The sequence below is a fragment of the Vallitalea longa genome (genome assembly GCF_027923465.1).
Lineage (GTDB): Bacteria > Bacillota > Clostridia > Lachnospirales > Vallitaleaceae > Vallitalea > Vallitalea longa.
On sequence record NZ_BRLB01000004.1, the window covers coordinates 1 to 230,686 of the forward strand.

General features: G+C 30.0%; 212 protein-coding genes, 2 pseudogenes, 2 riboswitches and 2 other annotated features (1 of these 218 cut by a window edge). Of the genes and pseudogenes, 182 read left to right on the forward strand and 32 right to left on the reverse strand.

The genetic code is table 11. From position 1 onward, the window contains the following. Positions 1-210 precede the first annotated feature (210 nt). From scfA to aspS, 20 genes are all read left to right on the forward strand, one after another. Positions 211-351, forward strand: coding sequence for a six-cysteine ranthipeptide SCIFF (gene scfA, locus QMG30_RS09360; RefSeq protein WP_113675541.1), 141 nt, complete (start codon positions 211-213; stop codon positions 349-351). 135 nt (positions 352-486) lie between these two features. Next, positions 487-1,842: a thioether cross-link-forming SCIFF peptide maturase gene (gene scfB / locus QMG30_RS09365; RefSeq protein ID WP_281814843.1), complete on the forward strand. Its 1,356-nt coding sequence runs from the start codon at positions 487-489 to the stop codon at positions 1,840-1,842. A gap of 348 nt (positions 1,843-2,190) precedes the next feature. Then, on the forward strand, positions 2,191-4,359 hold the full coding sequence (gene secD, locus QMG30_RS09370) for a protein translocase subunit SecD (RefSeq protein ID WP_281814844.1): 2,169 nt from the start codon (positions 2,191-2,193) through the stop codon (positions 4,357-4,359). 109 nt (positions 4,360-4,468) lie between these two features. Next, entirely contained in the window at positions 4,469-6,553 is a 2,085-nt protein-coding gene (gene recJ / locus QMG30_RS09375) for a single-stranded-DNA-specific exonuclease RecJ (RefSeq protein WP_281814845.1), read from the forward strand. Between the two features lie 260 nt (positions 6,554-6,813). After that, positions 6,814-6,981, forward strand: coding sequence for a hypothetical protein (locus QMG30_RS09380; protein WP_281814846.1), 168 nt, complete (start codon positions 6,814-6,816; stop codon positions 6,979-6,981). Positions 6,982-7,338: 357 nt separating this feature from the next. Further along, a complete protein-coding gene (locus QMG30_RS09385; protein ID WP_281814848.1) occupies positions 7,339-7,851 on the forward strand; it encodes an adenine phosphoribosyltransferase in 513 nt (170 codons plus the stop codon). A 303-nt stretch (positions 7,852-8,154) separates the two neighbouring features. Then, entirely contained in the window at positions 8,155-10,389 is a 2,235-nt protein-coding gene (locus tag QMG30_RS09390; protein WP_281814850.1) for a RelA/SpoT family protein, read from the forward strand. Positions 10,390-10,437: 48 nt separating this feature from the next. Beyond that, the gene (dtd, locus tag QMG30_RS09395; protein ID WP_281814852.1) at positions 10,438-10,887 is read left to right on the forward strand and encodes a D-aminoacyl-tRNA deacylase; all 450 of its coding nucleotides are present in this window, start codon (positions 10,438-10,440) and stop codon (positions 10,885-10,887) included. Between the two features lie 71 nt (positions 10,888-10,958). After that, positions 10,959-11,585 (forward strand): MBL fold metallo-hydrolase, encoded by a 627-nt coding sequence (locus QMG30_RS09400; protein ID WP_281814854.1) that lies wholly within the window; start codon positions 10,959-10,961, stop codon positions 11,583-11,585. Between the two features lie 29 nt (positions 11,586-11,614). Then, positions 11,615-13,084: a coproporphyrinogen dehydrogenase HemZ gene (gene hemZ, locus QMG30_RS09405; RefSeq protein WP_281814856.1), complete on the forward strand. Its 1,470-nt coding sequence runs from the start codon at positions 11,615-11,617 to the stop codon at positions 13,082-13,084. A gap of 473 nt (positions 13,085-13,557) precedes the next feature. Next, positions 13,558-14,949: an anthranilate synthase component I gene (trpE, locus tag QMG30_RS09410; RefSeq protein WP_281814858.1), complete on the forward strand. Its 1,392-nt coding sequence runs from the start codon at positions 13,558-13,560 to the stop codon at positions 14,947-14,949. Between the two features lie 18 nt (positions 14,950-14,967). Continuing rightward, positions 14,968-15,534, forward strand: a complete 567-nt coding sequence (locus QMG30_RS09415; protein WP_281814861.1) for an anthranilate synthase component II — start codon at positions 14,968-14,970, stop codon at positions 15,532-15,534. A gap of 6 nt (positions 15,535-15,540) precedes the next feature. Continuing rightward, positions 15,541-16,578, forward strand: coding sequence for an anthranilate phosphoribosyltransferase (gene trpD, locus QMG30_RS09420; protein ID WP_281814862.1), 1,038 nt, complete (start codon positions 15,541-15,543; stop codon positions 16,576-16,578). Then, positions 16,568-17,353, forward strand: coding sequence for an indole-3-glycerol phosphate synthase TrpC (gene trpC, locus QMG30_RS09425; RefSeq protein WP_281814864.1), 786 nt, complete (start codon positions 16,568-16,570; stop codon positions 17,351-17,353). The genes trpD and trpC overlap by 11 nt, the downstream gene beginning before the upstream one ends. Then, positions 17,343-17,948, forward strand: coding sequence for a phosphoribosylanthranilate isomerase (locus QMG30_RS09430; protein WP_281814865.1), 606 nt, complete (start codon positions 17,343-17,345; stop codon positions 17,946-17,948). Before trpC ends, QMG30_RS09430 begins: the two co-directional genes overlap by 11 nt. Before the next feature lie 123 nt (positions 17,949-18,071). Next, positions 18,072-19,241, forward strand: a complete 1,170-nt coding sequence (gene trpB, locus QMG30_RS09435; RefSeq protein ID WP_281814867.1) for a tryptophan synthase subunit beta — start codon at positions 18,072-18,074, stop codon at positions 19,239-19,241. A gap of 126 nt (positions 19,242-19,367) precedes the next feature. Then, positions 19,368-20,141, forward strand: a complete 774-nt coding sequence (gene trpA, locus QMG30_RS09440) for a tryptophan synthase subunit alpha (protein ID WP_281814868.1) — start codon at positions 19,368-19,370, stop codon at positions 20,139-20,141. 96 nt (positions 20,142-20,237) lie between these two features. After that, entirely contained in the window at positions 20,238-22,904 is a 2,667-nt protein-coding gene (locus QMG30_RS09445; RefSeq protein WP_281814869.1) for a leucine-rich repeat domain-containing protein, read from the forward strand. Between the two features lie 128 nt (positions 22,905-23,032). Continuing rightward, positions 23,033-23,270 (forward strand) — a binding site (T-box leader). 112 nt (positions 23,271-23,382) lie between these two features. Further along, the gene (hisS, locus tag QMG30_RS09450) at positions 23,383-24,645 is read left to right on the forward strand and encodes a histidine--tRNA ligase (protein WP_281814870.1); all 1,263 of its coding nucleotides are present in this window, start codon (positions 23,383-23,385) and stop codon (positions 24,643-24,645) included. A gap of 145 nt (positions 24,646-24,790) precedes the next feature. Continuing rightward, a complete protein-coding gene (aspS, locus tag QMG30_RS09455) occupies positions 24,791-26,584 on the forward strand; it encodes an aspartate--tRNA ligase (RefSeq protein WP_281814871.1) in 1,794 nt (597 codons plus the stop codon). 231 nt (positions 26,585-26,815) lie between these two features. Here the strand turns inward: aspS and QMG30_RS09460 are convergent, their stop codons facing one another. Next, complete coding sequence (locus QMG30_RS09460) at positions 26,816-27,646, reverse strand: helix-turn-helix domain-containing protein (protein ID WP_281814873.1); 831 nt, start codon at positions 27,644-27,646, stop codon at positions 26,816-26,818. 291 nt (positions 27,647-27,937) lie between these two features. On the opposite strand from QMG30_RS09460, the gene QMG30_RS09465 reads away from it, so the two are divergent. From QMG30_RS09465 to QMG30_RS09480, 4 genes are all read left to right on the forward strand, one after another. Next, a complete protein-coding gene (locus QMG30_RS09465) occupies positions 27,938-28,960 on the forward strand; it encodes a uroporphyrinogen decarboxylase family protein (protein WP_281814875.1) in 1,023 nt (340 codons plus the stop codon). A gap of 114 nt (positions 28,961-29,074) precedes the next feature. After that, a complete protein-coding gene (locus QMG30_RS09470; protein WP_281814876.1) occupies positions 29,075-29,506 on the forward strand; it encodes a SoxR reducing system RseC family protein in 432 nt (143 codons plus the stop codon). Between the two features lie 35 nt (positions 29,507-29,541). Further along, on the forward strand, positions 29,542-30,432 hold the full coding sequence (locus QMG30_RS09475; protein WP_281814877.1) for a helix-turn-helix domain-containing protein: 891 nt from the start codon (positions 29,542-29,544) through the stop codon (positions 30,430-30,432). 119 nt (positions 30,433-30,551) lie between these two features. After that, complete coding sequence (locus QMG30_RS09480) at positions 30,552-31,616, forward strand: type I phosphomannose isomerase catalytic subunit (protein ID WP_281814879.1); 1,065 nt, start codon at positions 30,552-30,554, stop codon at positions 31,614-31,616. Between the two features lie 31 nt (positions 31,617-31,647). Here the strand turns inward: QMG30_RS09480 and QMG30_RS09485 are convergent, their stop codons facing one another. Further along, on the reverse strand, positions 31,648-32,658 hold the full coding sequence (locus tag QMG30_RS09485) for a LacI family DNA-binding transcriptional regulator (RefSeq protein WP_281814880.1): 1,011 nt from the start codon (positions 32,656-32,658) through the stop codon (positions 31,648-31,650). Positions 32,659-33,222: 564 nt separating this feature from the next. On the opposite strand from QMG30_RS09485, the gene QMG30_RS09490 reads away from it, so the two are divergent. The 22 genes from QMG30_RS09490 to QMG30_RS09595 all read left to right on the forward strand — a co-directional run bounded on the left by QMG30_RS09490 (position 33,223) and on the right by QMG30_RS09595 (position 59,004). After that, positions 33,223-34,167 (forward strand): ABC transporter permease, encoded by a 945-nt coding sequence (locus tag QMG30_RS09490; protein ID WP_281814882.1) that lies wholly within the window; start codon positions 33,223-33,225, stop codon positions 34,165-34,167. 11 nt (positions 34,168-34,178) lie between these two features. Then, positions 34,179-35,054 carry a carbohydrate ABC transporter permease gene (locus QMG30_RS09495; protein ID WP_281814883.1) on the forward strand — a complete coding sequence of 292 codons (876 nt, stop codon included), beginning with the start codon at positions 34,179-34,181 and terminating at the stop codon, positions 35,052-35,054. Positions 35,055-35,099: 45 nt separating this feature from the next. Then, positions 35,100-36,725, forward strand: a complete 1,626-nt coding sequence (locus QMG30_RS09500) for an extracellular solute-binding protein (RefSeq protein ID WP_281814884.1) — start codon at positions 35,100-35,102, stop codon at positions 36,723-36,725. 78 nt (positions 36,726-36,803) lie between these two features. Beyond that, the gene (locus QMG30_RS09505) at positions 36,804-38,024 is read left to right on the forward strand and encodes an enolase C-terminal domain-like protein (RefSeq protein WP_281814885.1); all 1,221 of its coding nucleotides are present in this window, start codon (positions 36,804-36,806) and stop codon (positions 38,022-38,024) included. A 24-nt stretch (positions 38,025-38,048) separates the two neighbouring features. Then, on the forward strand, positions 38,049-39,167 hold the full coding sequence (gene uxuA, locus QMG30_RS09510) for a mannonate dehydratase (RefSeq protein ID WP_281814886.1): 1,119 nt from the start codon (positions 38,049-38,051) through the stop codon (positions 39,165-39,167). A gap of 58 nt (positions 39,168-39,225) precedes the next feature. Further along, a complete protein-coding gene (locus tag QMG30_RS09515) occupies positions 39,226-40,176 on the forward strand; it encodes an AEC family transporter (protein WP_281814887.1) in 951 nt (316 codons plus the stop codon). Between the two features lie 215 nt (positions 40,177-40,391). Then, positions 40,392-41,147 (forward strand): IclR family transcriptional regulator, encoded by a 756-nt coding sequence (locus QMG30_RS09520; RefSeq protein WP_281814888.1) that lies wholly within the window; start codon positions 40,392-40,394, stop codon positions 41,145-41,147. A 477-nt stretch (positions 41,148-41,624) separates the two neighbouring features. Further along, positions 41,625-43,613, forward strand: a complete 1,989-nt coding sequence (locus QMG30_RS09525) for a DUF4962 domain-containing protein (RefSeq protein WP_281814889.1) — start codon at positions 41,625-41,627, stop codon at positions 43,611-43,613. Next, a complete protein-coding gene (locus QMG30_RS09530; RefSeq protein WP_281814891.1) occupies positions 43,610-44,170 on the forward strand; it encodes a hypothetical protein in 561 nt (186 codons plus the stop codon). Before QMG30_RS09525 ends, QMG30_RS09530 begins: the two co-directional genes overlap by 4 nt. An 18-nt stretch (positions 44,171-44,188) precedes the next feature. Beyond that, positions 44,189-45,154: an ABC transporter permease gene (locus QMG30_RS09535; RefSeq protein WP_281814893.1), complete on the forward strand. Its 966-nt coding sequence runs from the start codon at positions 44,189-44,191 to the stop codon at positions 45,152-45,154. Between the two features lie 8 nt (positions 45,155-45,162). After that, positions 45,163-46,026 (forward strand): carbohydrate ABC transporter permease, encoded by an 864-nt coding sequence (locus QMG30_RS09540; protein WP_281814894.1) that lies wholly within the window; start codon positions 45,163-45,165, stop codon positions 46,024-46,026. Positions 46,027-46,102: 76 nt separating this feature from the next. Then, complete coding sequence (locus tag QMG30_RS09545; RefSeq protein ID WP_281814895.1) at positions 46,103-48,085, forward strand: type 2 periplasmic-binding domain-containing protein; 1,983 nt, start codon at positions 46,103-46,105, stop codon at positions 48,083-48,085. A gap of 90 nt (positions 48,086-48,175) precedes the next feature. Next, entirely contained in the window at positions 48,176-48,706 is a 531-nt protein-coding gene (locus QMG30_RS09550; RefSeq protein WP_281814896.1) for a hypothetical protein, read from the forward strand. Further along, on the forward strand, positions 48,696-49,121 hold the full coding sequence (locus QMG30_RS09555; RefSeq protein ID WP_281814897.1) for a hypothetical protein: 426 nt from the start codon (positions 48,696-48,698) through the stop codon (positions 49,119-49,121). The genes QMG30_RS09550 and QMG30_RS09555 overlap by 11 nt, the downstream gene beginning before the upstream one ends. 12 nt (positions 49,122-49,133) lie before the next feature. Next, positions 49,134-50,225: an ABC transporter ATP-binding protein gene (locus QMG30_RS09560; RefSeq protein ID WP_281814898.1), complete on the forward strand. Its 1,092-nt coding sequence runs from the start codon at positions 49,134-49,136 to the stop codon at positions 50,223-50,225. A 13-nt stretch (positions 50,226-50,238) separates the two neighbouring features. Continuing rightward, positions 50,239-50,640 carry a hypothetical protein gene (locus QMG30_RS09565; RefSeq protein ID WP_281814899.1) on the forward strand — a complete coding sequence of 134 codons (402 nt, stop codon included), beginning with the start codon at positions 50,239-50,241 and terminating at the stop codon, positions 50,638-50,640. A 10-nt stretch (positions 50,641-50,650) separates the two neighbouring features. Continuing rightward, positions 50,651-51,121, forward strand: coding sequence for a hypothetical protein (locus tag QMG30_RS09570; RefSeq protein WP_281814900.1), 471 nt, complete (start codon positions 50,651-50,653; stop codon positions 51,119-51,121). A 10-nt stretch (positions 51,122-51,131) separates the two neighbouring features. Next, positions 51,132-53,024, forward strand: coding sequence for a heparinase II/III domain-containing protein (locus tag QMG30_RS09575; protein ID WP_281814902.1), 1,893 nt, complete (start codon positions 51,132-51,134; stop codon positions 53,022-53,024). Between the two features lie 2 nt (positions 53,025-53,026). Further along, positions 53,027-53,368, forward strand: a complete 342-nt coding sequence (locus tag QMG30_RS09580; RefSeq protein ID WP_281814904.1) for a cupin domain-containing protein — start codon at positions 53,027-53,029, stop codon at positions 53,366-53,368. Positions 53,369-53,391: 23 nt separating this feature from the next. Then, on the forward strand, positions 53,392-54,141 hold the full coding sequence (locus QMG30_RS09585) for an SDR family NAD(P)-dependent oxidoreductase (RefSeq protein WP_281814905.1): 750 nt from the start codon (positions 53,392-53,394) through the stop codon (positions 54,139-54,141). Between the two features lie 142 nt (positions 54,142-54,283). Continuing rightward, positions 54,284-55,645: an MATE family efflux transporter gene (locus QMG30_RS09590; RefSeq protein WP_281814907.1), complete on the forward strand. Its 1,362-nt coding sequence runs from the start codon at positions 54,284-54,286 to the stop codon at positions 55,643-55,645. Positions 55,646-55,887: 242 nt separating this feature from the next. Beyond that, positions 55,888-59,004, forward strand: coding sequence for an alpha-mannosidase (locus QMG30_RS09595; protein WP_281814908.1), 3,117 nt, complete (start codon positions 55,888-55,890; stop codon positions 59,002-59,004). A gap of 140 nt (positions 59,005-59,144) precedes the next feature. On the opposite strand, the gene QMG30_RS09600 is transcribed toward QMG30_RS09595, so the two are convergent. Further along, positions 59,145-59,990 (reverse strand): AraC family transcriptional regulator, encoded by an 846-nt coding sequence (locus QMG30_RS09600; RefSeq protein WP_281814910.1) that lies wholly within the window; start codon positions 59,988-59,990, stop codon positions 59,145-59,147. 200 nt (positions 59,991-60,190) lie between these two features. Here QMG30_RS09600 and QMG30_RS09605 point away from each other — a divergent pair, with 200 nt between their 5' ends. Next, a complete protein-coding gene (locus tag QMG30_RS09605; RefSeq protein WP_281814911.1) occupies positions 60,191-61,333 on the forward strand; it encodes a uroporphyrinogen decarboxylase family protein in 1,143 nt (380 codons plus the stop codon). Positions 61,334-61,459: 126 nt separating this feature from the next. On the opposite strand, the gene QMG30_RS09610 is transcribed toward QMG30_RS09605, so the two are convergent. Then, positions 61,460-62,974: a hypothetical protein gene (locus tag QMG30_RS09610; RefSeq protein WP_281814912.1), complete on the reverse strand. Its 1,515-nt coding sequence runs from the start codon at positions 62,972-62,974 to the stop codon at positions 61,460-61,462. 478 nt (positions 62,975-63,452) lie between these two features. On the opposite strand from QMG30_RS09610, the gene QMG30_RS09615 reads away from it, so the two are divergent. The 5 genes from QMG30_RS09615 (at position 63,453) to QMG30_RS09635 (ending at position 68,847) form a co-directional block, all read left to right on the forward strand. Beyond that, positions 63,453-64,526 carry a pyridoxal-phosphate-dependent aminotransferase family protein gene (locus QMG30_RS09615; RefSeq protein ID WP_281814913.1) on the forward strand — a complete coding sequence of 358 codons (1,074 nt, stop codon included), beginning with the start codon at positions 63,453-63,455 and terminating at the stop codon, positions 64,524-64,526. A gap of 73 nt (positions 64,527-64,599) precedes the next feature. After that, positions 64,600-65,502: a D-2-hydroxyacid dehydrogenase gene (locus tag QMG30_RS09620; protein ID WP_281814914.1), complete on the forward strand. Its 903-nt coding sequence runs from the start codon at positions 64,600-64,602 to the stop codon at positions 65,500-65,502. 31 nt (positions 65,503-65,533) lie between these two features. Then, positions 65,534-66,778, forward strand: a complete 1,245-nt coding sequence (locus tag QMG30_RS09625) for a DUF1015 domain-containing protein (protein WP_281814916.1) — start codon at positions 65,534-65,536, stop codon at positions 66,776-66,778. A gap of 102 nt (positions 66,779-66,880) precedes the next feature. Continuing rightward, entirely contained in the window at positions 66,881-67,621 is a 741-nt protein-coding gene (fabG, locus tag QMG30_RS09630) for a 3-oxoacyl-ACP reductase FabG (RefSeq protein WP_281814918.1), read from the forward strand. A gap of 47 nt (positions 67,622-67,668) precedes the next feature. Beyond that, positions 67,669-68,847, forward strand: a complete 1,179-nt coding sequence (locus tag QMG30_RS09635) for an acetyl-CoA C-acetyltransferase (RefSeq protein WP_281814920.1) — start codon at positions 67,669-67,671, stop codon at positions 68,845-68,847. A 121-nt stretch (positions 68,848-68,968) separates the two neighbouring features. Here the strand turns inward: QMG30_RS09635 and QMG30_RS09640 are convergent, their stop codons facing one another. From QMG30_RS09640 to QMG30_RS09650, 3 genes are all read right to left on the reverse strand, one after another. Further along, a complete protein-coding gene (locus tag QMG30_RS09640) occupies positions 68,969-69,418 on the reverse strand; it encodes a hypothetical protein (protein WP_281814921.1) in 450 nt (149 codons plus the stop codon). A gap of 152 nt (positions 69,419-69,570) precedes the next feature. Next, positions 69,571-69,795, reverse strand: coding sequence for a hypothetical protein (locus tag QMG30_RS09645; protein ID WP_281814922.1), 225 nt, complete (start codon positions 69,793-69,795; stop codon positions 69,571-69,573). Positions 69,796-69,799: 4 nt separating this feature from the next. Then, entirely contained in the window at positions 69,800-71,239 is a 1,440-nt protein-coding gene (locus QMG30_RS09650; RefSeq protein WP_281814924.1) for a recombinase family protein, read from the reverse strand. Between the two features lie 316 nt (positions 71,240-71,555). Here QMG30_RS09650 and QMG30_RS09655 point away from each other — a divergent pair, with 316 nt between their 5' ends. The 4 genes from QMG30_RS09655 to QMG30_RS09670 all read left to right on the forward strand — a co-directional run bounded on the left by QMG30_RS09655 (position 71,556) and on the right by QMG30_RS09670 (position 73,566). After that, complete coding sequence (locus tag QMG30_RS09655) at positions 71,556-71,726, forward strand: hypothetical protein (protein ID WP_281814925.1); 171 nt, start codon at positions 71,556-71,558, stop codon at positions 71,724-71,726. Positions 71,727-72,178: 452 nt separating this feature from the next. Continuing rightward, positions 72,179-72,310 carry a hypothetical protein gene (locus QMG30_RS09660; RefSeq protein ID WP_281814926.1) on the forward strand — a complete coding sequence of 44 codons (132 nt, stop codon included), beginning with the start codon at positions 72,179-72,181 and terminating at the stop codon, positions 72,308-72,310. 516 nt (positions 72,311-72,826) lie between these two features. After that, a complete protein-coding gene (locus QMG30_RS09665) occupies positions 72,827-73,015 on the forward strand; it encodes a hypothetical protein (RefSeq protein ID WP_281814927.1) in 189 nt (62 codons plus the stop codon). Further along, positions 72,976-73,566, forward strand: a complete 591-nt coding sequence (locus QMG30_RS09670) for a class I SAM-dependent methyltransferase (protein ID WP_281814929.1) — start codon at positions 72,976-72,978, stop codon at positions 73,564-73,566. The genes QMG30_RS09665 and QMG30_RS09670 overlap by 40 nt, the downstream gene beginning before the upstream one ends. A 783-nt stretch (positions 73,567-74,349) precedes the next feature. On the opposite strand, the gene QMG30_RS09675 is transcribed toward QMG30_RS09670, so the two are convergent. Further along, on the reverse strand, positions 74,350-75,111 hold the full coding sequence (locus QMG30_RS09675; protein ID WP_281814930.1) for a hypothetical protein: 762 nt from the start codon (positions 75,109-75,111) through the stop codon (positions 74,350-74,352). 319 nt (positions 75,112-75,430) lie between these two features. On the opposite strand from QMG30_RS09675, the gene QMG30_RS09680 reads away from it, so the two are divergent. The 7 genes from QMG30_RS09680 to QMG30_RS09710 all read left to right on the forward strand — a co-directional run bounded on the left by QMG30_RS09680 (position 75,431) and on the right by QMG30_RS09710 (position 86,111). Further along, complete coding sequence (locus QMG30_RS09680) at positions 75,431-76,807, forward strand: hypothetical protein (protein WP_281814932.1); 1,377 nt, start codon at positions 75,431-75,433, stop codon at positions 76,805-76,807. A gap of 202 nt (positions 76,808-77,009) precedes the next feature. Further along, positions 77,010-78,026 (forward strand): LacI family DNA-binding transcriptional regulator, encoded by a 1,017-nt coding sequence (locus QMG30_RS09685; protein ID WP_281814933.1) that lies wholly within the window; start codon positions 77,010-77,012, stop codon positions 78,024-78,026. Positions 78,027-78,427: 401 nt separating this feature from the next. Continuing rightward, the gene (locus QMG30_RS09690) at positions 78,428-79,813 is read left to right on the forward strand and encodes an ABC transporter substrate-binding protein (protein ID WP_281814934.1); all 1,386 of its coding nucleotides are present in this window, start codon (positions 78,428-78,430) and stop codon (positions 79,811-79,813) included. Between the two features lie 73 nt (positions 79,814-79,886). Then, entirely contained in the window at positions 79,887-80,753 is an 867-nt protein-coding gene (locus QMG30_RS09695; protein ID WP_281814935.1) for a carbohydrate ABC transporter permease, read from the forward strand. Beyond that, entirely contained in the window at positions 80,753-81,583 is an 831-nt protein-coding gene (locus QMG30_RS09700; RefSeq protein WP_281814936.1) for a carbohydrate ABC transporter permease, read from the forward strand. The genes QMG30_RS09695 and QMG30_RS09700 overlap by 1 nt, the downstream gene beginning before the upstream one ends. 67 nt (positions 81,584-81,650) lie before the next feature. Then, entirely contained in the window at positions 81,651-83,318 is a 1,668-nt protein-coding gene (locus QMG30_RS09705) for a glycoside hydrolase family 13 protein (RefSeq protein ID WP_330680712.1), read from the forward strand. A 147-nt stretch (positions 83,319-83,465) separates the two neighbouring features. Beyond that, a complete protein-coding gene (locus tag QMG30_RS09710) occupies positions 83,466-86,111 on the forward strand; it encodes a CBM35 domain-containing protein (protein WP_281814937.1) in 2,646 nt (881 codons plus the stop codon). A 97-nt stretch (positions 86,112-86,208) separates the two neighbouring features. On the opposite strand, the gene yidC is transcribed toward QMG30_RS09710, so the two are convergent. Both yidC and QMG30_RS09720 read right to left on the reverse strand, forming a co-directional pair. Further along, positions 86,209-86,886, reverse strand: coding sequence for a membrane protein insertase YidC (yidC, locus tag QMG30_RS09715; protein ID WP_281814939.1), 678 nt, complete (start codon positions 86,884-86,886; stop codon positions 86,209-86,211). A 35-nt stretch (positions 86,887-86,921) separates the two neighbouring features. Continuing rightward, positions 86,922-87,164 (reverse strand): hypothetical protein, encoded by a 243-nt coding sequence (locus tag QMG30_RS09720; RefSeq protein WP_281814941.1) that lies wholly within the window; start codon positions 87,162-87,164, stop codon positions 86,922-86,924. 123 nt (positions 87,165-87,287) lie between these two features. On the opposite strand from QMG30_RS09720, the gene QMG30_RS09725 reads away from it, so the two are divergent. From QMG30_RS09725 to QMG30_RS09750, 6 genes are all read left to right on the forward strand, one after another. Further along, positions 87,288-87,989, forward strand: a complete 702-nt coding sequence (locus QMG30_RS09725; protein ID WP_281814942.1) for an HAD family hydrolase — start codon at positions 87,288-87,290, stop codon at positions 87,987-87,989. Between the two features lie 15 nt (positions 87,990-88,004). Then, positions 88,005-88,667 (forward strand): HAD family hydrolase, encoded by a 663-nt coding sequence (locus tag QMG30_RS09730; RefSeq protein WP_281814944.1) that lies wholly within the window; start codon positions 88,005-88,007, stop codon positions 88,665-88,667. A 90-nt stretch (positions 88,668-88,757) separates the two neighbouring features. After that, positions 88,758-89,243, forward strand: a complete 486-nt coding sequence (locus tag QMG30_RS09735; RefSeq protein ID WP_281814945.1) for a GNAT family N-acetyltransferase — start codon at positions 88,758-88,760, stop codon at positions 89,241-89,243. A 168-nt stretch (positions 89,244-89,411) separates the two neighbouring features. Beyond that, the gene (locus QMG30_RS09740) at positions 89,412-89,576 is read left to right on the forward strand and encodes a hypothetical protein (RefSeq protein WP_281814946.1); all 165 of its coding nucleotides are present in this window, start codon (positions 89,412-89,414) and stop codon (positions 89,574-89,576) included. 193 nt (positions 89,577-89,769) lie between these two features. Then, positions 89,770-90,483, forward strand: coding sequence for an N-acetylmuramoyl-L-alanine amidase (locus tag QMG30_RS09745; protein ID WP_281814947.1), 714 nt, complete (start codon positions 89,770-89,772; stop codon positions 90,481-90,483). A gap of 4 nt (positions 90,484-90,487) precedes the next feature. After that, positions 90,488-90,697, forward strand: coding sequence for a hypothetical protein (locus tag QMG30_RS09750; protein WP_281814949.1), 210 nt, complete (start codon positions 90,488-90,490; stop codon positions 90,695-90,697). A 161-nt stretch (positions 90,698-90,858) separates the two neighbouring features. Here the strand turns inward: QMG30_RS09750 and QMG30_RS09755 are convergent, their stop codons facing one another. The 3 genes and pseudogenes from QMG30_RS09755 to tnpA (QMG30_RS25045) all read right to left on the reverse strand — a co-directional run bounded on the left by QMG30_RS09755 (position 90,859) and on the right by tnpA (QMG30_RS25045) (position 92,696). Then, complete coding sequence (locus QMG30_RS09755) at positions 90,859-91,278, reverse strand: threonine/serine exporter family protein (RefSeq protein ID WP_281814950.1); 420 nt, start codon at positions 91,276-91,278, stop codon at positions 90,859-90,861. Then, positions 91,275-92,051 (reverse strand): threonine/serine exporter family protein, encoded by a 777-nt coding sequence (locus QMG30_RS09760; RefSeq protein ID WP_281814951.1) that lies wholly within the window; start codon positions 92,049-92,051, stop codon positions 91,275-91,277. The genes QMG30_RS09755 and QMG30_RS09760 overlap by 4 nt, the downstream gene beginning before the upstream one ends. Before the next feature lie 320 nt (positions 92,052-92,371). Beyond that, positions 92,372-92,696 (reverse strand): annotated as a pseudogene (gene tnpA, locus QMG30_RS25045) (IS200/IS605 family transposase). A 67-nt stretch (positions 92,697-92,763) separates the two neighbouring features. On the opposite strand from tnpA (QMG30_RS25045), the gene tnpB reads away from it, so the two are divergent. The 35 genes from tnpB (at position 92,764) to QMG30_RS09940 (ending at position 119,480) form a co-directional block, all read left to right on the forward strand. Beyond that, entirely contained in the window at positions 92,764-93,873 is a 1,110-nt protein-coding gene (tnpB, locus tag QMG30_RS09770) for an IS200/IS605 family element RNA-guided endonuclease TnpB (RefSeq protein ID WP_281814954.1), read from the forward strand. Between the two features lie 347 nt (positions 93,874-94,220). Continuing rightward, positions 94,221-95,579, forward strand: a complete 1,359-nt coding sequence (locus QMG30_RS09775) for a sodium-dependent transporter (RefSeq protein ID WP_281814955.1) — start codon at positions 94,221-94,223, stop codon at positions 95,577-95,579. A gap of 158 nt (positions 95,580-95,737) precedes the next feature. Then, a complete protein-coding gene (glyA, locus tag QMG30_RS09780; RefSeq protein ID WP_281814957.1) occupies positions 95,738-96,970 on the forward strand; it encodes a serine hydroxymethyltransferase in 1,233 nt (410 codons plus the stop codon). A 236-nt stretch (positions 96,971-97,206) separates the two neighbouring features. After that, complete coding sequence (locus QMG30_RS09785) at positions 97,207-98,052, forward strand: hypothetical protein (RefSeq protein WP_281814958.1); 846 nt, start codon at positions 97,207-97,209, stop codon at positions 98,050-98,052. A gap of 213 nt (positions 98,053-98,265) precedes the next feature. After that, positions 98,266-98,853, forward strand: a complete 588-nt coding sequence (locus QMG30_RS09790) for a DUF5104 domain-containing protein (protein WP_281814959.1) — start codon at positions 98,266-98,268, stop codon at positions 98,851-98,853. Between the two features lie 101 nt (positions 98,854-98,954). After that, positions 98,955-99,398 carry a cytidine deaminase gene (locus tag QMG30_RS09795; protein ID WP_281814960.1) on the forward strand — a complete coding sequence of 148 codons (444 nt, stop codon included), beginning with the start codon at positions 98,955-98,957 and terminating at the stop codon, positions 99,396-99,398. Between the two features lie 66 nt (positions 99,399-99,464). Further along, positions 99,465-99,986 carry a hypothetical protein gene (locus QMG30_RS09800; protein ID WP_281814961.1) on the forward strand — a complete coding sequence of 174 codons (522 nt, stop codon included), beginning with the start codon at positions 99,465-99,467 and terminating at the stop codon, positions 99,984-99,986. A gap of 37 nt (positions 99,987-100,023) precedes the next feature. Beyond that, positions 100,024-100,800, forward strand: a complete 777-nt coding sequence (locus QMG30_RS09805) for a sugar phosphate isomerase/epimerase family protein (protein WP_281814963.1) — start codon at positions 100,024-100,026, stop codon at positions 100,798-100,800. Between the two features lie 103 nt (positions 100,801-100,903). Further along, positions 100,904-101,428: a P-loop nucleotide/nucleoside kinase family protein gene (locus QMG30_RS09810; protein ID WP_281814965.1), complete on the forward strand. Its 525-nt coding sequence runs from the start codon at positions 100,904-100,906 to the stop codon at positions 101,426-101,428. Positions 101,429-101,648: 220 nt separating this feature from the next. Further along, complete coding sequence (locus QMG30_RS09815) at positions 101,649-102,221, forward strand: hypothetical protein (protein ID WP_281814966.1); 573 nt, start codon at positions 101,649-101,651, stop codon at positions 102,219-102,221. A 42-nt stretch (positions 102,222-102,263) separates the two neighbouring features. Then, positions 102,264-102,812, forward strand: coding sequence for a GNAT family N-acetyltransferase (locus QMG30_RS09820; protein WP_281814967.1), 549 nt, complete (start codon positions 102,264-102,266; stop codon positions 102,810-102,812). Positions 102,813-102,938: 126 nt separating this feature from the next. After that, complete coding sequence (locus tag QMG30_RS09825) at positions 102,939-103,655, forward strand: SAM-dependent methyltransferase (RefSeq protein WP_281814969.1); 717 nt, start codon at positions 102,939-102,941, stop codon at positions 103,653-103,655. Between the two features lie 42 nt (positions 103,656-103,697). Then, positions 103,698-104,522: a class I SAM-dependent methyltransferase gene (locus tag QMG30_RS09830; RefSeq protein WP_281814970.1), complete on the forward strand. Its 825-nt coding sequence runs from the start codon at positions 103,698-103,700 to the stop codon at positions 104,520-104,522. A 319-nt stretch (positions 104,523-104,841) separates the two neighbouring features. Then, positions 104,842-105,186: a hypothetical protein gene (locus QMG30_RS09835; RefSeq protein ID WP_281814971.1), complete on the forward strand. Its 345-nt coding sequence runs from the start codon at positions 104,842-104,844 to the stop codon at positions 105,184-105,186. Between the two features lie 59 nt (positions 105,187-105,245). Continuing rightward, complete coding sequence (locus QMG30_RS09840; protein WP_281814972.1) at positions 105,246-105,407, forward strand: hypothetical protein; 162 nt, start codon at positions 105,246-105,248, stop codon at positions 105,405-105,407. A gap of 133 nt (positions 105,408-105,540) precedes the next feature. Beyond that, positions 105,541-106,005, forward strand: coding sequence for a VOC family protein (locus QMG30_RS09845; protein WP_281814973.1), 465 nt, complete (start codon positions 105,541-105,543; stop codon positions 106,003-106,005). A gap of 124 nt (positions 106,006-106,129) precedes the next feature. After that, positions 106,130-106,852: a hypothetical protein gene (locus tag QMG30_RS09850; RefSeq protein ID WP_281814975.1), complete on the forward strand. Its 723-nt coding sequence runs from the start codon at positions 106,130-106,132 to the stop codon at positions 106,850-106,852. A 113-nt stretch (positions 106,853-106,965) separates the two neighbouring features. Beyond that, positions 106,966-107,442: a hypothetical protein gene (locus tag QMG30_RS09855; RefSeq protein WP_281814977.1), complete on the forward strand. Its 477-nt coding sequence runs from the start codon at positions 106,966-106,968 to the stop codon at positions 107,440-107,442. Positions 107,443-107,522: 80 nt separating this feature from the next. After that, on the forward strand, positions 107,523-107,984 hold the full coding sequence (locus QMG30_RS09860; RefSeq protein WP_281814978.1) for a GNAT family N-acetyltransferase: 462 nt from the start codon (positions 107,523-107,525) through the stop codon (positions 107,982-107,984). 83 nt (positions 107,985-108,067) lie between these two features. After that, a complete protein-coding gene (locus QMG30_RS09865; protein WP_281814980.1) occupies positions 108,068-109,186 on the forward strand; it encodes an alpha/beta hydrolase in 1,119 nt (372 codons plus the stop codon). 27 nt (positions 109,187-109,213) lie between these two features. Beyond that, positions 109,214-109,825: a CPBP family intramembrane glutamic endopeptidase gene (locus QMG30_RS09870; RefSeq protein ID WP_281814983.1), complete on the forward strand. Its 612-nt coding sequence runs from the start codon at positions 109,214-109,216 to the stop codon at positions 109,823-109,825. 11 nt (positions 109,826-109,836) lie between these two features. Next, a complete protein-coding gene (locus QMG30_RS09875) occupies positions 109,837-110,394 on the forward strand; it encodes an NUDIX hydrolase (RefSeq protein ID WP_281814984.1) in 558 nt (185 codons plus the stop codon). A 48-nt stretch (positions 110,395-110,442) separates the two neighbouring features. Then, positions 110,443-111,000, forward strand: coding sequence for a DNA-3-methyladenine glycosylase I (locus QMG30_RS09880; protein WP_281814985.1), 558 nt, complete (start codon positions 110,443-110,445; stop codon positions 110,998-111,000). A gap of 19 nt (positions 111,001-111,019) precedes the next feature. Beyond that, complete coding sequence (locus QMG30_RS09885) at positions 111,020-111,931, forward strand: CPBP family intramembrane glutamic endopeptidase (protein WP_281814987.1); 912 nt, start codon at positions 111,020-111,022, stop codon at positions 111,929-111,931. A 100-nt stretch (positions 111,932-112,031) separates the two neighbouring features. Beyond that, positions 112,032-112,658 (forward strand): class I SAM-dependent methyltransferase, encoded by a 627-nt coding sequence (locus tag QMG30_RS09890; protein ID WP_281814989.1) that lies wholly within the window; start codon positions 112,032-112,034, stop codon positions 112,656-112,658. A gap of 155 nt (positions 112,659-112,813) precedes the next feature. Beyond that, a complete protein-coding gene (locus QMG30_RS09895; protein ID WP_281814991.1) occupies positions 112,814-113,293 on the forward strand; it encodes a GNAT family N-acetyltransferase in 480 nt (159 codons plus the stop codon). Between the two features lie 39 nt (positions 113,294-113,332). Beyond that, positions 113,333-114,094: a SagB/ThcOx family dehydrogenase gene (locus QMG30_RS09900; RefSeq protein ID WP_281814992.1), complete on the forward strand. Its 762-nt coding sequence runs from the start codon at positions 113,333-113,335 to the stop codon at positions 114,092-114,094. 4 nt (positions 114,095-114,098) lie between these two features. Continuing rightward, the gene (locus QMG30_RS09905) at positions 114,099-114,713 is read left to right on the forward strand and encodes a class I SAM-dependent methyltransferase (RefSeq protein ID WP_281814993.1); all 615 of its coding nucleotides are present in this window, start codon (positions 114,099-114,101) and stop codon (positions 114,711-114,713) included. Positions 114,714-114,844: 131 nt separating this feature from the next. Further along, positions 114,845-115,663, forward strand: coding sequence for a nitroreductase family protein (locus QMG30_RS09910; RefSeq protein ID WP_281814994.1), 819 nt, complete (start codon positions 114,845-114,847; stop codon positions 115,661-115,663). 39 nt (positions 115,664-115,702) lie between these two features. Next, entirely contained in the window at positions 115,703-116,476 is a 774-nt protein-coding gene (locus tag QMG30_RS09915) for a GNAT family N-acetyltransferase (RefSeq protein WP_281814996.1), read from the forward strand. 95 nt (positions 116,477-116,571) lie between these two features. Beyond that, on the forward strand, positions 116,572-117,282 hold the full coding sequence (locus tag QMG30_RS09920; protein WP_281814997.1) for a GNAT family N-acetyltransferase: 711 nt from the start codon (positions 116,572-116,574) through the stop codon (positions 117,280-117,282). A 19-nt stretch (positions 117,283-117,301) separates the two neighbouring features. Next, on the forward strand, positions 117,302-117,940 hold the full coding sequence (locus QMG30_RS09925; RefSeq protein ID WP_281814999.1) for a carbon-nitrogen hydrolase family protein: 639 nt from the start codon (positions 117,302-117,304) through the stop codon (positions 117,938-117,940). Between the two features lie 18 nt (positions 117,941-117,958). Continuing rightward, positions 117,959-118,441: a methyltransferase family protein gene (locus QMG30_RS09930; RefSeq protein WP_281815001.1), complete on the forward strand. Its 483-nt coding sequence runs from the start codon at positions 117,959-117,961 to the stop codon at positions 118,439-118,441. A gap of 197 nt (positions 118,442-118,638) precedes the next feature. Continuing rightward, positions 118,639-119,094, forward strand: coding sequence for a hypothetical protein (locus QMG30_RS09935; protein WP_281815003.1), 456 nt, complete (start codon positions 118,639-118,641; stop codon positions 119,092-119,094). A gap of 29 nt (positions 119,095-119,123) precedes the next feature. Further along, complete coding sequence (locus QMG30_RS09940) at positions 119,124-119,480, forward strand: hypothetical protein (protein WP_281815006.1); 357 nt, start codon at positions 119,124-119,126, stop codon at positions 119,478-119,480. Here QMG30_RS09940 and QMG30_RS09945 read toward each other — a convergent pair. Continuing rightward, complete coding sequence (locus QMG30_RS09945; protein WP_281815008.1) at positions 119,424-120,335, reverse strand: RNA-guided endonuclease TnpB family protein; 912 nt, start codon at positions 120,333-120,335, stop codon at positions 119,424-119,426. The genes QMG30_RS09940 and QMG30_RS09945 overlap by 57 nt on opposite strands. A 67-nt stretch (positions 120,336-120,402) precedes the next feature. On the opposite strand from QMG30_RS09945, the pseudogene tnpA (QMG30_RS25050) reads away from it, so the two are divergent. Then, positions 120,403-120,727, forward strand: a pseudogene (gene tnpA / locus QMG30_RS25050) (IS200/IS605 family transposase). A gap of 88 nt (positions 120,728-120,815) precedes the next feature. Beyond that, a complete protein-coding gene (locus QMG30_RS09955; protein WP_281815011.1) occupies positions 120,816-121,295 on the forward strand; it encodes a hypothetical protein in 480 nt (159 codons plus the stop codon). Positions 121,296-121,423: 128 nt separating this feature from the next. Here QMG30_RS09955 and QMG30_RS09960 read toward each other — a convergent pair whose 3' ends face one another. From QMG30_RS09960 to QMG30_RS09975, 4 genes are all read right to left on the reverse strand, one after another. Beyond that, on the reverse strand, positions 121,424-122,908 hold the full coding sequence (locus tag QMG30_RS09960) for a TraB/GumN family protein (RefSeq protein ID WP_281815013.1): 1,485 nt from the start codon (positions 122,906-122,908) through the stop codon (positions 121,424-121,426). 127 nt (positions 122,909-123,035) lie between these two features. Next, positions 123,036-123,680: a lactate utilization protein gene (locus tag QMG30_RS09965; protein WP_309298647.1), complete on the reverse strand. Its 645-nt coding sequence runs from the start codon at positions 123,678-123,680 to the stop codon at positions 123,036-123,038. Between the two features lie 233 nt (positions 123,681-123,913). Further along, positions 123,914-125,380, reverse strand: a complete 1,467-nt coding sequence (locus QMG30_RS09970; protein WP_281815016.1) for a TraB/GumN family protein — start codon at positions 125,378-125,380, stop codon at positions 123,914-123,916. Positions 125,381-125,695: 315 nt separating this feature from the next. Next, entirely contained in the window at positions 125,696-125,863 is a 168-nt protein-coding gene (locus QMG30_RS09975; RefSeq protein ID WP_281815017.1) for a hypothetical protein, read from the reverse strand. 284 nt (positions 125,864-126,147) lie between these two features. Here QMG30_RS09975 and ku point away from each other — a divergent pair, with 284 nt between their 5' ends. The 7 genes from ku (at position 126,148) to QMG30_RS10010 (ending at position 135,750) form a co-directional block, all read left to right on the forward strand. Continuing rightward, positions 126,148-126,978 (forward strand): non-homologous end joining protein Ku, encoded by an 831-nt coding sequence (ku, locus tag QMG30_RS09980; RefSeq protein WP_281815018.1) that lies wholly within the window; start codon positions 126,148-126,150, stop codon positions 126,976-126,978. A gap of 18 nt (positions 126,979-126,996) precedes the next feature. Next, positions 126,997-127,941, forward strand: a complete 945-nt coding sequence (locus QMG30_RS09985) for an ATP-dependent DNA ligase (protein ID WP_281815019.1) — start codon at positions 126,997-126,999, stop codon at positions 127,939-127,941. Next, positions 127,934-128,827, forward strand: a complete 894-nt coding sequence (gene ligD / locus QMG30_RS09990; RefSeq protein ID WP_281815020.1) for a non-homologous end-joining DNA ligase — start codon at positions 127,934-127,936, stop codon at positions 128,825-128,827. The genes QMG30_RS09985 and ligD overlap by 8 nt, the downstream gene beginning before the upstream one ends. A gap of 196 nt (positions 128,828-129,023) precedes the next feature. Further along, positions 129,024-130,259, forward strand: coding sequence for an EAL domain-containing protein (locus QMG30_RS09995; protein WP_281815022.1), 1,236 nt, complete (start codon positions 129,024-129,026; stop codon positions 130,257-130,259). Between the two features lie 185 nt (positions 130,260-130,444). After that, a complete protein-coding gene (gene gltX, locus QMG30_RS10000; protein WP_281815025.1) occupies positions 130,445-131,920 on the forward strand; it encodes a glutamate--tRNA ligase in 1,476 nt (491 codons plus the stop codon). A 114-nt stretch (positions 131,921-132,034) separates the two neighbouring features. Next, positions 132,035-132,276: a binding site (T-box leader), on the forward strand. A gap of 393 nt (positions 132,277-132,669) precedes the next feature. Continuing rightward, positions 132,670-134,343, forward strand: coding sequence for a 2-isopropylmalate synthase (gene leuA / locus QMG30_RS10005; RefSeq protein ID WP_281815026.1), 1,674 nt, complete (start codon positions 132,670-132,672; stop codon positions 134,341-134,343). Positions 134,344-134,664: 321 nt separating this feature from the next. Beyond that, the gene (locus QMG30_RS10010) at positions 134,665-135,750 is read left to right on the forward strand and encodes an NAD(P)H-dependent flavin oxidoreductase (protein ID WP_281815027.1); all 1,086 of its coding nucleotides are present in this window, start codon (positions 134,665-134,667) and stop codon (positions 135,748-135,750) included. On the opposite strand, the gene QMG30_RS10015 is transcribed toward QMG30_RS10010, so the two are convergent. After that, the gene (locus tag QMG30_RS10015; RefSeq protein ID WP_281815029.1) at positions 135,747-137,078 is read right to left on the reverse strand and encodes a methyl-accepting chemotaxis protein; all 1,332 of its coding nucleotides are present in this window, start codon (positions 137,076-137,078) and stop codon (positions 135,747-135,749) included. The two genes, QMG30_RS10010 and QMG30_RS10015, sit on opposite strands and share 4 nt — an antisense overlap. 338 nt (positions 137,079-137,416) lie before the next feature. On the opposite strand from QMG30_RS10015, the gene QMG30_RS10020 reads away from it, so the two are divergent. Beyond that, positions 137,417-137,869, forward strand: a complete 453-nt coding sequence (locus QMG30_RS10020) for a hypothetical protein (RefSeq protein ID WP_281815031.1) — start codon at positions 137,417-137,419, stop codon at positions 137,867-137,869. A 40-nt stretch (positions 137,870-137,909) separates the two neighbouring features. Here the strand turns inward: QMG30_RS10020 and QMG30_RS10025 are convergent, their stop codons facing one another. Continuing rightward, on the reverse strand, positions 137,910-138,245 hold the full coding sequence (locus QMG30_RS10025; protein ID WP_281815034.1) for a YlbF/YmcA family competence regulator: 336 nt from the start codon (positions 138,243-138,245) through the stop codon (positions 137,910-137,912). Between the two features lie 156 nt (positions 138,246-138,401). On the opposite strand from QMG30_RS10025, the gene QMG30_RS10030 reads away from it, so the two are divergent. After that, entirely contained in the window at positions 138,402-138,662 is a 261-nt protein-coding gene (locus tag QMG30_RS10030) for a hypothetical protein (protein ID WP_281815037.1), read from the forward strand. A 235-nt stretch (positions 138,663-138,897) separates the two neighbouring features. Beyond that, a complete protein-coding gene (locus tag QMG30_RS10035; protein WP_281815039.1) occupies positions 138,898-139,605 on the forward strand; it encodes an HAD family hydrolase in 708 nt (235 codons plus the stop codon). A gap of 110 nt (positions 139,606-139,715) precedes the next feature. Here the strand turns inward: QMG30_RS10035 and nrdJ are convergent, their stop codons facing one another. Next, the gene (nrdJ, locus tag QMG30_RS10040) at positions 139,716-142,073 is read right to left on the reverse strand and encodes a ribonucleoside-triphosphate reductase, adenosylcobalamin-dependent (protein WP_281815041.1); all 2,358 of its coding nucleotides are present in this window, start codon (positions 142,071-142,073) and stop codon (positions 139,716-139,718) included. A 386-nt stretch (positions 142,074-142,459) separates the two neighbouring features. Here nrdJ and QMG30_RS10045 point away from each other — a divergent pair, with 386 nt between their 5' ends. The 5 genes from QMG30_RS10045 (at position 142,460) to QMG30_RS10065 (ending at position 149,409) form a co-directional block, all read left to right on the forward strand. Continuing rightward, on the forward strand, positions 142,460-142,603 hold the full coding sequence (locus QMG30_RS10045; RefSeq protein WP_281815043.1) for a hypothetical protein: 144 nt from the start codon (positions 142,460-142,462) through the stop codon (positions 142,601-142,603). Positions 142,604-142,716: 113 nt separating this feature from the next. Further along, positions 142,717-144,642 carry a ribosomal protection-like ABC-F family protein gene (gene abc-f / locus QMG30_RS10050; RefSeq protein WP_281815044.1) on the forward strand — a complete coding sequence of 642 codons (1,926 nt, stop codon included), beginning with the start codon at positions 142,717-142,719 and terminating at the stop codon, positions 144,640-144,642. A 196-nt stretch (positions 144,643-144,838) separates the two neighbouring features. Further along, the gene (locus tag QMG30_RS10055; RefSeq protein WP_281815045.1) at positions 144,839-146,317 is read left to right on the forward strand and encodes an FtsX-like permease family protein; all 1,479 of its coding nucleotides are present in this window, start codon (positions 144,839-144,841) and stop codon (positions 146,315-146,317) included. Positions 146,318-146,331: 14 nt separating this feature from the next. After that, positions 146,332-147,006: an ABC transporter ATP-binding protein gene (locus QMG30_RS10060; protein WP_281815046.1), complete on the forward strand. Its 675-nt coding sequence runs from the start codon at positions 146,332-146,334 to the stop codon at positions 147,004-147,006. A 3-nt stretch (positions 147,007-147,009) separates the two neighbouring features. Further along, entirely contained in the window at positions 147,010-149,409 is a 2,400-nt protein-coding gene (locus QMG30_RS10065) for a PASTA domain-containing protein (RefSeq protein WP_281815047.1), read from the forward strand. Between the two features lie 84 nt (positions 149,410-149,493). On the opposite strand, the gene QMG30_RS10070 is transcribed toward QMG30_RS10065, so the two are convergent. After that, positions 149,494-150,855, reverse strand: a complete 1,362-nt coding sequence (locus QMG30_RS10070; RefSeq protein ID WP_281815048.1) for an aminotransferase class V-fold PLP-dependent enzyme — start codon at positions 150,853-150,855, stop codon at positions 149,494-149,496. A gap of 421 nt (positions 150,856-151,276) precedes the next feature. Here QMG30_RS10070 and QMG30_RS10075 point away from each other — a divergent pair, with 421 nt between their 5' ends. Genes QMG30_RS10075 through QMG30_RS10085 form a run of 3 tightly spaced genes read left to right on the forward strand, consistent with a single transcriptional unit; the run spans position 151,277 to position 153,118 of the window. Beyond that, a complete protein-coding gene (locus QMG30_RS10075) occupies positions 151,277-151,981 on the forward strand; it encodes a DUF421 domain-containing protein (protein WP_281815049.1) in 705 nt (234 codons plus the stop codon). A 20-nt stretch (positions 151,982-152,001) separates the two neighbouring features. Further along, complete coding sequence (locus tag QMG30_RS10080) at positions 152,002-152,367, forward strand: DUF4363 family protein (protein ID WP_281815050.1); 366 nt, start codon at positions 152,002-152,004, stop codon at positions 152,365-152,367. Positions 152,368-152,377: 10 nt separating this feature from the next. After that, complete coding sequence (locus tag QMG30_RS10085; RefSeq protein ID WP_281815051.1) at positions 152,378-153,118, forward strand: class I SAM-dependent methyltransferase; 741 nt, start codon at positions 152,378-152,380, stop codon at positions 153,116-153,118. A 58-nt stretch (positions 153,119-153,176) separates the two neighbouring features. Here QMG30_RS10085 and QMG30_RS10090 read toward each other — a convergent pair whose 3' ends face one another. Together QMG30_RS10090 and QMG30_RS10095 are read right to left on the reverse strand one after the other, a co-directional pair. Continuing rightward, positions 153,177-154,625: a spore germination protein gene (locus QMG30_RS10090; protein WP_281815053.1), complete on the reverse strand. Its 1,449-nt coding sequence runs from the start codon at positions 154,623-154,625 to the stop codon at positions 153,177-153,179. Between the two features lie 9 nt (positions 154,626-154,634). Then, complete coding sequence (locus QMG30_RS10095) at positions 154,635-154,931, reverse strand: hypothetical protein (protein ID WP_281815055.1); 297 nt, start codon at positions 154,929-154,931, stop codon at positions 154,635-154,637. A gap of 203 nt (positions 154,932-155,134) precedes the next feature. On the opposite strand from QMG30_RS10095, the gene QMG30_RS10100 reads away from it, so the two are divergent. The 17 genes from QMG30_RS10100 (at position 155,135) to QMG30_RS10180 (ending at position 180,055) form a co-directional block, all read left to right on the forward strand. Then, the gene (locus QMG30_RS10100; RefSeq protein ID WP_281815056.1) at positions 155,135-157,528 is read left to right on the forward strand and encodes a glycoside hydrolase family 38 N-terminal domain-containing protein; all 2,394 of its coding nucleotides are present in this window, start codon (positions 155,135-155,137) and stop codon (positions 157,526-157,528) included. Between the two features lie 167 nt (positions 157,529-157,695). Beyond that, a riboswitch (glycine riboswitch) is annotated at positions 157,696-157,797 on the forward strand. Continuing rightward, a riboswitch (glycine riboswitch) is annotated at positions 157,798-157,881 on the forward strand. Positions 157,882-158,060: 179 nt separating this feature from the next. Next, positions 158,061-159,167 (forward strand): glycine cleavage system aminomethyltransferase GcvT, encoded by a 1,107-nt coding sequence (gene gcvT, locus QMG30_RS10105; protein WP_281815058.1) that lies wholly within the window; start codon positions 158,061-158,063, stop codon positions 159,165-159,167. A gap of 99 nt (positions 159,168-159,266) precedes the next feature. Further along, a complete protein-coding gene (gene gcvH / locus QMG30_RS10110) occupies positions 159,267-159,644 on the forward strand; it encodes a glycine cleavage system protein GcvH (protein WP_281815059.1) in 378 nt (125 codons plus the stop codon). A 21-nt stretch (positions 159,645-159,665) separates the two neighbouring features. Then, a complete protein-coding gene (gcvPA, locus tag QMG30_RS10115) occupies positions 159,666-161,009 on the forward strand; it encodes an aminomethyl-transferring glycine dehydrogenase subunit GcvPA (RefSeq protein ID WP_281815060.1) in 1,344 nt (447 codons plus the stop codon). Beyond that, entirely contained in the window at positions 161,006-162,460 is a 1,455-nt protein-coding gene (gene gcvPB, locus QMG30_RS10120) for an aminomethyl-transferring glycine dehydrogenase subunit GcvPB (RefSeq protein ID WP_281815061.1), read from the forward strand. Before gcvPA ends, gcvPB begins: the two co-directional genes overlap by 4 nt. 19 nt (positions 162,461-162,479) lie before the next feature. Further along, positions 162,480-163,883, forward strand: a complete 1,404-nt coding sequence (lpdA, locus tag QMG30_RS10125; protein WP_281815062.1) for a dihydrolipoyl dehydrogenase — start codon at positions 162,480-162,482, stop codon at positions 163,881-163,883. 442 nt (positions 163,884-164,325) lie between these two features. Next, positions 164,326-164,787, forward strand: coding sequence for an Lrp/AsnC family transcriptional regulator (locus QMG30_RS10130; RefSeq protein ID WP_281815063.1), 462 nt, complete (start codon positions 164,326-164,328; stop codon positions 164,785-164,787). Positions 164,788-164,892: 105 nt separating this feature from the next. Further along, positions 164,893-166,011, forward strand: coding sequence for an alanine dehydrogenase (ald, locus tag QMG30_RS10135; RefSeq protein WP_281815064.1), 1,119 nt, complete (start codon positions 164,893-164,895; stop codon positions 166,009-166,011). A gap of 198 nt (positions 166,012-166,209) precedes the next feature. Further along, positions 166,210-166,776, forward strand: a complete 567-nt coding sequence (locus QMG30_RS10140; RefSeq protein ID WP_281815066.1) for a GNAT family N-acetyltransferase — start codon at positions 166,210-166,212, stop codon at positions 166,774-166,776. Between the two features lie 17 nt (positions 166,777-166,793). Next, positions 166,794-167,447 (forward strand): hypothetical protein, encoded by a 654-nt coding sequence (locus QMG30_RS10145; protein WP_281815068.1) that lies wholly within the window; start codon positions 166,794-166,796, stop codon positions 167,445-167,447. A 31-nt stretch (positions 167,448-167,478) separates the two neighbouring features. Further along, the gene (locus tag QMG30_RS10150; RefSeq protein WP_281815070.1) at positions 167,479-168,096 is read left to right on the forward strand and encodes a lactate utilization protein; all 618 of its coding nucleotides are present in this window, start codon (positions 167,479-167,481) and stop codon (positions 168,094-168,096) included. 185 nt (positions 168,097-168,281) lie between these two features. Further along, positions 168,282-171,512, forward strand: coding sequence for a hypothetical protein (locus QMG30_RS10155; protein ID WP_281815072.1), 3,231 nt, complete (start codon positions 168,282-168,284; stop codon positions 171,510-171,512). Between the two features lie 240 nt (positions 171,513-171,752). Next, on the forward strand, positions 171,753-173,063 hold the full coding sequence (gene xylA, locus QMG30_RS10160; protein ID WP_281815074.1) for a xylose isomerase: 1,311 nt from the start codon (positions 171,753-171,755) through the stop codon (positions 173,061-173,063). Between the two features lie 273 nt (positions 173,064-173,336). Continuing rightward, complete coding sequence (locus QMG30_RS10165) at positions 173,337-174,515, forward strand: ROK family transcriptional regulator (RefSeq protein ID WP_281815077.1); 1,179 nt, start codon at positions 173,337-173,339, stop codon at positions 174,513-174,515. A gap of 37 nt (positions 174,516-174,552) precedes the next feature. After that, on the forward strand, positions 174,553-176,037 hold the full coding sequence (xylB, locus tag QMG30_RS10170) for a xylulokinase (protein WP_281815078.1): 1,485 nt from the start codon (positions 174,553-174,555) through the stop codon (positions 176,035-176,037). A gap of 281 nt (positions 176,038-176,318) precedes the next feature. After that, the gene (locus QMG30_RS10175) at positions 176,319-177,125 is read left to right on the forward strand and encodes a rhomboid family intramembrane serine protease (protein ID WP_281815079.1); all 807 of its coding nucleotides are present in this window, start codon (positions 176,319-176,321) and stop codon (positions 177,123-177,125) included. A gap of 251 nt (positions 177,126-177,376) precedes the next feature. Further along, the gene (locus QMG30_RS10180) at positions 177,377-180,055 is read left to right on the forward strand and encodes a discoidin domain-containing protein (protein WP_281815080.1); all 2,679 of its coding nucleotides are present in this window, start codon (positions 177,377-177,379) and stop codon (positions 180,053-180,055) included. A 67-nt stretch (positions 180,056-180,122) separates the two neighbouring features. On the opposite strand, the gene QMG30_RS10185 is transcribed toward QMG30_RS10180, so the two are convergent. After that, positions 180,123-180,323, reverse strand: a complete 201-nt coding sequence (locus tag QMG30_RS10185; protein ID WP_281815081.1) for a hypothetical protein — start codon at positions 180,321-180,323, stop codon at positions 180,123-180,125. A gap of 558 nt (positions 180,324-180,881) precedes the next feature. Between QMG30_RS10185 and QMG30_RS10190 the strand changes: the two genes are divergently transcribed. Next, the gene (locus QMG30_RS10190) at positions 180,882-182,819 is read left to right on the forward strand and encodes an endonuclease MutS2 (RefSeq protein ID WP_281815082.1); all 1,938 of its coding nucleotides are present in this window, start codon (positions 180,882-180,884) and stop codon (positions 182,817-182,819) included. A 17-nt stretch (positions 182,820-182,836) separates the two neighbouring features. Next, positions 182,837-183,196, forward strand: a complete 360-nt coding sequence (locus QMG30_RS10195; protein ID WP_281815083.1) for an MmcQ/YjbR family DNA-binding protein — start codon at positions 182,837-182,839, stop codon at positions 183,194-183,196. Between the two features lie 26 nt (positions 183,197-183,222). Here the strand turns inward: QMG30_RS10195 and QMG30_RS10200 are convergent, their stop codons facing one another. Both QMG30_RS10200 and QMG30_RS10205 read right to left on the reverse strand, forming a co-directional pair. Next, a complete protein-coding gene (locus tag QMG30_RS10200) occupies positions 183,223-183,522 on the reverse strand; it encodes a hypothetical protein (protein ID WP_281815085.1) in 300 nt (99 codons plus the stop codon). A 174-nt stretch (positions 183,523-183,696) separates the two neighbouring features. Further along, positions 183,697-184,122, reverse strand: a complete 426-nt coding sequence (locus QMG30_RS10205; protein WP_281815087.1) for a hypothetical protein — start codon at positions 184,120-184,122, stop codon at positions 183,697-183,699. Positions 184,123-184,263: 141 nt separating this feature from the next. On the opposite strand from QMG30_RS10205, the gene QMG30_RS10210 reads away from it, so the two are divergent. The 29 genes from QMG30_RS10210 to QMG30_RS10350 all read left to right on the forward strand — a co-directional run bounded on the left by QMG30_RS10210 (position 184,264) and on the right by QMG30_RS10350 (position 216,775). Continuing rightward, the gene (locus QMG30_RS10210; RefSeq protein ID WP_281815088.1) at positions 184,264-185,487 is read left to right on the forward strand and encodes a mechanosensitive ion channel family protein; all 1,224 of its coding nucleotides are present in this window, start codon (positions 184,264-184,266) and stop codon (positions 185,485-185,487) included. Positions 185,488-185,504: 17 nt separating this feature from the next. Beyond that, the gene (locus QMG30_RS10215; RefSeq protein WP_281815090.1) at positions 185,505-186,182 is read left to right on the forward strand and encodes a uracil-DNA glycosylase; all 678 of its coding nucleotides are present in this window, start codon (positions 185,505-185,507) and stop codon (positions 186,180-186,182) included. A 14-nt stretch (positions 186,183-186,196) separates the two neighbouring features. After that, positions 186,197-188,353 carry a DNA topoisomerase III gene (locus tag QMG30_RS10220; protein WP_281815091.1) on the forward strand — a complete coding sequence of 719 codons (2,157 nt, stop codon included), beginning with the start codon at positions 186,197-186,199 and terminating at the stop codon, positions 188,351-188,353. A gap of 240 nt (positions 188,354-188,593) precedes the next feature. After that, positions 188,594-188,752 carry a hypothetical protein gene (locus tag QMG30_RS10225; protein WP_281815092.1) on the forward strand — a complete coding sequence of 53 codons (159 nt, stop codon included), beginning with the start codon at positions 188,594-188,596 and terminating at the stop codon, positions 188,750-188,752. Between the two features lie 143 nt (positions 188,753-188,895). Then, positions 188,896-190,170, forward strand: a complete 1,275-nt coding sequence (gene rpsA / locus QMG30_RS10230) for a 30S ribosomal protein S1 (protein ID WP_281815094.1) — start codon at positions 188,896-188,898, stop codon at positions 190,168-190,170. Positions 190,171-190,456: 286 nt separating this feature from the next. Further along, complete coding sequence (locus QMG30_RS10235; protein WP_281815096.1) at positions 190,457-191,911, forward strand: zinc ribbon domain-containing protein; 1,455 nt, start codon at positions 190,457-190,459, stop codon at positions 191,909-191,911. A 34-nt stretch (positions 191,912-191,945) separates the two neighbouring features. After that, positions 191,946-193,157 (forward strand): ABC transporter permease, encoded by a 1,212-nt coding sequence (locus tag QMG30_RS10240; protein ID WP_281815097.1) that lies wholly within the window; start codon positions 191,946-191,948, stop codon positions 193,155-193,157. Positions 193,158-193,199: 42 nt separating this feature from the next. Next, positions 193,200-194,429 (forward strand): ABC transporter permease, encoded by a 1,230-nt coding sequence (locus QMG30_RS10245; protein WP_281815098.1) that lies wholly within the window; start codon positions 193,200-193,202, stop codon positions 194,427-194,429. 7 nt (positions 194,430-194,436) lie between these two features. Continuing rightward, entirely contained in the window at positions 194,437-195,840 is a 1,404-nt protein-coding gene (locus QMG30_RS10250) for a hypothetical protein (protein WP_281815099.1), read from the forward strand. Positions 195,841-195,956: 116 nt separating this feature from the next. After that, positions 195,957-196,127, forward strand: coding sequence for a hypothetical protein (locus QMG30_RS10255; protein ID WP_281815100.1), 171 nt, complete (start codon positions 195,957-195,959; stop codon positions 196,125-196,127). Positions 196,128-196,409: 282 nt separating this feature from the next. After that, complete coding sequence (locus QMG30_RS10260) at positions 196,410-196,724, forward strand: hypothetical protein (RefSeq protein WP_281815101.1); 315 nt, start codon at positions 196,410-196,412, stop codon at positions 196,722-196,724. A gap of 40 nt (positions 196,725-196,764) precedes the next feature. After that, a complete protein-coding gene (locus QMG30_RS10265) occupies positions 196,765-197,451 on the forward strand; it encodes a TIGR01906 family membrane protein (protein ID WP_281815102.1) in 687 nt (228 codons plus the stop codon). Between the two features lie 33 nt (positions 197,452-197,484). Beyond that, on the forward strand, positions 197,485-198,510 hold the full coding sequence (locus QMG30_RS10270) for a DUF2953 domain-containing protein (RefSeq protein ID WP_281815103.1): 1,026 nt from the start codon (positions 197,485-197,487) through the stop codon (positions 198,508-198,510). A 39-nt stretch (positions 198,511-198,549) separates the two neighbouring features. Then, complete coding sequence (locus QMG30_RS10275; protein ID WP_281815106.1) at positions 198,550-198,948, forward strand: GerW family sporulation protein; 399 nt, start codon at positions 198,550-198,552, stop codon at positions 198,946-198,948. Between the two features lie 29 nt (positions 198,949-198,977). Further along, entirely contained in the window at positions 198,978-199,808 is an 831-nt protein-coding gene (locus QMG30_RS10280; RefSeq protein ID WP_281815107.1) for a stalk domain-containing protein, read from the forward strand. Positions 199,809-199,924: 116 nt separating this feature from the next. Continuing rightward, the gene (locus QMG30_RS10285) at positions 199,925-200,158 is read left to right on the forward strand and encodes a hypothetical protein (protein WP_281815108.1); all 234 of its coding nucleotides are present in this window, start codon (positions 199,925-199,927) and stop codon (positions 200,156-200,158) included. Beyond that, positions 200,139-200,453 carry a YbjQ family protein gene (locus QMG30_RS10290; RefSeq protein WP_281815109.1) on the forward strand — a complete coding sequence of 105 codons (315 nt, stop codon included), beginning with the start codon at positions 200,139-200,141 and terminating at the stop codon, positions 200,451-200,453. The genes QMG30_RS10285 and QMG30_RS10290 overlap by 20 nt, the downstream gene beginning before the upstream one ends. Before the next feature lie 107 nt (positions 200,454-200,560). Further along, positions 200,561-201,451 (forward strand): damage-control phosphatase ARMT1 family protein, encoded by an 891-nt coding sequence (locus QMG30_RS10295; protein WP_281815111.1) that lies wholly within the window; start codon positions 200,561-200,563, stop codon positions 201,449-201,451. Between the two features lie 83 nt (positions 201,452-201,534). Continuing rightward, the gene (locus QMG30_RS10300) at positions 201,535-202,023 is read left to right on the forward strand and encodes a hypothetical protein (RefSeq protein ID WP_281815112.1); all 489 of its coding nucleotides are present in this window, start codon (positions 201,535-201,537) and stop codon (positions 202,021-202,023) included. Positions 202,024-202,240: 217 nt separating this feature from the next. Continuing rightward, on the forward strand, positions 202,241-202,942 hold the full coding sequence (locus QMG30_RS10305; protein ID WP_281815113.1) for a response regulator transcription factor: 702 nt from the start codon (positions 202,241-202,243) through the stop codon (positions 202,940-202,942). Between the two features lie 19 nt (positions 202,943-202,961). Further along, positions 202,962-204,335, forward strand: a complete 1,374-nt coding sequence (locus QMG30_RS10310; protein WP_281815114.1) for a sensor histidine kinase — start codon at positions 202,962-202,964, stop codon at positions 204,333-204,335. Positions 204,336-204,360: 25 nt separating this feature from the next. Further along, positions 204,361-208,557 carry an amino acid adenylation domain-containing protein gene (locus QMG30_RS10315; protein WP_281815115.1) on the forward strand — a complete coding sequence of 1,399 codons (4,197 nt, stop codon included), beginning with the start codon at positions 204,361-204,363 and terminating at the stop codon, positions 208,555-208,557. 145 nt (positions 208,558-208,702) lie between these two features. Then, on the forward strand, positions 208,703-209,959 hold the full coding sequence (locus QMG30_RS10320; RefSeq protein ID WP_281815117.1) for a hypothetical protein: 1,257 nt from the start codon (positions 208,703-208,705) through the stop codon (positions 209,957-209,959). Positions 209,960-209,984: 25 nt separating this feature from the next. Beyond that, positions 209,985-210,467: a hypothetical protein gene (locus QMG30_RS10325; RefSeq protein ID WP_281815118.1), complete on the forward strand. Its 483-nt coding sequence runs from the start codon at positions 209,985-209,987 to the stop codon at positions 210,465-210,467. 227 nt (positions 210,468-210,694) lie between these two features. Further along, positions 210,695-211,390 carry a response regulator transcription factor gene (locus QMG30_RS10330; protein ID WP_281815119.1) on the forward strand — a complete coding sequence of 232 codons (696 nt, stop codon included), beginning with the start codon at positions 210,695-210,697 and terminating at the stop codon, positions 211,388-211,390. After that, complete coding sequence (locus QMG30_RS10335; RefSeq protein ID WP_281815120.1) at positions 211,380-212,636, forward strand: sensor histidine kinase; 1,257 nt, start codon at positions 211,380-211,382, stop codon at positions 212,634-212,636. Before QMG30_RS10330 ends, QMG30_RS10335 begins: the two co-directional genes overlap by 11 nt. Before the next feature lie 139 nt (positions 212,637-212,775). Next, complete coding sequence (locus QMG30_RS10340; protein WP_281815122.1) at positions 212,776-213,444, forward strand: ABC transporter ATP-binding protein; 669 nt, start codon at positions 212,776-212,778, stop codon at positions 213,442-213,444. After that, complete coding sequence (locus tag QMG30_RS10345) at positions 213,445-215,874, forward strand: ABC transporter permease (protein WP_281815123.1); 2,430 nt, start codon at positions 213,445-213,447, stop codon at positions 215,872-215,874. Positions 215,875-216,178: 304 nt separating this feature from the next. Beyond that, positions 216,179-216,775, forward strand: coding sequence for a hypothetical protein (locus QMG30_RS10350; protein WP_281815125.1), 597 nt, complete (start codon positions 216,179-216,181; stop codon positions 216,773-216,775). A gap of 221 nt (positions 216,776-216,996) precedes the next feature. On the opposite strand, the gene panD is transcribed toward QMG30_RS10350, so the two are convergent. From panD to coaBC, 5 genes are all read right to left on the reverse strand, one after another. Next, on the reverse strand, positions 216,997-217,353 hold the full coding sequence (gene panD / locus QMG30_RS10355; RefSeq protein ID WP_281815126.1) for an aspartate 1-decarboxylase: 357 nt from the start codon (positions 217,351-217,353) through the stop codon (positions 216,997-216,999). Between the two features lies 1 nt (position 217,354). Then, positions 217,355-218,203 carry a pantoate--beta-alanine ligase gene (gene panC / locus QMG30_RS10360; protein ID WP_281815127.1) on the reverse strand — a complete coding sequence of 283 codons (849 nt, stop codon included), beginning with the start codon at positions 218,201-218,203 and terminating at the stop codon, positions 217,355-217,357. Beyond that, positions 218,200-219,045, reverse strand: a complete 846-nt coding sequence (gene panB / locus QMG30_RS10365) for a 3-methyl-2-oxobutanoate hydroxymethyltransferase (protein WP_281815128.1) — start codon at positions 219,043-219,045, stop codon at positions 218,200-218,202. The genes panC and panB overlap by 4 nt, the downstream gene beginning before the upstream one ends. Then, the gene (locus QMG30_RS10370; protein ID WP_281815129.1) at positions 218,996-219,901 is read right to left on the reverse strand and encodes a Rossmann-like and DUF2520 domain-containing protein; all 906 of its coding nucleotides are present in this window, start codon (positions 219,899-219,901) and stop codon (positions 218,996-218,998) included. Before QMG30_RS10370 ends, panB begins: the two co-directional genes overlap by 50 nt. A gap of 351 nt (positions 219,902-220,252) precedes the next feature. After that, positions 220,253-221,476 carry a bifunctional phosphopantothenoylcysteine decarboxylase/phosphopantothenate--cysteine ligase CoaBC gene (coaBC, locus tag QMG30_RS10375; RefSeq protein ID WP_281815130.1) on the reverse strand — a complete coding sequence of 408 codons (1,224 nt, stop codon included), beginning with the start codon at positions 221,474-221,476 and terminating at the stop codon, positions 220,253-220,255. Positions 221,477-221,744: 268 nt separating this feature from the next. Between coaBC and QMG30_RS10380 the strand changes: the two genes are divergently transcribed. From QMG30_RS10380 to QMG30_RS10425, 10 genes are all read left to right on the forward strand, one after another. Further along, complete coding sequence (locus QMG30_RS10380) at positions 221,745-222,191, forward strand: MarR family winged helix-turn-helix transcriptional regulator (RefSeq protein WP_281815131.1); 447 nt, start codon at positions 221,745-221,747, stop codon at positions 222,189-222,191. Positions 222,192-222,912: 721 nt separating this feature from the next. Further along, positions 222,913-223,647: an ABC transporter ATP-binding protein gene (locus tag QMG30_RS10385; RefSeq protein WP_281815132.1), complete on the forward strand. Its 735-nt coding sequence runs from the start codon at positions 222,913-222,915 to the stop codon at positions 223,645-223,647. After that, a complete protein-coding gene (locus QMG30_RS10390) occupies positions 223,631-224,335 on the forward strand; it encodes an ABC transporter ATP-binding protein (RefSeq protein WP_281815134.1) in 705 nt (234 codons plus the stop codon). The genes QMG30_RS10385 and QMG30_RS10390 overlap by 17 nt, the downstream gene beginning before the upstream one ends. 25 nt (positions 224,336-224,360) lie before the next feature. After that, positions 224,361-225,638 carry an ABC transporter substrate-binding protein gene (locus QMG30_RS10395; protein WP_281815136.1) on the forward strand — a complete coding sequence of 426 codons (1,278 nt, stop codon included), beginning with the start codon at positions 224,361-224,363 and terminating at the stop codon, positions 225,636-225,638. Between the two features lie 102 nt (positions 225,639-225,740). Further along, positions 225,741-226,613: a branched-chain amino acid ABC transporter permease gene (locus QMG30_RS10400; RefSeq protein ID WP_281815138.1), complete on the forward strand. Its 873-nt coding sequence runs from the start codon at positions 225,741-225,743 to the stop codon at positions 226,611-226,613. Continuing rightward, positions 226,610-227,635, forward strand: a complete 1,026-nt coding sequence (locus QMG30_RS10405; RefSeq protein WP_281815140.1) for a branched-chain amino acid ABC transporter permease — start codon at positions 226,610-226,612, stop codon at positions 227,633-227,635. Before QMG30_RS10400 ends, QMG30_RS10405 begins: the two co-directional genes overlap by 4 nt. Positions 227,636-227,651: 16 nt before the next feature. After that, positions 227,652-228,791 (forward strand): acyl-CoA dehydrogenase family protein, encoded by a 1,140-nt coding sequence (locus QMG30_RS10410; RefSeq protein WP_281815142.1) that lies wholly within the window; start codon positions 227,652-227,654, stop codon positions 228,789-228,791. Positions 228,792-228,809: 18 nt separating this feature from the next. Further along, positions 228,810-229,601, forward strand: a complete 792-nt coding sequence (locus tag QMG30_RS10415) for an electron transfer flavoprotein subunit beta/FixA family protein (RefSeq protein WP_281815144.1) — start codon at positions 228,810-228,812, stop codon at positions 229,599-229,601. Between the two features lie 16 nt (positions 229,602-229,617). Then, positions 229,618-230,646 (forward strand): electron transfer flavoprotein subunit alpha/FixB family protein, encoded by a 1,029-nt coding sequence (locus tag QMG30_RS10420; RefSeq protein WP_281815145.1) that lies wholly within the window; start codon positions 229,618-229,620, stop codon positions 230,644-230,646. 36 nt (positions 230,647-230,682) lie between these two features. Further along, on the forward strand, positions 230,683-230,686 hold the start of the coding sequence (locus tag QMG30_RS10425; RefSeq protein WP_281815146.1) for an acyl-CoA dehydrogenase family protein. It continues 1,148 nt past the right edge of the window; the window shows 4 of its 1,152 coding nt (coding positions 1-4); its start codon is at positions 230,683-230,685; its stop codon lies beyond the right edge, outside the window.

A 230,686-nucleotide genomic window follows, 5' to 3' on the forward strand; every position in this document is an offset into this window, starting at 1 on the left:
GGCTATCACATGCCTCTCTCATTGTAAATGGTACGCTACGCCAAACTAGATATTAAAAAAATACAATATATCTACACTATAAAATTTTATTTGAAAATACCGGACATTTAATATTGCAATTTATAGTTACTAAAAACTACTTTTAATTGCTACAATATTATGATATAATGTTTTAAGTTAGAGCAACATGTGCTTAAAGGAGGAAAAACGATGAAGCATATTAAAACATTAAATTCAGCTACTCTTAAAAAGAGTTTAAAAAATGGTGGATGTGGTGAGTGTCAAACATCCTGTCAATCAGCATGTAAAACATCATGTACAGTTGGCAATCAAACTTGTGAAAACAAATAATTATAAGTTTATTAAGCAGTGACGAGAGTCGCTGCTTATATTAAGTATAGGATGAAAAACTAATCTTATTATACTGATTAAGATGATGATTAGCATATAAAATATGCTAATATGAATTGAGAAAGGAAGAGTATTGTGGTACATCAATATAAAATGGGCGGTATGAACATTGTTATAGATGTTTATAGCGGTGCAGTTCATGTGGTTGATGATATTGTTTATGATGTCATTGAAAACTATAAAAAAATGTCTAAAGAAGACTTAATTAATAATCTTTCTTCAAAATATGATAAACAAGCGATTTTAGAATCAATTGATGAAGTAAATGAACTAGTTGATAAGGAATTACTATTTACTGATGATACATATAAAGAAGCAATTTTGGAGTTCAAAAAAAGACAACCTGTAGTAAAAGCTTTATGTTTACATATAGCTCATGATTGTAATTTGTCTTGTAAGTATTGTTTTGCTGGTGAAGGTGAATATCATGGAGACCGTTCACTTATGAGTAGTGAAATAGGGAAGAAATCTATAGATTTTCTTTTGGAGAATTCAGGAAACAGGAGAAATCTTGAGGTTGACTTTTTTGGTGGAGAACCTCTTATGAATTTTGAAGTAGTAAAAGATATTGTTAGATACGGTAGATCAAAAGAAAAAGAATATAATAAAAACTTTAGATTTACAATCACTACTAATGGTATATTACTTGATGATGAAATAATGGATTTTATTAATGAAAATATGTATAATGTAGTACTTAGTATAGATGGAAGAAAAGAAGTAAATGATAGGATGAGATGTTCTAAGAATGGTAAAGGAAGTTATGATATCATTCTACCTAAATTCATTAAAATGGCGGAAAGTAGAAATCAAGAGAATTATTATGTAAGAGGTACTTACACACATTACAATCTTGATTTTGCTAAAGATGTATTACATTTCGCTGATCTAGGATTTAAACAAACATCAATAGAACCCGTTGTGGCACCAGCTGATATGCCTTATGCATTACAGGAAGAAGATATACCATATTTATGTGAACAATATGATATACTTGCAGAAGAGATGATTAAAAGAAAAGAAGAAAACAAAGATTTTAATTTCTTCCATTTCATGATTGATTTATCTCAAGGACCTTGTGTAATTAAGCGACTTTCTGGGTGTGGTTCAGGTACTGAATATTTAGCAGTTACACCATGGGGAGATTTATTTCCTTGCCATCAATTTGTGGGAATAGATGAATTTAAGCTTGGAACAGTTGATGAAGGGATAACTAATACAGCTGTGCGTAATACATTTAAAGAATGTTGTGTTTATTCAAAAGAAAAATGTCAAAACTGCTGGGCAAAATTCTATTGTAGTGGAGGATGTACTGCTAATGCATATCAATTCCATGGTAATATATATGATACTTATGAAATAGGCTGTGAACTTGAAAGAAAAAGAGTCGAATGTGCTATTTATATTAAAGCAAAAGAAATGCTTAAGTGATGATTTACAATTATCTTGACTATTCACAAGATAATATTTATAATTTAACATAGTATGTAAGTTATAATATTTATAGATACAAGGACTTAATTATCAAACAATAACTCGATTTTTATACTTTGAAGTTTTATGCAGACAAGCAATTTAAAGGTTTTGCAGAATAAAAATATAAGAGTTTTTTTCTATATTTTTGTTCTGCAAAGCAAGCCTATAACTTTTTATTTGCCTGCATTGAAGTAAAGTTGAGTTGAATAACTTACAAAATTATAAGTATATATTGATATCTTAATGTATGGATACGATATAAAAAATTTAATTCGATAATGTACAAAGGAGGATTTTATTGCAATGAAGGGGAAAAAGATTATTACCCTATTGCTTTTAGTTGTTATAATTGGATGTTCGGTTTTTGTAGCAGTAAAAGGAGTAGGAAACAAAGAAATAGGCGGAGCAAATAACGTAAGGTTAGGACTTGATTTAGCTGGTGGTGTAAGTATTACATATACTACTGTGAAGGACGATCCAACTGATAAAGAATTAAATGATACAGTTTTCAAGATAAGAAAAAGAATTGACGGATTAGGTTATACTGAAGGTCAAGTATACAGAGAAGGTAAAGACCGTGTTAATGTTGACATTCCTAATGCAACAGATGCAGAGCAAGTACTAGAAGAACTTGGGAAACCAGGTAAACTAGAGTTTATCGGTCCTGATGGACAAGTTGTTTTGACTGGTGAAGATGTTAAAGATGCTACTGCAATGAAATCAAATCAAGTTGAAGTAGGAAATTCTGATCCTTATTATATATCTCTTGAACTTAATGAAAGCGGTAAAGATAAATTTTATGAAGCTACTAAAAAAAATGTAGGTAAAAAAATTGCAATTGCGTATAATGGTCATAATATAATGGAACCTATCGTAAATGGACCAATACCAGATGGAAAAGCTAGTATTGATCATATGGGAAGTATGGACAGAGCAGAAACAATGGCTTCTAATATACGTATAGGTGCACTTCCATTGGAACTAGAAGAATTAAGATCTAATGTAGTAGGTGCTACACTTGGTGAAGAAGCAGTTAATACAAGTGTAAAAGCAGGTATTATAGGTCTTGCATTGATTTTATTATTCATGATCATATATTATAGAATACCTGGACTTGCTGCTGATATCGCATTAGTATTCTATTCTTCATTAGTAATTATAATATTAAGTATATTTAAACTTACATTAACATTACCTGGTATTGCAGGTATTATATTATCGGTTGGTATGGCAGTTGATGCCAATGTAATTATCTTCTCGAGAATCAAGGAAGAATTAGCTCTTGAGAAAACGCTTAGAGCTTCACTAAAAGCTGGTTTCAAAAAAGCGACTACTGCTATTTTAGATGGTAATATTACAACTTTGATAGCATCAGCTATTTTATACTTAATGGGAACTGGACCAATTAAAGGTTTTGCTCAAACTCTTGCAATTGGTATTATTGTTTCAATGTTTACTGCTTTAGTAATCACAAGACTTATTTTAGGAGCATTTGCTGGAATAGGTATCAAAAATAGAAAATTATACGGTATCACTAATAAAACAAGAGCATTAAAAGTTGTTGCAAAAAGAAAAGTATGGTTTAGTATTTCTATTATTGTTATAGTTGTCGGACTTCTTGCAATGCCTATATATAATAGTACAAAAGGTACTCCTCTTAACTATGACATAGAATTTAGTGGTGGTACTACAACACTTGTCAATTTAAATAAAACAATGAGTAAAGCTGAAATGGACAGTGAGCTTACTCCAATAGTAACAGAAGCTACTAATGATAAAAGTCCACAATTCCAAGCTGTAAAAGATAAAGGACAAGTTATTATTAAGACAAGTAAATTAGATAATGAAGCAAGAACTAAGTTACAAGAATCATTAAGTGAAAAATATGGCATAACTGCTGCTGATATTGAAAGTGAAAGTATTAGCCCAACAATAAGTAGTGAAATGAGAAGAAGTGCTATAATTTCAATAATATTAGCCTCAATTTGTATGTTGATATATATTACACTAAGATTTAAGGATTATAGATTCGGTGTTAGTGCAGTAGTGGCATTACTTCATGATGTATTTATTGTATTAGCTGTTTATTCATTATTTAGGATACCAATTAATAATTCATTTATTGCAGCGATGTTAACGATTGTTGGTTATTCCATTAATGATACTATAGTATTATTTGACCGTGTTCGTGAAAATCAAAAATATATGAAACGTGGAGACTTTAAAGGTGCTGTTGATACTTCAATAAGTCAAACTATGTCACGTTCAATAAATACTTCACTTACAACATTTGTTATGGTTGCAGTGCTTTATGTACTTGGTGTTGCATCAATAAGAGAATTCGCATTACCATTAATGGTTGGTATACTTTCAGGTACTTATTCTTCTATATTTATTGCAAGTCCATTATGGTATGTATTTAAACGAAAAGAAGAGCAAAGAATTCAAAGAGCGCGTCAACCACAAAGATAAATGAAAAAAAACCTCTAACAATTTTTTGTTAGAGGTTTTTTTAAATTATAGAAAAATGAATTTAGGAAAACTACTAGGAGTAATAGCTCTTTAAAATGGAGGTATATGATTGAAACCAAAATACAAATGGAATTTAAAACAAAAAAATGAACAATTGATAGATGATCTATCAAAAAAATATAGATTCTCTACAATCATAGCAACTATATTATCTAATAGAAATATAGTTATGGAAGATGAAATCGTTAGATTTCTTAATGCCGATAAAGACAAATTCTATAATCCATATTTGTTAAAAGATATGGATAAAGCTGTGGAACGTATTTTAAAGGCAATTGAAAACAAAGAAAACATTACTATATATGGTGATTATGATGTCGATGGTATTACTAGTACATCAATTTTATATATGTTTTTAGAAGAAAACGGAGTAAAGGTCAATTATTATATACCTAATAGATTAAAAGAAGGATATGGGCTTAATAATGAGGCTATCGAAAGAATACATATTGATAATACTCAGTTACTTATAACAGTGGATACAGGTATAACTGCGATATCAGAAGTAGACTATGCAAATACCCTAGGGTTGGATATAGTAATAACCGATCATCATGAGTGTCAGGAGAGTATTCCAAATGCAATAGCTGTCATTGATCCCAAGAGAAAAGACTGCAATTATCCATTTGATATGTTAGCTGGAGTAGGTGTTGCATTTAAACTTATACATGCATTATCTGAAAAATTAGATAATGTAGAATCTATATGGAAATATATGGATATAGTAGCAGTTGGTACTGTAGCTGATATTGTGCCTCTCATAGATGAAAATAGAATCATAACTAAACTAGCCTTTGAAACTATGCAGAATTCATGGAATATCGGTCTGAAATCACTAATCAAAGTGGCCGGTACTAACAGGGAAGGTAAAATTACAGCAGGAATTATTGGCTTTCGTATCGCTCCAAGACTTAATGCAGCAGGTAGACTTGGTGATGCTAAAAGAGGTGTAGAATTATTTGTTACAAAAGACAAAGACAAAGCAGCTCACATAGCTGAGAGGCTTAATGAAGAAAATATAACTAGGCAGGAATTAGAGCAAAGTATATATGATGAAGCTGTACATATTATAGAACGAACAATAGATGTAGATTCAACTAAAGTGATTGTAGTTTCTTCTAATAATTGGCATCATGGAGTTATTGGAATCGTATCTTCAAGAATTACAGAAAAATATTATAGGCCTAGTATATTACTAAGTGTTGAAGATGGTATCGCTACTGGTTCTGCAAGAAGTGTTGAAGGTTTTAATATATTTGAAGCGCTATGTTCTGTAAAAGACCTATTCCTTAAATTTGGTGGACATGAAATGGCAGCAGGTATGTCACTAAAGGATGAATTGATTGATGAACTTAGGAATGGTGTGAATAAATATGCACAAGATAATATGAAATCTGACACACTAACTCCTAAGCTTACTGCTGATATGGAAATCAATATTAATGAAATTGATATACCACTTATAGAAGAGATAATTAAGCTTGAACCTTATGGTGTTGGTAACCCTGAACCAAAATTCATATGTAAAGGAAAGGTAAATGATGTTAGGAAAATAGGAAAGGAAAACAATCATTTGAAGATGGTTGTTGATTATAATAAAAATAATATAGACGGAATAGGTTTTGGAATGGCTGAATATTATGATTCAGTTAACATTTCTACTGAGATAGCATTATTGGGTACATTAAATATTAATGAGTGGAATGGAACTAAAAAACCTCAGATAATGTTGAAAGATATTAATCCTAATAATGATTTTACTAATGATATCGAAAAATATTATCAAATCTTTAAAAATATGATTAACACTAATTTCAGTAAAGAATCTACATTATTTCTTAGAAACGAAAATTTGATTCCTACGCGACAGGACTTTGAAACCTTGTATAGGGCACTTTTAAGTCAAGAGAAACATAATGTTGACCATATAACCATTACCAGATTAATGAAAATAATTAATTTCAAACAATCAAATAAAGTATGTACTTTATTAATATGCCTGCAAATATTTAACGAACTGAAATTATTAAGTTATACATATGATAAAATGAATTTATCATTCAAATTAAATAAAGGGATGAAAGTAAGGTTAGAAGAATCCAGTACATACATGAAGTTAGAAATAAATAATTAAATTAGTTAATTGTGAATAAATATAAATAGTTAATTGAAATTATTTCTTTAGAATATATACTTTTTTACACTGAAACAAATGAATATATTGATAATTAACAAATATCACTTTATTATACAATAAAATCCGTTGACATATTGCACATGTAATACAAATCAACTATAATACAAGTATAATATTTAAAATATAATTTAATGTCAAATAGTAAATTATATTAAATAAAACTGTAATGAATAAGGGAGGGTATACAAAGGGGTTAGATGAAAAAATATAATGAAAAATTACTTGTTGATTTCATTTCAATTGTTTTTTGCTTTGTAGTGTTTTCATTATTATTAGGAATAGATTCATTAATTGCTTTTGTACCTGTAATAGCTGGAATATTATTTGTAGTATTACTCATTAAGTTCTTAGAGCTCTTTTTCTAAGCGATAATTAAGTGATATAAATAAATAATTGCTAAAAAATCTAAAAAGCTTTGCTAGAACTGATTAAATTTGGTATACTTATATTGTATGTTTACTAATATTATATATAATCTTATTAAATGATAAAAAAAGTATAAGTGAAATGAATTTTCATAAGGTCAAAGAAGAATATTAACTATTTCATACTTATATATTTCTTAAGAAGTTTAATATTAGTAAAATAAAAATTGAAAATTTAATATCCTTTGTAAGGTAATTATTCTTTATATAAGTAAACTAATGAAATAACAATTTTTTATATACTGATAGCCTATATTAAATTCCTTATGAGGTATTATGAAAAAAGGAGTAATAAGTATGGATCTTAAAACTATTATAAGAGAAGTACCTGATTTCCCAAAAGAAGGTATTTTATTTTATGACATCACTACTATTTTACAAAATCCAGAAGGATTAAAAGCTTCAATTGATCAGATTCAAGAAAAACTAGAAGGGGTTGAATTTGATTACATAATCGGACCAGAATCAAGAGGCTTTATTTTTGGTGTACCAGTAGCATATAATATGGGTAAAGGTTTTTTACCTATAAGAAAGCAAGGTAAGCTACCATATAAAACTAAGAGTAAAGAATATGCTTTAGAATATGGAACGGCTACTATCGAGATGCATGTCGATGCTATAAAACCAGGTGATAAAGTTGTAATTATAGATGATTTGTTAGCTACAGGTGGAACATCTAAAGCTACTGTAGAATTAGTAGAAAGTCTAGGAGGAGAAGTAGTAAAATTATTATATTTGATTGAATTAGACTTTCTAAAAGGTAGAGATAAATTAAAGAATTATAATGTGGATTCAATAATTCATAAGTAAAAATAAGACCTTTACTTACAAGATGGATGAGTAAAGGTCTTATTTTTATTTAATTATAATACATTAATTGATTAATTTGATAAAATGAAATAATTTATTATAAAGAAATTAACATAGGATAAATGATATTAATAAATATTATTGAATAATTGTGTATATTATATATTAAAAATTAATATATTAGAGGTAATATTTGGTTGTAACAATTTGATTGAAGGTTACAGTGCAATAATTCTTGCATTTTGTAGGAAAAATAACTATAATATATAGATATATTAGATTCATCAAAATAAAGATATTAAAATGTTAATTAGAAGCGGTGATGAAATGCCTGATAAAATTTATATGGATTTATTAAAAGCAATTAAAAAATACCATCCATCTGAAGATTTTTCCATGATTAAAAAAGCATATGCTCTAGCTAAGCTGGCTCATGAAAGGCAGCTTAGAAAATCAGGGGAACCTTATATTATTCATCCTCTAGCAGTTGCTCATCTATTAGCTGAATTAGAGCTTGATAAAGAATCAATTATAGCTGGTATACTTCATGATGTTGTAGAAGATACAGAATATACTATAGAATATATTACAAATGAATTTAGTAAAGAAGTAGCTCTATTAGTTGATGGAGTAACTAAATTAGAAAAAATTCCTTATTCTACAGATAAAGAAGAAATACAAGCAGAGAATTATAGAAAAATGTTTCTGGCTATGTCAAAAGATATACGTGTAATACTTATCAAACTTGCTGATAGACTTCATAATATGCGTACATTAAGATATAAGTCAGAGGAAAAACAAAAAAAAATTGCAAAAGAAACGTTGGATATATATGCTCCTCTAGCTCATAGGTTAGGTATTTCAAAATTTAAAATTGAATTAGAAGACTTATCTTTTAGATATATTAATCCTGATGCTTATTATGATCTAGTTGATAAAATCGCTAGAAAACGAGACGATAGGATTAATTTTGTAGATAAGATCGTTAAAGATATTAAAATTGAAATAGATAAGATTGAAATAAGTGCGGAAGTAGAGGGGAGGCCAAAACACTTTTTCAGTATTTATAAAAAGATGATTGGTCAAAATAAAACGATCGATCAGATATATGACTTATTCGCAGTAAGAGCTATTGTAGAATCAGTAAAAGATTGTTATGGAGTATTGGGTGTAATACACGAAATGTATAAGCCGATTCCAGGAAGATTCAAAGATTATATCGCTATGCCGAAACCTAATATGTATCAATCTTTGCATACAACTGTTATAGGTCCTGAAGGTGAACCTTTTGAAATGCAAATCAGAACGTATGAAATGCATAGAACTGCGGAATACGGTATAGCCGCTCACTGGAAATATAAGGAAGGTAAAACAACGGAATCTATTGAACAGAGTGAAGAACAAAAGTTGAATTGGTTAAGACAAATCCTTGAATGGCAAAGAGATATGTCTGATAATAAGGAATTTCTAGATGTTCTGAAATCTGATTTAGATGTTTTTGCTGACCAAGTATATGCATTTACACCATCTGGTGATGTTATAGATCTACCAGCTGGATCGACCCCAATTGATTTTGCGTATCACATTCATAGCGCTGTAGGAAATAAAATGGTTGGTGCCAGAGTTAATGGGAAAATAGTAACGTTTGATTATAAAATAAAAAATGGAGATAGAATAGAAGTAATAACTTCTCAGAATTCACATGGACCGAGTAGAGACTGGTTAAATATAATAAAAAGTTCACAGGCTAAAAGCAAAATCAATCAGTGGTTCAGAAAAGAATTCAAAGAAGATAACATTGTTAGGGGAAAAGAACTAATAGAAAAATATACCAAGGCAAAAGGTATACCGCTTAGTGAAATAATCAAACCAGAATTTACTCAAGTAGTTAAGAGAAAATATGGTTTTAAAGATTGGGATGCAGTATGTGCTGCTATAGGACATGGTGGATTAAAAGAAGGACAAATCGTTAATAGATTATATGAAGAATATAAGAAAAAGATTAAAATCATTAATAAAAACAATGATGTAGTCGAAGAAGTGTTTACTGTTAATAACACGATAGCTAAACAATCTAAAAGTGGAATTGTCGTAAAAGGTGTGGAAGACCTAGCTGTTAGATTCAGTAAATGTTGTAATCCTGTTCCAGGTGATGAGATAATCGGATTTATAACAAGAGGAAGAGGTGTGTCGATACATCGAACGGATTGCAGTAATATTATTAACTTATCAGAGTTGGAAAGACATAGATTAATAGAAGCAGAATGGCAGAATCTAGATGAAAAAGAGTCTAGTCGTTTGTATCAAGTCGAAATTCAAATAATCAGCTCTAATAGAGTAGGTTTGTTAGTAGATATATCTAAGGTATTAACAGAAGAAAGAATACCTGTAAAATCATTAAATGCTCGTTCAATTAAAGGTGATAAATCTATCTTTAATGTAACTATGGATATCAATGGAGTCAATCAATTAACCAAGTTGACTAAAAAATTAAATGGTATTGAGGGCGTGGAGGAAATAATAAGAACTAATAGCTAATATTATGCAATACTTGCAATAAACGTAGTAAGAAAGGATAGTAGTCATATGAGAGTTGTTATACAGAGAGTTAAACAAGCATCTGTTGAAGTCGAAGGTGAAGTGATTGGAGAAATTGGTAAAGGTTTATTAGTATTAGTAGGATTTTTAGATACTGATGATATGAAAGTATATGATTATATGCTTGATAAGATAATAAATCTTAGAATCTTTGAAGATAGTGAAGATAAAATGAATCTATCAGTAAAAGATGTTAACGGTGAAATATGTATCGTGCCGAACTTTACTTTGTATGGTGATTGTAGAAAAGGACGTAGACCTAGCTATTCATCAGCTGCTAAACCTGATAAGGCAAGAATCATATTTGAAGAATTCATGAAAAGAGCTAATGAGAAATATGATGGAATCAAACAAGGTTTGTTCCAAGCTGATATGAAGGTAGAGCTATTAAATGATGGACCTGTAACTTTACTTTTAGATAGTGATAAAATGTTTTAGCATGAGTATGGCAAAATAGATAGTGGAATCATTCTATTATTGGCTATCATTTTGTAAGAGGAGGATTTATAATGAAAGTTAAAACAATGATGTTAGGTATTTTGCAAACAAATGTTTATGTTGTATATGATGAACAAAGTAAAGATGCAGTAGTAATAGACCCAGCTGGGGATGAAAATAGAATTATAAGATTCATAGAAGAAAAGAACTTACAATTGATGGGAATTTTAGTAACGCATGGGCATTTTGATCATATAGGTGCAGTTGATGCGATAAGAGATAGATTCGGGGTAGCTGTATTTACAACTGAAATCGAAGGAAAGAATATGGCTGATCCTAATGAAAATTTATCTTTAAGATTAATGAGGAATGCTGTTACGGTGGAGAATGATGAAGTAATTCATGATAAAGACACTCTTGAATTCGGAGAATTGGAATTTGAATGTATTGTAGTTCCTGGACATTCACCAGAAAGTGTATGTTACTATAATGAGGAAAACAATATTTTATTATGTGGGGATACTTTATTTGCAGGTTCTATAGGTAGAACTGATTTTTTTGATGGACCTGGAAATTCATTAATAGAGAATATAAAAGATAAGTTAATGTGTCTTCCGGAAGAAACAAAAGTCTATCCTGGACATGGTTTTCAAACTACTATTGGATATGAAAGAAAATCTAATATATACATGTGTTAATAATTTGTTAAAATAGGAGTAGAAAATAGATGTTTTTATTATTAAAAGGTCATAATTATGAATATGAGATAAAGATGTTGCTTAATCTATTTTTCCATGATGAACATTATGAAATTGTAGAATCAGTATCTAGGGAAGGCATTACCATTGAAACAATAATTTGCGATGAATATTTCAAAGCGGTATATTATGAAAATGGTAAAGTGATGGAGTCCAGTAGCTTTGATAAAAAATATATTGATGAATTACCAAAAGAACCGTTAGAAAGAAGAAAAGAAACCAAAAAATCATTGAAGATATTAATATATAATATAGTTTCGAAGGTAACGGGTAAAAGTCAACCTTGGGGAATTCTTACAGGGATAAGACCTACTAAGATTGTTTTTGATTTAATTGATAAATACGGGTTCAATGAAGAAAAAATAAAATGGCATCTTGCAAATTATAATAAGATTTCTCCATTAAAAATAAATTTGATGATGGAAATCGCAAGGAATGAAATTAAAACGTTAAATACTAATAAGGATAATGAGATAAACATATATATAGGCATACCTTTTTGTCCTACAAGATGCTTATATTGCTCTTTCACATCTTACCCAATAGATAAGTGGAAATCACATGTTGCTGATTATCTTGAAGCCCTTAATAAAGAAATGCGTTATGTATCAAAAGAATTATTGAAAGGCAAGAAAGTCAAAACCATATATGTAGGTGGCGGAACCCCAACATCTCTTAATGAAGAGCAATTAGATGAATTAATGTTAATGATAGATAAGAACTTTAATGTAAATATGCTTGAAGAATTTTCAGTTGAAGCGGGTAGACCAGATACTATTAATGTTAATAAATTAAATATACTAAAGAAGTATGGTGTTACTAGAATTTCAATTAATCCTCAAACCATGAATGACAGGACATTGAAGATAATTGGAAGACGTCATACTGTAGAAGACATATATACAGCATTTGCTATGGCTAGAAAAGTTGGCTTTGACAATATTAATATGGACCTTATTCTCGGACTACCAGAGGAAACATATGATGATGTTAAAAATACCATGAGTCAAATTAAAAGGCTAAGTCCTGAAAGTCTAACTGTTCATACAATGGCTGTTAAACGTGCGTCAAGATTAAAGGAAACTATCAATAAATATCATTTGACAACTGATATTGAAATTCAAGAAATGATAGATATGGTTTATCATGAATCCAAATCGATGGGACTAGAACCCTATTATATGTATAGACAAAAAAATATGGTAGGTAATTATGAAAACGTAGGTTACTGTGTTAAAGGAAAAGAATGTATTTATAATATAGAGATAATGGAAGAAGCGCAATCCATTATTGCCCTTGGTGCAGGCTCTGTTTCAAAAATCGTATATAAAGAGAATAATAGGATTGAAAGAATAGAAAATGTCAAAGATGTTGGATTGTATATTGATCGCATTGATGAGATGATCGATAGAAAAACAAATGAGCTGTTGAATAAGTAATTGCATAAAAATTATAATAAAATTATATTTACAAATAAAATAATTCGTGTTATAATCTGATAAATATTAATAAATTCTTTGATTGGAAGTAGTACTTTTTTTGATTTATTACAGCGAGCCGTCGTTAGGTGTGAGGTACGGTATAGATAAAAAACAGGAATGGCTCCATGAGATGCTAGATGAAAGGTAATTGTTACCAAGTAGTTGATGCCGGGAACTCCCGTTATTGAGTTAGGATATCGAATATTATTTCCGTATCTGAAGATAGCATAGAATTGAGTGGTATAACGGTATTTCGTCTCAACATGACGAAAGTACCGTTTTTTTATTTATAAATCTATTTCATACATGAAATAGATATTAGGATAGCCACACAATCTATAGTTGGGTGGCATTAGCGAAAAACCATTTCGTCCCAATAGGGGCGAAGTGGTTTTTTGTCGTTATAAGAGAATTGATAGGAGGCAAATTCAATGAATAAGATAAAACTAATACCCTATATTAGAACATTTTCTGGTGATACAGAAACCCCAATAACTTTATTCAATAAATATGTAAAAGATAATAAAGGATTTCTACTTGAAAGCAAAGATAAAGATGGAAGATATTCATTTTTATGTAACAATCCCTATCTAGAAATTAAAGCATATGAACAAGAAGTAACAATTACAGAAGAAGGTATCCAAAGAAAAGAATCAGGTAATGTACTAGAGATAATCAAATCATACATTGGAAAATATAATTTGAAAAATACAACAGATATTCCATTTATTGGGGGTGCTGTGGGAACAGTAGGTTATGACATAGTAAGACAATATGAATATCTGCCAAATCAAAACATGGATAATGTTGATCTACCAGATTCACATATGATGTTCGTCAAAGAGCTTATAGCATATGACCATTTTCTAAATAAGATTAATATAATTGTCCTTGAAGAAGAAGGCGGAAAATCAGAAGAAACAGCCTATAAAAAAATTACTGAGATACGAAATAGCATATTGGAAACTACAATAACGAAAGAAATGATACCAAACCATGAAAAAGTTTCATTCAACAGTCATATCACAGAAGAAGAATTCAACAAAGCGGTCAGCAGAGCGAAAGAATATATTAATGATGGTGATATATTTCAAGTTGTATTATCAAGAAGATGGAGTGGTAAAAGCAATATATATCCTTTTGAACTATACAGGAAACTAAGACAAGTCAATCCTTCAAAATATATGTTTTACTTTAATTTCGGCAGCTATTATGTAATAGGCAGTTCCCCTGAAATGCTTGTGGAATTGAGGAAGGGTAAAATATTCAACTGTCCTATAGCAGGAACAAGAAAAAGAGGACAAGATGATAAAGAAGATAGAGAACTTGAGAAAGACCTGTTAGCCGATGAGAAAGAAAAAGCAGAACATATAATGCTTGTAGATCTTGGTAGAAATGATATGGGAAAAGTATCAAAAATATCCAGTGTTGAACTTGCATCTTTCATGAAGGTACAAAAGTATTCTCATGTAATGCACCTGGTTTCATTGGTTCAGGGAACGAAAAGGGGAGATAAAGATATGTTTGATGTGTTAATGGCTTTCCTTCCAGCCGGTACTTTATCAGGAGCACCTAAAATAAGGGCAATGGAGATTATAGATGAGTTAGAGAAAGAAAAACGAGGTGTATATGGGGGAGCAGTTGGTTATTTCGGATTCGATGAAGATATGGATATGTGTATTGCAATAAGGACTATGGTAGTAAAAGACAATAAAATATATCTACAAGCAGGAGCTGGTATTGTAGCAGATTCTATTCCTGAGAATGAATATGAAGAGACCAACAATAAAGTAAAAGCCTTAATAGCAGCAATCAATAGTTAATAAGAGAGGAAGATAGATATGGTAATAATAATTGATAATTATGATTCTTTTACCTATAACTTATATCAATATATTGGAGAATATGATGATGATATAAGAGTATATAGGAACAATAAAATAACTGGTCAAGAAATATTGCAGATTAATCCTGATAGATTGGTCATATCACCAGGGCCAGGAACACCAGATGATGCAGGAAATTGTCTAGATATCATAGAGAGAGTTGCAGGAAAGATACCTATTCTCGGTATATGCCTTGGACATCAATGTATTGGAAGAGCTTTTGGAGGAAATGTAATTCATGCTAAGAAGTTGCATCACGGTAAAATGAGTGTGATAAGACATAATAACAAAGGTATTTTCAGAAATATAGAAAATCCATTAAAAGTAGCAAGATATCATTCATTAGCTATAGAAAAAGTTAGTATGCCTTCTTGCTTAGAAATTATGGCTTCCGCAAATGATGGCGAGATTATGGCAGTTGAACATAAAAAACTTGACATAACAGGATTGCAATTTCATCCTGAATCAATTATGACGGTTGAAGGTAAGAAACTGATAAAAAACTTTATGCACAAGGAGTGATTTGATATGTTAAAGGACACAATCAGCAAGTTGAAAGAAGGAATCAATCTATCAGAAAAAGAGATGATGGATTCATTAGATAACATAATGACAGGAAAAGTAAGTGATAGTCTGTTAGCAAGTTTTTTGACTGCTATGACTATAAAAGGTGAAACGATAGATGAAATAACAGGAGGGGCAAAAGTTCTTAGAATCAAAGCAGATAAGATGAATCTAGATGATTTAGATACAATGGATACTTGTGGAACAGGTGGCGATGGATCTGGAACATATAACATTTCTACTGCTACATCATTAGTGATAGCGGCAGCAGGAATAGATGTTGTTAAACATGGCAATCGTTCAGTATCCAGTAGATGTGGTAGTGCAGATGTATTAGAAGCACTTGGAGCCAATATTGGTCTTACTAAGAGTCAATCAGAGTCAATGGTAAGAGATATAGGTATATGTTTCTTATATGCACCTAAGTACCATCAGGCTATGAAGCATGTTGCATCTGTTAGAAGAGAGTTAGGTTTCAGAACAATATTCAACATACTTGGACCATTAGCTAATCCAGCCAATACAAAAGTACAGATAATGGGTGTATATGATGAAAGTATTACAGAGAAAATAGCTCATGTTCTTAACAATCTTGGAGTAAAAAGGGCTCTAGTAGTCCATGGAAAAGACGGTTTGGATGAACTTACAATAACCTCTGCCAGTAAAATTACTGAATTAAATAATGACACTATTAAGACTTATGAAATAAATCCAGAAGACTATGGATTAAGAAGAGCTCATATGGATGATATTGTAGGGGGTACAGCTAAAGAAAATGCTGAGATAATCACCAACATATTAAAAGGGGAACAAGGTAGTAGACGAGATATATTAGTTCTTAATGCAGGGGCGGCGATTTATATTGCTGGAAAAGCTAAATCAATAGGACATGGTATTGATATAGCTAGTGATATGATAGATTCAAAGAAAGCATTAATGAAATTACAAAAATATGTTGACTACTCCAATAAATTTAAGGGAGAAGATTTAAATGGGAGATAGAATATATTTAGAAGATATCATAAACAAAAAGAAAATGAGAATCAAACAAAAACAATTCAATAGCCATAGATTATTACAGAAAATCAGCAAAACCGGTGATAGACCTTCTTTCTATGACGCAATTGGAAAAAAAGGTTTATCTATAATAGGTGAAATTAAGAAGGCATCACCTTCAAAAGGATTAATCAAAAAAAATTTTAATCCTTTGGTGTTATCTTCTATTTATGATAATTGTGTTGATGCAATATCTGTGTTAACAGAAGAAGATTACTTTCTAGGAAGAGACAGTTATTTGAAACATGTAAGTGATAATGTTAAAATACCTACTCTCTGCAAGGATTTTATTATAGATATTAATCAAATATATAACGCTAAGGTATTAGGAGCTAGTTGTATACTGCTTATTGTAGCGGTGCTTGACCAAGAAAAACTTAATGAATTCATAACCGTTGCTCATGGATTATCAATGGATGCATTGGTAGAAGTTCATACTAAGGAAGAAATAGATAGAGCAGTAAAAGCAGGAGCTAAGATTATAGGTATCAACAATAGAGATTTGAAAACATTCAAAACAGATATAAACAACACTCTGAAATTAAGAAAACACATCCCTGAGGATATCTTGACCATAAGTGAAAGTGGTATCAATAGATTAGAATATCTTAAGAACTTGAAAGATGCTCATATTGATGGAATATTGGTAGGAGAGAGTTTCATGAGATGTGATAACATTAAGAAATTATCTAAGGAGATGAGATTATTTTATGATTCCTGAAATTAAGATATGTGGTATAAAGAATATAGACGAAATTAATATAATAAACGAATATCCAGTAAACTATATAGGATTTATTTTCGCACCTAGTAAAAGACAGGTAACACAAGAAATGGTAATGAAGCTTAGAGATAATGTCAGAAAAAATATCAAAGCAGTAGGAGTATTTGTTGATGAAGAAGTTAGCCGTATTAATGAATTGGCAAGTACATGTAAATTGGATATTGTACAGTTGCACGGTAATGAGAATAATGAATATTGTAAGAAAATCAAATATCCAATATGGAAAAGTATCGCAGTCAGTAATAAGGAAAGTCTAGAGGCTATTGACTCATATAAGGGTATAGATGGCATTTTATTGGATACCTATTATAAAGGTAAAAAAGGTGGTACAGGTAAGATATTCAATTGGCATCTTGTAAAAAACATCTCTAAACATAATAAAGTCATTTTGGCAGGTGGATTGAAACCTGAAAATATAATTGAAGCTGTAGATATAGTGAAACCTCAGATTATAGATGTAAATTCAGGGGTAGAAACTAATATAATGAAAGATGAAAATAAAATCAAAGAATTATTTAATAAGTGGTATTAGTAATAAATAGATAAAATTGAATATTTTATAGATAATATGTCGTTTCAGACTGTAGTGAATTAACTACTTGAATTGATAGTATGAAAAAATAATATTATGTAATAAAAATTTGGAGGTATTAGTATGAATACAAAATTTGGAATATTCGGAGGACAATATGTACCAGAAATATTAATGTATCCTCTAATAGAACTTGAAAAAGCATATGAAAAATATAGAGTAGATGAAGATTTCATTAAAGAATATAAATATTACTTAAAAGAATACGTAGGAAGAAAATCTCCTCTATACTATGCAGAAACATTAACCAAAAAATTAAATGGAGCTAAGATATATCTGAAAAGGGAGGACCTTAATCATACAGGAGCCCATAAAATCAATAATGTAATAGGACAACTACTCCTTGCTAAGAGAATGGGAAAAACAAAAGTTATTGCTGAAACGGGAGCTGGACAGCATGGAGTCGCAACAGCCACAGGAGCAGCACTATTCGGTATGGAATGTACAGTATTTATGGGAGAAGAAGATATAAAAAGGCAGAAACTTAATGTTTTCAAGATGAAGTTATTAGGCGCGAAAGTGCAGCCAGTAGTATCTGGAACAGGAACTTTGAAGGATGCTACTAATGAAGCCATTCGGGCGTGGGTAAGATTGGTGGAGGATACTTTTTATGTTATTGGTTCTGTAGTAGGTCCTCATCCATATCCAACAATGGTTAGAGATTTCCAAAGAATAATCGGGGACGAAGCAAGAGAACAAATCTTGGAAAAAGAGAACAAACTTCCAAATGCTGTAATAGCTTGTGTTGGAGGAGGAAGCAATGCAGCAGGTATCTTCTATCCATTCATAGAAGATAAAGATGTAACATTAATAGGTGTTGAAGCAGGGGGAGAAGGCATCAATACAGGAAAACATGCAGCAGTATTATCAGAAGGTGCTAACGGGAAAGTTGGTGTACTTCATGGTATGAAAACTTATCTGTTAGCTGATGATGATGGTAATATAAAACCAGCTTTTTCAATATCAGCTGGATTAGATTATCCAGGAACAGGACCAGAGCATTCGTATTTACACGAATCGGGTAGAGCAATATATGAGTCTGTTACAGACCAAGAAGCTGTTAGCGCATTTAGACTATTATCTGAAACAGAAGGTATAATACCAGCATTGGAAAGTTCTCATGCGGTGGCGTATGCTGTGAAAGTAGTTCCTAAGATGAACAAGGATGATATTGTAGTTATCAATGTATCCGGAAGAGGAGATAAAGATGTACAGACAATACTTGATTTCTAACAATTCATTATCATATCAGCATAAAAGATATATCATATGTGATATACACTATGATTAGAAACTAGAGAAGCTATATTTTGTAGAAATAAATATCTAAGATAAAATAAAGAAAACGGAGTTGAGAAAATGAATAGAATCAATAAGAAATTTGAAAACTTACAATTAAATAACCAAAAAGCATTTATTGGATATATAACAGCAGGTGACCCCAACCTTGATAAAACAGAAGAATTCGTATATGCATTAGAAGAAGGAGGTACTCATATTGTTGAGCTTGGAATTCCTTTTTCTGATCCTCTAGCAGATGGACCAGTAATACAAGCAGCAGGACAAAGAGCACTTAACGCGGGTATTACTGTCGATAAGATATTTAGGTCTGTTATGAACATAAGGAAAAATACAGATGTACCTCTTGTTTTTCTAGTATATTATAATACTATCATAATATATGGAAAAGAAAGATTCATAAAGAGATGTGAAGAAACAGGTGTTGATGGATTAATAATTCCAGACTTACCTTTAGAAGAGAGAGATGAATTAACAGAGATAATGAATTATGAAAAACTATGCTTTATACCTCTAGTTGCGCCTACATCAAAAGATAGAATCAGTAAAATAGTTGAAGGTTGCAAAGGTTTTGTATACTGCGTGTCATCATTAGGTGTAACAGGAGAAAAATCCAACTTCTATAAAGACATAAAATCCTATCTACAAGATGTTAAGAAAAAATCAGATATACCTATAGCTGTAGGATTCGGAATATCAAGTAAAGAGGATATAAAAAAATTGGAGAATGATGTAGATGGTGTCATAGTTGGTTCAGCTATAGTAAATGAAATTAGAGCTTCCAAAGGAGATACAATAAAATTGAAAGAATATATAGCAGGTTTATGTGGTTGATATAATAATAACTAAAAAAATGTATTATAATTGACAGTCATCTGGATTGAATTTATAATGGTGTTATTAGGAAAATTTATTATAAGGAGGACTAATATGGTAAAAAACAAAGAAATTAGTCGTTTAATATATGTGATTTTGACGACTATTATAATACTTTGTGGTATGAAACTTACAATAGTAGCAGATGACGAAGATTTAATTATTGAATTCCCTGATAGTAATTTAAAAAATGCATTGATTGAAATCGGGGTAGATACTGATGAAGATGGTGAGATAACACGTGGTGAAATGTTAGCATGTAAAAGTGATAGCATCAATTATGATAAGTGTCTTGATGATTTTGATTTAGAAGATAAAGGGATAACTGATTTAACAGGGTTAGAATATGCTGAGAATATAACTTATCTGAACCTAAATAAAAATGATATCAAAGATTTAAGTCCAATAAGTAAACTAAAGGAATTAGGTATTCTAACGTTGAATAATTGTGATCTTAGTAATGTGGATATAAATCCAATCATGCAATTAAACAAATTGAAAATATTATCTTTAACTAATTGTAATATTGATGATTTGAGTGCTTTTGAACATGCAGCATTTTCAACTGAATTAATATCATTGGAGTTGAGCTTCAATTATATAAAAGATATTAGTCCTCTAAAAAATTTAATTGCGATGAGAGAAATATTTTTTATAGCTGATCAAATAGAAGATATAAGTGCTTTGGAAAATATGGACCGTTTGTATCAGGTCAGTTTTCATGCTAATAATGTAAGAGAAATAGATTCTTTAAAGAATAAGACGGTATTAGCATATTTGAATTTGGAAGATAATGATATTGAAGACATTAGCCCTATAGAATCATCAGTTAAATTAATTAATGCTAATTTAGCTGGTAATAGAATCAAGAATATCGCTCCATTAAAAAACATGAAGGAAATGACTTACGTTGAACTTTCTGATAATGAGATAGAAGATATAACTCTATTAAAGGATCTAGTTAGTTTAGATTGCATAGGCTTGATGAATAATAAAATAACTGATATCAGCCCATTAGCAGATATATCCAATCTTACTGAAATTATTATAGATAATAACGATATTGAAGACATAAGCAGTTTAGAAAGATTAAATAATCTTTCTTACTTGAGTATAGAAAATAATAACATTAGTGATATTAGTGCTTTAGCTAATCTTACCAATCTTAAAAAACTTTATATATTAGGAAATGATATTACGGATTTAAGTCCCATCAAAGGATTGGATTTAGAGAAGATAGATATGACAGAAGAACATATTGCTGAACTCTCACTTTCTGGTGTAGAAGATGGAAAAGTTTATGATAGAGATGTTATGGTTACATTTGAAGGTGGTACAGGAACTTATTGCCCAGTTATAGAAGGTGGAAGAAACAATCCCAATATAATACTTTATAGCGGTGACAAATTTACTAATAACGGTTCTTATATTGTTAGGGTTACACATATTACAGGTAAAGAAATAACAGTTGAATTTACAATTGATAAAAATACAAAAAAAGAACAGGAGAAACCTATACAAGAAATAGAAGAAACTAAGGTAATTGTTCACGACTGTAATTTACCAATATTGGGTGTTATTGATGATAATGTCTATAATAGTCCAGTCACAATCTTTTTTGAAGGAACAGGAGAACTAAACGGAAATTTAATTTCTAATGGTGAGCGTATAGAAGATAATGGTGATTATACTTTAAAGGTAACAAAAGATAATAAGTATAGGAAACTGAACTTCTCTATAAAAAAACAGCTTCATGAACAATTGTTATTTGGAGAAACACAAGGTTCAACTCCAAGTGAATGGGCAAAAGAAACGATTAAAGAAGCTTATGAAAAAGGTTTACTATTTGATAATGTAACAAAAGAGTATAAGGATTCAATTACACGTAAAGATTTTTGTAACTTGATGGTGAAGCTTTTTGAGAAGAAAAACATGGAGATTGTTGAACCAGCACCAATGGATACTTTTATTGATACTCAAGATAAAGGAATTTTACAAGCGTATCAGCTTAATATTATAAACGGTATAGGTGAAAAAATATTTGATCCAATGGGAACACTGACACGTGAACAAATGGCGGTTATTGCAGACAAGTTTTTATGTATTAGTTATGATAAATATGATCATAAAAATATAGTTTTTTTCAACGATGAACAAAATATATCAACTTGGGCTATTGAAGCAGTTAATAGGTTAACAGGTAATAACGTATTAAATGGTGTAGGCAATAATATGTTTGCACCTAAAAAAGAAGTAACTAAAGAGCAAGCAATAGCAATGATATATAAACTATATAAAATGAATGAATTTGGTTTAATACATAGCAGTGAAGATTATTCCATCTATATAAAGAAATATGGTGATGAATATATGACATTAATGACGAATAATAATTCGATTACGTTACCACCATATAGTGCCATATATTTATATAATGGAATGTCCGATACATCTTTTGAAGAAGAAATTGATATTGATGATAAGGGAAATATTGTTCTAGCTAATTACACTAATCAATATATGATTTTTGAACCACTAACATTAGAGTATCCTATAATTTATAGAACTGAAAATAAAGAAGGACCATACATTAGAACTGCTATAATCGATCCGACATATAATAAAGAGGAAGGAAATGAAGAATTTTATTGGGCTATGGATTATATTAGACTCATAACAAATTGGCAGGATGTTAGAACAGGTTTATATTATGATAAATAAAATTAAATGTTGAAAGTTCCATACTACATATTACATAGTTTATAGAAAAAAACATACAAAAATGAAAAAGTACTTGACAAAAGTATTATAAACTAATAAACTGTAAGAAACTATTTTTATAAAATTATGTAAAATCGTTGACGAGGAAAAGTAAATTATTACCACCTATTCAGAGAGAGAAACCTTTAGCTGGAAAGTTTCTTATAGACAGTAATCGAAAGACACCTCTAAGTGATTCATTGAAAGATAAATTCAAGTAAATGAGTACGGTTAATCACCGTTAATGGATTCAGAGCGGAAACTAGAATTGTTTCTATTAGGGTGGTACCGCGGAATGCATATGGCTATATACATCTCGTCCCTGACTATTAAGTCAGTGACGGGATTTTTTAGTATATTTAATTATAGCTATTATACTTGAAATCTTAACTATAATATAATTTTTAATAAAAATAAGAAGAAAAAGGAGGTTTTGAATATGTTAACAAATGCACCGAGAGGAACTAAAGATATATATGGTAGTTATATGAATACTTGGAAAAAGCTCGAAAATACAGTAAATGAAATATGTACTAATTTTGGTTTTAACGAAATCAGGACTCCTATATTTGAACATACAGAGTTATTTCAAAGAGGTGTCGGAGAAACTACTGATATCGTTCAAAAAGAAATGTATAGTTTTACTGATAAAGGTAAAAGAAATATTACATTGAAACCCGAGGGAACAGCAGGTGTAGTAAGAGCTTATCTAGAGAGAAAAATGTATGCTGATGCACAACCTACAAAACTATTTTATTTAACACCAGCTTTTAGATATGAACGACCTCAGGCCGGAAGATATCGTCAATTCCACCAATTTGGTGTAGAACTCTTTGGTTCTGATAAACCTACTGCTGATGCAGAAGTTATTTCACTAGCAGCTAATTTACTTAAAAATCTAGGTATAAATAATGTAGAACTTCATATCAACAGCTTAGGTGGTCCAGAATGTAGGAAGAAATATAATACAATATTAAAAGAATTTTTAAGTGAAAATATAGATTCGTTATGTCCTACTTGTAAAGAAAGATATGAGAAGAATCCTTTAAGAATTTTGGATTGTAAAAATGAGAGCTGTCATGCCCTATTAAAAGATGCTCCTTTCGCTAAAGATAATCTTGGAACTGAATGTAAGGAACATTTTGAAGAATTACTTAGTCTATTGGATGCTATGGGAATTGAATATGTAGTTGATCCATGGATTGTTAGAGGATTAGATTATTACACTAGAACAGTATTTGAATTCATATCAAACGATATAGGTGCTCAAGGAACTGTATGTGGTGGTGGAAGATATGATAAACTTGTAGAAGAATGTGGAGGAGCACCAACACCAGCGGTTGGTTTGGCGGCAGGTATAGAAAGATTGATTATGACTATGGAAGCTGCCAATGGTCCTGACGAATATAAACCTGAATGTGATATCTATTTAGGTTATGTTGGAGAAAATGCCAAAAAAACAACTTTTGCTCTTGTTAATGAATTAAGGAAAAATGACATCTATGCAGAAACAGATTTGATGAATAGAAGTGTTAAGGCACAGATGAAATATGCTAATAAGATAGGATCCAAGTATTCAACTATAATTGGTGATAATGAGTTGGAAGAGAACTCTGTAATAATTAAGAATATGGAGACTAGGGAACAAACCAATCTTACTATTAAAGAAATAGTTAAATTCATGAAACAAAATCTTCAATAAAGAACAGATTATGAATTTATTATAAGACAACAAAAACTTATTTGCATACAGCAATACTAAAAAACTGGATTTTACTTTTTAATAAAAGTCAAATAGTAACAGAAAATTAGTCATAGAACTTTAACAAAATAAAGGAGGTTGCAACATGAGTGAATCAATGCAAGGATTGAAACGATCGAATAAATGCACAGAGGTAAGTGCTAAGAATATTGATGAAAAAGTAACTGTAATGGGATGGGTTCAGAAGAGAAGAGACTTAGGTGGTCTTATTTTCATAGACCTTAGAGATAGAACAGGATTACTTCAAATAGTATTTGATGCAAGTACTATTGGAGACGAAGGATTCAAAAAAGCTGAAAAACTAAGAAGTGAATTCGTAATTGCTGTAGAAGGGATTATTGAGAGCCGTTCAGAAGAAACTATTAATCCTAATTTAGAAACTGGTGATATTGAAGTAAGAGCTAATTCACTTAGAATCTTATCAGAGGCAGAGACACCACCTTTCCAAATTGAAGAAAACAGTAATGTAAAAGAGGACTTAAGATTAAAATATCGTTATCTTGACCTAAGAAGACCAGATTTACAAAAAAACCTTATCATGAGACATAAGGTAGCTATGATAACTAGAGAATTTTTAAGTAATGAAGAGTTTCTAGAAATAGAAACACCTATGCTTACTAAGAGTACACCAGAAGGTGCAAGAGATTATTTAGTACCAAGCAGGGTTCATCCAGGTAATTTTTATGCATTACCTCAATCACCACAGATATTTAAACAATTATTAATGTTATCTGGTTATGACAGATACTTCCAGATTGTTAAATGCTTTAGAGATGAAGACCTTAGAGCAGACAGACAGCCAGAATTTACACAAATCGATATGGAATTATCATTTGTTGACCAGGAAAAAGTTATAGAAATAAATGAGAGACTCATGAAAAAACTTTTCAAAGAAGTCTTGGACGTAGAAGTTGAAATTCCAATGCAAAGATTGACTTACAAAGAGGCTATGGATAGATTCGGTTCTGATAAACCAGACCTTAGATTTGGAATTGAGTTAGTAGACTTATCTGAGATAGTAAAAGATTGCGGATTCAAAGTATTCTCTGGAACAGTTGAAAATGGCGGAAGTGTCAGAGGTATTAATGCTGAAGGATTAGGTAATCTTCCAAGAAGACAAATCGATGCTTTAGGCGAATTAGCTAAGACATACGGAGCTAAAGGTATGGCATGGATTGTAATAAATGAAGATGGTACTTACAAATCAGCTATTACTAAATTCTTAAAAGATGAAGAAGTAGAGAATATGGTAAAAGCTATGAATGGTAAACCAGGAGACTTATTACTATTCTGTGCTGATTCTAATGATGTTGTGTATAGTACACTTGGTAACTTAAGACTTGAGATTGGTAGAAGACTCAACCTTCTTGACGATTCAGTATTTAGATTTGCATGGGTTACAGAATTCCCATTACTTGAATGGAACAAAGAACATAAGAGATATACTGCTATGCATCATCCATTCACAATGCCTATGGAAGAAGATCTACAATATCTAGAATCTGATCCTGGTAGAGTTAGAGCTATTGCATATGATATGGTTCTTAATGGATGTGAACTTGGTGGAGGTAGTATAAGAATCCATCAAAGAGATATTCAAGAAAAAATGTTTGCAGCACTTGGTTTCAGTAAAGAAGATTCTTATGAAAGATTTGGTTTCTTATTGAATGCATTTAAATACGGGGTACCACCACATGGCGGATTAGCTTATGGGCTAGATAGAATTGTAATGCTTATGACACACTCCGATAGTATAAGAGACGTAATTGCATTCCCTAAAGTAAAAGATGCTTCTTGTCCAATGACAGATGCTCCAGGTACAGTTGATGATAAGCAATTACATGAGCTAGGACTTAAAATTGATACAATCGAGATATAGTGTTAAATAACATATTTGATTTAACTTAATATAATTAAACAGATATCCCTGTATACTTATTTTAATTAATAGTATACGGGGATTTTATTGGTTATATGAAACATAATGAGTTATAGGACTATCAAGCCTATGCTTAATGATGGTAATCAATTTCAATTGACTATAGAATCTAATCTTATAAACAATATAAGATGAAATCTAATATAGATGATAAATACTATATTAGAAATGTCATATCTTCAGTTTTCTATAAAGAGATGGTGAAAAATTGGTCTGACTCTTAAATATCTCAGAAAAATAATTCTGACTTGAAAAGCCTAGATTGTAACTTATCTCTTTTATTGACATATTAGTGCAGGTTAACAGAGATTTGGCTATAGTTATCTTTTTATGAATAATGTATTGAAGAGGAGTCATGTTGAAGTATTCTTTGAATATCTCTATGAAATAGTTGTTACTGAAACCAGCCAAATCAGCTAATTCTTTAACTGTAATGTTTTTATTAATATTTTTTTCGATGTATTCATTTATAACGTACATATCTCTAGATGTCTGATTGTTTTTCAAATAAATATTGTTACAAGAACTATTTATATATTCGTGTATCAACTCATATAATTTAGAATTATAATATAAAGAATTCCCTACATATTCTTTGTTGTATGCTTCTAACATTGATTCGAAAATATCAATGGTATAGGGAATATCTTTACATTTAATTTTAGTAGGTATATTTATAATGTCAAATAATGTATTTTCTCCTATTTGTGCTGTAAAGTGGCACCAATATTTTATTGCGGTTTTACAATTATATATATTGAAGGATTGTATAGTATGTCCTGGGAAATAATATAACTCACCTTTATTGACAACGAAATCAATGTCATCGTATTGTAGCCAAATGCTTCCATCTACAACAAGTCCGATACTATCATATTCAAATACATAATTTCTACTGGACCAAAGATGATCACAAACGAGATGACCACAATTCTTAAGATTTGGTTTAACATTCTCAAATATTCCATTTAATATTCTGGTATGACTTATTGCTTTATCCAAAATATTCACCTCACAAGTTATTATAGAAAGAGTATAGGTTTTTTTTTGATATTAGTCAATAGTCATTCATTAAGGAATAACTGAATTTTGTTTAAAAACATATTGATTTTACCTATATAAAAAATTATATGTATGACATATAATTGAATAAGATATACAAATAAACCATTAACTCAATTTTACAATATAACCTTATGGAGATAATTAATAAAAAGGTAGGGTTGAGTGTTAAGATTATTAATTTTACATAATGATACATGTAACTATGAATATCATATAGGAGGTTTTACTATGACAGGGAAAGAACGGTTAACAGCAACATTCAATAGACAAAAAACAGATAGGAATCCATTTTGGAAAGGAAATCCAACAATAGAGACAGAAGAGATTTTATGTAATCATTTTAATATACCAATGGATGATAAAATAGCACTAAGTGAAAAATGCAATGATGATTTTGTATGGCTTTCAGGTGAAATGGCTTGGAGGCATCCAAATGGTGAAGGAGTCTTTGAATCGGTTATAGGACAAAGGAAAACCCTTGGAGAAGGTGGAAAATATGCAGATGTTTCTTTGGAAGATGTAGACAAAATAGAATGGCCCAATCCAAAGTACATAGATGTAGATGAATATATCAATATCCTAGAAAGAGCTAATGAGAAAGGATTGGCTGTGTTTGGTGGAATGTGGTCACCTTTTTTTCATTTGGTATGTGATTTTTTTGGAATGGAAAATTATTTCATAAAAATGTATACTGAACCTCTAGTGGTAGAAGCGGTAACCAATAAAATAGTAGATTTCTATTTACAAGCGAACAAAAGGATTTTTGAAGCTTGCAAGGGAAAAGATATCTTGTTCGGATTCTTTTTCGGTAATGACTTCGGAAGTCAGTTGGATACACTTATAAGTCCAGAGTTATTTAGAAAATTTGTACTTCCTTCATTTAAGAAATTAGTTGATTTAGCGAAAGAGTATGACCTATTTGTAATGCTTCATTCGTGTGGTTCAATATATAAGGTGATTCCTGATCTGATTAGTACAGGTATGGATGCGCTCCATCCTATTCAAGCAAAGGCAAAAGGTATGTCAGCAGAGGAACTTGTTCAATATAAGGATGATATAATTTTCGTAGGGGGAGTGGATACTCAAGAATTATTACCTAATGGTACTCCTGGTGATATTATTAATGAAGTGAAGAGGCTTAAAAGAGTATTTGGTGATGGATTCGTTGTATCTCCAAGTCATGAAGCATTACAAAGTGATGTACCCCTTGAAAATATTTTAGCACTTAAGGAAGTTGCTACAGAAATATAATAAATGAAGAATATAAAAAAATTCATGGACTTATAGTATACATTTTGATACTATATGTTTATGGATTTTTATTTTGTCTAAAATATATTCTATGAAATTAAAAGAGGTGAAACTATGGCTGAAACAGGTATTGTAATAAAAGAAGCTGAAAAATATGTAACCGTTAAGCTTGAAAGAACAGAAGCTTGTGCTAAATGCAGAGCATGTACTGCTGGTTTTGAGACAAAAGATATGATTATAGAAGCAGAAAATGTATGTAATGCCAAAGAAGGAGATCAAGTAGAGATTTCTTTGGAACAGAGTAATTTCCTGAAAGCTGTATTGATAATGTATACAATTCCGTTGACTTTTCTACTTGTAGGGTTAGGAATCGGATATTTAATATCTAATATATTTAACTTACAGGATGTTGAATTAATTGCAGTGATATGTGGATTCTCGCTATTGGCTGTTTCTTATTTACTAATTAAATCAAAAGAAGATAAATGGAGAGATAAGAAATTTAGACCTATAGCTAATAAGATAGTAAGTCGTAAGGAAATGTAGATATTTTATATATTGCTTAACATAGGGGGATATATATGGATTTTGACATTAATAAGGCATCAAAAAAATTATCACAACTTGATCTAAAATTCAGTAAAGGTTCTTTTGATATAGAAATGTATTGGATTAGAGTTATGTCTGTTGATGGTGATTGGAATATTGCAAGGCATACTCATTCTTCTTATGAATTCCACTTTGTAGCAGACGGTATGTCTGTTGTGAAGATGGATACGTACGAATTCACGGTTAATAAGGGAGAGTTCTATATTACTAAGCCTGGTGAATATCATGAACAGATTAATGTGAATGGAAATAGATATGTGGAATACTCCATGAATTGTAAAATCTCATTGAATAGTGAACATGATATAGAAGAAGCGATGATATATAAATATTTGAATGATGATAAATGTCAAGGATATAATGATAGTAATGATATAATTAATTTGTTTGAAAAAGTTCTCTCCTATGCTTATTATGAGAAAATAGGATATTATAATCAAATACAACTTATAATATTATTGATAATAATATCATCTGTTCAAGTTATGAGCAAAAATATGGATTATGATTATGAGGTTCCTCATAAACATAAAAAAGACGATTATAGATTTTCTCAAATAACTCAATATATTCATGACAATATAGGTAATAAAATAATTACAAAAAATATTGCAGACTATATATATTTAAGTGAAAAACAAGTCAATAGAATAATAAAAAAGAAGACTAATCTATCTACAAAACAATATATTAATAAAATTAAACTTAATAAAGCTAAGGATTTACTTAAAAACACAGATTTGTTGATTAAAGAGATTTCTGAGAAACTAGGTTTTTCTAGTGAATATTATTTTAGCCAGTTTTTTAAAAGGGAAGAAGGATATCCTCCAGGCATGTTCAGGATAAATACTATGAACTTTTAACATATAACACTAAAAATGGATTGACAAATAGTACTTTAGGGGTTAAGATTTTAATAACATAATTATGGAAAAAGATTCGTATATACGAAATATTAACAATGGTATAGAGGAGATTCCTAATGGATTTATTAAAATTGAATACCAATAGAGTATGGAGAACTTATTTAGGTGGTAAGAAACTTGACTTATTTCTAAGTAATACTGACACTGTTGATACACATTATCCAGAAGAATGGATTGGATCTGTTGTAAAAGCAATCAATCCAGATTATAAAGATAATGAAGGATTAAGTACAATTGATTTAAAAGATGGTACAAAAACTACATTGTTGGATTTAATTAAATTAAATCCAAAAGAAATGTTGGGAGAGAGTCATGTAAACAAGTATGGTTGTGATACAGGTGTACTGATAAAAATACTTGATGCAGCGGAAAGACTCTCAATCCAAGTGCATCCAGATAAAGAAAAAGCTAAATCATTATTTAACTCTAGCTTTGGGAAAACAGAGGCTTGGCATATTCTGGAAGGCAGAAATATAGATGGAGAAAGACCTCATATATATTTAGGTTTCAAAGAAGGCATTACAAGAGAACTATGGAAAGACAAATTTCATAAACAGGATATCAACGGAATGTTGGACTTAATGCATAAGATTTATGTAAAACCAGGTGAGACTTATTTAATAGAAGGTGGCATGCCCCATGCTATAGGTACAGGCTGTTTTATTATTGAGATACAAGAGCCTACTGATTATACTGTAAGAGTGGAAAGAAGTACTATCAATGGTTATAACATTCCCGATAACTTATGTCATCAAGGTTTAGGTTTCGAACATATGTTTGATTGCTTCTCTTATGCAGGATATACAGAAGATGAGATATTGGCTAGATGGAAACTGAAAAGTCATTGTTCATCTAGTGAGCAATGTTTAATCAGTTATGATGACACTAAATGCTTTGCCATGGACAAAATTATTGTTAATAAAAACTGTAAAATCAGAGACACCGATAATTTTTCTGTCCTTCTGGTTTTGAAAGGCAAAGGAACATTAATCTGTAATAATGATGAGATGGTTATAGAAAAAGGTGATAAGATTTTTATACCCTCCTATGTAAAAGATATTGAATGTGTTAGTGATGACAAAACTGAAATCATAAGGTGTTTTCCACCAAAAGATAAATAATAATTATGGCTGTCATAAGACAGCCATAATACTAATTTATTTTTTTACAAGATTTCCTTATTATAAGATTGCAAGGTAACAATATTTTTTCAGTTTGTTTGTTTCCTTTATGAGCTATCTTCCATAATAGTAATTCTGCTGCTTTCTGTCCTATTTCATATGTTGATTGATTTACAACTGTTATTGGTGTCTTCAACAAATTAGCTAAAGGTAATTCATCAAAACCCAATACAGATATGTCATCAGGTACTTTAATATTTTTTTCTGCCAGATAGTTTAGCAATTCAATCGTTATTGATGAATGCATAGTGAATAATGCAGTAGGTGAGTATTTATCCAATAGGTCTTCAAAATTATTCTCAATACCTGAAGATCTGTTCCAGATGTAGATTAAATCCTCGTTAACCTCTATTTCGTGTGCGATTAATGCATTCTCATATCCTAATACTCTATCATATCGAGAACGGACAGATTTATATTCTTGTGTCAATAATGCTATTTTTTTATGTCCTGATTCAATTAGATATTTTGTTGCTTCATAAGCTCCAGTTTTATAATCAGACAGTACAGTGCTGATATCTAGACTATCATATTCCATGTGCATTTGCACAATGGAAGTACCATTATTTATTTCTTCTTTCAATAATTTATTGTTATGACCTGAAGATGCTATTATTATACCATCAACTCTAAGCATCTTTAATATACTAATAGATTTTTTCTCTATGGCAGGATCATAGTCAGTATTATATATTATGACATTGTAATTGTTTTGTTTGCAATAATCATCTATACCTCTTATGACACTACTAGTAAAATAACCTGTAATATCTCTAACAATTAATCCTATAGTATTGGTTTTATCGGTTTTCAAACTTCTTGCAATAGGATTAGGAATATAGTTAAGGTCTTCAATCACACGTTTGATTTTCTGTTTAGTAGCTTTTGACATATATTCATATCTACCATTTAAGTACTGGGAAACAGTGCTCTTAGATACACCAGCTTTATTGGCAACATCTATTATTTTTACTGATTTCATTTAGACGCTCCTTAATATTTAAATTTCTACTAAGATTCTATGGATATATTTAGAACATAAGTGATAACTATAGGATATTATACACCATGCCTGAATAATTTGCAATTAACCAAAGATTATTGAATGTTTATTGTACAATGATATGAATATTATCTATTGTTAATTATCTATTATTCTCTTATAGGAAAATCCTATTTTTTTAGCATATGAAATAAATTATTGACAGATAATGTATGTACATGTATAATTATATTTAATAAACCGATTTAGTAAATGAAAATAATTTTTTTGAGATATTGATAAACCGATTTAGTAAATGGATATTATAAATTACAATTAATCATTGATAAGTATTTAACTCAACCTTCCCCCTTTAATTTAATGTAGGCAAATAAGTTGAGTACTTAATTAAAATATTATGATCATAACTTTAAATGAGGTGATAAGATACGGTTGATTCAAGATATTCTTAAACATTGATATTGTTAAGAAGGTAGGTGATATTATTTTATGGTCAATTTCACAACATACAGCAGAACAAAACACACCAGGAGGTAAAATGACATGGTATCAAAAAGAAAACATAGTATAAATGTTGGGGAATCATTTAAAAAAGATTGGCAGTTATATGTAATGTTAATACCTTTGTTTATATGGCTTGTATATTTTGCCTATAAACCACTTTACGGATTAATAATAGCATTCAAGGATTATAGTGTATTTAAGGGAATTGCAGATAGTAAATGGGTAGGGTTAGAAAATTTCAAATACCTTTTGACAGGACCTGGTTCTGTATATTTTTGGAGGGCATTTAAAAATACCATAGTCATAAGTCTATATAACATCATATTCGGATTTCCTATTCCAATTATATTAGCTATAATGTTCAATGAAATGAAGAATAAATTTTTTAGGAAATCAGTACAGACCATTGTTTATTTACCATATTTCTTTTCTGACGTAGTAATAGCAGGTATCATTATTTCAATATTATCTCCTAATATTGGTGTTATAAATAATATTCTTGTTAATCTAGGAATCATAAATGATGGTATATATTTTTTGGTAGAACCTAAATATTTTAGATCTATATTTGTCTTATCTGACATTTGGAAAGAGTCAGGATTTAATTCGATAATCTATTTTGCAGCATTATCTGGAATATCACCAATTTTATATGAGGCTGCCAGAATGGATGGGGCTTCAAAATTTCAGCAAATCAAGAATATAACCATACCAGGCATTATGCCAACAATCATTATCATGTTCATACTAAGAGTAGGTAAATTATTGAATATCGGATATGAAAGGATTTTATTACTTTATACTCCTCAGACTTATGAGAAAGCAGATATAATCAGTACATATATTTATAGGTTAGGTTTAAAAGAAAACGGTATGATGGATGTCGCAACCGCTACAGGACTTTTCAATTCGATAATAGCATTTATACTTGTGTATGTGACTAACAGGATTACTAGAAAATTATCAGATACTGGGTTATGGTAAGGGGTGACATGATGAAAAAACATTCTAGTAACAGCGATAAAATATTAAATATATTTAATCATATCATATTAATTATAATATCAATATGCACGTTATATCCGACAATCTTTGTTCTAGCATCATCATTTAGCAGTGGAAGTGCTGTTGCAAGGGGTGCTGTATATTTATGGCCTGTTGAATTTACTGTTGAAGCTTACAAAGTGATATTGTCAGATATTGAATTTTGGATGTCTTACGGAAATACATTGTTTTACATGTTGTTCGGAACATTATTCAGTATGTTCATATCAATATTGGCAGCTTATGCATTGTCCAAGAAAAGGTTGCGTTTCAGGAAGTTATTTAACTTTATGGTAGCATTCACTATATGGTTTGATCCAGGTATTATTCCAAAATATATGAATTTCAAGGAGTTAGGATTTGAGAATAATAGAATAGGTATTATAGTAGGTTTTGGTGTCCTGGCTTTCAACATAATAATACTTAGAAATTATTTTGAAGGGGTCCCTAAATCATTAGAAGAATCAGCATATATAGACGGTGCTAATGATTTCAAGATTCTATATAAGATTTATATGCCTCTGTCTAAAGCGTCAATAGCTACAGTGACATTGTTTTATGCTATCAGTAGATGGAATGGTTATTTTTGGACTATGATATTGATAAAAGATCTTGACAAAATGCCACTCCAAGTATATTTGAGAAGAATAATTGTTGAACGGGATGCGTTGATGCTTGATTCTGGAATACTTGCAAATGCAGTATATTCACCAGATACCATCATTTTTGCAACTATAATCGCATCATTAGTGCCTATCATAATAATCTATCCTTTCATACAGAAGTATTTCGAGAAAGGAATCATGCTAGGCGGAGTGAAAGAATAAAAAATAATACATATTATAGACTAGTGTAATCAGGAGGAGAATATAATGAAAAAGATTTTATCTATAGTATTGATAGCTTCAATTATTATGACATTTACAGGTTGTGGTAAAAAAGATGATAGCAAGAGTTCCAGTAATAGTGGTACATCAAACAATATAGTATATGATGGGGAGTTCGGAAAAATAGTTGATGAACCAGTTGATCTGAGGATACATCTATCACAAGAAGATAAAGATGTCCTAACATCAGATATGCCTATTGTCAAGTATCTGTCAGAAGCTACAGGAATCAATATCATTGGTTCAGCTAATCCTGGAGCGGGAGATAGTGCAGGTGCATTCAATCTTCAAGCAGCAGATGGATTTCCTGATGATATCTATGCAGGTAATGAATTAGGAAGTATGTTCATGCAGTTCGGTTCAGAAGGTGCATTTGTACCTATAAATGAATATCTTGACAAAATGCCTAATTTCTCGGCTTTCCTGGAAAGTGATTTAAGAGTTAAAGCATCAATTACTGCACCCGATGGAAATATATATTATATACCATATATGCAACCGGATATGACAGCATCAAAAGCTTATTTTATCCGAAAAGACTGGTTGGATAAATATGAACTGAAAACACCATCAACAGTTACGGAATTAGAAGAGACATTGTTGGACATCATTGATTCAGATCCTAATGGTAACGGTCAGGAAGATGAATTTGGATTTTTTGCCAGGAAACCAGAAGAAATAGTTAGATTAGCTAATCTCTTTGGAGCAAGAGTGTATGGTAATGATAATGATAGTGAAAGATATATACCTACTGAAGATGGTAAGCTATATCATGCATGGCTTCAGCCAGAATTCAAAGATGCCATTAAAAATGTATCAAGATGGTATGACCTAGGTATCATAGATAATGAATACATAACTAACCCAGAGAGCAGAAGAGACCATTACTTGTTAAACAATCTTGGTGCAATGACATATGATTGGATAGCGTCGACAAGTGGTTACAATGAAAGAAAAAATGTAGTTGAAGGTTTTGAATTTATACCTATGGCTCCACCAGAGAACAGTAATGGAAAAAAAGTCAATGAGCATGTGAGACCTATAATAACCAGCAGTGGATGGGCAATATCATCAAAATGCAAGAATATTGATGTTGCCATAGCACTATTTGATACTATGTTTACTGAGTATGGACGAACAATTGCCAATTTTGGAGTTGAAGGTGAGCAATGGGAATATGTAGATGATGTACCAACATTTATGGATGATGTACTCAATAATGATGAAGGAAAACCAGTTAATCTCTACTTAAGAGATAATGTAGGTGCTCAGTTGTTTATGGGATTTAAACAAGATTACGAATATGAACGTCAATGGACAAGCGATTGGGGACTCAAGGGTATAGAAATCTATGGAACTGGTGAATATGATGTGCCTACATTGCCAGCATTAGTATTCACAAATGAAGAATTTGATATATTGAATAAATATCTAACTAACATAAATTCATTTATAGATGAATCAGTACATAGCTGGATAATAAGACCTTATGAAGAACTTACTAATGAGGTGTGGGATGAATATTTGAGTCAAGTTGAGAAATTGGGTATAGAACAAGTAACTAAAGCATATCAAGATGCTTATTCAAGATACATTGAAATTATGAAATAAGCTATTTGATAGGGAATACGGTAGTTTATTACCTATTCCCTATTAATCATAGAAATCTCAATTATGAAGAAGTGAAAAATGAAAGGAGAAATTATTATTAGTGAATTAGTGATTAAAAACGTTAAAGTAATAGGTTGTAACCCTAATGGGAAAAATCTGCTGACTGTTAAAATTGAGACATCAGATCCCAGTATATATGGATTAGGATGTGCAACTTTACATCAAAGATATTTAGCTGTAAAAGTTGTGATTGAAGAATATTTGAAACCGTTTCTAATTGGAAAAGATCCTAGAAATATAGAAGATATATGGCATTCATCATATATAAGTGGATATTGGAGAAGTGGTCCTGTCCTAAATAATGCTTTATCAGGTGTTGATATGGCTTTGTGGGATATTAAGGGTAAAATGGCAGATATGCCTTTATACCAGATGTTTGGAGGTAAAACAAGAGCAGCAATCTCTGCATATGTACATGCTAAAGGGAATTCGTTGGAAGAGGTAGAAAAGAATATAAGGAAATTCATTAGTCAGGGATATAAATATATAAGATGTCAAATTGGTGAATATGGCGGAGATTTTCACAATACCAAAACACCAGATAATCTACCGAAAGGGGTATATTTTGATCCAGAGGATTACATGAATAGTACAATCGAATTATTGGAATATCTGAAAAACAATATAGAAGATAAAGTTTATTTTCTTCATGATGTTCATGAAAGACTAGATCCAGTAAGAGCCATAAGATTTGCTAAAGAACTGGAAAAATATAATTTATTCTACTTAGAGGATATATTGCCACCAGAAAATCAAGAGTGGTTGAAAATGTTAAGAAATCAAACAGCGATACCTATAGCAATGGGAGAATTATATAGTAATACTATTGAGTGGAAAAGTGTCATATCAGAAAGACTTATTGATTATATTCGTATACATATAAGTGATATAGGAGGGATAACACCAGCTAAAAAAATAGCTGCTGTTTCTGAAGCCTATGGAATCAAGACTGCATGGCATGGACCACCAGATTTAACACCTATAGGAATGGCTGCTAATATACATTTGGATATTTCATCAATCAATGCAGGTATCCAAGAATATTGTGCCATAAATGAAACTATGCGTGAAATATTTATTGGAGCTCCTGAGCCAGTTGAGGGATATTTCTATCCAATTGATAGGCCGGGTATCGGTGTAGATATAGATGAAGAAAAAGCTATGGAGTATCCTTGCGTCAATGAACTTCCTGAATGGACTAATGCCAGATTACCTGACGGGACATCAGTTAAACCTTAATAATATATTTGAAAGGAGTATTTAATGAAATTATCGTTTAGATGGTTTGGCGATAACGACCCTGTGAAATTATCATATATTCGCCAAATACCAATGGTTTCAACAATAGTTACAGATGTAAAAGCTGAAGAAGTTGGAGGAATAATACCAGCAAGTAAGATAAAAGATTATAAAGGGAAAATTAATAGGCCTGGATTGAAATTCGAAGTTTTCGAGAGTTTGCCAGTTCACTATAGCATTAAATTAGGTTTAGCCAGTAGAGATAAATATATAGATAATTATAAGAAAAATATCAGGATGTTAGGTGCAATGGGTATAAAGGTTATAGCATATAATTTTAGACCTATTTTTAGATGGGCCAGAACTGATATTAATAAAGAATTACTGGATAAATCAACAGTATCAGTTTATGATAAAGCAGATGAAGAAAAAATAAATCCTTTTACTAATTGTACAGATACCTCTCAGTGGCATAAAAAACATTCAAGATATATTTATGAACGTCAGCTTACCACAGATTTAACGTTTGATGGGTATTATACAAAAGAATCTACTAGTAGACTTAGAAAGTTAAGACAACAATATCAAGATATTGGTAAAGAAGGATTATGGAAAAATCTGCAATATTTTCTCAATGAAATAATACCAGTTGCTGAAAGTTGTGATGTAAAGATGGCAATACATCCTGATGATCCACCTTGGGATATTTTTGGTGTTCCAAGACTGATTACTGATGAAACATCATTAGATAGGCTCCTTGATTGTTATGATAGTCCTCATAATTGTATAACACTTTGCAGTGGTACACTTGCTAGTATACAAGATACCAATATCATTAATTTGGCAGACAAATACTCTAGAATGGATAGAATAGCATTTGCTCATATCAGGAATGTAAAATGTGGTTCTGATTCAGTAGAAGAATGTGCTCACTATAGTGGATATGGATCTATAGATATGGTTAAATTATTGGATGCATTATATAAGAATAATTATGACGGATATATTCGTTCCGATCATGGTAGAATGATCTGGGGTGAAGAAGGTAAGCCTGGAAATGGAATCTATGATAGAGCTTTAGGGGCACAATACATATTAGGAATATGGGAATGTCTAGAGAATACGAAGACAAAAAGTGTATAAAGTGGTAGAATGGTATATGTTGCCATATTAGTATAGTATTGATGTTAAGGAGAATCAAATGGATAATATATTTTTTACAATTAATGGAGTAGTTCCTATTTTTCTTGTGATAATTATAGGATATATTTTGAAACGGTTCAAATTCATTAATGACGAATTTGTAAAGAAATCTACAAGGATAGTATTTAAAGTCAGTTTGCCTTGTATGATATTCCAGAGCGTTAGGGGAGTTGATACTAAAGAGTTGTTCAGTACAGAAATAGTTAATTTGATTTTATTTCTGGTAATAACTAATTTAATTCTTTTTATACTATCAAGTATATTAGCTAAGAAAATAGTTGTTGAAAAAATATCAAGAGGTCCTTTTGTGCAAGGTATAGTAAGAACCAATTTCGTAATTATAGGTTATCCACTAATTCTCAATTTATTTGGTGAGATAGCTTTTGCAAAAGCTGCTTTACTGACAGCATTCATGATACCCATGTATAATATAATGGCAGTTATTGCACTTACAGTTTTTTTACCCAAAAAGGAGTCACAGAATAATATTAAATCAACATTGGTTAATTTAGCCAAGAATCCTCTTATCATTGCCATTGTCATAGGGTTGATATTTGCTTATGTACATATAGAGATACCAAAATTTATAGATAATACTATTGAATATGTTTCACAATTGTCTTTACCGTTATCATTAATATGTATAGGTGCATTTTTCAGTCTTGATAAAGTCAAAAAGAGCTTGAATTACGCTTTAGTAGTTACATTCATGAAGGTTGTAGTTAATCCCATAATTATTGTATTCATAGCTTATCTCATAGGCTTTAGAGGAGATAATTTAGGAATCATTTTGGTTTCTTTTGCCAGCCCTACAGCTATAAGTAGTTTTGCTATGTCAGATGCAATGGATAATGATAGTCAGTTGGCAGCAGCTATAATCATACTAACTACAGCATTTTCAATAATTAGTTTAATTATAGGAAGTAATGTACTTGTTAGTATAGGATAATGATATATATAAAAGCAGACATGTAATTTTGTCTGCTTATACATGAGCAATTATGTTCTACTTGAATTTTTATTAAAAACAGCTATAATATAAGTTAAATTATGTCTTCTTCTTAGCTTTTGACTTATTAAAGTTAAGATAGTTAAAGAGATAAGAACAAAAAATAGTTAAAAGCTATATTTTAGTGTAATATATTAAAAATCAAGGAGATTGATATGGGAAAAAGTAGAGCAGCAACAAGAACGATAAATATATTAGAATTAGTAGCAAGCAAGTCTAAAGGAATTACATTATCTGAAATTGCTACCCAACTTGATATACCTGTTACTAGTGTAAACGATATATTAAAGGCATTACTTGACCAAGAAATGATTGAAATTATTGATGAAAGAAGTAAAGTATATGGTATAGGTATCAAAGCCTTTTATATCGGTAATGCATTCATACAGAATACAACTCTCATCGATAAAGCTAAATCTGTTGTTGAAGACTTAGGTAATATTCTTAATAAAACTGTTTTTTTAGGTAAAGAAGTACATCATAAGATAACATACATATATAAATACGAACCTAAAAATCTCCTAATAGCAACTTGTCCTATAGGTAGTCGTACTAGTTTACATTGTACTGCTTTGGGTAAATGTATATTGGCTCATAATGATGAGTTACTTGAAAGTATATCCAAAACACCACTGTTAAGGAAAACAAAATATACTATCACAGATTATAATGAGTTATATAAGGAAATCCAAAATGTTAAGATTAAAGGATATGCAGTAGATGATCGTGAACAAAACGAATATTTACTTTGTATCGGAGCTCCTATTTTTGATAGTAACAATAGTGTTATTGCCGCATTAAGTATTAGTGGATTATATAATGACAATACTAATGTTCAGCAAGAAGCCGAAATTTTAATGGAAAAAGCAGCTATAATATCAACAAAAATGGGTTACGTAGATAATAATTAAAAAAAGAATAAGATAAAAAGAAATATATTAATATTGCCGTAAGAATTTTGTATATACGTTATATACCCTTGATTCTTGCGGTGAATTTTTGCCTAAAAGCTTATACATAATTGATATTCTAATTATATTCTTAGTGAAAATATATATATTTATTCCGTCATATATTCAAGAAAGTCACATATAATAAATAATAATTTATAAAAAAGGCTAGACAAACATGGTAGAATTTGCTATAATACTTTTAACGTATTAATTACGTATATGCGTAATAGGTGCGAATGGTGGTAACCTATTTACATTAAAAAGTGATTAATATATTTATTGGATGGATTTAATAAATAAAAAAGAGATTTATTATAATTTAAAAAATATTTTTTTTGAGAATATAATCGTAACCAATACGTATATACGAAATACTCTACTATATAAATGAATCTATAATAATCAAGAAAATAATAAAATACTGGAGTGGAAGTAATGGACAGATATATTTTTATAAACAACAGTATAGAAAATCTAAGAAAAGAAATTAAAACAACTAAAGCAGATTTTTTTAAGCGTTTATATGAGCAATGTAGATTATATGCTAACGCGCAACTACCTGAGGAACATCCGAAAGCCAGTACAACATATATGGGGATGGGTTGTGCTAATTTATCACTGGCATATCTACTTACAAAGCAACAACATTATCTTGATGAAGCAAGAAGATGGATATTTACATGTGTTAACTACCCTCATTGGGGAAATGCTCATCTTGTAGATGTTGACCTATCTGCGGCTTGGATATTGTTTGGACTTGGACTTTCTTATGATTGGTTGAAAGATGATCTGGAAGTTGAAGAAAGAAAAAAACTTAGAGAAAAAATAATTCTTCAAGCTGAGATAATGTATAAATTTAAAGTTGAGACAGAAGGCGAAGGATGGTCTACTAATTACTTCCAAAATCATAACTGGATTAACTTAACAGGTCTTGCGACTGCCGGATATGCTCTTGCTGATGAATATCCAAGAGCTCAGAAATGGATTGATTCGGCTAAAGAAAATTTCGATTTCGTATATAGTGTCTTGGCAAATGATGGTAGTGACTATGAAGGTGTTGTGTATTGGAGATATGGTGCTATGTGGCTATTTATCTATGCTCACTTATTAAAAGAAAGAGAAGGAATAGATTATTTTAGAAAGTGTGATTTTCTAAAAAATACATTTTACTATAGATTATATCAGGCCGCACCAAATCTAGAAGAACAAATTAATTTTGGAGACTGTCATGATAGACGAAGCGGTCATTCGACAGCAATATATTACAAGGTAGCAGCAGAATACAATAATGGACATGCACAAAAACTTGCAAATCTGGTCAGAGAAAAATTCTTATATAGAGAAGCAAGTGAATCCCAAGTAAAACCGGGTATATTGCCAGAATGTTTATTTGAATTATTGTTCTATGATCCAAAAGTGGAGGAGAAGGATTTTGATGATCTTGATCTTGTAAGATATTTTGAAGATCTGGGATTAGTTGTCATCAGAAGTTCATGGAGCGAAGATGCAACTCATTTTTCTTTTAAGACAAGTTATCCGGGAGGAAAAACTCAATGGGATAATCTTTGGAAATTGAAGGAAGAAAAAAATTATAATTGTTTTGGTTTGTCTCATCAACATCCTGATAATAACTCTTTCATACTGAATTCCAATAATACATTCTTAACCATAGATGATGGATATAACAGAACAGTTAAAGCTTCAGATCATAATGTCGTCATTGTTGATGGTAAAGGATATGAAGATGAAAATCAAAATAATATATGGAAAAATTACACCAAAGATATGGTCGGAGAAATTGAGACATTCAGAAATGAAGAACACTATGTATATGTAGTCGGTGAGACATCTAGGATGTATAAAAAAGAATTAAAGCTAAGAAGATTCGCGAGACATGTACTTCATACCAAGAATTCATATTTCATCGTAATGGATGAATTGATGAGTGATGATCCTCACAAATATACATTTGTACTGCATTCAGATGTGTTCCCTCAGGTCCAACAAAATGGGGAGTTCTTGTATGAAAATGGACCAGCACAGATGAAAGTGATAAATGTTTCTCCAGTAGAGACGGAGTACGAATTGTTAGAAAATAATGTACGCGCGATTATGACTACTCAGCAACCTGATAAATTCAGAGAATGTAGAATGAAGACTTTACATATTTCCAATAAATCCAAACAGAAGGATTTATGTTTCTTGAATGTAATTATGCCAAGTAAAGCAGATGACAATTCATTAGTTGTAGAGAAGATAAATACTGAGGATTGCTTCGGTGTAGAAATAATAGACAAAGATTCTTCAGAGATTTTGCTATATTCATATGATGATAAAGTTAAATATAAAAACAATACATATGATTCGAAGGGCGTTCTGTTGAAGTTGCAGAATAATATAGTGCAGAAGGTCATTAAGTTATGATTGATAGTATTGAAAAATATCGTTTGTTTGACTTGATTTTATTGTCTGTCATAGCTGTTGTTTGTGAAATTGTCGGAGAGATTTTACATATTACTTTACCTGGTGCAGGGTATTATCTGAGTTTTTCTATATTGATAGCATTGATTGCTATGATCCGTTGGGGAAAATGGGGAGCTGTTGTATATATTGTCGCAGGTATTCCTATGATATTCCTTCATGATTCAAGTGTAATAGAAAATATTATATTATATCCAATTGCTAATGCTTTTATCGCAGTTTCATGTATAGTGTTCAGATTCGTTGATAGGGACAGGATTAAAGATAATATCATCAGATTATTCTTGTTCACTGTAACAGCATATCTTGGTGTATCAATTGGAAAAGGTGTAGGGATATTCATACTTACAGGTGTATTTAGTAAGTCGGCGGCATATTATTTCCTGACTCAATTATTTAATATGACAATGGTTTTTTTGATATTAATTATCATTAAACATAGAAATGGTCTTCTAGTTAATATGAACACCTATCTATTACAACATGGACAAAAAGTATAATAACACAGGAGGAAAATTATGCGTAAAATTGAGACTGCTAGGGCGCAAAACAAAGTTGTAAATTATGCAAAGATCATTATGACTGATTGGCGTTTATATGCATTACTCTTACCAATGATAATCTGGTATCTGTTATGGATGTATAAGCCCATGGGGGGACTCCTTATTGCATTCAAGAATTTCCAGCCTAACCTTGGAATAGGTGGCAGCGATTTTGTTGGATTTTCAAACTTTATTAGTCTAATTGCAGGTCCTTATTCAGAACAATTTTGGAGTGCCTTTAGAAACACGTTTTTAATTAGTTTGTATGGGTTGATATTTGGATTTCCTATACCTATTATATTGGGAATACTCTTTAGTGACATTTCTAATGTTACCTTTAGAAATATTACTCAGACTTTTTCATATTTACCTCACTTCTTATCAGAAGTCACTATAACTGGTTTGGCATTGACTCTTCTATATCATGGAGAGGTAAATACAGGTGTAATTGCAAAATTACTGTTTGAAACTAATTTAGTACCTGATGGTACGAAAATCATCCAGAATGCAAATTATTTCAGACCTCTATACATAATCACTGGAATATGGAAAGAAGCTGGATACAGTTCAATTGTTTATTTTGCAGCTATCATGGGTATTTCACCAGTTTTATATGAAGCGATAAAAGTGGATGGAGGTAATAAGTTTCAAGAAATTAGATTCGTTACATTCCCTGGTATGGCACCTACGCTTATTATAATGATTATATTAAGAATCGGAAAAATGTTATCCGTAGGGTATGAAAGAATTATTCTATTATACAATGAGAACACTTACAAAACAGCAGATGTTCTATCGAGTTTTGTATACAGAATAGGTCTGGAAGGCAGTAATCAAGCCCTGGGAGCTTCAGCAGGTATGTTTAATGCACTTATTGGCTTTGCTCTGGTAATGGGAGCTAATTTTATCAGTAGACAAGTTTCAGAAACGTCATTATGGTAGGTGGAAAGATGAATAGATTAAATAAAAGTGAAATAATATTTAAAATGTTGGCTTACATATTAGTTGGAGCTTTTGCAATAGTGGCTTTGTATCCTGTTATATATGCTTTTTCAGCATCAATAAGCGGCAAATTAGAATATGAAGCAGGGAAAATAGTTCTACTTCCCAAAAACATCAATTTTCAAGTGTATAAGCTTATTTACAATGACAAAGGATTTTGGATTTCTTATGTTAATACATTGTTCTATACAGTATTCGGTACTGCATGGAGTATGCTTATATCTACTACAGGTGCTTATGCACTAGCAAAGAAAAGATTGCTTTTTAGAAGACAATTCAACTTTTTGGTTGTATTCACTATGTGGTTCAATGCAGGGATGATTCCTACATACCTTAATTATGTAAATATGGGGGTTAATAATAGATGGGGAATAATATTCGCCTTTGGTGTACAAGCCTATAACATTATTCTTTTGAGAAACTATTTTGAAGGTGTTCCAAAAGAAATTGATGAAGCAGCGAGGATGGATGGTGTCACTGAATTCCAGATGCTAAGAAAAATATATATGCCAATGTCAAAAGCTGCATTAGCGACAGTAACACTTTTTTATGCGACAAGCCGTTGGAATGGATATTTCTGGGCTAGAATGCTATTAAAAAATCCTATGGAATTGAATCTTCAAGTATATATGAGAATTCTCATAGAAAACTATAGGAAGATGTTTGATGATATGCCAATTAATCTACCTTATGCAACAGATGCATATATTTATGCGATACTGGTATGTTCCATAATACCTGTATTGATAATATATCCTTACATTCAACAGTATTTTGCTAGAGGTGTTAATTTGGGTGGAGTAAAAGGTTAGTTACATATATTACAATTACATGTTAAGTATTTTACATGTATCAACATGTTAAATAATAAAATCTAGGAGGTATTCTATGAAAAAACTTATTGCTTTATTATTAATTGTTACTATGAGTATTGGTATGACCGCTTGTAGTGGAGGGAAAGCTAATCAAAAAACCGATGCAGGTGTTGGTAATAAAGAGGCAAGTAAAGAGAATGATAAATTGGAATTAGCTGAGTCACTAGATCTAAATATTGCTTTGGGAAATAATCAAAGAACAATAACATATCAACAAGCAGTTCCACTTACTATGCCTGATGGTTCAATCATAACACAAGGTGACCTGAAACCGGTTTGGAAGTATATTCAAGAACAAATTGGAGTTGATTTAAAAGATGTTGCTGTTCAAGACCAAAAAGCTGTAGAAATGATAGAAGTTTCAGCAGCTACAGGATTCACAGATGCAACTGTTTATGGCGGAGACAATATAGCTGAACAATTTATGAGTTATGGTGCTCAAGGGTATTTCGTTAATTTAAAAGAACGTTTGAATGATATGCCTAATTTCTCTAAATATCTAGAAGAAAATCCTAATGTAGCGAAAGCAATAACAGCATATGATGGAGGAATCTATCATGTACCATACACAGCAGAAATTGGTAGCTATGCTCGTATATTTGCAGGAAGAGAAACATGGGTAATAGAATTACTGGACAGAAAAGAGTCATTGATTGATGAATCACATACATTAGATGTTCATTATAAAGGTTACTGGGATAGAAATGAAACTAATGTAATTGATCTACAAAATGAAGCTTGTAATAACGATAAATTAACAAGGGATGTCGCTCTTAATACATTGAGTGACTATATTTCCAATACATATCCTGATTTAGAAAAACCATCTGATCTATACTTAGGAAAAACAGCTGAATATGATATAGATGAATTGGTTGCTCTTTTACGTGTTATTGAGTTATCACCTAATACTTTATCAAAGATTTCAACTGGAGAAGTAGTTGAAGATGCTCAGATATCACCTATCTTCTTTAGAAAAACCAAATATCGTGAAGATCTACTTAGATTTGCTAATTATTTTGATGGACAACGTGTTTTTGGATCAGATTCATATAAGGCAAGGTTCTATCTTGACGAAAATGGAGAATTCAATTTCTCATATGCCGAAGATGAATTCCTTAAAATAGTGGATTATCTAAAAGATATGTATTCTGAAGGTTTGATTTATAGCGAATTTGCTGATCTCAGTATGAAAGATGAAATAAGAAAACCTATGTATTCAAAAGATGATGAAGAAGGACACAAGCAATTCGGATTCATGACAAATGATTGGATACAATCAACTACAGCTAGTAATGATGATATAGTTGGAATGCTTCCACCTATTACTAAAATAGGTTCAAATGAGGAATTTGTTCATTATGTTGAGAATACAAGAGCTATTAAACTAGGTGGATGGGCTATATCTACAGCTTCTGATGAAAAACAAATTAATGCGGCACTTAAGTTATTTGATTATATGTTTACTGAAGAAGGTCATATTGTACAAAACTATGGAATTCCAGATGTACTAGCAGAAGGAGAGACTTTTGTTGCTCCAAATGGTACAGAATATCCTAAATTCAATGATTGGCTAATAAATACTTCCAATGATATGAAAAATGGTGATGTTTCAGGATTTCTAAGAGATTATATGGGTTCTTTAATTCCGATTGGATATCAAAAAGAAATTGGATTCGAACTTCAATTGACCAATGAAAAAGGATGGGATGCCTGGGATTTATATGAATCAGCAGGTGTATTGAGTACATCGTACGATTCTGAAGATCCATTATTTAAATTAGTGCCACCAGTATATTCATTGACTGAACAAGATACAGCTAAACTTGGAACTCTATCTATTGGGGATATTCAAACAGAGCAAATATTCATGTATATAACAAATGGAGACAATGCTGTTGAAAGTGTGAAAGAACTCAAACAGCTCTATATCGATGGTGGAGTAGAAGAATATATTAAAGTATACCAAGGAGCATATGATAGAAGTAATAAATAAATATTAAAAGGGTGAGGACTTATGTTCTCTCCCTCACATATTAATAATGGATTGTTCATGTTGTTATTAATATAAATGGAGGTTAAGAGATTGAAACCAGATCTATTATTAAAGATACAACGTATTTTAGCTTATATTTTTATTGCATTGACACTTTTGAGTTTTATTCTGAGTTTGGGATTTATGACTAATTATTATACTTTGTTTTATGAAGGGACTTTTGAGATGTTCAACTTCTTCAAAGATGTGCAAGTTCTCAATAAAGCAATATTCAATACTTCTTTAATATATGTGATATTGGCAATATTGTTGATACCTTTTGATATAAACAAGAAGAAACCTGGTATATTTGGAGTTTCTTTCGTAATCATAACTACTGTTTATACTTTGCTATCATCATATAAGATATTGTCAGATATTCCATATTACAAGAATATATACGCATCTTTTGATTTCGGGGAGATCAAAAACTATACTCCTTCAATAGTTGCCTTTGATTTATCTACGGTATTATTTATAGTTATTATTATTGCTGCTATATTATTATTTATTACATCATTAAGTAATTATATATCTACAATAAAAACCAAACGTATAAGGGGAGGTTCTAATGAAGCTTGATGAAAAAAAATTATACCAGAAAAATAAGATTGGATATAATCTGGTTTTGATTTTTGTAATCCTAGATACTATTTATACGATATTTACTCTAAAGAATATGGCAATTGATTATTCTATTGGTATTTTTATCATTACTAATATTTTGCTATTGATGGTTGGTTTTCTAGCGGCTGTAAAATTAAGAGTATATTCATTGAAATGGAGCTATCTAAGTATATTAATGGGTGTAGTTCAAGGGATTAGATTTTTCTTCATTCCACATGAATTGTGTGGACAAGTAAAAATGTATCTATCATTAGTACTATTGGCTAGTGCAGTAGTGGTATTTATTGCAGGTATTGTCTCAACCATTAAATCTAATAACAGAATACATTATATTAACGAAAACAATATTAGTGAAGAAGTATTAAGTTAGTAGGAGGATAATATGGCAGATCTTGAATTGAAAAACATAAATAAGATTTATCCTGAAGGTTTCCAAGCTGTATACGACTGCAACATAGATATAAAAAATGGTGAGTTCATAGTTTTGGTTGGTCCTTCCGGTTGTGGTAAATCAACTTTACTGAGGATGATAGCTGGTTTAGAAGAAATAACAAGCGGTGATATGCTTCTTGATGGGAAGAGAATCAATGATACTGCCCCATCTGATAGAGATATCGCAATGGTATTTCAGAATTATGCTTTATATGGCAATATGACAGTCTATGAAAATATGGGACTGAGTCTGACAGTTCGTCATGAAAATACTGACAAAATACATAAAAAAGTTATGAAGGCTGCTGATATAGCAGATCTAAAAAGTTATCTGAATAGAAAACCAAATAACCTTTCAGGTGGTCAACGTCAAAGAGTTGCTCTAGGTCGTTCCATAGTGAGAGATGCTACTATATTTCTAATGGATGAACCACTATCCAACCTAGATGCAAAATTGAGGACAAGTACACGTAAAGAAATAGTTGATTTGCATAATAAACTTAACAAGACTTTTATTTATGTTACTCATGACCAGATAGAAGCCATGACAATGGCTGATAGGGTTGTGATATTAAATAAAGGTAAGATACAGCAAATAGCGACTCCTAGTGAATTGTATTTATCACCAGAAAATATATTCGTTGGTGGATTTATAGGAAGTCCACCTATGAATTTCATTAAAGGTCATATTGATGGGAATAGATTTGTAAGTGAGAGTTTTAATGTAAAGATTCCAGAAGACAAGATGAAAATACTTACTGATTACATAGGAAAACAAATCATTTTGGGTGTAAGACCTGAACATTTTTCAAATGAACCTATATCACTAAAAAAGTATTCTGATTCAGTAGTAGATTGTATTGTAGATGTAGTTGAATTTTTAGGAGCTGATATGCTTATACATTTTGAGCTGGGAGAAAAGAAGTTAGTTAGCAAAATAAGAGCAAGACAGAGTTATTCATATGGAGATGAGATAAGACTTGCTATAAAGATGGATGAGGTTCATTTCTTCGATACTGAAACTGAATTAAGAATTAGATAGAAGGAGCATTTAAATGAAAGAAAAATTGTTAAATATTACAATTTATGTCACTTGTACAATGGCATTATTACAATTGGTTTTATCACAAATGCATATTAGTGTCATTACTAAAGTTTTCGCAACAGATGTTGGTTTTTACTTTTTCTTATTTATAATTTTTGGACTTGTTACTGTTTTTAATATGAAAAATGTTAAACAGAGTAATAATTCCATTTTACTTATAATATGTTCAGCTATTGCTATAGTAGTTGGTATTAAGTATATTCATATATTATTGGATGATGTAAGCCAAGGTAAATTGCTAACTTATAATGACATTGTTGTTTCTTTATATAATGTTATAGCAAGCATAATCATATATGGTGTAGGTACTATTACTGTCGTTATAACAAAAAGAAAACTCAACAGCAAGTGAGGGATATCATATGAAACCTAGAAAAAAATTTTTTACGGATGAAAGATTAGAATACCTTATTAGATGGTGGTCAGTTGGAGCAGTATATTTTTTTGTAGGATGGGGCACAGGTCTTGGAAATCAGGTCGGAACAGTAGATTTTATATTTTTTCTAGGACTGGGAATAGGTGTTTTTAATATTGCAGTAATTAATCCATTAATCAGAAAAATGCTTAATGTAAGATCCAACAAAAGATATAATGAAACAACTGTGTTTAATAAAGTATTGACAAGGTTAAAAGAAATATTTAAATCAATGCTTATAGTTCTGATTATGGTATATGTATATTCGTTGATCAATCAATTATTGATAAAAGTACTTTCTCTATCACCTAGTCAAGTACCTTTTCCAGGTGAACCCATAACATTTGGGATAATATATGTAATTATTCTTATGTGTATAAATAAAATTATGAGTATGTTTAGAAGACATTGTGTATAACGGAGGCTATATGGAATATTTAGAGATAGAAAAATTAAAAGAAGAAATAAAACTAAATGATAATTATAAGAATATGATAAAACAGATAGAAGAAGATGTTAATGAGTTTTGTCCCGAGTTTTATGACGATCCTAATAGAATATCAAGATGGGGGCATAATTATTTCTGCGAAATAGATGGCGGATTACTTATTTATGATAGAAAAAAACCTAGAGCTCATCAATGCGAAATATGTAAAGAAGTATACGACAACGAATTGTTAAATGGTGTCTGGGTATATATGTATCGTAATGATGCTGTTCTGGCAGCATGGAAATCTGCATTATTATATAGACTTACAAAAGAAAATAAGTATATTAAATATGTTAAGAAGATTATAGGTTTTTATTCTGATCATTATCTTGAATTCCAATTACATAAAAAAGAAAACACAATATTTGATAGTCTTGAAGATATGGAATGGGGCTGTGGAAGGATTATGCCACAAGCACTGAATGAGGCCTTATTGATTATAAGAATGGTAAATACTCTTGAGTTGGTTAAGGATGAAATAAGTAGTGATTTTCTTAATTCTGTTAATGATAATCTGTTTCAAGAAGCTTTCAAGTTGTTGAAACTTCAAGTGAATGAGATTCATAACATTCCTTGTTGGTGTAATAGTGCAATAGGTGTAATGGGATTATTTTTGCAGGATAAAGAAATGATTGATTTTACTTTTCAAGGTGAATTCAATATACGAAAACAACTATTAAGAGGAGTTACTCAAGATGGATTTTGGTATGAGGGCTCCATTCATTATAACTTCTTTACTCTTGAGGGAATGACTAACCTATTACTTTTTTGCAAGTTATATGATTATGATTTCGGTAATGAGAAGAATATTATTAAAAAGATGTTCATTTCAGCATATAACTATGCTTTTGATAATCATAAGCTACCTAATCCTAACGATGGTTGGCCAAATATTAACCTTAAGACATACAGCTATATCTATAGCGTTGCAACTAAGGTATTTGGAGTAGATAGTGAAATAGGTAACTTATTGAAGAATATAATGAATAAAGATGGTATAAGAGGTCAATTTCCATTATCAAGACCTTATTACTATAACAATGAAATATCTCTGGAAAGACTCATTTTGATTCCAGAGTTACACCCAAATGAAGCTGTAGAGGTTAATACATCATCTATTAATTTTTCAGCGTCACAATTTGGAATAATAAAAGATAACGGTATTAACATTTTCTATAAATATGGTCATAATGTACCTTCACATGCTCATCCAGATAAAATGAACATTGAAGTTACTTTCTTTGACCAAACATTAACTAGAGATTTATCAAATTCAGGCTATGGCAATCCATTATGTAATGAATGGCACAGAATGACTGCATCACATAATACCGTTGTAGTGAATGGAGAAAACCATAGTTCGTTGAAAGGGGGTACTTGCCTAGAGTTTAGAAAAAATATGATTGATGCCAAAGTAGATAATGTCTATGAAGGTGTTGATTTTAGAAGAAAAGTTGAAATTACAGAAGATGGGTTTAGAGATTTATTTACAGTAAGCTCTAATAGGATAAATACTTACGATTATTTCTTTCATGTTGAAGCAAATCTATTATCAGAACTTGAATTACAAAAAAGTAGTCTAGAATACCATGAAAATGGTTATCAGCATATAAGTAATATAAATAAGGTAATAACTGAAGCAACTTATGTTGATCTGGATTTTCAGCTTGCTGGTTATATCATAACAAGCAGAATAAATCTGGATGGTAAGGAGCTTTTTATAGCTAAATCTCCTGATAATCCTATAACTGAACAAAGAACATCATTAATAGTTAGAGCTCATGAAAGTAGTATAACTTATGATCTAACTTGGAAAATAAGGAGGTCCTAAAAATGGATATAAAAAATTATTTCGTAAATAGTGAAATCAAAACAAAAGACTTTGGCAATGGTATCAGAAGAAAAATTCTATCTTATAATGATAATTTAATGATAGTAGAGGTTTATTTTGATGAGAATGCTGAGATGGAAGTGCATGCTCATCCACATGAACAGATTACTTATATTATAGAAGGTGAATTCGAATTTAATATAGATGGAAACAAAAGAATCTGTAAACCTGGAGACAGTACATACAAACAAGCCAATATTAAACATGGTGCTGTGTGTCGTAAGAAAGGTAAGCTAATTGATATCTTTACTCCATGTAGACAAGATTTTTTAGATAAACAATAATTAATATAATAGGAGGATTTGCAATGAATAAGTATGCATTAATAACTGGAGGAACAGGTGGAATAGGTTTAGCCACTGCTAAGACCCTTGGAAAAGATGGTTATAAAATAATTTTAAATGGCATTGATGAAGAACAAGGTAAAAATGCTGTAAATGAATTAAATGAAATGGGTATAGAAACTGAATTGTTCATGTTTGACGTAACTGACGAAAAACAAGTAATAGAGAATTTCGAGACTATCAGTAAAAAATATGAAAAGATAGATGTACTTGTTAATAATGCAGGTGGATTAGGAGGAAGAAGCAGTTTTGAAGGTATGGAAACAAGCTTCTACAGAAAAGTCATGGCTCTTAATCTAGATAGTGTATTTTTTGTAACACGTTCAGCTATACCATTACTTAAGAAAGGAGATAAGCCTTCAATAGTTAACTTTACATCTATAGCTGGTTGGAATTCAGGTGGACCAGGTGCTGGCGTATACGGTACTGCTAAAGCGGCTGTTACAACACTTACAAGAGCATTGGCCAAAGAGTTGGCTGAATCAGGAATTAGGGTTAATGCAGTATCACCTGGAACAATTGATACTCCTTTCCATCAAGCAACAAAAGAGAAGAATATCGATTTATTCAATTCATGGAAAAACAACATTTTACTTAAGAGATTCGGTCAACCAGAAGAAGTTGCTACAGTAATAGAGTTCCTAGTCAGTGAAAAGGCTTCATTCTTGACAGGAGAAGTTATTCAAATCAATGGAGGACAAGCTTTCCTATAAAATAAATCCGGTATAACAGTTCATTCCTTATATAAACTCAAATTATTCTTGATTGAATAGTTTGGGTTTAATTTAAAGGCGAAAGGATATTTAATATGCATAATGTAGGCATATTTTTTAAAAGGGCATATAGGTGAAATGTATGAAAGATAATGATGTAAAGCGTAGACATATGATTCTTCAAGGTAATCTATGGCAAGTGATTCTTATATTATCGGTTCCTGTAGTTATAAATAATTTTGTACAATCTGTTTATAATTTTATTGATGTATTGTTTGTAGCTAATATCGGAAGTAAAGAAGTAGCTGCAATAAGTTTTGTATCTCCAATCAATAATCTTATATTGAGAGTAGGTATGGGATTTGCCATAGCTGGAACTACTCTTATCGCTAGAGAAATAGGAAGAGAAGATTATGATAGGGCTAAATTGATTTCTGTTCAGTTAATTAATTTTTGTCTTATGTTAGGTTCAATATTACTCATTGTTGGATTCTTCTTTTCTAAAGAGATACTGATTATGATGTCAGCTACAGATGAATTAGTGAGTATAGCAAATCTTTATTTCAAGATAAATATATTAAGTATTGTATTTGTTTTCATCAATACAGTATACTTCGCTATAAAAAGAGCCAGAGGTGCTACGCTGGAAACTATGATCGTTAATACCATGTCTGTAATTATTAAAGTTATTTGTAGTGCCATATTCATTAATGTGATGAAAAAAGGTTTAGTTGGTCTAGCTGTATCTACAATTATTGCAACTATGTTCGTTTCTATATATGCTGTTTATGATTTATTCATTAAAGAAACCAATTTCAGATTGTCACTTAAGAAATTTAGATTCAACAAGAAGATAATCTCTTCTATATTCATTATAGGATTTCCTTTAATGATTGAAAAATCGTCTGTATCCTATAGTTTTATAATGATTAATAAATATGTACTTGGTTATGGAGAGAGTGTGTTAGCTGCTTATGGTATAACTAATAGAATTAATTCATTAGCTTTTTCTAGTGTCATGGGCTTTGGAACTGCGGTGGCAGTAATCATAGGTCAAAATCTAGGGGCAAAACAGAGTAAACGTGCTAAAGATGCTGTAACAAAGACTTTTATCATCGCTATAATAACATCTATCGTAATCATATCCGTTATTCTGGTATTAAGATATAACATAGCAGGGCTGTTCTCTAAAGGTGATGAAGAGCTATTACGTCATACAGTTAATGCTATGAGTGTTTATTCTATATCAGTGATACCTTGGGGAATATTCCAAGTCGTAATTGGTGTATTCCAAGGAACTGGACATACTAAATATAATTTATTACTTAGTTTGATAAGATTATATATATTCAGACTACCAGTAGTTGTATTATTGTCTACTTATTCCAATCTGAATGAGTACAGTATTTGGTATTCCATGTTGATAAGTAATATACTAACAGCTGTGCTTTCCATAATAATTTATATGAGGATAAAAAAAGATTTGAGACTGACAGGAGAGTGAAAATGTCTCAAAATATTAAATAAAAGTCTATTATAACTATTTTATTTAAGGTATTCTGCTAATATAATAAAAGCATGAAAGTGCTATTATTATTAGAGAATACCTTTTTTGCAAAAAAAGGTATACTTCTTAGCTAAAATGTTAATTTGTTTTTTGTACTAGATGTATTTTTTGATTAAAATTCTCTAATAATTATAGTGTTATAGTTATTTTTTGTTAAAAATAATTAAGGAGGTTTGGAAATGTTTTTTGAAATTGAAAGAATAGGTAAACTATTAGAAGAAATTAAGAAATTGAGATATGTAAAATCAACTACTATTGAAAACATTTTAATCAAAGAAGGATTCTTCAAGGAAGTTGATGAAGTAGATAAGTCAGATGAACCATTTAGAAAATTCAATAAAGATGATAGGTGGGGTGGTAAAGACAAATATGCTTGGTTTAGAAGTGAATTTGTCGTTACTGAAGAATATGCTGACAAGAAATTAGTATATCAGGTCTTAACAGGTAAAGAGGGAGAATGGGATGCTAATAATCCACAATTCCTTATATTTGTTAACGGTAAATTGGTTCAGGGACTTGATATCAACCATACTGAAATAGTCCTAACAAATAATTCTAAATTAGGAGAAAAAATAGCTGTAGATTTACAAGCTTATAGTGGAACATTTGATAGTCTATCAGAGTGTAGAAACACTGTTAGTGTATTTGATGATACTGTAGAAAAATTGTATTATGATATTTATGTACCTCTTGAAGTGATTAAATTACTTCCTAAGGAAAATAAAGATAGAATAGATACTATCAAGTTCTTGACAAAAGCAGTTAATATGCTTGATCTTAGAAAGCCATATAATGAAGAATTCTATAATAATATCAATGAAGCTTTAGATTTCCTTGAAAACAAGTATTATCATGAATTCTGTGGAGATAAAAGTGTAGTTGCCAAATGTGTTGGACATACACATATCGATGTTGCTTGGCTATGGGATCTGGACCAAACCAGATTAAAAGTTCAAAGAAGTTTTTCAACTGTTTTGGAACTGATGAATCATTATGATGATTATAAATTCATGTCAAGTCAACCACAATTATATAAATTCTTAAAAGAAGACAGACCAGATGTATATGAACAAATAAAAGAACGTATAAAAGAAGGACGTTGGGAACCAGAAGGTGCAATGTGGGTTGAAGCTGATTGTAACTTAAGTTCTGGTGAATCACTAGTTCGTCAAATAGTTTATGGAAAACAATTCTTCAGAAACGAATTCGGTGTTGAGAACAAGATTCTCTGGTTACCTGATGTATTTGGATATAGTGCAGCTTTACCGCAGATATTGAAGAAATCTTCTGTAGATTATTTCATGACAACTAAAATAAGTTGGAATGAATATAATAAGCTTCCTTATGATACTTTCATGTGGGAAGGACTTGATGGAAGTGAAGTATTGACTCATTTCATTACAACAGCTAATTTTGATGATCTACCAGAAAGATTCTTTACTACTTATAACGGATATATCGATCCGAAATCCGTAAAAGGTGCTTGGGAAAGATATCAGCAAAAAGATTTAAGTGACGAAGTTCTAATCAGTTATGGATTCGGTGATGGTGGTGGTGGACCAACTAAAGATATGCTAGAGATTTCTAAGCGTCTTGAAAAAGGAATAAAAGGTTGTCCTGCTGTAAAATTAACTTCTGCTACTGATTTCTTTGAGAACCTTGATAAAAATGTATCAGATGATCCAAAATTACCTAGTTGGGTTGGAGAATTATACTTCGAATATCATAGAGGTACATTAACAAGTATGGCTAGAAATAAACGTTATAACAGAAAATCGGAATTCTTATATGAAGAAATTGAATGGTTATCATCTATGGCTAATCTTGTAGAAGGAACACCTTATCCAAAAGATGATATATATAATGGTTGGGAAATCATTTGTCTCAACGAGTTCCATGATATTATACCTGGTTCATCAATCAAGAAAGTATATGAAGATTCAAAAGAACAATATGAAGAAATAATCGCTAAGGGAACAGATATAAAAAATAATTCTGTAGATGCTATAGTTAAAAATATCGGTATAGATGAGAAATCAATTGTAGTATTTAACCCACTATCATTTGACAGATCAGAGGTAATAGATTTTGATTATAAAGAAGAAGTATCTGTATATGATAATGATGAGAAACTTCTAACAACATATAAAGATGGAACTGTATCTTTTTATGCTGAGATACCTGCAAAAGGTTATAAAACATTCGTAATAAGAAAAGAAGAGAACAATAATGATGAGCCTTTAACTGTTGAAGTTAATCATTTAGAAAACAAGTTCTTTGATATAAGATTGGATGACAATGCAAACATAACTTCATTAATAGATAAGAGAGTCAACAGACAAGTATTGAAAGAAGGCCAAAGAGGTAATGTTCTTCAAGCATTCGAAGATAAACCTCATAACTGGGATGCATGGGACATCAATATCTATTATCAAGAAAAAATGTGGGAAATCAATAACGTGGAAAGTGTAAATGTAGTAGAGAAATCTCCATTAAAAGCAACATTGGAAATCAAGAGGAAATTCTTGGATTCAACTATTGTTCAACTTATGACTATCTATAATGAAATTCCAAGAATCGATTTTGATACTACTATTGATTGGAAGGAAAAACATATACTTGTAAAAGCTGCATTCCCAGTGGATATTCATACTGAAAAAGCTACTTATGATATTCAATTCGGTAATGTTGAAAGACCTACTCACTGGAATACTAGTTGGGATACTGCTAAATTTGAAGTATGTGGTCATAAATGGGCTGATTTATCAGAAGATGATTATGGAATAAGTTTACTTAATGATTGTAAATATGGTCATGACATAAAAGATGGCAATATGAGATTGACTCTATTGAAATCTCCTACTTCACCTAATGAAGATGCAGACAGGGAAATCCATAACTTCAAATATTCATTATATCCACATGTGGGTAACTGGAAGAATGGTGGTACTGTTCAACAAGCTTATGAAATCAACGTACCAGTTCATACATGTATAGCTGATGCTAGTGAAGGTTCTATGCCTAATGAATTATCTTTCATGAAGATGGATAAAGAAAATGTCATTGCAGAAGTAGTTAAAATGGGAGAATACGACGAAGAGATCGTTATTCGTGTACATGAATGCTACAACAGAAGAAGCAATGTGAATATTAAATTCTTTAGAGATATCAAGAAAGTTACAGAATGTGATTTAGAAGAAATAAAAGAATATAATAATATAGAAACTTCAAATGGAGAATTCCAATTTGAAATAAAACCATTTGAGATTAAAACATTTAAATTACAACTGAATTAATAAAAATTGAAAAAGCCAGTTAAAATGAGGTACTCCCTGTCAACTTGACAGGGAGTATTTTAGATTTAGGATACTTGTACGAAATCTCTTATTACATATTAATAAGACTGCAAACACATTCATATGAATTCAATAAGACATCAAGCATCAAAAATCCGTCTGTTTCGTTCTCTAAAGTCTTTGGGTGATAATGAATTTTTCTTTTTAAATAAAGAATAGCAGTAAGAAACATTATGAAAACCAACATCATATATTATATCTAGTATATCCATTTTAGAGGTTAAAAGTAATGTTTCCATTTTTTCTAGTCTTAATTGATTTATCCACTGAGCAGGAGTTTTATGATAATATTTTTTCATCTGTCTGGTAAGATGTTCTTGGGATTTCCCAGAAAGCTCAATAAATTTTTTTAATCCTATTACTAGATTATCCTGTTCTTTTATTTCTTCTTTCGCATGATGGAGCCATCTAGGTATGATTTCATTATTTTGATTATTTGATATATTTATATTATATATAAATATATAATCATAAATAATACTTTGAAAATAATATTCTTGTACTTCCACAGGCATTTGTTTTAAATTATTAAGTTTACTGAAAATAGAACTCCATTGGTAATCTAAGGCATAGACACTAGGTATCTCCTGATTATAATTATCCTGCCTTATTTTATTGAAAAATAATTTGCACTTATCATCTAGATCTGAGAAATAGAATGCCAGATTGGTTATTGTGGTTTCTTTATCTTTTTTTGCTGAAAAACAGTGTCTATCTTCAGGATAAATAAATTGTATTGATTGAACAGGTAAATAATATTTCTCATTATTGATATAATGAATGAATGTCCCTTTTTCAACAAAGAATAGCTCATAAAAATCATGGGAGTGAAAATTACTTTTTATATTTGAATGAAATAATGATTTGCCCACATAAAATCTTTCATTATTTTTTAAGAAATCTTTTAATAATAATTGGTTATGCATATAGAACACCTCGAAAAATTTTATTTAATAATATCAATATACCATAATGATTGTCAATATGTAATGAGAAAAAATAATCCATTTAGGTTAAAATAATAGTACCTAAACAATATTATAGCAGTATTTAGGTTATTTAGAAAAATATCAAGTTATGTTCTAAAAATAGAGTTGAATAATTAAATTATCTACAGGAGGAAATTATGAAGGGTAGAATTACAGATCACAAGAATCAAAATCTGGCAAATTTACATGAGGATGTAGCATTTGGAAGAGCTAACGGTCAAATTATCTGGCAACCTAGAATTCAGTGTTGGTTGACAGATAAAAAATTTGAAGGTATAAAATTGCCTGTACCTTATGAAGGCAAAACAAAAGCAGAGATATACAGAGAACTTGGGTGTTCAGCGAGAATATATGAATATAATGATAGTTTTCATATGATTGATGGCCCTAGAATTAAGAGATATGATAATAAATTAAGTGAAATTAAAACTGAACATGTGATTGAAACTCCAGTGGGAAAAGTGTCATCGGTTACAGAAAAAACCTCATCTAGTCCTCATGAAATTATCAAAAAATGGTGGGCAGAAACAAAAGAGGATATTAAGGTTTTTACATATATCGCTGAAAATAGTGATTGGGGTTGGAATGAAAATTATTATCAGAAGACTAAAGAAGAATGGGGAGATCTAGGTGCTCCTACAATATTTATGCCTAGAGTCAATGTACAACATTTATATATTGATATAATGGGAGTTGAAAAAGCCATATATGGATTAATGGACTTTGAAGAAGAAATCAAAAGATATTTCCAAGCATTGGATGAAAATCATACCAGGATGATTAAATGTATTAATAATTCGCCTATCAATATCATAAATTTTGGAGACAATTTACATTGTGGAACATTACCACCATACTATTTTGAAAAATATGTTCAACCTGCTTATCTAAAAAGATGTGATCATCTTCATAAAGGTGGAAAATTTGTTTGTTCTCATTGGGATGGTGATACAAAGGCGTTACTTCAGTTTGCTAGAACATGTGGGTTAGATGGGATAGAAGCGATTACTCCAAAACCCCAAGGAGATGTTACATTAGAAGAAGTTAAAGAAGCTCTAGGTGACGATATCTATTTAATTGATGGCATATCTGCTATATTATTTGATGAGATTTATCCAGAACAAGAATTGATTGAACAAACAGAAAAAATAATCAGTCTGTTCAAAGATAAGTTGATTCTTGGAATTTCAGATGAGATATCATCTACAGGTGATATTGAAAGGATAAGAACTGTTGGTAAAATAGTGGATGACTATAATGCATCTACATATAAATTATAGTTGTTGGTGTAAATGAATGTTATCATAGAGGTACTCTAATTACTTAATTGATGATTCTATAAATTTCAAAAACCTCCTAAGCAAAATATTTATATTCTAAATTTTTGCAAGGAGGTTGTTCTTATTTTAATCTATGGTTTCATTTAAATCTATTTCTTCAGTGCCATATTTTCCATATTCTTCTTTTTTTTCTAAATGGGTAATAATATGTTCAATCAGTTCTGGGTCATCTAATTTCTTATTATTTGAGTTAATGTCTTTGCTTTCTGCTATTTGCTCGACTATATTGGGAATATCATTGTCTGGAATTTCTATATCTATTTTTTTCTCAAATAAAGTGTCAGTATCAGATTTTTTGCTATGTTTTATGATTTCATTTTCTTGTATTTCCTTATTAGGTGGAGTTATATATGCTTTTCTCAACTTTTTCTTTAATTTTTTGATTTCCTGCTCTGCTTGGGAGGTTTTTAATTTCCACATTTTTGCTTGGTTTTGTAATTCTTTAGCCATTTTAGCTAAATTGTCGTATTGTTTAGTGATATTTTGCTGAACTTGTTTTTGTTCCTCAAGTTCTTTTTTCAATGTTGTTATATTATACATTTCATTTGAAGTAAAATTACCTATGATTGATTTGATTTCCAAGTTGGTTTGGCTACTTAGTAATATATTGTCTGTATCAACTTGACTCAATACAGCTAAAATAGGATATTGGTATATATAACCAAAAAATTTGTTGCCTGAAAGATTACCTTTATTGTATCCATAAAAATAGAAATGTCTGGCTTCTGGATTTTGCGCAGAGCATAATTTAGGTTCTATGAATGTAGCTCCGCTATTACATGAGAGTGAGTATTTTAGTTTATTGTTTTCTTTGAAGTTGATCCATAGTATATTATTGTATATGAAGATTACAGGAGATATGGATTCTTTTGTAGAATAAACTTTGACTGGTTCATTCCAAGTATCATCCTTAGAAGTAAAATATATAGTATTGTTTGTGTCTCTTTCTACATATGTAACGCATATCTTATTTTCGCATAGGCATAGACTATAATCCATGAATGGACTTACTGAATTGACTATAGTTTCAAATTCTTCCCATTCTTGAGATGTAATGTTGTATTTATATAGATTCAGTTCATAATTCCCTTTCTCATTAAGTACTTGACACAAGAGATATATGATTTTATTATCAAGTATACATTCATATGGAGATGAAAGAGTAGGTACTGAGAAAAGAGATTGCGGTTCAGTTTTTTCAGTGTCCTTGAATGAGTGGAATATTAAGTCGCTTGTTCGTTCATAAGGATTATAAGCACAATAGAAAATGTAATTTTTTTGATGATATAGATATTTGATATTACTTATTTGATAACTATTCTCATAATCATCCAATAAATTAGTAACTTCAAACTTATTGTTTCTCTCATATAAATGAACTAAACTGTTAGTTGAGTTCTTATAAATTATATGTATATTACTATATTCATCTAAAGATGCTGCATATTCATTATTAGTGCTTTTAGCGATAACAACTGCTCTTTGATTATATTTTATTGGATAACGTCTATAGTATATACTTTCTCCAGTTTTGTCTATAAGCAAGTTCGAAGTATTATTTTTCGATAGTAAGTATGGCATAAACATTTCTCCTTTATAAAGTTGTAATAACTTATTTATTAATATATTATTCTATCCTTCAATAATTAATGCTTGAAATAAAAATAACTTAGGGTTTATTTGATTTTCAGAGATAAAATAATTAGATAGACAAAGATTTTCTGTAAATATATTAAATAAGGTTATAAAATTATGTTTGTATGAGTAGATGCTATTAATTGTAATATGATTATTTTTGTTTGACACTAATAATTTAAATTAATAGTGTCTATAACTTAATATTGTAAAAAGAAAGAAAATTAATTCTTAATTATAAGAGATATAATTTCAATTTAGTTGTAGTATGGCTCATTTATGATATTCTTAATTTGGAGAGATAACGAAACTGTAAAAAAACAGCAATATATTATTTCTCTATGTATTATTTATCTTTCTCGAGTTATTAAGCTCATGGATGATAAATGATTAATAGTTTTTATTTAAAGTAAGGAGGCTTAATATGCATAAGAAATTATTTATTCCAGGACCTGTTGAGGTTAAAGATGATGTGCTTAAGGTTATGTCTACACCTATGATTGGGCACAGAACTAAAGAAGCGTCTAAGCTTCAAAGAGACATTAGTGAAAAACTCATGAAACTATTTTATACTAAGAATCAAATTATACTATCTACTACATCCGGCAGTGGATTAATGGAAGCTGCAGTACGTTCCTGTACTAAAAAAAGAGCTGCTATGTTTGCAGTAGGTGCATTCGGTAAGAGATGGTATGATATGGCTGTTGGTAATAATGTACCAGCTGACTTGTTTGAAGTCGAGTGGGGTACTCATACCACAAAAGAATCTGTAGATGAAGTATTGGCAACAGGCAAATATGATGTTGTTACAGTTACTCATAATGAAACATCAACAGGTGTTATGAATCCTGTTGATGAAATTGGCGAAGTTGTCAAGAAATATCCTGATGTTGTTTTTTGCGTAGATGCTGTTAGTTCAGCTGGTGGTGCTAAAATTGAAGTTGATAAATGTGGAATTGACATATGTATAACTTCCACTCAAAAGGCTCTTGGATTACCTCCAGGACTTGCTGTTTGTTCAATTTCAGAAAAAGCTATCAATGCCGCGAGACAAGTAGAAAACAGAGGATTCTATCTAGACCTAGTTAAACTATATGATACTATTAAGAAAAAAGATCATCAATATCCATCAACACCATCATTGTCACATATGTTTGCACTTGATTATCAACTAGATAAAATTCTAGAAGAAGGTCTTGATAATAGATTTGCAAGACATATTGAGATGGCTAAATATGTTAGAAATTGGGCAAATGAATATTTTGAGTTATTACCTGATGAAAAATATGCGTCAAATACATTAACAAATATTAAGAATACAAGAGGAATCAGTGTAGCAGAATTAAATAAAGCTCTTGGTGAAAGAGGATTCATGATTTCTAATGGATATGGCAAGTTGAAAGAAAAAACATTTAGAATAGCTCATATGGCAGATGCTACATTGCCTGAGGTAAAAGAACTTCTTGAGAATATAGAAGATATACTTAATCTGAATTAAAGAATAAGTAAATAATAATAAATAATTTTTATGTTTAATAGGTTTTAAAAGTAAGATTATTGGAGGTTATATTATGGCAAAAATATTAGTTGCTGATGGTATGGATAAAAATGCTGCAAAAGAGTTAACTAATATGGGGCATGAACTAGTTAAGGAACATTTGGAAGTAGAAGAGTTAAAAGAACAATTAGGTGATTTTGATGCAGTTATTATTAGATCCGCTACTAAAATCAGAAAAGAAATAATTGATGCAGTGTGTGGAAGTAATCTAAAGTTAATCATTAGAGCTGGAGTAGGACTTGACAATATTGATGTATCGTATGCAAGAGAAAAAGGTATTGCAGTTGAAAATACTCCAAAAGCCAGCAGTGCTTCAGTTGCAGAACTTACAATCGCTCATATGTTTTCATTGGCTAGATTTCTATATATATCCAATGTAACAATGAGAGAAGGCATGTGGTACAAAAAAGCTTATAAAGGTACTGAATTAGCTGGTAAGACACTAGGACTCATAGGATTTGGTAGAATTGCTGTGGAAGTGGCAAAAAAAGCTAGTGTTCTAGGTATGAAAGTCATTTATACAGATATTATAGCTAAGGATGGATACGATGAATATAGTTGTGTAAGCAAAGAAGAAGTGTTGAAAACTGCTGATTTCATTTCATTACATATTCCATTTATTAAAGAGATTGGACCAGTTCTTAGTGAAAAAGAATTCAATATGATGAAAGATGGAGTTTTCGTTATAAACTGTGCTAGAGGTGGCGTAGTTGATGAGGCTGCTTTAATTAATGCTCTTAATTCAGGCAAGGTAGCTGGTGCAGCCATTGATGTATATGAAGAAGAACCTACCAAAAATAAAAAATTATTGACCCATGAAAAAGTTTCCTTAACACCTCATATTGGAGCATCAACTAAAGAGGCTCAAGCTAGAATAGGTTTAGAAATAATTGATAAGATAAAAGAATATTTTTAGTATGTACAATGTTTTGATAGGAGGTTAACATATGGCTGTCGTAAGACCTTTTAAGGGAATTAGGCCCAGTAAAGATTTAGTGGAAAAAGTTGCTTCTCTACCTTATGATGTTATGAATAGAGAAGAAGCAAAAAATATGGCTAATGGTAATGAATACTCTTTTTTACATGTTGTAAGAGCAGAAATAGATGTAGAAGATGATATGGATCAATATAATCCTATTGTTTATAAAACAGCAAGGAAGAATCTTGATAAAATGATTGATGATAAGATTTTAGTTACAGAAGATAAGCCTTGCTATTATATTTATAGACAGATAATGTTCGGTAGGGTTCAAACAGGGATTGTCGGATGTACATCTATTGATGATTACATGAATAATGTCATAAAGAAACATGAATTTACTAGACCAGCTAAAGAAGTAGATAGAATTAACAATTTCGATTATTGTAATGCCAATACAGCACCTATATTCTTGACATATAGAAAAAATAATGAACTAAATACAATAATTAATGATTATATTAAGTTTAATAAGCCTATTTACAATTTTACAAGTGAAGATGACATTACACATATTGTATGGGCAATCAATGGAGATTCCATAGTAGATAATATCAACAATATATTCAAAAACATTGATTATTTGTATATAGCTGATGGACATCATCGTTCAGCTTCATCTGTTAAAGTGGGTTTGAAAAGAAGAGAAGAAAATTCAGATTATACAGGTGAAGAGGAGTTTAATTACTTTCTATCTGTTATTTTCCCTGATGAAGATTTATTCATTATGGATTATAACAGAGTAGTAAAAGATTTGAATGGTTATACAGTAGAGGAATTTATTAATAAAATCAGTAATAAATTTATAGTAGAAGAATATTCACAAGGAAGTTACAGACCAGATAAAAAGCATACTTTTGGAATGTACTTAGATGGTAAATGGTATAAGCTTACTGCTAAGGATAGTATAACTAATAAGGAGAATATAGTTGAAAGACTTGATGTAGCTATTCTCCAAGATAATTTATTAGGTCCTATTCTTAATATAGAAGATCCTAGAACTGATAAGAGAATAGATTTTATTGGTGGTATAAGGGGTCTGGAAGAACTAGAGAAACGAGTTGATGAAGGTATGAAAGTTGCTTTTTCAATGTATCCAACAACTATAGACGATTTAATGGAAGTTGCTGATACAGGTGAAGTGATGCCTCCAAAATCAACTTGGTTCGAACCTAAATTAAGAAGTGGATTATTTATCCACAGATTAAGCTAAAACAGTATAAACACAAATATTTTGTAGCAGTGATTAAATTATGATTAATATTGAGCCAGAATTTAGTCACTGCTATTTTAAAATTAAAAAGGAGGAGTATATTTGAAGTTAGAAGGTAAAGTTGCGCTTATTACAGGAGCAGGACGTGGCATCGGTGCTGCCACAGCAATTAAATTTGCACAAGAGGGAGCAAGAGTAGTAATAGCTTCTTTATTTGAAAATGAAGTAGAAGAAACAGTCAATAAGATAAAGGATATGAGTAATGAAGCTATAGGTATTACAGTTGACGTAACTGATAGACAGCAGGTTGAAACCATGATCAGAAAAACATTAGATGCTTATAGGAGATTGGATATTATAGTGAACAATGCTGGCATTACAGCTGATGGTACATTAGTGAAAATGACTGAAGAAAACTTTGATAAGGTTGTAGATGTTAACTTAAAGGGTGTCTATAATTGTGCTCAGGCTGCAGCTAGAGTTATGATTGAACAAGGCAACGGAGTTATATTGAATGCGACATCAGTTGTGGGGCTATATGGCAATTATGGTCAGACCAACTATGCTGCCACTAAATGGGGTGTAATAGGTATGACTAAAACATGGGCAAAAGAATTAGGTAAAAAAGGCATTAGAGTCAATGCTGTAGCTCCTGGATTCATTCTTACGCCTATGACCGAAAAAATGCCTGAGAAAGTTCTGAATATGATGAGGGATAAGGCTCCTATGAAGAGATTAGGTTTGCCAGAAGATGTTGCAAATGCATATTTGTATTTAGCTTCTGATGAAGCAAGCTTCGTAACGGGTTCTGTTCTTGAAGTAACAGGTGGTATTGTATTATAAAAAAAGGAAGATGATAGGAAAATATTTCTGGAGAGGATTGGGTATTTATGAGAGAAGTAGTAATTGTAGGTGCGGCGAGAACACCGATAGGTAAATTTGGAGGTGGTTTAACTAAGCTCTCTGCTGTTGAACTAGGGGTGGTTGCAGCGAAGGCGGCTATAGAAAGATCAGGGGTAAAAGCAGAATTGATTGATGAAGTATTGATAGGTAATGTTCTAACTGCTGGACTTGGTCAAAATACTGCCAGACAAATAGCTATCGGTTCAGGTATTCCAGAAACTACACCTGCAATCACAATCAATAAGGTATGTGGTTCAGGACTTAGAACTGTAAGTATGGCAGCACAATTCATCATGCTTGGAGATGCAGATATAGTACTTGCTGGTGGTGCGGAAAGTATGAGTAATGCGCCTTATCTAATCAACAAAGCAAGATGGGGTCAGAGAATGGGTAATGGCGAACTTGTTGATTCAATGATAAATGATGGACTTACAGATATATTCAACAAATATCATATGGGTATTACTGCTGAAAATATTGCTAATAGATGGAATGTAACAAGAGAAGAACAAGATGAATTTTCTCTTAACAGTCAGTTGAAAGCTGAAAAAGCCCAAAAAGAAGATAGATTTCAAGATGAAATAGTGCCAGTGGTAATTCCACAACGAAAGGGAGAGCCTATAGTTCTAAATAAAGATGAATTTCCAAAACACGGAATGACTATAGAAAAACTTGGAAAATTAAGACCAGCATTTGATAAGGAAGGTACTGTTACAGCAGGAAATGCTTCTGGCATTAATGATGGGGCATCAATGCTAGTTGTAATGGCAAAAGAGAAAGCAGAGGAATTGGGTATTAAGCCTCTAGTTACAATTAAATCTTATGCCTCTGCTGCTCTTGACCCAAGTATCATGGGGTATGCACCAGTACCAGCTACAAAAAAAGCCTTAGAAAAAGCTTCAATGACAGTAGATGATCTTGATTTAATAGAAGCTAATGAGGCATTTGCAGCACAATCCATTGCTGTACTTAGAGATTTAGGATTGGATAAAGAAAAAGTCAATGTAAATGGTGGAGCTATAGCATTAGGTCATCCAATAGGAGCATCTGGAGCACGTATTTTAATTACACTCATTTATGAAATGATTAAAAGAGAGTGTAAGACAGGATTGGCTACTTTGTGTATTGGCGGGGGTCAAGGAACCGCTATGATAGTAGAAAGATAACATAGGTTAAGGTTATGCTGTATATATTATTATAAATGGCATAGCCTTAATTTGCTTTTTGCAGGTTTTATAGTTAAGAATTAAAGATTACATAAGATTTGATTATTTTTAGCGTAAATTATTAATTGATTTCAAGATTATCTTTATTGAATTGGCAAAATCTATTTCCTATTTCTAGAACACAGGGAACACCATTTACTAATGATGTAAGGTCTATATCATCTTTCTTAATGCTTTCCGATAACTCCCATATTGTAGCTGTTCCTATAGGTTTGTCATTTTGGTAAAAAGATATTTTACAATAAGGGGCAGTTTTTTTCTGAGATATGTAGTTATTGAATTTGTTTATTTCAGTTATTGAAAAAATATCTTGTTTTAACAAGTAAAGATTTTCATCAATATAAATATCAGAAGTATTACTGGAGGTATATTTAATTTTAATTTTATCTGCTTCTTGTAAAGATTCTATTGTGTTTAACCATTTTTTGCCGCTGGGTTGTCTTATAACAGCAGTTATTATTAACAATGTTCCAATTATAGTACAAATAATATAAAATTTCTTATTTTTCATTGGTACACCTTCTTTTGGTTGTTTGAGTATACATATTATAAATCAAATAAAATACCTAATAGTAATTATATATTATTAGGTAGATTTGAAATTAATTTTTAGTTATGTACCTAGAGCCTAACATTAGTTAGACTCTATGATGCTATTATAGATTATAAGCAAGTATCACACTCTTTTTTAGTAGCTGCTTCGTCTGTTGGAGTTGGATCTTCTACTGGATCATAACAACATGCATTAAATGTTTTTGGCCTAGTACATAATTCTAGTGGTTGAATACTCTGTTCTAATAAGTCACCTTCAACAAATTCTAAGCAACGATTTTGTTCACATGGATTTATTGGTATGCATTTTGGTGGAACGCAGAGTCCTGTATGCAACAAATTACCCGATAAAATAATAGTATATTTTTATATACTTATCCCTTGAACTAATGACAATTTTATCAACGAATGTTTTAATTATTTTGTTTTTTTCTAGTTGGGTTAATTCACTTGATTTAAGAAGTTCTATATTATTTTTAAATTTTATTCTATTAAAACTTGATTTGATTTTATTATTAATTTTGTTTAACTCTTCTAGAGTTTGTTCTTCTTCAGTTCTTATTAATGATTTTTTCTTTTTATATTCTTCTAAGGTATCAATTTCAGCCAAATATGCATCATTAGCTAATACATATTTTCTCTGGACAGTTTTTAATTTTAAGTTAAGAACATTTTGATCTTCAGGGTTATATTTGTCATCAATTCTTTTTGCATTTATGGTATTATTATTTAAATCATTTTCCATTGTTTCAATTACCATTTTTCCTAATTTATTAAGACTTATATTGTTTGGTGTTTTGCAAATACCATTTTTTCTATTACAGCAATAATATGATACATATTTATTTTTAATTATCGTTGATGTCATACTACCATGACAATGTTTACATCTTAGTAATCCACTTAACCAATATTTTCTAGCTTGCTTTTTTGGTGAACTTGACATTAATTTACTTAAATAAATTTTTTCTTGAGCTTTATGCCATAATTCTTTAGAAATTATAGGTTCGTGAGAGTTTTCTATTATAATCCAATCTTTATTATCATTAGCGATACTTTGAGAGCCTTGACGGTAATTATATCTATGAGCACCATAATAACAAGGGTTTTGAATAACATATTTTAATCCCCTTGTTGTAAACATGGTATTGTTTTTTGTTCTAATATTTTTATTATTAAGATATCTGCTAATTTCTAATACTGAATAATCTTTTTTTACGAATAGCTCAAATATCTCTTTTACAATAGCAGAATAATAATCATCTATTTGTAATATCTTGTTTGTAAGTTTATAGCCTAAAGGAAGAGTACCAGAATGTTCACCTCTATTAGCTTTTTCAAACATTCCCTTTTTAACTTCATCAGCTAAGTTAAGGCTGTAGTATTCAGCCATAGCTTCTAACATAGCTTCTAAAATTATAGAGAATTTATCGTCTTCTAATTGTTCAGTTATACTTATAACTTTTATATCGCAGTCTTTTCTAAGAAGTGATTTATAGACAACGGAATCTTCCCTATTACGTGCAAATCTATCAAATCTATGGACTAATATTACATCAAATGGTTTGGGTTTAGTTTTTGCAATACTAATCATATGCATGAATGCAGGTCGTATTTCAGCTTTTCTACCTGAAATACCTTCGTCAGAAAAAATATAATTATAGTCAATAATATAATCATTTTTTTTTGCATATTCTATCAATTGTTTTTTTTGTGCATCTGGGCTGTATTCAGTTTGATCGTCAGTAGAGACGCGTATATATAATGCAGCTCTTTCCATAAGATAAACCCCTTTTAATATATTTTTCAAGGATTGTCAAATTAAGCCAGTCTCAGATTTTATAATTTTTTAATTAATATTATGTATTTTCTACTAAAACTAAATCTATACTTTGTGTTTCTCTATCACTTATTATAGCATATAAATCATTTATTTTATAACTGAGTTTCTTAATTATGAGATTTATTTTCACGAATTTTTCAAAACTAGGTTTTCTGTATCCGTTTAATAAAGCACCCTATTATATAGTATTGAAAATGAAACTTGGCAATACGAACAAGCATTCTCCATATACATATAATAGAGGTGATATTCAATGAATACATACAAATTGTCAAATGGTTGGACTGCTGAAAGTGTAATGCTTGATTTGCGTACAGGTAAAGAAATAGAGATAACAAATGAAATAAAAACAGAAATAACAAAAAAAATGTTAAATGCGATTGGATATGAATTAATAGAGAAAATAAGGCAAATAAATGAATAGTTAAATTTCAAGTATTTTTATCACCCTCTATTATTATAATTTTAAGGATTATGAAAGTAAGATAAGAACAAAAGCTTGGTTTAGTCAATTAAGCGTGTAATCTTTTTACAATAATACTACATATTCCACTCAATATAAGACAAATGACCATTACATATGTATAATATTGCATTAAATCATATTTCATATAATTAATAATTGAATGGCAAGTGTATATTGCAAAATTTAATGGTAGACCATATGAGAATAACGTAAAAAATAGGTAATCAACTAAAGTTTCGTATATTCTAGATTGAGTAAATTTTCTTTATTAAAAGGTTAATAGAAACAACGAGTTATCGCCTGTTGAAGTATTTAAAATTTTTGGTTATTGTAGTAATACTGCAGGATTAGAACCAGACTTAATGGAAATGCAAAAAACACTTAACTTAATTTAGGAAGAAATAAAAGAAATGAAAGACTTAGTTATTACTCGAAGAATGATGTTGAGGGATGAGTCAAGAAGTATATTATCTAAAAAGCGGAAACAATTACTAACCGTTGGAGTATTATTTGCAGTATTAAATAAAGGAATAAGGAAGTAAAGGATAAGCTTCGAGAACTAGATAGAAGCTTTAGGAGAGAATAAGAGCTATTTTCGTAATTGAATTTAGGTCTTTTTTATTGCTTATTATTAAAGTATCTGTTAATATATAAAATATCATCGGGAAAACCCTGCTTTAATGAAGAAAGGACATGTTAATAACTATTCTAAATAATATGTATGCTCAAACAATTGTTGCCACAATCATTGCAATATTTATGACAATGATTATATCAAATATATTCAAATTAGTTGGAACAATAAAATTTTTTTTATCGTTTATAATTTTTTTTTTGTGGCATTAGCGATTGTCAGTAATATTGTAGTTAGGCACAGATACTACTTTTTAATTAAAAAACAAAAGATGTAAAGTAGTATTTAATGTTATAATAACGTAATTGTATAATATTATGCACCTTATTTCTCCAAATTGTTACTTTACAAATACATTTATTCAATCATATATTTGTTTTTCTGCAATGGAGTGGGTAAGGTATAAATTAATTTGAGGTGTAAAATGAAACAAGATAGTTCAACAGAATGCTGGAATCAAGTTGCTATGGATACTTGGGTTGAAAAAGCTCAAAAAAATGATTTTCGACTATATTACATAATGCCATATACTTTGCAAAAAATAGGAGATGTTCAAGGAAAAAAATTCTTGATTTGGGTTGTGGTGAAGGTGGATATTCTAGAGCTTTATTGAAACAAGGAGCTATTGTTACTGCTGTAGATTGTTCTGAAACTTTTACAACTTACGTTACAAATAAGGCTAGAGAAGAAAGCTTGGATATTAGGGCATTATGTAGAAATGCTAATGAATTAACAGGAATCATTGATAACACTTTTGATGTTGTGCTTTGCTCGATGATGTTAATGGATGTAGAAGACCTTGATGGGACATTAAAAGAGATATATCGAGTTATAAAACCTAATGGGAGGGTTTTTATATCTATATTACATCCATGTTTTAAGCCAAAAGATAGTAAATGGATATTGGATGATGATAAAATAAAGGTGTTAGTTAGCGATTATTTTAACCCAACAGAATGGGTTGGAGAGATTAAAGGTATTGATACCTCGGTAATATATAGGCATAGAACCTTATCAGAGTATATCAAAGCTTTCGTAAGGAACAAGTTTACAGTAGTTGATTTGAACGAGCCAATTCCATCAGAAGAACAGATGGATATGTCATCAAGAATTAAATGGTTATCGAAAGTACCAATGTATATGTTTGTGGAATTAGAAAAATAATTTCTAATTTATCAGAAATGTTATAGGATTAAGTTATCCCTTCTAAAGTGCTGAGACGTCGGAAGTAAGAATAAGAAAGGTTATCATAATAATATAGTGTCTATAGTATATACTAATGTCAATTTAGTATGATATCATATAATGATTGATATGAAAAGATAAAGGAGAGATTAATTATAAAAACTAATATAGGAAAGATAATTATTGCTTTTGCTATAATTTCTATAATTATAGGTATTACGCATATCGTTTTAGGTCAAACAGAGTATAATTCTATTATAGTAGGATTTGAAAATGGGTATAAGTATTTTATTAGTAGCTGCATATTGCTAGGGTTGAATAAATTAATAGATCTGGTATTTGATATAAAAGAAAGAATCTAGCAAATAAATATTAAAGTATGGAGGGGAGATATTAGATGAAAAAGTTATATTTTGGAACGCTATTATATTTAAGTGGTTTTGCAGGTCATTTGACATTAATAATTATCTCAACATTTAAAGGCAATTGTACATATAATAACATAGGAGGATATAAGGGCTTCTTATTTTGTTATAACGTTTATTCTGCATATCGTTTATTTTGGGTATTAATAGTGATAGGTTTACTTATTTGTATCCTTGACGTTTTTCTAATTCCATTAAAAATGCAATTTAAAAAGTATAAATAATAACAAAAGTATAGCTTTTTTTCTTGGATGTCTAAGCTATAAGAGGAATATAAAGAAATATTAAATTATATTTATATAAATCATTATAAAATACTTCTCTCTCTATTTTTAGTTTAGGGTAAACAGTAACATGCTCCTGCATGTTTCAACCTGTATTGAATAAAGTAAATTGTTTTAAGATATAATGATAAACCGACAGCCATACAACCATCATCTTGATCGAACTCAATAACTTTTGCTAATGCTTGACAACCAATACCTTGACGTAATTCATTATTTCTATCTGGTCCTTCAACAAATCCTAGATAATTTATACAAGGAATACACTCTTTACATTCTCCATAATATGAAACACCATATGGAGTATATAAATCAATTGTTATTGATGGTGGATTAGTATCATCATCACAGTGTGGAGAATCCTTATCTGGGAGATACAGTGCTTGGAAGCATTCTTCAGCCAAAACTCTACAATGGCGATCTAATAATTTTGCAGCAAATCTAACTTTTAATTTTGATAAAGTTACTCTAACACAGTTAGGTCTTTTTGGTATAGTTTCTACACATGAACCATCAATTTCTCCAATACTAAAATCAATATCTATTACCTTTAATTCAATCTTTTTAGTACATGGATTTTCTTCAAGTAAACATTCTGGTACTTTTATCTCTCTACAAAGATTAATACCACATTCATCAAAAACTACAGGCGCAACACATGTTAATAACTTAGGTTCACCTAATGGTGGACATACACATGCATCATTTGCTGGATCAACTGGCCTTTCTGGGTCACATACTGGGCAATTTCCTTCTGCAGGTCGACGCATAAATTTTCCATCACCTTTATGGAAACATATTTTGCAATCAGACACTTTATTTCCTCCTCTAAAAATTAATTTCAATATATTTTATGAATAAATGCAGATTAGTGTTACAAGGTATAAGCTTATAATTACATTTTGTCTAATTATTATATAGGATTCATGACTTTAAAATATGGATGCAGTAGTTTATAAGTTTGTATCTTTAATTACGATATAAGTTATTATGGTTGTGAAAAAAATATTAATTTGATATTATATATTCAAGTTGGTTTTTATAATACAAACTGCAATATCAAAAGAATACAATTTCAATATTAGAAAAATTGAAAGTGATGAAAAAGTAAAGATGATGAGGGAGAGTTAAATTATGGGTGAATTATTTACTACAGTATTAATGGATCTATTATTGATTGGAATTATATTTAGTATTTTTGTTGCCATAAGAAATAAATGGTTTAGAACCAAAGAATATGGAACATTTGAAAAAAGGGATATATTTGTATTACTGTTGATAGCATATATATTGTTTGTTTTTGGACCTGAAGATGCTGATTTTTTTAATAAGGAAATCTTAATAACAAGAAATTATAAGCCATCAGAATTTATATGGATTCCTTTTAGATTTCTAGCACTTAAGCAGGATTTTCTTAAGTTTCAAATTTATATCGGTGGGTCTTCAACATACTATTCTTTATTGACATTTTCTGACTATTGTATTTATTATTGTAGATTAATACTTATTAGTTTGCCCATAGCTTTTTTATTGAACATGACTATTAAGAAAAAGTGGATTGGATTTATTTTCAACATAGGAATATTGATTCTATGTTTTGGATTAACTAATAGTTATTATATAGGTGATGGATTAGTAATGGGTGCGATTGCTTATATGTTAGTTGCTATGATTAATACAATATATAGTAAATTAATTAAGAAAGATATTAGCTGGTTAAAATATCTATCTTTTGGAATATTAGTTACATTGGTTCTTATATTTGTTATGGATTTTTATTTCTACTTTCCAAGCAATGAAAAATTAGTGGAAATAGTACCCTTTGAGAAACAATTCAAAACGTATGATGATTTGATTACTGTTAATTTAGAGAATATAAGTTTATATAAAGGTGGGCGAAATGGGGAGTATCTAGGTTTTCATGGGTATCTGGATTTTGATGAAAAACTATTTGAGAATACACCCTTCAATTTAAAAAATACTATCTTGAATGAAAGGATTAGTGTAAAACATGAATATTCATATAAAGGAAATAAACATGGATTAGGAACTAGCATTAATGAATTCTCTTCCCATCCAAAAGATTCTTTTTTTGATCATGAATTGAAATTCTACGATTATCAATCTAATTACAAACAGGAAAACAATAAACAATTAAGTAAGGATAATGATGAGCCTAATTATTTTGAGTATTATGGAATTTCTTTTGTATCTTTTGGATTAGAAAATTATACGGAATTTAGTGGATTTGAGATTATGGAAGAAGGGTTCAAAAAAGATAAATATTTGTATTATGAAGTAATTTATAAGATAAATAAATTCGAAGACTTCAATATTCAATGGTTTATTAATGCAGAGAGTTTAGATGCTAATTCAAACGATATAAATCATGAATATACAGAACCTGAAATTATAGAGGAGACTGATGAATATATAATTAAGAAGGAAAAATACTATTATTATAAAGTTCATAGAGAAGATATTAATCGTGTAGATATTAATGTTTATTGAGGATATTGGTATTTAGATAAGAAAGATGTTAAATTACTATTTACAATTGATGAAGAAATATTCGATTAAAATGATTTTACATATAGATAATATTAAATATGATGTAGTAAGAGTACAACAAAATCTTATAGCATATATAATATTATATTTTTATGGTAGAATGAAAGATATATAAAAGTAGATCTACTTATGGAGGATTAATATGATAACAATAAAAGAAATGGCAGATATAATTGGAGTTAGTCCTACAACTGTTTCTAATGTAATTCATGGAAGAGTAAAAGAAACTTCAAAAGAAATGATAGAAAAAGTAAATAAAGTTATTGAAGAATATAATTATATACCTAATATGAGTGCTAGGACATTATCACAAAATTCATCTAGAATTATTGGAGTGGTACTTAAATATCAATTAATCAAGGGGAAAAATATAATGCAAGATCCATTCAATAGTGAGATTTTGGGTTCAATAGAGAAAAATATCAGTGAAGCTGGTTATTATATGATGTTTTATTCATCTGGTAAAGCGGATGATGTTTTGCATCTGACAGCTACATGGAATGTAGACGGGTTGATTGTAATTGGAGCTCATGCTAAAGATTGTCAAAAAATTGTAAAACACACTAATAAGCCTGTTATATTTATTGATTGCTATTTTTATAATGACGGTATTGAATATGTTAACATTGGATTGGATGATAAAAAATGTGCATATAAAATGACTCAGTACCTTATTGAAGAGGGACATAAAAACATTGCTTTTCTAGCAGATAATTGTATAGGTGTAGATGAAGAAAGATTTAGAGGATATGCTGAAGGATTACAAGAAAATGGATTATTATTTAAAGAAAGAAATTATATAAACCTAGATTCTGATTTGATTCCTTTAAAAGATAATCTTAAGCAGATATATCGAAGAAGAAAAGAGTTTACAGCACTTTTTTGTGCATCAGATTATTATGCTATGGAAGTAGTTAACTATTTGATGGATAATAAGATTAATGTACCAGATGATATATCAGTTGTTGGATTTGATGATAATATTTTAGGAAGCAATATGAGACCTAGATTAACGACTATCAGACAAAATCCTACGCTTAAAGGTAAAATAGCGGTAAAATGTTTAATGCGTTTAATAAGAAAACAACCATTAAAGAAAAAAAATATAAGACTTTCTGGACAATTAATAATTAGAGATACAGTTAGAAAAATAGAATAAAGAAATATATTATTAAGTGAAATAATAATAAACAGCTTAAGCCTTTTTAGAAGAGGATAACAGGCTGTTTGTTTTTTAGCAATCTTATATGCTTAGTCCTTATTTTGTCAGAAAGTGTGGTATTAATTCATAGCTTTGACATTAAATTAATTATTTTATAATATGTCTGAATATAGTATTCTCTTTATATAATGGGGAAAGAGAATATTAGACTAACTATATAATATGCACAAATTAATTATACAAAACATAATATTAATAAAACTTTTGCGCAAAAGGTGTTGCGAAAGAAGTATAAATATGTTATATTTATATCAACAACTGTTGCGTAAAAGTATGAAAATGGTAATGTTTTTTATATATAGACTATGGTTGTTAAAAATAAAAAGGAGTTGATTATTTTGAAAATAACAAAAAAATGGTTGGCATGTATAGTAGCTTGTATGATGGTATGTACTGCTTTTGTAGGATGTGGAAAATCTGATGATTCTAAAAAAGCATCTGATGTAGATTCTACTACAAAAGGTGACAATAATGCTGTAGTTTCAGAAGATTCCAGCACTGATCTAGAAGGAACACTTGATATTTTTCAATTTAAAGTTGAAATTAATGATGCCCTAAAAGCAGCTACAGAAAAATACATGAAGCTTCATCCAGGTGTTAAGGTTAATTTAGAAACAGTTGGTGGCGGAGACGATTATGGTGCTGCTCTTAGAACTAAAATGCAAAACAGTGATCAACCTGATATCTATAATATAGGTGGACCACAAGATGTGAAGGATTGGAATGACAATTTAGAAGATTTATCTTCAGAAGAATGGATACCAAATGTTGTCAATGGTTTATTGGATGATGTATCAAAAGATAGTAAAGTATTTGGTATGCCTATGGCAATTGAAGGATATGGATTTATCTATAATAAAGGAATATTTGAAGCAGCAGGTATTGATGCTGAAAGTTTAAAAACATTTGATGAAATAGATGCAGCTTTTGGAAAATTAAAAGAAAAAATCGATAATGGTGATTTAAAAGATCAATATCAAGTACTTGAGGCTGTTATAGAATATCCAGCTAAAGAAAAATGGGTAACTGGTATGCATACTTCTAACGTAGCATTTGGTCAAGAATTTGCTAATTGTACAGAAGCATATAATGCAAAAGAATTAGAATTTACATATAGTAATGAGTTAAAAGATTTAGTTGATTTACAAGTGAAATATACAACAAATGCTGATAATCCATCAGGATTGAATGCAGTTGATTATTCAATGCAAGCAGGTGGAGGCCTTGCAATTGAAAGAGTTGCTGTAATTCAACAAGGAAACTGGGTATATCCAGTTATTAAAGAAATCGATGAAAATATCGCTGATAATCTAGGAGTTATTCCAATTCCATTAAAAGGAGTATCTGAAGGAAATACACCTATTGGTGTGCCAATGTATTGGGCAGTAAATAGTCAATCAGATGACAATTCAAAAGCAATCGCAAAAGATTTCTTGAATTGGTTATATCAATCAGATGAAGGTAAAAATATTGTAATCGATGAATTTAACTTCATACCACCATTTACAAATTATGGTGATTTGAAACCAGCAGATCCTGTAGGGGCAGAAATAAGTCAAGCGGCAACTGAAGGTACTATCGCTCCTTGGGTATTCAACGGATGTCCTACAAGTTGGGCTGAAAATGTATTAGGTGCTGAGATTCAAGCATATTTAGCAGGAAACAAAACTTGGGACGAAGTTATTGATACAGCAAAAGAAAGCTGGAAAGATGCTAGAAAATAATAACTAATGAATCATTAAATGAGGAAAATAAATCTAATTGAATTTATTTTCCTCTTAATGAAAGGAGAATCTTATGAAACAATCAAAAGTTGGTTTTTGGCTATTCCTTTTGCCGTCATTACTTGCATTTACAATAGTAGTACTAATACCTGCTATCTGGGGATTAGGATATTCATTAACGGATTGGAATGGTATTTCACATAATGTTCATTTTGTAGGATTTCAAAATTATAAAACAATTTTTTTAGGAGATAAAGATTTTTTACACGCTTTTTTATTTACTACACTATTTTCCTTTTGTGCAGTTATATTCATTAATGTAGTTGGTTTTGCACTTGCACTGCTTGTAACTTCAAAAGTGAAATGTTCAACATTTATGCGTACTGTTTTTTTTATGCCTAATTTAATTGGTGGTATTTTATTAGGTTTCATATGGCAGTTCATTTTCATACAAGGATTTGGAGCAATCAGTAAAATTACTGGTATTCAGGGATTTTCTAATTGGTTATCTGATACTACGACAAGTTTTTGGGGACTTCTGATTTTAATCACTTGGCAATTAAGTGGATATATGATGATAATCTATATCGCATACATTCAAAGTATTTCAAATGATTTAATTGAAGCTGCACAGATTGATGGTGCTAATTATATCCAAAGACTAAGAAAAATAGTCATTCCACTTGTTAGACCTGCTTTTACAATCGGAATGTTCCTATCTTTATCAACTTGTTTCAAATTATATGACCAGAACCTTGCACTGACTAATGGTGGTCCTTATAATAGTACAGAAATGTTGGCACTAAATATATATAATACGGCATTTAAATATAATGATCTAGGATTAGCACAAGCAAAAGCGGTTATTTTTCTAATTGCTGTAGCTACAATCGGTTTGATTCAGTTATATTTCAATAAAAAGAAGGAGGCTGAGATGTGATGGCAAAAAGAAATATTGGACACATATTACTTACTATTTTTGGTTTTATCTTAGTAGCTATATTTGCAGCACCTGTTTTGATTTTATTGATTAACTCATTTAAATCATTGAAAAATATTTACTTGAATGTATTATCAATACCCAATGGAGATACTTTTATTATATCTAATTATCCAGAAGCATTCGAAAGATTGGATTTCCTAAAATCTTTTTCTAATTCCCTTGTTATAACAGTATTATCCACTGCTTTTATACTAATTTTTAGTTCTATGGCTGCATGGGTATTAGTAAGAGCTAAAACCAAAATAAGTAAAGTTATATTTATGATTTTAGCTTGCTCAATGTTGATTCCTTTTCAATGTGTCATGTTGCCTCTAGTAAAATTTATGGATACTTTACATATGATGAATAGACCTGGACTTGTCTTTATGTATATTGGTTTTGGAACTAGTCTCTCAGTCATGTTATTCCATGGATATATAAAACATATACCTCTTGAATTGGAGGAAGCAGCCAAAATAGATGGATGTAATATGTTCCAGACTTTTTTCAGGATAGTATTTCCTATGTTGAAGACTATATTGGTTACAGTTGCGATTTTAAATATAATGTGGATATGGAATGACTTCCTATTACCTTCATTAGTAATAAATAAAACAGGTTGGCAAACACTTCCACTAAAAACATTCTTATTCTTTGGACAATTCTCCAAGAAATGGGACTTGGCTACTGCTGGACTTGTATTATGTATGTTGCCTATCGTCGTTTTTTACATGACATGTCAAAAGCATATCATCAAGGGTGTTACAGATGGAGCTGTTAAAAGTTAACTACAATATAAAAAATATCATATTTACTACAACGTGTACACTATAGTAAGAAAGGGGAGCTATAATTTTGCAAAAAAAATCATGGTATAAAGAATCTGTAGTATATCAAATATATCCTAGGAGTTTTATGGATAGCAATGGTGACGGAATAGGTGATATACGAGGTATTATCAAGAAATTGGATTATTTGAAGAATTTGGGCGTAGACATTATTTGGATTTCGCCAATATATGAATCACCAAATGAAGATAATGGCTATGATATAAGTGATTATCAAAATATATTATCAGAATTCGGAACAATGGAAGACTTTGATAAACTTCTTGAAACAGCTCATGATAAGGGTATGAAAATTATAATGGACCTAGTAGTCAATCATACATCAGATGAGCATCAGTGGTTTGTAGAAAGCAGAAAGTCAAAAGATAATTCCTATAGAGATTATTACATCTGGAAAGACGGCAAAAACGGGAAAGAACCGAATAATTGGGGATCATGGTTTGGAGGTTCAGCTTGGCAGTACGATGAAAACACAGAAATGTATTATTTACATATATTTTCTTCTAAGCAACCGGACTTGAATTGGGATAATAATAAAGTACGAAATGAAGTTTACAAAATGATGAAATGGTGGCTTGATAAAGGAATTGATGGATTCCGAATGGATGTCATCAATCTTATATCAAAAGATCATAAATTTCCAGATGGAAAATCAAATGGTGGACTATATGGAGATCTAGGTCCTTATTGTTTGAATGGAGAACATGTACATGAATATCTAAAAGAAATGAATGAAAATGTTCTTTCAAAATACGATATCATGACTGTAGGAGAGACAGCGGATGTAACTATTGAAGAAGCAAAAAAATATTCAGCTTGCGATAGAAACGAGTTAGATATGGTTTTTCAATTTGAACATATGGCTCTTGATAGTGGTGATTATGGAAAATGGAGTAACAATAGATTTAACCTTATTGACCTAAAGAAAGTTTTAACCAAATGGCAAAAAGAGTTAGAAGAGAAATGTTGGAACACTTTGTTTTGGAGTAATCATGACCAGCCAAGAGCAGTTTCCAGATTTGGGAATGATAAGGATCATAGAGAAATATCAGCCAAAATGTTGGGAACTTGTTTATATATGATGAGAGGAACACCATTCATTTTCCAAGGAGAAGAATTAGGAATGACTAATGCTTACTTTGATACTTTGGATGAATATAGGGATCTTGAGACTTTTAATGCTTATGAAGACTTGACCAAAAAACATGGAATAGATAAAGAACTGATGATGGATTATCTAAAACATATAAGCAGAGATAATGCCAGAACACCAATGCAATGGGATGATAGTACAAATGCTGGATTTACAACTGGAACTCCATGGATTTCTGTAAATAAAAACTATCCAGATATAAATGCAAATAATCAAGTTGATGATCATGGTTCTGTATATAATTATTATAGAAAATTATTCAAGTTGAGACATGAGCATGAAATAATCGTATATGGGGACTACAAGTTATTGGAACCTGATAACAATGAATTATATGTTTATACAAGGAGCTTAAATAAGAATAAACTTCTAGTAATATGTAACTTTACGCAGAAATCACTTACATATGAGGTGCCAGAAGAATTCAGAAAAGTTAATAAAAGGATTTTAATTAGTAATTATCATGATGATTTAGGGGAAGAAATAAGACCATATGAAGCTAAAGTCTATATGGTTGATTAAGATAGTTGGGGAAAAATAAATAAAAGATAATTGTTTATATTTATTATATTGATTTATCATATGACTGATTCTATGCATAATATTTATAAGGTAATTGGAAGGTATAGCTTTATTATTATGATGAAATATTTATTGGGAGGTAGAATCATGGAGAATATGAAAAACAGTAAACATATCTTATCTTGTATCTTTATGATAATAAGTATAGGTTTATTTTTATCTTTATCAATTAATGATGTAGAAGCAAGAGAAAGTGAAACTACTAATAAAGGAACAGGTCCACTCTACTGGATTACATATGAACATCAATATGTTAATGATTGCCCTATGCCAGAAGATAGATGGAAAGCTAATGTTGATTGGATAGCTTCAGACTTTCGAGATTATGGGTATACTATGGTATGTACCGACGGTTGGATAGAACAATCTCAGAAAATAAATGAGAATGGATATGTTATATCTCATAATGATTCGTGGCAAGGTGATTGGACATATTGGGTTGAATACTGTAATAACAAAGGACTTGATATGGGAATATACTATAATCCATTATGGGTGACTCAAGCTGCGTATAATGCTAATTGTGAAATAATAAATACAAATGGACAATATCATATACAAGATATAGTGGGTTCTCATGTATTTGATGGGGGTCAAAATGATGAAGATGGGAATCCAGTATTTTTGTATCAAGTGGATACAGATAAACCTGGTGCAGAAGAGTTTATAAAAGGATATGTTGAATATTTTAAAAATACAGGTGCTAAGTTTTTAAGAGTAGATTTTCTTGGATGGTATGAATCAGGATATACTAAAATAAGGAATGATGAATGGGAATCAGGTTATGGTTCAGAGAGGTATGAAAAGGCTATTAAGTGGATGAATGAAGCATGTGGAGATGACATGACTCTAAGTCTAGTAATGCCCAATCTCTATAATAAAGCTCAAATTGAATTGGCTAATGGTGATATGTTCAGGATAGATGAAGATTGTTTTGAAGGCGGTTGGGATCATATAAGCCATAGACGAAGAGGAATATGGCAGAACGTGTGGTCCCAATGGGCGAATGCATTTGACGGATTTACATATTGGTCAGAAGTTACGGGTAGAGGTCAAGCTATAGCTGATGGGGATTTCCTTAGGTTGAATACTTTTTCTACAGATGAAGAAAAAAAATCTGCCGTATCATTATTCACTATGGCAGGGTCTCCCATATGTATAGCAGATCAGTATGATACAATAGGAAATAACGAACATTTCTATCAGAATACAGAAATGATATTACTCAATCAAATGGGATTAGTTGGAAAACCCATTGATTATGATAGTGAAAGATGGGCTGGACAATTGCCAGATGGTAGTTGGGTAGTGGGATTATTTAATAGAAATGAAAATGAGGATATTAGAATTATTGATTTTCATGAAGATCTAGGAATAAATGGAAATGCTGATGTAAGGGATCTATGGTTGCATGAAGATTTGGGAAGTATGACTGACTATAGTGCGAATTTAGATTCACATGATTGTGTAATACTTAAAATAGTACCAAGTGGAAAAAAATATGAGGCTGAAGTTGCATCGATGATTGGTGCAAAAAAAGACAACGACCATAACAATTATTCAGGGTATGGATTTGTGGACAATATGGAAAGTGTTGGTTCTAAAATCAGATTTTGTATAAATACTGATAATGCAGGAACCGAAAACTTGAATATCAGATATTCCAACGGTTGGGAAGACACTAGAACTGTAAGTCTATATGTTAATGGTGAAGATGTAACACAACTTCAATTACTAGCACTTGAAGATTGGGATACTTGGAATAATTATGAAGAAACGATAACACTTGATGAAGGTAATAATTTTATAGATATCCAATATGATTCTGATGATACAGGATATGTTAATATCGATTATATTGAATTAGGAACAACTGGACCAGACCCATTATCCACTCCAGAAAAATATCAAGGTGAAGAAGCGAATCTTTCTGGAGGGGCATCAATAAATGATAATCACTTTTTTTATTCAAGTACAGGATTTGTTGATAAGATTGAGTCAGTTGGATCAAAGGTATCATTTGATGTAACTGTTCCTGAGGATGGATATTATAATGTTCTGTTAAGATATGCAAACGGTAATTCTTATGATAGTTCTCTAAGTATATATAGGAATAATACTAAAATAAAACAAACTGTACTTCCAAGTTTAATTGGTTGGGATGTATGGAATAACAAGACAGAAGTTATATATTTAGATTCTGGTAGTAACAATATCACTTATAAATATGATAGTGGAGACGGTGGTAGAGTAAATATCGATTATATAAGTATAGAAGCGAATGATAATACTATGCCTATTGAGTTAAACAATCCTGGTTTTGAAACAGGGAATATTGATGGCTGGACTGAGTGGCATCCATCAGATCAAGTAGCTGCATATGGTGTTGATCAGAATGATGTACATGAAGGAAACTATAAACTATATTTCTGGAGCGAATCAGCTTATAAGCAGAGTGTACATCAGATAAAAACAGGTCTTGATAACGGAACATATACATTGAAAGCATGGGTAAAAGCAACTGCATATGATCAACAACCTAGTATTTGTAGGTTAGAAGCTGTTAATTATGGAGGTTCAGACAAGTTTGTGAATATGACAGTAGATGGCATATGGAGACAATATCAATGTACAGTAGATATAACGAATGGTCAGATTGATATGGGCTTTTATTGTGATTCGTTTGGTAGAACGTCTATGCAGATAGATAAAATCGAATTATGGAAGAATTAATTTAAAATATATGTTGAAGTAGCATAAAGAACAAAAGAATTATGTATATATGATAAATCAATAAAATAGAGCCCATTCGGAGGCTCTATTTTATTAGCTAATTTTTCAAACCATTATTTATACAAGTTTCTGATGATGCTTTTTTTCTAATCATCACAATATTACATATGAATTGTTCTATAAAAGTATATAGACCTGAGATAATCCAATACAGACCAATTATAACAGGTGCTTGTGAAATAAATAATGAATTTATTAATATTGTAGTAATAATCATTATTTTATTGGGCTTGACTATTTCTAAATCCTTAAATATATTAAGATAGTACATTATATTAGGTAACAAGTGAACTATTATTGATATTATTGGAATGATATAATAAGTATCAGGTGCCTTAATATTATTTATCCAAGGTAATAGTATCGTTGAAGTAATTTCAATAGGAATACATGAAATAGCTCTATATAGGGATATCATGATAGGTAGTTGAACAAATGTCAATAGGCAGCCTAGCATGCTTCCAGAATATTTACTGGATATTTTACTAATTTCTTGTTCCATTTTTTTCTTGTCGTCACTATATTTTTTCTTAATAGTTTCTAATTCTTTAGAAAATTTTTGTTGGAGCTGTAATCCCTTTTTCTGTTTTATGGTTAATGGTAGCAATAATATTTTGATTATAAGTGTTATCAATACTATAGTGATACCCCAGTCATTTACAACAAAATACAATTGATTCAATATGTTGGTTAAAAGTTCTATTATACTATTCAAATAAATTCCTCCTAGTAAAAAAATTAATAGATGATTTAGTTGAATATCACTTTTGTTTTCTCATAGAAAATCCATATTCTATATTTATGATATGATTCGATATCTTCTAGATAAAGAGAAGTCTTATAGTCTAGATAATGTGTCAAACGAATATTATCATAGAGTAATATATAATTAAATAATTTTATACTGTTTTCAGTATCAATTTGAAAATATATAAAATACAATATTAACGCAATTAATATAATCTGTATTAGCATAGAAAAGTCAATATTCATTATTTCACTCCTATTATAAAAAATATATGTTATAATGATACATGTATTTGTTGAATACTTCAAGTTATTTAGAAATTATTAATAATGTAATAAGCAAGCTTTTATATCTAGGAGGTTGGTACAATGAAATTAAAAGGAATAAAAGCTATACTATTTGATTCTGGAAGAGTACTTAATTACCCCAGTTCTGGTAATTGGTTTATAACTCCAAATTTTTTTGAACATGTAGATAAAAATATTTTTGAGCGAATAGAAGATATGGATAAATATAATGCATTTAGAAAAGCTTTAAGTTACATAGACAAAAATAAATTGATTAAAACTAGAGAAGAAGAGTATTATCATTTCGTCAAGTTTTATGGAATTTTGTCCGGAGAACTTCCAATATTAAATTTATCAGATGAAAAGATAGAATTAATAGCAAAAGATTTAGTGTATAACAATAATAAATATACTTTTTATGAGGATGCTTTGGAAATTATTCCAAAACTCTATAACCGATATCAATTAGGTATAGTTTCAGATGCATGGCCTTCATTATTAAATGTATATGAAGAGGCATCACTTATTGACTATTTCAGAACTTTTATAATATCATCAATACATGGAATTCTTAAGCCAGATAGCAAAATGTTTACTTTGGCACTTGAAGAATTGAATATTCTTCCATCAGAAGCTATTTTTATTGATGATAATTATAAAAATTGTGAGGGAGCAAAAAAAGTAGGAATAAAACCTATTTTATTAAATAGAGAAAAAGATAATATTGAGCAGACTAAATATACTGAGATAAATTCATTAATTGAATTATTACACATTTTATAAAGGAGAAGATATAAAATGATAAAAGCAATTATATTTGACATGGATGGATTGATGTTAGATACAGAAAATATAGCACTAGATAGTTGGAATAAAGCAGGTAAAGATTTTGGGTATGATATTAGTAGAGAATTGATGATACAAGCTATAGGAACAACCGTAAAAGATACAAAAAAACTACTTATTAAAAATATGGGAAAAGAATTTCCGTTTGAAAAAGTCAGAGAAATCACTATGAAACATACCAAAGAATATATAGAAGTCAATGGAGTACCAGTAAAAAAAGGACTTGTCGAATTCTTGAAATATTGTAGAACAGAAAATATTCCAATGGCTGTAGCAACATCGACCAGTAGAATTTATGCAACAGAGTTACTAGAAAAAGCTTCTATTATAGAATATTTCAATACTATTGTCTGTGGTGATGAGGTAGAAAAAGGAAAACCAGAACCTGATATTTTTATATTGGCAAGCAAGTTTTTAGATGTAGAACCTGAAGAATGTATTATTCTAGAAGATTCTGAAAAAGGGATATTGGCAGCGGCAAGAGCTAATATGATACCTATCTGGATTCCAGATATAATTACTGATTCTACAATTGCTAATAATAATGCAAAATATATTTGTAAATCTTTAATAGAAGCTAAGGATTTACTGAAAAAGCTAAATGATGTAATATGATAAAAAATCCACTACTATAAATATATAAATCAGCAGATAGACAAAATAAAAATATCATACATAAAATTGACAGTATAAGGAGGACACACTATGATTAGAGAGGTTAAACTTAGTGATGCTCAATCAATATGTGACATATATAATTACTATATTACAAATACAGTTATAACTTTCGAAGAAGAGATTGTAACTACGCAGCAAATGATTGATAAAATTAAGCAAATATCTGATAAATATTGTTTTATAGTATATGAGCATAAAAACAAAGTTATCGGTTACGCCTATGCGTCAAAATGGAGAGAAAGAAGTGCTTACCGTTTCTGTGTGGAATCTTCTATTTATGTAAATAAAAATTGTGATCATAAAGGTATCGGTACTATTTTATATATAGAGTTAATCAATCGATTAAAAAAACTAAATTATAGAGTAATAATGGGAGTGATATCATTACCAAATGAACCAAGTATCAAACTTCATGAAAAGTTAGGATTTAATAAAGCGGGACATTTTAATAAAGTAGGATTGAAATTAGGTAAATGGATTGATGTGGAGTACTGGCAATTGAAGATTCAATAATAATCATTAAAAAATTTCATTTGGGCTAATATATTGATTTAACCTATATAAGGTGATAAAATGTTAAATAACAGAGAAGAATTAAATTATAATAAGGATTAAAGTTTAGTAATGTCTAAAAAAGGACAAAATATATACTAGAACGATTGTCAGAAAGAGAGAGGGATAATGAAAAGTACGTATTATACAAGAAAATTAAAAGAAGCAAGGAAAGAGCAAGGTTTATGCATTGATTGCAGTAAACCACATAATACGGGCTATTTAAGGTGTCAAGAATGTCTAGACAAGCAAGCCGAGTATGCAAGGAAAAAGAGAAAAAAAATAAATTCTTAATATAAAAGCAATGTATATAATAATATGTACATTGCTTTTTTTATTGTTATAACTAAGATTATGGTTAGTGATTGATGTAAAGGATTATCAAAATTACTTATAACGTTCACTTAATATATTTAGTCAACATATAATAAATTAGGTATTATAAAAAACTTAAGAGAAATATGAAAAATGAAAGAGAGGTGAATAGATGAGTTATAAAATTATTTGGAAAGGAAATAGCAATACCAATAAGTCTACTAGGAGAGGACATGCCCCTCACATGATAGTCAATCACATAACAGAAGGGTCAGCTAAATCTACCATTAGCTGGTTTACAAGTTCAGGTAATACAGTGTCTTCAGCACATTTTCTGGTTACCAAATCAGGAGAAATATACCAATTTGTCAAAATAGAAGATAATGCATGGGCTAATGGAGTTAGTGCTGATAACAGAAAGTTCGCAACAGCTTCAATAGTAAAAGAAAAAGGTGTTAATCCCAATTGGTACTCTGTATCAATAGAACATGAAGGAATATATAGAATGACTAGAGGCAAATTAACAGACAAGCAGTTGAAAGCTACAATCTGGCTACACAGATATATAATAGATTATGTAGAAAAGAAATGGAACATAGAAATACCTATAGATAGAAAGCACATACTAGGGCACTATGAGATTGATCCTAGAAGAAAACCCAATTGTCCAGGAGAAAAATATCCATTTGACCAGGTTATTCAGGTATTAAATAATAAAGAAACTTTTACTGATATTAAGGGGCATTGGGCTGAACAGTATATCAATCAAGTAGCTTTGCAGGGGATTATGTCAGGATATCCTAATGGTGATTTCAAACCTGATGAAAAAGTATCAAGAGCAGAGCTTGCTACAGTAATCGCTAGATTGCTTAATAAGGAGGTGTAATGTAATGAAAAAAGAAATCCTAAGAAGATTAACTAATACAAAAGTCATTATAAGTATAGCTAGTACGATTGTTATGATACTTGTATCAGTAGGAGTAAAAGTTCCAAATGAAAATGTAATGATTGTTGTTGAAGGTATTTGTACAATAGGCATATTACTAGGAATATTTAATGATAAAGGAATGGAAACAGAAAACTGGGACGATAAAAAATAATTGTATATCAAATTGTGTATTCAGTAAATTATAGAAATACGAAAATCTAAAATTATGATATAAATAATATGAGGACTCAACTTTTTAGCATAATGATAAGTTGGGTTTTTATTGTTGCTATTATTATAAATCTAATCATACAAGCTATAAGTATATAATTGTTATTTGGTTCTCCTAGATGATTTAGTTACTGATGCTACAAGAAAAATTGCGACAGCTATAGCACAAGCTAATTCAATTGATTGTATGCCGTAGAAACTACTCATATCATAATCTTGTATTACAATGTTATAAATAGCCTTATATAAAATTGCCCCCGGCACTAAAGGAATAATTCCAGCAATTAAATAAACTGTAACAGGAGTTTTTCTTATCTTAGATAGAATATGAGAAATGATACTCACAACTAGAGCACCAAGAAAAGTGGATAAAACTATGGAATTCATATTTAATGTCAAGAGATAGACTAGCCATCCAATAGCACCATTGATACCACAGAATAAAAGCTGTTTTCTTGAGATGTTGAATATTATACAAAAAAACAATGTGGCAAAAAAAGCACCTACAACTTGAATAATCATAAAAGGCCACCTCCAGATAATAAATAATATAGTTTAAGAACTACACCAACACCAGTAGCGATAGCAGCTGCAACAATTAAAGCTTCAACACCTCTTGAAATACCTGATAACAAATTCCCTTCAATAGTATCTCTAATAGCATTTGTAAATGCAACTCCTGGTACTAATGGCATTATAGAACCAATTATAATAAGATCGAAATTACTACCAAAGTGAATGAATTTAGTAAATAAAATAGCAACAAGAGCTATAATACAACCACCTACTATATCATAAAAGAACTTATATATATTAAGCTTTTTGAAAAGTATGTCCACTAATCCAAGAGTAGAGCCTATAATAGTAGAGATAATGAAATCATTAAATCTACCACTGAAAACTATGGTAAAAAAACCGGCTGCCAATCCAGTAGCTATAATAACTAATAAATTTGAATATGCAGGTTTATCTTTGATTTCAAGAAGTTTTTCGTAAGCTTCTTCAATTGTCAATTGATTAGTGCAATATTTTCTGGATACATCATTAGTAAGAGTTACTTTAGATAAATGAATAGTTCGTTTATCAACTCTTTTTACATATGTAATCATTTCTATTGAGGGATCATCCAAAGTTGCAAAAATACCTGTAGGCGTAACAAATGATTCAATCACTTGAAAGTTAGTGGTTTTTAGAATTCTATTAATTGTATCTTCAACTCTATAGGTCTCTGCACCATTTCTCAGCATAATCTCTCCTGATAATATAGCTGATTTGAAAACTAATTTATAATTCATATTATCACCTTGTAATTTCTTTATTTAAACATATTGTACACTAAACTTAAACAGGTATCAATTTAAAATTGAAAAATAATATTAACAATATTTTGATGAATAATTTATAATATATAGTACATATTTTAATTAGATAAATAAAATTAATTAGCATATTTGTATATAATTTAACTTTTCCATCTTTAATCAGTTTACCCTATAGAATATTGAGATGGAAAAGTTGAATATATAATTAAATATATTAATGATATACTTATTTTATCTAGATGTTTCGAGAAAACCCCTCCTCTAACTAGGAGGGAGATGAATCGGAACGGTTTTTAATCTTTAACTCCTGCTTGAGAGCGAATATATTTCTCAATCATTTCTATTGTTGCTCCTCCAGTTGTTAAAATGCAATAACTTCTACTCCAAAATACTGGTTTCCAGTAATATTTTTTTAAATATTCACTATGTTTTTTCCTAATCAGTCTTGAAGAAACAGTCTTTAGAGTATTAACTAATTTTGCTAATTCCACTTGGGGAGGTGTTTCAAATAGTAAGTTCTTTGTTAATACATTTGTGTCTATATTTAGTTATTACAACCAAATGATATTTTAGATTGTATATTGAATGTATATTGCTTTTGAATTCACTATCATTCATCTAAAAAACTCCTTTACAACTAAATTAAATTACGATATAATTATAACATAAGGAAGAGGGAAAATCTATGAAAATCAATAAAGCTTTCAAATATAGAATATATCCTAATAAGGAACAACTGATTTTGATTCATAAAACCTTCGGTTGTACTAGATTTGTATTCAATCGTTTTCTTAATCAAAGAATTGAATTATACAAGAATGAAGAAAAATCAACTACTTATGTTACTCAAGCTAAAGAATTAACAGCTTTGAAAAAAGATTTAACTTGGCTTAAAGAAGTGGATAGTGTTTCTCTTCAATCTGCACTTAGGAATTTAGATACTGCTTTTAAGAATTTCTTTCAAAAGAGAGCTAAATATCCTAGATTCAAATCTAAAAGAAACAATATCAAATCTTATACAACCAAAAACACTAACAATTCAATAAGAATAGAAGGCAGTATGTTGAAGTTTCCAAAATTAGGATTACTAAAAACTAAATTTCATAGAGAAATACCTAGAAATCATAAAATATTATCTGCTACTATAAGTCAAGTACCTACAGGTGCTTATTTTGTAAGTATTACTACTGAATTTGAAAAAGAAATAATTCAAGTTCCAAGTAACGGCAACATAGTAGGTTTAGATTTTTCAATGAAAGAACTGTTTGTTAGCTCTGAAAACCAAAGAGCCAAGTATCCTAGATTTTTTCGTATGTTAGAAGCTAAACTTATCAAGGCACAAAGGAAATTATCACGTATGGTAAGGTTTTCAAATAATTGGTATAAACAAAAGACTAAAGTGGCAAGAATACACTATAAAATCAAAAATTCAAGATCGGATTTTTTACATAAACTATCTACTCAATTAGTAAATAAATACAATGCTATAGCGATAGAAGACCTAAATATGAAAGGTATGAGCCAAGTATTGAAATTTGGTAAAAGCGTATCTGATAATGGTTGGGGAATGTTCATTGCAATGATTAAATATAAAGCTGAATTAAGAGGAAAACAACTTGTGAAGATAGACAGATTCTATCCATCAAGTAAAACCTGTTCAATTTGTGGTGCAGTAAAAAAAGACTTGAAACTATCAGAAAGAGTATATACTTGTGAGTGTGGCAATTCAATAGATAGAGACCTAAATGCAAGTATAAACATTAAAAATCAAGGTAAATTGTTGTTGCAATATTAAAATATTACAGGGTAGGGCTTACCCGTAGAGCTTGGTAATAATAGTAACCATTAGGTTATTACGTCCCAAGAAGCCCCCTCAAAACCGTTTTATAGGTTTAGTGGGGGAGCATGTCACCATAGGATAAGTTATAATATGTAGATTTTTATGTAGAAAAATTAAATACTTAATTTCTTTAGTATAATAGTTCAGATAAAAATGATTTAGTAGTGTCTTTAAAATATAGAGTAACTGTTAATGAGTTGATAATACTATGAGAATAGTCTGATATACCTAATTGACTTACAATTGTTTGTTATGTAAAATTCAGATGACATAATTTATTTGCAGAGAGGAAAGTGTAAACATTGAAAGAAAATGTTGAAAGAAGTCAATGGGGAAGTAAAGTAGGTTTTATACTAGCGGCAGGAGGTTCTGCTGTAGGCTTAGGAAATATATGGAGATTTCCTTATCTTGCAGGTGAAAATGGTGGGGGAGCATTTGTATTCATTTATTTAATAACTGTAGCCATTATAGGATTTACATTGATGCTTGCAGAATTTACCATTGGTAGATACTCTCAGAGTGATGCAGTGGGAGCATTTAGAAAAATTGATAAAAGATTTGGATTCATAGGTTTTATCAGTGTTATAGCAGCTTTTTTTATTATGGGTTTTTACATGATTGTAGGAGGTTGGTCTATAGCATATATATTCAAAGCTGTTACAGGAGCAATTAGTACAACCAATCCTGATTTCTTGTCAGGAGAGTTCAACAACCTGATTGGTAGTGATATACAACCTATAATATGGGGGGTTATCTATATAATAATAAATATCGCAATAGTATCATCTGGGATTAATAAAGGTATTGAAAAAGCAAGTAAAATATTAATGCCTGCTTTATTTATTATTATGATTATACTTGCTATCAAAAGTTTATCTCTTGAAGGAGCAATGGAAGGTGTGAAATTCTTCATAAAGCCTAACTTCAGTGAAATTACACCAAGAGTAGTACTTAACGCTGCTGGACAGGCATTTTTTTCATTGAGTCTTGGTATGGGATGTATGGTTACTTATGGTAGTTATCTTAACAAAAATGAAAATCTGAAGAAGAATGCAATAATTGTACCATTACTTGATACTTTTGTTGCGATAATGGCAGGTTTCGTTATCTTACCAGCAGTATTCGCATTTGGATTTGAGCCAGGTGAAGGGGCAAGTCTAGCCTTTGTAACTATTCCAGCAGTTTTCACCACTATGGGAGCTGGTATAGGTACTATATTTACAACATTATTTTTTATACTATTGACTATTGCAGCCATTACTTCATCTATATCTTTACTAGAAATTCCAGTAGCATATTTTATAGAGCAAAAGAAATTTTCAAGAAGAAAAGCTGTAATAATCACTAGTTCGATTGTATTTATAATGAGTATTTTTGCATCGTTATCTAATGGCTCTTTAAGTAATTTTACTATTGGAGGCAAAAATATATTTGATATATATGGTTTTATGACATCTAATATATTGCAACCACTAGGCGGCATGCTAATAAGTTTATTCTTAGCTTGGATTCTTGGTAAAAAGAAAGCTATAGATGAGGCAACTAATGGAGGTACCATTAAATTTAGGTTAGCTGATTTTTGGATTTTCTTATTAAAGTATATCATTCCTATACTAATATTTATTATATTCTTATCAGGTTTGGGTATTTTCAATATTTAGCTATTTTATCAATATTATTATAAATATAAAGTTACGTATTTCAATAATTCATTAAAAAAGAAAATAAATCAAATATATCAAATGCTTATTCCAATATAGATTAACTTATGCTATAATAATTTCATTGATTTACAATGTGAAAATTTGGAGGTATGTAGATGTATACATTTGATGAAGTTAAAAATGTTGATCCAGAATTAGCCAGTACACTGGACAAGGAAATAAACAGACAGAGAAATAACATAGAACTTATCGCATCAGAGAATTTCGTGTCAAAAGCAGTATTAGCAGCAATGGGAAGTCAGTTGACTAATAAATATGCTGAAGGTTATCCAGGTAAAAGATATTATGGTGGTTGTGAATGTGTTGACATAGCAGAAGATTTAGCAAGAGATAGAGTAAAAGAACTTTTTGGAGCAGAACATGCTAATGTACAACCTCACTCAGGAGCTAATGCTAATTTAGCAGTTTATTTTGCGGTCCTTAACCCAGGTGATACAATAATGGGAATGAACTTATCTCATGGTGGACATCTAACTCATGGAAGTCCAGTAAACATATCAGGAAAACAATATAATATTGTTCCTTACGGAGTAGATAAAAACGGATATATTGATTATGACGAAGTATTGAAAATAGCTAAAGAAAGCAAACCAAAATTAATTATTGCTGGTGCAAGTGCTTATGCTAGAACAATAGACTTCAAGAAATTCAGAGAGATTGCTGATGAAGTAGATGCATATCTTATGGTTGATATGGCTCATATTGCTGGGTTAGTAGCTACAGGATTACATCCAAGTCCAGTACCTTATGCAGATTTTGTTACATCAACAACCCATAAAACATTGAGAGGACCAAGAGGTGGCTTAATCTTATGTCCTGAAAAATATGCTAAAATGATAGATAAAGCCATATTCCCAGGAATCCAAGGCGGTCCATTAATGCATGTAATCGCAGCCAAAGCTGTAAGTTTCAAAGAAGCCCTATCAGAAGACTTTAAGGTATATCAACAACAAATATTAGATAATGCCAAAGCTCTTGCAGAAGGCTTGACAAAAAGAGGATTCAACCTGGTATCAGGAGGTACAGATAACCACTTACTACTTGTAGATCTTCAAAATATGGATTTAACTGGTAAACTCGCAGAAAAACAACTTGATGAAGTATCAGTGACATGTAATAAAAACACTGTACCATTTGATCCTAAGAGCCCATTCGTAACTAGCGGAATCAGACTCGGAACTCCTGCTGTTACAACAAGAGGTATGAAAGAACAAGATATGGATACAATTGCAGAGATAATATACTTAACTCTTTCTGATTTTGAAAACAATAAAGAAAAAGCTAAGGATCTAGTTAAAGAACTAGTAGCAAAATATCCACTTTATTAATATTATAATAAAAAAGTGCTTAGTAATAATTGATTTAATATTACTAAGCACTTTTTCTGTATAGAACATTAAGTAGTAGAGTTTAATAATCCTAAATTATTATAACGCGTACAAATTATATTATCGTATAAAAAAGGAATAAATACTAAAAATAGTATGATAATAATATAGAAATCTATAGTTATTATTATAAGATTTTCAATAGGAATATATTTTATTAATAGAGGTGAAAAGAAATGATTGAAAATAAAGGATTAGATTACTATCTTCAATGGTCTTCACGGGGGGACCAAGTTGATGAAAAATGTTTAACATTAATAGAAATATCGGGGAATCAAATATCTTATGAAGAAATAGACGAAATTAAAAAATATCCCAATAAGATAGAAATACAAATACGTGGTTTGACACAAGAGACTTTTGAATATTTTGTAAACAAATATGGGCAGCAGTTCAAAATAATTTATTTTTGGAAATGCTCACTAGTTACTGATTTCAGTTGTTTAGAACAATTGACTGATGTTGAATATATAATGTTTTATTGGAATCAACGTGTAACTCATTTGTGGGATTTATCAAAAAATACTTGTTTGAAAGGATTAGCATTTGATGATTTCACTAGAATGCATACATTAGAAGAAATTCATCTTGCTCCTATGTTAGAAGAATTGAATTTTGGTAATATTCTTTGGAGTACTTATATTCTCTTATCATTAAAACCACTCACAAAATGTAAGAAACTTAGAAGTTTAACTTTTTCCGCTAAAAAAATAGAAGATAATGATATTACTCCATTAGTCAATATTGAAAATCTAGAAGAATTGGAATTTCCAACTAATTTATTTCCAACTGAGCAAGTAGCATTGCTAACTGCTAAACTTAAGAATGTTTCATCAACAGTGTTTGCCCCATATATAGAATTAGATAGTCCAATTGAGCATAATGATAAAAATTTAGATGTTTTAGTAATTGGTAAACGCAAACCTTATTTGGATTCAAAGAAAGATAAAAAACGTTTAGAAAAATATGAAGAAAATTTCTGGAAACTTGTTTCTGAGTATGAAGAAAAAGAAAATTTATAGAAGAAAATTTAGTTGATTGTTTATTATATTGTTATGATATAGTATAATTATTTAAAAGAGTCTATTTAAAAGGTATTGTGTAAGAAATACCAGAAGTAAGGACTTTGCTTGGGTAGGGGCAAGAAAGTCGAAATAAGGAAACGTTAGTTGAATTTATTTAGCTAATGGCAGAGTATTCATTAGAAATGGGGATTTCATAGTATGTGTTTTAGAATGAAAAATTTATTTATAGTATTATCATTTTTAATCGTTTGCTTGTTGACATCTTGTTCAAATGTTAAAGAATTTATCGACGATGAAGGAGAAAAGATTGGACATACGGTATATGAAACTGCAAGAAGTTCACGCCTTACGAAATTGATGAATGAAGAAAGTGAAAAGATAGAACAAATGTCAAACGAAATTATTAGATGTTTTACAGAACCAGATAAAGAAGCATTGAAAGCATTATTTTGTGAACAGATAAGTAGTCAGACTAATTTTGAGAATGAGATTGATGAAGCTTTTGAGTTTTTAAAATGTGATGTTTATACTAAATCTGAACTTGATACAAGTGCAAGTGGTGAAAGAAGTTGGGATTCTGGCAAATGTACAAAATGGTCTCTTTACCCAGATATTCCGTACATTGCTGTCTTGTGTGATTCAGATGGAGATTCAGATATGGAAAGACGTTATTATAGTATTAACTATGATTGGGGAATTGTAAATGATGAAGATAAATCTCTTGAAGGTATACAATATATGAAAATCGAACTTCTTAATGTTGATAGTATGGAAATAGGTGACTATGAATTAGATTAAATTTGTTTTGGATTTCGTTTAATGATTATCAAATAGATAAGAATGGGAAACAAAATTAATATAGTATAGACATGGCAAATGAAATATAGGGAGGAATAGTTATGAATAAAAATATAGATATAGAACAAGAAATGTATAAAAGGGCAGTTGAATTTATTAAACAGCGATATCCAGTAGGATGGGGAGGTGCTGCAGTAATTCATACTCATAAAGATAAATATTTAATAAGCGTGGCGTTAGAAGTATGTAATGCTAGTGTAGAAGTTTGTATAGAAACAGGAGCAATGTGTGAGGCAGAAAAATATAACGAAAAAGTTACTCATTGCCTTTGTGTTGTAAGGGATGATGAAAGATCTCCATTTAAGATACTATCGCCTTGTGGCGTATGTCAAGAAAGGTTACGTTATTGGGGAGAAGATGTAAAAGTTGCTGTTACAACGAAATATGATAAATTAAAATTTGTATGCTTAAAAGAATTACAACCATACCATTGGACGGGAGCTTATCCAAAAGAAGAATTAGAACATTACAGTGAGAGGGATTAACTTGGGTTTCTCTAATATAGTTAGAATAAAAGGTTAAAGTAAAGTGATTAGTTTACGAGGTGAAAAATGAATAAAAGGTTTAAATATGCAAGTATGTTAGTTATTGTAGTCATTATAGGTTTTTGTGCAATGTATATAAATGGTGATATAGGAATTAACAAATCAAATATTGAAAAGGATGCAAGAATTAGCCAAAAGGTACCTGATGATTGGCAGGTAGCAAAAGATACAACAGATACGATGTCGGCAATGATTTTTTATAGTGAAAGTCTAAGTAATCACATATTCTCTTTATATGTCAATCGCACAGGTTTTTCATTTGGATATTTTTTTAGAGGTGGTGGTTCCTTAGTAGGGGTTATGGAAGGAATACAAGAAATTTATATCAAAGGCTACAATGAGCGTGCTTTTATCTCTATGAACAAGCAACAAGTAAGCAAAATAGAAATTGATAATGGTAATTCAATTGAAACAATTAAAATTGAAAATAAGAAACCATTTGTAATAATTTTACCAGTTAATATAGGTTCTGTCACGATATATGATATCAATAATAATGTTGTTGAGAGCCAACCACAACAGTTATAAGTGTTATTCTTAATATAATATACTAGGAGGTATGACTTTGGTTTCAATATCTACATGTTTTGATTATACTATGTCACTGGATGATCAATTTAAGTTAGCAAATGAAGTTGGGTTCAAACATATATCATTAAGTTCCAATTATGAACATAATGGTCTTTTGAATAGTTTAGAACATATTATTACTTTGAAAAACAAATATAATATGAGGATTGATACTATCCATGGTTGTCAAATAGCTGATAATAATTGCATTGATACATTGTACATAATAGCACATGCTGCTAGAAAATTAGAATCTGATACAATAGTTATTCATCCATGTCCATTTTTCGTAAGAGAGACAGAAGTTGAAGATAAGTTAAACATATTACTTTCTAAAGCATCAGAACTAGAGAATATCGCAAAAAGATTTAATATTAAATTTGCTTTGGAAAATCTACATCCTGATGGTGCCACTATTGTTTTAAAAAGAGCACTTGATGTTATGGATAAAAATTATTTTGGAATGTGTTATGATTCAACTCATGCACAGATAGATGGACCAAGAAAATTTGAACTTTTAGAAGAGTATCGTAATAGAATTATTGCAGTACATATCTCGGATAGAATTAAGGAATTTGTTGATCATGTTGTTCCAGGAGAAGGATTTATTGATTTTTCAACTGTCATGAAACATCTTAGAGAGATTGATTACAATAAACCTATCTTGATGGAAGTTTTATCAGATTATACTAGTTTTAAAAATACTAAAGTTTTAGTGAAGGAAGCATATAATAAAGCTATTGAACTTAGAAGAATGTTATTGAATAGTTAACTGTAAAAAAGCAAGTGGTTTCTATAATTATCTTTTGTTTTTTTCTGTTACTATATATTAATAGATATAACAAAAGTTTATTATAAAAGGAGGCAGTATCAAAATGGGAACTATATATATTTTCAGAGGAAAGGCGGCAACTGGTAAGACAACATTAGCCAATATGCTTGGGGAAAAATTGTCAATTCCTATATTTTGTAAAGATGATATTTTGGATGTATTAAAAAGTAGTAGAAATATTGATGAAAGTTCTATTAGAAATGCGATTTGTTATGATATCCTATTGAAAATAATACAGAGAAGTATTAATCTAAATGCTGATATAATAATAGATACTGCCCTTGGTAACAGAAAAAGTGCAAAGTATTTTTTTGATAGGTTGGATTTTAAAGATAACAAAACTATAAAATTTTATTTAGACTGTGATATAGATGTATGGAAAAGAAGACATGAAGAAAGACTCAAAAATCCTCTACCACATCAGTCTTTTAAATCAATTGAGCATGTAATGGAGTATTATGAAAAGATGGATGTAAATCCTTTTGAGGATGAACATATAATCAATACAAGTAAATCTGTTGAAGAAAGTTTTAATGAGATCAATAAAATCATAAATACTTATAAATAAAATAGATTTTTAGTATGTTTAGTTTGACTTATTTGGATATGCTGATTAATAAAAATGGAAAGATTGAAATTAAAAAAGATAGTGGAATATTAGTAGCTAAGAAATAAAGTTCAAGAAAAAAGAATAGTAATTTTGAATAAAAAAGAATAATGAGATGGGGACATTCTTTTAGGATTATGATTAATGATAAGGGTTATGGAGTGCAAGGATAGGAGAAAATATGAAAAAAAGAATAATACTTATATTTATAGGTGTAACAATAATTATCATGTGTTTATTTATAATAAACAATAGCAGTATGTTGAAGTTAAAATATGGATTAGATAGTGTAGTAATATTGCCTGATGATATTTATAAAAGATATGAAAAGTACCCAGATGTTAATTTTGATAAACAGTTCATCATAGAAGTGAAGGATAAAAAGATTGAAGAATTACATATCAGCTTATCAGATATAGTTTATCTTCCTGAACTGAAGCAAATTTCGTTTGGTATTTTATTTAGAAATAATGATTATGAAAAAATGAATATACCTAGTCCTGTTTTTAATGTATATCTAAAAGATAAAAATGGCAATAAGTATAAATCGGGAGGTTTTGTTAAGAATTCAGGTACATTTGAAACTTTCCAAACAAGATTTATATGTGATGTAGATATTTCTGCTGTAGAAGAATTAACAATGTATATATGTCCTTTAGAATTAAAAGAATCAAAGATAATAGAGAAAAAGGAGATTATGAAGTTGATTTATACAAAAGATATGGAGCCGTTGACGGAAATAAAAGATAAATAAGAATAGTAATTATTGATTAATTATTTGAGGAGATTTAGTGTTATGGACAAACAAGAAATGAAGGTTAGAGAATTAAAAATTAATGATTTCACTAATAATTTGTTAGATTATTTTAAGAGATATCAAAAAGTAACGAAAGTATGGCGTATTGAAGATAATAAAAAAGTTATAAGAGATATAAGTTTTATTGAAAACTGGGACTATAATAAAAAGCAAAATATTATTTTAGAGTTAAAAGAAACTTTACTTAACGAAGGAATAGTTTTTGGGGCATTTGAAAATGATAAATTAATTGGTTTTGCATCATTAAGTGGAACGTTGATTGGAGAAAATAACGAATACATACAATTATTGCAATTGCAAGTTTCGTTTGATTTTAGAGGCAGAGGAATAGGTAAAGTATTATTTCATAATTGTATAAAAAAGGCTAGAATATTATGCGCAAGTAAGATATATATTTCAGGGCATTCTTCTGTAGAAACACAAGCATTTTATGCAAAGATGGGGTGCATTGATGCAAAATGGTTATATAAGCATCAAGTTGAACTAGAACCATATGATTGTCAATTAGAATATATTATAAATCATTAAAGTATGATAGAAAAGCCTGAGTATGTTAAAGGTGAATTTTATAAGATACCAATATACATATTGCATTTATTATTCGAAGAATGTGCTTACAAGAAAAGATAAATTGTATAAGGAAAGGAATTTATTGTGAAACATTTAAAAAGTAAGAAATACAATGATAAATTCATTAAAGAGAATATGATGGGACCTAATTCAATGATGGTACTGGAAAATTTATTGGAAGATGTACCGTTAACAAGCAATATGAGAGTATTGGATTTGGGGTGCGGTAAAGGACTTACATCAATATTTTTGGCAAAAGAATATGGAGTACAAGTATTTGCGGTAGATTTATGGATTTCAGCTAGTGAAAATTATAAACGTTTTGAAAAAATTGGTTTACAGGATCAAATCATACCAATACATGCAGATGCAAAGAGTTTACCTTTCGCAGAGGATTATTTTGATGCAGTTATAAGTATTGATGCATACCATTACTTTGGATGTGATGAAACATATTTTGATTCATATCTATCAAAGTATTTAAAGAAAGACGCCTTGATTGCTATCGCTGTTCCTGGAATGAAATACGAGATTCATAATTGCATTCCAGATGAAATGAAACCTTTTTGGGAAGAAGAAGCACTAAAATTATGGAATTCTTGTTTTTGGTGGGAAAAATTATTATTAAAATCAAATGATTTTAAGATAAAGAAAATAAGAGAAATGGATTGTTTTGAGGAATCGTGGCAGGAGTGGTTGATGACTGATAATGAATATGCTATTCAAGATAAACTTATGATTGAAACAGATAATGGAAGATATATGAATTTAATTTCTATTTTGGGTAATAAAACAAAATAATAAAAAGTTAAATAATAAATAGGGGAAGGTAGTAGATTAAGTATGAGTGAGGATAGAAAAAATAATGAGAAACGAAAGCAAATTAACATATGGGATACCGTTGCACCTATATTTAGTAAGGCAGGCCATAATTATTGGAATGAATTCGGAGAACGATTAGTTGAACTTTCAAACATAAAAGATGGCGGATTGTTACTAGATATCGGTATGGGTAGAGGTGCTTCTTTGTTTCCTGCTATTCAAAAAATAGGGAATAATGGAAAAATAGTTGGTATCGATTCATCAGAGAGAATGGTTCATGAAACCAATAGAGAGTTATTAGAAAATAATATAATAAATACAGAAGTATACATTATGGATGTAAAGAATATGACGTTTGCTAAAGAAACCTTTGACTATATTATTTCTGGCTTTTTCATTTCAACCCTTTTTTACTGCGAACAAAAATTAAATTATATTTCAAGAGTACTAAAAAACGGTGGAAGTTTTAGTTTCACTACTTGGGGTGAACAGAATGATCAAAAGTGGTTAACGCATATAACGGATAAATATATAAGTAAAAAATCCACTTTAACTGGGGATAGATACAATACTGTTAATAGTATAATCAGTGTGCTACAGGAAAGTAAATTTAAGAATATTAGAGTCCATGAAGAACAACCATATGTTATATATACAAATGAAGAACAATGGTGGAATGAGATGAATTCAAATGCATTTAGATGTATAATAGATGAAATAAAAGAATTAGGGAAAAATCAAATAGAAAGTTTTAAAGCAGATGTTAATGAAGGATTAAAAGAATTCACAAAAGAAGATGGTATTTATTTAAAAATGCCGGTTATATATGCTTTTTGTGAAAAATAAGTGCTATCAAAGGTGACTAAACGGATATAATTTCTGAAAATGTAAGGAACATAAAAAACGTTGTGACATTATAAGATATAATAGTTATATAATAATAAGTTAATTTTAAGGTAATGAATCAATATAGAAATAAAAAGATGGTGATAGATATAAAATATATATTGTTGGTTCTGTAGCAAGCGGTAAAACAATTTTTTCAAAAAAATTATCAAATGTCTTAGGTATTCCTTGTACTCATCTTGATGGAATAGTACATATAAAAGATAAGACTAATAAAGAGTGGGGCAATATTAGAAGATATGATGATGAAATAAAAGAAATGTTTTCTCAACTTATTAATAAGCAACAATGGATAATTGAAGATGCTGGTAGGAAATCATTTAGAGAAGGTATGGAAAAGGCTGAAGTCATCATCAATCTACAACCTAGTATACTAATTAGAAAGAAAAGAATTATCACAAGATATATTAAGCAAAAAATAGGTCTAGAAGATTGTTTGTATAGACCAAGTTTGCGTATGCTAAAATTTATGTTTAGAGCCTTATACGATTATGAAACAGGAAGAAATGATTTAGACTTAAGGTTAAATCAATATAGAGATAAAACAATAACTCTTAGAAATAGTAGAGATACAGAAGAATACATTCTTAATGTGACTAAATAGTTGGTAGTTATTGTACCAATGAATATATAGTATTGTAATTAATAGAGAGGAGAATAAAAATGAAAAAAAGAGAAATCTTTACATTATCACTATTAACATTTTTTATGGGCATGGTGTTTGGTTTTATAATTTCACCTGCCAAGCAAGGGTTTGGTAATAATGCTAGTAGTACGATAAATAATTATTATGATAGAAAAGATGTAACATCTGACGAATCTTAATAAGACAATTTAAACTTTTAGAGAGAATAACATTGTGTGTCTTGTTGATATCTAGAATATCGTATGTTATGGTTGGCTAGTTATGTAAATAGCTATCAATGTATAAAATATTAAAAGGAGTGAAGGTGTAGTTATGAGAGGTAATAATATTAAGTACATCCACACTAATATAATTGCGGATGATTGGGAAAAACTTGCAGAGTTTTATTGTAAAGTATTTAATTGCGAGCCAGTTCTACCAGAAAGAGATTTATCTGGTGAATGGATTGATAAATTAACCGAAATAGATAGTGTGAGAGTAAGAGGTATACATTTACGTCTTCCTGGTAGTGAAACGGGTCCAACTCTTGAGATTTTTGAGTATGAGCCAGAAGACAAGAATAAAAGAAGACAATCAATTAATTGCAAGGGTTTTGCTCATATTGCATTTCATGTCGATTCAGTTGAGGAAGTGCTTGAAAATCTAATCAAGCATGGAGGATCTCAGATTGGAGAGATTGTTAAGAAAGAATATGAGGGAATGGGGTTATTAACTGTAGTGTATGCAAAAGATCCAGAAGGAAATTTTGTAGAAGTTCAGAATTGGTTAAGAGGATAGTATTTAGTGCATGATTATACACTAGGGAGGAGATTAAGATGAGTATGTTAGATTGATAATGAATAAAATACTATCAAATTAAGTAGATAGAGTTATAAAGAGCACTTAATGGAGGTGTGTTAGTATGAAAAAGAGTTGTAAATGTTTCATATTGGTAGTTATATTATGTAGTATGACGATATTGATTTCACTTACAACATATGCAAATTCCGCTGAACCACCATCGTTGGTAATACTTATCAATAATCCTCCAGCTGATCTTTCAATTGTGTTGGTTTCAAGTGAAAATAGATCAGAAGCAAAAGTTAAGAGAGTTGCATGGGAAGGTTATTATGTTTTTTATTCATCCGACATGCGGGTTAATGGTAATTATAAATTCATAGTTACATCTAATGGTGAGAGTTTTGAATGTACATTCAATGAACCTATAAAGAGATATAATAAAGTGTTAACACTAGATATGTCTACTCAAGAGTTTACACCTGGTGAATATCCATTTCGTTCTGTAATTTTAGTGGCGATACGGTTGTTGATTACCCTTTTACTTGAAGGTATTATTTTTTGGCTTTTTGGTTTTAGAAGAAAAAGAAGTTGGATTGTATTTATAGTCATCAATTTAATAACTCAGGGTGCATTAAATATTTGGTTGAATAACGTATGTTCCCTAATGTCAAGTTATTTGATATTTACTTTGATTTTTGGAGAGTTTTTTGTATTTTTGACAGAAATGATTATGTTCCCAATATTAATCAATGAGCATAAAAAAAGGGCTATTATATATTCTCTAGTAGCAAACATAGTAAGTTTAATTGCTGGAGGATACCTTATCACAGTATTGCCTATTTAATTAGTCTGGGAAGTAGTAAACAATTGAAATGATATACCTATAATAATATAGCATTACCACAATGCTTATATATAAGAAATTATTAATTAATTTAATACAAGGGGGAATTTTTTATGGAGTATAGAATAATATCATTACCATCATTTAAAGTAGCATCATCTGGCGTAGACAAGGAATCTGACTTTTCAATAAATGGTATTTTAGGAAAGTTTGATAAGTATTTTTCTTCAGTTAAGCTTTCTAAAAGAGATAGTTTTATGCCTAGAGATTTCTTGTTTTTTGATGAAGAAAAACAAGGTATGGTATGGTGGTGGGCATTGAGTGAGGATATGGATGATGGTGGAAATGAAGTCGTTGATTTTGAAGGGGGTTACTATTTAACATATGTTTTTAAAGATGGAGATGAAGAAACGGATAGCAAGTTATATAACCAAGCATTGAGTTATATTGAGAATTCAGATGTTTTTGAACTAGATATTCGTAAGAATCATTATGCTATGGGACATATTATTACACCATCAGAGATTATAAAAGCACAAGGATGGGCACAGATGGAAACATTTATACCCATTAAGTTAAAATCAAACTAATATACATAGGTTAATTAAGTAAGAGTAATAGTTGTAATATATATGATAATAACATATATTAATTAAAGGGAGTTGTAACCATGAATATTAGTTTTGAAAGGGCTAAAGTATATGATGCTTGTGAAATAATTCGTATAAGAAATAAATGTTTCTACTCAGATTTCATTAAGTATGGCTATTGTCCAGGATATAATATAGCAAAAGAAAATATGATGAAAAGTATATCTAAAAAGATAATGTATAATATATTGTGTGATAATAAAATAGTTGGAAACATTAGTATAACTGATAATAATGATAATACCTATCACCTTAATTGCCTTTGTGTCATTCCCGATTATGAGAATAGAGGAATAGGACAAGAATCGCTTAGAGTTATTGAAAATGAATTTCCAGATGCAACTGTGTGGACTTTAGAAACCCCTGCGGATAAGAAGAGAAATCATTACTTTTATAAAAAAATGGGGTATAATATTGTAAAAGAATATATGGATGGTTCTGTTAAGATCATGTTATTTGAAAAGAAAACAAAATTACTATAGTAAGTATATGCTGCGTTATATGATATTGACTAGTCATCTACAGGATATTTATTTTAAGAAGAAAATTATGAAAGGTGTAAGTTATGGAAAATGTATTATATTTAGTTAGAGGGCTAGTTATTTCAATTTTAATACTAATAGTTATAATTATTTGTATTATCTTTATAGCAAGAAGGATTAATGCAAATAGAATTAAAATCACCACTGAAAATGGAATGCAACAAAATCTATATGTTGAAATAGGTAAGATTAAGCAATATTTACAGATACGAGGAAAGGATAAGAATAATCCAATAATTTTGTTCTTACATGGTGGACCGGGCAATCCCAATGCTTATATAGCACCTTATTATCAGAAGACCCTTGAAAAGAGTTTCACATTTGTTAATTGGGACCAACGTGGTAGTGGAAGGACTTTTTTCGAAAATCCTCACATGAATTATAAAACGGATATCTCTCCTGAGATTATGATAAATGATATTGATGAAATAATATCATATTTATCCAATAGATTTGGACAAAAGAAGATTATACTCATGGGTCACTCATGGGGAACTGTTTTGGGTACACAATATTGCTTGAAATATCCTGATAAGATTTCTGCTTATATTGGTATTGGACAAAGTATCAATGCAATGAAGGGAGAAGAGTTAGCTTTTAAAACAGCAATAGATATGGCACAATCAGATAGTAAAATAGAATATATAAATAACTTACAAGATACTTGGAATAAAATATCCCGACAAAAAAATGTTAATAAAGAATTTATGATGGATTTTATAAAAATGCGTAAGCTCATAGCCCAATATCTTACATGTAGTGATGAAATGTCACCTATTAAAACAATGTGGTTATATTTTACTTCATCCGAAATGTCACTAAGGGATTTGAAATTCCTTCTAAAAAATAGTAATTTAGACAATCGCTTCAAATATGGTGTTATGTTAGATGAATATGTTTTCTTTCACTTTGATATAAATGAGTATCCAAAGAACTATCAAGTTCCAGTATATTTCATTTCGGGAGATAGTGATTGTATACCACCACATATAATGATAGAGGAATATTTCAACTCAATAACAGCACCTGACAAAAAGATGTTTTTAATAAAAAAAGCAGGACATTTACCCTTTTTAGATAATCCAAAAGATTTTTGTGAAGTTGTAGAAGAAATATTAAAAGGTCGATTAAATATAAATTGAAAAAATGTAGAGGTTAGAGGTAATAAGATGGAAAGTATTAGTTTATTAATAAATGCTATTATTCAGGTCATTATACTTTCGATAATTCCATTTTTATGGTGGATTATTAGCGATAGAAAAAATTCTTCTTTTCTGCAATGGATAGGATTAAGAAAAATAATTATTAAAGATAAGAAAAAATATGTGCTAACAATATTTATAATGCTGTTAATCTCGTTAATAACAATATTTGGAATATTACCGTTGTTTGTTGATACATCATATAATGCAACATCACAATTTGAAGGTAAAGGTGTTTCTGCCTTAATTCCAGCATTAATATTTTCCTTTATCCAAACAGGTTTATCTGAGGAAATTTTCTTTAGGGGATTTTTAGCTAAAAGATTTATAAACAAATTTGGATTCAGAATTGGAAATGTCATTCAAGGCTTATTGTTTGGATTAATGCATGGGATATTTTTTTACTCGATTGCAGGAGTATTCGGAAGTATAATTATTATTTTATTAACTGGTTTATCAGGATGGGTTAGTGGATGGTTTAATGAAGAGCAATCTGGTGGTTCAATTATATCAAGTTGGATGATACATGGTTTAGGTAATATTATTTCATCTATAGCAGTAATGTTTAATCTTATATAGTAATTGTTAAGGTGAAATTTGTAGAGAAAAGTTGGAAAGTAGATGAAATAATGGAATTATGGGACCTATATGATGAAAATAGAGCTAAGCTAAATAAAACTCATGTTATAGGTATACCAATATCTGAGGGTGAATATCATATTGTGGTCGATATTTGGACGATTAACAGCAAGGGTGAGATATTAATTACACAAAGGCATCAAGAGAAAACATTTGGGTTATTATGGGAATGTACAGGTGGTTCTGTTATTTGTGGTGAGAGTAGTAAGGTTGGTGCTTTACGGGAATTGTCAGAAGAAGTGGGGATAAATGCCAGCAATGAACAGCTTTTATTAATTCATACAATTCGACTAAAAGATAGATTCGTAGATACATATATCACTAGGCAAGATGTAGTATTAGATGATTTAGAGTTACAAGCTGAAGAAGTTGTAGATGCAAAATTTATATCTTTTGAAGAATTAAATATAATGTGGAAAAATGGTTTGATAGTACCAAGACACAGATATGAATTATATCAAGATGACATTATCAATTATATAAAGAAAAATATAGACAGTAAACTTTAGTATTACAGAGTCTAGTGACGAAGATAGAAATAAGAAAGAGGTGAAATTATGAAAAGATGTTTTGGATCTAAAGAGGGGCAAGAACTATATGCAAAATATCATGATGAAGAATGGGGTGTCCCTGTTCATGATGACCTTATACTGTTTGAATTTCTGATATTGGAAGGGGCCCAGGCAGGTTTAAACTGGTTTACTATCCTACAAAGAAGAGAAGGTTATAGAGAAGCTTTTAAAAACTTTGACCCTGTTAGGGTTGCAGATATGTCTGATGAAGAATTGGAATTACTTCGCCATAATGAAAAAATCATTCGTAATAAATTGAAGATTTATTCTGCAAGAACTAATGCAAGAGTGTTTCTTGATATTCAGAAAGAATTTGGAAGTTTTGATGCATTTTTATGGACTTTTGTTGGAAATAAGCCGATTGTTAATCAATATAAAAGTCTTGAAGAAGTTCCAGTGAATACTGAAATAAGTGACAGGCTATCAAAGGAATTAAAACGAAGAGGCATGAAATTTGTGGGGTCTACTATTATGTATGCCTATATGCAAGCAATAGGAATGGTGGATGATCATTTGATAGATTGCTGGAAGAGGAAACTTTAAAATGGAGAGGATTTACTAAATGAACTTTACTAAATTGAAACAAAAAAATTTGTATGGTAACTTGGAGTATAATAGATTTTTATCAAATGGATTTCTAATAATATTTATTTTTTTTGTATTATGGACTGTAAGTTTCGTTTTAGGTAGATTTATATCTAAGTATATATTACAATTTGTAGATATTGAAAAAAAATATATATCTTTAAGAAGGATTATAACATGTGGTTTTCAAATTATTGTATTTTTTACATGGGTAAAGTTTGTTGAAAGAAGAAAAATTAGGACTTTAGGATTTAGATATAAAAAATCATATAAATTTTTAATAGGTTTTTTAATAGGTATATTTGCAATTTCAGTAATAACTATTATATTGCTATTTACAGGATCAATACAAATAGAAATAAGAAAAGGTATTAATTTAAACATGAATACATTCATAGGAATAGTATTAATAGTGTCAGGATGGATTGTTCAAAGTGTTTCAGAGGAGATAGGTATTAGAGGGTGGTTGATACCTCTATTAGGAGCAAAGTATAATATTACATTAGCTATATTTACTACTTCAATTGTATTTGGAATGATACATTTATTTACTCCTAATGTTACTGTATTATCTTTTATGAATATATTTTTATCAGGTGTTTTCTTTGCTTTATATGCAATAAGTGAAGATTGTCTTTGGGGTGTTTGGGGTTGTCATTTCGGTTGGAATTTAGCGTTAGGTAATATATATGAATTTAACGTTAGTGGAGTTTCAAGTACAAGTAGTACAATATTTCAAATAAAGACTATTGGAAACAATGTATTAACAGGAGGTTCATTTGGACCAGAAGGTGGATTGTTAGCGACAGTAATTTTAATAGTTGGAATTATAATAGTTGGATATAAAATTTATAGAAATAGTATGATGGATACACAAAGATTGTCATAATATTATTTGATTCCATAATAATAAGATGAAATTTTCCTAAGAATGATATAAATCACAATATAAAATATTCCGAGTAATGAAATTATGAAAGGAGTAACCAATGAATCCATGGTTAACTGTACCACATGATGATTATGAAAGACATATGAAAGATACATCAGTGTATCAATTACAAGAATTGAATAAAATATTTAAAAAGAATGTAGAGAGATATAAGCCTAAGTCGATATTAGTTTTAGGATGTACAGGTGGTAACTGTTTCGAGCATATTGATGATAGAATAACTAAAAAAGTTATTGGTGTAGATATTAATAAGAGTTACTTAGATATATGTAGAAGTAGATTTAAAACAAAAAACTATGATTTAGAATTAATATGCTGTGATATGAATGAAGAAGATTTGAAAATAGATACAATTGATTTTATTTCTTGTGCACTTTTCTTAGAATATGTTGATTGTTATAGAGTTTTGAGTCAAATTAAGAAGATGATGAGGAACATAAGTAGATTAAATATCGTCATACAAAGAAGTAATGATAGACGATTCGTGAGTAATACTGGAGTGAGCTCACTTAATGTATTATCCAGTATATCAAAAGAGGTTATAGAAAAAGAATTAGAAGATATTTTTGACATGCTGGATATGGATATAGAGTGTAAAGAAAATATTAGTTTGCCTAATGGTAAAGAATTTATTACATATATTTGCATACTAAAATCAATATAAAAATTATATTAATCTGAAGGTTTTGTTCAGTTAGTAAGGGATATGGTACGTTAGGTGAAATAATCTACAGTGTCGCAATATAATTATGAAGAAAATAATAAGAAAGGAAAATGTATATTGAGTTTCCTTATTAGTTCATTATACAAGATAGAAATATGAATTTTGAATTAAGAATAAGAACAGAAAGTGATACACAAGAATTTTTAACATGGAGTTATGAAGGGGAATATAGTTTTTATGATAATGCAATTCAACAAGAAAAAATTGATAATATCAAAAGCTTAACTGGTTCAGATAAAGCCTTTTCGGTTTATAATGAAAAGAATGAATTGGTTGGTAATTGCGAATTCTATGATGTTGGTGATGATGGAGTACTATTTTATGCTGTTGGTGTACAGATGAAACCAAGTTTAACTGGTCAAGGGCATGGATTGACATTTTGTAAGGCTATAATTGAACATGGAAGAAAAACACTTGGATTTAATGAACTTGGAATAGCAGTTGCTGATTTTAATAAGAGAGCTAGACGTGTATATGAAAAACTAGGATTTGAGTTTGTTGAGGATCAAGTATGGAACATAAGGGGCAATGATTATAAATTTATAATAATGGAAAAGAATTTTATTACCCAATAAGCTAGATAAAATCAAACATTGTATAGAGGAGGTAAAAATATGAAAATTACAAAAGAGTACTTGGACTCTATTATTGAAAATGGAAGAAATATGCTGAAACCCGATTGGAATTTATGGAATCCCCAAAAATCAAATGAGGGTTTGGGAATACAATTTCAAGACTTAAAAAAGAATTATGATGATAACATTAAAATAAAATTAGATCTAGAGGGAGTGGACCTAATCAGTAAGAAAACACTTTCTGAATGTATTGAAAGAAGAAAAAGTACAAGACATTTTAGTAATGAATTCTTATCATTTCAAGAACTATCATATTTAGTATGGGGAACATGTGGAGGTAATAAACATAAGGATGGTAGCTTACATAGGACCATACCATCTGCTGGAGGAAGATATTGTCTAAATACATATATCTTTATTAATAGGGTAGGGGATATCCAAGAAGGGTTATATCTATATTTGCCTTATACTAATGAATTGGTATTAATTGACTCAAAATCGAATTTGGGTGAAAAAATAGATAATGCAATATTCAATCAAATGTATAATAGCGCTGTTACATTTATATGGACAGCAATACCGTATATAATGGAATATAGATATTCTATTGTATCCCATAAGATGATTGCAATAGAAGCTGGACATGCATGTCAAAATCTATATTTGGCATCAGAAGCAATAAGTTGTGGGTGCTGTGCCATTTCAGCTTATAAACAAAGTACAATTGACAAAATAGTTAAAGTTGATGGTGATAATGAATTTGTAATATATGTGGCTGTTGTAGGAAGGGAAGTAAGGTAGATTTATGCATAATCTTATAAATGCTTTTCCATTATATAATTTTTTGAAATATTGCAACGCAAGTTCTCTTGAAAAGGTTGTACTTGATTGTGGTGCAGGTGGTTCTAACCCACCACTTTCATTATTTCATGAGTTTGGATATGAAACTTATGGAATTGAAATATGTAAAGAACAACTAAAAAAGGTTAATGAATTTTGTAATTCGAAAAGTATAGATTTAAATATCATTGAAGGTGATATGACTAATATCCATTTTAAAAATGAATTCTTTAGTTTTTTGTATTCTTATAACACATCTGTACATATGAGAAAAGTCGACTTTTCAGTTGCTTTAGCAGAGTTTTATAGAGTACTAAAACATGGTGGATTATGTTATGTTAATTTCTTAAGTGAAGATTGTGATACTTTTGATAAAGGTGTTCAAATAGCACATGGGGAATTCAGAAATATTGAGAATGGGGAAGAAGTTATTTATTGTCATTATAAAGATGAAGAAGTCAAGAAAATTTTTCATGGATTTGATATTATATATAATGAAAAAAGAATAATTAGAAGAAAAATTAATGAAAGAGAAGAATATAAATCTGCGTATTTAGATTATATTTTATTGAAAAAATAATAATATTAATGATTCAGAGTAATGGACAAATAAAACTAAAAAGATTATTGTTTTGCAGATATATAATGATATATTATAAAGATAAGTAAAAACAAATAGTAAGGTTGGAAATAGAGGGGGCGAAACACAAGATGAAATCTTTTAGTGCGATATTAAAGAAAAGTGGAAGATTTACATTTTTTGAAATACCATTTGATGCAAGTAAAGTATTTGATATAAAAAAAGGTACTATTAGGGTGTTTGGTACAATCAACAACTTAGAATTTAGAGAAAAGCTTACCTCTAGAGGTAATGGTAAATATATCTTAATGGCTAATAAAATGTTACAAAAAAGGGTGGGTTTTGTAGGAAGTGATTTAGAGATTGATGTTGAAATGGATTTAGATAAAGTAGCGTTACACAATTCAGGTAACAGAATTAGTTTAGATGTTCCTAAATGCAAAATTGATATATTACAAGCAATTAGAGAAAGAAGTACTATACGACAATTTACAGACAGAAAAGTAGAGAAAAAGAAAATACAAATATTATTAGAATCTGGTTTTTGTGCACCCAATGCTAAGGGGAAAAGGCCTTGTCATTTTATTGTATCAGATGATTCAGCTTTTTTGCATAAAATAGCAGATGATAGTAATCATAAGACATTCAAAACAGCTACTTGTTGTATAGTAGTTTGCGGGGATAAAAATGTTGAAGGTATCAATAAGTTCCTTATAGAAGATTGTTCTGCTGCAACTCAAAACATATTATTATCAGCGTACGGATTAGGTGTTGGTTCGGCATGGATCGGTTTGTTAAAAACTTGTAGTGCATATGAATATATAATCAGTTGTTTTTCGCTTCCAGAGAAGATTATACCAGTTAACTTAATAGCATTAGGTTATCCTGATGAAGAAAAACCAATATTACCAAGATATGATTCTTCTAAAGTTCATTGGAATCATTGGTAAAGATATTATTTTAAGTATATGACAAGGGAGGAATGAAAAATGTATCACTTAAAAAAAGAAGAAATGAATAAAATTGCCCCTTTATTTAATGGTTGGGAAGATACTCTTATATGGTCATGCTTACAAGGTTATATGGGAGATGCGTGGACTGATAATATAGATAATCCAAAATCAGCTCAGATTATTACAGGAGATTTTTGTTTTTTATCAGGAATTCCTAATAAAGATCTTGTAAATAACATTCCAGAATATTATTCATCACAGGATATTTTAATGATTCCACCAACCAATGAATGGGAAAATCTAATAGAGATGGAATATGCGGGTAAATTCGACCGATTTATGCGTTATTCAATTAAGAAGGAAAAAGATGTATTTGATATATCAAAATTGAGTGCAAATGTTGAAAAGCTCTCTTCACAATATAAGATAAGAAAGATAGATGAAGAATTATATAACCAAGTTTTAAAACAATCATGGTTAGAGGATTTATGTTCACAATTTCCTACTTATGATGATTATAAGAAATATGGAATCGGATTTGTTATACTTCATAACGATAAAATTGTCTCTGGAGCCTCTTCTTATACTGTATATGATAAGGGAATTGAGATTGAAATTGATACAAAGAAAAAATATCGTAGAAAAGGTTTGGCACATATATGTGCTTCAAAGTTAATACTTGAATGCTTAGATAGAGGGATTTATCCCAGTTGGGATGCAGCTAATAAGGCATCTGTAGCTTTAGCTGAAAAATTAGGATATCATTTTGATAGAGAATATGTAACATATGCTGTAAATATTTTTGAATAATAACATATAAAGATTGCAATTTAGTTGAAAAGGAAGTTGAATTATTGCTTGCAATTTCTAAGAAAATATTTGAGTAAAAAAGAAAGAGAGAATGTATGTTTAGATTTGATGAATATTATCTAGGATATTTAGGTATCAATTCTAGTAATATAATGAAAAATATTATAGTTGTTAAATCAGAATACAGAGAAATGCCTTTAAATGGAAAGTATCTTTATCCTATTATTTTTGTAGAATATAACCGATATATTGTATGCTCCTGTTCTTATGAATTCTTTAACATATGTAAGGATAAATTTGATGGAACCATAGAATCTATATACAGTATATTTAAAGTTCTCAATCAAAATGGTAATTATTATAGATTAAGGAAAATGCGAAAGTATTCAATTGATGAAATTACAAGTATAAAATATTATACAGTCGCTAACACATTAACTGAAGATATTATTAGAAGTCTAAGTTTTAATACAAATATCAATATAGAGGATTATATTATCAGAAAGAAAGCAATTTTACTTGAAAAAAGACAGTTCGTTATTATTAAATATAATAGAATAGCATCTACAGCTTTTATTTCAGACATATATAATGGTGGAGGAAACATAGTAGTTTTCACTAATGATGATTACAAACGCCATGGATATGGTAAAGAGGTTGTTAAAGCATGTATAAACTGGTGTGTTAAGAATAATATAATACCCATATATTTAGTAGAAGAAAGTAACAGTAGTTCGATTAAATTAGCTGAAAGCTTGAATTTAAAACTTAAAAGTATAGAATGGGTTATATCTATATCAAAATAGGATTGGAGTTGTACATTATATGAAAATATTAATATCACAAGCATATAGAAGTGAAGATATAAAATTGTTGAAGTCTCAAATTGAAAATCATGATTTTGATATTCTTGTTTTTCCAGAGGGTTATATAGCTAATGAAAAGTTATTGTATGATGCATGTATACTTGCGCGAAAATATGGTAAGCCAATTCTTTCTAGCTATTTGGATAGTGTTACGGAAAAGGATCATGCAGTAGTGATAGATGAAAATGGAGATAAAGTATTACTAAGGAAGAAGTCACTTATTGAAGGTCCATTATTAAAACCTTCCATAACCAATGTGTTGGGATTGAAGGTGGGATATATGTTATGTTGTGAAATATTTTTGGACAACATAGATTTCAGTGGTGTGGAAGCAATATTTAATCCTATAGGAGTCGGTATGTTCAGTGAAGAACAATATACGGAATGGACTTGTAGAGCACAAGGATTAGCTAAGAAATACAACTGCTATGTAATAGGGACGAGCCATGCCGATGGATCATATAGAAACTGTGGTATCTCAATACCAATAGCATATGTTTATGGAACGAATGGTGAAGAAATATATTTAAGTAAGTCAGATGTGAGAAGCGTTATAGTGGATTTGGATTTACATGAGGTACAGTACATAACTACGTAGAACTTAGGAGGTAAAATCATGAATAACAAAAAACAAATGTCACATTCCGGAGTTGGTCCAATATATGTTATACTTATATTGATACTGACAATTAGTGCAATATATATTGGAAAATTAAAATGTTTTTCATTTGGACAATTTCATGTGATGAAGATTCCATCAATTATTCTTGGAATCATATTAATTGTCTTAGGAATTATCATATGGGTACAAGCTGTTTTGGTATCAAGAATCAATAAAAATATTGTGAAGAACAAACTAGTAACAACAGGTATTTATGCTTGGGTACGTAATCCCATATATTCAGCTTTTGCAATTGCATTTACAGGAGTATTATTTCTTCAAAATAATATGGTACTATTGATATTTCCTTTTATCTATTGGTTGCTTTTAAGTATAATTATCAGAAAAGAAGAGAATGTTTTGGAGAAAGTATTTGGTGAAGAATATTTACTTTACAAGTCAAAGGTGAATCGTTGTATTCCTTGGTTTCCAAAATAATGGAGGGAACAATCTTTTAAGTTTGCTTAAGATTTTTAATCATATATTTGGTATAATAGTATTCAGTTGTATATTTTTAGTATTACATATAAAATAGTAGAATAATCCATTAATTTGGATGGAATCATCTATATATCATATTGAATTATACAAGTATAGTTATATATGATTTAGATTTGACATTAGGGGGGAACTGTATGTTTGCATTAGGTATTATAATTACTATTATAATATTAATCACCAAAATATTAATTAGTAATGATTTAGGTTACTTTATTGATATTACAACACTTACAGTAATAATTGGATTTAACATTTCATTATTATTTGCAACTGGAAGTTTTAAAGATTTTAGAAGTGCCTTAACTATTATTTTTAAAAAGGATAAAAAATCTAGTAACAATGAGATAAAAAAAGGTATATTTGTTTTTGATTTAATGATAAAAGTGACTATGATATCTGGATTTATCTGTGCTATAATTGATTTTATCACTATAATGCATGCACTAACAGATACTACAACTATCGGTTCATATATGTCATTAGTATCGTTAGATTTTCTCTATAGCTTATGTATAATATGTTTTTTCCTTTTACCGGCAAAATTCGTATTAGAGAAGAAGCATAGGCTTAATAATTACAATATTAAATAAAATACAAAAACAATTAATGGAGGTATTAGATGGATAATTTAATTATGATAATAATGTTGCTATTACCAATTGGTATTTTTATATTGGTCATGAAACATAGGTATTTCAGTAGACTTAGGGAATATCTGGATAAGCTTTTTTTAGTTGACTTTATACGTGATAAGGTAAAATTAAAAGATGAATTTATCATGAAGTATCTTAGAGTTACTGCCAAATTCTCTGAAGGTTTTTATGTTTTTTTCATATTAATGGCAGTCTCAAATGTAATTTTTACTTTGCAAATTGAAGCACTTGTGGGAGTTATCATAATATCTATATTGTTCCCATTATTATATAGAGTGATTATGGGCATTCAATTTAAGGTACATAATATAAAGAAAGAATAATTCTAGGCAAGATGCTTGGCTCATACCTTTCATATTTAGGTCTTCTATCGCTATAGCATTGTATTTATTTACTAATTGAGTAGATAGTTTATGTAAAAAATCCGATCTTGAATTTTTGATTTTATAGTGTATTTTTGCTACTTTAATCTTTTGTTTATACCAATTATTCGAAAACCTTGCCATACGTGATAATTTCCTTTGTGCCTTGATAAGTTTAGCTTCTAACATACGAAAAAATCTAGGATACTTGGCTCTTTGGTTTTCAGAGCTAACAAACAGTTCTTTCATTGAAAAATCTAAACCTACTATGTTGCCGTTACTTGGAACTTGAATTATTTCTTTTTCAAATTCAGTAGTAATACTTACAAAATAAGCACCTGTAGGTACTTGACTTATAGTAGCAGATAATATTTTATGATTCCTAGGTATTTCTCTATGAAATTTAGTTTTTAGTAATCCTAATTTTGGAAACTTCAACATACTGCCTTCTATTCTTATTGAATTGTTAGTGTTTTTGGTTGTATAAGATTTGATATTGTTTCTTTTAGATTTGAATCTAGGATATTTAGCTCTTTTTTGAAAGAAATTCTTAAAAGCAGTATCTAAATTCCTAAGTGCAGATTGAAGAGAAACACTATCCACTTCTTTAAGCCAAGTTAAATCTTTTTTCAAAGCTGTTAACTCTTTAGCTTGATTAACATAAGTAGTTGATTTTTCTTCATTCTTGTATAATTCAATTCTTTGATTAAGAAAACGATTGAATACAAATCTAGTACAGCCGAAGGTTTTATGAATTAAAGTCAGTTGTTCCTTATTAGGATATATTCTATATTTGAAAGCTTTATTGATTTTCATAGATTTTCCCTCTTCCTTATGTTATAATTATATCGCAATTCAATTTAGTTGTAAAGGAGTTTTTTAGATGAATGATAGTGAATTCAAAAGTAATAGACATTCAATATACAATCTAAAATATCATTTGGTTGTAATAACTAAATATAGACACAAATGTATTAACAAAGAACTTACTATTTGAAACACCTCCCCAAGTGGAATTAGCAAAATTAGTTAATACTCTAAAGACTGTTTCTTCAAGACTGATTAGGAAAAAACATAGTGAATATTTAAAAGAATATTACTGTAAACCCGTATTTTGGAGTAGAAGTTATTGCATTTTAACAACTGGAGGAGCAACAATAGAAATGATTGAGAAATATATTCGCCCTCAAGCAGGAGTTAAAGATTAAAAACCGTTCCGATTCATCTCCCTCCTAGTTAGAGGAGGGGGGGGGTTCTCGAAACATCTAGATAAATAAATATAAATCAGGAGTTTTTATGGTTGTTAAACTGAAAACAAAATTAAGTATTGAAGAAGTGAGTACAAAACTGAATAATAAATTGGTAAAAGATTGGAAAAGTCATTGGAATGAGAATGTATTTACAGGCGAAATTTCTAATAATAGATTTAGATATTTCTATAGGAAAGCATATACTAAGAACAGTTTCAGTAAAGAAATTATAGGAGTTGTATATGAACAAGATGGGGACACTCTAATAAAAGCAAAAATCACCACTAGATTACTTAATTTACGATTATTTGTTTATATATGGATAATAATAGCATTTATATTTTTATGGGGAGTAACTAATAAAATGCTGTCCATGATATATTACACAGGAATAGTAGAAATATTAGTTACGATGTTTTTTATAATTCCTATTGTGCTGATGGCAATAATGCCAAGTAAAAAAGCTAGTGAACAGTTGATAATGTTCTTAAAGGATAATATAGCAGCTGAAGAAATTGATGATTAGGTGAGCACCAAATAATTTTTCTAATGTCCCTAATATCAGCTATAACGGATTATAGCAAATACTGTTAGTAACGGTTAGCCATTATTATAAATAGCCAACCGTTACTAACAACAGTAAAAAATATCAATTTATCTTATTTGCTCAACTTCATATCCTTTATCTTTCAATTTCTTAACGATACCACTATTAGTAATCATATGAGCAGCACCAACTACAACAAAGTAAGTTTTTCCTTCATCATCGTTAAGATAATTTAATACGTTTTCATACATATGTTCATTTCTTTCAACTAAAAATTTCTTATTAAATTCATCAACATTATTCTCATCAAATACAATGTATTTTTCTATTCCTTTAATATCTCCGGATTTCCAAGCTGCTAACATATTAGTTATAACAGCGACATTATCAAGAACTTCAACGTCACTATTACTGTCAGTATTATTTTCAGGACTGATTAGAGAACTGAGTAAGAATGCTTCTTGAATTTCATCATTAAAAGAATTAAATAAATCAGTTTGGAATTTATAACCTTCAATTTCTATTATAGGTTTAGTATTTAATGCTTTTGACATTAAAAATACGTCAACACCTAGTCCAGCTTGGATTGAACTTTCAGCAGCTTCTGAATTTTGAATAAAAAATGCTGCACTCCAAGGTTTTAATACATCATATTGCTCTTTTTTAATACCAAGACTTTCCATCTTATCAACATATAATTTATAAGTTTCTTTTGATAGAACCTGATCTATTGTAGTACCATCTTGATAAACCATCTTTTCCTGCATGTAAGCTAATCCTTCTGCGCTGCCGAATATATCAACTTCAACAGAAAGAGCATCTGAAGAATCATAAGCATTTAATATATCATCATTCATTGGGTAGATGCTGGAATCGGCTATATGAATAGAACCAAGTAAATAAACTGTACTTTTTTCTCCTTCTACTTTCCAAAAAAGACCTTTTGCAGCTTTATCTAATTTCTGAATAACATAATAATATGTTCTACTTGCTAGAGCAAAAAGTTGTTCTTTAGTACAAGAATTGTTAAGTTCTAATCTTTCGTCACTAACTCCATTTAATAATCTATTAGAAACAAGATATTTTACACTATCAACATTGTCAGAAGGAGTGATATCTTCATAATCTACAATATAATCATAATTATATTCAAATGTTGGTGCTGATTTTTTAATAACACCGTATAAAACATCAACAACATTTTTTCTTGTAGTTATAAGATTTAAATCGCTTTGTTGCAAGAATACATTGAAAACTTTGTAAGAAGCTTTAATGAGAGCCATATCATCTATTGATATATCTTCATCAGTAACATTTTCACCTGTTATCTTTTCATAAAGTCTTATACCTACAGTATATAATTCTCTATTAGTTATAAAAGCATTGTAATCAGAAAACATTGACAAATCAATAATATCATAGATACTTAACATTTGAACATCCTCTAAGGCCCACATACTTGGTTGTTCAGGTTGATTGACAGGTTGGTTGATAGGTTCTTCATTTGCATATGCCACTTGTAGATTTAGTGTTGATAAACATAAAACAAGAGCCATACATAATATAGTTATTTTTTTAACTATTTGTTTCATAATATAACCGCCTTTCTTAAATAAGGATTAAAATATATATGTATTAATCAATGATTGATGTTACCACACATATATATTAATGTCAATATTTAGAAATTTAGTATGAATTAATGATATTTAGCAAAAATTAGTAACCTAATTCTTCACCAATAAGAATAACTTTTATTCTATTAGGAATTAATGATTTTCTTGTTACCAACATTTGACAACAAATACAATCATCGCTCAGACAATCTGCACATTTTCCTGTGTGAGAACATGGAGTGTTTCGATTAAGTCTTACAGCATTAATTGGTGCAGCTTCATTACGTACTCTTTTAAAAGCAGTATCTTCATCAAGAACAACTTTGTTCATACCTGCTACTATAATTACGTTTTTCGGACCATATATAAGAGCTGCGATTCTATTTCCAGTACCATCAATATTAACTAATTTACCATCTAGAGTAATTGCATTAGAGCTCATTAAGAAATAATCACAACTCATTGCTTTATCATATATTTCTTTAACTTCTTTGCGACTTTTTACAGTACTTCTGTCTAACAGATTATAATCGCCTTGTTTTAAATCATCAATCAGATTAATTTCTTCTAAAGTCATGGATCCACCCCATGAAACAGTAGAACCATCTTCAATTATGTCGAGAATCTTCTCTTTAGCACTATTTATATCTTCAAAATAATGCGCTTCAATATTTCTTTTGTTGAATTGTTTTATTAAGGTATTGGCAGTATTTTCGTAGTATTTTTTTCTAGGTAACAAAATTATCATCTCCTATATTCTTTATGCTTCCAGTTTCTAGTAGTATAACATTAATATGTGATACAGTCTATAATTTCTAATTTCAGTTACAGTAGTAATTTAAGTCATAGCATCTATTGAATGGTAAAGTTGAGTAATTAATAATAAGCTTTGCAGAAATCAAATAGAATTCTGCAAAGCTTATATGTACTAGTAACCATAACATTCAAATAATCAATCTATTAGCTGAAAATAAATTCATGTTATTTTATTTGTTCTACTTCATATCCTTTATCTTCCAATTTTTTAACAATACCACTATTAGTGACCATATGACCTGCACCAACTACAACGAAGTAAGTTTTACCTTCTTCATCATTAAGATAATTCAATACGTTTTCATACATATGTTCATTTCTTTCAACTAAAAATTTCTTATTAAACTCATCAACATTATTCTCATCAAATCCAATACATTTTTCTAATCCTTCAATATCTCCTGATTTCCATGCTGTTAACATATTTGTTAAAATAGCAACATTATCAACAACTTCTACGTCACTATTATCGTCAGCTTCATTAGCAGGACTAGTTAAAGAACTAAATAAAAATGCTTCTTGAATTTCGTTATCAAATGAATTAAGTAAATCTGTTTGGAATTTATAACCTTCAATTTCTATTATAGGTTTATTATTTAATGCTTTTGACATTAAGTATACATCAACACCTAATCCAGCTTCAATTGAACTTTTAGCAGCTTCTGAATTTTGAATAAGAAAAGCAGCTTCCCAAGGTTTGAGTACATCATATTGCTCTTTTGTAACACCAAAACTCTCCATTTTGTCAACATACAATTTATAAGTTTCTTCTGATAGGACTTGATCAATTGTAGTACCATCTTGATAAACCATATTTTCTTGCATGTAGGCTAGTCCTTCTTTATCAAACATATCAACTTCAACAGAAAGAGCATCTGAGGAATCAAAAGCATCTAATATATCATCATTCATTGGATAAAGGGTGGAATCAGCTAAATGAATAGAACCAAGAAGATAAACTGTACTTTTTTCTCCTTCAACTTTCCAGAAAACACCTTTAGCTGCTTTATCTAGCTTTTGAATGACATAATAATAAGTTCTACTTGTTAGAGCAAAAAGTTGTTCTTTAGTACAAGAATCATTAAGTTCTAATCTTTTATCATTAACACCATTCAATAATTTATTAGAAACTAGATATTTTATACTATCCCCATTGTTAGTAGGTGTGATATCTTCGTAATCTACAGTATAATCATAATCATATTCAAATGTTGGTGCTGATTTTTTAATTACACCATATAAAACGTCAACAACATTTTTCCTTGTAGTTATAAAATCTAAGTCACTTTGTTGTAAAGAAACATTAAAAACATTGTATGTAGCTTTAATGAGAGTATCATCTATTGATATATCTTCATTAATAACTGTTTTGCCTGAAATTTTTTCATAAAGCCTGATACCTACAGTATATAATTCTCTAGTAGTTACAGAAGCTTTGTAATCAGCAAACATTGATAAATCAATAATATCATAGATGCTTAACATTTGAACATCCTCTAAAGCCCATGTACTTGGTAGTTCAGGTTGGTTGACAGGTTCTTCGTTTGCATATGCTACTTGTAAATTGAGTGTTGATAAACATAATACAAGAGCCATACACAAGATAGTTAATTTTTTAACTATTTGTTTCATAATATAACCGCCTTTCTTAAGTAATAATTAAAATGTATATGTATAAAGTACTGATTGATAGTAACATACTTCATGTATTAATGTCAATATTTAGAAATATAGTATAAATTAATAATATTCACGAAAAGTTAGCAACATAATATTTTATCATTATAACTATTTGTTTGTTTTATTAGTTATAATGATTTTCTTGTTACCCATATTTGCATTTATAAGTATAAGCTTTGCAGAGATCAATAGGATCCTGCAAAGCTTATATATATGGATAAATAAATGTATTAAATTATTGTTAAAAGAAAAGCTTAGTCAAGAATTTCATGAATCAAGAATTTCTTTTATTTTATCATAGTTTGGAAGTGCTTTTGCTTCTTCGTCAGTTATTCTTTTAAACCCTTTTTTCAAATAGTAATTAAGTTGCTTTTCATTGGTTAACATTAATATTTTACTTTTTTCATCATATATGTATATTTCATTATAAATCATATAGATCCCCCTTAAATGTAAATTAAACTTATTAAATAATATGATGAAACCAATATAAATTATTACATTCTATAATTTATAATTACTATAAATTTATCAATATATGATTTAAGTTACAACAATCAACAAGTATGATTCTGTTAAAAAGCCAATCTATTTTCACTATGAAAATAGATTGGCTTTTCTTCTTATTGGTGATGAAAATCTGTTGAATTAATATCCTACTTTTACAAATAATAATTAAGAGTAATTCAATATCTAGGTTTGGAAAGGATGAGTAATAAATGCATACTATGTGGAAAGGTTCAATTAGTTTCGGTTTAGTTAACATACCTATAAAAATGTTTGCTGCTACCGAAAATAAGGATGTCAGATTTCGATATATTCATAAAGAATGTAATACACCGATTAAATATAAAAAGATATGTCCTACCTGTAATAAAGAAGTAGCAGAAGAAGAAATAGTTAAAGGATTTGAATATGAGCCTGGACATTTTGTCGTAATAAATAACGAAGATCTGGATTCTATAAAAAATGGAATAAATGCTAAATCAATAGAAATAATAGATTTTGTCAATCTGTCAGAAATTGACCCTATATATTTTAATAAGACTTATTATCTTGCACCCCAAGATGTTGTAGGAAAAGCATATAAATTACTAAGAAAAGCCATGGAAGAAACAGGGAAGATAGCTATAGCTACAATAACTATAAGAAATAAACAATCACTTGCAGCACTACGAGTGTATGAAAATGTTCTTGTTATGGAAACGATCTTCTATCCTGATGAAGTACGTCCAATAAGTCAAATTCCTGGATTGCCTGAAGATGAAAATGTAGAAGAAAAAGAACTTAATATAGCCAATCAGCTTATTGACAATCTAACAGCCGAATTCAATCCTACCAAATATAAAGACGATTATAGAGAAGCAATGGTTGAATTGATCAATAAGAAGATAGCAGGAAAAGAAATAAAAGTCACTAAGGAAGCTCCAGAAAGAAATGTCATAGATCTGATGGAAGCATTACAGGCAAGTCTAAAAGAATCAAAGACCCAAAAAGGCAAACCATCTACTAAGAAGAAGAAAACTACCACTAAAAAACAAACCAGCTAAATAAGAAAGGCTATTCGTATGGAATTAATCAGACCTATGGAACCTATTTTGTCTAATGAAATAATAAAAGACTCAGAATTTATTCATCAAATTAAATGGGATGGAATAAGGGGAATTACTTATATAAAAAATAATAATCATAGAGTATTTACTAAGAATGGCAATGAAAGAACGAAATTCTATCCCGAAATTAATGAAATCAATAAGCTCTTTAAAGGCAAAAGTGGAATTATTGACGGAGAAATAATTGTTCTTGATGATAATTTACGTCCTACTTTTAATTATATACTAAATAGAGAAAGAGTAAGGACTTATGATAAAATAAAACATTATGCAAATAAATATCCGATTAAGTATATAGTTTTTGATATATTATATCTAGATGATTCTGATTTAAGAAATCTGCCATTAAAAAAGAGAAATGAAATGTTGAATGAGATTCTAAATAAGAATAGCACTATAACCATAACGGATTCATTTGATGATGGAGTACTTTTATATAATTTAATGGAAGAAAAGAATTATGAAGGTATAGTCTCTAAGAATATAAATAGTAAATATATTGCTGGTAAAAAGCATGATATGTGGTATAAAACGAAGATATTCAAAAAAATGTTAGCAGTTATAGGCGGAATTCAGTACAGCGGAAATACAATAAAATCTCTTTTATTAGGAATTTATAGTGATGAAAAATTTATATACATTGGAAATGCAAGTATAGGCTTAAAACAATCAGATCTAAAATTGCTTCAAGAAAATTTAGATTTTTTATCTAATGAATATAGTATTTTTAATAACATCAATAAAGCTAAAAATGTAATCTGGTTAAAGCCTATATTAACTTGTTGGGTTAGTTTTTTGGAATGGACTAATAAAAGTTCATTAAGACATCCTAAAATAATAGGATTCAGTAAAATGAAACCGAATGAAGCCAATGGAGAGGAGTACACCTATAATGGATAAATTTATAATGATTGATAATAACAAAGTTAAGATATCAAATCCAGATAAATTACTATGGCCAGAACTTGGTATATCAAAAGTAGATTATATCAAATATCTAATTTATTTATCACCATATATTATAAAACATGCAAAAGACAGATTCTTAACTACTATCAGATATCCAGATGGTTATAACAAAAAATTTTTCTATCAAAAAAAAGTTCCAGCTTATGCTCCTGATTTTGTCGATACTGTAAACTGGAAAGATGGAAGTGAATATATTAATCTAAATAAACAAGTTACACTTATATGGCTAGGAAACTTGGCATCCCTTGAATTTCATACTACATTCAATAGAATACAAAAACCTTTTTCACCTACCAGTCTAGTATTTGATCTTGACCCATCACAAGGACAAACATTCGATCAAGTAATTGAAGTAGCACTACTAATCTATGAAACTCTTAACAAACTTAATGTCAATAGCTATGTAAAAACTTCTGGAGCTACAGGATTGCAGATATATATTCCTATAGGAGAAAAATATGATTATAATTTAGCAAGAAAAATAAGTAAATTCTTCGCGGAATATTTTGCCAACAAATATCCTAATCTAATTACGATAGAAAGATTAAAAGAAAAAAGAGGCAATAAACTATATTTTGACTACCTACAAATGTGGGAAGGTAAAAGTATAATCAACCCGTATTCCCCAAGAGCTACTAAATTTGCTTCTATATCAATGCCCGTAAAATGGGAAGAAGTAAAAAAAGGAATAAAACCAAGTGATTTCACTATAATGAATGCAATGGACAGAATTAAAAAAAATGGTGATTTATTTGAACCTCTAATTGATAATAAGAATGCAGAAAACGTAAGTTCTATATTGCAACAAATAAAATAAATCCCTATGGCACTATGAACTAAAAAACACCACAACAATAGGCACAACAACAACTTAACAATAAAAGCTCCCCTAAACAATTCATTTACAATATTAAACTTAATTGCTATAATTAATTTAATTAAATAAACTTAATTTTAGTTAGCGTATGAAATAAGTTAGTGAGAATAATTTTGAATTTTTAGGGGAAATTACAATGAACATTAATATTACAGATATCATCGAACGAGAAAGTGTAGAAATGTTATTACAAGTCATTCTATCACCTCATGAAGATTTTGCCGTAGGTATTGAAGCATTGGCTAGAGGAATAGATCCTATAACCAATGTCAGTATAAATCCAAATGAACTGTTTGAACAGGCCAAGATATATGGTCTCTCAGTAGAACTAGACAAACTATGTATAAAAAAAGCCATTAAAGAATTCACGTACATATATAATAAAAATAAAAGCACTCTATTATTTATTAATATAGAAGATACCTTTATTTCTTATTCAATCAACTACAATTATTTAATTGAATGTGCAGACCAATACAATATTCCTTATGAAAATATAGCAATAGATTTAAGTAACTTCAATCCTAACTCATTAAAACAAGTAGAAACATTTATAGATAAATACAGAAAAAAAGGATTTTATATGAGTATTGATGATATAGGACAAGATTACTTTAATTTAGATAAGCTACTATTAATTAATCCTGATATAATTAAGATCAATACTTCTCTACTTCAAAACCTAGAAAGTGAATTATATAGAGATAATTTGTTGAAATTCATATCAGTAGTGGCACATGAAATGGGAATGGTTGTAGTTGCAAAAGGAATAGAAACTGATAGTCAACTAACATATTTTATTGAATCAGGAGCACAATTCGTACAAGGTTATTATATTGCCAGACCAAGTAAATTATCATCAATAGAAATAGACAAGATAATAAATGATTTCAAGAATAGAGATGATATTACTAAATATCATAATAAAAATAAAGTAGGTAGCAATAGAAATACTATGACAAAGATAATCAATTTCATGGACAGAATCAAAGGACAAATAGATGGTGTTAAAATAGGAAATGAAGAAAACAGCATTACAAAAATATTTAAAGAATATTCATTTGTAGAGAACTGTTGGATTTTAGATATGGATGGATTACAAGTAAGTGATGCTTTAATTAACAAAGAAAATTTTAGGACAAGGAATTCTTCTATATTTAATATATCTAAAAGGAATATGGATTTTTCAGAAAAAGAGATCTATGAAAGATTAGTTAATAATATACTTGATGTATGGATTACAAAACCTTTTCACTCTTTATTGACTAATAATATTTGTATTGGGGTTTCTAAGTACATAGTTGATTCAAATGGAGTGCAGTATATATTATGTCTAAATATTAATATTAACAGGTTTAATTATAATATATAGTTTATTGAAAAACAAAAGATTACACTTACAACAGATTACGGTAAACGAAAAGTAGGTTAATATGGAATAAATTATATTTATACCATATATCTAGTTGACTTATACAAAAACATAATATAATATTATACTTAATGAATTGATACAAATATTGATTTTAATAATCAATAAATAATGGAGGCAGTAACATGGATAAAGTTAAAATTAGAACTAGATTTGCACCTAGTCCAACAGGTAGAATGCATGTTGGTAACCTTAGAACAGCATTATATGCTTTTTTAATAGCTAAGCATGAAGATGGAGATTTTTTACTTCGTATAGAAGATACAGATAGAGAGAGATATGTGGAGGGTGCAACCCAAATTATCTATAATACACTAAAAAATACTGGACTAATACATGATGAAGGTCCTGATAAAGATGGAGGAGTAGGTCCTTACGTTCAAAGTGAGAGACAAGCACAAGGAATATATCTAAAATATGCTAAACAGCTTATAGATAAAGGTGAGGCTTACTATTGCTTCTGCGATAAAGAAAGATTAGATGATTTACGAAGCAAAGCGGAAGAAGCAAAAGAGACATATAGATATGACAAACATTGTCTAAATCTCTCAAAAGAAGAAGTAGAAGAAAAGCTTGCAGCTGATGTACCTTACATTATAAGGCAGAACAATCCCACTACAGGTACAACTTCCTTCAATGATGATATCTATGGAACTATTACTGTAGATAATTCTGAACTTGACGATATGATATTAATAAAATCAGATGGTTATCCAACATATAACTTCGCAAATGTAATAGATGACCATCTTATGGGTATAACTCATGTAGTAAGAGGAAATGAATATTTATCATCTTCTCCAAAATATAATAGATTATATGATGCATTTGGTTGGAAAGTACCTACATATGTGCATTGCCCACTTATAACTAATGAAGAACATCAAAAGTTAAGTAAGAGAAGTGGACATTCATCATATGAAGATCTTGTTGAACAAGGATTCCTTTCTGAAGCAATAGTTAATTTTGTTGCATTACTTGGTTGGAGTCCAAGGTCAAATGAAGAGATATTCAATATGGATGAACTCATAAAAGAATTTGACTATAGAAACATTAACAAATCTCCAGCTGTTTTTGATATGCAGAAATTTAAATGGATGAATGGAGAATACATTAAAAGAATGACTGATGATGAGTTTCATGAAATTGCTTTACCTTACATGAAACAAGTCATTACAAAAGATTATATAGACCTAAGAAAAATTAGTCCTTTAATTAAATCAAGAGTTGAAATTCTTACTGAAATACCAGCTCACCTTGATTTCTTTGAAGAGTTGCCAGATTACAGTCTGGATTTATATAATCACAAAAGAATGAAAACTAATCCAGAGAATTCATTAGAGAATCTTCAAAAGATTTTACCTGTATTAGAAAAACAAGAGAAATTTGATGTTGATAGTTTACATGAGACAGTTATGGATTTTGTAAAAGAGCTTGGTATCAAAAATGGACAAATGTTATGGCCATTAAGAACTGTTTTATCAGGAAAAGCCATGACACCTGGTGGAGCATTTGATTTGGCTGATATTTTTGGTAAGGAAGAATCAATCAGAAGAATTAAATATGGTATAGAAAAACTAAAAAAAGAATTAAATAAGTAATTTTATGTAATGCTATAATGTATAAAAATGCTTTATAATTAAAAAAAATACATTAATTCTATTGACAAGTTTAGAAATTAATGATAATATATTTAAAAATTAACTTGATATTAAATAAAGACTGTGAAAAGGAATAGTAGATATTTGGATAATTCAAGAGAGCTGTTGGTTGGTGTGAAACAGCATTTGATAAATATTGAACTCGCCTTGGAGTTGCTCCCTGAAATTTTAGTAGGAGGAGACGGAACCCAACCGTTAGATTGGCAGGATATCGGTAAATGTTACCTGTATCTATAGGATTACAAATTTATTTTGTAAAGAGTGGTTTTCGATAGATTATACCTTTCGTCTCTTTTGGCGAAAGGTTTTTTTGTATTTAAATAACTAATATTTATGAGTAAAGGAATAGGAAAGCTTTATTATATACTCATGAATCTATCAATTATAAACTACTATTTGCAATCCATTAGAATTTTAATTTACTATATCCAATAAGTGTATTTCTATTATAGAAATAAATAAGAGTGGTACCACGGACCTTCGTCTCTTGAGTTAAGAGATGAGGCTTTTTTTATTTAATAGGATAGTTTAGCATCTATTTTAATTGTTGTATTGATAAGATGGTTTTTAGGAAAACTAGCTCTTATTAATAGTATTAAATTCACTTTGGTTGTTTAATTAAATAATATGTTGCTGTATTAAATTGATGATGTTTAGGTAATAGTAATTATTTTAGAGGAGGAATTAAAATGAGTTATAAAAATTATAAGAAATTTGAATCTGTAGAATTAGTTAATCGTATGTGGCCATCAAATACCATTACTAAGGCTCCAATATGGTGTAGTGTTGATCTAAGAGATGGGAATCAATCACTTCCTATCCCCATGAATGTTGAGAAAAAGACTAAGATGTTTTACTTATTGAAAGAAATGGGTTTTAAAGAGATTGAAGTTGGTTTTCCTTCTGCATCAAAGGCAGAATTTGATTTCACTCGTAAGTTGATTGAAGAAAATATGTTAGGCGATGATATGACAATTCAAGTACTTACACAGGCTAGAGAAGGTCTTATAGAAAAAACGTTCCAAGCTATAGAAGGTTGTAAAAAAGCGATTGTTCATGTATATAATTCTACTTCTACACTACAAAGGAAAGTAGTATTCAAGAAAGATAAAAAAGCCATAATTGACATTGCTGTTAAAGGTGTTAAACTAATTAAAGAATTCGCTAAAAAAAGTAATGTAGAAGATATCGTTTTAGAATATTCGCCAGAAAGTTTTACTGGAACGGAGCTTGATTTCGCATTAGAAATATGTGAAGCTGTAATAAAGGCTTGGAAGCCAACAGAACAAAATAAGATAATAATCAATTTACCTGCTACAGTAGAAATGTCAATGCCTAATGTATATGCAGACCAAATTGAATGGTTTTGCAAAAACATTAGCTGTAGAGAGTGTGTAACTGTAAGCGTTCATACTCATAACGACAGAGGGACTGGAGTTGCCGCAACAGAGCTTGCAATGTTAGCTGGTGCTGATAGAGTAGAAGGTACATTATTTGGTAATGGAGAAAGAACTGGTAATTTGGATATGTTGACAGTTGCTATGAATCTATATTCACAAGGTATTGATCCAGAACTTAAGATTGATGATATTAATCATATCATTAGTGTTTATGAAGAGTGTACGATGCTAAAAGTTCATGAACGTCACCCTTATGCTGGTGAATTGGTTTATACTGCTTTTTCAGGTTCGCATCAAGATGCAATTAAAAAAGGATTGGATGAGTACAATAAAAAAGATAATGAATATTGGGAAGTTCCATATCTACCGATTAATCCTTCAGATATAGGAAGGGAATACGAAGCAATAATAAGAATCAATAGTCAATCTGGAAAAGGTGGTATCGCATATATCTTAGAAAATGAATACGGTTATAGATTACCTAAGAAAATGCATCCAGAAGTAGGAAAGTTGATTCAGAATGTGACTGATAAAACTGGAAAAGAACTAAATCCACAGGAAATATATAATATATTTGAAAAAGAGTATTTCGAGCAAGATACGATTTTGTCATTAAATAAATTTGAAAGTATAATTGAAGATAAAAATACAAATAACAAAGATGTCAAAGTTACTGTAACAGCAGAAGTAACTTTCAAGGGTAAAACAAAACATATAAAAGGTACAGGTAACGGTCCAATAGCAGCTTTTGTCAATGGAATAAGAGAATTGGATATTGAACCATTTAAGTTAGTAGAATATGAAGAACATAGTATGAACGGGGGAGCAGATGCACATGCTGTTGCTTATATAGGACTTATCAACGAAGATGACAAGATTAAATTTGGTATAGGAAAAGATTCTAACATCAATCTAGCTTCTATCAGAGCATTGATTTGTGCAATAAATAGACATATGAAGTAATTTATACTAATAAGATTATTATATTAAAAACCAATGGGTTATATGCTTGATAAAGCAATAAACCATTGGCTTTTTTTGTGTGAAATCTGTGTTATATAGAATAAAATATTTAAGTATATAGTTAAGATATAAAATAATTACCACTTATTATAATAAAATACAAGAAAAAGAGCAAAACTATAAAAGATGGATTGTAATGGTTATGATTCAAGACGTAGTTTTAAAAAACACTTATTGACTTGACAATATTACCAATATACAGTATACTTTGATTATCAAAATATTTGTTTATCAAACGATATAACTTGGGAGGAAACTAAATTGAATATACCAAAATTAAAAATCGGAGATTTAAATATAAATATACCTATTATTCAAGGAGGAATGGGAATTGGAGTTTCCAAATCCAGATTGGCTTCAGCGGTAGCTAATGAAGGTGGAGTAGGTGTTATATCTGGAGTTCAAATAGGTTATACGGAACCTGACTTTTTTACTGATACTTTACAAGCTAATACTAGAGCACTGAAAAAGGAAATAAGAAAAGCAAGAGAATTAAGTCCCAAAGGAATCCTAGGAGTTAATTTAATGGTGGCAATGACCAATTATAAGGAGTATGTTACAGCTGCAATCAATGAAAAAATAGATATCATTATATCAGGTGCGGGTTTACCAATCGATCTACCCAAATTAGTTAAAGAAAGTGCTACTAAGATTATACCTATTGTATCTTCAAGTAAAGCAGCTAGGATCATATTAAAAAAATGGGAAAAATATAATCATTTACCAGATGCAATTATAGTTGAAGGACCAAAAGCTGGTGGACATCTAGGATTTAAAGCTAAAGAGTTGGTTAATGATGAATGTAAAAGCTTAGAAGAGATTGTTTGTGATGTCATTAATACAGTCTTGCCATATGAACATGAATATAGTACAAGAATTCCAGTTATTGCAGCTGGAGGCATTATGGACGGTAATGATATATGTAGGATGTTAGATTTAGGAGCACAAGGTGTACAAATGGGGACTAAATTTGTAGCTACTAACGAATGTGATGCTTGTGAAGAATTCAAAGAAGCATATATAGATTCCAGAAAAGAAGATATATGTTTGATTAAAAGTCCTGTAGGACTTCCAGGTAGAGCTATTATGAATAATTTTATTACCAAAACAAAACAAGGTAAAATACCTATTAAAAAATGTTTCGATTGTCTTCATACTTGTAATCCAGTTGAAACTCCTTATTGTATATCCCAAGCATTGATAGACTCTGTTCAAGGTAAAGAAGGAATAATATTCTCTGGTAGCAGGGCCCATGAAATTAAAGATATTATAGCAGTAAAAGATTTAATGGATAATTTAAAAGAAGAAATATCAATGTATAAGACAAATAATAACCCACCAAATTAATTTTGGTGGGTATTATCATCATTGACATATAATTTGAAATCTTTAACTATAGCTGATAGCTCAGTAATAAGTTTATGTATGAATTCTATTTCCGTACTTATTTGCTGAGTTTGAGTAGCTTGGTTTTCAGAACCAGCGGCTACTTCTTCAGTGGAAGCTGCATTGGATTCTGCTAATTTAAAGATTATTGCTATCTGTTCAAGGACATCATCTTTATATTTTATAAGATCGGTATTATTGGTTTTTATTCCAGTCACATATTGTTCGGACATTTCAATGGAATTATTAATTTCATCAAATTTTTTCTTAGTTTCACTTAGTATTTCCATTTGATTTTTAACAGTTCTACGAACTAATTTTGTTTCTTCATAAGCAGTATTTGATTTCTCTTGTAATCCTTTAACGATTTCATCAATTTGTGCTGTAGATGATGCAGATTGTTCTGCTAACTTTCTGATTTCATCTGAAACTACAGCGAAACCTTTACCATGTTCACCAGCTCTAGCAGCTTCGATAGCTGCATTTAATGCTAAAAGATTGGTTTGTTCTGCAATAGAAGCAATAAGCGTTGTGACTTCGCTTATTTTTTCGGCAGTTTCATTAGTCTCTCTGACAATTTCATATACACTTTTTGTAGAATTAGCACTCTCAGTGCTTTTTTGTAATAGGGCATCTAGAGAATCATTACCTTCATTTACAGCTGAATTAATCTGTTTGAATGATTCTAACAGGTAATTGATTATCATAAGGTCTTCATCAATTATTTTGGAAAGAGTGTCAATTGTATGTTGACCTTTTTCTACATTTGCGACTTGAGATGACGAACTATCCGCTATTTGTTCTATAGCTCCTGACATTTCTTCTATACCACTTAATATTGATTTAGAAGAATCATTTATTAGTTCGGAAGAGTTAGTTAATTTACCAGTATTATCTTTGATCTTTTCAATATAATTTACCAAATTGATTCTAAGGGTTGAAAAAGATCTTAGAAGACTTCCACTTTCATCTTGATTTTTCAATACTTTTTTATCTAGCTCAAAACTTAAATCTCCCTTTGCTATAGATATTGCGTTGTTACTAATAGTACTAATGGCAGGTGCTAGTCTAGACACTAGTCGATATAGTACAAATAAAGTAATCAATAAATTTAAGGCAGTAGCAATTAAAATTATTATTCCGAGATTAGTCAACTTAGCTGTACTTATTACATCTTCATTATTAGTAGCCATCTTAATTAAAATAATAGAAAGACATAATCCGATAATAGATAATATTGAGCTAATCATCAAACTTATTGTTAGTAATTTTCCTCTAATCTTTTTCAATATTGTCACCTCAATTAAAATTTTATGGTATTAATTAACAGTAAGAGTCAACTATTATTATACCAAATGTTGCTTTAATACTCATAGTATAACATATATCTGATATAATATAAAAGTTTAACTTCATTTTTCTCAACTTCATTTATTATAATCAACCTTTTTATTTTATAGAAAGGTAAAAGATTAAATGCTTTCATCTTGTACATTCTACTTAAAGGTAGAAAATTAAAGTTGACATACATGATACGTAATAAATACTTTGGATTTATATAATAATTCTAGCAATATTATCAACAATAACATATAGTAATATTAGATCAATTAAAAGGAGTATTCTGATGGAGAGAATTTACTGTTATGATAACGTTAATGAAAATGATAGGATGACTAAAATCGTTCCAAGCAGACCAAGATACCCACAAAATGCTGATGATAGTGACGATAAATATGATATGTATGACAGGAATAATGTATACGATATGGATGAAAGGTATTACATGTATGATTATGATGATATGGATGATATGTTAGAGATGAATCCAATGATGGATATGTATCAGATGATAGAAATATATTCCATGATTAATGCTACAGCTAAGAATCTATATAATATGAGTGCAATGGTATTGAGAGACATTATGAATGGATATGATAATACCAGTCCCATGAATAATTACATGATGTACGATATGAATGACGAATCAATGATGAATGATATGATGGAAAACGATGATTTTACTGATATGGATGATATGATAGAAGTAGATGATGATATTATGGAAATGGATTAAGGCGCAATTCTGAATTAGCGCCTTAATTTAGTTGGAAAAGTTAAATATTTAGCTCTTCATCAATAGATTCTAATATAGTCATATTTGAGTTATATATTATTCCCTGGACTTGCTGAACTGCTTGGGCATAATCTTTAATTATAGTATTACTTGACATTCGTTCAAAGTTATCAGCAATTTTTTTCATTTCTAATTCCATTTGTTGAGGGGGGAGATTTCTCCTATATAACTCTGCTTGCCTAGATTGGAAGTTTTTAATCATTGCAGTTAAATTAGCATCTTTCAATATTCTACTTCTAATATCTTTAGCGTTTTTGAACTCCTCAGTGTTTTTTATAAGGTTAATAATTTCCATAGTCTTTTTTTCAATATCCATATTTACACCTCGATAAGAAATACTTGTGATTACAATATATTCTAAGAACAATAAAGTGTGATAAAATTAATGACATGTAATTATTTATACATGTTTCCAAGATAGGTTACATTACATATAATGATATAAGGTATTTGTTACTAGGAAGGTGAAAAAATGAGAGAAGAATGTATAAATGATGTATTATCATTATTATCATCATATCTTTTTAAAGAATGTAATGATTTAGCTGTTATAAGTCTAGGACAAATACATAATATAATAAATATATTGGTGAAGGCGAATATTCCATTTACATTAACTGTTAATGAAGGAACAAGGAGATTTGCAAAAACAGCACTTCTAACAATTAGTGTTACGCCAACATTTGAAATTAGAAAGATATTCCAATTTGAAGAAGGTAGATTCACAGTTTAATTTTCTACTTAATTTTCCCACTGCATTAGTTACCTTTATTAGACTATACTGAAATGGAGGTGGGTTAATTGTAATTCATGAATTATATATATATCATTGTAAAAATCAAAGTTATCTGTCATAATAATTAATAATTATATATTTAACTTTTGAACCTATAACCCTTTATCTATTTGCATTAAATTAAAGGTGGGAAAGTTGAGTTATATACATATATTTGGAAGGAGTACTAATGATGAATACTTTTTTATTTGACTTAGACGGCACATTATTGCCATTGGAAGAACAAAGATTCGTAAAAACATATTTTGACGAAATGCATAAGGTATTTGATGACCTGATAGATAAAGAGATGTTTGTGAAGTATGTATGGACAGCTACAGATGTAATGAGAAGAAACAAAGATAAAAAGACTAATATGGAAATATTTATGAACAAATTCGAAGAATTAGTTGGTGAAGATATAAATGAATACAAAAATAGATTTGATGATTTTTATGACAATGGTTTTCAAGAAATAGGAAAAGCGGTTGATAAAAATACTTATTCTGAAAAATTAATTGATATACTTAAAAAAAAGGGTTATACAGTTGTCTTGGCTACTAATCCTTTGTTCCCTATAAAAGCTATCAATCATAGAATTAAATGGGCTGGACTAAAAGAATCTGATTTCAATTATATTACATCTTATGAGAACAGTCATTATTGTAAACCTTGTATAAAATATTATAAAGAAATTTTGGAATACATTAATAAAAAGCCTGAAGAATGTATCATGGTAGGAAATGATGTAAAAGAGGATTTGGTTGCTGGTGAATTAGGCATGAAAACATTTCTATTGGAAGATTATTTAATAAATAGGGAAGAACTAGAAATTGATTGTACTTATAGAGGTAAGTATGAAGATTTATATAAATACGTAGATAGTTTACCTTCAATATGAATATGAAAGGTCTATATAGTAAATGAGAAATCTCCAACATAGTGATAAGCTTAATATACTAGGTTGGAGATTTATATAATGATGGGGTTATAGGTATTTAGAATACATAATTATCTAATGGGGCATACGCCATTTTCGCAACCTGAATCACCAATGTCATAATCTAATTCATCTTTTTCATATTTACTGATAAGACTTGGTAGAAATGGTCTTAATTTATCATTCCTTTTTTTATATTCTTCCTCATTGATAGATTCATAAGGAAGAAGCTTATAAAAGCTATCATCAAGTGAAAGAAAAGACAGAGCTACAATATCGTCCCAATTCTTCCATACCCATTCTTCAACTTCTTTCCACTCGTGTTCTCTAACATGTACCGTAATAGAACAATTGTGGTCAACATAATTTTCCATGAACAATTTATAATTTTCAAGTTGTTTAATTGCTGTGACATCATATTTAGTTATACCTTTTGGTGCTTTTACAGGAAATTCAATTACTTTCGTATTACCAGTTTCCATATCTTGACCGACTTCTGGATAAATAGGATAGTCAAGTTCTTCACATACTTTCAACAAAGGATCATCGCTATTAATTCTGACTCTTCTTATATAATAAGGGGAATGAGAATAATGTACTCCACTAGAGACCGTTGGCAATTGGCTAAGAGTTCCTTCTGGTTTAATGGTAGTCACTAATAAAGGCTCATTTTCACCAATCTCATCAGCATATTCTTTAGCAGATGTTTTAGCGGTAGCTCTTAGTTTCCTTAACAGTTCTCCTTGATCTTTTTTAGATATTCCTGAAGCATTAACCATGTCCTGCCATCCAGTCAATGAACAGCCTAAAAGTTTATCTCTTTTATGGACATAATTCCATCTAGGAATTTCTAATTCCGTACATGTCATTCTATAACCTGCTCTGGCTGAAAGCTTCTGTGCCTCATACAATCCATTATAATCTATAGTTTTATCTTTCTTAATGAAAGAGAATACGTTAACGGTAGTTAAGTTACATAGACCTTTTGAATCTAATAAAATTTCTCCGCATGGATTGACACCATTCATGTTAGGTCTTCTTTTCCTACCAGCTATTTCATTTACCCATCCAGGTTCTCCGGAGTAGCGCATTTGCTCTAATTGCCAATGTAGCTGTTGCCTTGAAGGTTTACTTCTATAATAAATTGAGTTGTTACTCATTTGTCTATGGATGATATCATTATCTACTATCCATTGACCATCTATCTGTTTGTATAGATTATTTTTAGCTTCGATAGCTTCTTGGTCATCGGAATCCACAAGTACAATTTCAGCGGTCCTTCGGACTCCACCTACAACTACATTTTCACCAATTATATTTGCAATATCAAGGCAGTCAATTGGATGTAAGTGAGTATAACTTTTTCTACTTAATACACCTCGTTTACTTATGATGTTAGTAATCTTAATAAACATATTTTTGAGACTTGTATAACCACTTGCTGTACCACCAAAAGTTTCAAGCTTTTCACCTTTCGGTCTTACATGATTATAATTAATGATTATGGTATTTATATTTCTATACTCATTACTGTATAGTATTTTAAGATAAAAATCTAATGCTTGAACCCAACCTTCTTTACTATCACCTATAAGGATTCGTACTTTGTTGTTATGACTGAATTCTAGGCTTGTATTATCTTCTCTAAGATTTTTAGGGGTAGGGGTATAATCTTCATGGATAATATCAAACACGGTTCTTATTTTGGGGAGCTTTTTGATATCATCCTTTAATATCCTAATGCCTACGCCTGAGCCTATCATTAGAAGATAAAATAATTCTTTGAAAGAATCAAAATCATCGATGACAGTAAAAGCACAGTTATAATTAGACATAGGATAGTTTCTGGTAACATCTGTATTACCAACCCAAAATGTTCTACCTGATAAGAATTGCTTCAAGTTAAAAATGTTGTCATATAATTTTTCAGCTTCAGCTTTGGTAGTAGGTACCAAACTACAGTTATATTCCACAGCGCGTCTTACTGTTTCCCACCAATATTCTCGCCTTTTTTCTTCAGGTAACCATCTAGAATAAGTTCTATAATAAACAAAATTCCCTAATTGTTTCATAGGGTTAGGTCGATGTTTGTAACTACTGATGAATTCATCACTAAGAACCCTACCATCCGTTCTCTTTGTTCTTGTATCTCTTGTCTTGTCTCTTTCATACCTGTATAATATGTATCTTTTTGCAGCATTTTTTCTAGGGGATTCCATAAGATATTCTTCTACTAAGTCTTGAATTATTTCAACAGATACTGGATTGGAATAAGTCTGTAATTTCTTTTCAACCTTTTTGGCTACAGAATCAGCTAGTGCGTTATCAATATTTGCTTTTGTCTCTGCCATACATAATGTAATAGCAGTTATTATTTTATTTATGTTAAAATTGGTAATTGAACCGTTTCTTTTTAGAACTTTTATCATTTATTGACTTCCTTTCTTCTCCTTTTTATTATTCCTATTACATAATGTATCTAATCAAGATAGTGTCTATTTTATATAATAAGATGGTTTACTATCTATTCTACTTTAACTTTTCTATAAGGTGTAACCTCTTTGTTCTTGTGATATCACTGATATTACAATATTTGGCAATATTAGTGGCAAAACGATTGAAATACATTATGTAGTGGTTTTAAAATACTTGACACACAATATATTGTATCAATAATAATTATTCATGTCAATTAGAAATGAGAATGTGGCGTAATCTTTTTTTCTTGAATTTGACTAATGGCTAATATTATGATAATATTTATTATAAGTAGGTTATAAGCAATTTACCTAAAATAAAGTAAAGGTGCGTTAAAATGAATGAATCAGCTAATTTATGGATGATATTTAAAAGAAATATGACTGCTAATTTTGACTATAACACTATAGGTGCGTCTATTTTTAAATATGATAAAAATAATAAATTAGTTGTAGGATATTTATATAATGCATATTCGTAATGCTATTCAATAAGTAATATGTGTAATTATAAGTAATATTAAAATTTCTAATCCTAGACTAATTGTCTAGGATTTTTTGCGTTTAAATATATTTTTAGAAAGGTATGATTAAAATGATAGAATTGGGAATCAGTAATTTATCTAAGAGTTTTGGAGCGAACAAGATATTTGAAAATGTTAGTTTCGATGTTAAGACTGGAGAAACAGTAGGACTGATTGGAAGAAATGGAACAGGGAAAACAACCATAATGAAAATATTAATGGACAAAGAGGATTATGAAGGAGAAGTATTCTACCGAAAAGGTACCACTCTGGGATATCTCGATCAGATTCCTGTATTTGAACAAGATTATAACGTTAGGGAAGTGCTTTACTTAGCATTTGAAGATATTTATAAGATAAAAAAGAAAATGAAAGATATTGAAGATTGCCTTGCAGGAGAAGGGAACGATGTTGATAAACTTATGAAAGAATATGGATATCTACAAGAGCAGTTTGAACTTCTCGGTGGTTATGATATTGATGAAAAAATGAGCAAAGTCACAATAGGTCTGCAAATATCAGAGTCTATGCAACAGATGAAATTCTCTAATCTGAGTGGTGGAGAAAAATCTAAAATAATGCTTGGAAAGATTTTATTAGAGAGACCAGAAATATTACTACTTGATGAACCATCTAATCACTTGGATCTAAAATCCATTGAGTGGCTAGAAGAATATCTAAAAGATTATTCGGGTTCAGTATTAATTATATCTCATGATAGGTATTTTTTAGATAGGGTAGTCAATAAAATAGTTGAATTAGATTATGATGGTGCAGAAATATACTATGGAAATTATACTTATTATCTCATGGAAAAAGAAAGACGTTTTATTGAAGCTTATAACAGATATAAAGAAAATGAGAGAAAAATAAATAGGATGGAGGAACAGATTAAGAGATTTCGTATATGGGGTAAGATGCGTGATAGTGAAAAGATGTACAAAAGAGCTAAAGAGCTTGAAAAGAGATTAGCAAAAACGGAAAAACTAGATAAACCTGTTCTTGAAAAGACAAAAATCAAATTATCTTCTAAGGTGATGGATAGAACTGGAAAAGAGGTTCTAATATTGAAAGAGGTTGAAAAAAGTTTTGATGATAGAAAACTTTTTTATAATCTTAATCTTGTACTATTTCTTAGGGATAGTTTAGCTATACTTGGAGATAATGGTACTGGTAAATCAACCTTAATAAAAATCATTATGGAAGAATTAAATAGTGATAAAGGAAGTATAAAATATGGTTCTAATATTAAGATTGGATATTTACCGCAAGAAGTTAAATTTGATGATGAGGATACTTCTATATTGGAAACTTTTCAATATAAATATAACATAACTATTGGCGAAGCAAGAACAGAACTTGCTAAAGTGCTATTTATTAAAGATGATGTGTTCAAAAAAATCAATATGTTATCTGGTGGAGAAAAAAGTAGATTACGATTATGCATGCTTATGTATGAAAAAGTCAATTTCATGATACTTGATGAGCCTACCAATCATTTAGATATAGATTCAAGAGAAATATTAGAAGAAACACTACTAGATTTTCAGGGTACTATTTTATTTGTATCTCATGACAGGTATTTCATCAATAAAATCGCCACTAAAATAGGTGAAATAAATAATAAACATCTAAAGTTTTATAATGGTGATTATGAATATTATAAGAACGAATTACAAAAACAATTAGAAATATCTAATATTAGGAACAATCAAAATGTTAAAGATAAGACTAAAAACAAAAATTATAATAAAAGGGATAGAAATGATAAGGGAAAGATAATCAAGAGAAAAACGAAAGAGCTTGAATCTATTGAAGCAGAAATAGAGTCACTAGAAAACTTAATTAAACAATCGGAAAATGAAATGATAAAATGTAGTACAGATGCAGTAAAACTTAATGAAATAACAAAAGAGCAGAATGAGAAGAAGAATAGATTAAATATTCTTATTGCAAAATGGGAAAAGATAAATGAAGAAATTGATAGAATCAGTTAAATTTAAGCGTATGGTTTATAATTATAGCCTTTAATTCATGGAGAATTATGGGCTTTTTCTTTTTTACTATACATAACATCTATCTATTATAATGAATATTTTCTATTTATCACATGATTTCCCATATTTAATACATAATATTACCAAATTTTATTGATAAGATTAATTTGTAATTAAAATAAAAGGAGGTTTATTAATGTATTTTATAAAAAGAGCATTAAAATACATAAAGCACAAAAAAGGTAAAACCCTGTTATTAGGTATAATTTTTCTAATAATAGCTAACTTTGTTTTGGCTGGGTTATTAGTATATAACGCTACTGTCAAAGCTCAACAGCAGACAAGAGAAAGTATTGGGGCAGATGTAAAATATATTATTGATAATGAAGGCATAATTTCTGATTCAGAAAGAGGAGTTATCAATAAAGATGACTATTCAATTATGAAAACAGCTTTTTCTGGTGAAGTAACTTCTGTTGAAAAATATACGGATAAGGGTGCACCAACATATGCTAATTTTATGAATGTAGTTGATTCTACATATGTAGATGATTATGATTTGTCAATATCTTTTCAGTGTGATATCAATGATCTGAATTCTTATACTACAGATACAGATGTAAGTGACTCGGGACATACTTTTGACATAAAATTATTTGGTGCTGTAGAACCTATGGATTTTGAAGAAGGTAATGCTGAGCTGGTAGAAGGAAACTTGGCAACTATGGAGGAAATTTCTTCTGGTGAAGGAGTTGTACTTGTTGAAGAAAATGTTGCATCAATTAATAATTTGCAGATTGGAGATACGATTACAGCTACAGCTTCAATACTTGATTATGAAAATATAGAAATAGAATTAAAAATAATAGGAATATATAAAACTAATGAGCAAGTTGATCAGAGAATGGCTTTCAAAGGGAGCAGTTCATTAATACCTCAGAATAGATTATACGTTCCATTTAATATTGTTAACGATATGGGTTTAACACAAGAAGAGATGGATAATCTGCTACTCTCATCTAATGTAATACATCTAAAAGATCCAATATATGTTGAAGATTACAAAACTGAAGCTGAACAGAAGGTTAAATTGGTTTATGGTTCACTAGATGCTAACGATGATCTGTATAACAGTTTAATAGGACCAATTGAAAAATTGGGTGTAATTGCAAAAATTATGGTAATTATCATAGCGATTGCTGGAGCAGCTATAATTGGTTTGATAACAGCACTTACTGTAAATGATCGAAAAGAAGAAATAGGAATCATGCTTGCTGTAGGAGAGAGCAAAGCAAAAATAGTAATCCAATTTGTTATAGAGGTAACTATAATTGCGGTAATTGCATTTGTATTATCATCATTTACAGGTTCAATTATCGGAGAGAATATAAGTTCAGTAATTCTGGACAGTGAAATAGTTAGTGATGATACTAGCAACAATAATATGATGAACATGAAAATGATAGGCAGGATGGGTAACATAAACATAAACCAAATGGGAAATGATAAACTCAATAAATTGTCACAAGAACAGAAGGTAGATATTAATTTTGATATTAATGTATTACTGGAATTATTTGGTTTGGGATTACTTATGTCAATAATAAGTACGATTATACCATCTCTATATGTCATGAGATTCAATCCAAAACAGATTTTGATAAATAGGACTTAGGAGGAGATGATAATATGTCTTTGTTAAAATTAGAAAATATATCATACGGATATATAGATGGTAATAATAAGAGAATGATACTCAAGAATTTGAATTATACATTCGAGAGAGGTAGATTCTATTCAATTCTTGGACCTTCTGGGAGTGGAAAAACTACCTTATTAGCTATTGCAGGTGGATTGGAGAAATGTCAAGAAGGTAAAGTGTTTTTTGAAGAAAAGAACGTCAATGATATAGGACTTGGTAAATACAGAAGAGATTATTTATCATTCGTATTCCAACAATTCAATTTAATACCTTATCTATCAGCAGTTGAAAATGTAGTTAATGTAATGGAAATAACTGATAATCAGGTCCCAAAACCTTATTACAAAACTGCGTTAAACCTACTTAATCAATTTGGTATTGTTAAAACAAAAGCTGAACGAAGTATTTATAAATTATCTGGAGGAGAGCAGCAGCGTGTTGCAATAGCCAGAGGATTAGCTACAAATGTTGATCTTATCATGGCTGATGAGCCTACAGGTAATCTTGATACTGCTACAGAAAAAGAAATAATAAAGATATTCAGATTGTTAGCAGAAGAATATGATAAATGTGTTATCGTAGTGACTCATTCAGACAGCATAGCAGATTTTAGTGATATTCAGTTAAAGTTAAATGAAGGTAAACTTACTGAAAGGATGTAGCAAATGGATAATAATAAAGGTAAAAACATATTCTCAGATGGATTCAGCATGGATATAGATAAAAATGAAGAAATAGAAAACAAAAAATTTGTCACTGATAATATTAGAGAAAAATCAAATAAAGAAGATACTATTACTGCTAATAATAGAAATGCTAAACAATCAAATGAACCTAATGATGAACCTAAAGATTTTTTAACTAGTTTAAATGATAACAATAATTCTAGTTTCCAACAAGAAGAATTCACATATCAAAAAAATAGCAATCATAAAAGATGGATTATTCAAATAGTAATCATTATAATTGCTGTAGGTAGTATCTATTATATAATAAATAAAAAAACTGAATTGATAGATTTTACTAATATGTTGTATGATGATGCAGAGGCTTGGGCTAGTGGTAAAAATATAATTCTTACTTATGAAGAAGAATATAGTAATGATATAGAAGAAGATTACATAATTTCTCAAGACATAAATCCTGGAGAAAAAATAAAAAAAGATTCTACAGTGAAATTAACATTGTCAAAGGGTAAAGATCCTTATGAAAAAATAGCAATACCAGAATTTGATTCTTCTTGGTCAAAAACTAGTATTGAAAGTTGGATAGAACAGAATGGAATAATAAATTATAAATTCAATAATATGCAAAATGAAGAAATACCAACCAATTATTTGATATCATATAAACTTATAGGTGCTGATAATGATACATTTGTAAGAAGTTCAGAAATTGAATTTGATATAAGTTATACAGAAGCGGTTGAAGCTGTAACTATGCCGGATTTTATTAACAAAAGTATTGTTGATGTTGATATATGGTCGAAAAATAATGATATAGAATATAATTATTCATATTCCATCAGTTCTTTATATGCTGAAGACGCTATAATTGACCAAAGTGTTAAATCAGGTGATGAAATAAATGTGGGAGATGTATTTTCTGTAGTCATATCAATAGGAGAAGAAGATGATGATGCGATAGTGATGGAAAATTTCTTGAACAAAACTATAATAGATGCTGACATATGGGCGAAAAGCAATCATATCATGTATACTTATACTTATGAATATAATGAAATTTATCCTGAGGATACAATATTATATCAGAGTGTAGATCCTGATAAAGAGATAAAGGAAGGTTCTACAGTAGAATTCATCATATCGGAAGGTAGCGAGGAGGAAGATGAAGAGGAAGCTATTGTGATGGAAAACTTTTTGAATAAGACGCTACTTGATATTGATATATGGGCAAAAAGCAATGGAATCACCTATACTAATACCTACCAGTATGATTCTATATATGAAAAAGATAAAATAATGTATCAGAGTATACCAGCTGATGAAGAATTATTAGATGATTATGAACTTACTTTTATAGTATCGAAGGGCGAAGAAATAAGAGTTCCTGATTTTAGTTCTTATACTATGTCTGATGCAAAAGAATATAATGACGGACTTATAGATGTAGAGGTAATAGAAGAATACATTGAAAATACAAAAGAAAGTGAATTCATATCTCAATCAATTGAGGCAGATGATATAGTTGAAGAAGGAACTGAAATAATTATTGAGTATTCGTTAGGAGATAGAATTGACTTACCAAGTTTCATTGATCAATCAAAATATGAATTAGAAGATTGGATTGAAGATGCTAATGATAAGGGAGCTAATATTAAATTAACGGTTACAGAAGAAGCTGATACTGGATTGGAATATGGGAAAATATTATCTCAAAATATATTAAATGAAAAAATAGGTTTAACAACAGATATAGAAGTTGCAATATCATCAGGACTGACAGTACCTTCATTTATTAGTATGGATAAAAATGAAATTAAAAATTATTCTGAAACTAGGGATATCAATGTTGAAGTTGAAGAAATGTATATGGAAGGAACCAATGAAGGTGATTTTATTTCTCAATCAATAGAAACAGGAACTACAGTGAAAAAAGGTACCTATGTAACGGTTAATTATTCATTAGGAGATACTATCAACATTCCTAAATTCCTTGACAGACCTGCTACAGATTTACAAGAATGGGTCAATGAACAGAACAGAAAAGGTGCTGAGTTAACTATAACAACATCTGAAATGTACCATCATGATGTTGATTATGGAGCAATTGTAAGTCAAAATGTCTATAACCAAACTAATGCTGATCTTGATACTGAAATCGAAATAGTAGTGTCTCAAGGAGAACCTTATACGGTAACTGATTTTACTAAGTTTTCCGTAAGTGAAATAGAATATGTTGCTGAGAGAAGAGGATTGACGATTGTATTTGAAACTATTGAAGATTCATCATATAAAAGTGGAGAAGTAATTAGTCAAGAGCCAGAAAAAGGAGAGATTATAAGCAAAAATAAAGACTTTATCAAAATACAAGTTGCTGAGTAGATAAATCATGTAAACCTTCTAGATTAAGTCTAGAAGGTTTACATAGAAATTAAGAATCAAATTAGATTTGTAATGTTGATAGAGTTAATATCTTGTTGAACTGGCTATCTCGAAATCCTTTGATGAGTATTTTCTAATATAGTAGGATTTGTTGTTCACTATTTTATTTAGTATATCTATAAATGTATCTACCTCTGAATAATCATTATATAAACCAAAACTTACCCTAACCATACCTGGATGTGGTGAATTAGGATTATTTTTATGAATGTCAATATCAGTTTTTTTAAGGTGCAGTAATTTCTGTATATAAGGTTGAGCGCAGAAGCATCCACTTCTAACACTGATTCCCGTTTCTTTTGATAAAATATTAGCTACTATGGAATGATGTAGCCCTTTTATATTGAAAGTTATGATTCCAATTCTATTAGAACAGTCTTTTCCATTACCGTATATGACTACATCCTTAATCCTATTTAATCTGCTTAACGTATATTCTGTTAAGTTTATTTCCATTTTTTCTATATTATCCATACCTATTTCATTTAAGGTTTTTAGAGCAGCATTAAGAGCAACTATCCCCATTATGTTAGGGGTTCCTGCTTCCTCTTTGTAAGGAATATCATCCCACATTACATAATTGGGAGTCACGATTTTTACTGTTCCTCCTCCTGATTGTGTAGGATTTCCATGCTTGAAAACATTTTTTGGTCCAATTAGGACTCCTGTACCAAAAGGCGCGTATATTTTATGACCCGAAAAAGCAAGATAATCTATATGTTCACTGGAGTAATCAGGTTTCATATCAATGGGTGAATGAGGAATAAGTTGGGCACCGTCAATAAGTATTTTTGCTCCATATTTGTGAGCCAATTTTGCGAAGTCATGAATGTCAGTCTTATATCCTGTTACATTGGAAGCACCAGAAATAGTTACTAAGCGTATTCGACCATTATATTTTTTGAGTTTCTGTTCACAATCTTTTATTGATAAGTTGCCTTTATCATTTACATTAATATAGTCAATCTGAAAATTTTTTCTCCATGGAAGGTCATTAGAATGATGTTCCATGAATGAAGATAAAATTACTCCATTACTAATTGTTTGTGACAATTTAGTAGATACTTTATTTATAGCATCAGTGGTGTTTTTAACGAAGATTATTGTGGAATAGTCGTTATCCATATTAACAAAATGACTAACGGTTTTCCTAGTGGCATCATATATTTCAGATGATAAGTGGGATTTATAACCTGTTCCACGATGTATGGAGGAATACCAAGGAGCAAAATCGTTAATTGCATTCATAACAGATGTAAGTGGTGGTGTAGTAGCAGCATTATCAAAATTAATTTCTTTAGTGTATTTGCCATTAATTATAGGAATCGATACATCAGTACCTACTACAAGATGTTTATAATTTGGTTGATAAGAGCAGTAATGCATAAAATTCCACCTCATTTATGAATTGCTTCAATCCGTAATATTATTCGTATATTATCTTATTTAAGCATATGAATCAATATCTTTGTATATATGCTCATGACGTCTGAGATATTTCCTAATAGAAGATATATATATTACGAATTGAAGATCTATAAAAATATCAATGATTAACTTATTATAAAGCTAATCATTAATAATCAAAATAATATACCAGACAGTAAAAGATTATAAGCTGAAGATGTGTTTATAAATAAAGATAAACATTATAATGTTAGAGAAATCTTTTACTAGGCATAGTCTCTTTGTTCTATAATATGCGTAGCATATCAATACGTGAGAATATAATTAATAGTATAAAAGCAAATGAGTTGCTTAACATATTATTACAAAAATAGTAAATACTAAAATAGAGGTGATAAGTTTGAATGAAAGTCTTGTAGTTATAGTTAGGGGTATCATAGGATTTTTTTCTTTATTAATATTTACTAGGTTTCTTGGTAAACAACAAGTCAGTCAACTAACTTTATTTGAATATATATTGGGAATTACCATAGGTTCAATGGCAGCTACATTAACTACTGATCTTAGTTCCGCTGCATGGCCTCATTGGATAGGTTTACTAGTATGGACTATCCTTGTATTTTTAGTTCAAGTCCTAACGCTTAAGTATCCTAGATTGTCAGAATATATCAATGGAAGACCGCAAGTTTTAATAGTGAATGGTAAGATACTTGAAAAAAACCTAAAAAAACTTAGATATAGTCTATATGATTTATTAGAGCAATTACGGATAAATAATATTTTTGATATCAGTCAAGTTGAATTTGCAGTCCTTGAAACTAATGGGAATCTGACAGTGCTTAAGAAGTCTCAATTTCAATCTTTGACGCCAAAAGATATGAATATCTCAACTAATTATGTAGGACTTAGTACTGAACTTATATATAACGGAGTTGTTATGGGACATAATCTGAAAAAAGTCAGTCTGGATGAAAAATGGTTGGATAGTCAACTGAAAACTAGAGGAATCAAAAGCCCTCTTGAAGTATATTTGGCAATGTTAAATACTACAGGGGAATTGTATATTGATTTATACAAAGATCATTTAGATAATAGTATGGTATAATACGAAAGGAAAGTAGTTGTATGAAAAAGGCAATACTAATTATATTTACTGGTATAATTCTTGGGTTATTTATTTTGATAATGAATTCAGGCGAGTATCTTAAAAGACCTTTTGGTAATAATGATGACGTAGACTTGATGTTGCAGAATCTAGAGAAAGATATTATTACTGATAATTGGGATAAAGGTATTAATGATATTGAGGAGCTAAAAGGAGCATGGAATAAAGTGCTAAAAAGGATTCAATTTAGCGTGGAGAGAGATAATTTGATGGGTATTGATTTAAGTATTGCAAGACTTAACGGTTCAATACGAGGGAAAAATAAAGTTGAGTCTCTAATTGGATTTGAAGAACTCAAAAATTATTGGGATAATTTAGGAAAGTAGTGTGATATGAATGAAGTTTTATGAAAGTATTTCTCAGTCTTATGATAAAATATTTCCGCTGAAAGAGAGTATGGTTAAATATGTACTCAACAATATTGCTGACTGTGATAAATATAAATTACTTGATATAGGTTGTGCGACTGGTCATTTAGATGGGGCAATTGCAGAAAAAGGTATAGAAGTAGTTGGAATAGACCTTAACTCACAGATGATTGAATATGCAATAGATAATTATAGATATAAAAATCTGAAATTCTATGTCATGGATATGTTGAAGATAAATAAAATATTTGAAACCGATAGCTATGATATGGTAACTTGTTTTGGAAACACTTTAGTTCATTTAACAAATGAAAAAGAAATTTATCAAGCACTAAAAAGTATTAGGGACGTCATGAAAGATGAAGGGAAATTGTTGATACAAATATTGAATTACAGATATATATTAGATAATTCTATAAAAGAACTTCCCATTATAGAAAATCAATTCATCAAATTTGAGAGATTCTATTCAGAGCAGATAAGAGACGAAAGGTTGATATTTGAAACCAGACTGACCATTAAGAAGACAGGTGAAGTCATATCAAATGAAATTTATCTTTATCCATTACTTAAGGAACAATTGATAGGTTATCTACAAGATCTAGGGTTTGGAGATATTAAAGTATATAAGAATTTTGATAAAGAATCATATTCTTATAATCATTTACCTTTAATTGTTGAAGGAGTATTAAAGGAAAACTCTATTTAGGACAATATAAAATATTTATAGCTCCTAAACAGAGTTCTTCTTGGCTCAATAGAGATTTTTATTTGTTAGTAGCCTTATGTTTCTTTTTTTCATTATTCCTTTTTATTTCAATTATGGGTTTCCTGAATAATATATTAGATAGAGCTTTTCCATTAAATGGTATCAGAGGCCATGTGTAACGCATACCGCTAAATGTTTTCGTCGTTCCTATGATTGTTAGGATTATTATCAATCCAGCAGCAAATCCATAAATATTGAATAATCCAGTTGATAACAATAGAAATAGCCTGAACAGTCTGATGGCAAATGCGAATTCAATACTAGGAGAAGCGAATGTACATATACCTACAACTGCCATATACAAAATGGTCTCAGGTATAAACCATCCCACATCAACAGCAAATTGACTCAGTATCAAACCACCTATTATACCAAGTGAAGTGGATAGAGTATTAGGAGTATGGATTGATGCAATTCGTAACATGTCAAGACCAATTTCTAATAGTACAAATTGAATGAATATTGGAATGTTGCCTACTTCTTCCGGACCTATGAATTTTAATGTTTCTGGTAAATAAGAGGGATTCAGTGCTAATAAAAGCCAAAGTGGTGATAATATTGTCGCAATAAATATAGCAAAAAATCTTATCCATCTTATATAAGTTCCAACTACAGGATTCTGATAATAATCTTCAGAATGCTGTGTAAAATGAAAAAATGTGGTTGGAAGTAGAATGACGCTGGGTGATGTATCAACAATTATTGCAATATGTCCTTCAAGTAGATGAGCTGCAACCACGTCAGGTCTTTCTGTAAAACGGATCTGAGGAAGGGGATTATACCATTTTTTCTTAATCAAAAGTTCATCCAGTGATTTTTCTGCCATAATAAGCGATTCCACTTGAATTTTATCTATTTTTTTATTAATGTCATCAAGCAGATTTTTATCAACTAGATCAGCGATATAACCAACAGATACATCTGTTTTGGACCGTTTACCAACTGTCTTCATTTCAAATATCAATCTGGCATCTCTGACTCTTCTTCTTATTAAAGCAGTATTGAATATTATTGTTTCGACGAGACCATCCCTCGAACCTCTAGTGACTTTTTCTAGATCTGGTTCTTGAGGTCCTCTAGCAGGATAGGTTCTGGCATCAATTATTATACCTTCTGATTGGCCTTCTAATATAAGTCCTACAGCTCCTGCTAAAACTGAATTCTGCAGTACGTTATAATCAGTAAATGTCTCTACTTCAATGTAGCCGATATGGCTGGAAATCCATTCTTTCAAGTTATATATTGAAGTTTCTTTTTTGGGGAGGTTCTGAAGATTATCAAGAAGCCAAAGCATAATATCATCTTTTGCAAAACCGTCAATAAAAATAAGATAACCTTCTGTATTGCCAAACGTTAAGTTCCTCCCAATAATATCAAAACTTTTTTTGATAGGTAGAAGTCTATTGATTTCCTCTATATTTTCAGAAAGGTTTTTTACTAATTCCATATTAATCTCCTATCCTAAAAATTCTGGTTTATCAGTATGGTCAGAACGTATTGCTTTTTGAAGTATTGTAAAATCGAATTGGTCTTTATTAAGATTGAAGTCACATGGAAACTTGGTTTTGCAATTTTCACATTCAATATATTGGAATGAATCTCCATTTTCTCTGTCATCGAATTCAAAAGATAAATTATCATTATCAAGAATGTTATTGCCTATTTTGTATGAATAAGTGTATGTGGCTTGATGTTTAGCTACGAACTTATCACAATTACATATGGGACAACGTAAAGAATTATTTAGATCCACCTTAATCACTTCCTAAAGTTAGTATTATATAATAAGTATTACCATTTTTTTATTATATATGTTGTTTTAATAAAAATGATATGATGACAAAATAAAACAAAAAATGGACAAATATAAACAAGAATTTATTAAAAGATTAGTATAATATTATATTAAATTAATTGTATCTTCATATGATACATATTTGAGGAGGATTCTATAACATGAAAAACAAAAAATGGACTGTGTATATTATACATCATTCACACACAGATATAGGCTATACTGATTTGCAAGAAAGAATCATTTATACTCATGTTGATTATATTAGAACCGCAATAAAAACTATTAAAGAAGGCTATAAAAACGGAACAATTGATAAGGATTTCAAATGGAATTGTGAAACATATTATTGTGTAGAAAGATTTTTAGAAGAAGCTACGGAACAAGAAAAAAAAGATTTTTATGATTTAATAAAATCTAATAATATTGGATTATCCGCTACGTATCTTAACTTTAATGATTTAGTTGATAAGAAAGTACTTAATAAAAGAACTAAAGAGATGGTTGATAATTTTAAAGAACAGGGTATAAATGTTCAAGTAGCTATGAATGCAGATGTGAATGGAATTTCACTAGGAACATTTGATGTATTGCTAGATAATAATATTGAATTTTTATTTACTAATATTCATACACATCATGGAATGTATCCTCTTTATCAAAATCAAAAACCGTATTATTGGGAAAATAAAGAAGGTAAAAGATTATTGGTATTTAGTGGTGAGCACTATAACCTAGGTAATGCATTAGGTATAATCTATAACAAAAACATTAATTTCATGACAGAAAATTATTTTGGCAATAAACAGCTTGAAAATCATATTGATACTCTTAAACTGAATATAGATAATTATCTGGATCAATGTTCTGGAAATGGGTATGAGTATGATTTCATTCCTACATGTGTGTCGGGGGTATTTAGTGATAATGCACCACCAAATACGGATATCATTAGAACAATCAAGGCTTTTAATGAAGTGTACGGTGATGAGATCAGATTAGAAATGGTAACTGTTCAAGAATTCTATAATAAAATTAAAGACCAAGTAAAAGATGCACCAGTATATACTGGAGATTTAACGGATTGGTGGGCAAATGGAGTAGGTAGTACTCCCTATGCAGTAAAACATTATAAAGAAGCTCAGAGGATGTATCATTTATGCGATAGATTAGATGAAAATGGTGAGTTATGTAAAGAAGAATTAGTAAGAGAAGCAGAAGATAATATGTTACTGTATGCTGAACATACTTGGGGACATTCTTCTACAATTACTAATCCTTATGATACTATGGTTCAGAATTTAGACATCAGAAATATAAGTTATGCATCTAAAGCCCATGAAGCTTCAGCCAAAAATCTTAATCAGATTATGCATAAAAAAGGTGATAAACTTCGTTATTATGATTTGAACGGTAAGGTTAAAGCAATTAATCCATCCAATAGAAAATGTAGAAGTGTTGTAGAATTCTACATAGAAGTATGGAAATATGAAGGAGTAAAAGTTATCTGTGAATCAACCAGTCAGGAAATGGAAGCTCAGATATCTTCACATCCAAGAGGTGTTTTAATCAGTTTTGTAGATAATTTTGAAGCTAATGAAGTAAAAATCTATAGCTATGAAGAAGTACTTCAGAAAAAAGAAGTAGTCAATACAAGAGTAGCGTATGTTGGAGCAGAAAGAGTAAAAGATATCGTTAATGATTATGACACAGTAAGCTATAAGTTACCTAATGAGATAGAAAATGATTATTTCAAGATATCTTATGAAATAGGTAAAGGAGTAACTTCTTTTTATAACAAGATTGAGCAAATAGAAATGTTAAAAGAAGGAGACAGTGCATTCTTTACTCCTATCTATGAGAAAACGCCAGTTAAAATAGATGTATATGAAGATAGAAGACTTTTAGGTAGAAACATAAGAGGATTGAATGCTGAAAAATATATTGGAAAATTAATTGATATCAAAATTATTGATAATGGTGCAGTTTTCACCACAATTGAACTTGTTTATGAATTAGAAGGTACTTATTTTAGTTCAGTGGTTATTAAACTATATAATACATTACCTAAATTAGACTTTAAATATAAAATAGCTAAAACATTATCTACTGATATTGAAAGTATTTACCTTCCACTAACATTAAATAATCATAATGCCACAATGTATATTGATAAGAGTGATGCTATTATGAGACCGGGTATTGATCAGATACCAGGTACATGTATGGAATATTATCTTGTAGATAATGGATTAATATATGAATCTGAAGATAATATTATTTTGATTCAAACTAAAGACACACCTCTTATCTATATGGGAGAATTAAAACATCATCCAATAGTTCTTTGTGATAATAAGGAAGAGAACAATAAAAGAGATGTGTACTCATGGATTATGAATAATACATGGGAGACAAATTTTAAAATGGACTTATCAGGGATAACAGAATATTGTTACACTCTTTATCTTATTGAAACAAGTAATTCTCAAGAAAGCTTTAATAGAATGAAAGATGAAAGTTATGGAATAATCACTTTTATGATTAATGATTAAATGGTTAATATGTTTTTATTAATATTTCTAAATATATTTAGCAAAAACACTTGAAATATTTTAGATAATACATTAATATGAAACTATAAAATAATGAGTAGCAATTTAACCCATTATTATGTATATTAGTATATATTAACATAGTATAATTGAATATCTGGTCCTATATGAAAATTACGAGAGAGGCCATTATGAGGCGCCGAAGAAGCAACATAGAAATTAGCCATATTTCTATAGAATCTTTCAGGCAAAAGGATCGTAATTGGATAGGAATTCTGGAAAGCTTTTATAGCACCGAAGGAGCAATATCTATTATGATAGAATCTCTCAGGTAAATATACAGGATAAGACGGCATAATATTAAAGTGCTTTCTTATCCTTTTATTATATAAGGAAAGTTGTTTCTTGCTTTCCTTCCAGTCTAGGGAATTGTGTTAAATAATAAATTGGATATTAGAGACATGATTTCCTAGACTTATTATTATGTGTCTATATACTAATATAGCTTTGATTAAAAAAGGGAGGTTTACACATGGAACAAATTAAAAGAACAGCCTTATATGATATTCATAAGAAATATAATGGCAATATGGTAGATTTTGCTGGTTTTGAACTTCCATTATATTATGAGAACATTCTAGATGAACATAAAGCTGTTAGAACTAATGCAGGAATGTTTGATGTAAGTCATATGGGTGAAGTAGCAATTAAAGGAGAAGATGCCGAAAAGTACATACAAAATTTAGTTACCAACAATATAGAAGTAATTTCTGAGTATGGTGTCATGTATACACTTATGTGTTATGAAGATGGCGGTGTTGTCGATGATTTGTTAGTGTATAAATACAACAGTAAAGATTATTTACTTGTTATTAATGCAAGTAATATAGAACAAGATTTCAATTGGATGATAGAACAAAAAGGTAATTATGATGTAGATATCAATAATATAAGTGACAATGTAGCAGAAGTAGCATTACAAGGACCAAAGGCCCAAATGATACTTCAGAAATTGACAGAAACTGATCTATCCAATATTAAATTTTTTACATTCGATGACAATGTCATGGTTGATAATAAAAAATGTCTTGTGTCAAGAACTGGTTATACAGGAGAAGATGGTTTTGAAATATATACTTCTCTCGATAATATTGCTGATATATGGGAAGTAATAATGAAGACTGGAAAGGATGAGGGATTAAAACCTGCTGGTCTGGGATCAAGAGATACTCTTAGATTCGAAGTAGCTCTACCACTATATGGTAATGAAATTGATAAGGATATCACGCCTCTTGAAGCTTCTCTAGGCTATTTTGTTAAGCTTGATACTGATTTTGTTGGAAAAGAAGTTTTGGCTAGACAAAAAGAACAAGGTCTATCAAGAAAACTGATTGGTATCGAGTTGATTGGAAAAGGTATCGCAAGACATGGTTACGATATATTATCTAACGAAGGTGAAAAGATAGGATTTATTACAACAGGATATCAATCACCATCAGTTGGCAAATCTGTAGCTCTTGGCATAGTTGATATTGATTACACTAAAATGGGAACAGAAATTAAAGTACAGATCAGAAAAAAACAAGTTTCAGCAAAAGTAGTGAGCAAGAAATTCTATAAAAAGAATTATTCAAAATAAGGTTAAATAACTTGGTTTATTACTAATAAATATGCCTTTAAACACAGGTTGAAAAATTATCATATTATTTGAAAATAATAAATTATAGGAGGAATTACAATGAAAATAATGGAGGAATACTTTTACACAAAAAATCATGAATGGGTTAAGGTTGAAGATGATACAGCTCTAATAGGTGTAACTGATTATGCTCAACATGCTATGGGTCAGATAGTTTATGTTGAACTACCAGAAGTTGATGATGAATTCAACCAAGAAGATGCATTTAGTGTAGTTGAATCTGTAAAAGCAGCTTCGGATATCTATATGCCTGCAAGTGGAAGTGTGCTTGAGGTGAATGAAGATCTAGAAGACGAACCAGAATTGATAAATGAAGATCCATATACTAATTATATTTGTAAAATTAAATTAAGTGATAAAACAGAGATAAATAATCTTATGAATTCAAAAGAATACAGTAGCTTTTGCGATAAGTAATCAATTAAGGGGGTACACCGAATGTTTCCATATTTACCACACACAGATGAAGATATTAACAATATGTTAGATGTTATAGGGCTTCGTAGTATAGATGATCTGTTTAGTGACATTCCAGAAGACATTAGATTAAAAGAATTACTCAAGATCAATAATCCAATGAGTGAATTAGAAGTAAGTAAGTATATGAATAATATCGCTAAGAAAAATAAAAGTACTGATGAATTAGTTTGTTTCCTTGGAGCGGGTGCATACGATCATTATATTCCATCAATTATCAAGCATATAACATCTCGTTCTGAATTCTATACATCTTATACACCATATCAGGCTGAAATTAGTCAAGGTACATTACAAGCTATATTCGAATATCAAAGTATGATATGTGAATTGACAGGTATGGATGTTTCTAATGCTTCGTTATACGATGGTTCTACCGCTACAGCAGAAGGAGCATTTATGGCTTGTGCAAGCACTAGGCGAAATAAAGTAGCTGTATCTAGAACTGTAAGTCCAGGAACAAGAAAAGTACTTGAGACTTATACAAAATACAAAGGAATAGAACTTATTGAAATTGAAGAAAAAGATGGGGTTACAGATGTAGATGATTTAAGGGAAAAAATGAACAAAGAAGTGGCATGTGTAATTATTCAAAATCCCAACTTTTTTGGAATAATAGAAGATGTAAGTAAAGTAGAAAAGATTACACATGAATCGAAAGGATTATTAATGGTAAATGCTGAACCCATATCACTAGCTGTTCTAAAAAGTCCAGGTGAATATGGTGCTGATATAGTAGTGGGTGAAGGTCAGAGCCTAGGAAATCCATTGAACTTTGGAGGACCTTATCTAGGATTTATTTCGTGTACTAAGAAATTAATGAGAAAACTTCCTGGAAGAATAGTAGGAGAAACTGAAGATGTAGATGGAAAAAGAGGATTCGTATTAACCCTTCAAGCTAGAGAACAGCATATTAGACGTGACAAAGCAACTTCCAATATTACATCGAATCAAGGTTTGAATGCACTAACAGCAGCAATTTATCTTAGTGCACTAGGAAAAGAAGGATTGAAAGAAGTAGCTAATCAATGCCTTCAAAAAGCTCATTATGCAGCTGATTCATTATGTAAAACCAATAAATATGAACTTAGATTCAATAAACCATTTTTCATGGAATTTGTAGTGAAAAGCAGTATAGAGCCAGAAAAGGTTAATGAAGAACTTTTACATAAAAATATTTTAGGTGGATATGAAATCGGTAAGGATTATGATAAATACAAAGATGATATATTAGTCTGTGTAACAGAAAAAAGAACAAAAGGGGAAATCGATAATCTAGTAAGCATAATGGAGGGGATAGAATGAATGAGTATGATAAATTAATATTTGAAGTATCAAAAGTTGGTAGAAGAAGTTACAGCCTTCCAGAATGTGATGTTCCAATGAAACCTATAGATGAAATTCTAGATATAGATTGTCTAAGAGCAGAAGATGCTGATTTGCCAGAAGTAAGTGAAGTAGATGTTGTACGTCATTTTACATTATTATCCAAAAAAAATTTTGGAGTTGATACTGGATTCTATCCTCTTGGTTCGTGTACTATGAAGTATAATCCCAAGATCAATGAAGATATGGCATCACTTGATGGTTTTACGTCTGTTCACCCTTTGCAACCTGAATGTACTGTTCAAGGAGCATTAGAGTTAATGTATAACTTGCAAGAAAGTCTTCAAGAAATTACTGGTATGGCAAAAGTATCATTACAACCTGCTGCTGGTGCACAGGGAGAATTGACAGGACTTATGATAGTTAAAGCATACCATCAACATAATGGTAACTATAATAAAAATAAAATTATAATACCTGATTCCGCTCATGGAACTAACCCAGCGAGTAGTAATATGGCTGGTTTCACTCCAATAGAAATCAAGTCCACAGAAAAGGGAATAGTGGATGTAGAGGCTCTAAAAGAAGTTCTTGATGAAGATGTAGCAGGACTTATGCTTACTAATCCTAACACATTGGGATTATTTGAAAAAGATATCGTAACTATTGCGAAACTAGTTCATGAAGTAGGTGGATTGTTATATTATGACGGTGCTAATATGAATGCAAATATGGGAATAACAAGGCCTGGAGATATGGGGTTTGATATTGTTCACCTTAATTTACATAAAACATTTTCAGCACCTCATGGTGGTGGAGGTCCAGGAAGTGGACCAGTTGGTGTTGTTGATAATCTAGTTCCATTTTTACCTTTACCAATAGTTGATAGAATAGATGATAAGTATACACTTATTCGTGATTCTAAGACTTCATTAGGATCGGTTAAGAATTTCTATGGTAATTTTGGTGTTCTAGTTAAGGCATATAGTTATATATTGACCATGGGTGCTGAAGGTTTGAGAAAAGCTAGTCAATTAGCAGTACTTAATGCTAATTATATGAAAGAATGTTTGAAAGAAGATTATATACTTCCTGTGGATGAAATTTGTAAACATGAATTTGTATTAGGAGGACTTCCTGATAATGATGCACATGTTACAACATTAGATGTTGCCAAGAGACTTATGGATTATGGATATCATCCACCTACAATATACTTTCCATTAATAATTGAAAATGCTCTAATGATAGAACCAACTGAAACAGAAAGTAAAGAAACTATTGATGGTTTTATAGAAGCTCTCAAAAAAATTAAAGATGAATCTATTACTATTGGAGAAGATATGAAAGAAGCACCTCTTAGTACTCCAGTTAGAAGGCTTGATGAAGTAACAGCAGCTAGAAAACCAGTATTATGTTACAAAAAATAGCTATAGAGGAGGCGCATGAATGAAAGACATTATTATAATAGGGGGAGGACCTGGAGGTTATGTTGCAGCAATAAGAGCAGCTCAGTTGGGTGCTTATGTCACACTTATTGAAAAAGACAGTTTCGGAGGAACTTGCCTTAATAGGGGCTGTATACCTACTAAAACTTTATATAGAAGTGCTGAGATAATAAATTTGTTAGGAAGAGGACAAGAATTTGGTATAGATATAGAAGGTTATAATATCAATTATAGCAATATATTAAAAAGAAAAGATGAAGTCGTTGGCAAATTGGTTAATGGTGTTGAGAAGCTCCTACAAGATAATGACGTAGAAATTATTAAGGGAACAGCTATTATAAAAGATACAAATAAAGTAGAAGTAACTCTAGATGATGACAGTAAACAAGTTGTCGAAGGAAAAAATATAATCATAGCAACCGGTTCTATTCCAGCAAAACTTCCCATTGATGGAATGGATGAGGATGGAGTACTGACAACTAGAGAAATCTTAGAATGTGCTGATAGACCCAATGATTTAGTTATTATAGGCGGCGGAGTCGTAGGTATGGAATTTGCCAGTATCTTCAATGCGTTTGGATGTAAGGTTTCAGTTATAGAATTTCTCCCTAATATTTTGAACGGTGTAGATTCTGCCATCTCTAAAAGATTCAAATCTATGGCTAAACGAAAAAATATAGATATAATGACAAATGCAAAAGTTACTGGAATAAAAAAATGTAACAGCAGATTACAAGTAACATATGAAAGCAAGAATAAACAAAAATCAATTGAATCAGACAAGGTGTTGGTGGCAGTCGGTAGAAAGCCTAATTTAGATAATATAGGTCTAGAGAATGTTTCAATCAATTATGATAAGAAAGGCATTATCGTAGATGATAATTATGAAACTAATGTAGAAGGAATATATGCTATAGGTGATGTAAATGGTAAGTTGATGCTTGCACATGAAGCTTCACATCAAGGAATTAAAGTCGTAGAAAACATAATGCAGGTTAATGATGATATTGATTCTTTAGTCGTACCAAGTTGTATATTTGTTTTTCCAGAGATAGCATGTGTGGGAATGACAGAACAGCAAGCTAAAGAAGAAAATATTAATATAGAAACAGGTAAATTCATGTTTTCTGCTAATGGTAAAGCTATGGCTCTTGGAGAAGAAGAAGGATTCGTAAAAATAGTTGCAGATAAAGATACAGATGAAATCATAGGAGTTCATATACTCGGTCCTCATGCTTCTGATTTGATACATGAAGGTACATTAGCAATACAAAACAGACTTCATGTAAAAGATATTATAAAAACAATTCATGCACATCCTACTTTATCAGAGGCAGTTCATGAAGCCGCACTAGATGTAGATGCTAGAGGAATACATATAATGCCAAAACGTAATATAAAGTGATAATTAAAAAACGCATTAGTATATAAATCAAAATACATCCGTTAATTTATAATAATAAACGGATGTATTTTTTAACTTGTATTATAATAAGTTTACATATTAATAGTATGTTACTTAGTTATTTTTTTATCAATATAAATATAAATAAGTTAATCAAAATAATGGTATAAAAATATAAAGATTACTATTTAAATTACAAAAAATATTATTGAAATTAATTAAAAATATTTAAAAACGGCTTAGCATAGTATATACTTGCATTATAGAGGATTTCAATAACAAAAATTCAGGTGGAAATACACATATTCAATAATAGTTTTACCTTAAATACCAATTGAACTTAAATATTACTAATAGAGTTTCAAAAACCTGAATATATTATAGTATTATAAAAATTGTAATAAGTATTACTGCCAACATTATTATTTGAAAAGAGGATAATATGGATTCTATTGATATTAGTATTTTAAGACTATTGCAACAAAATGCAAGATCCACTGTATCTGATATAAGTGCCAAAATTAATCTGTCTATATCAGCTGTTAGCGATAGATTAAAAAAACTTGAATCAGGAGGCATAATCGACCAATATACGACAATAATCAATTCGGAATATCTGAATAAGACATTAACAGCGATTATGTTTATAGCTATTGATAGACCAAAATATACAGATGATTTCATTTCTTTTATTAAAAATACTGACGAGATATTAGATTGTTTATATATAGCAGGTGAATATGATTATTCTCTTAAGATTATTACTAAAGACACATATACATTAGAGCAATTGCTTAACAAAATAAAAGCTATCGACGGTATTAAAAAAACCAAAACAAATGTAGTTCTGTCAACAGTTAAAAATACACATTCAATAATACCATCTATGGAGACAGCAATTTGATAGTTCAGCTTAAGTATCTTATTGTCAATATGGTAAAAAGTTAAATGCCGATTATGACTTTTTACTGTATAATATAAATTTTTATTTTATAAGGAGGAGAAATTTATGATTATAGGTGTATTAAAGGAAATCAAAAACAATGAAAACAGAGTAGGGTTAACTCCTGCAGGTGTTAGTGCATTAGTTAAGAACGGTCATACTGTATATGTTGAAACAAAAGCAGGTATAGGCAGTGGAATTAATGACGAAGAGTATGTTGAAGCAGGTGGGGTTATAAAGGAAAAAAATACTGATATATTTGAAGAAGCAGATATTATCGTTAAGGTAAAAGAACCTCTTGAGTGTGAATATGATTTATTCAGAGAAGGTCAGACACTTTATACTTATCTTCATCTTGCTCCTAATGAGCCATTGACTAAAGCATTACTTAGAAAAAAAGTTACTGGTATAGCTTATGAAACAGTTGAAGAAGCAGATGGTTCTCTTCCATTATTAGTTCCTATGAGTGAAGTTGCAGGAAGAATGTCAACTCAAGTTGGTGCTCATCTACTTCAAAAATACAATGGCGGTAAAGGTATTCTACTTGGTGGTGTACCAGGAGTTCTACCAGCAGAAGTTGTTATAGTTGGTGGAGGAATTGTAGGTACTAATGCAGCTAAGATGGCACTAGGTCTTGGAGCTAGAGTTACAGTGCTTGATATTAATGCACATCGTCTAGCACAATTGGATGATATTTTTGGCGGAAGAATTTCAACTTTGATCTGTAATGATTTCAATGTAAGCGAAATGGTCAAAAAAGCTGATTTATTGATTGGCGCAGTATTGGTTAAGGGAGCGAAAGCACCTAAGATAGTAAAAGAAGAAATGGTCAAAACAATGAAAAAAGGTTCTGTTATAGTTGACGTTGCTATCGATCAGGGTGGTTCAATTGAAACAATCGATCATATTACAACTCATGACAATCCTTGCTATGAAAGATATGGAGTTATGCATTATAGTGTAGCCAACATGCCAGGAGCAGTTCCAAGAACTTCTACATATGCTCTTACTGGAGTAACATTACCTTATCTTGTAAAATTGGCTAACAAAGGTGTTAAAAAAGCTTTACTAGAAGATAAGAGATTAATGTTAGGACTTAACACTTATGATGGAAAAGTAACTTATAGTAATGTAGCAACAGCTTTGAATGTTGAGTATAACGATCCAGAAACTTTATTAAAATAATAAATTCATATAATGACTAGCAGCCTTAAAATAGCTGCTAGTTTTTATATAAGTGATATTATATGTTTCTATATTGTTGAAATATACGATTTCAAACTTATCTATAATGTAATAATAGGAATAATTCATTAATGAATGTTTTTATGTCATATTTTAGCAATAATATGTTATAATTAAGTAGATAAGGAGGTTGCTGTCATGCATAAAAAACCATATATAGAAAGTGATAGATTAATAATAAGACTAGCAGAAAAAGATGATCTTGTGGAAGTAGTAGATTATCATTTAAGGAACAAAGAATATCTAGCATCTTTTGAACCAAAACACGATGAGAAGTATTTTAAGAAAGAAAGATGGAAGAAAGTAAATGATATAAGTATAAAACATGCAGAAGAAGGTAAGGCTGAGAGATTTTTCATCTTCAAGAAAGATGATAATAAAAGAGTTGTAGGCACAGTTAATTTTGAATACATTAGTGGGGAACCTGAATATTCATGTTGTGTTGGATACAGTATAGATGAACACGAACAAGGTAAAGGATATATGACAGAAGCTCTAAAATTAAGTTCTGATTATATTTTAAAAGAATTCAATATCATGAGGATAGAAGGTGGCTATGACCCTGATAATGGAAAAAGTGGTAATGTAATGAGAAAAGTAGGATTTGTTGGCAGCAACTTAATAAAAAAGTATATTAGAATTAATGGAGTATGGAAAGATATTATGTTCTGCTACTTATACAATGATAACTGGAAAGAAGAATAAAGATTGGAGGTAGATTTATGGCAACATGGGGTGCACATATGAGATTAGCTGAAGAAATATTGAAAAAAAGTCACAATTTAGATGAAATAAGCTTTTTGGTTGGTAATATCGGTCCGGATTGTTGTGAACCTAATGAAGATTATACTGCTTTTACGCCACCTAAGAAAATAAGTCATTGGATGGATGATGATAAAAATATTGTAGCTGAAGATTTCTATGATACATATTTAAACAAAGAAATAGATGACAAAAAGCAAAAATCATTCTATATAGGATATTATGTCCACTTATTGACTGATATTGAATGGGGTAAGATGGTAGATAAGAAAAAGTCATATGATGAGAATTATATGAAACTAGAAAATGATAAAAAATTCATATGGACTATAAAAGAAGATTGGTATGATCTGGATCATCTATATTTTCGAGATAATCCTGATAACATCTTCAATAATTTATTCAAGAATATAAAAGATTTTCCTAACTATCTTGAGTATTATACCAAAGATAATATTCCCAAAAGAATCAAATACATAACTGATTTTTATCTTCAATCTAGTGATAATCTCGATAGAGAATATCCTTATTTGAAAAAAGAGGAGATGGATACATTTATAAATGAATCACTAGAAGTAATTGTTGATGATATAAGAGCAAAGGAACTAATATGATTTTATAAAATTATGCTTGGGGGAAGGTAAAATGGACAATGTAACAAAAGAAGTAATCATTGCTAATTTTAGACAAAGAAATATAAGCGCAGAATTTTATAATAACGTAGAAGATGTTAACAATAGGATACTTGAATTGATCCCACAAGATTGCTCCATCGGAGTAGGACATTCAACTACTTTAGAACAAATGGAGATAATGAAAAAGTTAAGTGATAGAGGAAACATAATGATAGATAAATCTTCAGCCACAAATCATGAGCAGATGAAGGTATTGAAAAAGAAAGCACTAACTGCTGATTGGTACATATCATCCAGTAATGCTGTATCCATGGATGGACAAATAGTAAATATAGACCATAGTGGTAATAGAGTAGCTTCTTTAATGTATGGACCTGATAAAGTGATTATAGTTGTTGGAGTAAATAAGATTGCTGATAATTTAGATAAAGCAATTGATAGAGCCAAAAATATTGCTGCTGTAAAAAATGCTAAAAGAGCAGGTTACAAACCACCATGTGTTTATTTGAATAAATGTGTGGACTGTACTTCGAGTGAAAGAATCTGTAATTACCTTACAGTTATTCAAGGACAGCATGATAAAGATAGATTGAGAGTACTCATAATTGATAAAGAGTTAGGGTTTTAATCAGAGATCATTTTCAGACTGTTGACAAATACAATTGTTTGTCAACAGTCTTTTGTATTTTAATGAGAATTAGAGACTTAAGTAATAGTATTATTTTTATTGTATGAACAAAAAGAACTATTTTAATTCAAATATACTATAAAAGTGATATAATGTAATAAAAAAAGAAAGAGGAGAGTTAACGAATGAAAAAAAGATTTTTTGCATTAGTTCCCATTATCGCTGTTTTTTTGATTCTGACTGGATTCACAAAAAACACTACCAAAGATGAAAGATTTTCTAATAAAATAAATGTTGATGGTGATAAAAGTATTATAATCAAAGATGTGAAACTTATGGATTATATAATAGAAGATAATTATGCTTATCTTATGGTGAATGATACATCAGGAAGTGGTCATATAGAATGTTTGAAGTATGACATGGATACTCAAGAAACAACGGTTCTATACATGAGTGAAAAGGATATCTTTACTAATGTTTATAGCCATTTTCTTAAGAAAAGACAAGATTCTTATCTAATCATTAACTTAGTAGATACAATTATTGTTATTGATACGGATAAGAATGTTGTAAAAGAAGAGATAGTATTTCCAGAAGATAAATTGTATGGAGATATCAATTATTCAGGTAATAGGCTTTGCTATTACAAGAACCGTAATCTATATTTAGCTGATACGGATTTTTCTAATGAGAAATTACTTAAAGAAGATGTTGGTGATACAGAAGATACTGTCCAACCATGTTTTTCTCATGATGATAAAAAAATAGCATATTTCAATGATTATGAAGTTGAAGTGATAGATATAAATGGAAATCTGCAAGAAAGCCTTCCAAGGGCTGCTCGTTATGTTAAATGGTCAAAAGACGATAAATCCATAATAATAGGAGCCAATGCAGGTGGTACTAAGATTGATCTTGAAAATAGAAATATATATGCAACACATCCTTTTGAAAAACAATATGTAGGATTCCATATTTTTTATTTTGAAGACCTTTCATGTGAAGTTATATACTCTGGTAATGAAGATCTATTGGCATATAAAATGAGAATATCTGATGATAGCGATGGCTGTGATGCAATTGGTATATTTGATGGAAAAAATCAATATATAATGAAAGAAGAAAGAAATCCCAGTTTGATAAGGTGGGTATCTCAAGTTGATGAAGTAGCAGTTCTATATGATAATGGTGAATATCAGGAACTTCGTATAATCAATATCAATAGTGAGGAATTTAAAATAAATAGTGATGTAGAAGACGTGAAGAAACTTGAAGAAAATCTCTATATGAATGACAATAAAACAATAATGGATAATGGACAATGGATTATTGCATACTGTTTGGGTTGTACAGTTGCATTGAATCTGGATACAGGAGAAAAAAATACTATTTCTCTTCACCAAGTAACAGATCTTCAATCATCACCTTTGAAAGAATGGAACTATACATGGGATTATGACGGTATCTATCTTACTAAATATGATGGGAAAGAAAATTACAACATAGTGAAGGCTCATATATTCGAGTTATTCCCAATTGATGATGGACTTGTTTTTGGATGTCATAATAGCATCTACTTATATGATTATAAAACTATGGAGACCAATAAAATATTATTTGGTTTTGACTATATTAATGATGTTTACAGATGGAAAAATGATGTATATATGAATATTAGTATTGATGAAGAGAATATGTTGATGGTATATCATGAAAACACAGAAAAAGTAGAAGAATTATATAGAAGCACAGATATTATCAATTGCCATGGGTTAATAAATGGTTACTTATACTTTAATAATAAAAAAATGGATTGTTCAACTAAAAAAATAATAGATTCGGATGTTCCATTGGATACATTTAGTACATTAATATCATGTAATGATAAGGTATACATAGAAAATTCTTGTATAGTTATTGGATACAGTGATGACGGACTAAGAACAATACAAAATTTCAATAAGTTAGAAGATAATAATGTACTGAGTTGGTATTATGGTGAAAAATTTCTATATGCAATCGACTGGAGAAATAAAACCTTATTTAAAGTTGATCCTGATAAATATATTGCAGTAGATAATCTTACTATTGTTGATTATGAAGAAACACAGCCATCACGTGTACATGTATATTCTATAGATGATAAGATTATAATTGATGAAGAAGGATATGATTACTATGATGAAATACAAATTATAGATGGAGAAGTTACAGTTAACTCATATAATGACAATATTGAAATTGGTGAAGATACTCTATATTTAGATAAACAAAATAGATTCGAGACAAAAAAACATTATAACGAGATAGCTTTAATTATCAAAGAAACTTTTAAGGATTATTATGAGAATGATGATTATATTGCTTATGTTAGTAACGATAATAAGTTAAAGGTGATTAATCGTAATACTATGAATGTAATATCGGTTTTTGAAGGAGATATAGGGGAAGTTCAACTACAAGATCATTACGTATATTTTAATGGCCTTGGAACAGGTATTTCACAATATGATATCTTGACTGGAGCAACAAAACAGATAGTGAAGGGCTGTATCTATAAATATATAGTTAATGATGATAGATTGTATTATATAAATAACTATTTCGACCGTTCCTTATACGTTAGTGATATTGATAAAGCAAATGAAAAATCAACTAAAATATCAGACTATGCCAATAATTTATTAGTAGTGGACAATAAAGTCTATTATATAGATTATAATAAATATTCTATACTATATAGAGTTGACCAAGATAAGGGAATATTCATGGGTATACTTGATAATAAAGATATAGATAGGATTTTTCCCTTCAGCAATGATGAAATTGCATATATGTTTAATACTTCTTTTGATATAATAAAAACTGATGTAAAACAAAAATTTGATAAGATATTGTTTGAGAATAATGATATTTGCATATTTAGAAAATATTTTGGAACAGTAAATGTTGAAGAATATAATGATCATCTAAATGATTATTATTGTGATAATGTTATCGGTTACTATGATAAAACAAATAAGAAAATATTAAAAATTGAAGATGCTATGTACATTGATAAATCACTGACATTCAATGATGATTTATATTTCATCAGTACCAGATATAATAATGATTATGATACCAGCAAATTAATGGTTGAAAAACAAGATACAAAAACTTTAGTTAAAAAACATGAAATGGATAGTGAATATGCAAGTATATTCATTTCAGATGGAGAATTTCTTGCTTATAGAAATGTTAGTGATAATAAAAATATATTATACAATATAAAGACACAGAAATCACAACAATTACATCTTGAAGTAGATGATATCATGAAAATTGATGGTGAGTATATCTATTTCTCATATTATGACTATGGCTATAAATGTAAAATTAACGATCTTAGGAGTTTTGAAAAAGTTGAATAAATAATGTAAAAAGGTTGTTCCTATTTATGAAAGAACTTATAAAATAGATGATGAAGCTGTGTTTGTTTTATAGGTTCTTTTTGATATTTATAATAACAAAAGAGAAGAATAAAAAAACTTTTTTAAATGACTTGAAAAAGTTTTGGTGTCATGTTATAATCTAGTCAATAAAAAGAAAGAACCAAAAATATTGATTAAAGACTTTTTAAACCCATTTTATAATGAAAAGGAGAAATAATTATGAGTTATTTTAAAGTAGATAGTATAAAATTTGAAGGACCACAATCCAAGAATCCCTTGGCATTCAAACATTACAATAAGGAAGAAGTTATTGCAGGCAAAAAAATGAAAGATCATCTTCGTTTTGCGATGAGTTATTGGCATACTCTAACAGCTAACGGTTCAGACCCATTTGGAGTTGGCACATATGTAAGACCTTGGGATGGACTAGAAGGAATGGAACTTGCTAAAGAAAGAGCAAAAGCTGGTTTTGAATTGATGCAAGTTCTAGGAATGGATTATTATTGTTTCCATGATATAGATGTAGCACCAGAAGGTGAAACTCTACAAGATACTTTTGATAATCTTGACGAAATGGTTGATTGTCTAGAAAAACTACAAAAAGAAACTGGTATAAAATTATTATGGGCTACATCTAACATGTTCAGTCATCCTAGATTTGTTCATGGAGCAGCTACTTCATGTAATGCTGATGTATTCGCTTACTGTGCTGCAAAAGTCAAGAAAATGTTAGAAGTGGCAAAACGTCTTGGAGCAGAGAATTATGTTTTCTGGGGTGGACGTGAAGGTTATGAAACATTACTTAATACTGATATGGGATTAGAACTTGATAACTTAGCAAGATTCTTCAAAATGGCTGTTGACTATGCAAAAGAAATAGGTTTTACTGGTCAATTCCTAATAGAACCAAAACCAAAAGAGCCAACAAAACATCAATATGATTTTGATGCAGCAACAGTACTTGCATTCTTGAGAAAATATGATTTAGACAAATATTTTAAGATGAATATAGAAGCAAATCATGCAACGCTGGCAGGACATACTTTCCATCATGAGCTTAACACTTGTAGAATTAACGATGCTCTTGGAAGTATTGATGCTAATCAAGGTGATATGTTACTTGGATGGGATACTGACCAATTCCCAACTAATGTATATGATAGTACTCTAGCAATGTATGAAGTTCTTAAAAACGGTGGTATAGCACCAGGAGGACTTAACTTTGATTCTAAGTTAAGAAGAGGATCATTTGAATTAGATGATTTATTATATGGTTATATAGCTGGTATGGATAACTTTGCAAAAGGTCTAAGAGCAGCAGCTAAATTAGTAGAAGACAAAGCTTTAGATGAATATGTTGAAAAACGTTATAGAAGTTATTCAGAAGGTATAGGTAAAGATATTGTTGATGGTAAAGTAGGTTTTGCAGAATTATCTGAATATGCATTAGGTCATGATCAGATCGTTAATGAATCAGGTCATCAAGAATTGTTAGAAACAATACTTAACGATTATATCTATAATTCATAAGATGATATGCCTTCCTATAGAATAAGTAACTAGGCTTTCCCACTTTTAATTTAATACAGATAAATAAAGGGTTATAGGTTTGGTTTGCAAAATAAAAAGATAGAAGAAATACCTATATTTTTATTCTGAAAAGCCTTTTAATGAGCTTAACTGCATAGAATATTGAAGTGGGAAAGTTGAATAAGTAATAAATAATTGCTATCTTATAATTTAGTAATTATGATATAATTCTTATATAAGACAAAGAGAAAAAGAAAAAAAGATGGTGGTTAGATGTTATTACTTAATACAGTAAATCAACAGATTATAAAAGAAACTAATAGAGCAAGAATACTGAAATTGATTAGAGCAAAAAAAGAGATTACAATTAAAGATATAGCAAAAATACTAGGAACAAGTATACCTACAGTCATATCTAATGTAAATGAATTGATTAATATAGGAATAGTGGAAGAAGGCGGAGTTGCAGAGTCTTCAGGTGGCAGAAAGCCAGTTATAATAAGAATGATACCTGAAGCTAGATTAAGCTTTGGAGTTGATATATCACCCAATAAGATTAGCATAGCCCTTATGGACCTTAATGCAACTATCTTAGAAGAAAAATCGTCAGAATATGAAACGAATAAATCTTTTGAAGGAATATTATGTATTACAAGAGAGATTATAGAATCTATAATCAAAAAAAATAATATCAAGAGAGATAAAATACTAGGAATAGGTTTTTCTTTGCCAGGTATAGTCGATGAAGAGAATTTAGTTCTGGAAATAGCACCTAACATAAATGTAAAGAACTTTGATTTCAAGCCATATGAGAAATTTTTCGGCTTTCCAGTATATATTGAAAATGAAGCTAATGATGCAGCAATAGGTGAAGCAGAACTTGGAATATCTTCTCATTATAATAATCTAGTATTCATATCAATAACAGAAGGTATCGGAACTGGAATCATTATTCAAAATCATTTATATAAGAGTACCAGTAAAAGAGCTGGAGAATTCGGCCATATGAGAATAACTGATGATGCAATAAAATGTAATTGTGGTCGTACAGGTTGTTGGGAGTTATATGCTTCCGAGACAGCATTATTGAAAAACTACAATGACAAATCATCAAGTAAAGTCAAAACCGTAAGTCAGTTCATAGGGAAAGTCGAGAATGAAGATTCTCTAGCATGTGAAGTATTCAATCAATATATTAGATATTTAGCTGTAGGTATAGAAAATGTGATACTTACCATATCTCCAGAGAAAATAATTATTGGAGGTAAGATCAGTAAATATCATGAACTGTACGAAAAAACATTGGTGGAATATATCAATAGTGAAAGTGTGTTATATCCTATTGACGAATCCATTATCGGATATTCATCATTGAAAGGACGAGCATCTATTATAGGGGCTGGTCTGCTGCCCATAAATCAGTTAATCAGGACTGGGGCTGCAACATTATAATTATGAGGTTTCTATAATATAAGAGGAGTGATCAGGTATGTTTTTAGGTGTAGACCTTGGAACATCTTCAGTTAAACTTATTGCTGTTAATGAGAATGGCGATATATTAGGAGAAAGCGTTAGGGATTATCCTATATATTATCCTAAGTTAAATTATGCAGAGCAGAATCCGGAGGATTGGTGGTCTGCAACCAAAGAGGCAATGAAAGAACTTGTGGGAAAATTAGATACAAGTTGTGATAAAATAGAGTCTATTGGTCTTAGTGGACAGATGCATGGGCTAGTTATTTTGGATGAAGACGATAATGTCCTAAGACCAGCATTATTATGGTGTGATCAGAGAACACAAAAAGAATGTGATGAGATAACAGATCATTTCGGAAAAGATAAATTAAGGGATTTAACAGCTAATAAAGCTTTAACGGGATTTACAGCCCCTAAAATCTTGTGGGTAAAGAATAATGAGCCAGAGATTTTTAATAAAATCAGTAAGATAATGTTACCAAAAGACTATATTAATTATAAGTTAACAGGTAATTTCTCAACAGATGTTTCAGATGCATCTGGTATGTTATTAGTTGATGTGAAAAATAGAAAATGGTCAAATGAAGTTCTTGAATTCTTAAGTATCAATGAAGATATGTTACCAAAACTATATGAATCATCTCAAAGTGTAGGTACTGTAAAAAAAGAACTAAAAGACGAATTGGACATTGAAAATGATATAATAGTTGCAGCAGGAGCAGGAGACCAAGCAGCAGGCGCAGTTGGAATCGGAGTGGTTGAAAGCGGAATGTTATCTGTTGCTTTAGGAACTTCAGGAGTTGTTTTTGCAGCTCATGATAAGTTTGCTGTTGATGAAGATGCCAGAGTGCATTCTTTCTGTCATGCCAATAACAAATATCATAGTATGGGAGTTATGTTGTCGGCTGCTTCATGTCTGAAATGGTGGGTTGAAGAAGTTAATAAAAACGCATCATTCGATGAATTACTAGAAGAAGCTACTAAAGTGGAACCTGGAAGTAATGGACTTGTTTTCTTACCATATCTAGTAGGAGAGAGAACACCATATCCTGATCCTAATGCAAGAGGATGTTTTATTGGATTGACAATTACTCATACAAGAGCTCATATGACTAGAGCTATCCTTGAAGGAGTATCATTTGGACTTAGGGATTCCCTAGAAATCTTGAGAGAGTTGAAAGTTCCTATCAAAGAAGTTAGAGTATATGGTGGAGGAGCTAAAAGTCAATTATGGCGTCAGATATTAGCAGATATCTTTGATTGTAATATGAATACCATCAATACTAATCAAGGTCCCGCTTTGGGAGGAGCTATTCTTGGTTGTGTAGCCGCAGATGAGAGTAAGTCTGTAGAACAGGTCTGTGGTAAACTGATAAAGGTTACTAATACTGTTGAACCAATAGCCCAAAATGTTGACAAGTATAATAAAGTCTATAAGATATATCATGAATTATATGGTACATTAAAAGGTGCTTTTAACAAGTTAAGCCAAATCTAAATAAAACATTTATTATATAATAAGCTGTCATTAATATCGTAGGAGCTTTATAGCTTTTATGGATATATTAATAGACAGCTATTTTGTTTTTTAATAAAAATAGGAAAGTTTTACTTTCCATTTCTCTGAAATCTTTTATTAGGCTTATCCTCTTTGCTCTTGACTTAGCATTGGTATAGGAGTAAAATTGTTATAATTGTATAATTATTTATATCTATTACAAATGCGTAAATAAATTACACTGATATTGACTAAAATATAATTAGGTTAGGAGTGATTCAATGAAGTTGCTTGATAGGTTAGAAAGAAAATTAGGTAGATTTGCTATTAGAAATCTAATGTTATATATTGTTGTTGCTAATGCGGTAGTTTATTTTTTTATGAGAATGTCTCCATTACGAACTACAATCAATTTAGCACTAGTTCCAGAATTAATAAAACAAGGTGAAGTATGGAGATTAATAACTTTCGTATTCTATCCACCAAATGCTAATTTGATTTTTATAGTATTCGTATTATATTTTTATTATATGATAGGAAGTACACTAGAACATGAATGGGGGAGTTTCAGATTCAATATTTACTATCTCCTAGGTGTGATAGGAACTATAGCAGGTTCATTCATTACAGATATTCCAGTAGTTAGTTCGTTCTACATCAACTTATCATTGTTTTTTGCTTTCGCTAGATTATTTCCTGATTTTCAGGTATTATTGTTTTTCATTATACCAGTAAAAATGAAATGGTTAGCATGGTTCAACTGGGCATTTTTTGGATATCAGATAATTATGGGTACTAATTCTATAAGGTTAGCGGCTGTAATGGCATTAATCAATTTCTTTATTTTCTTTGGAAAAGATATTATAACAGGAACAAAAAGTACTACCAAGAGTTTCTACAGAAAAAAACAGTATACTGCTAAAATGAATAGTGCTAAAAAAGCATATGTACACAAATGTACTGTTTGTGGAAGAACCGAATTAGATGATAAAGATTTAGAATTCAGATATTGTTCAAAATGTGACGGCTATCATGAATATTGTATGGATCATCTATATGATCATGAACATATAAAAGAAGATAAATAATTATATTAAATTAATATTATAAAGACAGTTATAGAGAATAAATTATTTTTAAAAAAGGTGGTTTATTCTTTTTTTATTCCAATCGGGAAGTTATTTCTATCTAAATTAGTAATCATTGTGATGTTAAGTTTTATCTGCTTTATGTATTTGCAAAAAAACTATAATTTATTTGAATGTAATAAAATGCTTATTACAACATATGTATTAATGAGGGGTTGTACAATTTTTTATAAATAAAAGGAGGAATTATTATGTTTAAGAAAATGAGGAAGAAAGTGATTTATGTATTTGCAACATTTTTTTTACTGGCATTATGTTTTGGAATTGACCCTATGAAAGTTCAAGCACAGGATATTCCATCGATTACATTATCAGATACTATTGTTACCCTTGATAGTACACTAGAAGTTACAATAAGTAATGCAAGTCTTAGAGATGATGCTTGGGTAGGTTTATATGAGAAAAATGAAACACCTGATGGTAATCCAGCTTCAATATGGTGGAGGTTTCTGTCAGAGGTAGGTATTGACAATGGAAACGGAAATTTCACATTGGATTTATCTAGTATTGATAATGATAGATTTCAACCATCTAATGGGTACAAATTAGTACTATTTAGTGATGATCTAGGTTCTTATCCTATCGATGCAAGTAGTAACTTCCATCTAGTTGATGAAATTAGAGATGGTGGAGGTGATTTGGAATTTCTAGTTGTTAGCGATGTACATATTGGAGATTCAGTTGCACAGGAAAAATTCCAGAGAGCATTAACTAGAAGTGATGAATTAGTAGAAAATATGGATGGGATAATTGTAGCTGGAGATTTAACTGATACAGGTTATGGTAATCAGTATGATAATTTTATGGAAGTATATAATCAGTATGCTCCACAAGATGCGTTGAAATTATGGGTAATGGGTAATCATGATTATTATAATGGCTTATTACCAGTTCATGCACAAGATAGATTTGAAAGTAAAACCGGAGAAAAAATACATTCTCATAAGGTACTCGAAGGTTATCATTTCATTCAAGTCAGTACAGAAGGAGTTGCTACTCATGGAGTGTTTGGTAGTTCTCTAAAAGAGTGGTTGGGAGAACAATTAGAAGCAGCTTCTAATGATGACCCGGAAAAACCGATTTTCGTAACAGTACATCAGCATATCAAGGATACTGTATACGGAAGTGATGATTGGGGAAATGATGCATTATATGATGTACTGGATGATTATCCACAAGTAATAACTTTCAGTGGACATTCCCATTATGCTATAGATGACGAAAGGTCTATACATCAAAGAGATTTTACTTCCATGGGAACTGCATCATTAAAATATATGGAGTTGGAAAACGGTAAAATACAAGGTAGTGTCCCACCTGGTGGACATGAAGTCAGCGAAGGGCTTATACTCAATGTAAATAAAGACAGCAATACAGTTACAGTAAAGCGAATGGACTTCTATAATGATAGATTTATCAAAGATGATTGGGTTATAGAGGATCCATCTGACAAGACAAAATATAGGTATACAGATGCAAGAATAGAAGATAGTGAAAATCCATATTTTGATGAAACTGCTGAATTAGAAGTGGAGCATCTTAACTCAGATAGTGTCAAGATGACTTTTGACCAAGCTAAAGACGAAGATATGGTTCATTCGTATAAGATTCAAGCAGTAAACAAAGAGAATAATAATGTGGATAAAGAGTTTTTGGCATTCTCAGAGTTTTACAAATATCCTATGCCTGAGAAGCTGATTTTAGAAATTACTGGATTATCAAGTAATGTTGATTATGAATTCATAGTTATAGCAATAGACTCTTTCGGTAAAGAAAGTATAGAGCCATTAAAGGGAAGTGTGAATAAACCAACATTGACTTTATCAGAAAATGTTGTGAACATTAACGGTACCATAGAAGTGACTCTCAACAATGGTCGTAAAGAACCGGGCAACGAAGATTGGATAGGTATCTATGAAGAAAATGAAACTCCTGATGGCGATCCATATGCTATATGGTGGAGAACATTACCACAATTAGGTATAACAGCTGAGCAAGGAACATTTATTTTTGACCCTGAGAATATTTCATCCGAGAAAAAACATCGTTATCATGGTGGGGGCAAGTATAAATTTATCTTTGCATACGATGATACCTTTGATATACAAGCCACCAGCAGTTTTGAAGTAAGTCCTGCAGAATTAATTATATCGGGAGACTCTTTCGCTTTAGATGAAACTATAGACATAACCATATCCAATAGTAATAATCCTACTCATGCAGAAGATTGGATTGGTCTCTATGAAATAGATGAATCTCCAGATGGAGACCCTTGTTCAATATGGTGGGCTACATTGCCTGACCTAGGAATAACTGATGGAGAAGGAACAATTACTTTTGACCCTAGGGATATTCCCGTAGATAATCAAGATAGATACAAGGCTGGCAATGATTATAAATTCATCTTGGCTTATGATGATACTTATAGGATAGAAGCAAGTGATGATTTTAGTACTACCGAATCCAGCAAGAATAATATAGCATTAAACAAACATTGTAGTGCAAGTAGTGAACAGAATGTTTTCCATAAGAATTATCCTTGTAAAGCTAATGATGGTAGCATGTCAACTAGATGGTGTGCTAATAATGATGATAACAATCATTGGTGGAAAGTTGATTTGGGTAGTAATTATGATGTTAATGGAACTAGGGTAGTATGGGAATATGATGGTAAAATCTATGATTATAAAATAGATGTATCTATAGATGATGATGAATGGATTAATGTTGTCGATAAAACTGATAATGAATCAAGTAGTCAAGTTCAATATGATGATTTTACAGCAAATGCTAGGTATGTACGTATAACCATTGCTGATTTGGAAGATGATTGCTGGGCTAGCATTAAAGAGTTTGAAGTCTTCAGCTAAATTCTTATCATAAAAAATAGTTCTTATTAAAAGAACTATTTTTTTACAGGATGATTACATACAATTATTAGCAGTAGTGTTTTTTTCTACGTCTACGTTTTTTGCAGATACAGTAACATTTGCATACGTATTCTTCATATTTAGGTCTACAATGGCAACAATCTTTACCCCAATCATAATCATAATCATCTTTACAATCGTAATCCCAATCACAATCATAATCATAATCATAGTCACAATCACAATCATATTTATTATAACGTTTCATTTTAAACCTCCTTTAGAGCTTGTTCTACTATACTATATGCTTGTACTAAGTATATGGTTACACCTTGTCCTAAAAATATTTTAAATGTTGACAATAGAATGATTATCTAGTAGTATTAAATAAGATAATTAAGTATATGAATGTAAGAGGTAAATTTATGGCGAAAGTGTTCTTTAACTAATCTAATTTAATATAGGTAACATTAAGATAACATATAGTTATACTATAACTAAGAGGGTATAATTATATAATTTTGTGCTACAATTCCTATTAGGGGGAGATGGTAGCTATGCTTGATGTACCTAGAATAAGTACTCTTAATACCTATAGAATAGGTTTAATTAGTGTACTTATCATTAGATTTATTGAAAGAACATTTATATACTATAATTATCATTTTAAATGTATTATTAAATTTGTATAATTATGGCTGAAAATGAATGTATTCATTTTCAGCTTTTTTTAAATTTAATTTCTAAGGCGTAGCCTTTCTGTACAGAATAATAATAAAACGAAATAGTCGTTTTTCATTGATATAAATAAACGGAGGTAATACCATTGAATATAAAAGCATTAGAGCTATTGGAATATAATAAAATCAAAAGTAATTTGAGAGAATTAGCAATATCTGAATTAGGCAAAAAATTAGTTGATGATCTTGGACCTAGTGATGATATAGATAGAATAAGAACCCAACTAACTGAAACTACAGAAGCTAGAATAATCATGGATAAAAGTTCAGCTGTTCCTATTCAGAATCTAGTGGGTATAGAAAATGTTATTGAAAAGTTAGGAAAAGCAACAGCTCTTAATCCAGAAGATCTACAAAATATATTAGGTCTACTTAGGAGTACTAAAAAATTAATCAGATATATGGAAGAGAGAAAATATATGGCTCCAACAATTAGTAACTATGCTTTCTCCATGTATGAATTAAATGATGTCATAGAAGAAATTGATCGATGTATCCAAAACAATAGGGTCGTTGATAAAGCAAGTACACAGCTTGAAAAAATAAGGAAGAAAATCTATATTGCAGAAAATAGAGTAAAATTGAAACTTGAAAATATTATAAAATCTCCAGCTTACAAAAAATATCTCCAAGATAATATAATAAGTATTAAGAATACAAGACATGTCATTGCAGTAAAAAGTGAATATAGAAATAACATAGCTGGTAGTGTAATAGATAAATCTTCTACAGGTTCTACATTATTTATAGAACCAGAGGCAGTAAGAAAAGCGCAAAGTGAACTTGAACTACTTAAAATAGATGAGGATAAAGAAGAATATCAAATACTTTTATATCTAACCTATATGGTAGAATCATATAGTAGAGAGTTAAATATAAATATAGAAACTATGGCTTATTATGATTATATATTTGCTAAAGGGAAATATAGTAAAACCATAAATGGCAGAAGTGCAAAAGTTAATTTTGACGGTTACATCAAAATCAGAGGAGGAAAACACCCGATGATTGGTTGCGATGTTGTTCCTCTTGATTTTGAAGTAGGAAAAGAATACAGTTCCCTAGTAATAACAGGACCTAATACTGGAGGTAAAACCGTTGCGTTAAAAACCATTGGTCTATTTACCGCAATGGTACAGTCAGGATTACATGTTCCAGTTGAGGAAGGAAGCGAATTCGCTATATACAATGATATACTAGTTGATATAGGTGATGGACAGAGTATAGAACAATCACTTAGTACTTTTTCTGCACATGTAAAAAATATTATAGAGATTATGAAGGCTGCTAATAAATATACGTTAATTATTCTTGACGAGTTAGGAGCAGGAACAGATCCTGCTGAAGGTGAAGGTCTGGCTGTATCGGTATTGGAAAAACTATATCATAAAGGATCAACTATAATCGCTACATCACATTATAGTAAAGTAAAGACATTTGCTACGGAACATAAAGGTTTCAATAATGGTAGAATGACATTCGATTTGGCTACGTTAAAACCCATGTATAAGTTGGTAATAGGTGAAGCTGGAGAAAGTAATGCATTTATCATAGCTCTTAGATTAGGAATGCAAATAGATGTTATTGAAAGAGCTCATAAAATAACTTATAATGAAAGTAAAGATTATAAGAGTTTATTAACTAATGAGGATAAAGACTCTAAACGAATTGAAACTAATTATTATGAAAAAGCTAAAAGACCAAAATCATTGGATAGACAAAAACATGAACAGGATGACCAAAAAACAGTTGATTATAAAATAGGAGATGTAGTGTTTGTTCATACTATCAAACAAAAAGGTGTAGTATATGCAGAAGTTAATAAAAAAGGTGAAGTCGGAGTTATGATAAGAAATAAAAAGATGTTAGTTAATATAAAAAGATTATCACCTTTCCTAGATAGTAAAGACTTATATCCAGAAGATTATGATATGGATATACTTTTCGAAACGAAAGAAAATAGAAAGAAGAAGAAAACTATGAGCAGAAAGTATGTAAAAGATATGGTCAGAGAAATTGAGTAGATAGAAAGGAGATTAAGATGCTAACTCGTGATGAAGTAAAAAAATATATCTTAAATAAGCCAGGTGCATATGAAGATTTCCCTTTTGGAGATGATACACCAGTATTCAAGGTGGGAAGTCGTATGTTCTCACTTATAAATAAGGATAAAAAGGAACTAAGGATAAATTTGAAGAGTGATCCTGATGATGCTATTTATCTAAGAGACAATTTTGATGCTATAATTCCTGGTTATCATATGCATAAAAGACATTGGAATACAGTTATAGTAGATAATAGATTACCAGATGGTATGGTGAAAGACTTGATTGATAAATCCTATGAGCTTGTCTACAATAAGCTAAAGAAAGATGAGAAAGAACAAATAAAAAAAATATAAACATTTAAGGTGTAGTGAAACGTTGATTATACTGGGTAATGTACAATTGCTGCTATTTTGGAAATCGGTATATCGGCTATAGAACCTGGTTTATACAAGCAAGGGGGAGAATTATTATATGTCCTATTAAAATTAATCATATTTTTTGGTGATTCATCATGTTTTCTTACTACTCCAAGTGTTAGAATCAATGTAACGTAATCTTCATGAATTGCCGCAAGGGTACCAGTGAAATCAACGCTGTTATCATTACACCCTACAGTATGAATCGTAACTGTCTTATAAAGGAACTTTTTCAAGTTATCCGAGAATATATTGCCAACCATATTAATCACCATTATATTACTCTATATAATATTAATATATAGAGAATAAAACCTTTGTGATTAATTATATTAGATTATTGGTATAAATATTACTGATAGAAATTAACATATATTTATTAAATATATGAAATATTGTTATATGAAAAAAGCAGGGATATCCCTGCTTTATTAGTACTATTGAACAGCGTTTTGTACGAAAGATGCAATCTTGTCACAAGGTATTAAAGTAACAGATCCTAAATAATTGCAATTACCATAACCGCAACCACCACCGTAACCGCCACTACAGAAACCGTAGCAAGAGCCACCGCCACCGCAAGAGCCGCCACCGCAAGAACCACCGCCGCAACCGCCACCGCAGCCACTTAAATTAGTTCTACAAGTGTTACATCCTTGACCACAGCAAGCTGCACATGGGCCTTGAATTGGATAAGTTGGAGCTCCACCTGGGCAAGTTAATAACTTGATGAAACATTCTGTACAAGCGAGTACTATACCAGTAAAACCACATCCTGATGCGCCACCACTTGTTGTAAAAATAGTAACTGTTTGACCTATTAGTCTACCAAGATCATGATGAAAACCATAACCGTCAGCCATTTATTCTAACCTCCTTTTATTGTCTTGTCCTAGTATATAGTATGTCTAGGTGTACTAAAGTGTGAAAAATAAAATAGAAAAATTTTAATTTATATGCTATAATTTTAAAATAAATATAGTTTGTTGTGAGAGGATAGCAAAATGGTAACTGGTATAGAAAAATGGTTAAGTAAATTTGATATAAATAATACATGGTTAAGTATAGTTATTGCTATATTAATAATTGTTCTGATTTGTTTTGTTATCCAAAAAATAACTAAATATGTTATTCTCAATATAATCCAGAAAATAGTTTACAAAACTGATAATGTCTTTGATGAGATACTATATGAAAATAAAGTGTTTCATAATATATCCCATATCGGACCGGCTTTGGTCATTTATATCTTTTCCAATTCATTCAAATATAGTGAATTAATACAGGAATTCGTATATGCATATATTTTATTAATTCTTACATTAACCTTTTTTAGGATATTAGATGCGATACAGCAGATATACAGGACTAGAGAATTTGCTAAAAGTCGTCCTATAAAAGGAATAATGCAGGTTATAAAAATTTTCATAATCATATTTTCAGTAATGTTTTTGATTGCTATATTTACGGATAGTTCAGTTGCTTGGGCAATGTTAAGTGGAGTGGGTGGAATGTCTGCAATTATTATTTTGATTTTCAGAGATTCCATATTAGGACTTGTAGCTGGTATTCAATTATCAACCAATAATTTATTGAAAATAGGTGATTGGATAGAAATGAATCAGTTCGGTGCTGATGGAGAAGTCATAGATATATCACTTACTAATATAACTGTTGAAAATTGGGATAAAACTTTAGTTAATATTCCAGCATATAAATTCATTGACGAATCATTTAAGAACTGGCAAGGAATGATAGATGCAGGTGGAAGAAGAATAAAAAGAGCTGTTAATATTAATATTGACAGTATCAAATTCCTAGATGATAAATTATATAATGAATTATTGGAAATCGATATGCTAAGAGATTATTTAGTTGATAAACAGAAGGATATAGTTACATATAACAAGAAATGTAATATGAGAAATGAAATGAATGGAAGAAGGCTGACTAATGTTGGTACTTTTAGAGCATACATTTTAGAATATCTAAAAAGAAATCCTAATATACATAATGATTTCACTTTGCTTGTTAGGCAATTAGCTCCTACATATAAAGGACTGCCAATAGAAATATATTGTTTTACTAATAATACAGCCTGGGCTGATTATGAAGGAATTATGGCAGATATATTCGACCATATATTCGCTATAGTCAATTATTTTGATTTGGAAATATATCAGAGCCCATCAAATTATGATTTTCAGCAGATAGCAAATGACAAATGAAATAGGGGGATTAATAATTGAAAAAAATATTCAATAACGATTGGCAAGAATTATTAGAAGATGAATTTGATAAAGATTATTATAAAAAATTAAGATGTTTCCTTAAAAATGAGTATGATAATTTTACTATATATCCTGATATGTATGATATATTTAACTCGCTTCATTATACAGCATATAAAGATGTTAAAGTAGTTATACTAGGTCAGGACCCTTATCATGGACCTAAGCAGGCACATGGACTTAGCTTTTCAGTTCAGAAAGGAGTTAAAGTACCTCCTTCTCTTGTTAATATATATAAAGAGCTTAATAGTGACTTAGGATGTAGTATACCTAATCATGGAAACTTAACAAAATGGGCTAAGCAAGGAGTATTATTACTGAATGCTTCATTAACTGTAAGGGCTTCCAAACCAGCTTCACATAGCAAAATAGGATGGCAGATATTTACTGATAGGATCATTTCCCTGTTAAATGATAGAATAGAACCTGTTGTTTTCATACTGTGGGGAAATTATGCAATATCAAAAGAAAAGATTATTACCAATGATAGACATTATATCATTAAATCAGTTCACCCAAGTCCATTATCAGCAAGCAGGGGATTCTTTGGTAGTAAACCTTTTTCAAAAGCAAATAAGTATTTAAGAAGTATAGATACAGAAGAAATAGACTGGCAGATAGACGAGATGTAAAGGATGGATAAAAAATGGGTAAAACATTAGTATTAGCTGAAAAACCTTCTGTTGGAAGAGAAATCGGAAGAGTACTTTCATGTAAAAGAAAAACAAACGGAGCATTGATTGGAGATAAATATGTAGTTACTTGGGCACTTGGACATCTAGTTACGTTAGCCAATCCAGAAAGTTATCATGAAAGGTATAAGACCTGGAATATGAATGACTTGCCAATGCTTCCAGAAAAGATGAAGTTGGTAGTTATCAAACAAACATCAAAACAATTTAACGTAGTCAAGAATTTAATGAACAGTAAAGATATAAGTGAAATTGTTATAGCTACAGATGCAGGAAGAGAAGGAGAACTTGTTGCTAGATGGATTATCGAAAAAGTAAGAGTTAAGAAACCTATAAAAAGGTTATGGATTTCATCTCAAACAGATAAGGCAATAAAAGATGGATTCAGAAATCTAAAAGACGGGAAAGCATATTGGAATCTATATCAATCCGCAGTAGCAAGATCAAAAGCTGACTGGTATGTTGGACTTAACCTAACTAGAGCACTTACCTGTAAGCATAATGTACAATTATCAGCAGGAAGAGTCCAAACACCAACTCTAAATATGATTGTCCATAGAGAAAACGAAATCAAAAAATTCAAACCAGTGAAATTCTGGGAATTAAAATGTTCAGCTAATAATGTAGAATTTAATTGGGCTGGACATGAAGGCAATACTAGGTTATATGATAATGATAAAAGAGATGCAATACTGAGTCATATAAAAAATAGCCAAGGTGAAGTCAGAAGTGTTGATGAAAAATTAAAGAAACTACCTACCCCTTATGCATATGATTTGACAACATTGCAGATTGATGCAAACAACAAGTATGGTTTTTCTGCGAAGAAAACATTACAAATGATGCAGCAATTATATGAAAGACATAAAGTAGTAACGTATCCACGTACTGATTCAAAATATATATCCAAGGATATTGTGCCTACATTAAAAGAGAGATTGGAAAGTATAACTTCCAGTACGTATAAAAGTTTCGCAAGATCGTTAATTAGATCAAAACTAAATATATCCAATAGATTCGTTGATGATAAAAAAGTCACTGACCATCATGCTATCATACCTACTGAGCAAGTTGCTTTTTTAAATGATTTATCATCAGATGAAAGAAAAATATATGATCTTGTAGTCAAAAGATTTTTGGAAGTACTTTCACAACCATGTGAATATAAGGAAATAAAAGTCAAAATCGCTGTAAAAAATGAATTGTTTGGTGTTACTTATAAAAATATCATCAACAAAGGATTTAAAGCAATTGGTGCTAACAATGAAGATACAAATGAAAAAATCATTAAATTCAAAAAAGGTGATAAAGTAAAAATAGATAAAATCTTCTACACAGAAGGAACTACTAAACCACCATCAAGATATACAGAAGCTACACTTTTGGCTGATATGGAAAATCCTAAGAAGTTCGTAAAAGAAAGTAAGATGAAGGAAACATTAACTAATGTAGGTGGAATCGGTACAGTTGCAACAAGGGCAGATATCATTGAGAAATTATACAATACATTCTATGTGGAAGATAAAAATGGTAAGATACATCCAACATCTAAGGGTAACCAAGTAGTAGAATTAGTCCCAGAAGACATAAAATCGCCTATGCTTACTGCTAAATGGGAAATGGAATTGACCAATATAAGTAAAGGAAAGGTGAAAGAACCTGTATTTATCAATAATATAAAAAGTTATACAAGAGAAATTGTTGATAAAGTCAAAAAAGACAATTCTATTTTTAAACATGATAATGTAACCGGTGAAAAATGTCCTGATTGTGGGAAAAATCTACTTAAGGTAAATAATAAAAACGGTGAAATGCTTGTTTGCGCGGATAGAGAATGTGGTTATAAGAAAATGATAAACAGAATCACCAATGCAAGGTGTCCAGAATGCCATAAGAAAATGATTATGGTTGGTGAAGGTGACAAGAAGATGTTTATATGTAATAATTGTGGCTTTAAAGAAAAGCTGGCTTCTTGGAACAAAAGAAAAGAAGCTAATCAAAGTAAGATGAATAAAAAGCAAGTTAACAAATATATGAATAATATGAAAAAGGAAGCTGATAAGCCAATTAACAATGCTTTTGCTAATTCATTATCGAAATTGAAATTTTAATTCATAAAGGTCATAAAGGTTAACTCATTATTCAAAAAGTTAGCCTTTATATGATTACATAGATTTATATGAATAATTAATTGCCTTTTATAATGTTGAACGTTGTTTTGTGAAAAAATTTTATGCGTATTTGTTATTATAAGGAATTTAGTAAAATATTCATAATAATACTATTCCAAATAAAATATTTAACTTTACATATCATATAGATATGACATAAAATTATAGGAGGCAAAAAACATGGCAAAAGCTGGTATGAGAAGACCTGATGTAGAAGAACCACATGGAACAGAAAGCAACAGGAAACACAGAGATCCCAAAAACGATATAAGAATTGTTCCTGAAATACAGGGGAAAGCTAAAACAGGAAATAAAAAAGCAAAAAATATCATTGATTAAAAAGTTTGATGATTAAAAAAGTCTTTTCAAGATTATAAATTTAAGGTATTATATAATAAGGTATATTTATAAATAACTTTCGTAGTTTAATTAATGTTTTAGTTACTACGAAAGTTAAGTTATTAGAAAGGAGAAGTAATAAAATGGACGAAAATGCTACTAAGCAAACACCAGCAGAAATTACTGATGCTGTGGAAAAAGTAGAAACTAATGAAGAAGTTAAAGAAGAAGTTAAAGAAACAGAAGTTGTAGAAAATACACCTTCAATGGAAGATTATGAAAAAGAGATTGACAATACTTTTGTTAAGATTACTGAAGGAGATATTGTAGAAGGCAAAGTATTATCTGTTACTGATACAGAATTACTTGTTAACATAGGTTATATTTCTGATGGAATAGTAACATCTGAAGAGATTGTACATGAACAAGATGCTAGTTTAAAAGAAATATATAATGAAAACGATATCATAAAAGCACAAGTCATTAATCTTCACGATGGTGAAGGTAATGTATTATTATCTATAAAGAAAGCTGAACAAATTATCATATGGGATGAATTAGCAGATGCTTTCAAAAATAATTCTACAATTACTGTAACTGTTAAAGAAGCAGTTAAAGGCGGATTAAGATGTACTATAAAAGGTATAAGAGCATTTATGCCAGGTTCAAGGATATCAGTTAATTACGTAGAAGACTTGAAAGAATATGTAGGACAGGAATTAAAGGTAAAAGTTATTGATTTTGATGCTGAAAGTAAGAATGTAGTTGTGTCAAGAAAAGAAATAGAAAAAGTTGAACTAGATAAGAAGAGACATGAGCTTCTTGAAAATATTAACAAGAATGATAGACTTTCAGGTGTAGTTAAAAGAATAACTAACTTTGGAGCATTTGTTGATATAGGTGGAATAGATGGATTAGTACATATTAACGATTTGTCATGGAAAAGAGTTAAGCATCCATCAGAAGTAGTTAGCGTAGGCGATAACGTTGAAGTTTATGTACTAGATGTTAATAAAGAAAAAGAAAGAATTTCATTAGGTTTAAAAAATATCAATGATGACCCATGGCTTAATGTTAAACAAAAATACACAGAAGGAAATATATACCAAGGTACTGTTGTCAGATTAATAAGTTTTGGAGCTTTTGTAATGCTAGAAGGTGGAATAGAAGGTCTAGTTCACATATCAGAGATTGCTGATAAAAGAATAGAGAAACCAGAAGATGTTCTTGAAATCGGTGATAAAGTTTCAGTGAAACTATTAGGTATCGATGAAAAAGGTAAGAAAATAAAGTTAAGTATAAAAGAAGCTAAAGATGAAGTAAATAAAGAAGAATTCAAAAAATTTAACGATGACTCAGATATATCTACTAGCTTAAAAGATGTTTTCAAAGGTATAATGGATAATTTTAAAGAGTAATTTCTTCTAAGTAAATTTCATAAACCATTAAAGAGTATTCAATAGTGAGATTTCATTACTATGAATACTCTTTTTTTGCCTTATAGGAAAATAGCAGCCTGCCTCCTTCATTCTTGGCTATTGTATGAATGAATATAAAAATGTATTGAAAATATTCTTGTTTTGTGTCATAATTATTTAACGATAGTGTTAGTTTGATATTAATTTTTACTTGCATTTAAAACTAATTCAATAATATATTTATTATATATTATTATTAAAATAAATATAACATAAGGAGGGAATTATGAAAGAATGTCCCAAATGTCATGGTAAATGTTTAGATGAAGCTGAATTTTGTGGAATATGTGGTTATGAATTTACTGATTCAGTGCAAGGAATAGTTAATGAGGAGAATATAATGGAAAAAGATGAAAAAGGATTGAATAGTACTGATGATAATATCACAAATAATACTTCAGATGACGATCTTGTAATAGATGAAGAAGTTTATGAAATTATTGAAGAAGGTACTAATGAGATAAATGTTATACAAGATAGTAACAATAACAATAAACAAGAGAAGAAAAATAAGAAATTTTTTAGATTAGCTATTGTACTTATTGTAGCTGTTCTGATATTATCCGGAGTACTGATATTCGGTAATAATATTTTTGGTAAAAAAAATTCTGAAGACAAAATAATAGAAGCATATGAAAAATTGATTAGCGCTAATACAATGGATGCGAAATTCACATTTTCATTCAATGAATTACAGTTAGGTAATAATGATGCTTTCAATGGACAATTGGCTTTAGTAGCAAATATGTTAAAAGATTTGAGTATAGATATTGATACTAAAATCGATAAAGACGATAAAATTCTAGAAGGTGTATTAAATGTTAATATGCGTAACAATACTTTAGTTTCTGGAGACTTATATGTTAATGAAGAAGCCATTGGATTAAAGGTACCCTTTTTGTATGATAAGATGTTTTATGTCCCTTGGGAGGGTGTTTTTGAAAAGCTGAAAGAAGAAAATATTAAGACAATCAATTACAAAGATTATATAGAACTATTTGAAGAAATAAATGGATACTTATTAGAAATAGATAATAGTAAATATAAAGATATATATAAGGATTTTCTAAAAGGTACTATTAAAAATGTAAAAAAGGAATCTATTAAAATAGGAGATCAGAAGATTAATTGCGATAGATACCAATTAGAATTCAGTTATATTGAATTAATGGATTTCGCACAAAAATTTATTAATAAAGTATTTAAAGATGAAAATAATAGAAAAAGTGTATATGAATTAGTTGACAAAATCGCTGAAAAAATAATTGAAAACGAGGATTATACATATTTTGATATGAGTGAAGAAGAATTTAAAAGTAAAATTGATGAATTAAAAAACAATTACGAAAAAGTTTCAGATGAACTTGATAGCCGAATAAAAGAGTTTGCAGAAACACAAATCGATGCAGAAATTATGGAATTTAACATTAATCTATATATAGGAAAAAATAATACTATAAGGAAGATTGATTTAACCCAAGATATCATTGGTGAAGTAGAAAACATGAAAATGAGTCTTCGACTTGAGGCTATTATTAACTCTATGAATAGAAAGCTTGAGTTTTCTGGTATTGATGAATCAAATTCAGTTAATCTTAGTAATCTTAATGAACAAGATATTCAACAATTAATTATGGATATAGAGAATAGCGTTCAAAGTAAATTTCCTTTTATTGAATAATTTCAATAAAAATACTGGAGGACCAAAATTATAAATGATAAAGACATTTTGGGGATTATTTCAAAAAAATTTTAAAGAGTTAATAAGAGAAAAGAAAAGGACGATATTATTATTTGCTTTACCCTTATCAATGTTTGTGTTTGTATTTTTGTTTTTTACTAATAGTCAAGTTGAGAAAACATTTATAAAGCCTATTAATATAGGAGTAATAGATAATGACAAAAGTTTTTACAGTTCTGCACTTATTGAAGCCTATAAAGGCAATGAGTCCTTCACGGATTTTATTAATATTAATGTAGGTGATAATGAACTGAAACAAGAATTTATACATGGAGAATATGATGCATTAATAGAAGTTCCAAAAGATTTTGCTAATAAACTTATGCATTTTGAAGAAGATCCAGTACAAGTTAAAATTGCGTATACCGACCCTTTAAAAGCGGTTTTGTTTAAAAATGTAATGGAAAGCTACGAAAATTACATTACATCAGTACAAGTAGCAGTTGAAGTTCTATATGATAAGATGGAAGAATTATCTATGACTGGTAAAGAGATTTCATTATATAATAGTGAAATCTCTTATGAACTTGTTATGGCTTCAGTAGGAAGAAATGATTTTTTTAATTATAATGAGATAGTAAATATACCGTCTACAACATCAGTTAATTATTTTTTTATAGCAATAATAATGATGTTCCTAATGTATATATCTGTTTTTACTGCAATTGATTTATTAAGAGAAAAAGAACATATGTGTTTTAAGAGATTAAGAATAACTAGGGTTTCCATTTTTAAATATCTTATAAGTAAATTGCTTAGTTCAACAACATATATATTTATCATAGTTTCCATATGGTTTATAGTGATATCTGTTGCTACTAATCTAGAAATTCATAATAATATATTCTATATAATTATATATATAATAAGCTGTATATTGCTAGCGGTTAGTTTCGCTATGTTTATTTCGAGTTTGTTGAAAAGGGATGAAAGTGTTATATTAGTCAGTAACATTTTCATTTTTATCAATGCCATAATTGGAGGTAGTATTATCCCTCTACATTACATGCCTGATGTTCTAAGTAAAATAGCTATCATCACACCCAATTATTGGATGATAAAAGGAATGCTTCATTTAGACAGTAATTACAATTATAATAATGGTGTCATTATAATGGGCGTATTCATTGTAATAAGTATCATGTTAACATTTCTAGCTTATTATAGATATAAGAAAAGTGCTTAGTTAGTTAGAAACATATAGTTTCGATGATAGATTGGTGATAATATGAACAGATTATTAAATATAGTAGAAAGCAGATTGAAATTATTAATAAGCAGTAAAATCATAATTATACTATTAGTAATTATGATAGGCTTATTTAGTATGCTTGTTGGTACATTATATAGAGAAGCAGATACTAGTAGTAAAATACCAGTTGCATTAGTTGATGATGATGTAACTGATATGTCACGAAATATAGTTGATAATCTAAAAGATGATAAAACATTAAAAGTTATAGAATATACTAAAGAAGATGCGTTAGCTGATTTGAAAGATGGAAAATTAGAAGTCGTGTATATTCTGAAAAGAGGATTAGAAGATAATATAATTAAGGAAGAGTATCATGAAATTATAGATGTCTATTATCTAAAAGGTAGTACTATCGCTAGATTTATTGGAGATATATTCGCTGAGAAAGTTCTCAGGGACTTATGTTTGACTAAAAGCATTAATATGCTTAATAGAGCATTAGATAGCAATAATTATGATTCGAAAGATGATATACTTGCAGATGCATATAATTATGGTGTATCTATGCAACAATATGATACTAACAGACAATATTATATTAAAGTCAGTTATGTGGATAATGAAAAAAACAATATTAAGGTTAGTGGTATTGACAATAGTATAATATATAAGAAAATGATAATAGGGATTATCATTTCTTTTACAGCTTTTTTCTTATTATTCGCATCAATAAGCATTGTTAAAGATAAAGAAACTGGTATGCTATATAAAATTCAAGTAACTAGTACTAATAATGCAACTTTGATTGTAGGCAATTATCTAAGTCTCGTTGTTTCGGGAGTTGTGATAAGCCTGATTTTTTCAATAATCAATGGTATATATGCCAATAAAGATAATTCAACTATATTTATTAGTACTTTCATTGCCCTTGTAATGTATGTAATCAGTGTAGCAGCATTAATCATGCTATTTACAAGTTTTGTAGACACTGTTGCTACACATACTATGGTATTTACCATTTTCATATTAATAATGGGAATTGTGAGTGGTAGTTTTTTTAGTATAGATTTACTTTCTTCTAATGCAAGATATATTAGTTATATTATTCCTAACTATTGGACATTGAATTATATATTAGATATAATTACTATAGGTTTTAGATCAAAACAGTTATTTGAATATATTTTTATTATGCTGTTATACACAGTAATTATGATATCAGTAACTTATATCATAAATAAATACAGGAAAAAGGAGATATAGTATTATAATGAATTTAGCTGAGATAAGAAATAATATCAGAAGTAACAAAGATATAGAGGTTACATTAGAACACTTAGGTACTAATATGCAGTATAAGCAATATAAAGCTGCAATATATAATTTACTATTCAACTATATAACATTTCTTGAGATTATAGAGGAAGAAGAAATTTCTGGTCATATAGCTGAATGTATTGATGTACATGAAACAATAAAATACATTAAGAAGGTAATTATCGATTATAATGGATTAATTACTTTTAATAAAGATAGGAAACAACTCACAGATATTATAAATAAGATTCAAGGGGATATGGAAGTACTATCACATTATATAGATGAAGTAGAGATTTATGAGTATATTATAAATAGGATAGAAGGAAGATTCACTAATAATTATTATGAATTAGAAGATGATGAAAGTTTTGCAGGTTATCTGATACAAAATATTTTTGACACAGAAGATAATGTCGTGATTAATGAAAAAATTAAATTATCCTTAAGTCAGTTACCGATTAGGATTACTAAAAATAAATTCTATGATTATATTGAAGATTCTTTTGAAAAATATAAAGGTTCTTATATAACTGATTTCAATAGTTATATTGAACTATTAAAAGATGTAGCTGTTTTTAAAGATGATAATATAAGATTACAAAATATTAATACCGGTATAGATATTCTAAGAAAAACTGATTATAAGCATTTGGATACAGAGGGATTTAATAAGATTGATAATCTAAAAAGCTCAGTAGCTGAAAAAATAGATGATATCCATTCCGTGTATACCTTGGCTACTAATATCATAAATAATCTGATAGAAATATCTTATTGTGATAAATATGATTCATATATTGATGATAATGATCTAGTGATTGTAGATGAGATATTTAATCTAGTAAAAATTAAGAATAATAATTCTATTGATAGTGATGAAATACATAAATCATTAGAACGAATAGAAGGTGTCATTGAAAATAATTTCGAAGAGATCAACAAATATTCTGGAGTGTTTCAGCTAGCTAAAGACAAGTATAGGGATGAAATCGATGAATATGGATATTCTACTACATTCAGGAATATAGAAAAAATCGATTATATGTTATCTACCAGCAGTTATTTCGCTAATCCCGAATCCATGGATGATAAAAAAGATGAAAGCAGAGTAGATGAATTTACTTTAGCTAAGACTAAAAAAGAGTTTATATCATTTATGGACGATTATCTTAAGGATAAGGATAGACAATATAGAAGAGCGATTATGGCAAGATTATTTTACTATCTGCCTGTAGCATTTAAAAAACCTCAAGATATCCATAGTTACATTTTGAATTCTTTACAACAATGTTCTGATTTAAATGAAAAAAATGCTGCCAAAGAAATATTACGTGGTGAAATGGATGAATTTTAATAAACTACATGAATAACACATGATATAAATAAAAATTGATATGATACAAATATATTATTTCATTATGGGTATAATATTAATATCAACAACAGAATAAACAAGAAAGGTAGAAGACAATGGAGCAAAAACAATTTAATAAGTTTTTTGAAAACTATAAACATGCTGATGTAGATAGAAAAATTGAACTATATTGTTCTACACAGGGGCTGTCAGAAAGTCAATACATGCAGCTTCTGAGAAATTTTCCTGTTAATAAGATACCTAAGCTTGAGAGAGCACTTAGTTAGAATATTACATTTTTGTTAAGATATTAACTATATCTATCAATTGAAATTTATGAAGACATAGAAAGTATAGGTACGGATTGCAAGTAAAAGATAGATTATACACTATTTTTTATTAAGCAATCCCTTTTAATTAATGGGAACATTAATTGGTCATACTACCTATTAATGCCAAAAAAATATTGTATTATAATTTTTTTTTGCTATACTATTAATATAAAGGTTATTACAAATATATTAACTATATATTTATAGTTATATAGATAATATTAAAAGGGTGTTTATATGGAATTTGCAAACAATATATATATAGGTGAAGAAATTAGCAATAAGAAAGCTAATAAAATAATAAAAAAACTTAAAAGGAAAAAACATATACGAGATGTATATTTCTTGACATGCATAGAAGAATCAAGAAACCCTATGGAAATATTATTATCAACAGAATTATATAGGTTAATGGATAAAGGAAACAATATATTGATAGTTGGTATTGCACATGGAAGGGATAACGCCTTTGAATTGGTAAGAGATATTTATGATGATGTATATACTAAGTGTTCAAATGTAGATATTGAATCTTATTTTAAGACAAGCTAGTAATCAATTATGTGATAATAAACTAAAAGTGGTGATACGAATGAAGAGTTTAAATGTTGGCGTTAGTATTATTGTTGGAATTTTATTGTTTTTTGTATTATTATTTACATCAACAGAAATGATAGCTTATAATATTAATCATTATAAATGGCAGTTCGAAAAACATGAGATAACACGAGAAACCGAAATGGACTTAGAAGAACTCACTCGAGTTACTAAAAATATGATAGAGTATTTAAAAGGTTCTAGAGATACTTTAGATATGAAAGCTGTTATAGATGGTAAAGAACAAGAAGTATTTGGAGAACGTGAAAAAAGCCATATGGTAGATGTGAAGAAATTATTTGTAATAGGTACATATATCAGAAATATAAGTTTTATAATTCTTATTGTAGCCATCGCTTATATGGTATTAAGAAATAAAAAGTTATTAATTGTTACACTTTCTATGGTTAAATATGTATTTGCAGTAATAATTATGTTAATATTAATACTAGGTAGCTTGTTATTAATTAATTTCAATAAATATTTTACTATTTTCCACGAAATATTTTTTTCGAATGATCTATGGCTACTTGATCCTAAGACTGATATTTTAATTAATATGGTACCGGAAGTATTCTTTTTCCAGACAGCAATGATTGTATTAGGCATTTTCGTTACGAGCGTTATTGTATTACTTATAATTATTGAGAAGTTTAAGAAGAGATTGATTAAACATTCTTGACAGGAGTTCAAATAAAAATATAGGTGGTTAATTATGTTAGCTATATTACTTGGAATATTGAAGGTTTTACTATATATAATTTTATTTTTAATATTAATTATGGTATTATGTATATTAACCGTCTTGTTTGTGCCAATAAGGTACAGAGTTGAGGGGGAGAAGTATGATGCAATTAAGTTAGATGTTAGAGTCAGTTTTTTACTGCATATATTTTCTTTTAAATATCATATGGAGGATGAAACTAATACAAGTTTTAAGATATTTGGTAAAGATATATTGAAAAAGAAGAAAAATAAAAAAGCAAAAAAGACACATAGAAAAGATAGGTCCCCAAAAAAACATGCCAAAGATAAAAATAATGAAGATGTAGAAAATAATAATGAAAATATAAATTATAGTGCAAATATAACTGATGAAGAAACAAAATGTAGTATTGATATAGACCAGAAAGTTAAAAAAACTATAAATCAAGAAGAATCCAAAAAAGACAGTGATAAAATTAGAGCTGAATCACAAATTGAAGAAGAAGCAGATAACAATACAATAGAGAATAAAATTAAATCCAGTGATAGAGTTAATTCAAAAAGTGAAAAACATAATAGAAAAAAATCTAATAAAAAAAATAAAATGGAACAACATAAGAAAGAACATAAAAAACAACATAAAAAAGATAAATCTGCTAACGGTAAAAAAAATATAAAACAAGTATTGAACACCATAAAAGATTTTATTAAAAATGAAGAAAACAGAGCTGTCATAAAAATGATAAAAGATAAAATCTTAAAAATGATTAAACACATTTTACCTAAAAAATTCATGGCCAAAATGATTATCGGTACTGGCGATCCTGCTTCAACAGGATATGTAGTAGGTGCAGTTAGTATACTATACACAGTCACTGGTAATAAATTAAAAGTTGTACCTGATTTTACTGAAAAAATTTTCCAAGGTTGTTTTTATGGAAAAGGAAAAATATATTTAATAGTGTTACTAAAAAATACATTAAGTATTATTTTAGATAAAAGAGTTAGAAAATTATACAAAGCATATAAGGCTTGAGAAAATCGTTATTGTTAACGAATATAAGGAGGAAAATGAATGGAATCAAATTTTAAGAAAACTGTAGAATCATTATTTAATGGAATGGAGAATTTCGTTTCAACAAAAACAGTAGTAGGCGAAGCAATCAATATAGGAGATACTATAATATTACCATTAGTTGATGTTTCATTTGGTGTAGGTGCAGGAGCTTCAGAAGAAGCTAAAGAAAAAACTAAAGGAATTGGCGGAGGAGCTTTAGGTGCTAAAATAAGTCCAAGTGCTGTTTTGGTTATACAAGATGGACAAACACGATTAGTTAATGTCAAGAACCAAGATAGTTTAACTAAGATAATTGACATGGTTCCTAATATAATGGATAAATTTACTGCAAAGAAGAAAAATAATGCAGAAGAAGAAAAAGTTACAAAAGAAAATTATCCAGAAGACGAGGAATAATAAAAACTTAATATAGGAGAAAATTTCTTATGAAAAAATTATTTAGATTAGTGTTATGCTTATGTTTGAGTTCTATTGTTTTATTAAACGTTCCAGTATCAGCAATAGATAAGAATCCACCAATATCCGTAAAGATTAATGATAATTATATACTCATGGATACTGAACCTTTATTGATAGATAATACTTTATATGTACCATTAAGGGCAATAGTTACTGCATTGAATGCAGAAATCGTATGGGATGGTGAAACACATAAAATAACAATCAGCGAAGGAGAAAATAAGATTGAACTATCGTTGGATTCCAATATCGCTTATGTTAACGGTCACCAATTTGAATTAGATATTGCGCCACCTCTAATAAATAATAGAACAATGGTGCCTATAAGATTTTTTGCTGAAAGTATGGCCTGTACAGTTAATTATAATCAAAAAGTCTATACAGTAGAAATATCTAGAGATGGTATAGCTGTTCCTGCTGCAAGTATTGTTGACAGAGGTTATACAGATGAAGATCTGCTTTTATTGGCCAAGATAATTACTGTAGAAGTTAATTATATAAGTTTTGATGCGAAGATTGCAGTAGCTAATGTTGTGATTAATAGAAAAAATGATCCTCAGTTCCCTAATACTATAGAAGGGGTTATTTATGATAATAGGTATTGTGTTCAATTTCCACCAGCTCACAAGTCTAATTTTTCAAAGAAAGAGCCTAAAACAGATTGTATCATCGCAGCAAAAATGGCTTTTGAAGGTGTTAATAACGTAGATAAATGTTTATATTTTAATAATAGACCATTTAAATCAAAATCTAAAGATTTTTATAAAAAGATAGATTCAGAGTATTTTTATTATTAAATGTGAAAAATAGATATTGATAGATGCTATAATTTGATGGTATACTACCTATGTTTATAAGTAAGTTATAATAAATATAATTGAAACATATTTATTATACAGAGAGGTGAAAAATATTGAGTAAAAAATTTGCACCGATTTTTATAACAGTATTAATATGCCTGTTCGGCATTCTTCAATTAACTGGTATATCTTATTTGATTATTATTTCAGATAATATCCTATTTAGAGTTTTTGGAGTAATATTTGTTATAGTTATAATATGGGTAATTATTGCACTTATAGTTAATCTTGTAAGAAGACTAAAAGAAATAAAGGAGGAAAAAGAAGATGATCTTAGTAAATACTGATTTTATTTCCGATAAAAAGCTAGAAACTTTATCTATAGTAAAAGGTTCTACAATTCAATCAAAACATGTTGGTAAAGATATAATGAGCTCATTCAAAACCATTGTTGGTGGAGAGCTTGGTGCTTATAATAAAATGATGAATGAAGCAAGAGCGTTAGCTACAAAACGTATGGTTGAAGAAGCTGAATCATTGAATGCTGACGGTATAGTCAATATTAGATATGCATCAAGTGCTATTATGCAAGGAGCTGCAGAAGTTATTGCATATGGTACAGCAGTTAAATTTGTAGAATAATCATAATCTAGGCTATAATTGCCTAGATTTTTTGGTATTAATAATAAGAGAACTTTGTTTGCTGTAATTATTTTGACACAGAATAATAGTAGAAAGGATTAAATGATATGTACTCACATGTAGATTGTATATCTTGTATAATTAATAAAGCTAATGAGCTGGCTGATAAATATATCACTGATAAAAAAGAAAAATATAAATTCATGAATAAAGTATTACGTGACATTGCTGATACGGAATATGAAAAAACAGCACCATACATAAGTGCAAAAACAAATAGGATTTTACATAGTATAACAGGAGTAGTTGATTTTTATAAAGAAGAAAAAGTTCTGTACAATGAAAAAATGTTAGCAATGGAAAACGATATGAGAGAAATGATTGGAAAATCCAATGATAGATTAGTAGATGCTCTTAGAATAGCAATGGCAGGTAATGTAATCGATTTTGGAGCACTTAAAAATATCAGTATGGAACTTATAGAAGAGATTATCCGTAAAACCATGGATAGTGAAGTTAATGACGATGCTTATGATAAGTTTATTAATGAACTTTCCAAAGCAAAAACTATTTTATACTTAGGAGATAATACCGGTGAGGTAGTTTGTGATAAAATATTAATGGATGAAATTACCAATAAATTTCCTGATGTAACAATCTATTTTGCAACTAGAGGCGAACCAGTTCTTAACGATGTCAATGAAGAAGATGCCTATTTAGTTGGGATAGATAAATATGCTAAGATAATTAATAATGGGACTGATATACCTGGAACAGATTTAGATGAAGTATCAGATGAATTTAAAGATATTTTCTATAATAAGGCAGATGTTATCATTTCAAAAGGACAAGGGAATTTTGAAACATTATCTGGTAGCGGTCATAACATATTTTATTTATTTTTATGTAAATGTGATATGATTACAAGAATACTTAATATAGAAAAACTATCTGCAATGTTTTTGTATGAGAAGGATATTGATAAAACTTTATTATAAATATCATTTTTTCTTCTTCTTCATAACTTTTTCATATTGTTATTCTATAATTATATTAACAAATCGAAAAGGAGGCATTATATATGAAGACATTAAAAAACATTACAATAGGTTTGTTAGGAACACTATTAATAGGAACAGTAGCATTTGCAGCTACGCCTGCTGAGATTTATTCAGAAGTTACAGGAGTAACAGAAGAAGAAGCTTATGACTTAAGGCAGGATGGTCAGACTTTTGGAGAACTTGCAGAAGAAAACGGTGTGTATGAAGAATTTACAGACAAGATGCTGGAAGAAAAGATTACAATAATTGAAGACAAAGTAGATCAAGAATTACTGACAAGAGAAGAAGCTGACGAATTAATTGCTAAGCTAAAAGATAACGTTGGTAATTGTGATCCTTCTAATCCACCAAGACTAGGACAAGAAGTAGGATTGAATTGTGGAAACGGAAATGGTAAAGGAAATGGAGCATGTAATGGTGCTAGATTAAGAAATGGTAATGGAAACGGAAATGGTAACGGATATGGAAGAAACGGAGGCAGAGGTTATGGCCTCGGAAGAAAAAACTAATTAACTATACTTACTAAAAAGCAGCTTAGAAAGCTGCTTTTTTCATATCAAATATTAAATTGGAAAGTTCTATTTATTATTTCCTTGAAATCTTTTGTAGGCGTAGCCTCTTTGGTTTAAAATAAGGAGAATAATGCTATGTAGTACTTTGCTTGCATAGATAATACGCTTTTGATAAAATATAATAAATACTAATTGGTTATGGAAAGGATAGAATATGAAAGAGAAGATACTGGTTATTGATGATGAACATGGATTATTAGAAGTAGTTGAAGCATATTTACTTAAAGAAGGTTATGAAGTATTTACTGTGGATAATGGTAATGAAGCTTTATTGATGTATGATGAAATCAATCCTGATTTTATTGTATTGGATTTAATGCTTCCAGATGTTTCTGGAGAAAATATATGTAAAATTATTAGAGAGAAATCAGATGTACCTATTCTGATGTTAACTGCAAAAAATATGGAAGAGGATAAAATAAATGGATTAGCTTTAGGTGCAGATGATTATTTAACAAAACCTTTTAGTCCAAGAGAATTGGTCATGAGAATTAAGGCAATATTAAGACGAACTAATAAAGGCAAATATGGTTATGATAATACTATGATATCATTCAATAATAAAGATATACTAATTAATAAAGATGAACATATCGTGAAAAAGTCAGGTGAAATCCTTAATGTAACCCCTAATGAGTATGAGATACTTCTTCTTTTTGCAAGAAATCCTAATAAAGTTTTTACTAGGGCGCAAATAATAGACGCAGCATTAGGATATGAATTCATAGGATATGACAGGACTATAGATGCCCATATAAAAAATCTACGGAAGAAGATTGAAGATGATATAAAAGATCCAAAATATATACTAACTGTTTATGGTGTAGGATATAAGTTCAAAGGGAAACAAGACTAAAAACTGGATGTGATTTAGTATGATAAGTCTAAGTAAGAGAATTATGAAAAATTCTATAGCGATATCATTAATAACTGTTATAGTAATCATTATAATGTCTAATATTGCTATAAAATATTATTTTACTGATTATGTAGTAGAACAGAGTAAGTTGGATGATGAAGAAATAATAAACTATGTAGATAATAGCCTTCAAAATAATGGGACCATTGATAATGAAGAATTAGCATACCTTAAACAACAAGCTCATTTTAAGAATGTAGAAGTTATCTTAATGGATAAAGATAGAGAAATATTATTGATAAGTAGTATGGGTATGGGCATGGGAAAAGGAATGGGTCATAACAATATGCATAAAAATCCATATAAAGAGGATTTTGACTATGACGAACATACAATCATGTATGAAGATGAGGTGGTAGGTTATCTAAGTATAGGTCATTATAAGAATGTAATTAACGATAAAGTGAATAATGACTTCATGTATGCAATTAATATTCTGTATGTTATTTCTTTTTTCATAGCTATGTTGCTTGCTATTTTTTTAAGTCGTATTCTTGCTAGAAGACTTACACGACCTATTATCAAGATTAACGATAGTACTCATAATATATCAAAAGGTAATTATGAATGTGTCAAGAATATAAAAGCTGATACTAAGGAAATATACGAACTAGCAATATCAATTGAAGAATTAGCAAGACAACTTAGTGAACAAGAACAATTAAGGAAAAGATTAAGTAATGATATATCCCACGAACTTAGGAGTCCTCTAGCTGTTCTAAGAAGTCAGATAGAAGCCTTGATTGATGGAGTATTAGAACCTACAGAAGAAAGACTTGCTAGATTAAATGATGAAATAGTTAGAATGACCAAACTAATTAACGATCTTAATGAATTGGTAACTATCGAGAGTGAACATCTACAATTAAAAATTATGAAAATCAATCTTGCAGAAGAATTATCCACAAGCATTGATGGATTCATACCTCTTATGGAAAGTAAAGGCATCCAGTTAATTCATGAATCAGAGAGTGAAATCTACATTAATGGAGATAAGGATAGACTTAAGCAAATATTTGTTAATTTGCTCACTAATGCATATAAATATACTAATGAGGGTGGTATCATAAAAGTTATATTAACTAAAAATGAAGATGAAGCTATAATTAGATTTATTGATACAGGTATTGGAATAAAAAAAGGAGATTTATCTTATGTCTTTCAGAGATTCTACAGAGGAGACGAATCTAGGAGTAGGAAAACAGGAGGTGCTGGAATTGGATTATCAATTGTTAAAGAATTGGTAAAAGCACATGACGGGATTATAACAGTGGATAGTGAAATAGGAAAAGGATCTATATTTACTATAAAATTCAAGCTCAGTCAATAGCAAGGAGCAGATAAGGGGAATCAAAATGAGTATATGTATGTTTGCATTATCAGAAGAAAAAAAGGCAATGTTGGATATAGAAAAAATATATAAATTTGATTCACCTAGTATAATTAGTGGTGAGATGGTATTTAATGATAGCAATATATCAACTAAAAGACTTGATGAAGCTATTAATAGAGTTATAGAATTAAACGATATCATTAGAACTGGGATAATAGATGATGAAAAAGAGACTATACAACCTTATGTTTATGAAACTATTGAGATCATAGATTTAACAGATAAAACTGACAAAGAATCAGATATAATGATAAAAAATTACTTACAAGAAAAATTAATAAATAATAAATTATATTCTTTTAGAATAGTTAAATATAATTATAATAGGATTTCTGTAATAATAAAACTTCATCACATAATTTCTGATGCATGGACTATGGTGCTCATAGGTAGGAGAATCAATTTTTACTACAATTATAAAGATACAATTAACGTAGATAAAGGAATATCATATAAAGAATATGTCATGAGAAAAAATTCATATAGAAAGTCCGGTAGGTATATCAGCGATAGAGATTATTGGATAAATGAATTAAGCAGTTTTAATGATTGTACTAATAAATTATTCAAAGGTAAAAATATTATTGATAATGATATTAGTATAAAGGCTAATAGAAAAATAGTAAAAGCTCATAAAGGGTTCACTGAAACTTTTTGCAAAAATCATTCTATCAGTCTTTTCAACTTTTATATGGCTGTACTGGCATTATATATGGCAAGAATGAATAATAAAGATAAAGTTGTCATTGGTACTCCAGTTCTTGGTAGAAAAGGTAAAGAAAAATATTCACTAGGTTATTATGTCAATATGGTTCCTTTAAAAATCAATATAAATATGGAATGGACTTTTATAGAACTATTGAGAGAGGTAAAGCAAGAAATATTTAATGCTCTAAAACATTCTATGTATCCATATATGAAAATCAGAAAATATTATCAAGATAAGTATGGAGTACATCAAAAAATATTTGATGTGGTGTTATCTTACCAGAACGCAAAAAATGATAATAAAGATTATACTACTAGATGGTTTTTCAACAATACGGCAATGGATGGATTGGAAATCCATATAAGCAACAGAGATAGTGAGGAGAAGATTACATATGAGATTGACTATCAAATAAATAAATATACTAATAGCCATATAGAACAAATAGTTTCCCATATGGGTATGATGATTAATGATATATTAAGTGATGACAGCAAAAAGTTAAGAAACATTGATATTTTGACAGAAGATGAAAAGAATGTAATTATAAATAAATTCAATGATACAAAAAAATATTATGATGATAAAAGATTGATACATGAATTATTCATGGAACAAGTAAAGAAAACACCCAATAAGAATGCAGTTATATTTAAAGATGAATCTATGACCTACAAAGTTCTTGATGAAAAATCGAATACTTTGGCAGTTGCTTTACGTAAAAACGGAGTAATGAGAAATCAATTAATTGCAATGATTGCAGATTCATCTATATATATGATTATAGGTATACTTGGGATTCTGAAAGCAGGTGGAGCCTATCTTCCTATAGAAACTAATTATCCCACGGACAGAATAAAAGATATAGTCGGTAATGCTCATGTAAATACTCTAGTGGTATATACGAAAGAAGATGTGCAAGAAATATTATATGATATAGAAAATGTTATTCATATTGCAGATGAAATCAATAAAAATGGTGAAAACACTGAGGATATTCATATAGTCAATGATGTAGATGATTTAGCATATATGTTATATACATCTGGTTCTGCTGGAAAACCAAAAGGAATTATGACTACCCATAAAAATGTTGCAGGTTACATTAATGCTTTTTTATCAGAATTTCATGTAAAAGGTAAAAATGTACTTCAACAGTCATCGTATACTTTTGATGTGTTTACAGAAGAAGTTTTTCCTGCTTTAGTTACAGGTGGTACATTGGTTATAGTTGAAAGAGAGACAGTGAAAAATACCCAGAAGCTGATACAGGTAATTAACGATTATAAAATTCAAGTCATCAGCAGTGTTCCTCCTGTCATAGCTATGATTAATAAGCATATGGAAAACATTAATACTCTTGAACTTATTATTAGCGGTGGAGATGTACTGAAAGATAATCATGTAGACAATATACTGAAAAATGGCATTAGATTATATAATACATATGGACCTACTGAAACTACAGTATGTGCAAGTTATAATGAATGCAGCAAGGGGAATGTTACTTCAATAGGATATCCTATAGCCAATTATGAAGTCTACATCATGGATGATTATGAGAATCTTATGCCTATAGGTTATGAAGGGGAAATCGTAATCGGTGGAGTAGGAGTTACTAAGGGATATATTAATGATGAGATGCTTACTAAAGAAAAATTTGTGAAATCACCCTTCTATAATGAAAGTATGATATATAAATCAGGAGATAGGGGAAGATTTCTTAGTGATGGAAGTATAGAATTCCTTGGTAGACTAGATAGGCAAATCAAAATTTTGGGTAATAGAATTGAACTGGATGAAATAGAAAATATGATTAATGATATACCTGAAATCAATAAGACTAGAGTTGTATTAGAACAAAATGAAGAAAGAAAACAAATGATATGCTATTATACGTCAACAAGTATGAAAGAGGATTCTTTGAAAGGGCTGGTTAAGAAATTACTTCCATCCTATATGATACCTAATCAGATTGTTAGACTAGAATCATTTCCGTTGACAACAAGTGGTAAAATTAATATGCAGAAGTTACGAAAAACCAACAAAACCTGTAGAAAACATATTAGACCATTGACTCCATCAGAAAGAACACTGGCGAGACTATATGAGGAAACTTTACATGTGAAGAAAATAGGAATAACTGATGATTTTTTTGAACTTGGCGGAGATTCCTTAAAAGCGATGGAGTTTATCATAAAAGCTGAAAAAGCAGGGATAAAATTAACCATTAATGAGTTATATAATCATCCAACAATAGAAAAATTGATAGATAGAAAAGATGTAAAGAAACATTTAGCATATGAAGGTATGAAATCAATACCAACTAATAAGATAATTAGAAAAGACAAGGGTGATATATTACTTACAGGTGCTACTGGATGGTTAGGAAGTCATCTGGTGCATGAATTATTGAAAAATACGAAATACCATATATGCTGTATTATACGAGGGAAGAATCCAGAGAAAAGATTGGATAAAATCTATTCCGATTATTTTACTGATATAACAGCAGAAGAGAGAAAAAGGATTAAGGTCATTAGTGGGGATATTACACTCAATAGATTGGGATTGAAGAATGAACAATATGATTATATTAAGGATAGAATCAAAATTATTATTAATGCAGCAGCCTATGTGAAATATGTGGGTAAGGAAGATACCTTCTATGATAATAATGTAATAGGGACTAGAAATATTATAGATGTTGCTAAGGATATAGAGGCAGAATTGTATCATATGTCTACTATTTCTATAAGTGGTCAATACTTAACACAGGAAAACAGGTCGAAAGATGTTTTTACTGAAAAAGATATATATGTAGGTCAGAATCTAAGAGAGAACCCATACTTATATAGTAAGTTCCTAGCAGAAAAGGAAGTAATAAAAGAGATTGATAAAGGATTGAATGCTTCAATTATCAGACTAGGTAATCTTACGCAACGTTTAAGTGATGGAAAATTCCAGAACAATATAGAAGACAATGGATTTTATGGAAGATTGAAAGAACTGCTTATGATTAAAAAAATACCTAGAGAATTATTGAATCAAGAAATTGAGATAACTCCTGTTGATGAATGCAGTAATGCAATTGTTGCAATTATCATGAATGAACCTTCTCATACAGGAATCTATCACCTATACAATCCAAATAAGGTAAAGGTTGAAGCCATATTACAAATTCTAAATAGGAGAAGACATAAGTTACTGCCAGTATCCTTGAAAGATATTTTTGAGAATAATAATGTGAATAAGAGTAATTTAAAACATTTATTAAGCTTAAGAAGCAACAAGAAAGTTATTGATATGGATAGTATAAAAGTTGTTAACCATGATACAATAAGTTACTTACAACAACTAGGATTCAAATGGAGCAGAATTGATGAAGATTATTTGATTAAGATTATCAAAAATACAGCAAAAATAGGTGCATATAAAACAAATATATAGCAATGAGTTTATAATTGCAGACAAATATATAATATTGAATTAATTGTTGAATTATATAAAATAAAGTGTATAATATATATTGAGCTCAATAAAAATATAAAAATATAGTTGAAAGTGTGAATTTACACTAGAAAAGAGGTATAATATGAAAAGATTTAGTGGATTGGTTCTTGTGGTTATACTTTTATCATCAACAATTTATGCTAAAGATAATACAGCTAATAATTTTTCAATTGACTACTTGATGAGTGTTGGACAATACTATATAGACAGTTTTTATGCCAGTGAACAAAATACATATAATGAAAATTACACTATATCTGAAGAAAGAATACCAGTTTATTCTGAAAATAATATTATTGCTTATATATTCAGAGTTAATAATAAAAATAATGATGAAATTGGATATGTAATGGTAGGTAGTAATGAAAATAGCCCAGTAATACTTGAGGCTTCAATGGAAGAAAAACTAGTGAGTTATATAGAGAGTGAGCATAATAATGAAAATGTAATATATATAGCTCCTTTAAAGTTAGCATATGATATTTCTTATAAAGGCATTAGTAAAAATTACAGAAATATAAGAACTAAAGAAAAAATTGATTTTAAATATAGTGAAGATAGTGATAAAATATCAAGAGTTGAATTGAACGAGAAAAATAAAGAAAATTGGAAGCTTGTAGATAAGGTTATTGAGTTAGATAATAATTTAAACACTTTTTCTCACAATGTATTTTTAGATACATATTTATCACCAACAGTTTATGAGGTTGATGATGAGATTAACTTTGTTAAAATACAGGATTCATCAGATTCAAGCAAATATTATTATGGAGGAGACCAAAGTTGGTTTTCATCTCCATATACCACATCTAATTCATGCGGTGCAGTAGCAGCAGCAAACATTACAGCTTATAATGCAAAGAGATATCCAAGTGCTTATGGTGATTTATATAATGGATCTGGTAAAGATACAGGGATATTTTCACAGAATAACTTTATTAGTCATATGGAAAAATTATATGACTGTATGGACCCGGGATTGATAGGTGTTCCTTCATGTAGTGAATTTAAGTCTGGAATGTCGGATTATTTTAATGATTGTTTAGTTTGTACCCTTAATGCTTTTGATATAAATACTTCTAGATATGATGTTTTTATTGAGGGAGTCACTGAAGGATTGAGTCATGGAGCACCAATTGCCTTTATATTTTGGGATGCAGAGAATGGATCAGTAAGCACTGATTTTTCTTTTCATTGGATAACAATGACTAAATATTATAAAGATAATAATAGCGAAATTGAATACTTTGCATGTTCAAGTTGGGGAACTAGATATTCTTTACCACTTTACGATTATTGGTGGTCATATTATATAGAAGGTGGTGTTTATTATTGGTAAAATATAAACAAAGTAGGTACTTACAATGAAATTATATAAGATAGTAGCTATTATGTTTATGATTTTTTTAATAGGATGTACAAGTGAAACGATAACCATAGAAGATGGTGAGTTAATAGAAACTTGTAATAACATTGTGTTGGAATATGATAAAATAGAAAATTACCATGTTACATTTGATCGTTCATGTCTTTTATATATAGAGTTTGAAACAGTTAGTGATATAGCTCATGATGGTGGAATTCATAAAAAAATTTATGAAAATATTAAAACCTATATAAGTGAAAATATTAATGAAGATGGTTCATTGGAAGATACATCTTTAAATGAAAGTATAAGAGAAATAAAATTAACGGTTGTATATAATGTTAATGATGGTAATGTTTTTTATGATTATTATAGTAAGTACTATGGTGGAGATACTGTTTGTCAGGATGAAAATTATAATGAAATAGATAATTTTAAAACATGGTTTAGCCTAAAAACAGATAAGACAGATTCAAAGTAAATTAAATATTGTAAGAATAGTCATTAAGAAAATGATCTTCTATCAAAGTAGGAGGTCATTTTTTCTATCATAAGACAATACTATAATAGATTACTTCTATATTAAGTGATTGAATATAAAAGATATAGGTTGACTATCTTGTAAAAACTTATTATATTAATCATAGGAATTATTTGATAGAACATAAATAAAGTAAATTTTTGACTAAGTAAGGTGAGGACAAGAAAATGAAACAAATATTATTATTGGAAGACGATGAGAGTCTTAATAGAGGAATTAGTTTTAAACTTAACAAAGAAGGATATGAAGTATTATCATGTTATGGCATCAGTGAAGGGAAGAAACTGTTTTATAATAATAACATTGATCTGGTGATATGTGATATCGGACTGGAAGACGGGAGCGGCTTGGATTTCTGTAGGGACATTCGTAAGTCGAGTAATGTAAGATTGGTTTTTCTGACAGCCCTAGACGAAGAGATAGATATTGTCATGGGATATGAGGCAGGTGCTGATGATTACATAACCAAGCCATTCAGCTTAGCTGTACTTATTTCTAAAGTGAATGCTATTTTCAAAAGGTTAGAAGGAGATGTCTCAGAAAAATTAGAATCAGGAAATATATGTTTCATCAAAAATGAGATGAAAGTGATTATAGATGGAAATGAAAAAATATTAAGCAAGAATGAATTGAAATTGTTAAGTATATTGATGGAACATCCAAAACAGATTTTATCTAAGAAACAGTTGTTGGAATGTCTATGGGATATTGATGGAGATTATGTTGACGAGAATACTGTAGCAGTCAATATAAGAAGATTAAGAGAAAAAATAGAAACTGTTCCTTCAAAACCTAAATGTATTAAAAACGTTAGAGGTATCGGTTACTTATGGGATATGGAGTGTAGAAAAAATGATAGATAACAGTATAAATAAAAGACACCTGTATTTGATAACAGCAATAACTTTCATGGTTTTCATAATAGGGGTCATATTGATTAATAGTAAATTGTTTGGTGAAGTAGAAAGCATTAAAGATAAGCAGATAAAGTCTTATTATCAAATGGCTGGGTCAGATAATGAGAATATATATTATACTATAGCTGATATCCTAAAAGGGAATATAGATAAAGAGGCAATCAATAAAGGTGAGGAATTCCTCAATAATCAAGGATTCACATATTCCTATATCCACAATTATGTAAAATTGGGAGATAGATTGAAAAACAAGATTATAACATATAATATTATTCTAATCCTATTATTTGCTGTAGCAGTAACTATAATAATTATTTATATGAAAAACAGTCATAAGAAGGAATTAACAAGTATCTTACATATATTAGAAAAATTCAATAAAGGAGAATATGATTATACTACAACAATAAGTAATGAATCTATTAATAGCAAAATCAATTATAGGTTGGCATCTCTAGGAGAAATGATAACTATAAAAAATACAAGGTTACAACAAGAAAAAGAAGAGACAAAAGCTCTTGTAACGGATATATCCCATCAGTTGAAAACACCCCTCGCATCTTTGAAGATGTGTTTTTCACTTATGCTGGAAGATGATCTTATGGAAAATGAGAAAGAGGAATTCATTGAACGAAGTAAAGAACAGATCAATAGGTTGGAAGGTCTGGTTGCAGCATTAGTCAATATTTCAAGGCTGGAGACAGGACTCATAAGTATTAGGACCAATATGAATGATATAAAAGAAACAATCATTCAAGCGGTCAACAGTGTGTATATGAAAGCGGAAAAGAAAAAGATACATATAGAAATGGAACAGATTCAGTCAATATCATTGCCTTATGATGAAAAATGGACGAAAGAAGCAATATCCAATGTCATAGATAATGCAATAAAATATAGTCCTAAGGAAAGTACCATTACCATACGAACCCAAAAGCTGCATAATTATCTACGTATTGAAATTGAAGATGAAGGTATAGGAGTCAAAGAAAAAGATTATAATGATATTTTCAAAAGGTTCTATAGAGGTAAGAATGATTTAATCAAGAAGCAAGAAGGTTCTGGAGTAGGATTGTATTTGACAAGAAAGATTTTGGAGGACCAAGGGGGAAATATAAAAGCGATTTCCAAGTCATCCCTTGGAGCTGATAACGTGGGAAGTATTTTTGTTTTACAACTGTTGTTAGAGTAATTATTGGAAGTCTTACAATTTTGTAAGACTTTTCGTATGCATATGAAAGTGAAATGAAAGATTGAGCCTTTATTATAATAGTATACAAACAAAGAACAAATAACAAAAAAATAGATGATGATTTTTAGGAGGAAATGAAATGGATATTATTTTAGAAACAAAAAACTTATGTAAATATTATGGTAAAGGAGAAAATCAAGTAAAGGCCATTAACAATACAAGTATTCAGATAAGAAGAGGGGAATTCGTTGCTATAGTAGGTAAATCAGGTTCAGGGAAAAGCACATTGCTTCATATGTTGGGCGGACTTGACAAACCAACAAGCGGTACAGTAAAAATCGGTGGAAAAGATATATTTGATATGAAAGAAAAAGAAATCGCCATTTTCAGAAGAAGAAAAATAGGATTCATCTTTCAAGCATTCAATTTGATTTCATCATTGAATGTGTGGGAAAACATTGTACTTCCAATAGGGCTTGATGACAGTAAAGTCGATGCAAAATTCGTTGGAGATATAGTCAAGACACTAGATATAAAAACAAAAATCAAGAACCTGCCCAATACTCTATCAGGAGGACAGCAACAGCGTGTTGCCATAGCAAGAGCTTTAGCTTCAAAACCAGATATAATCTTAGCTGATGAACCAACTGGTAATCTTGATTCAAAAACAGGTGATGAGGTTATATCCCTATTGAAAATGTCAGCAAAAAAATACGGACAAACATTGGTAATGATCACTCATGATCCAGAAATCGCTCAGATGGCAGAACGAGTTATTGTTATTGAAGATGGAAAGGTGGTGAGATAAATGAAAACAACTACTAAAATTTCAATTAGCAATTTAAAATATAATAGAACAAGAAGTATATTGATATCAATAGCCATAGTACTTTCAAGTTGTCTACTTATGGTCTTAGGAACAACTACTTATGGATTGATTAAATATAACAAAGCTAATGTATATAGTAATTATGGTGACTATCAAGGTACATATGCAAGAGTGGATAAAGATGCACTTGAGAAAATGAAACACCATGCTGAATTTATCGATTTGGGTATAAATGAGAACGTAGCAACAATAGAAGCTGATGGATTAAAAGGTAATCTCACATATATGGATCAGGCTGCATGTGACATGATAAATATAGATCTAACAGAAGGAAATCTTCCAAAAGAGGAAAATGAAATAGTTGGTCAAAAAGAGTTTTTTGAGGATATTAATGGTAATAATTCTATTGGTGATACAGTTACTATCCCATATAGAATCAAAGGTGAAGGAAAAATAATAGAGAAGGATTTTATAATCAGTGGAATACTTCCTTCCAATCCAACAGATAATTATAATAAAAATTATCAAGCTTTAGTTTCAAGGGGTTTCTATGATTACTCCATCAATGATGAAGACAAATCCTGTAATGTGTTATTCAATGTACTCAATGAGGAAAAATTGAATCGTGAAAAAATGGAAACCAAGATTAAAGATCTTGCAGAATCTTTAGGTATCGCTAAAAATGATGTTATAATCAATACACCAAATCTAATGTGGACCACCAATCCTAATACAGATATAATAATAATAAGTGTACTGATTGGTGCTTTGATTGTTCTATTTAGTGCATTGGTAATATATAATATCTTTTATGTAGGAATCATCAATAAAGTACAGGAATATGGTAAAATAAGGGCTATAGGAACTACTAGAAAGCAATTGAAGAAAATCATTCGTCATGAAGGTACTTTTCTAGGATTGGTGAGCATACCTATAGGAATCATTCTTGGTTATATCATATCCAATATCATGTTTGAAAAACTGATCTATGAATTAACTCAACAGGCATTAATGTCTGAAATGCAAATTATATCTTTATTTAGTATACCAATAGTGTTATTGGTCATAGCAGTATCATGTTTAACAATACGTATTTCTCTAAGGAAACCTATGAAGATAGCATCTAATGTGTCACCAGTTGAAGCTATGAAATATCATAATATGAGCACTGAAAATATGAAAAGAAAAGGTTATAATTCAGTTAATCTATTTAGGCTAACAACTTCGGATTTGACCAGAAACAAGAAAAGAACCATAACCACTATATTAACTATGGGACTTAGCTGTATACTCTTTGTAGTAGTCGCCAATCTCGCAAGTAGTATGAATCCAGAATATGATGCGAGACGTCAGATGGAAAAGGGAGATTTCCGTTTGGAATTAGATTGTCGCATCAACGATTCGACTTACCCTGAAAACAATCTAAATCATGTACAACAGCAGAAACTAATGGGAGAAGATGTAATTAATGAAATTAAGGATATAGATGGGGTAACTAAAGTTGAGACAAGAGGAAAAGTATATGCAAGTGCTATGTTTGACAATTTCTCAGATGAAGAAAAAAAGATGAGTATTGGGGTATTTTCAAGGGAAGATTATGAAGCTATAAGTGAAAAATGCATGAGAGGTAATGTAGATTATGATAGAGCTGTAGATGAGAACGGTATTATATATACTAGTGATTATTTCTTTGACTACTATGGTTTTAACATCGGAGATAAATTGACTTTCCAATTATATGATGGAGATAGAGTAGTTGAATTTGATGCTGTTCTACAGGCATCTGCTAGAACCCATGGTTCAAGATTCATTATGACCGAAGATACTTTCAAGAAATTAGGTTTCGAAGAAGATATTACCTCTGATATATTCGTATACTGTAAAAAAGATAAATTGAGTTTGGCAGGTAATATTTTGAATAATATAGGTTCAAGAAATAAATATTATGATATGAATGCATATACAGATATACTGAAACAGTCAAAGTTTAGCATTAATACTTTAATATATCCTTTATACGGTCTGCTTACAGTATTAGGAATAATCGGTTTCATGAATATGGCTAATACATTGATTACAAGTATTGTAACCAGAAAAAGAGAATTCGGTATATTACAAGCTATAGGACTTACCAACAAACAGTTGGGTAGAATGCTGCAGGCAGAGGGACTAGTATTTACAATAGGAACATTGTTAATCTCTCTAACTATAGGTAATCTGTGTGGTCATCAATTAGTTTTAGCTGCTAGAGAAGAAGGTGTTATCGGAGTTTCAGCATATCATTTCCCATTGACTCAAGTTATAATAATGACAGTGGTATTAGTTGTTATGCAAACAGTCCTATCACTATACATGAGCAAATATATTCAAAAAGATGCTTTAATTGATAGAATAAGATATAATAATTAAAAAAGTATTTATTATAATTAATGAACAAATTATGCATAGCTTAAAATCTATTCAATAGAAGTTTTGTAATAAATATATTTGAATATTAGAAATTCAATCTGGTATAAGCTAGATTGAATTTTTGTATGTAACAATACTTTTACAAAATAAAAAACTGTTATACTTACAAATAAAAACTATAAAGATTGTTGCGCATATGTAGAATTATGTAATAATATACAGGTTCTTGCGATGATAAAACATTGAGGCTAAATTAATATAAATGTTATAATAGAAATAGTAAAATTTTGAAGGAGTAATAATTATGAAAAAAACAGTAAAAAGATTGATGGTATTTTTTATTATGACTATTATATTAACTACAAATATTTTTGCTGATATTAGTATCAATAATAAAACAGAAGAAATGTATTTGCAAGAAGAAAAAAGTTTACAAAGTTATAAACAAATACAAGAAATAATTAATTATAATATAGAATTAGCGGAGTATTATGGTGGAGCATATATTGATGATGAAGGTTATCTAAATATTAATATTAAAAATCATGATAATAAATTTAATATTGAAGATACAGGATTAAAAATGATACAAGATAGTAATGAAGCTATTAAATATCATTATGTTAAAAAGACTAAAAAAGAATTAAAAGAAGCAGTTAATAAGTTGAATAATAGGATGAAAGAATTAGCGATAAGTCAAATAGAATTAAGCGAAAAAAATAATAAGGTATACATATATATGAATAATATAGAAGATATGGAAAGGAAGGAACAAATAATGAAACTTGTTGATTCGGAGGCTATTGAATTCAAACAAACAAATAAGCAATTAGAAATAAAAGTTGGAGAATTTGCTTATGGTTCATATTTAGATAATTTAAATATAAAATTTTTACTATAACGTTATATCTTATATGAAGCGAAAGCTGTCAACATATATGACAACTTCGCTTCATACTACTTTTGAATTAATTTGTATTAGTTATAGAAACACAATACATATAGTATTTAAGTTGTGAAAAAGTAGCATTAAAAATATAAAAATAAAGAATTTAAATATTAAAAATTATTGATGATAAATTAAAAAGTTTGATTATAATGGTAAATTAGTGGAAATTGAGGTTAAGCCATATCTTCAACTTCATTATCATCAGTAAGCATAACGACCTTGGGAGTATAGTTCTTAGCTTCATCTCTTGTCATCAATGCATATGCAATTATTATGATTACATCGCCAGGTTGTGCAAGTCTGGCTGCGGCACCGTTAAGGCATATTGTACCACTATTTTTTTCGCCTTTTATGACATATGTTTCTAGTCTGGCTCCATTGTTGTTGTTAACAATCTGTACCTTTTGCCCTGGTAATATATCCGCAAGTTCCATTAAGTGTTCATCTATTGTAATGCTGCCTTTATAATTAAGGTTGGCATCCGTTACTACAGCCCTATGCAGTTTGCCTGTCATCATTTCAATTAACATATCACATTACCTCCATTCTTAGGTTGTCAATAAGTCTCGTATTTCCTATCTTAACAGCAAGAGCAATTAGGATATTACCCTTAATGAGATTAATATCTTCAAGAGTATCTTCACTGACAATGCTTATATAATCTATATTGGTAGAAGGCTTTTCCCCAATCATCTCTTTTATTATGTTTTTGATAACTGATGATGAGCGTTCTCCATTCTCAATATATGATTTTGATTTTTGTAATGATTGATACAAAATAGGTGCTTGCTTACGTTCATCATTGTTAAGATAAGCATTACGGGAACTTAAAGCCAAACCGTCTTTCTCTCTAACGATGGGACAGGTAATTATATCTACAGGCATATTAAGATCTTTCACCATTTTCTTGATTACAAGTGCTTGTTGCGCATCCTTTTGTCCGAAATAAGCACGGTGAGGTTGAACGATATTAAATAATTTGGTTACGATGGTTGTCACACCACGAAAATGTGTTGGTCTAGATTGACCGCAAAGGTTATCTGTAAGTTTATCAACAGTTACGTAGGTAAGATGATTATTGCTGTACATTATTGTATTATCAGGAATGAAAACAATATCTGCACCAGCTTTTTGAGCCAGTTTCTTATCATTTTCTATATTGCTTGGGTATTTACCATAATCCTCGTTAGGACCAAATTGGGTAGGATTAACATATATACTCAACACTGTTATATCATTTTCTTGAACTGATTTGTCTATAAGTGATATATGACCCTTGTGTAGATATCCCATAGTTGGGACTAGACCTATACTTTTGTTTTCTTGACGAAAAGCAGCAAGGTATTCACGTAAATCTACAATGCTATTGAAAACTCTCATAATTTATCCCCTCCGTAAATTGAATCAATTACATCTTGTTTCAGATGAAATACATGTTCTGTACTTGGAAAATTCTTGTGCTTCACATCTTGTATATAATCAAGAGCAGCTTGCATGATTTCTCCATGAACATCTGTATATTTCTTAGCGAATTTCGGTGTTTTATTGGAATAGAGGTTCAATATATCATGGGTCACTAATACTTGACCGTTGCAATGTGGTCCAGCTCCAATACCTATAGTGGGTATTTCTATATTTTCTGTAATCAGTTTTGATAGTTCTGTAGGAATACATTCAAGTACTATTGCGAATGCTCCCGCTTCTTCTAGAGCTTTTGCATCTGCCAGTAGTTTTTTTGCTTGTTCATCGGTTTTACCTTGTATATAATAGCCTCCTAATTGATTAATGGATTGAGGGGTTAGTCCGATGTGTCCCATTACAGGTATTCCTGCATTGATGATAGCTTGTATTTGCTCTGTTACTTCTTTTCCGCCTTCCAATTTAACTGCATTCGCTTTTCCTTCTTGTATAAGACGACCAGCATTTTTTACAGTTTTATAGATTCCAGTGTGATAACTTAGAAATGGTAGGTCAGCTACAACCAATGGGTGTTTGCTGCCTCTTGTAACTGCTTTTACATGGTGAAGCATATCTTCCATAGTTACTTGGGTGGTATTTTCATATCCAAGGACCACCATACCTAGTGAATCTCCCACTAAGGTTATGTCTATTCCAGCTTCATCTAGGATTAGAGCAGTAGGGTAATCATATGCTGTCAACATTGTAATTATTTCATTTTTTAACTTCTTTTTCCTTATTGTTTGGGTTGTTATTGATTTCATAGTGTAATACCTCCTTGATATTGTTGAGAGTGTATTCATTCAATTTTTTTTGTTTCTTAGCTAGATCAACAGTTTCATTGCCTAACAGGCAATAGAATTCTTTCAATCTATTATCTTGATTGGTCAGGGCTCGTAGATGTGTTTTAATGGTATTAACATCACCTCGAGCTATTGGTCCTGTCAAAGCTTCTGTAGGTCCTTTCGTAAAAATATTGTCTACTGTTCCTTTTACTAAGGGGTGTATAAGTTCCAGTGCAGTTTCTTGTTCAAATCCGATTGTCTTAAGTAGTTCTATACCTGTGTTTATTAGAGTAACTAAATAGTTTGATACTGTGCATGCTGCTGTGTGGTACAAAGTTTTTTGTTCTGGTTTTATTGTAGTGATGTTTAGATTGCTTAACTTAAGAGTATCAATAAAATCCTGTAAGTGAATTCCTTGACCTTCTAATGTAAGTGGGGTATGTGGTAGCATTTTCACGGCATTATCAATATCAGCAAATGATAACATTGGATGAAGAGAAACTGTAGTCGAACCTAATTTGTGCAATGGTTCAAGTATCGTTGAAGCATAAGTACCACTGGTATGGCATATTGTTTTATCATTCCAGTTGGTATCAATCAACAATAACTTACTGACAATGTCTTTTATATTATCATCAGGAGTAGTTATCATGATATACTTTGACGAATCTACTAGAGTTTCTATAACTTCATAAGCTGTGCTGTCAGTTAATTCAGCACTTTTTTTAGCTGATGAATATGATTTACTTGTATAACCTGTAATAGGTAAATTACAATTATTAAGATATATACCTAATGTGGTTCCGACTTTTCCAGCACCAATGAATCCGAACATGATAACCTCCAATAAATGAATTATTTTAAACTAATAATCTAACAGTTGAAGATAAATATATTAAAAGTGTAATTTCATATATCAGAACAAAGATATATCCCATAAGAGATTATATAGATAAGAAAATGAAAGTATAAATTTGCATTATACCAAAAAACCTCCTTAGACAGTGTCCAAGAAGGTAGAGTTTTTTCTTCTTATGCTGTCTTTGTTCTAATGAATCAAAGCAGATATATAATTGAATTTTTTTGTAGAACATATTATCTATGTTTACCGATAGATATTAAAATAAAGTATAAAATACGATTCCCTATTATATTTGAGTTATAAGAACTTGTAATGATCTATGAATCAGTCATTATCTCTTGTAATGCTATCACTATAATCGTGAGTAATATAGTCAAATATTACATGAGCCAATTCTTTTTTTGGCATAACAGGATAATCTTTTTTATTACCTTTTTTATCTATCAATGTTACACAATTGGTATCAGTGCCGAATCCAGCATCTGCTCTGGTAACATCATTAATGATTATTATATCCATATTTTTCTTTTTGAGTTTGTTAATACCGTTTTCCATAACATCATTGGTTTCAGCAGCAAATCCAACGATAATTTGATTATCGTTTTTATGCTTGCCGATCCATTGTAGTATGTCAGGATTTCTGGTTAGGGTGAGATTAAGGTCACCACTACCTTTTTTTATTTTTTTATCTTCATAAGTTTTGGGGCGATAGTCGGAAACTGCTGCTGATTTTATGACAATATCTTGATTGGCAAGATTGTCTTTTACAGCACTGAACATTTCATTTGCTGTACCTACTCTAATATAGTTTTTAATATTGGCAGGTTGTTCTAAGGTAACAGGTCCGGATATCAATGTGACTTCTGCTCCTTTTTCAGCTGCGGCTTCTGCAAGTGCGTATCCCATTTTTCCTGATGAATGATTAGTCATATAACGAACAGGGTCAAGAGGTTCTCTTGTAGGACCAGCCGTTATCAATATTTTCTGTCCAGCAAGTGGTCTGTTTCCTATCATATACCTTGTAACTTCTTTGACGATAGTTTCTGGGTTTGCTAATTTACCTATTCCCAGGTCACCACATGCTAATCGTCCTGAATCCGGTTTGATAAAATTATAACCGTATGCCTTTAATTTATCAATGTTATCTTGCACTATTTTATTATTGTACATGTTGGTATTCATTGCAGGTGCAATAAGTACAGGTGCTTTGGTTGCCATTACTGTAGTTGATAACATATCATTTGCTATTCCATTAGCTATTTTTCCAATGATATTTGCTGTAGCAGGAGCAACTAAAAATAAGTCTGCTGCTTTTGCTAAAGCGATATGCTCAATATCCCATTTTGTCACTTTTTCAAACATATCTTCAACAACAGGTTGTTGGCTCAATGATTGAAATGTTAAGGGTGCAACAAATTCGGTTGCTGATCTTGTCATGATGACATGTACATCAGCGTTTAATTTCTTGAGTCTGCTAACTACGTCACATACTTTGTAAACAGCTATTCCACCACTTACACCAATAACGATTGTTTTTCCTTCTAACATAATGGAAATCTCCTTTCGGTGTAATAAATTCAATATACCACTAGAATAGTGAAAAAGCAATAAAAAAATAATTGAAATATCGGAAAAAGATATGATTTAAATGTTATAGAAACTACACTGATTCATATTGATTGGTTGATATTGTGTGGTAAATAATGGTAATATAAGCTATTTTTATAAGAATTTCTGCAATAGAAATTTTATTGACATATAAGTAAGCACAGTTTAGAATAAGTAATATACTACAAAATGAAATTGGGGAATGGATATGAGTATAAAAAACGAAAGATATATTGTTTATTTTATAAGTAGCACCAAGAAAAAGATGATGAAATACATAGAAAATCAAATTCAGGAAAAAGAAATTGTCGGGTTAATACCTAGTCATGGAAATATTCTAACTAATTTGTACGATATCAATAAAAAATTGACTATGAAAGAAATAGCTAAACGAATCGGAAAAGATAAATCAACAGTCACCCCTTTGGTTAATAAATTAGTCAAACTGGGTTATGTTGAAAAAGAAAAATCTATGGAAGACAAAAGAACAACATATCTGGTTTTAACAGAACAGGGAAGAGAAATAGAATCCAAATTCAGATCTATTTCCAGTGAGGTGTTGGAAACAGCCTATACTGATTTTACAGAAGAAGAAAAGGAAGTTTTCCTGAAGCTATTAAAGAAATTGAATAATAATTTTGATCCAAAAAATTAAATATATACTTAGTATGAAAGGATAACTTAAGACAAGTTATTCTTTTTTGTTTTATAGGAGTTTTATCTTCATAGAATATTGGAGTGGGGATAATTAAATAAATATTTTTCTATTAAATTTTCTATAATATATAGTTCTATGCAATACATGAATTTATTCTTTATTACCTAAGGTCCATAAATGATACTTGTGAAAATTTGTCAATAGTATAAAAAAACAATGGAGATATTTATTGATAATTAACAATAAAATTATAGTTTGACATAAAACTACTACATATTGTTTGTTGAAATTTGTCGTATTTTCGTCAAAAACGAGAAAGTTTGATACAAAACTAAAAAAGCGTTGACAATGAAAATATATTGCTGTATACTGAAATTGTAGCAAAAGTCACAATCAAAAGTTAATATATTAATAATAATTGTATAAATTAACCACTTGGTAAATACTGCATTAAATATATATAGGCAATAGTGCACTGACAAGCTGCTTTTTATAAGTTGGATATATACTTGTATTATCACTTGAGATTGATGACTAAAATTATAACATAAGTTACATATTTTATTGGTTTTTATTAACCAGTCTATTTTTTTTACGCTTTTTTTAGAACATATCAGACGGACATCAATAAGCAATAAAGAAAGGTTTGAATGTAGACATGTAGTAAAAGATTTAGTAGCAAAGTTGAAGTCTGAATATTAAGAAAATACTAAGGAGTGTGAATGATTTGCTGAGTTTGAATGGTGTAACAAAGAAGTTCGGGGGACTTACAGCGGTTGATAATGTAAGTTTTGATGTCAAAGAAGGGTCTATTTGTGGTTTGATAGGACCCAATGGTTCAGGTAAAACTACGTTATTTAATCTTATTTCAGGAGTTTATCCTCTTACATGTGGATCGGTTAAGTTTAATGGTGTAGATATAACTAAATTAAAGAGTCATGCGATTGCAAATCTTGGATTAGTGAGGACTTTTCAGATCGTAAAACCCTTTAATAATATTTCAGCATTAGAAAACGTCGTAGTTGGCGCGTTTCAAAAACATACTAATAGAACAGATGCTGAAAAGGTAGCTGTGAGATCAATGGAAATGCTTGATTTACTTAAGTACAAAGATATACAGCCTCAACATTTACCTCTAGCGATTAAGAAAAAGCTAGAGATTGCAAGAATTATTTCAACAGAACCTAAAATGATATTATTGGATGAAGTTATGGGCGGTCTTAATCCTCAGGAAACTGATGAAATAGTTGAAACCATAATTAAGATTAATGATACTGGAATGACTGTATTGCTTATAGAACATAAGATGAAATGTATTATGAAATTATCAGAAAAAGTTATAGTTCTTAATAATGGAGCTATGATAGCTAATGGTGAACCTGAGGCAGTAGTTAATGACAAAGAAGTAATTAGAGCATATTTAGGAGATGACTATGATGTTGAAGATAACTAATCTGGAAGTGGGTTATGGTGAAAGTCAAGTATTGTTTGGTGTTTCTCTTGAAGTCGAAAAAGGTGACATTGTAAGTATGGTTGGCTCTAATGCAGCGGGCAAGACCACTCTTTTGAATGTTATTTCCGGTCTACATAAACCTTGGTCAGGTAAAATTGAATTCCTAGGAAAAGATATAACAGATATATCAACGGAAAAGAGAATTGAAATGGGATTGATTCAATGTCCAGAAGGAAGAAGATTATTTCCTGGGATGACTGTTATGGAAAATCTATTATTAGGTGCTTATGCTAATAGAGCTAAACATAATATCCAAGAGAATATTGAAAAAGTTAATGAAATGTTTCCGAGATTGTATGAAAGAAGATATCAGTTGGCAGGTTCATTGTCTGGAGGAGAGCAGCAGATGTGTGCGATAGGTAGAGCTATCATGACTAATCCAGAATTATTGATACTTGATGAGCCTTCATTAGGTTTAGCACCGATTATCGTACAGCAGATGTTCGAGATAATCCAAGACGTTAATGAGAAAGGGGTTACCATTTTTCTAATAGAACAAAACGTTAACAAAGCGTTATCTTTAGCTAAGAAAGGCTATGTTATTGAGAGCGGAGAAATAGCCATGGAAGGTACTGGTAAGGAACTTTTGAACAATGATGATTTAAGAAAAGCATATCTAGGTGTTTAATTAATCAATTTAAGGAGGGCTAAACATGAAGAGATTATGGGCTATGATTTGTGTGATTGCAATGTTAACTATGGGTTTGAGCGGTTGTGGTGGTAGTACTGATACCACAAGCAAAGATTCAAAAGGTAGCAAAGAGGATAAAATAAGAATTGGTGTAATTCAACCAAGAAGTGGAAATCTAGCTGTTTCAGGTGAAGACAGTTATTGGGGAACTCAGATTGCCTTTGATTTAATTAATGAGAACGGTGGAATTAACGGAAAACAAATTGAAGTTGTAGCAGCTGATGTACCGGATCAGACAGCAGCACAGAATGAAGTTAACAGGTTAATTCAAAATGAAGGTGTAAAAGTGATTACAGGTATTTATGGAAGTGCAATGGCAGAAGTTGCAGCGAATATCTGTAATAGAAATGATGTTTTGTATTGGGAATCTATTTCGGTGACAGATAGATTGACAGACAAAGGTTACAAAGGAGTATTTCGAATACATACTAATGGAAGTGGTTTCGGTATACAAGCAGCTAAGATAGCAGAAGCATTTGCAGATAAATTAGATATGAATGCTGAAGATATGAAAGTTGCTATTATATGTGAGAACGGTGATTTCGGACAATCAGTTGCAGAAGGTGTAAAAGAATATGCAAAAGAGTCAGGAATAAAAGTAGTCCTTGATGAATTGTATGATAGCAAATCGACTGATACATCACCTATCGTATTGCAGATGAAAGATTCTAATCCAGATGTTGTCATAGCTACATCATATATCAATGATGGTATTGATATCAGTAAGCAATCAAAAATATTAGATTTCAATCCAAAATTATTCTTAGGAATCGGTTCGGGTTATGGCTTAGCTGCATATTATGATGCTCTTGATAAAGATGCAGAAGGTATGATAGACATAGATCCATCTTCAACACCTGTCTATGATACTCTTGATAAAGACCTTGCAGATGCAGTTATAGAATTTGAAAAGAGATTCAGTGAAGAAAGAGGATATAAACCTCCTGTTATCGGATATTTGACTTTCCAAGCAGCATGGGTTCTTGCACATGATGTTATCGAAGTCGCAGGAGGAACAGAGGATTATCAAGGAATGATTGATGCCGCTAACGCGATAGATATTCCAAAGGGTGCACTTCCTACAGGTGCAGGATGTAAATTTGATGAGAACGGCCAGAACCAAAGAGCAACTTTGGTAGCTATGCAATGGCAAGAAGGTAGCTTAGAGACTATATATCCAGAAGAAATGAAATCATCAGAACCGATTATGATTCCACGTCCTAAATGGTCAGAAAGGTAGTTGGGTTCACTTGACTCACCAATCTTAATAATTGGGTTGGTGAGATACTATTCATAAGGTAATAAAAACTATTATTAACTAATTTATGTGGGAGGAATTATTATGCTAATACAGCTTATTGTATCAGGCATACTTTTAGGTGGAATCTATGCATTATTGAGTATCGGTTTATCATTAATGCTTGGAGTGTCAAAGTTCATTAACTTTGCACATGGTGATTTTGTTATGATCGGCATGTACATAACCTATTTGATTTATGCTACTTTTCAATTGAATCCATATGTATCTTGGCCTTTAGTATTATTAGGCGGAATAATTTTTGGAGCATTGGTGTTTATAATTGTGAAACGTGTTATCGGAAAAAATCCATTGAATCAGATGCTTTTGACAATAGGACTTTCCATGATATTGCAGAATGTCATATTGCTTATATTCAAATCTGATTTCAAAGCTATTCCATCTGAATTCTCTAATAGTATCAGTATTGGTTCTGTCTATGTTTCCATGGCACAACTAATAACTTTTGGTTTAGCTATTGCAACAACTATTGTATTTCTTGTATTCATTAAAAAGACCAATATAGGAAGAGCAATGAGAGCTGTTGGCGAAGATAGGGAAGCTAGTCAGTTAATGGGAATCAATGTACCAAAAATTGATTTTATTGTATTTACTCTCGGTACTGTAATGGCATGCTTTTCAGGTGCATTGCTTATGACCATGTATCCAACATTTCCAACAGTAGGAGCCAATTACAATTTATTAGCATGGATAACAGTAGTACTTGGTGGTTTAGGTCATCTTCAAGGGGCATTAGTTGCTGCACTTATTATTGGAGTCAGTGAAACTCTAACAGGATTTTATCTTGGTGCGGATTTAAGGCAATTAGTATATTTTGTAATATTTATAATAGTATTGATTGTTACGCCTGAAGGTCTATTTCACAAATTTTCATTAAGGAAGGTGAAAAGACTATGAGTAAATTAGGAAATAGAAAAGAGTATGTTGCTGTAATTATAGCAGTAGCAGTATTGTCTCTAGGACTTTTCGTTGATAATAAATACATTTTGGATATTTTCATTACTACCATATATTTCTGTGTAATAGCTGGTGCGTGGAACATCATGTGCGGGTACACAGAACAGTTATCCCTTGGACATGCTGTATTTATGGGTGTTGGTCAATATACTTCAACACTATTATTCACCAAGCTTGGAATATCACCATGGATAGGTATGTTCTTAGGTACGATAGTTGCAATGATATTAGCATTTTTTGTAGGGCTGTTAGCCTTAAGGCTGAAATCATACTTTTTTTCACTTGCCACTATTGCACTTATAACTATTTTTCAGGTATTAGCCATTAAACTGGATTGGTTGACTGGTGGTTCCATAGGAATAAGTATACCTTATGAACCAAGCTTCGCTAATATGATTTTCAAAGGATATAAGCCGTCGCTGGCATTGTTCCTCATATTATTGCTGGCTGTTCTGTTAACGACCACTTACATAAGTAAGTCCAAATTAGGAGCTAATCTAGTAGCGATGCGAGAAGATGATATGGCGGCTTCATCACTAGGTGTCAATCTATTGACCAATAAGATTGTTGCATTATGTATCAGTGCATTTTTCACTAGTTTAGCAGGTACTATATATACGCAATATACATTATTTATTGAACCTCTTGGTTCCTTTAGTTTAATCACTTCTCAAAAAGCTGCAATATTATCTATAGTTGGTGGTTCAGGAACAATTTTCGGACCATTAATTGGAGGATTGATATTAGGACCAACAGAAATATTCTTAAGAGGATGGCTCGGTAGTACTTTCCAAGGAGCTTATCTAGCTATCTACGGTATTTTATTAGTAGTGGTTGTGTTAGTAATGCCACAAGGAATAGTAGGAACAATAAAAGGTAGAATGGCTAAGAAGAAAGAAAAGATGCAGGAAGAAATGTTGAAAAAAGAATTCAATCAAACGAAAAGTAAAATAACTCATTAGAAATAGGAGGATTAGTATGGATTTTAAATTGACCAAAGAACAAGAAATGGTCACACTGGCTGCAAGAAGATTTGCAAAAGAAGTATGTGAACCTATAGCAGAAGAAATAGATAGAGAACATAGATTTCCAAGAGAAACTTTTAATCTATTATCCAAGTATGGATTTGTTGGAGCCGGTTTTCCTAAGGAATATGGAGGAACAGGTAATGATAAGATAGCTCAGTTAATCGTAGTAAAAGAAATCGCAAAGGTTTGTGCCGCTACATCTTCTATATTATCTATCCATCAAGGAAGTATCAATTGTCTATTGAAATTCGGTAATAAGGAACAAAAAGATAAATACCTGAGAAAGCTGATCTGTGAGGGTATGGTAGGTGCATTTGCCCTTACAGAAGACAATGCCGGTTCGGATGCTTCCAATATTCAGACAACTGCTGTAGAAGATGGAGACAGTTACATCATTAATGGAACCAAGCGTTTTATTACTGGTGCAGGACAAGCAGGAGTTTATATCGTATTAGCTTATACAGAACCAGAAAAGAAAACAAGAGGTATTACAGCTTTTTTAGTTGATTCTGATACTGAAGGTTTCTCGGTAGGAAAGATAGAAGATAAAATGGGTATCTGTGCATCCCATACTGGTGAATTGGTATTTGAGAATGTTAGAATACCAAAAGAAAATATTCTTGGGAAGTACAATAAAGGATTTAAGATTGCGCTAACAAGTATTGATGATGCAAGAGTATTGACAGTCGGTGCACAGAGTCTAGGAATTGCTGAAGGTGCTCTTGAACTAGCAGCAGATTATGCTAAGAGCAGAATACAATTTGGTGCTCCAGTATCTAAGCAACAAGGACTACAATGGTATCTCGCTGAAATGGCAACCAAACTTGAAGCTGCTACTTGGATGACATATCATGCGGCTCAAATGCTTCAAGAAGGCAATAGAATAAGTAAAGAATGTGCCATGGTCAAATTATTTACTTCAGAAACAGCAAGATTTGTTGTTGAAAGAGCTTTACAGATTCATGGTGGTTACGGTTATATGAAAGATTATGCCATAGAAAGAATGTATAGAGATGTGAAGATAACAGAATTGTATGAAGGTACTAATGAAATTCAGAAACTAGTTATCGCCAGAGCTGTGTTAAACTAGATAAACGGAGGTGCAATAATGAAGATAGTTGTTTGTATTAAGCAAGTACCTAATACTAACGAGGTACGTATTAACAATGAAACAGGGACTTTAATAAGAGATGGAGTAGAAAGTATTATCAATCCTGATGATCTTAACGCTCTTGAAGAAGCGATAAAAATCAAAGAGGCGAGACAGGATGTTCATATTACTGTCATAACAATGGGACCAGCCCAAGCTGATTCAGCATTAAGAGAAGCATTAGCCATGGGAGCAGATGAAGCCATTCTAATATCAGACAGGGTTTTTGCTGGTTCAGATACATGGGCTACTGCAACAGTACTTTCATCCGCAATCAAGAAAATTAAGGATTATGATGTTGTATTCTGCGGTAGACAGGCTATTGATGGTGATACAGCACAAGTAGGACCGGAGATAGCAGAATTCCTAGGGATACCTCAGATAACTTATGTCAAAGAACTGAAAGTATATGATGATAAAGTTGTGGCAACAAGAGCATATGAAGAAGGAAGTTTTGTTATAGAATCCAAAATGCCTGTATTGTTGACAGCTATAAAGGAGTTGAATGAACCAAGATTCATGGATCTACGACTCATCTATAAAGCGTATAGTGAAGAAGCTGATTGCAAGGTATGGTCAGCAGAAGATATTGAGGTAGATGTAACTCAAATCGGTGTTAAAAATTCTCCAACTAAAGTTTATAAAACCTATGTTCCTGTAAAAGAATTTAGTGGGGAGTTAATAAATGGTAACCCAAAAGATGTAGCAGTTAAATGTGTTGAAGAAATTAATAATCTTAACTTAATATAATGGGAGGTGTACATATATGTTTAATGCTAAAGTAAATCAGAATAAAGATCTATCCGCTTATCAAGGTGTTTGTGTTATTGCACAGCAGGAAAAGGGAATAAATCTATCAGTAACTTTTGAACTAATGAATGAAGGAAGAAAATTAGCGGATAAAACTGATTCGCAATTATATGTAGTGATATTGGGTAATAAAATTGATGATGCTGTTGATGAATTATCCAACTATGGAGCAGATAAAATATTCTACTATGAACATGAACTATTAGAGAAATATTCAACAGACGCATATACCAAAGTGGTAAGCAGTTTTATTGAAGATAACAAACCTGAAATAGTCATTTATGGTGCATCATCAATTGGACGAGATTTTGCTCCAAGAGTCGCAGCCAGAGTAGGAACAGGATTAGTTGCAGACTGTACAGGACTTGATATCAATGAAGAAGATGGAAAATTCTTGCAGACAAGACCTGCTTTTGGTGGTAATTTGATGGCTACAATCATATGTCCTAACGATAGACCACAGATGGCAACTGTAAGGCCAGGAGTCATGGAGAAAGCAAAAAAAGTTAATAAGAAATCTCATGTTCTCAAGATAGTACCTAGTTTGACTCAGGAAGATATTATTGCAAGAACTGTAGATATCATTATGGATAAAACAAAAAAAGTATCTCTTAATGATGCAGATATCATTGTTGCTGGTGGTAGAGGAGTAGGTAATAAAGAAGGCTTCGAGCTATTACAACAATTAGCAGATACATTAGGTGGTGTAGTCGGTTCATCAAGAGTACCTGTTGATAGTGGTTGGATAGACCATTCAAGACAAATAGGTCAGACTGGTCAAACAGTACGTCCTAAGTTATACATAGCTTGTGGAATTTCAGGAGCTATACAACATATGACTGGAATGTCGGAATCAGAATATATCATCGCAATAAATAAGAATCCTAGTGCACCAATAATGAAGTCATCACACCTAGCGATAGAAGGAGATCTATTTAAAGTAATACCAGAACTTATCAATGAGATTAATAGTAAAAAGGAATAGTTAGTAACGTTATTGTATTGTAAGGGGATGAATGAAATGG

Excerpts from the sequence above, each read along its gene's own strand:
- QMG30_RS10380 (WP_281815131.1), top strand. The coding sequence starts at position 221,745 with ATGAGTATAAAAAACGAAAGATATATTGTTTATTTTATAAGTAGCACC.
- QMG30_RS09545 (WP_281814895.1), top strand. The coding sequence starts at position 46,103 with ATGAAAAAACTTATTGCTTTATTATTAATTGTTACTATGAGTATTGGT.
- QMG30_RS09685 (WP_281814933.1), top strand. The coding sequence starts at position 77,010 with ATGATAACAATAAAAGAAATGGCAGATATAATTGGAGTTAGTCCTACA.
- QMG30_RS10085 (WP_281815051.1), top strand. The coding sequence starts at position 152,378 with ATGAAGTTTTATGAAAGTATTTCTCAGTCTTATGATAAAATATTTCCG.
- QMG30_RS10345 (WP_281815123.1), top strand. The coding sequence starts at position 213,445 with ATGAAAACAACTACTAAAATTTCAATTAGCAATTTAAAATATAATAGA.
- QMG30_RS10100 (WP_281815056.1), top strand. The coding sequence starts at position 155,135 with ATGAAAAACAAAAAATGGACTGTGTATATTATACATCATTCACACACA.
- QMG30_RS10415 (WP_281815144.1), top strand. The coding sequence starts at position 228,810 with ATGAAGATAGTTGTTTGTATTAAGCAAGTACCTAATACTAACGAGGTA.
- trpC (WP_281814864.1), top strand. The coding sequence starts at position 16,568 with ATGGGAGATAGAATATATTTAGAAGATATCATAAACAAAAAGAAAATG.
- QMG30_RS10265 (WP_281815102.1), top strand. The coding sequence starts at position 196,765 with ATGAAGAGTTTAAATGTTGGCGTTAGTATTATTGTTGGAATTTTATTG.
- QMG30_RS09400 (WP_281814854.1), top strand. The coding sequence starts at position 10,959 with ATGAAAGTTAAAACAATGATGTTAGGTATTTTGCAAACAAATGTTTAT.
- QMG30_RS09905 (WP_281814993.1), top strand. The coding sequence starts at position 114,099 with ATGCATAATCTTATAAATGCTTTTCCATTATATAATTTTTTGAAATAT.
- QMG30_RS09920 (WP_281814997.1), top strand. The coding sequence starts at position 116,572 with ATGTTTAGATTTGATGAATATTATCTAGGATATTTAGGTATCAATTCT.
- QMG30_RS09385 (WP_281814848.1), top strand. The coding sequence starts at position 7,339 with ATGGATCTTAAAACTATTATAAGAGAAGTACCTGATTTCCCAAAAGAA.
- QMG30_RS09740 (WP_281814946.1), top strand. The coding sequence starts at position 89,412 with ATGAAAAGTACGTATTATACAAGAAAATTAAAAGAAGCAAGGAAAGAG.
- QMG30_RS10220 (WP_281815091.1), top strand. The coding sequence starts at position 186,197 with ATGGGTAAAACATTAGTATTAGCTGAAAAACCTTCTGTTGGAAGAGAA.
- QMG30_RS09555 (WP_281814897.1), top strand. The coding sequence starts at position 48,696 with ATGAAGCTTGATGAAAAAAAATTATACCAGAAAAATAAGATTGGATAT.
- trpE (WP_281814858.1), top strand. The coding sequence starts at position 13,558 with ATGAATAAGATAAAACTAATACCCTATATTAGAACATTTTCTGGTGAT.
- QMG30_RS09845 (WP_281814973.1), top strand. The coding sequence starts at position 105,541 with ATGAGAGGTAATAATATTAAGTACATCCACACTAATATAATTGCGGAT.
- QMG30_RS10400 (WP_281815138.1), top strand. The coding sequence starts at position 225,741 with ATGCTAATACAGCTTATTGTATCAGGCATACTTTTAGGTGGAATCTAT.
- QMG30_RS09560 (WP_281814898.1), top strand. The coding sequence starts at position 49,134 with ATGGCAGATCTTGAATTGAAAAACATAAATAAGATTTATCCTGAAGGT.
- hemZ (WP_281814856.1), top strand. The coding sequence starts at position 11,615 with ATGTTTTTATTATTAAAAGGTCATAATTATGAATATGAGATAAAGATG.
- QMG30_RS09615 (WP_281814913.1), top strand. The coding sequence starts at position 63,453 with ATGCATAAGAAATTATTTATTCCAGGACCTGTTGAGGTTAAAGATGAT.
- dtd (WP_281814852.1), top strand. The coding sequence starts at position 10,438 with ATGAGAGTTGTTATACAGAGAGTTAAACAAGCATCTGTTGAAGTCGAA.
- QMG30_RS09930 (WP_281815001.1), top strand. The coding sequence starts at position 117,959 with ATGAATAACAAAAAACAAATGTCACATTCCGGAGTTGGTCCAATATAT.
- hisS (WP_281814870.1), top strand. The coding sequence starts at position 23,383 with ATGTTAACAAATGCACCGAGAGGAACTAAAGATATATATGGTAGTTAT.
- QMG30_RS10045 (WP_281815043.1), top strand. The coding sequence starts at position 142,460 with ATGAATGAATCAGCTAATTTATGGATGATATTTAAAAGAAATATGACT.
- QMG30_RS10270 (WP_281815103.1), top strand. The coding sequence starts at position 197,485 with ATGTTAGCTATATTACTTGGAATATTGAAGGTTTTACTATATATAATT.
- QMG30_RS09725 (WP_281814942.1), top strand. The coding sequence starts at position 87,288 with ATGAAATTAAAAGGAATAAAAGCTATACTATTTGATTCTGGAAGAGTA.
- QMG30_RS10335 (WP_281815120.1), top strand. The coding sequence starts at position 211,380 with ATGATAGATAACAGTATAAATAAAAGACACCTGTATTTGATAACAGCA.
- QMG30_RS10240 (WP_281815097.1), top strand. The coding sequence starts at position 191,946 with ATGATAAAGACATTTTGGGGATTATTTCAAAAAAATTTTAAAGAGTTA.
- QMG30_RS09655 (WP_281814925.1), top strand. The coding sequence starts at position 71,556 with ATGAATACATACAAATTGTCAAATGGTTGGACTGCTGAAAGTGTAATG.
- QMG30_RS09485 (WP_281814880.1), bottom strand. The coding sequence starts at position 32,658 with ATGAAATCAGTAAAAATAATAGATGTTGCCAATAAAGCTGGTGTATCT.
- QMG30_RS09865 (WP_281814980.1), top strand. The coding sequence starts at position 108,068 with ATGGAAAATGTATTATATTTAGTTAGAGGGCTAGTTATTTCAATTTTA.
- QMG30_RS10150 (WP_281815070.1), top strand. The coding sequence starts at position 167,479 with ATGGACAATGTAACAAAAGAAGTAATCATTGCTAATTTTAGACAAAGA.
- QMG30_RS10370 (WP_281815129.1), bottom strand. The coding sequence starts at position 219,901 with ATGTTCGGATTCATTGGTGCTGGAAAAGTCGGAACCACATTAGGTATA.
- QMG30_RS09855 (WP_281814977.1), top strand. The coding sequence starts at position 106,966 with ATGGAGTATAGAATAATATCATTACCATCATTTAAAGTAGCATCATCT.
- gcvPA (WP_281815060.1), top strand. The coding sequence starts at position 159,666 with ATGTTTCCATATTTACCACACACAGATGAAGATATTAACAATATGTTA.
- QMG30_RS10175 (WP_281815079.1), top strand. The coding sequence starts at position 176,319 with ATGAAGTTGCTTGATAGGTTAGAAAGAAAATTAGGTAGATTTGCTATT.
- QMG30_RS09830 (WP_281814970.1), top strand. The coding sequence starts at position 103,698 with ATGAGTGAGGATAGAAAAAATAATGAGAAACGAAAGCAAATTAACATA.
- QMG30_RS09895 (WP_281814991.1), top strand. The coding sequence starts at position 112,814 with ATGAATTTTGAATTAAGAATAAGAACAGAAAGTGATACACAAGAATTT.
- QMG30_RS10280 (WP_281815107.1), top strand. The coding sequence starts at position 198,978 with ATGAAAAAATTATTTAGATTAGTGTTATGCTTATGTTTGAGTTCTATT.
- QMG30_RS09795 (WP_281814960.1), top strand. The coding sequence starts at position 98,955 with ATGAATAAAAATATAGATATAGAACAAGAAATGTATAAAAGGGCAGTT.
- QMG30_RS10320 (WP_281815117.1), top strand. The coding sequence starts at position 208,703 with ATGAAAAGATTTAGTGGATTGGTTCTTGTGGTTATACTTTTATCATCA.
- QMG30_RS09840 (WP_281814972.1), top strand. The coding sequence starts at position 105,246 with ATGAAAAAAAGAGAAATCTTTACATTATCACTATTAACATTTTTTATG.
- QMG30_RS10035 (WP_281815039.1), top strand. The coding sequence starts at position 138,898 with ATGAATACTTTTTTATTTGACTTAGACGGCACATTATTGCCATTGGAA.
- QMG30_RS10275 (WP_281815106.1), top strand. The coding sequence starts at position 198,550 with ATGGAATCAAATTTTAAGAAAACTGTAGAATCATTATTTAATGGAATG.
- QMG30_RS09700 (WP_281814936.1), top strand. The coding sequence starts at position 80,753 with ATGGCAAAAAGAAATATTGGACACATATTACTTACTATTTTTGGTTTT.
- panD (WP_281815126.1), bottom strand. The coding sequence starts at position 217,353 with ATGTTAATTGAAATGATGACAGGCAAACTGCATAGGGCTGTAGTAACG.
- QMG30_RS09885 (WP_281814987.1), top strand. The coding sequence starts at position 111,020 with ATGAACTTTACTAAATTGAAACAAAAAAATTTGTATGGTAACTTGGAG.
- QMG30_RS09940 (WP_281815006.1), top strand. The coding sequence starts at position 119,124 with ATGGATAATTTAATTATGATAATAATGTTGCTATTACCAATTGGTATT.
- QMG30_RS09785 (WP_281814958.1), top strand. The coding sequence starts at position 97,207 with ATGATTGAAAATAAAGGATTAGATTACTATCTTCAATGGTCTTCACGG.
- QMG30_RS09585 (WP_281814905.1), top strand. The coding sequence starts at position 53,392 with ATGAATAAGTATGCATTAATAACTGGAGGAACAGGTGGAATAGGTTTA.
- QMG30_RS10260 (WP_281815101.1), top strand. The coding sequence starts at position 196,410 with ATGGAATTTGCAAACAATATATATATAGGTGAAGAAATTAGCAATAAG.
- QMG30_RS10295 (WP_281815111.1), top strand. The coding sequence starts at position 200,561 with ATGTACTCACATGTAGATTGTATATCTTGTATAATTAATAAAGCTAAT.
- QMG30_RS09500 (WP_281814884.1), top strand. The coding sequence starts at position 35,100 with ATGAAAAAGATTTTATCTATAGTATTGATAGCTTCAATTATTATGACA.
- QMG30_RS10300 (WP_281815112.1), top strand. The coding sequence starts at position 201,535 with ATGAAGACATTAAAAAACATTACAATAGGTTTGTTAGGAACACTATTA.
- QMG30_RS09540 (WP_281814894.1), top strand. The coding sequence starts at position 45,163 with ATGAATAGATTAAATAAAAGTGAAATAATATTTAAAATGTTGGCTTAC.
- gltX (WP_281815025.1), top strand. The coding sequence starts at position 130,445 with ATGGATAAAGTTAAAATTAGAACTAGATTTGCACCTAGTCCAACAGGT.
- QMG30_RS10155 (WP_281815072.1), top strand. The coding sequence starts at position 168,282 with ATGAAAAAAAGATTTTTTGCATTAGTTCCCATTATCGCTGTTTTTTTG.
- QMG30_RS10025 (WP_281815034.1), bottom strand. The coding sequence starts at position 138,245 with ATGGATATTGAAAAAAAGACTATGGAAATTATTAACCTTATAAAAAAC.
- QMG30_RS09720 (WP_281814941.1), bottom strand. The coding sequence starts at position 87,164 with ATGAATATTGACTTTTCTATGCTAATACAGATTATATTAATTGCGTTA.
- QMG30_RS10290 (WP_281815109.1), top strand. The coding sequence starts at position 200,139 with ATGATCTTAGTAAATACTGATTTTATTTCCGATAAAAAGCTAGAAACT.
- QMG30_RS09495 (WP_281814883.1), top strand. The coding sequence starts at position 34,179 with ATGAAAAAACATTCTAGTAACAGCGATAAAATATTAAATATATTTAAT.
- panB (WP_281815128.1), bottom strand. The coding sequence starts at position 219,045 with ATGAAATCAATAACAACCCAAACAATAAGGAAAAAGAAGTTAAAAAAT.
- QMG30_RS09760 (WP_281814951.1), bottom strand. The coding sequence starts at position 92,051 with ATGAATTATAAATTAGTTTTCAAATCAGCTATATTATCAGGAGAGATT.
- glyA (WP_281814957.1), top strand. The coding sequence starts at position 95,738 with ATGTATACATTTGATGAAGTTAAAAATGTTGATCCAGAATTAGCCAGT.
- QMG30_RS09575 (WP_281814902.1), top strand. The coding sequence starts at position 51,132 with ATGGAATATTTAGAGATAGAAAAATTAAAAGAAGAAATAAAACTAAAT.
- secD (WP_281814844.1), top strand. The coding sequence starts at position 2,191 with ATGAAGGGGAAAAAGATTATTACCCTATTGCTTTTAGTTGTTATAATT.
- lpdA (WP_281815062.1), top strand. The coding sequence starts at position 162,480 with ATGAAAGACATTATTATAATAGGGGGAGGACCTGGAGGTTATGTTGCA.
- QMG30_RS10080 (WP_281815050.1), top strand. The coding sequence starts at position 152,002 with ATGAAAAAGGCAATACTAATTATATTTACTGGTATAATTCTTGGGTTA.
- QMG30_RS09860 (WP_281814978.1), top strand. The coding sequence starts at position 107,523 with ATGAATATTAGTTTTGAAAGGGCTAAAGTATATGATGCTTGTGAAATA.
- QMG30_RS09925 (WP_281814999.1), top strand. The coding sequence starts at position 117,302 with ATGAAAATATTAATATCACAAGCATATAGAAGTGAAGATATAAAATTG.
- gcvT (WP_281815058.1), top strand. The coding sequence starts at position 158,061 with ATGGAACAAATTAAAAGAACAGCCTTATATGATATTCATAAGAAATAT.
- QMG30_RS09650 (WP_281814924.1), bottom strand. The coding sequence starts at position 71,239 with ATGGAAAGAGCTGCATTATATATACGCGTCTCTACTGACGATCAAACT.
- QMG30_RS10195 (WP_281815083.1), top strand. The coding sequence starts at position 182,837 with ATGCTAACTCGTGATGAAGTAAAAAAATATATCTTAAATAAGCCAGGT.
- tnpB (WP_281814954.1), top strand. The coding sequence starts at position 92,764 with ATGAAAATCAATAAAGCTTTCAAATATAGAATATATCCTAATAAGGAA.
- QMG30_RS10030 (WP_281815037.1), top strand. The coding sequence starts at position 138,402 with ATGAGAGAAGAATGTATAAATGATGTATTATCATTATTATCATCATAT.
- QMG30_RS10245 (WP_281815098.1), top strand. The coding sequence starts at position 193,200 with ATGAACAGATTATTAAATATAGTAGAAAGCAGATTGAAATTATTAATA.
- xylA (WP_281815074.1), top strand. The coding sequence starts at position 171,753 with ATGAGTTATTTTAAAGTAGATAGTATAAAATTTGAAGGACCACAATCC.
- QMG30_RS10140 (WP_281815066.1), top strand. The coding sequence starts at position 166,210 with ATGCATAAAAAACCATATATAGAAAGTGATAGATTAATAATAAGACTA.
- QMG30_RS09820 (WP_281814967.1), top strand. The coding sequence starts at position 102,264 with ATGGACAAACAAGAAATGAAGGTTAGAGAATTAAAAATTAATGATTTC.
- trpA (WP_281814868.1), top strand. The coding sequence starts at position 19,368 with ATGAATAGAATCAATAAGAAATTTGAAAACTTACAATTAAATAACCAA.
- gcvH (WP_281815059.1), top strand. The coding sequence starts at position 159,267 with ATGAAAATAATGGAGGAATACTTTTACACAAAAAATCATGAATGGGTT.
- panC (WP_281815127.1), bottom strand. The coding sequence starts at position 218,203 with ATGAGAGTTTTCAATAGCATTGTAGATTTACGTGAATACCTTGCTGCT.
- QMG30_RS09810 (WP_281814965.1), top strand. The coding sequence starts at position 100,904 with ATGGGAACTATATATATTTTCAGAGGAAAGGCGGCAACTGGTAAGACA.
- ku (WP_281815018.1), top strand. The coding sequence starts at position 126,148 with ATGCATACTATGTGGAAAGGTTCAATTAGTTTCGGTTTAGTTAACATA.
- QMG30_RS09635 (WP_281814920.1), top strand. The coding sequence starts at position 67,669 with ATGAGAGAAGTAGTAATTGTAGGTGCGGCGAGAACACCGATAGGTAAA.
- uxuA (WP_281814886.1), top strand. The coding sequence starts at position 38,049 with ATGAAATTATCGTTTAGATGGTTTGGCGATAACGACCCTGTGAAATTA.
- QMG30_RS10180 (WP_281815080.1), top strand. The coding sequence starts at position 177,377 with ATGTTTAAGAAAATGAGGAAGAAAGTGATTTATGTATTTGCAACATTT.
- QMG30_RS09870 (WP_281814983.1), top strand. The coding sequence starts at position 109,214 with ATGGAAAGTATTAGTTTATTAATAAATGCTATTATTCAGGTCATTATA.
- QMG30_RS09535 (WP_281814893.1), top strand. The coding sequence starts at position 44,189 with ATGCGTAAAATTGAGACTGCTAGGGCGCAAAACAAAGTTGTAAATTAT.
- QMG30_RS09580 (WP_281814904.1), top strand. The coding sequence starts at position 53,027 with ATGGATATAAAAAATTATTTCGTAAATAGTGAAATCAAAACAAAAGAC.
- QMG30_RS10210 (WP_281815088.1), top strand. The coding sequence starts at position 184,264 with ATGGTAACTGGTATAGAAAAATGGTTAAGTAAATTTGATATAAATAAT.
- QMG30_RS09520 (WP_281814888.1), top strand. The coding sequence starts at position 40,392 with ATGGGAAAAAGTAGAGCAGCAACAAGAACGATAAATATATTAGAATTA.
- QMG30_RS10145 (WP_281815068.1), top strand. The coding sequence starts at position 166,794 with ATGGCAACATGGGGTGCACATATGAGATTAGCTGAAGAAATATTGAAA.
- QMG30_RS09475 (WP_281814877.1), top strand. The coding sequence starts at position 29,542 with ATGGATTTTGACATTAATAAGGCATCAAAAAAATTATCACAACTTGAT.
- QMG30_RS10420 (WP_281815145.1), top strand. The coding sequence starts at position 229,618 with ATGTTTAATGCTAAAGTAAATCAGAATAAAGATCTATCCGCTTATCAA.
- leuA (WP_281815026.1), top strand. The coding sequence starts at position 132,670 with ATGAGTTATAAAAATTATAAGAAATTTGAATCTGTAGAATTAGTTAAT.
- QMG30_RS09570 (WP_281814900.1), top strand. The coding sequence starts at position 50,651 with ATGAAACCTAGAAAAAAATTTTTTACGGATGAAAGATTAGAATACCTT.
- QMG30_RS09710 (WP_281814937.1), top strand. The coding sequence starts at position 83,466 with ATGGAGAATATGAAAAACAGTAAACATATCTTATCTTGTATCTTTATG.
- QMG30_RS09430 (WP_281814865.1), top strand. The coding sequence starts at position 17,343 with ATGATTCCTGAAATTAAGATATGTGGTATAAAGAATATAGACGAAATT.
- QMG30_RS10325 (WP_281815118.1), top strand. The coding sequence starts at position 209,985 with ATGAAATTATATAAGATAGTAGCTATTATGTTTATGATTTTTTTAATA.
- QMG30_RS09680 (WP_281814932.1), top strand. The coding sequence starts at position 75,431 with ATGGGTGAATTATTTACTACAGTATTAATGGATCTATTATTGATTGGA.
- QMG30_RS10340 (WP_281815122.1), top strand. The coding sequence starts at position 212,776 with ATGGATATTATTTTAGAAACAAAAAACTTATGTAAATATTATGGTAAA.
- QMG30_RS09835 (WP_281814971.1), top strand. The coding sequence starts at position 104,842 with ATGTTTTCTCAACTTATTAATAAGCAACAATGGATAATTGAAGATGCT.
- xylB (WP_281815078.1), top strand. The coding sequence starts at position 174,553 with ATGTTTTTAGGTGTAGACCTTGGAACATCTTCAGTTAAACTTATTGCT.
- QMG30_RS09505 (WP_281814885.1), top strand. The coding sequence starts at position 36,804 with ATGAAAGGAGAAATTATTATTAGTGAATTAGTGATTAAAAACGTTAAA.
- QMG30_RS09380 (WP_281814846.1), top strand. The coding sequence starts at position 6,814 with ATGAAAAAATATAATGAAAAATTACTTGTTGATTTCATTTCAATTGTT.
- QMG30_RS10205 (WP_281815087.1), bottom strand. The coding sequence starts at position 184,122 with ATGGCTGACGGTTATGGTTTTCATCATGATCTTGGTAGACTAATAGGT.
- QMG30_RS09900 (WP_281814992.1), top strand. The coding sequence starts at position 113,333 with ATGAAAATTACAAAAGAGTACTTGGACTCTATTATTGAAAATGGAAGA.
- QMG30_RS10315 (WP_281815115.1), top strand. The coding sequence starts at position 204,361 with ATGAGTATATGTATGTTTGCATTATCAGAAGAAAAAAAGGCAATGTTG.
- QMG30_RS10020 (WP_281815031.1), top strand. The coding sequence starts at position 137,417 with ATGGAGAGAATTTACTGTTATGATAACGTTAATGAAAATGATAGGATG.
- QMG30_RS10185 (WP_281815081.1), bottom strand. The coding sequence starts at position 180,323 with ATGAAACGTTATAATAAATATGATTGTGATTGTGACTATGATTATGAT.
- QMG30_RS09625 (WP_281814916.1), top strand. The coding sequence starts at position 65,534 with ATGGCTGTCGTAAGACCTTTTAAGGGAATTAGGCCCAGTAAAGATTTA.
- QMG30_RS10225 (WP_281815092.1), top strand. The coding sequence starts at position 188,594 with ATGGCAAAAGCTGGTATGAGAAGACCTGATGTAGAAGAACCACATGGA.
- QMG30_RS09620 (WP_281814914.1), top strand. The coding sequence starts at position 64,600 with ATGGCAAAAATATTAGTTGCTGATGGTATGGATAAAAATGCTGCAAAA.
- QMG30_RS10255 (WP_281815100.1), top strand. The coding sequence starts at position 195,957 with ATGGAGCAAAAACAATTTAATAAGTTTTTTGAAAACTATAAACATGCT.
- QMG30_RS09445 (WP_281814869.1), top strand. The coding sequence starts at position 20,238 with ATGGTAAAAAACAAAGAAATTAGTCGTTTAATATATGTGATTTTGACG.
- QMG30_RS09985 (WP_281815019.1), top strand. The coding sequence starts at position 126,997 with ATGGAATTAATCAGACCTATGGAACCTATTTTGTCTAATGAAATAATA.
- scfA (WP_113675541.1), top strand. The coding sequence starts at position 211 with ATGAAGCATATTAAAACATTAAATTCAGCTACTCTTAAAAAGAGTTTA.
- rpsA (WP_281815094.1), top strand. The coding sequence starts at position 188,896 with ATGGACGAAAATGCTACTAAGCAAACACCAGCAGAAATTACTGATGCT.
- QMG30_RS09665 (WP_281814927.1), top strand. The coding sequence starts at position 72,827 with ATGAAACAAGATAGTTCAACAGAATGCTGGAATCAAGTTGCTATGGAT.
- QMG30_RS09945 (WP_281815008.1), bottom strand. The coding sequence starts at position 120,335 with ATGAAAATCAATAAAGCTTTCAAATATAGAATATATCCTAATAAGGAA.
- QMG30_RS10055 (WP_281815045.1), top strand. The coding sequence starts at position 144,839 with ATGTATTTTATAAAAAGAGCATTAAAATACATAAAGCACAAAAAAGGT.
- QMG30_RS09965 (WP_309298647.1), bottom strand. The coding sequence starts at position 123,680 with ATGATAATTTTGTTACCTAGAAAAAAATACTACGAAAATACTGCCAAT.
- QMG30_RS09480 (WP_281814879.1), top strand. The coding sequence starts at position 30,552 with ATGGATTTATTAAAATTGAATACCAATAGAGTATGGAGAACTTATTTA.
- QMG30_RS09610 (WP_281814912.1), bottom strand. The coding sequence starts at position 62,974 with ATGCCATACTTACTATCGAAAAATAATACTTCGAACTTGCTTATAGAC.
- QMG30_RS09880 (WP_281814985.1), top strand. The coding sequence starts at position 110,443 with ATGAAAAGATGTTTTGGATCTAAAGAGGGGCAAGAACTATATGCAAAA.
- QMG30_RS10235 (WP_281815096.1), top strand. The coding sequence starts at position 190,457 with ATGAAAGAATGTCCCAAATGTCATGGTAAATGTTTAGATGAAGCTGAA.
- QMG30_RS09850 (WP_281814975.1), top strand. The coding sequence starts at position 106,130 with ATGAAAAAGAGTTGTAAATGTTTCATATTGGTAGTTATATTATGTAGT.
- QMG30_RS09565 (WP_281814899.1), top strand. The coding sequence starts at position 50,239 with ATGAAAGAAAAATTGTTAAATATTACAATTTATGTCACTTGTACAATG.
- QMG30_RS09735 (WP_281814945.1), top strand. The coding sequence starts at position 88,758 with ATGATTAGAGAGGTTAAACTTAGTGATGCTCAATCAATATGTGACATA.
- QMG30_RS10200 (WP_281815085.1), bottom strand. The coding sequence starts at position 183,522 with ATGGTTGGCAATATATTCTCGGATAACTTGAAAAAGTTCCTTTATAAG.
- QMG30_RS09970 (WP_281815016.1), bottom strand. The coding sequence starts at position 125,380 with ATGAAACAAATAGTTAAAAAATTAACTATCTTGTGTATGGCTCTTGTA.
- QMG30_RS09750 (WP_281814949.1), top strand. The coding sequence starts at position 90,488 with ATGAAAAAAGAAATCCTAAGAAGATTAACTAATACAAAAGTCATTATA.
- QMG30_RS10395 (WP_281815136.1), top strand. The coding sequence starts at position 224,361 with ATGAAGAGATTATGGGCTATGATTTGTGTGATTGCAATGTTAACTATG.
- QMG30_RS10330 (WP_281815119.1), top strand. The coding sequence starts at position 210,695 with ATGAAACAAATATTATTATTGGAAGACGATGAGAGTCTTAATAGAGGA.
- QMG30_RS10070 (WP_281815048.1), bottom strand. The coding sequence starts at position 150,855 with ATGCATTACTGCTCTTATCAACCAAATTATAAACATCTTGTAGTAGGT.
- QMG30_RS10310 (WP_281815114.1), top strand. The coding sequence starts at position 202,962 with ATGATAAGTCTAAGTAAGAGAATTATGAAAAATTCTATAGCGATATCA.
- QMG30_RS10060 (WP_281815046.1), top strand. The coding sequence starts at position 146,332 with ATGTCTTTGTTAAAATTAGAAAATATATCATACGGATATATAGATGGT.
- trpB (WP_281814867.1), top strand. The coding sequence starts at position 18,072 with ATGAATACAAAATTTGGAATATTCGGAGGACAATATGTACCAGAAATA.
- trpD (WP_281814862.1), top strand. The coding sequence starts at position 15,541 with ATGTTAAAGGACACAATCAGCAAGTTGAAAGAAGGAATCAATCTATCA.
- QMG30_RS09790 (WP_281814959.1), top strand. The coding sequence starts at position 98,266 with ATGAAAAATTTATTTATAGTATTATCATTTTTAATCGTTTGCTTGTTG.
- QMG30_RS09755 (WP_281814950.1), bottom strand. The coding sequence starts at position 91,278 with ATGATTATTCAAGTTGTAGGTGCTTTTTTTGCCACATTGTTTTTTTGT.
- QMG30_RS09490 (WP_281814882.1), top strand. The coding sequence starts at position 33,223 with ATGGTATCAAAAAGAAAACATAGTATAAATGTTGGGGAATCATTTAAA.
- QMG30_RS10390 (WP_281815134.1), top strand. The coding sequence starts at position 223,631 with ATGTTGAAGATAACTAATCTGGAAGTGGGTTATGGTGAAAGTCAAGTA.
- gcvPB (WP_281815061.1), top strand. The coding sequence starts at position 161,006 with ATGAATGAGTATGATAAATTAATATTTGAAGTATCAAAAGTTGGTAGA.
- ligD (WP_281815020.1), top strand. The coding sequence starts at position 127,934 with ATGGATAAATTTATAATGATTGATAATAACAAAGTTAAGATATCAAAT.
- nrdJ (WP_281815041.1), bottom strand. The coding sequence starts at position 142,073 with ATGATAAAAGTTCTAAAAAGAAACGGTTCAATTACCAATTTTAACATA.
- QMG30_RS09730 (WP_281814944.1), top strand. The coding sequence starts at position 88,005 with ATGATAAAAGCAATTATATTTGACATGGATGGATTGATGTTAGATACA.
- QMG30_RS09955 (WP_281815011.1), top strand. The coding sequence starts at position 120,816 with ATGGTTGTTAAACTGAAAACAAAATTAAGTATTGAAGAAGTGAGTACA.
- QMG30_RS09525 (WP_281814889.1), top strand. The coding sequence starts at position 41,625 with ATGGACAGATATATTTTTATAAACAACAGTATAGAAAATCTAAGAAAA.
- ald (WP_281815064.1), top strand. The coding sequence starts at position 164,893 with ATGATTATAGGTGTATTAAAGGAAATCAAAAACAATGAAAACAGAGTA.
- QMG30_RS10090 (WP_281815053.1), bottom strand. The coding sequence starts at position 154,625 with ATGGAATTAGTAAAAAACCTTTCTGAAAATATAGAGGAAATCAATAGA.
- QMG30_RS09605 (WP_281814911.1), top strand. The coding sequence starts at position 60,191 with ATGAAGGGTAGAATTACAGATCACAAGAATCAAAATCTGGCAAATTTA.
- QMG30_RS09890 (WP_281814989.1), top strand. The coding sequence starts at position 112,032 with ATGAATCCATGGTTAACTGTACCACATGATGATTATGAAAGACATATG.
- QMG30_RS10250 (WP_281815099.1), top strand. The coding sequence starts at position 194,437 with ATGAATTTAGCTGAGATAAGAAATAATATCAGAAGTAACAAAGATATA.
- QMG30_RS09590 (WP_281814907.1), top strand. The coding sequence starts at position 54,284 with ATGAAAGATAATGATGTAAAGCGTAGACATATGATTCTTCAAGGTAAT.
- QMG30_RS09465 (WP_281814875.1), top strand. The coding sequence starts at position 27,938 with ATGACAGGGAAAGAACGGTTAACAGCAACATTCAATAGACAAAAAACA.
- QMG30_RS09515 (WP_281814887.1), top strand. The coding sequence starts at position 39,226 with ATGGATAATATATTTTTTACAATTAATGGAGTAGTTCCTATTTTTCTT.
- QMG30_RS09745 (WP_281814947.1), top strand. The coding sequence starts at position 89,770 with ATGAGTTATAAAATTATTTGGAAAGGAAATAGCAATACCAATAAGTCT.
- QMG30_RS09530 (WP_281814891.1), top strand. The coding sequence starts at position 43,610 with ATGATTGATAGTATTGAAAAATATCGTTTGTTTGACTTGATTTTATTG.
- QMG30_RS09640 (WP_281814921.1), bottom strand. The coding sequence starts at position 69,418 with ATGAAAAATAAGAAATTTTATATTATTTGTACTATAATTGGAACATTG.
- QMG30_RS10305 (WP_281815113.1), top strand. The coding sequence starts at position 202,241 with ATGAAAGAGAAGATACTGGTTATTGATGATGAACATGGATTATTAGAA.
- QMG30_RS10350 (WP_281815125.1), top strand. The coding sequence starts at position 216,179 with ATGAAAAAAACAGTAAAAAGATTGATGGTATTTTTTATTATGACTATT.
- coaBC (WP_281815130.1), bottom strand. The coding sequence starts at position 221,476 with ATGTTAGAAGGAAAAACAATCGTTATTGGTGTAAGTGGTGGAATAGCT.
- QMG30_RS09935 (WP_281815003.1), top strand. The coding sequence starts at position 118,639 with ATGTTTGCATTAGGTATTATAATTACTATTATAATATTAATCACCAAA.
- QMG30_RS09695 (WP_281814935.1), top strand. The coding sequence starts at position 79,887 with ATGAAACAATCAAAAGTTGGTTTTTGGCTATTCCTTTTGCCGTCATTA.
- QMG30_RS10165 (WP_281815077.1), top strand. The coding sequence starts at position 173,337 with ATGTTATTACTTAATACAGTAAATCAACAGATTATAAAAGAAACTAAT.
- abc-f (WP_281815044.1), top strand. The coding sequence starts at position 142,717 with ATGATAGAATTGGGAATCAGTAATTTATCTAAGAGTTTTGGAGCGAAC.
- QMG30_RS09995 (WP_281815022.1), top strand. The coding sequence starts at position 129,024 with ATGAACATTAATATTACAGATATCATCGAACGAGAAAGTGTAGAAATG.
- QMG30_RS09800 (WP_281814961.1), top strand. The coding sequence starts at position 99,465 with ATGAATAAAAGGTTTAAATATGCAAGTATGTTAGTTATTGTAGTCATT.
- QMG30_RS09960 (WP_281815013.1), bottom strand. The coding sequence starts at position 122,908 with ATGAAACAAATAGTTAAAAAAATAACTATATTATGTATGGCTCTTGTT.
- QMG30_RS10130 (WP_281815063.1), top strand. The coding sequence starts at position 164,326 with ATGGATTCTATTGATATTAGTATTTTAAGACTATTGCAACAAAATGCA.
- QMG30_RS09415 (WP_281814861.1), top strand. The coding sequence starts at position 14,968 with ATGGTAATAATAATTGATAATTATGATTCTTTTACCTATAACTTATAT.
- QMG30_RS09390 (WP_281814850.1), top strand. The coding sequence starts at position 8,155 with ATGTTAATTAGAAGCGGTGATGAAATGCCTGATAAAATTTATATGGAT.
- QMG30_RS10410 (WP_281815142.1), top strand. The coding sequence starts at position 227,652 with ATGGATTTTAAATTGACCAAAGAACAAGAAATGGTCACACTGGCTGCA.
- QMG30_RS09975 (WP_281815017.1), bottom strand. The coding sequence starts at position 125,863 with ATGATTTATAATGAAATATACATATATGATGAAAAAAGTAAAATATTA.
- QMG30_RS10065 (WP_281815047.1), top strand. The coding sequence starts at position 147,010 with ATGGATAATAATAAAGGTAAAAACATATTCTCAGATGGATTCAGCATG.
- QMG30_RS09595 (WP_281814908.1), top strand. The coding sequence starts at position 55,888 with ATGTTTTTTGAAATTGAAAGAATAGGTAAACTATTAGAAGAAATTAAG.
- QMG30_RS09470 (WP_281814876.1), top strand. The coding sequence starts at position 29,075 with ATGGCTGAAACAGGTATTGTAATAAAAGAAGCTGAAAAATATGTAACC.
- QMG30_RS09910 (WP_281814994.1), top strand. The coding sequence starts at position 114,845 with ATGAAATCTTTTAGTGCGATATTAAAGAAAAGTGGAAGATTTACATTT.
- QMG30_RS10405 (WP_281815140.1), top strand. The coding sequence starts at position 226,610 with ATGAGTAAATTAGGAAATAGAAAAGAGTATGTTGCTGTAATTATAGCA.
- aspS (WP_281814871.1), top strand. The coding sequence starts at position 24,791 with ATGAGTGAATCAATGCAAGGATTGAAACGATCGAATAAATGCACAGAG.
- QMG30_RS09915 (WP_281814996.1), top strand. The coding sequence starts at position 115,703 with ATGTATCACTTAAAAAAAGAAGAAATGAATAAAATTGCCCCTTTATTT.
- QMG30_RS09815 (WP_281814966.1), top strand. The coding sequence starts at position 101,649 with ATGAAAAAAAGAATAATACTTATATTTATAGGTGTAACAATAATTATC.
- QMG30_RS09660 (WP_281814926.1), top strand. The coding sequence starts at position 72,179 with ATGAAAGACTTAGTTATTACTCGAAGAATGATGTTGAGGGATGAGTCA.
- QMG30_RS09600 (WP_281814910.1), bottom strand. The coding sequence starts at position 59,990 with ATGCATAACCAATTATTATTAAAAGATTTCTTAAAAAATAATGAAAGA.